186 protein-coding genes and 3 tRNA genes (2 of these 189 only partly in view) are annotated in these 230,686 nt (G+C 65.2%); 141 read left to right on the top strand and 48 right to left on the bottom strand.

Going from position 1 to position 230,686, the window contains the following annotated elements; translation table 11 throughout:
• From ACYVRU_RS01205 to ACYVRU_RS01165, 9 genes are all read left to right on the top strand, one after another.
• Positions 1–824 carry the end of an SdrD B-like domain-containing protein gene (locus ACYVRU_RS01205; protein ID WP_461185626.1) on the top strand. It extends 11,191 nt beyond the left edge of the window, so the window shows 824 of its 12,015 coding nt (coding positions 11,192–12,015); its start codon lies off the left edge, out of view; it ends in the stop codon at positions 822–824.
• Between the two features lie 541 nt (positions 825–1,365).
• Positions 1,366–2,163 carry an AzlC family ABC transporter permease gene (locus ACYVRU_RS01200; RefSeq protein WP_461185625.1) on the top strand — a complete coding sequence of 266 codons (798 nt, stop codon included), beginning with the start codon at positions 1,366–1,368 and terminating at the stop codon, positions 2,161–2,163.
• Positions 2,160–2,489, top strand: a complete 330-nt coding sequence (locus ACYVRU_RS01195; protein ID WP_114540037.1) for an AzlD domain-containing protein — start codon at positions 2,160–2,162, stop codon at positions 2,487–2,489. The genes ACYVRU_RS01200 and ACYVRU_RS01195 overlap by 4 nt, the downstream gene beginning before the upstream one ends.
• A 13-nt stretch (positions 2,490–2,502) precedes the next feature.
• Positions 2,503–4,431 (top strand): ABC transporter ATP-binding protein, encoded by a 1,929-nt coding sequence (locus ACYVRU_RS01190; protein ID WP_461185624.1) that lies wholly within the window; start codon positions 2,503–2,505, stop codon positions 4,429–4,431.
• On the top strand, positions 4,428–6,326 hold the full coding sequence (locus tag ACYVRU_RS01185) for an ABC transporter ATP-binding protein (RefSeq protein WP_461185623.1): 1,899 nt from the start codon (positions 4,428–4,430) through the stop codon (positions 6,324–6,326). Before ACYVRU_RS01190 ends, ACYVRU_RS01185 begins: the two co-directional genes overlap by 4 nt.
• A gap of 248 nt (positions 6,327–6,574) precedes the next feature.
• Positions 6,575–7,432, top strand: coding sequence for an HAD family hydrolase (locus ACYVRU_RS01180; RefSeq protein ID WP_223900318.1), 858 nt, complete (start codon positions 6,575–6,577; stop codon positions 7,430–7,432).
• 216 nt (positions 7,433–7,648) lie between these two features.
• Positions 7,649–9,079, top strand: a complete 1,431-nt coding sequence (locus ACYVRU_RS01175) for an ATP-binding protein (protein WP_223900319.1) — start codon at positions 7,649–7,651, stop codon at positions 9,077–9,079.
• A 228-nt stretch (positions 9,080–9,307) separates the two neighbouring features.
• Positions 9,308–10,198 carry an HhH-GPD family protein gene (locus tag ACYVRU_RS01170; RefSeq protein ID WP_461185622.1) on the top strand — a complete coding sequence of 297 codons (891 nt, stop codon included), beginning with the start codon at positions 9,308–9,310 and terminating at the stop codon, positions 10,196–10,198.
• Between the two features lie 18 nt (positions 10,199–10,216).
• Positions 10,217–10,858, top strand: a complete 642-nt coding sequence (locus ACYVRU_RS01165) for a manganese efflux pump MntP (protein ID WP_302383284.1) — start codon at positions 10,217–10,219, stop codon at positions 10,856–10,858.
• Positions 10,859–11,188: 330 nt separating this feature from the next.
• Here ACYVRU_RS01165 and ACYVRU_RS01160 read toward each other — a convergent pair whose 3' ends face one another.
• On the bottom strand, positions 11,189–12,121 hold the full coding sequence (locus ACYVRU_RS01160; protein ID WP_161128419.1) for a DUF559 domain-containing protein: 933 nt from the start codon (positions 12,119–12,121) through the stop codon (positions 11,189–11,191).
• A 501-nt stretch (positions 12,122–12,622) separates the two neighbouring features.
• On the opposite strand from ACYVRU_RS01160, the gene pheA reads away from it, so the two are divergent.
• The 8 genes from pheA to ACYVRU_RS01120 all read left to right on the top strand — a co-directional run bounded on the left by pheA (position 12,623) and on the right by ACYVRU_RS01120 (position 24,154).
• Positions 12,623–13,471: a prephenate dehydratase gene (pheA, locus tag ACYVRU_RS01155; protein WP_114540044.1), complete on the top strand. Its 849-nt coding sequence runs from the start codon at positions 12,623–12,625 to the stop codon at positions 13,469–13,471.
• 554 nt (positions 13,472–14,025) lie between these two features.
• Positions 14,026–15,303, top strand: coding sequence for a hydrogenase small subunit (locus ACYVRU_RS01150; protein ID WP_288220061.1), 1,278 nt, complete (start codon positions 14,026–14,028; stop codon positions 15,301–15,303).
• A gap of 17 nt (positions 15,304–15,320) precedes the next feature.
• Positions 15,321–16,994: a nickel-dependent hydrogenase large subunit gene (locus ACYVRU_RS01145; RefSeq protein ID WP_022740096.1), complete on the top strand. Its 1,674-nt coding sequence runs from the start codon at positions 15,321–15,323 to the stop codon at positions 16,992–16,994.
• A gap of 1 nt (position 16,995) precedes the next feature.
• Positions 16,996–17,682 carry a cytochrome b/b6 domain-containing protein gene (locus ACYVRU_RS01140; protein ID WP_114548413.1) on the top strand — a complete coding sequence of 229 codons (687 nt, stop codon included), beginning with the start codon at positions 16,996–16,998 and terminating at the stop codon, positions 17,680–17,682.
• Between the two features lie 354 nt (positions 17,683–18,036).
• On the top strand, positions 18,037–20,688 hold the full coding sequence (locus ACYVRU_RS01135) for a YhgE/Pip domain-containing protein (RefSeq protein ID WP_461185621.1): 2,652 nt from the start codon (positions 18,037–18,039) through the stop codon (positions 20,686–20,688).
• The gene (locus ACYVRU_RS01130) at positions 20,681–22,873 is read left to right on the top strand and encodes a YhgE/Pip domain-containing protein (RefSeq protein WP_114548415.1); all 2,193 of its coding nucleotides are present in this window, start codon (positions 20,681–20,683) and stop codon (positions 22,871–22,873) included. Before ACYVRU_RS01135 ends, ACYVRU_RS01130 begins: the two co-directional genes overlap by 8 nt.
• 333 nt (positions 22,874–23,206) lie before the next feature.
• The gene (locus tag ACYVRU_RS01125; RefSeq protein WP_418142150.1) at positions 23,207–23,644 is read left to right on the top strand and encodes a viscotoxin-A3; all 438 of its coding nucleotides are present in this window, start codon (positions 23,207–23,209) and stop codon (positions 23,642–23,644) included.
• Positions 23,645–23,653: 9 nt separating this feature from the next.
• Positions 23,654–24,154 carry a hydrogenase maturation protease gene (locus ACYVRU_RS01120; protein WP_114548416.1) on the top strand — a complete coding sequence of 167 codons (501 nt, stop codon included), beginning with the start codon at positions 23,654–23,656 and terminating at the stop codon, positions 24,152–24,154.
• Positions 24,155–24,223: 69 nt separating this feature from the next.
• Here ACYVRU_RS01120 and nth read toward each other — a convergent pair whose 3' ends face one another.
• Entirely contained in the window at positions 24,224–24,886 is a 663-nt protein-coding gene (gene nth, locus ACYVRU_RS01115; RefSeq protein WP_114548417.1) for an endonuclease III, read from the bottom strand.
• Between the two features lie 252 nt (positions 24,887–25,138).
• On the opposite strand from nth, the gene mfd reads away from it, so the two are divergent.
• The 3 genes from mfd to ACYVRU_RS01100 all read left to right on the top strand — a co-directional run bounded on the left by mfd (position 25,139) and on the right by ACYVRU_RS01100 (position 30,901).
• A complete protein-coding gene (gene mfd / locus ACYVRU_RS01110) occupies positions 25,139–29,014 on the top strand; it encodes a transcription-repair coupling factor (RefSeq protein WP_461185620.1) in 3,876 nt (1,291 codons plus the stop codon).
• A gap of 159 nt (positions 29,015–29,173) precedes the next feature.
• Positions 29,174–30,193 (top strand): EamA family transporter, encoded by a 1,020-nt coding sequence (locus tag ACYVRU_RS01105; RefSeq protein ID WP_302148455.1) that lies wholly within the window; start codon positions 29,174–29,176, stop codon positions 30,191–30,193.
• A gap of 261 nt (positions 30,194–30,454) precedes the next feature.
• Positions 30,455–30,901, top strand: coding sequence for a hypothetical protein (locus tag ACYVRU_RS01100; protein ID WP_161128343.1), 447 nt, complete (start codon positions 30,455–30,457; stop codon positions 30,899–30,901).
• Between the two features lie 88 nt (positions 30,902–30,989).
• Here the strand turns inward: ACYVRU_RS01100 and ACYVRU_RS01095 are convergent, their stop codons facing one another.
• Positions 30,990–33,287, bottom strand: a complete 2,298-nt coding sequence (locus tag ACYVRU_RS01095) for a hypothetical protein (RefSeq protein WP_461185619.1) — start codon at positions 33,285–33,287, stop codon at positions 30,990–30,992.
• Positions 33,288–33,603: 316 nt separating this feature from the next.
• Here ACYVRU_RS01095 and gltX point away from each other — a divergent pair, with 316 nt between their 5' ends.
• From gltX to ACYVRU_RS01080, 3 genes are all read left to right on the top strand, one after another.
• Positions 33,604–35,226, top strand: coding sequence for a glutamate--tRNA ligase (gltX, locus tag ACYVRU_RS01090; protein ID WP_157012646.1), 1,623 nt, complete (start codon positions 33,604–33,606; stop codon positions 35,224–35,226).
• Between the two features lie 30 nt (positions 35,227–35,256).
• On the top strand, positions 35,257–36,507 hold the full coding sequence (locus tag ACYVRU_RS01085) for a hypothetical protein (protein WP_461185618.1): 1,251 nt from the start codon (positions 35,257–35,259) through the stop codon (positions 36,505–36,507).
• A 144-nt stretch (positions 36,508–36,651) separates the two neighbouring features.
• Positions 36,652–37,068, top strand: a complete 417-nt coding sequence (locus tag ACYVRU_RS01080) for a PaaI family thioesterase (RefSeq protein WP_461185617.1) — start codon at positions 36,652–36,654, stop codon at positions 37,066–37,068.
• 223 nt (positions 37,069–37,291) lie between these two features.
• Here the strand turns inward: ACYVRU_RS01080 and metK are convergent, their stop codons facing one another.
• Positions 37,292–38,560 carry a methionine adenosyltransferase gene (gene metK, locus ACYVRU_RS01075; protein ID WP_461185616.1) on the bottom strand — a complete coding sequence of 423 codons (1,269 nt, stop codon included), beginning with the start codon at positions 38,558–38,560 and terminating at the stop codon, positions 37,292–37,294.
• A 303-nt stretch (positions 38,561–38,863) separates the two neighbouring features.
• Between metK and ACYVRU_RS01070 the strand changes: the two genes are divergently transcribed.
• From ACYVRU_RS01070 to sstT, 14 genes are all read left to right on the top strand, one after another.
• Positions 38,864–40,255, top strand: coding sequence for a circularly permuted type 2 ATP-grasp protein (locus ACYVRU_RS01070; RefSeq protein ID WP_022740078.1), 1,392 nt, complete (start codon positions 38,864–38,866; stop codon positions 40,253–40,255).
• Positions 40,256–41,197, top strand: coding sequence for a lipoprotein intramolecular transacylase Lit (locus ACYVRU_RS01065; protein ID WP_114548426.1), 942 nt, complete (start codon positions 40,256–40,258; stop codon positions 41,195–41,197). It abuts the gene before it with no gap.
• Positions 41,198–41,376: 179 nt separating this feature from the next.
• Entirely contained in the window at positions 41,377–41,862 is a 486-nt protein-coding gene (ybaK, locus tag ACYVRU_RS01060) for a Cys-tRNA(Pro) deacylase (RefSeq protein WP_114548427.1), read from the top strand.
• A gap of 21 nt (positions 41,863–41,883) precedes the next feature.
• Complete coding sequence (priA, locus tag ACYVRU_RS01055; RefSeq protein ID WP_461185615.1) at positions 41,884–44,250, top strand: replication restart helicase PriA; 2,367 nt, start codon at positions 41,884–41,886, stop codon at positions 44,248–44,250.
• Between the two features lie 24 nt (positions 44,251–44,274).
• Positions 44,275–45,024, top strand: a complete 750-nt coding sequence (locus ACYVRU_RS01050; RefSeq protein WP_147270630.1) for a hypothetical protein — start codon at positions 44,275–44,277, stop codon at positions 45,022–45,024.
• Positions 45,025–45,339: 315 nt separating this feature from the next.
• Positions 45,340–47,967, top strand: coding sequence for a DMSO/selenate family reductase complex A subunit (locus tag ACYVRU_RS01045; protein WP_114548429.1), 2,628 nt, complete (start codon positions 45,340–45,342; stop codon positions 47,965–47,967).
• A 15-nt stretch (positions 47,968–47,982) separates the two neighbouring features.
• A complete protein-coding gene (locus ACYVRU_RS01040) occupies positions 47,983–48,600 on the top strand; it encodes a 4Fe-4S dicluster domain-containing protein (RefSeq protein WP_114548430.1) in 618 nt (205 codons plus the stop codon).
• Positions 48,601–48,744: 144 nt separating this feature from the next.
• Entirely contained in the window at positions 48,745–50,553 is a 1,809-nt protein-coding gene (locus ACYVRU_RS01035; RefSeq protein WP_461185614.1) for a c-type heme family protein, read from the top strand.
• Positions 50,546–51,256, top strand: coding sequence for a response regulator transcription factor (locus tag ACYVRU_RS01030; protein WP_114548432.1), 711 nt, complete (start codon positions 50,546–50,548; stop codon positions 51,254–51,256). Before ACYVRU_RS01035 ends, ACYVRU_RS01030 begins: the two co-directional genes overlap by 8 nt.
• A 346-nt stretch (positions 51,257–51,602) precedes the next feature.
• The gene (gene rpoD / locus ACYVRU_RS01025) at positions 51,603–52,757 is read left to right on the top strand and encodes an RNA polymerase sigma factor RpoD (protein WP_223901137.1); all 1,155 of its coding nucleotides are present in this window, start codon (positions 51,603–51,605) and stop codon (positions 52,755–52,757) included.
• Between the two features lie 270 nt (positions 52,758–53,027).
• On the top strand, positions 53,028–55,193 hold the full coding sequence (locus ACYVRU_RS01020; protein WP_278573205.1) for a THUMP domain-containing protein: 2,166 nt from the start codon (positions 53,028–53,030) through the stop codon (positions 55,191–55,193).
• A gap of 94 nt (positions 55,194–55,287) precedes the next feature.
• A tRNA-Asn gene (locus tag ACYVRU_RS01015) sits at positions 55,288–55,362 on the top strand.
• Between the two features lie 151 nt (positions 55,363–55,513).
• Positions 55,514–55,599 (top strand) — tRNA-Leu (locus ACYVRU_RS01010).
• Positions 55,600–55,678: 79 nt separating this feature from the next.
• Positions 55,679–56,950: a serine/threonine transporter SstT gene (gene sstT / locus ACYVRU_RS01005; RefSeq protein ID WP_114548434.1), complete on the top strand. Its 1,272-nt coding sequence runs from the start codon at positions 55,679–55,681 to the stop codon at positions 56,948–56,950.
• 170 nt (positions 56,951–57,120) lie between these two features.
• Here sstT and ACYVRU_RS01000 read toward each other — a convergent pair whose 3' ends face one another.
• A complete protein-coding gene (locus ACYVRU_RS01000; protein ID WP_181815502.1) occupies positions 57,121–58,776 on the bottom strand; it encodes an MFS transporter in 1,656 nt (551 codons plus the stop codon).
• 225 nt (positions 58,777–59,001) lie between these two features.
• On the opposite strand from ACYVRU_RS01000, the gene ACYVRU_RS00995 reads away from it, so the two are divergent.
• Positions 59,002–60,882: a BglG family transcription antiterminator gene (locus tag ACYVRU_RS00995; protein WP_461185613.1), complete on the top strand. Its 1,881-nt coding sequence runs from the start codon at positions 59,002–59,004 to the stop codon at positions 60,880–60,882.
• Positions 60,883–61,043: 161 nt separating this feature from the next.
• On the opposite strand, the gene ACYVRU_RS00990 is transcribed toward ACYVRU_RS00995, so the two are convergent.
• Together ACYVRU_RS00990 and ACYVRU_RS00985 are read right to left on the bottom strand one after the other, a co-directional pair.
• Positions 61,044–62,669 carry an amidohydrolase gene (locus tag ACYVRU_RS00990; protein ID WP_223901134.1) on the bottom strand — a complete coding sequence of 542 codons (1,626 nt, stop codon included), beginning with the start codon at positions 62,667–62,669 and terminating at the stop codon, positions 61,044–61,046.
• Between the two features lie 25 nt (positions 62,670–62,694).
• Positions 62,695–64,380, bottom strand: coding sequence for an MFS transporter (locus ACYVRU_RS00985; RefSeq protein WP_278573211.1), 1,686 nt, complete (start codon positions 64,378–64,380; stop codon positions 62,695–62,697).
• Between the two features lie 275 nt (positions 64,381–64,655).
• Between ACYVRU_RS00985 and ACYVRU_RS00980 the strand changes: the two genes are divergently transcribed.
• The 10 genes from ACYVRU_RS00980 (at position 64,656) to panF (ending at position 77,282) form a co-directional block, all read left to right on the top strand.
• On the top strand, positions 64,656–65,216 hold the full coding sequence (locus ACYVRU_RS00980; RefSeq protein ID WP_022740013.1) for a hypothetical protein: 561 nt from the start codon (positions 64,656–64,658) through the stop codon (positions 65,214–65,216).
• 295 nt (positions 65,217–65,511) lie between these two features.
• Positions 65,512–66,048 (top strand): hypothetical protein, encoded by a 537-nt coding sequence (locus ACYVRU_RS00975; RefSeq protein WP_022740012.1) that lies wholly within the window; start codon positions 65,512–65,514, stop codon positions 66,046–66,048.
• 264 nt (positions 66,049–66,312) lie between these two features.
• A complete protein-coding gene (gene tig, locus ACYVRU_RS00970) occupies positions 66,313–67,689 on the top strand; it encodes a trigger factor (RefSeq protein WP_223901133.1) in 1,377 nt (458 codons plus the stop codon).
• 154 nt (positions 67,690–67,843) lie between these two features.
• Entirely contained in the window at positions 67,844–68,476 is a 633-nt protein-coding gene (gene clpP / locus ACYVRU_RS00965) for an ATP-dependent Clp endopeptidase proteolytic subunit ClpP (RefSeq protein ID WP_051353498.1), read from the top strand.
• Between the two features lie 6 nt (positions 68,477–68,482).
• Positions 68,483–69,880: an ATP-dependent Clp protease ATP-binding subunit ClpX gene (clpX, locus tag ACYVRU_RS00960; RefSeq protein ID WP_022740009.1), complete on the top strand. Its 1,398-nt coding sequence runs from the start codon at positions 68,483–68,485 to the stop codon at positions 69,878–69,880.
• A 112-nt stretch (positions 69,881–69,992) separates the two neighbouring features.
• Positions 69,993–72,668 (top strand): valine--tRNA ligase, encoded by a 2,676-nt coding sequence (locus ACYVRU_RS00955; RefSeq protein WP_461185612.1) that lies wholly within the window; start codon positions 69,993–69,995, stop codon positions 72,666–72,668.
• A gap of 67 nt (positions 72,669–72,735) precedes the next feature.
• Positions 72,736–73,239, top strand: a complete 504-nt coding sequence (locus ACYVRU_RS00950) for a zinc ribbon domain-containing protein (protein ID WP_117284824.1) — start codon at positions 72,736–72,738, stop codon at positions 73,237–73,239.
• A 165-nt stretch (positions 73,240–73,404) separates the two neighbouring features.
• Positions 73,405–75,324, top strand: a complete 1,920-nt coding sequence (thrS, locus tag ACYVRU_RS00945) for a threonine--tRNA ligase (RefSeq protein WP_461185611.1) — start codon at positions 73,405–73,407, stop codon at positions 75,322–75,324.
• Positions 75,325–75,478: 154 nt separating this feature from the next.
• A complete protein-coding gene (locus tag ACYVRU_RS00940; protein WP_461185610.1) occupies positions 75,479–75,805 on the top strand; it encodes a DUF997 family protein in 327 nt (108 codons plus the stop codon).
• Positions 75,798–77,282, top strand: coding sequence for a sodium/pantothenate symporter (panF, locus tag ACYVRU_RS00935; protein ID WP_461185609.1), 1,485 nt, complete (start codon positions 75,798–75,800; stop codon positions 77,280–77,282). The genes ACYVRU_RS00940 and panF overlap by 8 nt, the downstream gene beginning before the upstream one ends.
• A 90-nt stretch (positions 77,283–77,372) precedes the next feature.
• Here panF and trxB read toward each other — a convergent pair whose 3' ends face one another.
• Both trxB and trxA read right to left on the bottom strand, forming a co-directional pair.
• Entirely contained in the window at positions 77,373–78,383 is a 1,011-nt protein-coding gene (gene trxB / locus ACYVRU_RS00930; RefSeq protein ID WP_461185608.1) for a thioredoxin-disulfide reductase, read from the bottom strand.
• 156 nt (positions 78,384–78,539) lie between these two features.
• Entirely contained in the window at positions 78,540–78,848 is a 309-nt protein-coding gene (gene trxA, locus ACYVRU_RS00925; protein WP_114540266.1) for a thioredoxin, read from the bottom strand.
• A 295-nt stretch (positions 78,849–79,143) separates the two neighbouring features.
• Between trxA and ACYVRU_RS00920 the strand changes: the two genes are divergently transcribed.
• The 4 genes from ACYVRU_RS00920 (at position 79,144) to ACYVRU_RS00905 (ending at position 83,608) form a co-directional block, all read left to right on the top strand.
• Positions 79,144–80,532 (top strand): cation:proton antiporter, encoded by a 1,389-nt coding sequence (locus ACYVRU_RS00920; RefSeq protein ID WP_461185607.1) that lies wholly within the window; start codon positions 79,144–79,146, stop codon positions 80,530–80,532.
• A 99-nt stretch (positions 80,533–80,631) separates the two neighbouring features.
• Positions 80,632–81,705 (top strand): peptide chain release factor 1, encoded by a 1,074-nt coding sequence (prfA, locus tag ACYVRU_RS00915; RefSeq protein WP_461185606.1) that lies wholly within the window; start codon positions 80,632–80,634, stop codon positions 81,703–81,705.
• Positions 81,705–82,763 (top strand): N5-glutamine methyltransferase family protein, encoded by a 1,059-nt coding sequence (locus ACYVRU_RS00910; protein ID WP_461185605.1) that lies wholly within the window; start codon positions 81,705–81,707, stop codon positions 82,761–82,763. The genes prfA and ACYVRU_RS00910 overlap by 1 nt, the downstream gene beginning before the upstream one ends.
• A 14-nt stretch (positions 82,764–82,777) precedes the next feature.
• Entirely contained in the window at positions 82,778–83,608 is an 831-nt protein-coding gene (locus ACYVRU_RS00905) for a purine-nucleoside phosphorylase (protein WP_461185604.1), read from the top strand.
• A gap of 257 nt (positions 83,609–83,865) precedes the next feature.
• Here the strand turns inward: ACYVRU_RS00905 and ACYVRU_RS00900 are convergent, their stop codons facing one another.
• Both ACYVRU_RS00900 and ACYVRU_RS00895 read right to left on the bottom strand, forming a co-directional pair.
• Positions 83,866–84,426 carry a gamma carbonic anhydrase family protein gene (locus ACYVRU_RS00900; protein ID WP_461185603.1) on the bottom strand — a complete coding sequence of 187 codons (561 nt, stop codon included), beginning with the start codon at positions 84,424–84,426 and terminating at the stop codon, positions 83,866–83,868.
• A gap of 117 nt (positions 84,427–84,543) precedes the next feature.
• Positions 84,544–85,572, bottom strand: coding sequence for a hypothetical protein (locus tag ACYVRU_RS00895; RefSeq protein ID WP_461185602.1), 1,029 nt, complete (start codon positions 85,570–85,572; stop codon positions 84,544–84,546).
• 511 nt (positions 85,573–86,083) lie between these two features.
• Here ACYVRU_RS00895 and ilvD point away from each other — a divergent pair.
• The 7 genes from ilvD to rnhA all read left to right on the top strand — a co-directional run bounded on the left by ilvD (position 86,084) and on the right by rnhA (position 94,152).
• The gene (ilvD, locus tag ACYVRU_RS00890; RefSeq protein WP_461185601.1) at positions 86,084–87,754 is read left to right on the top strand and encodes a dihydroxy-acid dehydratase; all 1,671 of its coding nucleotides are present in this window, start codon (positions 86,084–86,086) and stop codon (positions 87,752–87,754) included.
• On the top strand, positions 87,751–89,865 hold the full coding sequence (gene ilvB / locus ACYVRU_RS00885) for a biosynthetic-type acetolactate synthase large subunit (protein ID WP_227069549.1): 2,115 nt from the start codon (positions 87,751–87,753) through the stop codon (positions 89,863–89,865). Before ilvD ends, ilvB begins: the two co-directional genes overlap by 4 nt.
• Positions 89,862–90,344, top strand: a complete 483-nt coding sequence (gene ilvN, locus ACYVRU_RS00880) for an acetolactate synthase small subunit (RefSeq protein WP_227069548.1) — start codon at positions 89,862–89,864, stop codon at positions 90,342–90,344. The genes ilvB and ilvN overlap by 4 nt, the downstream gene beginning before the upstream one ends.
• 37 nt (positions 90,345–90,381) lie before the next feature.
• Positions 90,382–91,377, top strand: a complete 996-nt coding sequence (gene ilvC / locus ACYVRU_RS00875) for a ketol-acid reductoisomerase (RefSeq protein ID WP_227069547.1) — start codon at positions 90,382–90,384, stop codon at positions 91,375–91,377.
• Between the two features lie 261 nt (positions 91,378–91,638).
• Positions 91,639–91,911 (top strand): twin-arginine translocase TatA/TatE family subunit, encoded by a 273-nt coding sequence (gene tatA / locus ACYVRU_RS00870; protein WP_173112839.1) that lies wholly within the window; start codon positions 91,639–91,641, stop codon positions 91,909–91,911.
• A 210-nt stretch (positions 91,912–92,121) separates the two neighbouring features.
• Entirely contained in the window at positions 92,122–93,585 is a 1,464-nt protein-coding gene (locus ACYVRU_RS00865; protein WP_461185600.1) for a helix-turn-helix transcriptional regulator, read from the top strand.
• Positions 93,586–93,672: 87 nt separating this feature from the next.
• The gene (gene rnhA, locus ACYVRU_RS00860) at positions 93,673–94,152 is read left to right on the top strand and encodes a ribonuclease HI (protein ID WP_227069704.1); all 480 of its coding nucleotides are present in this window, start codon (positions 93,673–93,675) and stop codon (positions 94,150–94,152) included.
• 304 nt (positions 94,153–94,456) lie between these two features.
• On the opposite strand, the gene ACYVRU_RS00855 is transcribed toward rnhA, so the two are convergent.
• Positions 94,457–94,765: a GHKL domain-containing protein gene (locus tag ACYVRU_RS00855; protein WP_461185599.1), complete on the bottom strand. Its 309-nt coding sequence runs from the start codon at positions 94,763–94,765 to the stop codon at positions 94,457–94,459.
• On the opposite strand from ACYVRU_RS00855, the gene ACYVRU_RS00850 reads away from it, so the two are divergent.
• The gene (locus ACYVRU_RS00850; protein ID WP_461185598.1) at positions 94,739–95,305 is read left to right on the top strand and encodes an FAD-binding protein; all 567 of its coding nucleotides are present in this window, start codon (positions 94,739–94,741) and stop codon (positions 95,303–95,305) included. The two genes, ACYVRU_RS00855 and ACYVRU_RS00850, sit on opposite strands and share 27 nt — an antisense overlap.
• A 15-nt stretch (positions 95,306–95,320) precedes the next feature.
• On the opposite strand, the gene ACYVRU_RS00845 is transcribed toward ACYVRU_RS00850, so the two are convergent.
• Positions 95,321–96,544: a deoxyguanosinetriphosphate triphosphohydrolase family protein gene (locus tag ACYVRU_RS00845; RefSeq protein ID WP_302012464.1), complete on the bottom strand. Its 1,224-nt coding sequence runs from the start codon at positions 96,542–96,544 to the stop codon at positions 95,321–95,323.
• A 114-nt stretch (positions 96,545–96,658) separates the two neighbouring features.
• On the opposite strand from ACYVRU_RS00845, the gene dnaG reads away from it, so the two are divergent.
• From dnaG to ACYVRU_RS00735, 22 genes are all read left to right on the top strand, one after another.
• Positions 96,659–98,524 carry a DNA primase gene (dnaG, locus tag ACYVRU_RS00840; RefSeq protein ID WP_302012465.1) on the top strand — a complete coding sequence of 622 codons (1,866 nt, stop codon included), beginning with the start codon at positions 96,659–96,661 and terminating at the stop codon, positions 98,522–98,524.
• A gap of 267 nt (positions 98,525–98,791) precedes the next feature.
• Positions 98,792–99,334, top strand: a complete 543-nt coding sequence (gene def, locus ACYVRU_RS00835) for a peptide deformylase (RefSeq protein WP_022739980.1) — start codon at positions 98,792–98,794, stop codon at positions 99,332–99,334.
• 1 nt (position 99,335) lies between these two features.
• Positions 99,336–100,274: a methionyl-tRNA formyltransferase gene (gene fmt / locus ACYVRU_RS00830; protein ID WP_223901123.1), complete on the top strand. Its 939-nt coding sequence runs from the start codon at positions 99,336–99,338 to the stop codon at positions 100,272–100,274.
• Complete coding sequence (locus ACYVRU_RS00825) at positions 100,267–102,300, top strand: transcription antitermination factor NusB (RefSeq protein ID WP_223901122.1); 2,034 nt, start codon at positions 100,267–100,269, stop codon at positions 102,298–102,300. Before fmt ends, ACYVRU_RS00825 begins: the two co-directional genes overlap by 8 nt.
• A gap of 191 nt (positions 102,301–102,491) precedes the next feature.
• Complete coding sequence (locus tag ACYVRU_RS00820) at positions 102,492–103,076, top strand: helix-turn-helix domain-containing protein (RefSeq protein ID WP_227069540.1); 585 nt, start codon at positions 102,492–102,494, stop codon at positions 103,074–103,076.
• A 119-nt stretch (positions 103,077–103,195) separates the two neighbouring features.
• Complete coding sequence (locus ACYVRU_RS00815; protein WP_452039248.1) at positions 103,196–104,986, top strand: AMP-binding protein; 1,791 nt, start codon at positions 103,196–103,198, stop codon at positions 104,984–104,986.
• On the top strand, positions 104,986–105,723 hold the full coding sequence (locus ACYVRU_RS00810; protein WP_157011667.1) for a nucleotide-binding protein: 738 nt from the start codon (positions 104,986–104,988) through the stop codon (positions 105,721–105,723). Before ACYVRU_RS00815 ends, ACYVRU_RS00810 begins: the two co-directional genes overlap by 1 nt.
• 73 nt (positions 105,724–105,796) lie before the next feature.
• Positions 105,797–106,003, top strand: a complete 207-nt coding sequence (locus tag ACYVRU_RS00805; protein WP_022739974.1) for a 4Fe-4S binding protein — start codon at positions 105,797–105,799, stop codon at positions 106,001–106,003.
• A gap of 4 nt (positions 106,004–106,007) precedes the next feature.
• Positions 106,008–107,078, top strand: a complete 1,071-nt coding sequence (locus ACYVRU_RS00800) for a 3-methyl-2-oxobutanoate dehydrogenase subunit VorB (RefSeq protein WP_114539012.1) — start codon at positions 106,008–106,010, stop codon at positions 107,076–107,078.
• Between the two features lies 1 nt (position 107,079).
• Positions 107,080–107,934 (top strand): thiamine pyrophosphate-dependent enzyme, encoded by an 855-nt coding sequence (locus ACYVRU_RS00795; RefSeq protein WP_114539013.1) that lies wholly within the window; start codon positions 107,080–107,082, stop codon positions 107,932–107,934.
• On the top strand, positions 107,934–108,467 hold the full coding sequence (locus ACYVRU_RS00790) for a 2-oxoacid:acceptor oxidoreductase family protein (protein WP_114539014.1): 534 nt from the start codon (positions 107,934–107,936) through the stop codon (positions 108,465–108,467). The genes ACYVRU_RS00795 and ACYVRU_RS00790 overlap by 1 nt, the downstream gene beginning before the upstream one ends.
• A gap of 161 nt (positions 108,468–108,628) precedes the next feature.
• Complete coding sequence (locus ACYVRU_RS00785; protein WP_157011664.1) at positions 108,629–109,183, top strand: helix-turn-helix domain-containing protein; 555 nt, start codon at positions 108,629–108,631, stop codon at positions 109,181–109,183.
• A 180-nt stretch (positions 109,184–109,363) separates the two neighbouring features.
• Positions 109,364–111,037: an AMP-binding protein gene (locus ACYVRU_RS00780; RefSeq protein ID WP_157011662.1), complete on the top strand. Its 1,674-nt coding sequence runs from the start codon at positions 109,364–109,366 to the stop codon at positions 111,035–111,037.
• 422 nt (positions 111,038–111,459) lie between these two features.
• A complete protein-coding gene (gene cgr1 / locus ACYVRU_RS00775) occupies positions 111,460–112,173 on the top strand; it encodes a cytochrome c-type protein Cgr1 (RefSeq protein WP_114539017.1) in 714 nt (237 codons plus the stop codon).
• Positions 112,174–112,368: 195 nt separating this feature from the next.
• Entirely contained in the window at positions 112,369–112,905 is a 537-nt protein-coding gene (locus ACYVRU_RS00770) for a rubrerythrin family protein (RefSeq protein ID WP_161127867.1), read from the top strand.
• Between the two features lie 457 nt (positions 112,906–113,362).
• Complete coding sequence (pyrR, locus tag ACYVRU_RS00765; RefSeq protein ID WP_157011658.1) at positions 113,363–113,959, top strand: bifunctional pyr operon transcriptional regulator/uracil phosphoribosyltransferase PyrR; 597 nt, start codon at positions 113,363–113,365, stop codon at positions 113,957–113,959.
• Between the two features lie 4 nt (positions 113,960–113,963).
• Complete coding sequence (locus tag ACYVRU_RS00760; RefSeq protein WP_114539020.1) at positions 113,964–114,908, top strand: aspartate carbamoyltransferase catalytic subunit; 945 nt, start codon at positions 113,964–113,966, stop codon at positions 114,906–114,908.
• Positions 114,892–116,184, top strand: coding sequence for a dihydroorotase (locus ACYVRU_RS00755; RefSeq protein ID WP_452039249.1), 1,293 nt, complete (start codon positions 114,892–114,894; stop codon positions 116,182–116,184). Before ACYVRU_RS00760 ends, ACYVRU_RS00755 begins: the two co-directional genes overlap by 17 nt.
• Positions 116,185–116,457: 273 nt before the next feature.
• Entirely contained in the window at positions 116,458–117,459 is a 1,002-nt protein-coding gene (locus ACYVRU_RS00750; protein ID WP_417178121.1) for an ABC transporter substrate-binding protein, read from the top strand.
• Between the two features lie 12 nt (positions 117,460–117,471).
• Positions 117,472–118,470, top strand: coding sequence for a FecCD family ABC transporter permease (locus tag ACYVRU_RS00745; RefSeq protein WP_452039250.1), 999 nt, complete (start codon positions 117,472–117,474; stop codon positions 118,468–118,470).
• Entirely contained in the window at positions 118,463–119,467 is a 1,005-nt protein-coding gene (locus ACYVRU_RS00740) for a FecCD family ABC transporter permease (protein WP_302808956.1), read from the top strand. The genes ACYVRU_RS00745 and ACYVRU_RS00740 overlap by 8 nt, the downstream gene beginning before the upstream one ends.
• 15 nt (positions 119,468–119,482) lie before the next feature.
• Positions 119,483–120,397, top strand: coding sequence for an ABC transporter ATP-binding protein (locus ACYVRU_RS00735; protein ID WP_452039251.1), 915 nt, complete (start codon positions 119,483–119,485; stop codon positions 120,395–120,397).
• A 46-nt stretch (positions 120,398–120,443) separates the two neighbouring features.
• Here the strand turns inward: ACYVRU_RS00735 and ACYVRU_RS00730 are convergent, their stop codons facing one another.
• Together ACYVRU_RS00730 and ACYVRU_RS00725 are read right to left on the bottom strand one after the other, a co-directional pair.
• Positions 120,444–120,869, bottom strand: a complete 426-nt coding sequence (locus ACYVRU_RS00730) for a type II toxin-antitoxin system PemK/MazF family toxin (RefSeq protein WP_452039252.1) — start codon at positions 120,867–120,869, stop codon at positions 120,444–120,446.
• Complete coding sequence (locus tag ACYVRU_RS00725) at positions 120,856–121,146, bottom strand: type II toxin-antitoxin system RelB/DinJ family antitoxin (protein WP_452039253.1); 291 nt, start codon at positions 121,144–121,146, stop codon at positions 120,856–120,858. The genes ACYVRU_RS00730 and ACYVRU_RS00725 overlap by 14 nt, the downstream gene beginning before the upstream one ends.
• A 421-nt stretch (positions 121,147–121,567) precedes the next feature.
• Between ACYVRU_RS00725 and ACYVRU_RS00720 the strand changes: the two genes are divergently transcribed.
• From ACYVRU_RS00720 to holA, 16 genes are all read left to right on the top strand, one after another.
• A complete protein-coding gene (locus ACYVRU_RS00720; protein ID WP_452039254.1) occupies positions 121,568–122,728 on the top strand; it encodes a DUF6273 domain-containing protein in 1,161 nt (386 codons plus the stop codon).
• Between the two features lie 114 nt (positions 122,729–122,842).
• The gene (locus ACYVRU_RS00715; RefSeq protein ID WP_452039255.1) at positions 122,843–123,025 is read left to right on the top strand and encodes a hypothetical protein; all 183 of its coding nucleotides are present in this window, start codon (positions 122,843–122,845) and stop codon (positions 123,023–123,025) included.
• 2 nt (positions 123,026–123,027) lie between these two features.
• A complete protein-coding gene (locus ACYVRU_RS00710; protein ID WP_452039256.1) occupies positions 123,028–124,659 on the top strand; it encodes a zinc ribbon domain-containing protein in 1,632 nt (543 codons plus the stop codon).
• Positions 124,660–124,758: 99 nt separating this feature from the next.
• Positions 124,759–126,546: an AAA family ATPase gene (locus ACYVRU_RS00705; RefSeq protein ID WP_461185597.1), complete on the top strand. Its 1,788-nt coding sequence runs from the start codon at positions 124,759–124,761 to the stop codon at positions 126,544–126,546.
• 318 nt (positions 126,547–126,864) lie between these two features.
• Positions 126,865–128,217, top strand: a complete 1,353-nt coding sequence (gene carA / locus ACYVRU_RS00700) for a glutamine-hydrolyzing carbamoyl-phosphate synthase small subunit (protein ID WP_461185596.1) — start codon at positions 126,865–126,867, stop codon at positions 128,215–128,217.
• Positions 128,218–131,433: a carbamoyl-phosphate synthase large subunit gene (gene carB / locus ACYVRU_RS00695; RefSeq protein WP_461185595.1), complete on the top strand. Its 3,216-nt coding sequence runs from the start codon at positions 128,218–128,220 to the stop codon at positions 131,431–131,433. It begins immediately after the preceding gene.
• Between the two features lie 158 nt (positions 131,434–131,591).
• The gene (locus ACYVRU_RS00690) at positions 131,592–132,386 is read left to right on the top strand and encodes a dihydroorotate dehydrogenase electron transfer subunit (protein WP_461185594.1); all 795 of its coding nucleotides are present in this window, start codon (positions 131,592–131,594) and stop codon (positions 132,384–132,386) included.
• Positions 132,386–133,318: a dihydroorotate dehydrogenase gene (locus ACYVRU_RS00685; RefSeq protein ID WP_461185593.1), complete on the top strand. Its 933-nt coding sequence runs from the start codon at positions 132,386–132,388 to the stop codon at positions 133,316–133,318. The genes ACYVRU_RS00690 and ACYVRU_RS00685 overlap by 1 nt, the downstream gene beginning before the upstream one ends.
• Entirely contained in the window at positions 133,312–134,040 is a 729-nt protein-coding gene (gene pyrF / locus ACYVRU_RS00680) for an orotidine-5'-phosphate decarboxylase (RefSeq protein ID WP_157011650.1), read from the top strand. The genes ACYVRU_RS00685 and pyrF overlap by 7 nt, the downstream gene beginning before the upstream one ends.
• Positions 134,041–134,189: 149 nt before the next feature.
• On the top strand, positions 134,190–134,501 hold the full coding sequence (gene mihF / locus ACYVRU_RS00675) for an integration host factor, actinobacterial type (protein WP_114539035.1): 312 nt from the start codon (positions 134,190–134,192) through the stop codon (positions 134,499–134,501).
• Positions 134,502–134,525: 24 nt separating this feature from the next.
• Entirely contained in the window at positions 134,526–135,092 is a 567-nt protein-coding gene (gene gmk, locus ACYVRU_RS00670) for a guanylate kinase (RefSeq protein ID WP_461185592.1), read from the top strand.
• 15 nt (positions 135,093–135,107) lie between these two features.
• The gene (locus ACYVRU_RS00665) at positions 135,108–135,368 is read left to right on the top strand and encodes a DNA-directed RNA polymerase subunit omega (protein WP_022739952.1); all 261 of its coding nucleotides are present in this window, start codon (positions 135,108–135,110) and stop codon (positions 135,366–135,368) included.
• Complete coding sequence (thiI, locus tag ACYVRU_RS00660) at positions 135,369–136,583, top strand: tRNA uracil 4-sulfurtransferase ThiI (protein ID WP_114539036.1); 1,215 nt, start codon at positions 135,369–135,371, stop codon at positions 136,581–136,583.
• Between the two features lie 253 nt (positions 136,584–136,836).
• Positions 136,837–137,619, top strand: a complete 783-nt coding sequence (locus ACYVRU_RS00655) for a helix-hairpin-helix domain-containing protein (protein ID WP_417177968.1) — start codon at positions 136,837–136,839, stop codon at positions 137,617–137,619.
• Positions 137,616–139,976, top strand: coding sequence for a DNA internalization-related competence protein ComEC/Rec2 (locus ACYVRU_RS00650; RefSeq protein ID WP_461185591.1), 2,361 nt, complete (start codon positions 137,616–137,618; stop codon positions 139,974–139,976). The genes ACYVRU_RS00655 and ACYVRU_RS00650 overlap by 4 nt, the downstream gene beginning before the upstream one ends.
• A gap of 26 nt (positions 139,977–140,002) precedes the next feature.
• The gene (gene holA / locus ACYVRU_RS00645; RefSeq protein ID WP_461185590.1) at positions 140,003–140,971 is read left to right on the top strand and encodes a DNA polymerase III subunit delta; all 969 of its coding nucleotides are present in this window, start codon (positions 140,003–140,005) and stop codon (positions 140,969–140,971) included.
• Here holA and ACYVRU_RS00640 read toward each other — a convergent pair.
• Both ACYVRU_RS00640 and rpsT read right to left on the bottom strand, forming a co-directional pair.
• Entirely contained in the window at positions 140,968–142,095 is a 1,128-nt protein-coding gene (locus ACYVRU_RS00640) for an MBL fold metallo-hydrolase (RefSeq protein ID WP_417177971.1), read from the bottom strand. The genes holA and ACYVRU_RS00640 overlap by 4 nt on opposite strands.
• 178 nt (positions 142,096–142,273) lie before the next feature.
• Positions 142,274–142,798 carry a 30S ribosomal protein S20 gene (rpsT, locus tag ACYVRU_RS00635; protein ID WP_022739946.1) on the bottom strand — a complete coding sequence of 175 codons (525 nt, stop codon included), beginning with the start codon at positions 142,796–142,798 and terminating at the stop codon, positions 142,274–142,276.
• A 389-nt stretch (positions 142,799–143,187) separates the two neighbouring features.
• On the opposite strand from rpsT, the gene lepA reads away from it, so the two are divergent.
• Positions 143,188–144,993 (top strand): translation elongation factor 4, encoded by a 1,806-nt coding sequence (lepA, locus tag ACYVRU_RS00630; RefSeq protein ID WP_173112944.1) that lies wholly within the window; start codon positions 143,188–143,190, stop codon positions 144,991–144,993.
• Between the two features lie 156 nt (positions 144,994–145,149).
• Here the strand turns inward: lepA and ACYVRU_RS00625 are convergent, their stop codons facing one another.
• Positions 145,150–145,797 (bottom strand): flavodoxin family protein, encoded by a 648-nt coding sequence (locus ACYVRU_RS00625; RefSeq protein WP_302404519.1) that lies wholly within the window; start codon positions 145,795–145,797, stop codon positions 145,150–145,152.
• Between the two features lie 100 nt (positions 145,798–145,897).
• On the opposite strand from ACYVRU_RS00625, the gene ACYVRU_RS00620 reads away from it, so the two are divergent.
• The 32 genes from ACYVRU_RS00620 to hflX all read left to right on the top strand — a co-directional run bounded on the left by ACYVRU_RS00620 (position 145,898) and on the right by hflX (position 184,005).
• Complete coding sequence (locus ACYVRU_RS00620) at positions 145,898–146,083, top strand: hypothetical protein (RefSeq protein WP_022739942.1); 186 nt, start codon at positions 145,898–145,900, stop codon at positions 146,081–146,083.
• A 2-nt stretch (positions 146,084–146,085) separates the two neighbouring features.
• A complete protein-coding gene (gene dusB, locus ACYVRU_RS00615; RefSeq protein ID WP_302404521.1) occupies positions 146,086–147,057 on the top strand; it encodes a tRNA dihydrouridine synthase DusB in 972 nt (323 codons plus the stop codon).
• A 231-nt stretch (positions 147,058–147,288) separates the two neighbouring features.
• Positions 147,289–148,461, top strand: a complete 1,173-nt coding sequence (gene hemW, locus ACYVRU_RS00610; RefSeq protein ID WP_461185589.1) for a radical SAM family heme chaperone HemW — start codon at positions 147,289–147,291, stop codon at positions 148,459–148,461.
• Between the two features lie 333 nt (positions 148,462–148,794).
• Complete coding sequence (gene hrcA / locus ACYVRU_RS00605; RefSeq protein WP_302233772.1) at positions 148,795–149,805, top strand: heat-inducible transcriptional repressor HrcA; 1,011 nt, start codon at positions 148,795–148,797, stop codon at positions 149,803–149,805.
• Between the two features lie 57 nt (positions 149,806–149,862).
• The gene (dnaJ, locus tag ACYVRU_RS00600) at positions 149,863–151,011 is read left to right on the top strand and encodes a molecular chaperone DnaJ (protein ID WP_161127251.1); all 1,149 of its coding nucleotides are present in this window, start codon (positions 149,863–149,865) and stop codon (positions 151,009–151,011) included.
• A gap of 11 nt (positions 151,012–151,022) precedes the next feature.
• A complete protein-coding gene (locus ACYVRU_RS00595) occupies positions 151,023–151,844 on the top strand; it encodes an RsmE family RNA methyltransferase (protein WP_461185588.1) in 822 nt (273 codons plus the stop codon).
• Positions 151,837–153,075, top strand: a complete 1,239-nt coding sequence (locus ACYVRU_RS00590) for a MiaB/RimO family radical SAM methylthiotransferase (RefSeq protein WP_461185587.1) — start codon at positions 151,837–151,839, stop codon at positions 153,073–153,075. Before ACYVRU_RS00595 ends, ACYVRU_RS00590 begins: the two co-directional genes overlap by 8 nt.
• Before the next feature lie 424 nt (positions 153,076–153,499).
• Positions 153,500–154,459, top strand: coding sequence for a PhoH family protein (locus ACYVRU_RS00585; RefSeq protein WP_461185586.1), 960 nt, complete (start codon positions 153,500–153,502; stop codon positions 154,457–154,459).
• 3 nt (positions 154,460–154,462) lie between these two features.
• The gene (gene ybeY, locus ACYVRU_RS00580; protein WP_022739934.1) at positions 154,463–154,951 is read left to right on the top strand and encodes an rRNA maturation RNase YbeY; all 489 of its coding nucleotides are present in this window, start codon (positions 154,463–154,465) and stop codon (positions 154,949–154,951) included.
• 19 nt (positions 154,952–154,970) lie between these two features.
• Complete coding sequence (locus tag ACYVRU_RS00575) at positions 154,971–155,396, top strand: diacylglycerol kinase family protein (protein ID WP_231699466.1); 426 nt, start codon at positions 154,971–154,973, stop codon at positions 155,394–155,396.
• 66 nt (positions 155,397–155,462) lie between these two features.
• Positions 155,463–156,383, top strand: a complete 921-nt coding sequence (gene era, locus ACYVRU_RS00570) for a GTPase Era (protein WP_173115248.1) — start codon at positions 155,463–155,465, stop codon at positions 156,381–156,383.
• Between the two features lie 258 nt (positions 156,384–156,641).
• A complete protein-coding gene (locus ACYVRU_RS00565; protein WP_223901019.1) occupies positions 156,642–158,915 on the top strand; it encodes a PASTA domain-containing protein in 2,274 nt (757 codons plus the stop codon).
• A 15-nt stretch (positions 158,916–158,930) separates the two neighbouring features.
• On the top strand, positions 158,931–159,698 hold the full coding sequence (gene recO, locus ACYVRU_RS00560; RefSeq protein WP_114548336.1) for a DNA repair protein RecO: 768 nt from the start codon (positions 158,931–158,933) through the stop codon (positions 159,696–159,698).
• A 240-nt stretch (positions 159,699–159,938) separates the two neighbouring features.
• Positions 159,939–160,226 (top strand): 30S ribosomal protein S15, encoded by a 288-nt coding sequence (rpsO, locus tag ACYVRU_RS00555; protein ID WP_022739929.1) that lies wholly within the window; start codon positions 159,939–159,941, stop codon positions 160,224–160,226.
• A 160-nt stretch (positions 160,227–160,386) separates the two neighbouring features.
• On the top strand, positions 160,387–162,606 hold the full coding sequence (locus ACYVRU_RS00550) for a polyribonucleotide nucleotidyltransferase (protein WP_223901020.1): 2,220 nt from the start codon (positions 160,387–160,389) through the stop codon (positions 162,604–162,606).
• Positions 162,607–162,998: 392 nt separating this feature from the next.
• The gene (gene dapB / locus ACYVRU_RS00545; RefSeq protein WP_223901021.1) at positions 162,999–163,766 is read left to right on the top strand and encodes a 4-hydroxy-tetrahydrodipicolinate reductase; all 768 of its coding nucleotides are present in this window, start codon (positions 162,999–163,001) and stop codon (positions 163,764–163,766) included.
• 423 nt (positions 163,767–164,189) lie between these two features.
• On the top strand, positions 164,190–165,092 hold the full coding sequence (dapA, locus tag ACYVRU_RS00540; RefSeq protein WP_022739926.1) for a 4-hydroxy-tetrahydrodipicolinate synthase: 903 nt from the start codon (positions 164,190–164,192) through the stop codon (positions 165,090–165,092).
• A gap of 87 nt (positions 165,093–165,179) precedes the next feature.
• Positions 165,180–167,057: a ribonuclease J gene (locus tag ACYVRU_RS00535; RefSeq protein WP_117284011.1), complete on the top strand. Its 1,878-nt coding sequence runs from the start codon at positions 165,180–165,182 to the stop codon at positions 167,055–167,057.
• 7 nt (positions 167,058–167,064) lie between these two features.
• Entirely contained in the window at positions 167,065–169,641 is a 2,577-nt protein-coding gene (locus tag ACYVRU_RS00530; protein ID WP_223901023.1) for an FtsK/SpoIIIE family DNA translocase, read from the top strand.
• A gap of 53 nt (positions 169,642–169,694) precedes the next feature.
• Positions 169,695–170,858: a helix-turn-helix domain-containing protein gene (locus tag ACYVRU_RS00525; protein WP_302783631.1), complete on the top strand. Its 1,164-nt coding sequence runs from the start codon at positions 169,695–169,697 to the stop codon at positions 170,856–170,858.
• Between the two features lie 28 nt (positions 170,859–170,886).
• Positions 170,887–171,384, top strand: coding sequence for a YajQ family cyclic di-GMP-binding protein (locus tag ACYVRU_RS00520; RefSeq protein WP_223901025.1), 498 nt, complete (start codon positions 170,887–170,889; stop codon positions 171,382–171,384).
• Between the two features lie 19 nt (positions 171,385–171,403).
• On the top strand, positions 171,404–172,708 hold the full coding sequence (gene rimO / locus ACYVRU_RS00515) for a 30S ribosomal protein S12 methylthiotransferase RimO (protein WP_367882414.1): 1,305 nt from the start codon (positions 171,404–171,406) through the stop codon (positions 172,706–172,708).
• Positions 172,709–172,711: 3 nt separating this feature from the next.
• Entirely contained in the window at positions 172,712–173,890 is a 1,179-nt protein-coding gene (pgsA, locus tag ACYVRU_RS00510) for a CDP-diacylglycerol--glycerol-3-phosphate 3-phosphatidyltransferase (RefSeq protein ID WP_223901026.1), read from the top strand.
• Positions 173,891–174,130: 240 nt separating this feature from the next.
• Positions 174,131–175,186 carry a recombinase RecA gene (recA, locus tag ACYVRU_RS00505; RefSeq protein ID WP_022739919.1) on the top strand — a complete coding sequence of 352 codons (1,056 nt, stop codon included), beginning with the start codon at positions 174,131–174,133 and terminating at the stop codon, positions 175,184–175,186.
• Between the two features lie 6 nt (positions 175,187–175,192).
• Positions 175,193–175,900 carry a regulatory protein RecX gene (locus ACYVRU_RS00500; protein ID WP_223901027.1) on the top strand — a complete coding sequence of 236 codons (708 nt, stop codon included), beginning with the start codon at positions 175,193–175,195 and terminating at the stop codon, positions 175,898–175,900.
• 205 nt (positions 175,901–176,105) lie between these two features.
• Positions 176,106–177,677 (top strand): ribonuclease Y, encoded by a 1,572-nt coding sequence (rny, locus tag ACYVRU_RS00495; RefSeq protein ID WP_114539060.1) that lies wholly within the window; start codon positions 176,106–176,108, stop codon positions 177,675–177,677.
• 3 nt (positions 177,678–177,680) lie between these two features.
• The gene (locus ACYVRU_RS00490; RefSeq protein ID WP_114548347.1) at positions 177,681–178,766 is read left to right on the top strand and encodes an ATP-binding protein; all 1,086 of its coding nucleotides are present in this window, start codon (positions 177,681–177,683) and stop codon (positions 178,764–178,766) included.
• 125 nt (positions 178,767–178,891) lie between these two features.
• Positions 178,892–179,224 carry a stage V sporulation protein S gene (locus tag ACYVRU_RS00485; protein WP_022739915.1) on the top strand — a complete coding sequence of 111 codons (333 nt, stop codon included), beginning with the start codon at positions 178,892–178,894 and terminating at the stop codon, positions 179,222–179,224.
• 11 nt (positions 179,225–179,235) lie between these two features.
• Positions 179,236–180,594: a tRNA (N6-isopentenyl adenosine(37)-C2)-methylthiotransferase MiaB gene (miaB, locus tag ACYVRU_RS00480; protein ID WP_461185585.1), complete on the top strand. Its 1,359-nt coding sequence runs from the start codon at positions 179,236–179,238 to the stop codon at positions 180,592–180,594.
• Positions 180,587–181,537 carry a tRNA (adenosine(37)-N6)-dimethylallyltransferase MiaA gene (gene miaA / locus ACYVRU_RS00475; protein WP_227069523.1) on the top strand — a complete coding sequence of 317 codons (951 nt, stop codon included), beginning with the start codon at positions 180,587–180,589 and terminating at the stop codon, positions 181,535–181,537. The genes miaB and miaA overlap by 8 nt, the downstream gene beginning before the upstream one ends.
• 66 nt (positions 181,538–181,603) lie before the next feature.
• Positions 181,604–182,527, top strand: a complete 924-nt coding sequence (gene dapF / locus ACYVRU_RS00470; RefSeq protein ID WP_157011611.1) for a diaminopimelate epimerase — start codon at positions 181,604–181,606, stop codon at positions 182,525–182,527.
• 155 nt (positions 182,528–182,682) lie between these two features.
• On the top strand, positions 182,683–184,005 hold the full coding sequence (hflX, locus tag ACYVRU_RS00465) for a GTPase HflX (RefSeq protein WP_157011609.1): 1,323 nt from the start codon (positions 182,683–182,685) through the stop codon (positions 184,003–184,005).
• 119 nt (positions 184,006–184,124) lie between these two features.
• On the opposite strand, the gene lexA is transcribed toward hflX, so the two are convergent.
• Complete coding sequence (lexA, locus tag ACYVRU_RS00460; protein ID WP_022739910.1) at positions 184,125–184,763, bottom strand: transcriptional repressor LexA; 639 nt, start codon at positions 184,761–184,763, stop codon at positions 184,125–184,127.
• A 295-nt stretch (positions 184,764–185,058) separates the two neighbouring features.
• Between lexA and nrdR the strand changes: the two genes are divergently transcribed.
• The 5 genes from nrdR to ACYVRU_RS00435 all read left to right on the top strand — a co-directional run bounded on the left by nrdR (position 185,059) and on the right by ACYVRU_RS00435 (position 188,177).
• Entirely contained in the window at positions 185,059–185,505 is a 447-nt protein-coding gene (gene nrdR / locus ACYVRU_RS00455) for a transcriptional regulator NrdR (protein ID WP_114539067.1), read from the top strand.
• A 3-nt stretch (positions 185,506–185,508) separates the two neighbouring features.
• Positions 185,509–185,943, top strand: coding sequence for a dUTP diphosphatase (gene dut / locus ACYVRU_RS00450; RefSeq protein WP_157011607.1), 435 nt, complete (start codon positions 185,509–185,511; stop codon positions 185,941–185,943).
• Between the two features lie 14 nt (positions 185,944–185,957).
• On the top strand, positions 185,958–186,467 hold the full coding sequence (locus tag ACYVRU_RS00445; RefSeq protein ID WP_114548354.1) for a hypothetical protein: 510 nt from the start codon (positions 185,958–185,960) through the stop codon (positions 186,465–186,467).
• 120 nt (positions 186,468–186,587) lie between these two features.
• Positions 186,588–187,139: a hypothetical protein gene (locus ACYVRU_RS00440; protein WP_114539069.1), complete on the top strand. Its 552-nt coding sequence runs from the start codon at positions 186,588–186,590 to the stop codon at positions 187,137–187,139.
• Positions 187,140–187,247: 108 nt separating this feature from the next.
• Positions 187,248–188,177 (top strand): prenyltransferase, encoded by a 930-nt coding sequence (locus ACYVRU_RS00435; RefSeq protein ID WP_278572009.1) that lies wholly within the window; start codon positions 187,248–187,250, stop codon positions 188,175–188,177.
• Here the strand turns inward: ACYVRU_RS00435 and gluQRS are convergent.
• From gluQRS to ACYVRU_RS00345, 18 genes are all read right to left on the bottom strand, one after another.
• Positions 188,174–189,127 carry a tRNA glutamyl-Q(34) synthetase GluQRS gene (gene gluQRS, locus ACYVRU_RS00430; RefSeq protein WP_461185584.1) on the bottom strand — a complete coding sequence of 318 codons (954 nt, stop codon included), beginning with the start codon at positions 189,125–189,127 and terminating at the stop codon, positions 188,174–188,176. The two genes, ACYVRU_RS00435 and gluQRS, sit on opposite strands and share 4 nt — an antisense overlap.
• A gap of 38 nt (positions 189,128–189,165) precedes the next feature.
• Complete coding sequence (locus ACYVRU_RS00425; RefSeq protein ID WP_223901035.1) at positions 189,166–190,551, bottom strand: phenylacetate--CoA ligase family protein; 1,386 nt, start codon at positions 190,549–190,551, stop codon at positions 189,166–189,168.
• A gap of 6 nt (positions 190,552–190,557) precedes the next feature.
• The gene (locus tag ACYVRU_RS00420; protein WP_278572015.1) at positions 190,558–191,001 is read right to left on the bottom strand and encodes an amino acid-binding protein; all 444 of its coding nucleotides are present in this window, start codon (positions 190,999–191,001) and stop codon (positions 190,558–190,560) included.
• A 1-nt stretch (position 191,002) separates the two neighbouring features.
• Entirely contained in the window at positions 191,003–191,596 is a 594-nt protein-coding gene (locus ACYVRU_RS00415; RefSeq protein WP_278572017.1) for an indolepyruvate oxidoreductase subunit beta, read from the bottom strand.
• 10 nt (positions 191,597–191,606) lie between these two features.
• Positions 191,607–193,331, bottom strand: coding sequence for a thiamine pyrophosphate-dependent enzyme (locus ACYVRU_RS00410; RefSeq protein ID WP_461185583.1), 1,725 nt, complete (start codon positions 193,329–193,331; stop codon positions 191,607–191,609).
• 45 nt (positions 193,332–193,376) lie between these two features.
• On the bottom strand, positions 193,377–193,820 hold the full coding sequence (locus tag ACYVRU_RS00405; protein WP_237974249.1) for an FHA domain-containing protein: 444 nt from the start codon (positions 193,818–193,820) through the stop codon (positions 193,377–193,379).
• A gap of 11 nt (positions 193,821–193,831) precedes the next feature.
• Positions 193,832–195,346: a D-alanyl-D-alanine carboxypeptidase family protein gene (locus ACYVRU_RS00400; RefSeq protein WP_461185582.1), complete on the bottom strand. Its 1,515-nt coding sequence runs from the start codon at positions 195,344–195,346 to the stop codon at positions 193,832–193,834.
• Positions 195,333–195,764 (bottom strand): hypothetical protein, encoded by a 432-nt coding sequence (locus tag ACYVRU_RS00395; RefSeq protein WP_022739888.1) that lies wholly within the window; start codon positions 195,762–195,764, stop codon positions 195,333–195,335. The genes ACYVRU_RS00400 and ACYVRU_RS00395 overlap by 14 nt, the downstream gene beginning before the upstream one ends.
• Entirely contained in the window at positions 195,764–197,071 is a 1,308-nt protein-coding gene (locus tag ACYVRU_RS00390; protein ID WP_223901040.1) for a phenylacetate--CoA ligase family protein, read from the bottom strand. Before ACYVRU_RS00390 ends, ACYVRU_RS00395 begins: the two co-directional genes overlap by 1 nt.
• Entirely contained in the window at positions 197,049–198,941 is a 1,893-nt protein-coding gene (locus ACYVRU_RS00385; RefSeq protein ID WP_237974250.1) for a VanW family protein, read from the bottom strand. The genes ACYVRU_RS00390 and ACYVRU_RS00385 overlap by 23 nt, the downstream gene beginning before the upstream one ends.
• 448 nt (positions 198,942–199,389) lie before the next feature.
• Positions 199,390–200,076, bottom strand: a complete 687-nt coding sequence (locus tag ACYVRU_RS00380) for a CDP-alcohol phosphatidyltransferase family protein (protein WP_223901042.1) — start codon at positions 200,074–200,076, stop codon at positions 199,390–199,392.
• Between the two features lie 132 nt (positions 200,077–200,208).
• Positions 200,209–200,574: a 4Fe-4S binding protein gene (locus ACYVRU_RS00375; protein ID WP_022739884.1), complete on the bottom strand. Its 366-nt coding sequence runs from the start codon at positions 200,572–200,574 to the stop codon at positions 200,209–200,211.
• 6 nt (positions 200,575–200,580) lie between these two features.
• Complete coding sequence (locus ACYVRU_RS00370; RefSeq protein ID WP_114539079.1) at positions 200,581–201,669, bottom strand: hydrogenase large subunit; 1,089 nt, start codon at positions 201,667–201,669, stop codon at positions 200,581–200,583.
• Position 201,670: 1 nt separating this feature from the next.
• Positions 201,671–202,360, bottom strand: a complete 690-nt coding sequence (locus ACYVRU_RS00365; RefSeq protein WP_114539080.1) for an NADH-quinone oxidoreductase subunit C — start codon at positions 202,358–202,360, stop codon at positions 201,671–201,673.
• 3 nt (positions 202,361–202,363) lie between these two features.
• On the bottom strand, positions 202,364–202,807 hold the full coding sequence (locus ACYVRU_RS00360; RefSeq protein WP_114539081.1) for an NADH-quinone oxidoreductase subunit B family protein: 444 nt from the start codon (positions 202,805–202,807) through the stop codon (positions 202,364–202,366).
• A gap of 12 nt (positions 202,808–202,819) precedes the next feature.
• Positions 202,820–203,689: a complex I subunit 1 family protein gene (locus ACYVRU_RS00355; RefSeq protein ID WP_223901043.1), complete on the bottom strand. Its 870-nt coding sequence runs from the start codon at positions 203,687–203,689 to the stop codon at positions 202,820–202,822.
• A 15-nt stretch (positions 203,690–203,704) separates the two neighbouring features.
• Entirely contained in the window at positions 203,705–205,639 is a 1,935-nt protein-coding gene (locus tag ACYVRU_RS00350; protein ID WP_223901044.1) for an NADH-quinone oxidoreductase subunit 5 family protein, read from the bottom strand.
• 311 nt (positions 205,640–205,950) lie between these two features.
• On the bottom strand, positions 205,951–207,630 hold the full coding sequence (locus tag ACYVRU_RS00345; protein WP_461185581.1) for an FAD-binding protein: 1,680 nt from the start codon (positions 207,628–207,630) through the stop codon (positions 205,951–205,953).
• Between the two features lie 233 nt (positions 207,631–207,863).
• Here ACYVRU_RS00345 and ACYVRU_RS00340 point away from each other — a divergent pair, with 233 nt between their 5' ends.
• On the top strand, positions 207,864–209,321 hold the full coding sequence (locus ACYVRU_RS00340; RefSeq protein ID WP_223901046.1) for a response regulator transcription factor: 1,458 nt from the start codon (positions 207,864–207,866) through the stop codon (positions 209,319–209,321).
• Here ACYVRU_RS00340 and brnQ read toward each other — a convergent pair.
• Together brnQ and ACYVRU_RS00330 are read right to left on the bottom strand one after the other, a co-directional pair.
• Complete coding sequence (brnQ, locus tag ACYVRU_RS00335) at positions 209,299–210,591, bottom strand: branched-chain amino acid transport system II carrier protein (RefSeq protein WP_223901047.1); 1,293 nt, start codon at positions 210,589–210,591, stop codon at positions 209,299–209,301. The two genes, ACYVRU_RS00340 and brnQ, sit on opposite strands and share 23 nt — an antisense overlap.
• Before the next feature lie 230 nt (positions 210,592–210,821).
• Complete coding sequence (locus tag ACYVRU_RS00330; protein ID WP_223901048.1) at positions 210,822–211,262, bottom strand: hypothetical protein; 441 nt, start codon at positions 211,260–211,262, stop codon at positions 210,822–210,824.
• 271 nt (positions 211,263–211,533) lie between these two features.
• Here ACYVRU_RS00330 and ACYVRU_RS00325 point away from each other — a divergent pair.
• Both ACYVRU_RS00325 and ACYVRU_RS00320 read left to right on the top strand, forming a co-directional pair.
• Positions 211,534–211,610: transfer RNA gene (locus ACYVRU_RS00325), tRNA-Pro, on the top strand.
• A gap of 518 nt (positions 211,611–212,128) precedes the next feature.
• On the top strand, positions 212,129–214,783 hold the full coding sequence (locus tag ACYVRU_RS00320; RefSeq protein ID WP_461185580.1) for an FAD-dependent oxidoreductase: 2,655 nt from the start codon (positions 212,129–212,131) through the stop codon (positions 214,781–214,783).
• Between the two features lie 39 nt (positions 214,784–214,822).
• Here the strand turns inward: ACYVRU_RS00320 and ACYVRU_RS00315 are convergent, their stop codons facing one another.
• On the bottom strand, positions 214,823–216,148 hold the full coding sequence (locus ACYVRU_RS00315; protein WP_114539087.1) for a coproporphyrinogen III oxidase family protein: 1,326 nt from the start codon (positions 216,146–216,148) through the stop codon (positions 214,823–214,825).
• 180 nt (positions 216,149–216,328) lie between these two features.
• On the bottom strand, positions 216,329–217,753 hold the full coding sequence (locus tag ACYVRU_RS00310; RefSeq protein ID WP_461185579.1) for a helix-turn-helix transcriptional regulator: 1,425 nt from the start codon (positions 217,751–217,753) through the stop codon (positions 216,329–216,331).
• A gap of 330 nt (positions 217,754–218,083) precedes the next feature.
• Here ACYVRU_RS00310 and ACYVRU_RS00305 point away from each other — a divergent pair, with 330 nt between their 5' ends.
• Complete coding sequence (locus ACYVRU_RS00305; protein WP_302233752.1) at positions 218,084–219,760, top strand: FAD-dependent oxidoreductase; 1,677 nt, start codon at positions 218,084–218,086, stop codon at positions 219,758–219,760.
• Positions 219,761–220,365: 605 nt separating this feature from the next.
• Here ACYVRU_RS00305 and ACYVRU_RS00300 read toward each other — a convergent pair.
• Entirely contained in the window at positions 220,366–221,895 is a 1,530-nt protein-coding gene (locus ACYVRU_RS00300; RefSeq protein ID WP_417004231.1) for a helix-turn-helix transcriptional regulator, read from the bottom strand.
• 400 nt (positions 221,896–222,295) lie between these two features.
• Between ACYVRU_RS00300 and ACYVRU_RS00295 the strand changes: the two genes are divergently transcribed.
• The gene (locus tag ACYVRU_RS00295) at positions 222,296–224,062 is read left to right on the top strand and encodes an FAD-binding protein (RefSeq protein WP_461185578.1); all 1,767 of its coding nucleotides are present in this window, start codon (positions 222,296–222,298) and stop codon (positions 224,060–224,062) included.
• Between the two features lie 376 nt (positions 224,063–224,438).
• On the opposite strand, the gene ACYVRU_RS00290 is transcribed toward ACYVRU_RS00295, so the two are convergent.
• From ACYVRU_RS00290 to ileS, 6 genes are all read right to left on the bottom strand, one after another.
• On the bottom strand, positions 224,439–225,995 hold the full coding sequence (locus ACYVRU_RS00290; RefSeq protein ID WP_461185577.1) for an FAD-dependent oxidoreductase: 1,557 nt from the start codon (positions 225,993–225,995) through the stop codon (positions 224,439–224,441).
• Positions 225,996–226,146: 151 nt separating this feature from the next.
• The gene (locus ACYVRU_RS00285) at positions 226,147–227,070 is read right to left on the bottom strand and encodes a winged helix DNA-binding protein (protein ID WP_114539093.1); all 924 of its coding nucleotides are present in this window, start codon (positions 227,068–227,070) and stop codon (positions 226,147–226,149) included.
• Positions 227,071–227,102: 32 nt separating this feature from the next.
• Positions 227,103–228,278 (bottom strand): ferrochelatase, encoded by a 1,176-nt coding sequence (gene hemH, locus ACYVRU_RS00280; RefSeq protein ID WP_114539094.1) that lies wholly within the window; start codon positions 228,276–228,278, stop codon positions 227,103–227,105.
• Complete coding sequence (locus tag ACYVRU_RS00275) at positions 228,271–229,329, bottom strand: RluA family pseudouridine synthase (protein ID WP_114539175.1); 1,059 nt, start codon at positions 229,327–229,329, stop codon at positions 228,271–228,273. The genes hemH and ACYVRU_RS00275 overlap by 8 nt, the downstream gene beginning before the upstream one ends.
• 48 nt (positions 229,330–229,377) lie before the next feature.
• Complete coding sequence (gene lspA / locus ACYVRU_RS00270; protein WP_278572068.1) at positions 229,378–229,953, bottom strand: signal peptidase II; 576 nt, start codon at positions 229,951–229,953, stop codon at positions 229,378–229,380.
• On the bottom strand, positions 229,954–230,686 hold the end of the coding sequence (gene ileS / locus ACYVRU_RS00265; protein WP_461185576.1) for an isoleucine--tRNA ligase. Its footprint extends 2,114 nt past the window's final position; the window shows 733 of its 2,847 coding nt (coding positions 2,115–2,847); its start codon lies beyond the right edge, outside the window; the stop codon is at positions 229,954–229,956.

Here is a 230,686-nt window from a genome sequence, read left to right as displayed (position 1 = left end):
TGATCTCGCTGTCCGAGGATTCCGACTACAACGACACGGGCCTGGTGCCCTATGCCCTCGCGGCCATCGCCGGCGTGGTCTTCGACGACCCGGAGGCCGACGGCCTGCAGGACGAGACGGCCGTGGCGGTGCCGGGCCAGACGGTCTACCTCGACCGCAAGGTCATCGATGTGGACGCCATCGGCTTCAACGGCGCCTCCTACACCCCGACGGCCCTGGCGGCCATCGAGGGGCAGAAGGTTCGCTCCGACGACGGCTGGACCGAGGTGGCCCATATGGACTCCGACGTCAACGGCGCCTACCGCTTCGACGGCCTGCCCATGGTGGACGGCAACGACAAGCCCTACCTGTACCGGGTGCGCTCCTACATGCCCGACGGCAAGGAGTGGGTGGCCATCAACGTGGGCGCCAACGAGAACGACGACTCCGACTGGGGCGAGGCGGCCAACTCCGTGATCGGCGCCGGCGGCCGCGTCGGCATCACGCCGGCCATGTCGGTGCTCGGCGCGTTCCAGACGGTGCGCACGACACCCAACGCCTACGGCCAGAAGTTCAACCTGCTGGTCCCCTACAACTGGGTGCCGGAGGACGGCCGCTCGGTCGACCTCGGCATGACCGGCGACGCCGACGCGTGGCGCACCCTCGTGTTCACCACGCCGTGGGGAACCCGCCTGTTCTACGTGAAGCTCCCGCAGACCGGCGACGAGCTCATGCCGTGGATGATCGGCCTGGCCCTGGTCGCGGCCCTCGGCCTCGTCCTGGCCGTGGTCGCCCGTCGGCGCGACGACGATGACGAGGAGGAAGAAGAGATCCCTAAAGAGTAGGGGAGCCCGCCGGGGCGGACGGAGCGCCCTCCGCCCCGGCACTTGAGACCTTTCCGAGTAGGCAGACTGCTTCGCGGAATCCTGATTACCCGCCAAGCCACCTGCCGAAGCCCGCCGGCCGCCGCCGCTTATGCGCGCGGCGGCGGCCGGCACATCATATATGCCATCTCCGATGAAGCAGACGGCCCCGCGGAATCCTGATTACCCGCGGGGCCACCTGCTGTCTAGGGCGCGCCGCCCCGCTCCGGGCGCCACTTGCGCGGCGCGCGGGCCGGCCGCCCGCAGCCCGCAGCCCGAGGCGCTCTTTCGCCCGCGAGGCGGGGGCCGGGCGGCGAAAAGTCCCCTCGGGCTGCGGGTCGGAGCGCGAAAACCGCAGCCCGGCCCGCGCTTTTGACGCGCGGGGCGTAGCCGGAGGCGCGAAAATGCCAGGGGAGGGCGCAGCGCTGGGCAAAAAGCGGTGTCGGGCTGCGGATTGACGCGCGTGCTGTGAAATCGGGGGAAGGGTCTTTCAAAAATCTGCGAGTCGATTATCATAGGCGTCATGTTTTCTCGCGAGCACATACTTTCGGCGTTCTCCGCCGCCGTTCCCATCATGCTGGGCTATGTGGCCATTGGCCTTCCCTGCGGCATTTTGGGGAACACCATCGGGCTGAACCCCTTGCAGGTGGCGCTCCTGTCCATCCTTTTGTACTCGGGAGCCGGCCAGTTCATGATCCCCAACATGTTCCTCGCCGGCTCTTCGGTGGCGGCCATCACGGCATCGGTGTCCCTTGTGAACACGCGCCAGATGCTCTACGCCGCCTCCTTTGCGCCCCAGTGCGCCGACAGCCCTCGGTGGCTTTCGGCCCTGTTCGCCGCGTCGGTGACCGACGAGTCCTACGGCGTGAACACGGCGCGCTTCGCCGAGGGCAACTGGTCGGTGGACCGGGCGCTCATGGTGAACCTGTTCTCCCAGAGCTCCTGGACGATCTCGAACATCGTTGGCTGCGCGGTGGGGGCGGCCGTGGATATCCCCGTGCCCATCGCCGCCTTCGCCATGACGGCCATCTTCATCTGCCTGCTCGTCACCCAGAAGTTCACCTCCGCCAATATCGTCGCCATGATTGTGGCGATGCTCGGCGTGTACCTGTGCAAGGCGTTCGGCCTCACCGGTCCTGCCATTCTCATCGGCGCCGTCGCCGGCGTCGTGTGCGCCCTGACGTTCTCGGCGCTGGTTTCTCGCAAGAAGGGCGGATCCGGCTCCGCCTCTACGGAAGCTTGTATCCCCGTAGGGGGCGACCTTGGTCGCCCCTCCACAAGCGAGGACTCCTCGCCTGATGAGGACGGTGAGCGCCGATGAGCTGGGAGGAGTTCTGGTTCGTTCTCATCGGGTGCGTGCTGGCCATGTGGGCTTGCCGCGTCGTCCCGCTGTTTCTGCTGAAGGGCCGCGAGTTGCCCCCGCGCCTCGCCCAGGCCCTCGGCTTCATCCCGCCCGCGGCGTTCGCGGCGCTCGTGGCCAACGACCTTTTGAACCCCGGCATGTTCGATGCGGGTGTGTGGCCGGCGGCCATCCCGCTCGTGGCCGCCGTGGCATCGGCGCTCGTGGCCGTGAAGACCAAGTCGCTTCTGTGGACCGCCGTGGCCGGCGTGGCCGTCTACGCGGCGCTCGCCTTCTTCGCGGTGTAGGGGAGGGTTGGCTGTGGGCGTGATCCGGTTTCTCGGGCAGCACAAGGGGGCGGTGGCGCTCGTCATGCTGCTTCTGCTCCTGAAGGCCGGCTGCGAGCTGGCCATCCCGGTGCTCACCTCGCAGATCGTGGACGTGGGCATCGCCCAGTCGGGCGTGGAGGACCTCGACGTCCTTGCGGGCTACAAGGCCGCCGGCGTCGATCTGTTCCCCATCCAGATGGCCTACCTCCTGCGCATCGGCGGCCTCATGCTGCTCGCCGCCGCTGGCTCCATGGTGCTCGATGTGGCCGCCGGCTTCGTGTCGGCCCGCACCGGCGCCAAGATCGGCCGCGATTTGCGCCGGCGCCTGTTCGCGCGGGTGGTGGCCTTCTCCGATGCCGAGATCAACCGGTTCTCGGCGGCCTCGCTCATCACGCGCGGCACCAACGATGTCACCCTCATCCAGAACGTGTGCACCATGGTGATGCGCATGGTGCTCTACGCTCCCATCCTCGCCATCGGCGGCGTGGTCATGGTCATGGTCACCAACCCCCAGCTGGGATGGATCGTCGTGCTCGCCGTGGCCGTGGTCTTTACGGTCATCGCCGTGCTGTTCCGTTTCACGCTGCCGCGGTTCAAAATCATGCAGACGCTCATCGATCGCGTGAACCTCGTGGCCCGCGAGATGCTGAACGGCCTGTCGGTGGTGCGCGCCTTCAACCGCGAGGGCTTCGAGGAGAACCGCTTCGACGCCGCCTCGCGCAAGCTGCGGGATACCCAGCTGTTCACCAACCGCGCCATGGCCTTCATGATGCCCACCATGATGCTCGTGATGAACCTCACCTCGGTGGCCATCGTGTGGTTCGGCGCTCAGGGCGTGGCCGCGGGAACCATGCAGACCGGCGACCTCATCGCGTTCATCACCTATGCCATGGTCATCATCATGGGCTGCCTCATCATGGGGATGGTGTCCATCATGCTGCCCCGCGCCGACGTGGCCGCCCAGCGCCTGAGCGAGGTGCTCGCGACCGAGCCCACCGTTCGCGATCCCGAGGCGCCGATTCATGTGCGGTCCGATGCCGCGTCGGGCGCGCGCATCGCCTTCGACGACGTCTCCTTCCGCTACACCGACGACGGCGACCCGGCGCTCTCCCATGTGTCGTTTGTCGCCGAGCCCGGCACGACGCTCGCTATCGTGGGCCCCACGGGCTCGGGCAAATCCACCATCGTGAAGCTCATCGAGCGCTTCTACGACCCGACGGCGGGCTCGGTCACCCTTGATGGCGTCGATCTGCGCGAGCTTTCCCAGGCCGACCTGCGGGCGAACCTCGGCTACGTTCCCCAGAAGGCCTTCCTGTTCGAAGGCACCGTGGAGAGCAACATCGCCTATGGCGACGAGGGCGCCGACGAGGTGGCCATTCGCGGCGCCCTGGAAGTGGCCTGCGCTCTGGATTTCGTGGAAGCGCGCGAGGGCGGCATGCTCGCCCCCATCGCCCAGGGAGGCGACAACGTCTCCGGCGGCCAGCGCCAGCGGCTGGCCATGGCCCGCGCCCTTGTGCGGCGCCCGCGGGCCTACCTGTTCGACGACTGCTTCTCGGCGCTCGATTACGCCACGGATGCCCGCGTGCGCGCCGCGCTGCCCGCCTGGGCCGCCGGCTCCACTGTGATCCTCGTGGCCCAGCGCATCTCCACCGTGCTTGCTGCCGATCGCATCGTGGTGCTCGACGAGGGCCGCGTCGCCGGCGTGGGCACCCACCGCGAACTCATGGAAACCTGCCCCGCCTACCAAGAGATCGCCTTGTCGCAGCTTACCGAGGAAGAACTGGCTGACCCCATCCCCGTAGGGGGCGACCTCGGTCGCCCCTCGTCAAGCGAGATTGATCCGCTTGGGGAGGGCGAACCAAGGTTCGCCCCTACGGAGGGGAAGACGGAAGAAGATGCTGCCGAAGGGGGTGCGCGATGAGCGGGCATCCCTCCTTCATCCCCAAGGGCGGCGGTCACGGGCGCGGCCCCGGCGGCCACGGGCACGGCCCCGGCGGCCACGGCCCGGCGGCCCGCATGATGGGCGGCGAGAAGGCGCTGGCCTTCGGCCCCACCATGAGGCGCATGCTCTCCTTCATGGGCCAGTTCAAGGGCCGGCTTCTGCTCGTGCTCCTGTTCGCCGTGGCCTCCACCGCGTTCTCCATCGTGGGTCCGAAGGTGCTCTCCGAGGCCACCACGGTGCTCTTCGACGGCGCTGTGGCCTCTGCAGCCGGCACCGGCTCGATCGATTTCGACGCCATCGGCCGCATCCTTCTGGCGACATTGGCCCTGTACCTGCTGTCGGCGGCGTGCTCGTGGGTGCAGTCCTGGGTCATGAGCTACATCTCGCAGCAGACGTGCTACCGGCTGCGCGACGCCATTGCGAAAAAGATCGACCGCGTGCCCTTCGGATATTTCGAGAAGACCTCCACCGGCGACACCCTCTCGCGCATCACCAACGACGTGGACACCCTGGGCCAGAGCCTCAACCAGGGCATCACCCAGGCCATCACGTCGGCAGTCACGGTGGTGGGCGTGCTTGTCATGATGCTCTCCATCAACTGGATCATGACGCTCGTGGCCCTGGTCATGGTGCCGGTCTCCATGGCGCTCGTGGCGGTGGTGGTGAGGCTCTCCCAGAAGCACTTCGTGGCCCAGCAGCGCCTGCTCGGCGCGCTGAACGGCCGCGTGGAGGAGACGTTCTCGGGCCATGCCGTCGTGCGCGCCTTCGGGCGGGAGGACGAGACCGTGCGCGCCTACGAGGCCGACAACGAGGCGCTGTACAACGCCGGCTGGAAGGCGCAGTTCCTCTCTGGCCTCATGATGCCGGTGCTCGGGTTCGTGGGGAATCTGGGGTATGTGGCCGTCGCCGTCACCGGCGCGTTCTTCGCCGTGGCGGGCACTATCACGGTAGGCGACATCCAGGCCTTCGTCCAGTACGTGAAGAACTTCACGCAGCCCATCACCCAGCTGGCCCAGATCTCCAACGTGCTGCAGTCCCTGGCCGCGGCGGCCGAGCGCATCTTCGCCTTCCTCGATCTGCCCGAGGTGCCGAAAGAGGCTTCCGCCGTGGATCCCGCGGCGCTTTCCACCGACGTGGAATTCGACGGCGTGCGCTTCGGCTACGCGCCCGATGCGCCCGTCATCCGCAACTTCTCCGCTCGCGTGGCCGCCGGGCAAACCGTGGCCATCGTCGGCCCCACGGGCGCCGGCAAGACCACCATGGTGAAGCTGCTCATGCGCTTCTACGACGTGGACGCGGGCGCCATCCGTATCGGCGGCGCCGACATCCGCGAGCTTTCCCGCCCCGATGTGCGGAATCTGTTCGCCATGGTGCTGCAGGATACGTGGCTGTTCTCCGGCACCGTGCGCGAGAACATCCGCTACGGGCGGCTTAATGCCAACGATGGGGAAGTAGAGGCGGCCGCGCGCGAGGCCTGCGCCGACCATTTCATCCGCATGCTGCCCGGCGGCTACGACTTCGAGATCAACGAGGACGCGAGCAACTTGAGCCAGGGCCAGCGCCAGCTCATCACCATTGCCCGGGCCCTTCTGGCCGACCGCCGCATGCTCATTCTGGACGAGGCCACCTCCTCGGTGGACACGCGCACCGAGCTGCGCATCCAAGAGGCCATGGATCGGCTCATGGCGGGACGCACGTCCTTCGTCATCGCGCATAGGCTCTCCACCATCCGCGCGGCCGATCTCATCTTGGTTATGCGCGACGGCGACATCGTGGAGCAGGGCAGCCACGAGGAGCTGCTCGCCGCGGGCGGTTTCTACGCCGAACTGTACAACTCCCAGTTCGCCTCCTGCAACGACCGCTTCGAGGAGTAGCCTCTCCCTCCTCCCGTAACCTCTTCGTAGGCGCTGGCCCATCCGTAGGGGCAGACCTTGGTCTGCCCTCCGCAAGCGAGGCCACCGCACCTGAACAGGGACGATCATGGTCGCCCCCTACGGGAGCAGGCGCGAAGCCGTTCTTCGACGAGACGGCTCCATTCCTTCAATTCCGTAAAAGTTTCCTGCAGAAACGTCGCAGGACGGGCGGGGTCGTGCCGGGTCGGCTATCATAGGCGAGGCAAATTTTGACGAACCTGACCGCACAGCTGGAGGACGAGCGAGTGATTATGCCCCAGGCGAGCACCTATGTGAGAATTCCCGACGATGCGGCTTTTCGCGGCGAGACCGGGCCGCTTCCCGCCGGGGTGCGCCGCGTGACCCCCGACGCCTTGGGCGCCGTCCGACTCATGGACGGGCCGATTGCGCGCAACGCCGAGGGGAAAGTCCAGGTGGCGGCCTTCGATTTCGACGGCACGTGCATCCATGGCAACTCGCCGGTCATGCTCGTACGCTATCTGGTGCGCCGGCGCATGCTGTCGCCCTCGGTGGTGGCCCGCATTCTCAGCTGGGCCTTCGCCTACAAGACGCGCCTGCCCCAGAATGAGGCCTGGGTGCGGGGGCTGGTGTTCCGCGCGTTCGCGGGGCGGCCGGTCGCGGAGGTGAACGGGTTTCTGCGCGACTTCTACGACCAGGTCATCGACCGGCGTTTTCGCGCCGATGCCGAGGCCGAGATGGCGGCCCACGAGGAGGCGGGGCATGCCGTGGTGTGCGTGTCGGCCACCTTCGAGCCCATCATCGCCGCGGCCATGGAGCGCCGCCCCATCCAGTACGCCATCGCCACGCGCATGAGGGTCGACTTCCAGGGCAACTACACCGACGAGGTGGAGGGCGAGCCCATCGAGGGCCCCGAGAAGGTGGTGGTGCTCCGTCGCCTGTGCGACGAGCTGTTCGGCGCGGACGGCTGGGAGCTCGCCTGGGCCTACGGCGACCATCATTCCGATAGGGCCATGCTGGCCGCTGCAAAGAGCGCCTACGCGGTCACGCCGGATCGGCCCCTTACGCGCACGGCCAACGCCCAGGGCTACGATATCTTGGAATGGTAGGGCGCGCGAGGATAGTTGCGAAGCGGGGATGGCAGCGGTCGTGCGGCGGCAGCGGCGGTGGTGCGCGGTAGCGGGGCGCAATGGTGGCGCGGCGGCCGATAAATTTTCTCCCGCGAAATACGAAAATGCTCTTGGCAATCGTACTTATGTACGATAAAATGGCGGCAGAACACGATCGGGGCCCTGAAAGCCCCCAGCATTTGAGAGGTAACGGCCATGTTAGAGAATATCAACACATCCCCTAATTCCCGCGACGACGGCGCGGGCACTCCGGAAAACTACCTGTCCCGCGCGGTGGCCGCCTGCGAGGCCGGCGACGCGCGCCTCGGACTCCATCTGTACCTGGCCGCCTTCGAGCAGGCCGCCGAGCAAAGCGACGCCCCCTCCGAGGACGCTATCATGGGTCTCAAGCAGGCATGGCGCGTGGCCTGCTCCACCAAGGAGCGCGCTCTGGCCGAGTACATTTTCGAGCGGCTCGAGCCCTACCTGTCCGACGACGAAGTGCAGGCCTGTGTGGAGCAGCTGCAGGTGCTCGCCATGGAGCGTCTCGAGGGCATCGGTCTTTCCGGCGACGATCTCATGGAAATGACGGAGGCCCTTTCCGGCGACTTCATGGAAATGGTGGGGCCGATGATGGCCGCCGCCGTTCACGGCGAGGACGCGGCCATGGCCCAGGCCGAGGCGCTGGCGGCGCCGTCGGGGGCCGCTCCGGCGGGGGAGGAGGCCTCCCAGCCCGTCGATATCTTCTCCTATGACAGCATCTCCGGCTACGGCGCCGCCGTGGCGCGCATGCGCTCTCTGGGCGTGGGCCTGGCCGGCACTCCCGAGTTCGACGATTTCGTCGCTATGCTGAACTCCCGCCACGGGCTGGACGCCATGCCGGTCGTCGACAGCCTCCTGTTCTGCTCGCCGGCCCGGGAGGATGCGAGCCGCTTCATGCTGGCCACGGTGGGGGAGCTGGGACTACCGGCCATCCGCATGCGCATGGAGGAGACCTTCCAAGGCGTGCCCATGCTCTGCGTCAGCGCCCAGGCCACCGATGCCGAGAAGCTCGCTAGCCTGCGCCACGGCTTTGCGGGCCCGGGCATCCTGGTGCTGGAGGATCTCGATCTGTGGGGAGCGCCGGTCATCGATGCCGCCGACGATATGGCGGGCTTCTTCATGGCCGCCATGTCCCGGGGCGCGCGGGAGGCGGTGAACCTCATCCGCCAGGCGGTGGAGAACCCCGACGTCTACGTGCTGGCCTCCGCCTCGTCGCTCGAGGCCATCGATCCGTTCTTCACGGAGCTTTTGTTCCCCCTCACCTGCGTCGATATCGACTATCCCACCGCTGAGGAGCGCGCCGACATTTGGATGGATATCGCTCGCGACCATCCCTCCATCCGATCGGTGAGCCGCGACGAGCTGGTGCGCCTTTCGGCGAACCTGCCGCGCTACGACATCTACATGGCGGCCCGCGAGGCCATCGAGGAAGCCTACAAGCAGGGCCTTGTGGAGCGCCGCTACATTCCGGTGTCCCGGGAGAACCTCTTCGACAAGCTCGCCGCCTACCAGCCGCTCGATTCCGCCGAGTACGCCGAGCTCGAGCGCCTCGTCGTCTCCGACTTCTCCGCCTCCTTGGGCGATTTGAACGACTTGGTGGGATAGCCGGGCTGCGCAAGCGAATGAGAAGGAGCGAAGTCTCAGACCTCGCTCCTTTTGTCTGCGGCAAAGTGCAGCCAGGGGCGAGCGAATGGCTGCGCATTAGGGCGACGCGACGCTTTCCAGAAGGGCGGCTGTCGCGCGAATTGGTCGCGTTTTCGCTGACGCATCGTAACGTCGATCGTTGTCTTCTGGGTTGTTTGCATGGAATGCGAAAGGGAGGTGTCATTATTGATGAGCAAGGGCAATGGGCGAAACAGCTGTTGGATCGAGAAGGGCGTCTCTCTCGATGACTTCGTGGCCGCGATGCTCGCTCGCGGCGACGAGCTGTACCGCGACCTGCCCTGGCGCCACGTGGACGACCCCTACGCGGTGCTCGTCTCGGAGATCATGCTTCAGCAGACCCAGGTGGCGCGCGTCGGCCGCTTCTGGGAGCGGTTCCTGTCGGCGTTTCCCACGGTGGATGCCCTGGCGGCCGCCGCTGTGCCCGATGTGCTCGAGCTGTGGCAGGGCCTCGGTTACAACCGTCGCGCCCTGGCGCTCAAGCGCACGGCCGACAGGTGCGCCGCCGAGGGGGCCGGTCGGCTTCCGGAGACCTACGAGGGGTTGCTGGCGCTGCCCGGCATCGGTCCGGCCACAGCGGCGGGGGTGGTGGCCTTCGCCTATCAGCGGCCGGCCGTCTATCTGGAGACCAACGTGCGCTCGGTATTCTTGCACGAGCTCTTTCCCGAAGAGGAGGCCGTAAGCGACAAGGTGCTTCTGCCCCTGGTCGAGGCCGCCGCTTTCCACCCGGCTGCCGCAGCCGACCCGCGCCGCTGGTACTACGGCCTGCTCGACTACGGCGCGCATCTGAAGGCCACGGTGCCGAACCCCTCCCGGCGCAGCGCCGGCCACAGCCGCCAGTCGGCCTTCGAAGGCTCCCGCCGTCAGAAGCGGGCCTGGATCACCCGCCGCGTGCTGGCCGCCCCCGAGGGCATCTTCCGCGCGGTCGTGCTCGCTGACCTGAACGCGGCCGAGCTCGCTGCCGGTCGTCCCGAGGTGGATCCGCCGCTCTTCGATTCCATCGTCGCCGACCTCCTTACCGAGGGCTTCTTCCGCGAGGAAAACGATACGTTGACCCCCTGAGGGAAGAAAGGGTTCGCTGTGGGTTTCATCGAGTTGTTCCTGACGGGTGTCGGGCTTTCCATGGACGCCTTCGCCGTGGCCATCTGCAAAGGTCTCGGCATGCGGAAGATACGTTGGCGCGATGCGCTGGTGATCGCCCTGTTCTTTGGCGGCTTTCAGGCGCTCATGCCGCTTATCGGTTGGGCGGCAGGCTCGCTGTTCGCCAGCACCATCACCGCCGTCGACCACTGGATTGCTTTCGGGCTTCTCGCCTTCATCGGCGGCAAGATGCTCTGGGACGCCTTCCACGAGGAGGACTCCCCGTGCGTGTGCGGGCGCGATTGCGCGACGTGCCCGCGCCGCGGAGGCGCCGATTGCGACGATCCCGAGGCGGCGCGGCAGGCGCCGATCGCCCCGCCCCTCGATTATCGCGAGCTTGTCATGCTCGCCATTGCCACGAGCATCGACGCTTTGGCCGTGGGCATCACCTTCGCCTTCCTCGGTGTGAGCATCTGGGTCGCCATCGCGATCATCGGTGTCACCACTTTCGTGCTGTCGCTTGTCGGCGTCGTGGTCGGCAACCAGTTCGGCTCGCGTTTCGAGAAGCCCGCCACCATCGCCGGCGGCATCGTCCTCATCCTCATCGGTCTGAAAATCCTCATCGAGCACCTCGCCGGCTAACGCGTCCCTGCGTGTCGCGGCCCTAGCCGACCGGTGCGCTCTCGCAGCCGTCCGATCCCCGCAGTCGCCCAATTGCCCTCACCAGCCGACGCGTCCGATCCTGCACTTTTTAAAATCCGCAGGTGAATGCCGCTTCGACTCCGAAATGGTCGACTTGCTGAGGGGAAATCCCTCGAAAATGCCACTTTAACCTAGAAATGGCCAGAAAGATAGGAGGGGGATGAGCCATTTCGGGGTCGAAGTGGCATCTACCTGCCATGTTTCCGATACGTACCCGCTTGCATTCGTTCTCGGCGATTGACGCGATGCATACTTGTCGAATTCCGAAACTTACCTCCAGAACTCCGCAATCGAATCGGGTGCAAGAAGCAACCTGCGAAGCTGCATTCGGCTATCTCGGCAATGCGCCGTCTCCGGACGGCTTCGCACGCCAAGTTCACGGCGGACGTTATCTGCGAATTGGGAAAACAGTGCGGCGGAAGAAACGATGGAACGATTGGCGATCATGACGCGATAGCCGATGGACTCGAGATCGTTACGCCTCCGGGCGTCATGCTCTGTCTTTTTCGGCGTGCTGTGGTGCTTGAAGCTGTCGTATTCGACGATGAGCTGCTTGTCGGGCCAGAATAAATCCGGGTAGAAATTGTGCTGGGCGACAAGGTGCGCTTCGCGGGACTTGGGCGCGATCGGTTGGTTGGCAACGGGCTTGGGGAGGCCGTAGCCTCCAAGCTTGCGGGGCAGGCAGAGAAACAGGTAGAGAATGGTCTCATAGGGGGAGCCTAGGTGGTCGATGGCGAGATCGATGGCCCTGAGCGCCTTCGATGCTCCACGAATTTGTTGATGAGCGTGAAGGAACGCACGCATCTCTCGCAACGATGTGAGCGGTACTGCCGAGGTGACAACGTCTTCGGGTTTGGAGGCGAAGCGGTAGTTGCCGCTCAGGGCGCATGCGAGCTCAGTGAGTTGCGCGAGAGGCAGCTCGCCGGCGAACTGCGCCAGGCACATTGCCGGTGAAACTGTGGCAAGCTTAGGGGCAATTCCCCATACCGTGCCTTTGTTGCCGAGTTGGCGATCGATGTGGGAAACGCAGCGCAAGACGCGGCAGCGCTCGGATGGAGACCCGACGGCAATGTGAAGCGGTTCGGTGAAGAAGCTTCCTCGATTCAGCCAGAAATCAACGTCCTTCGCCGCAACGCCGACGGCGCCCTTCTTGGACTTGAGCGTCCGGTCGTAGCATGTGGGCGCAGCATTGGTTTCGGCCATATGTGACCATAGTTCAAGGGAGCTTTTATGTGCTAGCGTGCATTCCATGAGCCCACGATACCAGGTCTCAATTCCGTGTCAATACGATTTGAAATAATGTGCAAAACTCTTGGTAAATCGGGAATTTAACGAGACATCAATGCGGTTTCAACGCGAATTTGGCGAGAATGAGAGTAGACGAGATGACGAAAGAGTGGAAAGTCGTTTCGAGATGGTGGATAACGTACCCTGAAGGATGCTTTGCCGGAAAAGCATCCCGGAAACGCTTTGTTGATGCTGTCGTGTTCGCCCAAGGCTCAGCAACCGAAGAGCACGTGAAAGAGATCGGAACGGGGCTGTTTCAAAGCCGTTCGGGCGCCGACGCGCTATGATGATCGCAGACAACACGCGACGTCGCGTTCTGGCATGCAGCATCGCGAGCGACGTGCGACGCGGCTCGCGATTAGTGGCGCAGTGATTGGCGCGCGACATCGCAAATGACGCACAACAGATTGGTTTAACATGAGCTACGAGAACTCCATCGCTTTTTTGGGTCCTGCCGGAACGTACTGCAACGAAGCGGCTTTGCGTTTCGCCGCCCGTCTCGGCATCGACGACCCCGATCTGGTGGAGTGCGCTTCTTTCGACGAGGTTTTCGATTGCGTCGACGATGGGACGGTGCGCTTCGGCGTCGTCGGCAAGGAGAATTCGCTGGAAGGTCCCGTCACGGCGACGCTCGACAACTTCGCCTTCCGCACCGACTCGGTTATCCTGGCCGAGGAGGTGATCGATGTGCGCCATTGTCTGGCGATGCATCCCGAGGCCGCTCGATCCGACATTCGCAGGATCGCCTCCCATCCGCAGGGCATCGCGCAGTGCCGCCGCTTTCTGGCGGAGCATTTTAAGGGCGTTTCAACGCTTTCCGTGGCCTCAACGGCCGAAAGCGCGCGGATGGCGGCCGGCGATCCTGCCACGGCGGGTATCTGCAACCCCCTTGCCGCTCGGTTGCACGGCGCGCGCGTGGTCGCGGAGTCGATACAGGACAACCCCGAGAACCAGACCGCTTTCGCATTGGTGGGTCGCCTGGTCGATGCCGAGCTTTTGCGGGGTTCGCGCTACAAGACGTCGCTGGCGCTCTTTTTGCGCGCGGACAAGCCCGGTGCCCTACAGATGATTCTTTCCGAATTCGCCTACGCGGGCATCAACCTGACGATGCTGCAGTCGCGTCCGACAAAAAAGCAGCTGGGAGATTACATGTTCTTCGTTGAGCTTGACGGGTCAATGCATGATATCGACGTTCAGACTGCCCTCGATTGCCTGCGGCTGAAGTTGCGTGAGGTTAAGGTGTTCGGTAGCTATCCGGTGGAGTAGCGGCCGTTCCCTGCTCTCTGTTTCGAGCAAGTGGTCGGTAGATGCCACTTCGACCCCGAAATGGACGGGAGCCCACCTTCCTTTTTGGCCATTTCTAGGTCGAAGTGGCATTTTCGCGTGCTTTTTCTTTGGCCCGTCGACCATTTCTGGGTCGAAGTGGCATCTACGCGGCAAATACCGAAGACGAGAGAGCGGGCGACCCGCGATTCTTTCGTGCGGCAAAGCGGAGTTGCGGCTGAGGGCGCTATCGCAAGCGGCATGTGTTGGTCGCGCAGGCGTTTGCCGCCGCTGGCGAATTCGGGCACGCAAGCGGATTGCGGCCGACAGCTCGCCAGGGCCGCGCGAGCAGGGCCTTCCCGCCGACGGCGCAAATCGGGCGCGAACGGCGCGGCGCCGAAAATGCCTTGTTACCAGCAGGGGAGCGCGTAACATTTTCTCGCCGCTGGTAGATGATTTGACCGTTTGTGACCCATTGTGCAGCTTTTGTGGCGATCGAACGGATAATCTAACCCCTGCATGTAAGAGAGACGAGACACCTATAAGGAGGTGTACGCATGGAAAATCAGGCAACGATGTCAGACTTTGACAGCATCCTTGCCTCGCGTGGCGTTACCCGCCGCAGCTTCATGAAGCTGTGCGCCGGCATCGCCGCCGCAGCCGGGCTCTCCCAGCTCGCGGTTCCGCGCGTGGCGCAAGCTCTGGAAGAGTCTGTTATCGGCGCGACGTCCGGCAACCTGTATCCGGTCATCTGGATCGAGGGTGCTTCCTGCACCGGTTGCACGGAGTCCTTCGCCCAGGTGGAGACTCCCGATGTCGCATCGGTCGTGCTCGACATGATCTCCCTGAACTACTCGGAGACCCTGTCGGCCGCCGCTGGCCACTCCATGGAGGAGGCCAAGGCCCAGACCATCGCGGCAGGCAACTACATTCTCATCTACGAGGGCGCCGTGCTCGAGGCCTTCGACGGCAACGCCCTGCGCGTGGCCGGCGAGACCGGCATCACGGCCCTTGTGGAGGCTGCCGAGTCGGCCAACGCCGTTGTGGCGGTCGGCTCCTGTGCCGTGAACGGCGGCTGGATGGCCGCTGCCCCCAACCCGGCCCAGGCCCTTGGCGTCCAGCAGTACCTGAAGAAGGTCGGCGTCGCCACGCCGGTCGTCAACGTCCCGGGCTGCCCCGTGAACCCCGAGTGGGTCATGTCTGTGCTCGTGGACGTCGTGGTCATGAAGGACATGGATCTGCTGGTGAACCGTCTGAACGAGTTCAGCATGCCGGGCGATCTGTTCAACCAGACCATCCATGACAACTGCGAGCGCCGCGGTCACTTCGAGAACGGCGAGTTCGTCTACGAATTCGGCTCGAAGGAAGAGGAGATGGGCTACTGCCTGTATCCCGTCGGCTGCAAAGGCCCGCAGACTCGCGCCCTGTGCGGCGTCACGCTGTGGAACAACCGCCGCAGCTGGTGCGTGCAGTCTGGCGCCCCCTGCATCGGCTGCTGCGAGGCCAACCCGAACAACCCGGGCGACAACTGGGCCGAGGTGAACACCCCGTTCTACAAGCGCATGCGCGACCTGCGCATCGGTCCTCTGAGCCTGCAGCCCACCACCATCGCCGTGACCATCACCGGCATCGTGGCGGCGGCGCTCGTGGTGCACGGCTTCGGCATGAAGCTCTCCGGCCGCATGGACGGCGGCGCTCCGTTCGAGAAGATCCGCAAGTGGGATGCCAAGCATCCCGACCAGGAGATCGGCACCTACGCCGACCCGGTCGCCGGCGGCCCGGTTCTCGACGACGAGCTGTTGCATAAGAACGCCGATCCCCGCAACAACGATTAAGAAGGAGGTGAGCTGACTTGACACGTTCTGTTATTGATCCCATTACCCGTATCGAGGGCCATCTCCGCGTCGAGATGGAGGTCGAGAACGGCGTGGTCGCCGACGCCTGGGTGTCCGGCGGCTGCTTCCGCGGCATGGAGCTCGTCGTGCAGAACCGCACCCCCGAGGATGCGGCCCAAATCGTCGAGCGCATCTGCGGCGTGTGCCCCGTTTCGCACGCGCATGCCTCCTCGATCGCCGGTGACAAGGCCTATGGCATCACCATTTCGAACAACGCCCGCATCGTGCGCAACCTGCTGGAGGGCGCTCAGTTCCTGCACAGCCATATCCTGTGGCTGTACAACCTGGCGGCTCTCGATTACGTGAACCCGCTGAATGCGCTTCAGGCCAACGTCGACGACGCCTACGCCGTGGCCCTGGAGAACGGCCTGGCGCTGCACTCCGACCTCAACCAGCTCTACGAGAAGCTGGCGGCCTTTGCCGACAACGGCCAGCTGTCCATCTTCTCGGGCAACTGGTTCGACGCCGACGGCGGCGAGGCCTACGTCGACAACCCTGAGGCGAACCTGATCCTCACCTCCCATTACCTGGAGGCCCTGAAGATGCAGGCCCGCTCCTCCGAGATGGCGGCGCTGCTCGGCGGCAAGATGCCCCACGTCATGACCTCCATTCCCGGCGGCAACATGTGGGTGCCCACCGAGAGCAAGCTCGACGATCTGCTCGCCATGGCCACCGAGGTCCGCGACTGGGTCAACGACACCGTCCTCGCCGACACCGTGATGCTCGCCAAGCTCTATCCCGAGGTGCTCACCTTCGGCAAGGGCTGCGGCCGCTACATCGCCTGGGGCGTCTTTGAAGGCCCCGACTGGCCCTACGGCGACAACTACACCGAGCAGATGCTCAACCGCTACCTGCCCATGGCCGTCCTGGACGAGCAGTTCCAGGCGTCGGACGTGCAGGAGAACCTCATCACCGAGTACATGGGCCGTTCCTGGTACAAGGGCAGCGAGACCTACACCTCGCCGTACTTCGTCACCGATCCGGACTTCACCGAGTACAACGTCGACGACCGCTACAGCTGGGTGAAGGCCCCCGCCTACGACGGCAAGCCCATGGAGGCCGGCTCCATGGCCCGCATCTTCGCGGCCTACGTGCGCGGCGTGCCCTTCATCAAGGAGCAGGTCGACGCCGTTCTCGGCATCCTCGGCGCCAAGCCGGGCGACCTGGCCGCCTTCCAGTCCACCCTGGGACGCACCGCCATCCGCCAGATCGAGACCATCTACATCGCCAACCTCATGGTGGAATGGGTCAACGAGCTCGCCGAGGCCATTAAGGGCGGCGACTCCGAGTACTTCCGCGAGCCTGCCCGTCTCACCGGCGAGGGCACGGGCTTCTGGGAGGCCCCCCGCGGCGCGCTCTACCACTCCGAGAAGGTGGTCGACGGTAAGATCGAGGGCTACCAGATCATCATCCCGTCCACGTGGAACCTGGCTCCCATCAACGGCGACGGCGAGCACGGCCCGCTCGAGCAGGCGCTCATCGGCGTTCCGGTGGCCGACATCGAGAAGCCCATCAACGCCCTGCGCACGGTTCACTCCTTCGACCCCTGCACCGCTTGCGCCGTGCATGTCACGGAGCGCGGTACCGGCAAGCACTTCGAGACCGTCACCAGCCCTTGGGGGGTGAAGTAAGATGGCCCATCTCGCTCACTACAAAGAGGCCCACCCTCTTATCTTCGTGGTGACCCACTGGATCAACCTGATCGCCATGGTCATGCTCATCCTGTCGGGCATCATCATCCACTTCCCGGTGCTGCCGTTCCTCACGGGCATCGCCCGCGGCTGCCATCTGTTCTTCGGTTTCGTGCTGTTCATCAACTGCGTGGCCCGCGTCATCATGGCCTTCTTCGTGAAGACCGCGCCGACCGGCGGCACGCGCCAGCAGGTGACCGACTTCAAGACCTGGCTGCCCCAGAAGGACAACCGTCATCAGGCCCTGGAGTGGATCAAGTACTACCTGTTCCTGAAGAAGGATCATCCCCTGGGCGCCAAGCTCGGCGTGCCGCAGAAGATCAGCTACCTCTTGATCCCGATCCTCATCGTGCTGATGTTCTGGACGGGGCTCTGCCTGTGGGGCGTGACCATGAACGTGCCCGTGTTCGCCGCGACGACGAACCTCGTGGGCGGTCTCATGTCCATGCGCATCATCCACTACTTCGGCATGTACGTGTTCATCATCTTCATGTTCATCCATATCTACCTGGCCAATGTTGAGGGCTTCGCCCCCACCAAGCTCATGTTCATTCGCAAGGAGCATGGCGGCCTGGTGTACGACCCCGACCTGCACAACATCGTTGGGGAGGACGCCGACCTCCACTAAGGGTCGCGCGCGCCGAAGTCGAAAGGGCGGTCTCGCAAGGGGCCGCCCTTTTTGTTGCGAGTCTTCCATTGGCGGGCCACGGGGTAGTGCTCAGTCGCTCAGACAGTCCTCGCTTTGGAGAACAGGACATTGAGTCCTGTTCTCGTCGCTGCGGAACTCGCTTGGTGAGCACCACCCCGTGTCCCTTTGCAAGTTAAACGCAATCGAGTGCAAGTTAAGAGGAGACGCAGCCGAGATAGTTGCTTGACCAAACGTTCCGAACCGTCAACAAGAGGAAGCAAACTTGCCGGGGTTGCGTTATGATTAACGGCAACTCTGTACACTTACCGACTGCAGGCGGAAAGGACCCGTTTCGTGCGGAATGTTCTGAAGATACTCAAGCGCGATCTTCTGCGTCTTTTGAAAACGCCGCAGGCGCTCGTGGTCGTGTTCGCCCTCATGGTGATTCCCTCGCTGTACACCTGGTACAACGTCATCGGGTTCTGGAACCCCTACGACAACACCGGCAACCTCACGGTCTGCGTGGTGAACCAGGACGCGGGCGGTTCCTCCGAGCTCACCGGCGAGCTGAACGTGGGGGAGCGCATCGTGGACCAGCTGCATGAGAACAACCAGCTGCACTGGGAATTCACCGACTACGACGCGGCCATGAACGAGCTGAAGAGCGGACGCGCCTACGCGGCCTATGTCATCCCCGAGCATTTCACCGCCGATCTGCTCACCATCACCACCGGAAGCTTCACGCAGCCCAAGATCGAGTACTACGTGAACGAGAAATCGGGCCCGGTGGCGCCCAAGATCACCGACACGGGCGCCACAACCTTGGACGAGACCATCAACTCCACCTTCGTCGCCACCGTAAGCGACGTGGTCGTCAAGACCATCGACGAGAAGGTGAACGAGGGGCGCGAGAGCACCAAGGAGATGCAGTCGAAGGCCGCGCAGAAGATATCGGAGGCCGTCGCCGCCACCGGCGAGGTGCGCCGCGTGCTCGCCGATTTGGGGGATGCGTCGAAGGCGGCCAAGGACAAGGCTGCCTCGGCCAAAGAGACGCTCTCCGAAGCGAGTGCCGGCATCGACGCGGCCGATAAGTCCTTAGGCCAGATGGGGGAGACCGCGACGGCCATGCAGAAGACCTTGAGCGACTTCTCCGCCTTCGCGCTGCCGGCCGTCACCGCCGGCCTCGACGACATCACCCAGGCGTCGAACGACGCCACCTCGGCCGCCGCGCGCCTCACCGCCGCCTTCGGCGAGGCCCAGGGAGGCATCCAGGCGGCGCTGGCCCAGGGAAGCGCCGCCGTGCAGGAGAGCGGCCAGCTGGCGTCCTCTGTGCGCGCGGCGGCGGGCTCCCTTCCCGCCGGCAGCAGCGAGCGCGCCGCCCTGGAGGCTCTGGCCGACTCCCTGGACGAGCGGACCCGGGCGGCCTCGACGGCCCTGGACGCGCTGACGGTCGCCAACGACCGCGCGCAGTCCTCGGCGGCCGCGCTCTCCGACGCGGCATCGGCCCTTGATGGCGCGGTGCGCCAGGCGACCAGCGGCGCGTCGGCCTATTCCACGACGTTGTTCGGCACCACGCTACCCGCCGTGAACGACGCGCTGGACGCGCTGGCCGAAACTTCGTCGGCCCTTTCCGGGGCCCTTGAGACCCAGCGGCTCCTCGTGGCCCAGACCGGGCTCGTCATCGACCAGCTGGATGCCACCATGGACACGGCCGCCTCAACGGTGGCCGAGACCGACCGGCTCTTCGCCGGCCTGGAAAGCGAGCTGGGCATCGTCTACAACGACGTGCTCGCCTTCGGCACCCCCGACGCGCTTTCCCGGCTCGTAGGCGAGGGCGGTCTTGACGCCGACAAGATCGCGGCGTTCATGGCGTCGCCCACCGAGGTGGTCACCGAGCAGCTCTATCCGCTGAACGCCTACGGCAGCGCCATGGCGCCCTTGTTCATGAACCTCACGTTCTGGATCGGCGCCTTCATGCTGCTCGTTATCATGCGCCAGGAGGCGGACGGCGAGGGCATCCCCGGCCTGACCCTGGCCCAGCGCTATTGGGGCCGGTATTTGTTCCTTGCGGCCATCGCCATGATGCAGGCGGTCATCTGCTGTGTCGGGGTGCTCGCGCTCGGCGTGCAAACCGTCTCGGCGCCGGCGCTCATCTTCGCCGCGGCGCTGGCGTCGCTTGCCTACCTCTCCATCATCTACGCCTTCTCCGTCACGCTGCAGCATATCGGCAAGGGCATCTGCGTCGTTCTCGTGTTCGCCCAGATCCCCGGCGCCACGGGCCTCTATCCGATTGAGATGACCTCGCCGTTCTTCCAATCCATCTACCCGCTGTTCCCCTTCACCTACGGCATCGGGGCCATGCGCGAGGCCATCTGCGGCTTCTACGGCGGCCAGTACGTCTCCGACCTGCTCGTGCTAGCGCTGTTCCTCGTGCTGTTCATGGCGCTCGGGCTCCTCATCCGCCCCCTCATGGCGAACGTGAACCGCATGGTGGCCCGCCAGGTGCGCGACGGCGGCCTGTTCAACGGCGAGGACGTCGACATCCCCGTGCGCCCCTACCGCATCTCCCAGATCATGCGGGCGCTCTCCGACAAGGACACCTACGCCACGGCCTTGCAGCAGCGCTACGCGACGTTCAACCGCTGGTATCCGCGGCTCATGAAGGGCGCGCTCGTTTTGGGCGTGGCGGTGCCGGTGGTCCTTGCGGTCATCTTCGCCCTGACGCCGACTGAGAAGGTGTGGCTGCTCACGGGCTGGCTCATTTGGATCATCGTCATTTTCGTGGCGCTCGTGGTCATCGAGAGCCTGCGCTTCAGCTTCGAGCGGCAGCTGAAGCTGGAGAGCCTCTCCGACGCGAGCCTGATCGACCTGTACGGCGCCACGGCGGACGTGGAGCGAGCCGCCTGCATGGATGCGCGCGACGCGGGCTTCGGCGATCGGGAGCGCGCGTGCGCTCGCGATGCCGCGCGCGACGGTGCGGAAGGGGAGGAGGCCCGTCATGAATAACGTCTGGCGCCTGTTCCGCTTCGATCTGGGCCGCTTGAAGGCCAACGTCATGTCCATCATCATCACGCTGGGCCTCGTTCTCGTGCCCTCGCTGTTCGCCTGGTACAACATCATCGCCTGCTGGAACGTCTTCGACAACACGGGCAACCTCACGGTGGCCGTGGCCAACACCGACGAGGGCTACCAGAGCGACCTCATCCCGCTGCGCATCAACATCGGCGACCAGGTCGTCTCCGCCCTGCGGGCCAACGACCAGATAGACTGGCAGTTTACCGACGAGAATGACGCCATCGACGGCGCGAAGTCGGGGCGCTACTACGCCGCCGTGGTGATTCCGAAGAGCTTCAGCCGCGACATGCTCACCTTCTACACGGGCGACGCCGGCCATGCCGATATCGTCTACTACGCCAACGAGAAGAAGAGCGCCATCGCGCCGAAGATCACCGACCAGGGAGCCGATTCGGTGTCCTACCAGGTGAACGCCGTGTTCGCCCAGACGCTCTCGGAGGTGTCGCTCTCGCTGGCCGAATCGCTTTCCAGCTTCGCCGACGAGGACGACTGGGACGGCCGCATCGCGGTGGTGGCCGACCATGTGCGCGAGATGGCCGACGCCTTCGACGACGCGTCCGGGGTGCTTTCGCTCTACGGCTCGCTGGCTCGCTCCTGCGAGGATCTCTCGCGCCATTCGGCCGACCTGGCCACCCAGGCCTCCACGGCCCTGGACGAGACGCTGTCCGCCGCGACGGGGCGGGCCGACGCGGTGCCGGCCACGGTGGACGCTCTGAAGGGCTCGGCGGATACGCTCAAGAGCTCGCTGGCCGACAGCGCCGCCGCCTTCGGGGCGGTATCCGATTCCGTCGACGCGCTGTTCGATGCGGCCTCCGGGGACAGTAAGGACATTGCCGGCGACTTGCGCGCCCAGGCCGACGCGCTTGCGTCCCATGCGACGGTGTACCGCCAGGTGGCCGACAGCTTGGAAGGCGCCGCTCCGTCGCTGCCCGAGAGCCTCCGGCCCCAAGTGACCGCCTTGGCCGGCCGCGCGAGGGCGGTGGCGTCCCAGGCGGATTCCATGGCCGCGAGCCTGCGGACGGCCGCCGATAAGCTGGAGGCGGGCGACACCGATCTTTCCGCCGAGCGCGATGCCGCGAAGGCCAAGGCGGCCGAGGCCGCCGCCTCCGTCAATTCCATCAAGGACGATTACGAGGCGCATGTGGCGCCGGGGCTCGCCTCGCTGGCAGAGCAGGCCGCCTCCATGGCCGATGCGCTCTCCGGCGTTTCCGACGACCTGAAGGGCGTCGGCGGCGAGCTGTCCTCCTCGGCCACCTCGGCGGCCGATGTCATGGCCGGCACCGCCGATAAGATCGCCGAGACCACCGAGAAGCTCAAAGGCGTCTCCTCGGGGCTGCGGGAGATGGCCTCCGATATCGACGGCGCCATCGCCTCGGGCGACCGCGACGCCCTGCGCGCGGTGCTCGGCTCCGACGTGTCGGCCCTTTCGAAGGCGCTGGCGAGCCCCGTGGGCGTCGAGCGCATCGCGGTCTTCCCGGTGGAGAACTTCGGCAGCGCCATGGCGCCGCTCTACACGACGCTGGCCCTCTTCATCGGGTCGCTTCTCATTCTCGTGGTGTTCAAGCCGAAGGCGGACCTACGCATCCAGAAGGAGGCGGGGCTTGTGAACCCGAAGCCGCGGCAGCTGTTCTTCGGCCGCTTCGCCGTCATGGCCGTGGTGTCGCTGGCCCAATCGACGGTCATGGCGCTGGGCAATCTGTTCTTCCTCGACGTGCAGGTGACCTCGCCATGGCTGTTCATGGTGTGCTTCTGGGGCGCGGGCCTTGTGTTCACGTTCATCATCTACGCGCTGGTGGTGTCCTTCGCCAACCTCGGCAAGGCCATCGCGGTGCTTCTGCTCATCGTGCAGGTGACCGGCTGCGGCGGCTCGTTCCCGCTGCAGATCATGCCCGATTTCGTGCAGGCCCTCTCTCCCTGGCTTCCCGCCACCCACGTGGTGAACGCCATGCGAAGCGCCATGATGGGCACCTACGGCGGCGACTTCTGGGCTCAGATGGGCGCACTCGCCCTGTTCCTCATCCCGGCGGCGCTCTTGGGCCTGGTGCTCCGCAAGCCCCTAGAGAAGTTCATGGAATGGTACGTGGAAAAGGTGGAGAGCTCGAAGCTCATCAGCTAGCGCGCGCTGCGCGACCGAAGCGACCCCCATTCCTCATTCTTCCCTTTTTTGGCAGTGAATGCCACTTCGACCCCGAAATGGCAAGCCAAATGCCAGTTGAAGGGCGAAATGGTCGAAAAAACTCTGGTATGTCGCCGAAAAATCGACCATTTCGGGGTTGAAGTGGCATTTATCCCCGAAAATTGGAAAACGAGAGATGAGACGGTCTTGTTGAATACAGCTGGAACCCGGATAGGATGCCCTGGCAATGATAAGGCGGGATTGGAAATAACGGCGAGCGCACGGAGGGGCCACCCGACGTGCCGCCGATCAACGAGAGGAAAGATGGACGACATGGGCGAGCCATTGACCGACGAGCAGATTGCCGAAGAGGAGAAGTTTCTCGCGGGTTTGCCGCGGGTGAACCTGGGGGCGCTGTTTTTGGCGCCTGTGTGGGGGCCGGCCCATGGGATGTGGGCGGCGTTCCTCTTCTTCGTCGCGTGGCTGTTCGCGGACAACGTGATTTACGCGGCCACGGTGGAGCCGACGGTGATGAACGTGGTGCTGGCCGTGCTCATGGCCGCGGGCTTGGTGGCCGCTACCGTGGTGTTCGCCATTGTGGCCCAGCCTTTCGCGGCGCACCGGACCGAGAACATGGGGGTGAGCCGCGAGACCTACCTGCGGCGGGAGCGCATCTGGGCCGTTGTTGGCGCGATCATCGCCGTGGCCATCGTGGCGTTTGCCACCTGGTACAATTTGGATCTGCGCCCGACGCTGGATACCTGGGCCTAAGGAGGCAGCATGGAAGCGAGCGAGCGCACGGCGGCGGTGTTCTTCGTCGGGAACCGGCTCATGCTGGACGACGGGGTGGGCCCGGCGGCCTACGACGAGATACTTGCCGGCTATGACATCCCCGAGAACGTGACGCTGGTGGACGTCGGCTGCATGTCGCTGGACATGCTGCCCTACGTGGAGCGTTGCGATGTCATCCTCACGGTGGACGCCGTGGACGGCACGGGCGACGCGCCGGGCACGGTGTACCGTTTCGAGCCGGATGCCATGGCGCGCCACTCGGGCCCCGAGGCGTCGCTGCACGATTTGAAGCTCGTCGATTTGTTCGATGCCGCCTCGCTCATGGGATACGAGGCCGAGGGCTTCTGCCTGGGCATGCAGGTGGGCAATCCCTCCCCGGAGCAGTTCGTTGTGGGGCTCACCCCCGAATGCGCCGCCGCCCTGCCCCTGCTGGTGGAAACCGTCGTGGCCGAGCTGCACCGCCGCGGCTTCCCCTTGCAGAAGAAATAGAAGGGGCGACCAAGGTCGCCCCCTACGGGGGTAAGACGGCGACTATCCGCTATGGAAGGGGAAAGGGTCCTACCCCCACTGGCCTCGGGTGGGGCACAGATCGCCGACGATGCAGTCGGCGCAGCGGGGGTTGCGGGCGCGGCAGAACTCGCGGCCGAAATGCACCCACTGGTGGTTGATGAACAGCCACTGCTCGCGCGGGTACACCTTCAGAAGGATGTCCTCCACCTTCTGCGGCGTGTCAGCTGAGGGCCCGGCCAGCTTCAGCCGATGGGCGATGCGGAAGACGTGGGTGTCCACGGCGATGCCCTGGGGATCCTTGAAGGCCTCGCACATGACGCAGTTGGCGGTCTTGCGGCCCACGCCGGGCAGCTTCTGCAGCTCATCCACGTCGGCGGGCACCTCGCCGCCGAAATCCGCCGTCACCATTTGGGCGAGCGCCACGAGGTTCTTTGCCTTGCTCCGGAAGAACCCCAGCGAGTGGATGATCTCCGCCACTTCGTCGGAGGAGGCGGTCGCCATGGCCGCTGGGGTAGGGAAGGCCGCGAACAGGCGCGGCGTCACCTTGTTCACGGCGGCGTCGGTACACTGGGCCGACAGCACCACGGCCACGGTGAGCTCGAAGGGCGTGCGATAGTCCAGCGACGCTTTCCCAGGCCCGTAGTGCTCGAACATGCGCTCCTCGATGGCCGCCGCCCGCTCCCGCTTGCTCGCCAGGGATTCCCGTGCCATGCTGCCTCCTTACCTTTTGCGCCGGCCTGCGTCGGCGCTGTGTCGTTTTCGCTATTGTCGCACAGCGCGGGCTCCTTCTCGAGGAATAGTTAGGGGAATCGCGGCGGGACGGTTTACTTCTTTGCTACTATTGGCCCCCCGTTCGCGTCGCTGCACGCCCCAGTGCGCTACACTGTGCGAGGCGCTCATCCCGGGCGCCGGCCGCCCGCTCGGGCGGCTTTTGCCGTTTGCCCTACTGGAAAAGAGACCACTGTGCTCATCGATTCGCTCGCCTTCACGCTGGAGAAATCCGGCTGTCTGGATACGTTCTGGGGAAAGCTCGATGCCGGCGAGGACGCCACCTTGGGCGTGGCCGCCTCGGCGCGGCCCTTCCTCGTGGCGGCCCGCTTCGCCCATGCGCCCCAGCCCACGCTCGTCGTCGTGGCCGGCGAGGACGCCGCCGTCGCCTTCGCCCGCAACGTGGCCGCCTATGTGGGGGAGGAGCGCGTGCTGCGCTTCCCGGAGCGCGCGGATTACCCCTTCGACCCCAAGCCGGCCGATCGCCGAGTCATCGCCCAGCGCATGGAGGCCGCCTGGGCGCTTAAGAGCGGCCGCGAAGTCGTGGTGGTGGCGAGCGCCCGGGCGCTGCTGTGCCTGTTGCCGCCGGTAGAGGCGAACGCTGCGCGGCCGATCGCGCTTACGGCCGGCGAGGAGCTTGAGGATATGGGCGTCGAGGGCGTCGAGGAGCTGGGCGACCTGCCCCGCGCCCTGGAGGCCGCCGGCTACGCCAACACCGGCGAGCTGGACGGTCCGGGCACCTTCGCCGTGCGCGGCGGCACCGTGGATGTGTTCCCCGGCAACCTGTCCTTTCCGGTGCGGCTCGACTTCTTCGGCGACGAGCTGGACGAGATCCGCCGCATTGTGCCCGCCACGGGGCAGACCATCTCTTCGCTACCCTCCGTGGAGGTTTACCCCGTCTCCGAGTTCCCCACCTCCCCCCGGGCGCTGGCCGACGCGCGGCGTGCCCTGGAGAAGCCGGCGCTCACCAACCCGGCTCTGCGCGATGTGCTGGAGAAGCTGGAAGGGGGGCTTCGCTTCGACGGCGCCGATGTGGTGCTGCCGTTTCTGTACAAGAAGCCGGTGACGCTGGGCGCCTACGCCGGAGCGGGCACGTGCGCGGCCCTCATCGAGCCGCGTTCGCTCTTCGATGACGCGGCCCATGCGGCAGACGACATCGCCGAGCGCGCCCGGGGCACCAACATCGCGCTTGCGGGCCTGTTCGCCGAGCCGGCGGCGCTGGACTTCGGAGGCGAGGTGCGGGCCACTTATGTCTCCATCATGCGGGTCGGCGGCGCGCTGGACGACGAGCTGCCGGTGAAGCGCGTCGATGTGGCCGGGATGCCCGACAAAATATTCGGCAAGCTGAAGAGCCTCGCCGCCGACCGTTACACCATCGTCTTCTCGGCTCCGAACTTGCGCGCCCGCGAGACCATGCGCCACGCCTTCGTCGATCACGGTATTCCCATCCAGATTGTGCAACCGGAAAATTTGGACGATGGCGAGTCGCAACCCGAAAGCACAGAGGCCGACACCCCGGCCCAGGCCAAACGCCGCCTGCGGCGGGGGGTCGTCAACATCGTGGACAACGACATCCCGCTCGGCATGATCATCCCGAAGGCGCATCTCGCGCTGGTGTCGGCCGCCGACACCCAGGGTTCGCGCGCCGCCAGCCGCCGCGTGCGCTCCCGCGTGGATGCCACCGAGGTCACCTTTCCGTTCAAGCCCGGCGACTACGTGGTGCACGCGGCCCACGGCATCGCTTTTTTCCGCGATCTGGTGCGCCGCGAGGTGGACGGCACCGAGCGCGACTACCTGCAGCTGGAATACGCCGAGGGCGACAAGCTGTTCGTCCCCGTGGAGCAGCTCGACCGCGTGACCCGTTACGTGGGGCCGGAAGGCGGCAGCCCCCGTCTTACCCGCCTGAACACGAGCGACTGGGCTCGGGCCATGAACCGCGCCCGCAAGGCCACCAAGAAGCTCGCCTTCGACCTCGTGGACGTGTACGCCCGCCGCGCCGCCACCCAGGGCTTCCGCTTCTCGCCGGACACCCCCTGGCAGCGCGAGATGGAGGAGGCCTTCCCTTACACCGAGACCCGCGACCAGCTCGCCGCCATCGCCGATGTGAAGCACGACATGGAATCGCCGCGACCGATGGACCGTCTCATCTGCGGAGACGTCGGCTTCGGCAAGACCGAGGTGGCCCTGCGCGCCGCCTTCAAGGCCACTCAGGACGGCAAGCAGGTGATGGTGCTCTGTCCGACCACCATTCTGGCCCAGCAGCACTACACCTCCTTCAAAGACCGCTTCGACCCCTTCGACGTCACCGTGGAAGTGCTCTCGCGCTTCCGCACGCCCGAGCAGCAGAAAGCAGCGCTGGAGGGCTTCGCCAAAGGCGACGTGCAGGTGCTCGTGGGCACGCACCGGCTGCTCTCGCGCGATGTGAACCCGCACGATCTGGGACTGGTCATCATCGACGAGGAGCAGCGCTTTGGCGTGCAGCACAAAGAGCAGCTGAAGAACTTGCGCGAGTCCATCGACGTGCTGACGTTGTCGGCCACCCCCATCCCGCGCACCATGCAGATGTCGCTGTCGGGGGTGCGCGATATGTCGCTCATCCTAACGCCGCCCGACGAGCGGCGCCCCGTAGAGGTGCACGTGGGGGAGTGGGATCCCGACGTCGTATCGGCCGCCATCCGCTACGAGTTGGCGCGGGGCGGCCAGGTGTACTACGTGTCCAACCGCGTGCGCTCCATCGACGAGGCCGTGGACCGCGTGCATGCCGCCGCCGGGGAGGCGCGGGTCGGCGTGGCCCACGGGCAGATGACCAAGGAGGAGCTGGAGCAGGTGATGGAGGAGTTCGCCGCCGGCGAGCTGGACGTGCTCGTGGCCACCACCATCATCGAGAGCGGCATCGACAACCCCCACACCAACACGCTCATCATCGAGGACGCCCAGCGTCTGGGCCTCGCCCAGATGTACCAGCTGAAGGGCCGCGTGGGCCGCTCGTCCACCCAGGCCTACGCCTACTTCATGTTCCCCGAGAACGTGCCTTTGACCGAGGAGGCCGCCGCGCGCCTCACCGCCATCAACGAGCACCAGGATCTGGGCAGCGGCATGCGCATCGCCATGCGCGATCTGGAGATCCGCGGCGCCGGTTCTATGCTGGGCGCCGAGCAGTCCGGCAATATGTCAGCCGTGGGCTTCGACCTGTTCGCCCAGATGCTCAACCAGGCCGTGAACGAGACCCGCGAGGGCGTGGGCGCCTCAGGCGAGCTGCCGCCGGCGCTTTCCGACATCACCGTGAACATCCCCGGTCACGCCTACCTGCCCGAGGAGTACATTCCCGACGCCGACGCCCGGGTGCTGTGGTACCGCAAGCTGGCTTCGGCCTCCACGGTGGAGGAGGTGGCCGCCCTCCGCGAGGATATGCTCGCGGAGGCCCCCGAGATGCCCGAGGCGGCGGCCAACCTCTTCGAGCGCGCATGGCTGAAGGCCTTCGCCAACGAGCACGGGGTCAAGCTCATCTCCGTGGCGGCGGGCAAGCTCATCGTGGAGCCCATCGACATCCCCGCTGCTGCCATGAAGCCCCTGCGCCGCGCGGCCGGCCGCTACCAGACGGACAAGCGCAAACTGACGCTGCCTTTGCGCTACTTCTCGGAGGAGGAACGCGACAACCTGCTTCCGGCTATCGTGCACTTCCTGGAGAAACTCTTCGGCGAGACCGACGCCGAAGAGGGGGCTCCTTTCGCGGAGATGGAGGGCGGCGCTTCCGGCTCTGCCTCCGATCCTGCCTCTTCTGTCCCCCGGGGTATCGCAACAGATCCCGCTGCGGGCGTTTCCAAAAATGCTCGGACAGGCTCTGCTAAGGCTGTTTCGCAAAATGCCCCGACCGATTCCCGCAGGGGCGGACCGAGGTCCGCCCTGGGCCAGGACCCGGCCAAGGGCTCAGCGTCAGCCGCTCCCGCTCCCACTCGCCCCACGGGGCGCAGCGAACGGCGCGCCAACAACCTCGCCAAGGGCGATGCCGCCCGCGAGCGTTTGGCCGCCAAGCGCGCCGCCCGTGCCGCCAAGCGCGAAGAGGGGCGATAGCCGCGCCGCCCGCGCCGCCAAGTGCCGAGGGCGGCAGTAGGGAGGTCGCTTTGCCCGCAGCGGTCGAAGGTGCGTCCTCTCTGGCTCCTTGTGCATGGGATGGTGTATGCTGCCTCTGCGGCAACGGATTTCGATGGATTGCACGGAGGTGAGACGGCGGTGAACGCTTCTAAGGTCTTCTGGCGAGGGGTGGTATGTGCCCTGGCGGGTGCGACGCTGTGGGGATTCTCAGGAGCCTGTATCCAGTTTCTCGCGGAGAGTTACGAGGTAAGCTCCGCCTTCATCTCCGCCGTACGTGCCGGCGTGGCGGCCCTGCTGTTCGCCGTCTTCGTATTCGTTACGCGTCGCGAGGCTCTGCTCTCGCTGCTGGGGAGCCCCGCCGCCCGTCCGACGCTCGTTCTGTTCGGCGTGGGGCTGTACCTCTCGCAGATCACCTATGCGGTGTCGGTGGCCCTCACCAACGCCGGCACGGCCACGGTGCTCCAGGCCACCTGCACGGTGTTCGTCATGCTTATCACCTGCGCCCGAGCGCGCCGTCTGCCGCGCGTCGCCGACTTTGTCGGGCTGATGTGCGCGATGGCCGCCGCGACGCTCATCGCCACCCAGGGAGACTGGGGCGTCATCGTGCTGCCGGTGGCGGGCTTGGCTTGGGGCATTGCCAACGCCTTGTCCGAGACGCTCTACATCATGGCGCCCCAACGGCTCTACGGCCGATGGGATCGCCCCACCATCATCGCCTGCGGGATGGTCATTAGCGGTATTGTCGCCGTTCTCGTGTGGCTCATCGGAGAGATGATCGTTTCGCTGCTCGCCGCCCCTTCTGTCGCCCTCGGCGCTGCGGGCTCGATTCTCGCCGACCTTTTCGGCACCGCCGGCAGTTTCGTTCCCGACATGGACGCTACAGGCTGGCTCGCTCTTGTCGGTGGCGTGGGCGTTCTTGGTACCTTTGCTGCTTTCGGGCTGTTCCTCTACGGCGTGTCGCTCGTGGGCTCGGTGAAGGGGAGCCTTCTGGGCGTGGCTGAGCCGGCCGGTGCCATGGTCATCGCTGCCTTGTGGCTGCACACTCCGTTCTCTGCCTGGGATTGGATCGGCCTTGTCCTCATGGCCGCCATGATCGCCCTCGTCTCCCTCTCCGGGCAGAATTCCGAAGGCAAAAGGAAGCGCTCAGGCGCCCGCTAAAAGTACCGCCATGGTGCCCCTTGTTTTTTAGATGGATCGAAGTAGGGCGGGGATCGTAGCAGCGTCAAACCGCAGTTATGTCGCGGCAGTGTCTCGTTTTCGCTGTGGACAACTCTATGAGCAGGCACTTTGTAAATAGGCACACATGAAATGACCACAACTGGAAGGCTTGCAACATAACTGATGAGTGGCAGTTTGCGTTGTGCCGAAGCGGTGGAGTCATAATGGGTAGAGCGAGGAAGCGTGATAAAGGAGTGTCTAATGGAAAAATTGCCGCCGGTTGAGAAAGTGTACGAGGCGTGGACGGCGCTGGTCGACGATCGCTACGATTTGAGTCCGGAAGCGCTTATCGTGCGATCGTCGGACGGGTCGAAGGAGTACCGGGTGACCTGGGACGACGAGGGACGCTACCGCTCCAACGACAACGCGACGTTCTGGCAGGGGTATGCGGGATACCCTGTCATCATGGCGCTCATGCTGCAAGGACGCGTGCCCTTCAATGGGGAGGTGGCCGCTTGGTTCAAGGGCATTCCGTGGAAGGCGCTCAACGATGCCCACAAGCGCGACTACGCTGCCGCGCTGGCCGAGGCCTTCGAGCGCGCGGGCCTCGACATGCCTCGGCAGTTGCAAGCCGAGGAAGCCGCCGCTGAGGTAATGGAGGCCCTGCGGGAGTTGCCCGTTTCCGTGAGGAGACCGACAAGGAGGTAGTGGTCAGGGCGACGGCCTCGATGTGCGCTCTCAGGTAAAGAGGAGCCACGGCGATTGCGGCTTACGGTGCGGGCGATGCCGAGCTACGCTACTTGGCCCGGGCACGCTTCATGCGGGCGCGGGCGAGGGCCGCGGCGCCGCCCGAGACGACGGCCAGAGCTCCCACGGCGAGCAGCGCATCGGTGGCCGCGTCTCCAGTCTGTGGAACGCCGCGGTAGGCGATCGAGCTGCTGCGGTAAGTATGCGTGCCAGACGCCGCGCTGGATGTGCTGGGTTTGGCTGTCGCCTTAGAGGCGTCATCCTTGTCCGCGCCCTTCGTCCCGTTGCCGTCGGTCTGGTCGTCGGCTGCGGTGCTGCCATCTGTCTTGTCCCCGGCATTCGCGTTGGCGTCTCCGCTCGGCTGCCCGTCGTTTGCCGTTCCCGTCTGTCCGTCGCTCGGGTTGCCCTCGCCGCCCGCGTCGCCCGATGGCGTGCTCGGGGCGTTCAGCTCCTCCACGGTGGCGCCAGGGGCAGCGGCCGCTGCTGTTCGGGCTGCGCCGGCGTCACCATAGTAAACGGTCTTGCCTCCATCGTGAACGACGGCCTGGGCGTTGTGCTTGGCCGTTGAGGCGGGCACGACGGAAAAGGGGGCCGTCGCGTGAGCGTCGGCGGGGACGAACTCGGCGTAGGAATCGGCCACATAGGGCGCTACGTCCTGGTTGTAACTGCCGCCCTTAAGCGCGAGTGACCCCGTGCCGCTCACGGTGGCCAAAGGCTCGGGCTTGCCGTCGGCTCCCTCGGCGGTCGCCACGTCGCCCTGTCCGGTTACCGTCAGGGCTCCATCCCGAAGGGACAGGCCGCCGTCCGTGGCGAAGAAGAGGTTGAAGCCGGCCAGATCCAGCGTGAGCTCGCGGCCGTCGGAAACGGAGAGGGTCGGCTGTTCGCTCACGCTGCTGACGAGCTTGATGGTGCTGTGATCGGGGGCCGTTGCGAAGGCGCCCGCGAGCGTGGCGTAGCGCGTCGCTCCGGTCTGGGCCACCCAGGCGCTCCCGTTGTCGCGCACGGTGAAATCGCTCGGCGTGTTGTTGTAGGCGTAGGGGCCCTTCAAGGGAGCCGTGATGGCATTGAGCGGGGTGGCGCTCACGTTGTTCTCCACGAGGATGCCCTCGGGCACCGTGGAGGGCAGCGACGAGATGTCGGCGTTCTGCAGGTTGCCCACGATGCCCCCGGCGAAGCTCGAGCTGGTGATGGACGCGGCCGTATTGGTGTTTCCGCTTACGGTGCCCGCGTTGTAGAACGTGCCGACGATGCCGCCGGCGCAGCTGCCGCCTTGCACGGAGGCGCTGTTGGCGCAGCCGGTCACCGTGATGGGCGCGCTGGCGGCGTAGGCGGGCGCGGCGCCGTCGTAGCGGGCCCATCCCACGATGCCCCCGATGCCGTAGGCACTGGCGTTACTCGTGGAAACCGCCCCGGAATTGGTGCAGCCGCTCACGGCGCCGTAGTTCTTCTGCTCGCCGACGATGCCGCCGACAGAGTAGCTCGTGCCGGCAATGGCGCCGCTGTTCTCGCAATTCGACACGAAGGTCGCGCTGAGGCCGGCGATGCCGCCGATGCAGTCGGTGCCGGAAATGCTCCCGCTGTTGCGGCATCCGGTGATGGCCATGCGGCCGGTGGGGGTGGTGTAGTAGGCGGCGCCCACGATGCCGCCGGCGTTGCCCACGCCGCCCACGGCGGCGACCGAAGCGCTGTTCTCGCAGTTCTCGATGGTTCCGGACAGCGTCATGCGCCCCGCGATGCCGCCCACGCCCGCCTTGCCTGAAACGGATCCGGAGACGCTTACGCCGGATGCGGTGGCATCGTTCGCCATCATGCCGCAGAGGATGCCCGCCAGCTCGCTTTGGGGCACGGTGACTTCCGCATCGGCCACGGTGAGGTTCTTCACGGTGGCCCCGTCCAGAATGCCGAAGAGGCCGATGGCGAAGTCGGCGCCCTGGGTCGAAGCGATCTTCAGACCGCTGATGACGTGGCCCGCGCCGTCGAAGGTGCCGGCGAAAGGCGTGCTGCCCTCGGCGATACCGCTGCTCTTGCGCGTGCCGACGCCGATGGGCGTCCATTCGGCGCTCTCAAGATCTATGTCGGCGCCGAGGGCCACGTATTTGCCGTCGTAGTCGTCGCCTGCGTTCACGGCATCGCGGAAGGCCGCTAGCTGACTTGCATTCTCGATGAGGTAGGGGTCGGCCTCGGTGCCCGCGCCCGAGGCGAAGACAGCGCTGTCCGCGGCCCAGGCCGGGGATGCCCAGCAGAGAGCGGCGAGAAGGGCGAACGCGGCAACGGCCCAGCGGAGGGACACCGACGAATGCGGAAAGAAGCGGGCGGTGAAGGCGTGTACGGAACGGTGCGGGGCCATGGTGGTTTCCTCTCTTACGGCGTCGTGCGGGCATGCGAAAAGGGACATGGCAGGCGCATCCCTCGAGGATGGCCGTGCGAAGCCCCTGCAGCGACGCTTCCAGTCTAGGCGCGCCGTTGCCCTCTCTTCGGGTTGCCGTCCAACCGATACGGCTCCACCGCCGAACTGTCACGGAGCGTCACGGCACCGTTGCGCTGCGGACACGAGCCCTGCACCGAACCGTCGCCGAGCCGGATGTGGTCAATGAATGATGGGTCTGCCCCCGTGCTATACTGGCGCTATTACCTGAATCGACCCCGAGGACTGAAGGAAACCCATGACCACGACCAAGCCCGTGCGCGTCCGCTTCGCGCCTTCTCCCACCGGCAAGCTGCACATCGGCGGCGCTCGCACCGCCATCTACAACTGGGCCTTCGCCCGGGCTACCGGAGGCACCTTCGTGCTGCGCATCGAGGACACCGACCCGGAGCGTTCCACCGAGGAGAACACCCAGATCATTCTGCGCGCGCTGAAGTGGATGGGCCTCGATTGGGACGAGGGCCCGGAGGTGGGCGGACCTTGCGGCCCCTATTTCCAGACCCAGCGCACCGACACGTACGAGGCAGCGCTGCAGAAGCTCATCGACGCCGGCGCCGCTTATCCTTGCTTCTGCACCAAGGAGGAGCTGGACGCCAAGCGCGAGGCCGCCGAGAAAACCGAGGGAGGTTACGCGGGCTACGACCGCACCTGTCGCGCCATTCCGGCCGACGAGGCCTCCGCGCGCATCGCTGCCGGCGAGCCCCATGTCTGGCGCTTGAAAGTGCCCGACGACCACGGTCCGGTCACGTTCAAGGATGCCGTCTACGGCGACATGAGCTTCCCCATCGATGTGATGGACGACATGATCCTGCGCCGCACCGACGGCACGTTCACCTACAACTTCGCTGTGGTCTGCGACGATGTGAACATGGCCATCACCCACGTCATCCGCGGCGACGACCATCTCTCCAACACCCCGCGCCAGGTGCTCATCTACGAGGCGCTCGGCGCCGAGGTGCCGCTGTTCGCGCATCTGTCCATGATCTTGGGCCCCGACGGCAAGAAGCTCTCGAAGCGCCACGGTGCCACCAATGTCGAAGAGTACCGCGACCGGGGGTATCTGCCCGACGCTCTCGTGAACTTCCTGGCGCTGCTCGGCTGGTCGCTCGACGGCGAGACTACCATCATCCCGCCGGCGGAGCTCTGCCGCACCTTCTCGCTCGATCGCATCACGAAGAAGCACTCCATCTTCGACGAGAAGAAGCTCGACTGGATGAACGGCGTCTATATCCGCGACATGGGCGCTGCCGCCTGGGTCGATGCCGCCAAGCCCTGGCTCGCCCAGACCAACCTGGATGGGTCGAACGTGCCGGACGGCATCACCGTCGTGCCGACGCCCGCCAAGGAGGAGGCGGAAGCGGCCGCCCGCGAGTTGCATCTGCCCGGCGAGGGCGTGGACGCCGACACCTGGGAGGCGTGCCTGGTCGACGTGGACGACGATCGCGAGTTCTACGAGGCCATGTACCCGCTTGTTGCCGAGCGCCTGGCGCACCTGGACGAGATTCCCGCCAAGCTGGCGTTTCTGTTCTGGGGCGACTCGGTGGTGCTCGACGAGAAGAGCGTCCAGAAGGTGCTTTTGAAGGAAGGGGCGCGGGCCGATGAGGCGCTCGCCATCTGCCGCGGCATTCTCGCCGACGACGACAACCCGTGGGACGCCGAGGCGCTCGAGGAGCTCTGCCGTGCCGCCGGCGAGGAGGCGGGGCTCAAGCCGAAGCTCTTGTTCCAGCCCTTGCGCGTGGCCGTGTGCGGCAACATGGTGTCGCCGCCTCTGTTCGAGGCCATGATGCTGATGGATCCCGCCGACATCGTCGCCCGCATCGACGGCGTCACCGAAACCGTGTTCAGCGAGCGCGCCAACTAGCGGGCGCGCAAACCAGAAAGGTCGAAGACCATGGACGAGAATAGCAACACCCCGAGCGCTTCCGGCGCGCCGGAACCCCAACAGCCGGCGTCCCAGCCCGAGGCCGCGCCGGCGCAGCCGATGCAGCCGGCAGCTGCCGCACCCGAGAACCCCTTCGCCGCCTTCGGGGCGTCCGCGCCCCAGCCCGAGGCCGCGCCCGCGCCTGCAGCGGTGCCTCCCGAGGTCGCGCGGCCGGCGTCTGCGGCGACGGCGCCGACGCAGCCCTACTACGACGCCGCCGCGGCACAGCCCGCTCAGCAGCCCTACGCCCCTTATGCCCAGGCCGCGGCCCAGCAGCCGACCTACGCGCCCTACGATGCCGCAGGCTATGGCACCTACGGCGCGGGCAATCAGCCCCCGGTGCCCCCGGCCCCCGCGCAGAACATCTATCCGGGCTACGAGCCGCCCAATCCCAATCAGAAGCGCCGCTGGCCGTGGTTTCTGCTGGGACTGGCCGTGGGCCTCGTCATCGGCATGGGCGGCTGTGCCAGCTGCGTGGGTATCATGGCCCTGGCCGACTACGACAGCAGCTACGACAGCTACAACAGCTACGATGACGGTTATGACTACAATTACGATTACGACTTCGGCGACACCGACATGTGGGCTCCCGAGGACAGCTACGGCACCGACGAGGACGCCTCGCCCTACGGCAGCTTCACCCTCGACGAGATCGCCTCGGTGTTCGAGGCCGACGGCGTCGCGGCGGGCGAGCCGGGCGAGGGCGATGTTTGTGCCAAGGGCTTCTACACCGTAGGACCCCAGGGTCAGATTCCCGCCGGCCTGTATTATTTGGAAGGCTCCAACGAGAAGTTCTCCCACTACTACGTGTTCGACGGGGACGACGGCCGCTACAGCCTCGATGACTCCGTGCAGTACTTCGGCAACTACTTCGTTGACCTGGACGAAGGAGACCTCATCGTGTTCGATCCCGGCGACGAGGCGACCATGTACCCGGCTCCTTCCACCTCCACTAACCCGACGGCGCCCTATACCAACGGCTGCTACCGTGTGGGCATCGATATCCCCGCGGGCAGCTACACCATCACCGCGGCCACGGTGGGCGAGGGCGAGACCGACGAGGACTCGGCGGCCTTCGTCATGAAGAACCTCGACTTCGACGACGACTCCATTGTGGACACCAAGTACGTCATTCCCGGCGGCGAGCAGACGGTCACGGTCAGCAACGGCCAGTACCTCGAGCTCTTCGCCGCCACCGCCACCCCCGTGGCCCAGGGGTAAGGGCAACCACCTGCGTGGACGCCAGTGCATTAGATCCGTAGGGGGCGACCTTGGTCGCCCCTTCCAACCAGAGAGATTTTTCCTGATGATGAGGGGCGACCGAGGTCGCCCCCTACGAAGGTTGACCGGAAGGAAAGGATTCCTATGGCAAAGCGGTTGAGCGATCACCCCACGTTGGAAGAGCTGAACGACTTCTTCGGTCACGACCGGTTCGCCGAGCACGCGGGCTGTCGCATCGTGGAAGGATCGCGCGATCACGCCGTGTGCGAGCTGGACATCAAGGACCACCACCGCAATGCGCTCGGCAACGTCATGGGCGGCGCCATCTTCACTTTGGCCGACTTCGCCCTGGCCATTGCCAGCAATACCGGCGAGAACCCGAGCGTATCGGTGTCGAGCACCATCGAATATCTCAGCGCCTCGAAGGGGGTGCGCCTCATTGCCACCTGCAACGCGGACAAGTCCGGCCGCCGCCTCGGCTTCTACACCACCGACATCACCGACGACACGGGCCGCCGCATAGCGAAAGTCGCCGCCACCGTCTTCCGAGAGAGCGAGTGAGAACAGCAAAAGGGCCCCAACCGGGGCCCTTTTCAATTATGAAAGAGGGAGTCTTGCTGGACGATCCGTAGGGGCTGACCTTGGTCAGCCCTTTCGAGCGGAATGGCATTCCCGGGTTGAGAGGGGCGACCAAGGTCGCCCCCTACGGAAGGGGTGGCCAGCGAGGACTGTCTGAGCGAATCAGAATGCCGCGCGTCTCCCCGCCGGGAGAGCCGCAGCCAGGTTACTCGACCCCGCAGGCCGTCCGCAGGGCGTCGACGCGGTCGGTCTTCTCCCAGGTGAACTCGGGAAGCTCGCGGCCAAAGTGGCCATAGGCGGCCGTTTTCTGGTAGATGGGCCGGCGCAAGTCCAGCTCGTCGATGATGGCGCCGGGGCGCAGGTCGAACACCTCGGACACGGCGCGCTCGATGTCCCCTTCCGGCACGTGGTTCGTGCCGAAGGTCTCCACCATGACGCTCACCGGCTTCGCCACGCCGATGGCATAGGCGATCTGCACCTCGCAGCGGTCGGCCAGTCCCGCGGCCACGACGTTTTTGGCCACCCAGCGCGCCGCGTAGGCCGCCGAGCGATCCACCTTGGTGCAGTCCTTGCCGGAGAATGCCCCGCCGCCGTGGCGTCCCATGCCGCCGTAGGTGTCCACGATGATCTTGCGGCCGGTGAGACCGGCGTCGCCCATGGGGCCGCCGATGACGAAGCGGCCCGTGGGGTTCACGTAGATCTCGCAGTCGTCGGCGAGCGCCACCCCTTCGGCCTCGAACACCGGGCGGATGACCGTCTCGATGACGGCCTCGCGCAGCGCGTCCTGCTCGATGTCCTCGGAATGCTGGGTGGACACGACCACCTTCTCTACCGCCGTGGGCGCCCCGTCGATGTAGCGCACGGACACCTGGGTCTTGCCGTCGGGGCGCAGAAACTCCAGCGTGCCGTTCTTGCGCACCTCGGTCAGGCGCTCGGAGAGGCGATGGGCCAGGTAAATGGGCATGGGCATGAGCGTGCTCGTCTCGTTGCAGGCATAGCCGAACATCATGCCCTGGTCGCCCGCGCCAATCGTCTCGTAGGGGTCGGCCGCGGCCGTCTCGTCGCGCTGGGCCTCGAAGGACTCGTCCACGCCCTGGGCGATGTCGGAGGACTGCTCGTGGATGGAGCTCATGACGGCGCAGGTGTTGCCGTCGAAGCCGTACTTCGCGCGGTCGTAGCCGATGGAGCACACCACGTCGCGCGCGATGGACTGCACGTCCACGTAGGCCTGGGTGCGAATCTCGCCGGTAACGAAGACGGTGCCGGTGGTGACGAGCGTCTCGCAGGCGCAGCGCATCTTCGCCGGGTCGGCCGGGTTGCCGTCTGGCGCGATGTAGCCCTCCTCGGCCAGGGCGATCTCCTTGGCCAGGATGGCGTCCAGAATGGCGTCGGAAATCTGGTCGCAGATCTTGTCCGGGTGTCCTTCCGTGACGGATTCGGACGTGAACAGGTACGATGAGTGCTTTTCAGCCATAAGAGTCCTCTCTTATCGGTGTTGGCCGGACCACCTTGGCACTCAGGTGAGGGACGCGTCAGGTTGGTGTCGGGATCATCGAGCCAACTCTCTACCCCGACTCTGGATAATAACAAGCCGTGCGCCCGGATAAAGCGCACGGCTGTTCATGCTAACGGTTCGCACGGGCGCACGCAAGGGGAGCGAGGCGCCCTACGCGGTAACTTCATCGGCAGCCAACGGCTTTCCAACGCGTTGCCCGCGCTTCGCGGCGGTCGTGCTACACTTAGCCAAATGCACAAAAGCCCAAGGGACGGAGCCCTCATGCCAAGCAATGCCGATTACACCCGCGAGTACTTCCAGATCATCGACGAGCTGGACGGCGACATCGAGAGCCGCCGCGCCGCGTTCAACTACATGCAGGACTCCACGGCCATCGTGCACCACCAGGTGGTGGCCTCCTCCTTCGTGCCGCGCCTGTTCAACCGCAAAACCTACGAGGTCATGAAGCGCACGGCCGAGACGAGCCACCGCATCCTCTGCAAGGTGATCGAGCGCTACCGGGCCGACGAGGAGTACCGCAAGCTGTTCGATTTCGACGAGCGCCTCGTGGAGCTCATACTGCTGCCCCGCGACTACGACTCGGTGCTGCCCTTCGCCCGCGTGGACACGTTCTTGAACGAGGACGACTACCGCATCCACTTCTGCGAGTTCAACGGCGACGGCAGCGCGGGCATGAACGAGAACCGCGAGATCACGAACTCCATCGTGGGCTCCGACACCTTCCGCACCTTCGCCGAGAACCACGCCGTCCAGGGCTGCGACTTGTTCATGCCCTGGGTGCGCGCCTTCATGGACATCTACGGCACCTACCGCTTCAAGGTGGAGAACCCCCGCGTGGCCATCTGCGACTATCTGGAGAACGGCGTGGTGGACGAGTTCCACATCTTCGCCGAGAAGTTCCGCGAGGCCGGCGTGGAATGCGTCGTGGCCGACGTGCGCGAGCTGTCCTTCGACGGCGAGGTGCTGACGACACCCGACGGGCTGCCCGTGAACGCCATCTGGCGGCGCTCGGTCACCAACGACGTGCTGGAGTTCTGGGACGACTCGCAGGACCTCATCAACGCCGTGCGGGCGCGGAAGGTGGCGCTCATCGGGGCGTTCTCCGGGCACATCGTCCACGACAAGCAGCTGTTCGAGGTGCTCTTTGCGCCGGAGACCCAGGCCTTCCTCACCGAAGAGGAGATCGCCTTCGTGGAGGAGACCGTGCCCATGACGGCCTTCCTCAACGACGATCAGGTGAACATCGACCAGATCCGCGCCAACCGCGAGGAGTGGATCATCAAGCCCACCGACCACTACGGCGCCGACAACGTGTACGCCGGCTGCGAGGTGAGTCAGGAGGAGTGGGAGCGCGTCATCGACGAGTTCGCCAACGAGCGCGCCGGCTACCCCTTCATTGTGCAGCGCTACATCCGCCCCTTCAAGACCGACACGCTGCCGCCGGACCGCGGCATCAACGAGGCGCCCGACGGCGCCGTGGAAAGCGAGCCGGTACCTTACAACAATCTGAACGGGCTGTACCTGTACAACGGCCACTTCCAGGGCGTCTTCAGCCGGCTGGGGCCGCACCCCACGATTTCGAAGACCAACGACGGCATGACCGCGGCCACTATCTGGGTCGATTGCGACGTGCCCGATGGGCTGGAGCTGTAAATGGGATCCGATAGCATTCTCGCCGGCATCGGCGCCACGGTGCTCGCCGTCACCCTGCTCGTGTGCGGGTTCGCCGCCTGCTGCTTGCCGGTGACCACCGCCTCGCTTGCCGGCGCCGTGAGCACGGGGGCGGATTCGCCCTACACCCACGAGCAGCTGGTATCGCTGGCGCAGGAGACCCGCGCGTTCACCGTGGACGCCCACTCGAGCATGGAAGAGGCCCGCGAGTCTTTGGCCGCCGATGTGGTGGCGGCGGCGCGGGAGGCCTCGGCCGAGGGAGCTCCCAAGTACTCCCAGTGGACGCAGCAGGCCAAGCAGGTTCTTGGCGATGCGGAAGGGGAGGGCGGCGCGTTGGCCGCGGACGGTGGCGCGGCCGGTGGCGCGGCCGCTGGTGCCGATGGCACGGCGCTTGAGACCATGGACGCGCTGGCGAAGGTGTCCGACCGCTACGCCCTGGACGCCGATGCGGTGAGCCACTTGGAGGACTGCAACGGGCTCATCACGGGCTTGAGCTCTTATCTGGGCATGATCGGCGTGGCGGCGCTCATCATCGCGCTGGTGCTCGGTTTTCGCAAGCAGTTCGCAGCTTTGGCCTTCATGCTGCGCATGGGGTCGGCGCTGCTTCTGGCGGTGCTCGTCGTACTGGGGCTGTGGGGCGTTATCGACTTCAACGGCCTGTTCGCAGCCTTCCACTCGCTGTTCTTCGTGGACGGCACCTGGACGTTCAATTACGACTCGCTGCTCATCTCCATGTACCCGATCGACTTCTGGATGGGCATGGGGGCGGTCTGGGTCGGCTCGGCCATCGGCGTCGGGCTGCTCTGCTTCGCCGCCGGCTGCCTGTTCGCGTGGAAGGCCCAGGTGCAGCACCGCGAGTTGGAAGAGGCCGCCGCGGCCGACGCCGCCCGCTCCAAGAAGCGCCGCAAGAAGGGCCGCAAGTAGCCTATGTAGGGGCTGACCTTGGTCAGCCCTCCCCAAGCGGGATCACCTCGCTTGAGCCTGCCCCCCGTAGGGGCTGACCTTGGTCAGCCCTCCCAAGCGGGATCACCTTGCTCGAGGAGGGGCGACCGAGGTCGCCCCCCACGGGATCAACCTGCACATCGTTCAAGAAAGGCATTCTGATGGCGCGCGCCCCCAAGGACCACAAGACCAACGCCCTGCGCGAGCTGGACGCGGCGGGCATTCCCCACGAGGAGCTGTTCTTCGACGCCGAGCCCACGATGACCGGCGAGGAGATTGCGCTCTCGCAGGGGGAGGATCCCGACGCCGTCTTCAAGACGCTCGTGACCCAGGGCAAGTCCGGCGGTTACTACGTGTTCCTCGTGCCCGTGGCCGCCGAGCTCGACCTGAAGAAGGCCGCCGCGGCGGCCGGCGAGAAGGCCATCGCCATGATCAAGGCCCGCGAGCTTCTGCCGCTCACCGGCTATGTGCACGGCGGCTGCTCGCCCATCGGCATGAAGAAGCGCTTTCCCACCTTCGTGGATGAGACGGCCCAGCTCTTCGATACGATTCACTTCTCGGGCGGCAAGGTGGGCTGCCAAATCCGCATGAACCCCGACGACCTCGGCCGCCTCATCCCCTTCCAATACGCCGACCTCACGGTGTAGGCTTGCGGTATACTGGCGGGCATGAACATTGCCTCGGTCATAGTCGACATTCCTACCCAAGCTCTCGACACCCCCTATTCCTACGCGGTTCCCGACGAGATGCTCGTCGGGGAAGGGGGGCGACCAGCCGCGGTGGGCTGCGCCGTGCTCGTGACGCTCGGCGGCCGCAAGGCCGTGGGCTATATTGTGGGCCTGGAAGAGGTCGTTCCCTCCCCGGATGAGGGCACCGACCTGTGGGGGACGCCCCAGTCGGCGGCCGATCTCAAGCAGGTGGAAGCGGTGCTCTCGGCGCCGTTTTTCGACGAGGAGGGGGCGGCCTGCGCGCTCTGGCTCGCCGAACGCTACGCCGCGCCGCTTTCCGAATGTGCGCGCTTGTTCACGCCGCCGCGGGCCGTGCCGCGCATCGTGCGGGGCCGCGACGGGCGCTGGCGCGTCGAGGAGCCGGCCATCGGGGAAGTGGACGACCGCTGGGTCACGCGCGGGCCGGCCTTCGACGCGTTCGCTCCCCGCAAGAACGCCGTGAAGCAGCAGGAGGTGCTGGCCGCGGTGGGCGCCGGCGACGTGCGCGTGGCCGAGCTGTCGCGGGGGTTCGGCGCCGTGGGTTCCACGTTGAAGGCGCTGGCCGCCAAGGGGGCTGTCACGGTGGAGCGGCGCCGGCGCATGCGCGGCATGGAAGACGGGGCCTCGCGCGCGGGCGCGCCGGCCGGCGGGGCGGCTGCTCCGGCCCCCACTGCGGCCCCGCAGCTCACCGAAGGCCAGCAAGCGGCCGTGGCCGCCATCGAGGCCGCCCGGGCCGCAGGCGACGGGCGCGTGGTGCTCGTGGACGGCGTCACCGGTTCCGGCAAGACCGAGGTGTACCTGCAGGCCATCGAGCGCACGCTCGCCGAGGGGCGCCGCGCCATCGTGCTCGTGCCGGAGATCTCGCTCACCCCCCAGACCGTGGCCCGCTTCCGCGGCCGCTTCGGCGACGCCGTGGCCGTCATGCACTCCCGCATGAGCGACGGGGAGCGCTACGACCAGTGGGACTTCATCAAAAGCGGCGCGGCCCGCGTCGTCGTGGGCGCCCGCAGCGCGCTGTTCACGCCGGCCGCCAATGTGGGGCTCATCGTCATCGACGAGGAGCACGAGGGCTCCTACAAGCAGGACTCCTCGCCGCGCTACCACGCGCGCGACGTGGCCGAGTGGATGATGGCGCGTGCCGGGGGCGCGCTGGTGCTCGGCTCGGCCACCCCTTCCATCGAGGCACTCTACCAGGTGAACAAGAACCCGCGCTGGACGGCGGCGGCACTGCCCGAGCGCGCCAACGGGCGGCCCATGCCCGCCATCGAGGTGGTGGACATGGCCGCCGAGTTCGCCTCCGGCTCCCGCGCCATGTTCTCCGGACGGCTCGCCCGGGCGCTGGGCGAGGAGCTCGCTCAGGGTCGCAAGGCGGTGCTTCTGCTGAACCAGCGCGGCTTCGCGAAGTTCCTTCTGTGCCGCGACTGCGGCTTTGTGCCCGAGTGCCCGCATTGTTCGACGTCGCTCACCTACCACGAACAGGGGGCCAAGCTCGTCTGCCACCACTGCGGCTACGCCGTGGCCGCGCCGCCCACCTGCCCCGAATGCGGCAGCCCCTACCTGAAGAAGTTCGGCGCCGGCACCCAGCGCGTGGAAACCGAGCTGCGCCAGCTCTTGGACGGGTTGCCCGGCGTGGGGCCAACGGTTCCCATCATCCGCATGGACGCCGACACCACCCAGGCCAAAGGCGCCCACCAGGAACTGCTGGAATCGTTCGCCGCCGCCGATGCCGCCGTGCTGCTCGGCACCCAGATGATCGCCAAGGGGCTCGATTTCGACGACGTCACGCTGGTGGGCGTCATCAACGCCGACACCCAGCTGCACCTGCCGGACTACCGTGCCGGCGAGCGCACCTTCCAGCTCATCGAGCAGGTGGCGGGCCGCGCCGGGCGCGCCGAGCTGGACGGGCGGGTCATGGTGCAGACCTACGAGGCCGACGACGTGGCCATCCGCGCCGCCGCCACCTACAACCGCGGGATGTTCCTGCGCGCCGAGCTGCCCAAGCGCAAGCTTTTAGGCTACCCGCCCTACGTGCGGATGGCCAACGTGCTTCTGTGGGGCGCCGACGAGCACGCCGTGGCCACCGAGGCCGAGCTTCTGCACGCCCAGCTGGCCGAGCTCATCCGCAACGAGGTGGGAGATCGCTGGCAGGTGCTGCCCGCCGTCCCCTGCGTGCTGGCGAAGCTGCGCAACACCTACCGCTACCACATCGTCGTGAAGGCGCCTTTGGGCGACGACCTCTCGGCCCCGCTGGTGCGCCTGTTCCGCGCCCGCAAAGTGAACCCCGCCGTCAACGCCGCCGTCGACATCGACCCTGTGGACTTGCTGTAGTAGTTAATGTACGGAAGATGATGATTGGAAGAGTGCGACATTTTGGTTTATGACATCACGGATAGCGATGCGGCTCGGAAGACTTTTGTAGCGATGCTCGATGAGCCTTTAGTCGATCAAGTGATTTCGGGACTTGCGAGCGATGATTCTGTCGCAGAGATGTTCGACGGTTTCAGAATAAAAGGTATGCATGTAACTACTTGCGATGATAATTGTGCCAGCATCATATCGAACGGAATTCTGCCATTGTGCGAGGTTTTGTCTAGGGGTTGTGCTCTAGGTAAGTTCTTGGAGGGGCATCTAGAGATTGATCTGCGAGATAACGCTCAGTTACTCGACAGCTCTTCTTTAAAAGCTTTACCTCCGTTGATTAGAAGCAAGCTACGATCTGACAATAGAGTGAGTGCATATCTTTACTCAGTTAGCAAGGATGAAGGCTATTACGAAAGACCTGAGATTTTGCATGATTGCGTATCGCAACGTCCTTTTGAAGCGCAACGAGTGATCGAGTCAAAATGGCGAGAAGGAAAGAGCTCCTTTTGCGTTTATTTTGAAGTGCCGTTTCAGAATGTATCAACTATAAGTTACGTTTATGCTGCTGATGAGCAGGAAGGTGGTCGCAACGCAAATTGGCTCTCCTCTGTCATTTGCGAGCTGCTGTGTCTAGCGCGAAAAGTTGGTGAAGGGGAAGTTGATTCGAGCATTGTAATGACGTTGAAGCCTGGATTGATCGTTAGTCCGGAATTCATTACGGACGTTGCAATATGCCCCTAGCACTAGTGTTAAAGCCAGACCTAAATCGCCAAAGCGGTCGAGAGAGCATTTTGTCCTGAATTCGTGTCATTATGGGATTCAACTTGTATCGTGGGCGACGGATTGATCCCTTTAGAATCTAGTCAGCTCCTTCCCGTCAGCCGTTGACGCTCAAATTGTCCTCTCACCTGGGGTGCAATATTTCGATAAGAAATCCCTAAGGAAAAATGAACCAAATACCCATGGAGGTTCCATGCTCGCGCGCGTAGACTTTCTTTCCGAGGGAGGGCCCGACTTCCGCTTCGGGCCCCGAACAAGAAGAGGAAAGGGGAGTCTATGGGAAAGACTGCGCAAACCTTCGGCAAGATCAGCCGCCGGTCGTTCCTCGGCCTGGCCGGGGCGACGGGAGTCGGCGTGGCGCTGACCGGCTGCGCGCCGGCCGCCAAGCAGGAGGAGCCGGCCGCAGACAGCCTGCCCGCCACTGGCGGCGATCCGCTCGATTACGACACCGTCAGCTGGTCTGCATGCCATGTGAACTGCGGCAGCCGCTGCCCGTTGAAGGCCTATGTGAAGGACGGCCAGGTCGTGCGCATCGACATTGATTCTGACGGCGACGACGAGTTCGGCCCCGGCAAGATCTACCAGATGCGCTCCTGCGTGCGCGGCCGCACCAACCGCCAGCGCATCTACAGCCCCGACCGCATCCAGAAGCCGCTGAAGCGCGTCGAGGGCACCAAGCGCGGCGAGGGCAAGTACGAGGAGATCACCTGGGACGAGGCCATCAACCTCATCGCCACCACCATGAAGGAGATCAAGGAGGAGTACGGCAACGACGCCTTCTACATCCAGTACGGCACCGGCGTACTGGGCGGTACGGTGTCGAAGTCGTGGCACCCCGACCAGACCATGTTCGCGCGTCTCATGAACTTGTGGGGCGGCTACCTGCGCCAGTACGCCGACTACTCCACCGGTCAGATCACCTGGGAGATGCCGCTCTTCAACGGCGACGCCTGGTCGAACAACGAGGTGACCGATCTCGTGAACTCCAAGAACATCGTGCTGTTCGGTAACAACCCGGCCAACACCCGTATGTCTGGCTCGGCCATGCAGTACCTGCTTACCCAGGTGCGCCTGCAGAATCCCGAGGCTACCATCGTGGTGGTGGATCCTCACCTGTCTGACACCGCCGTGGGCGTGGCCAACCGCTGGATCCCTATCCGCCCCGGCACTGATATGGCGCTCGTGGCCGGCATGATCCAGTACCTGTTCAGCGCTGGCAAGCTGGACGAGCAGCTCATCCGCGACAAGTTCGTCGGCTTCTTCTCCGACAGCTTCGCCGACGATGTGAAAGCGGCCGAGCCCACAAGCACCGCCTTCATGGGGCTCGACAAGTCTGGCGCGCTCACCATCGATGAGGATATGTCCTACGAGGCCTACCTCGCTGGCACCGGCGCCTATGCGGGCACCGGCGAGAAGACCCCCGAGTGGGCCGCCGGCATCACCGGTGTTCCGGCCGATACCATCCGCGAGCTGGCCGACCTGTACATGGACGGCCCCACGGCCACCATTCAGGGCTGGGGTCCGCAGCGCCACTCCAACGGTGGCAACAACTCCCGCGCCATCGCGATGATCGCCGCCATCACCGGCAACGTGGGCATCTCCGGCGGCGGCACCGGCGCCCGCGAGGGCGTGGGCGGCGTTCCCTTCGCCACGCCCACGGCTATCCCGTGCTTCCCCGAGAAGAACACGGTGGGGGTGTGCGTTTCGTTCTTCGACTGGTATCAGGCCATCGAAGACTACACGGTCATGAACGACGCCACCTGGGGCATCCGCGCCATCGATGAGACCGGTGTCACCAGCTACGCCGAGGAGCCCGGCACCCTGAAGCTTAGGGCCCCCATCAAGTTCATTTGGAACTACGGATCCAATGTCATGATGGGCCAGCACGCCGACATCAACGACTCGCTCCGCATCTACAACCTGCCTGATGAAAAGGACTCCGGCGTGCGCATGATCGTCACCGTGGACCCGTGGATGACGCCGACGGCTATGGCCTCCGACATCATCCTGCCCGGCACCACGCCCTTCGAGGAGGACGATCTCACCACTGGCGGTACCGCTTGGACCGGCTTCATCTGCTGCGAGTCGAAGGCCATCGAGCCTCTGTTCGAGGCCAAACCCATCTACGAGATCTGCACCCTTCTGGCCGACGCGCTCGGCATCAAGGACGAGTTCACCGAGGGCAAGACCCAGCTCGACTGGATCGAGTGGTGCTACAACGAGGGGAAGGCGGCCGGCGACGACTTGCCCGACACCTTCGAGGAGTTCCGCGCCGCAGGCCTCATCAAGCAGACTGACGACCACACGCCGGCCATCGCCGCGCCGGAGGGCCCGCTCGCCACGCCCTCGGGCAAGTACGAGGTGTTCTCGAAGCAGGCCTACAACCTGTCGCGCCAGTGGGACCTCACCGGCGGCGGGTATGTGCCCGACGACGGCCGCGACCAGATCACGGGCCTGCCCATCTGGTACGAGAACTTCGAGGGATACGGCGACCCGCTGCGCGAGGAGTATCCCTTCCAGCTCATCGGCCACCATACCAAGACGCGCACCCACTCCTCCTACGGCAACGTGCCGTGGATGAGCTCGGTGGCCCCGCAGCAGTGCTGGATCAACGAGGGCGACGCCGCCACGCTCGGCATCAACCAGGACGACACCGTCATTGTGTCCACCGAGCGCGGCCGCTCTCAGATGACCGCTAAGGTGACGAACCGCATCATGCCCGGGGTGGTCAGCGTGCCCCAGGGCGCCTGGTACGACCCGGAGACTCGCGACGGCGCTACCATCGGCGACCCCAGCGTGCTCGATTTGGGCGGCTGCATCTCGGTGCTGACGTCCTCGCGCCCAACGCCGATTTCCAAGGGCAACGGCGTCCATTCCAACCTGTGCAAGATCGAGAAGGCCTAAAGAGGGGGATAGATCATGGAACAGTACGGATTTTTCGTCAACACCGACATCTGCACCGGCTGCAAGGCCTGCATGACCTCGTGCTTCGACCGCAACAACCTGGAGGTGCCGCAAAAGTTCCGCAAGGTGTACGAGTTCGGCGGCGGCGAGTGGAAGGCCGACGATGCCGGTGCCTTTACCGCCACGGCGTTCACCTACTACGTATCGATGACCTGCGGCCACTGCGAGAACCCGGCCTGCGTGGCCAACTGCCCCACCGGAGCCATGCAGAAGGATCCGGAAACGGGCATCGTCAACAACGACAAGGAGAAGTGCATCGGCTGCATGACCTGCGAGAAAAGCTGCCCCTATGGGCATCCCGTGCAGCTGGACGACGGCCTGTCCCACAAGTGCGTGCTCTGCTCGGACGAGAACCCGGAGGGCGTGCCGGATCCGACCTGCGCCAAGGCGTGCCCGGTGCGCGCGCTCGAGTTCGGCACCCTCGCGGAACTGCGGGAGCGTCATCCCGAGGGCGTGAGCGCCCTGGGCGAGCTGACCGATGAGACGGCCCCCGCTGTGGTGTTCGCGCCCCATCGCGACGCGGCCAAAGGCGGCGTGCTGCACAACCCGCAGGAAGTAAGCCACGAGGCCTGAGCGCCAACGGCTTAAGAACGGGACACTAGCTTTACGGCGGCTGGTAGGGTATAACTCCTACCAGCCGCATCGGGCGTTAGGGAGGGTGCATGGAGAAGAAGGCGAGCCGGCCGCGCGCTGCCTGGAAGCAGGCGCGATAGAGCCATGACGATTTTTGGGCGACAGAGGAAGATCGGGCTGCGGACGAAGCTTATCGGGCTTCTCACGGTTGTTCTCGTGCTGATATCGGCGGTGTTCCTTGCGTTCACCTATGACGATCAATCGCGCCGCGCCGAGACCGATCTTCTGGAGAAGTCGCGGGTGCTCGTTACCGAGATGGATGCCATGTGGGATTTCATCTCGCTGAACCAGAACGTCATCAACTATACCTCCGACGGGGAGTACGACTACAAGGGACTGCATTGCGCCATTGCGGGCAAGTCGGTGGCGGCGCTGTTCTCCGAGAAGACGGATTACTCCATCCGCTTCACGAACTTGAACCCGCGCAACATCTACAATACCCCGGACGCCTACGAGGCCGCCGCCATCGAGACGTTTCTGGCGGATAAGGACACCGACGAGGTATGGGGCTATCAGACCGAGGGAGGCGATCAGGTTTTCCGCTATGTGCGGGCCATGGACGTCTCCAACGACTGCACCGAGTGCCATGGCCAGCCTGCCGGCGAGTTGGATGCGACCGGTTACCCGAAAGAGGGCTGGAGCGTGGGAGATGTGGCCGGAGCGGTGTCGGTGGTGGTGCCCGCAGATGGCGCCATGACCAACATGCGCGACGCCATCATCAGCAACATGATGTTCTTTCTTGCCGTGGTGGCGGCCATGGCGCTTCTCATCTACGTTGTCATCAGCCGACTCATTACCGAGCCCTTGACGGAGCTTCGAGCTTCTTTCTCCCGCGTAGCCGAGCCCGATGCGCACGCGACCGAGGGGGAAACGACCACTCCGAGGGTCTTTGGGCCAGCAGCCGTCGATGCGAATGAGCCCGCGCTCGCTCCAGGTTGCCTACGTGGCCTGCCGGCGCGAGGTTCCCTGGCCACGACCGACCGAGGCGTGCTGTACTCGTCCCGCGAGATAGACGACCTCATCGAGCAGTACCATTCCATGGCCCAGCGCTTGGAGGAGCTTTACGGAAGTCTGGAGTCGCAGGTGGCCGAGCGCACCGAGCAACTCTCCCGCGCTAATGCCGAGCTGGAGCGTCAACGTCGTCGAGTGGAGGAGATCAATGCCCAACTCGCCCGAGACAACCAGTACAAGTCCGATTTCCTTGCCATCGTTAGCCACGAGCTGCGCACGCCACTTACTTCCATTTTGGCTTTCGCCGAGCTCCTGGGCGAGTCCATCGGGCCCGGCCGGCCCGAGGCGCGCCGCCAGTTGGAGGAGATTGGCAAAAACGGCGCCATTTTGCTTGAGATGGTGGACAACGTGCTGGAGTGCGCCCGCATTCAGGCGGGCTCCGAGACGTTGAACCTGGAGCTGGTTGATCTGAACGACCTCGTGGGTATGGTAGAGTCGGCTATGGCGCCGGTGGCCGCCAAAAAGGGCGTAGCCTTTACCACCCGGGTCGACTTCGACGTGCCCCTCATCATGGGGGATTGGGAAAAGCTGCGTCGGGTGCTTGCGAATCTGACGAGCAATGCCGTGAAGTTCACCGATGCCGGCGGCGAGGTGGCTGTGCGCGTTTGCTGCGAGGCGGACGAGGATGACGCTCGCAAAGTGGTGATGCGCGTGACCGATACCGGCATCGGTATTCCGAAAGAGGCCCAGGAGCTTATCTTCGAGCGGTTTCGTCAGGAGAACATGTCCACGGTGCGCCGCTACGGCGGCAGCGGACTGGGGCTCTCGTTGGTGAAGGATCTGGTGGCCATGATGGGCGGCACCGTGGCTGTGGCAAGTGAGCCGGGGCGTGGCTCGACGTTCACCGTCGAATTGCCCGTAGAGGAGGAAGATCATGACTAAGGTGATGCTCGTCGACGACGACGCGTCTATGCAGGTGCTCATCGAGCAGATTGTACGCCGCGGTGGCTACGACTTCTGCTGTGCGGGCAACGGGGCCGACGGCCTGGAGATGCTGAGGGCCGAGCGCCCCGACTTCCTTATTCTTGATGTGATGCTGCCCGATATCAACGGTTTCGAAATCTGCGAGATCATCCGAGGTGAGGGACGCGAGGTGCCGATCATGTTTCTCACGGCCAAGGGCGACATTGTCGACAAATCAATCGGCTTTAAGGCCGGTGCCGACGACTATCTTGTGAAGCCCTTCCAGCCCGAGGAGCTGCTTTTGCGGCTGAACGCGCATTTGCGCCGTCGAGAACGCGATCGCGAGCGCCAGCATGAGGGACGCGACCGCCGTCCCGAGGCGTTCTCGGTAGGGGATTTGGAGATACGCTTCGGGAAGTACGAGGTTCGAATGCGCGGAGAAGTCGTGGCGCTGTCCTCCCGGGAGATCGAGCTTTTAGAGCTGCTCGCCTCCGATCCGGGCGCCGTGTTCACCCGCGATCAGATCCTCGAGGCGCTTTGGGGAAGCAAAGAGGCTGCCGACCCCAACTCCATCACCGTCATGGTGCGTAAGATCCGCGAGAAGATAGAGGACGACCCTTCCAAACCACGCTACCTCGTCACTATCTGGCGCGTCGGGTACAAGTTGGCCGAGACGATATAGGCCGTTCTTCTATTGGGACTGATTTTCCTTTGAGGTTCGCCGAAGCAATGGGGCAACTGCTGCAGCGGCATGGAGCCTTTCTTCCATGGAGGTTCCATGGATAATGCGTTTGTCATTGCGCTTAAACTTCCGGCCGGTTTTCTCTTGAAGGGGTCTTCTCTTTGTAGTATTCTTCTCTGCTGTATCTCTGCGCCAGAATTGTGTTTCTATGCCCAAAATCGGGCGCAGACGCCAGAGAAAGGACTATCGCGTGGCTGATGCTGCAAAGAAGAATCCTGAGAACGAAACCGAAGAGATCGTCGTGACCGAGGACGTCGAGGAGATGGATGACCTGGATGACGACGACATGGACAACGCGGAACCTCCCGCGAACGCGACGAACGACACTGCTTCCGACAGCCTGACCGAGGACAAGATCGAGGCCGGCATCGACTCCGAAGAGGATCTGCTCGACGGCATTCCCGAGGAGGAGCTGAAGGCCACCGTTGAAGCGGCTGCTCTCCCCAAGGTCACTCCCCGTACCAAGGCCCGCGCCCGCAATCGCGCCAAGCGCAACGCCGATGCCGGCGTGACCATGCTCACGGGCGATCCGGTGCGCATGTATCTGAAGGAAATCGGCAAGGTGCCCCTGCTCACCGCTGCCGAGGAGATCGATCTGGCCATGAAGATCGAGGCCGGCGTGGCCGCCACCGAGGAGCTGGAGAAAGCCGAGGCCGACGGCATCGAGCTGGAGCGTCGCGAGAAGCGCCGCCTGGGCCGCATCGAGCAGGTGGGCCTGGATGCCAAGCAGCAGCTCATCGAGGCGAACCTGCGCCTGGTCGTTTCCATCGCCAAGCGTTACGTGGGCCGCGGCATGCTGTTCCTCGATCTCATCCAGGAGGGCAACCTGGGCCTCATCCGCGCGGTGGAGAAGTTCGACTACACCAAGGGCTTCAAGTTCTCCACCTACGCCACCTGGTGGATTCGCCAGGCCATCACCCGCGCCATCGCCGACCAGGCCCGCACCATCCGCATTCCCGTGCACATGGTGGAGACCATCAACAAGCTTGTGCGCATCCAGCGTCAGCTTCTGCAGGAGCTCGGCCGCGAGCCAACCCCTGAGGAGATCGGCGAGGAGATGGGACTTTCCGCCGAGCGCGTCCGCGAGATTCAGAAGATCAGCCAGGAACCGGTAAGCCTTGAGACCCCCATCGGCGAGGAGGAGGACTCCCAGCTCGGTGACTTCATCGAGGACGACGCCGCCGTGGTGCCCCCCGACGCCGCCTCGTTCTCTATGCTGCAGGAGCAGCTGGCCAAGGTGCTGGAGGGTCTGGCCGAGCGCGAGCGCAAGGTCATCAGCCTCCGTTTCGGCCTGGAGGACGGCCATCCGCGCACGCTGGAAGAGGTGGGTCGCGAGTTCGGCGTCACCCGCGAGCGCATCCGCCAGATCGAGAGCAAGACGCTCGCGAAGCTGAGGCACCCCAGCCGGTCCAGCAAGCTTAAGGACTATCTCGAGGACTAGGGAACGACCCGACAGACCCGATGCCCGCGGCCTCGCTGCTGCGGGCATCTTCTTTTGCATGCAAAAACTTTTATAAAAATGGTCACAAAGTCGAGTTCTGGGTTTTCGCAATGACTCAAATTCGTATTTCTTGCCCGTCTCGACTCCTTCTACGGGCAAATTGGGGCGTAAACGTCGCCGCATCGCGAACAATGATGGTTCTGAAAACCCAAAAATCGATTTTGTGACCAGAAATTTCAAAATAATTGCAAGGAAGGCAGTGAGGGCCCTATGAATGAGACCGTTTATGAGTTCTTCGCCACGTGCCTGCCGGGCGCCGAGAAGCTCCTGGCGGATGAGCTGCACGGACTCGGCGTGAGGAAGGTGCGTCCGCTGTCCGGCGGCGCGTCGTTTTTCGGCGCGCCTGAGGACGCCCTGCGTGCGTGCCTGTGGTCGCGACTCGCGGGGCGCGTTAATCTCACGGTGGGTCGCGTGGTGGCGCGCGACGCCGATGCCCTGTACGCCGGCGTGCGCGAGCTTCCCTGGGAGGCGGTGATCGCCGAGGAGGCGAGCATCGCCGTGCGGGCGAGCGGCACCAACGCCGAGCTGCGCAACACCCAATTCGTCGCCTTGAAGGTGAAGGACGCCATCTGCGATCGTTTGGCCGAGGTTCGTGGCGCGCGACCCGATGTGAGTCCCCAGCAACCCGATGCCCTCCTTGAAGTGCGTCTTCGAGAGGAGAAGGCGACGCTCTCGCTCGATCTGTCGGGCCGCTCCCTCACACGTCGGGCGTACCTCGGCGATGAGGCCGCGGAGGAGGCGCCCGCGGTGGTGTCGCAGGCGGCGACGTTGCTGGCGGCAGTTGGTGCGGTCGAGCTGTTTGCGGAGGGAACGACGTTTCTCGACCCCGTCGACGACGACAGCATCCTCGCCCGCGAGGAAGCGGAGGTGCGCGAGGACCGGGCACCGGGCCTCTTGCGCGAACGATGGGGGTTCACGGGCTGGACGGCGTTTCCCGAAAAAGCCTGGGACGCTCTGTTGGACGAGGCGGACGAACGCTGCGAGGCGCGCATGGCGCTGCTTGCCACCGCGCCGGTGCGTCCCGATGCCCCCCGGCTCGTGGCCAGCGTCGCCTCGGCCTTTCGGGCCGACGACGACGCCGAGGCCGTGGCTGCCCGGGCTGCCTGCGTGGCCGCTTCCCGCGAGGCGCCGGCCGGTTCTCGCTTCGCCTTCGCCGGTTTCGAGGGCATGGCCGCGAAGTTCAAGGAGGAGCCGGCGGCGCGTCTCAAGCTTGGCCGCGGGCGCTCCGAGACGACGATAGAGGTGTTCGACGAGCCGCCGCGGCGTCCCGCCGTTATCGCCGTGGCCAACCCCGCCGGGGGTGCCGACATTCCCGTCGAGGTGAACGACCCGGCGGCCGTCCAGTTCGCGAGTCGTTTGCGTAAGGTGGCCCGCGAGCGGCGCAAATGGGCGGCGCGCGAGGGGGTGGCCTGCTATCGTCTCTACGATGCCGATGTGCCGGAGTACGCCTGCGCCATCGACCTGTACGAAGGGGCGGCCGCGGCCGAGGGCGAGCTGTACGCCCATGTGGCCGAGTACGCGCCGCCCAAATCCGTCGACCCCGGTCAGGCCCGCGCACGTTTCGAGGACGTGCTCGCCCTGGTGCCCGTCGTGCTGGGCATTCCGCCGGAGCACGTGTTCTCCAAGTCCCGCCTGCGCGCGAAGGGCGGCGGCCAGTACCGCGACGCCGGCGGTCGCCGTTTTGTGACCCACACGAGTGAGGACGGCTTGATCTGCGAGATCGATTTGGGCGGCTATCTTGATACGGGCATCTTCCTCGATCACCGCGTGACCCGCGAGATGGTGGGGAAGATGGCCGCCGGCAAGCGCTTCCTGAACCTGTTCGCCTACACGGGCGTGGCGACGCTGCATGCTGCGGCCGGCGGTGCGAAGGAGACGACGACGGTGGACTTGTCTCAGACGTACCTGGACTGGGCGGCCCGCAACCTTGCGTCCAACGGGTTCGCCTTCGAAGTTGCCGACAAGCCGAATCGGAGGGATCGAACGGGCGGAGGCTCGTCGAGGGGTCGGCGGGGAGGGGCGGCCAACAAGCTCGTTCGCGCCGACGTCACCCGCTGGATCGCCGAAGCGCGCCGGCGCCGCGATTGCTACGACCTCATTTTCGTGGACCCGCCGACCTTCTCCAATTCGAAGGCCATGGGCCGGCGCACCTGGGACGTGCAGCGCGACCACGTGGAGCTGCTCATCAGTGTCTCGCGTCTTTTGGCCGACGGGGGCGTGGCGGTGTTCTCCTGCAACTTGCGCACGTTCAAGCCGGCCATCGAGGAGCTGGGGCGCTGCGGCGTGGAGCTTGAGGACATCACCGCCCGCACCATCCCCCACGACTTTGAGCGAAACCCTCGTATCCACAAGTGCTATCTGGTGCGCCGAAAATAAATTTTCGCCTTTGGGAAAATAGGGTCTTGCAAAGCGAAGCCCCTTCGTTATAATACTATCTTGCGCGTCAGGGCAAAGGTTCTGAAAGCGACATTCCTCGGTAGCTCAACGGCAGAGCATCCGGCTGTTAACCGGAGGGTTGTAGGTTCGAATCCTACCCGGGGAGCCAGAATTTTACGAGTCCGCTTCGGCGGGCTCGTTTCTTTTCCAGTGCCGTTCCCGTGGAGCAATCACCTCATGAGAATTGTGACCTCGCATTCTGGGTTTCTTTGCTATTATTAACCAATCCGGCAAGCTGTTTTGTCGGCAACCGCAGAAGTGCGGGCGTGGCGGAATTGGCAGACGCGCCAGATTTAGGTTCTGGTGGGCAACCCCCGTGAAGGTTCAAGTCCTTTCGCCCGCACCATTTCCCGCCCGTGTTCCGTTTGGGTCGTGCGGCCGTGACGCGCCTTGTCAGAGGCGCGCGAAGACAAAGGAGAATTACCTTGGCAGTCCCCGCAGTATTTAGGAAGTACAACGAGATCAGCCTCATCAAGCGCATTCTCGTTGGCCTTGCCGTTGGCATCGTCTTGGCGCTGCTCATCCCGAATGCGCAGCCTTGGACCGACATCATCACGCTTCTGGGCTCGCTGTTCGTTGGCGCGTTGAAGGCCGTCGCCCCTGTGCTCGTGTTCTTCCTGGTCATCAGTGCCCTTTGCAACGCCCATGGCGCCGGCACCATGAAGACCGTCGTCGTGCTCTATGTCATCAGCACGCTTGTCGCGGCCATTGTCGCCCTCATCGGCAGCGAGATCTTCCCGACGTCCCTCACGCTCGACACCTCATCCATGGTGGAGCAGGCCGCGCCCGAGGGTATCGGAGAAGTGCTCACCACGCTGCTCATGAACATCGTGGCCAACCCGGTGGACGCGCTCATGAACGCCAACTACGTGGGCATCCTCGCTTGGGCCGTGGTGCTCGGCATCGCCTTGCGTGCCGCCGGCGAGCGCACCAAGGAAGTGTTCACCGCCATCTCCGACGCCGTCTCCAAGGCCGTGCGCTGGGTCATCAATTTGGCCCCCTTCGGCATCATGGGCCTGGTGTACGCCTCGGTGAGCACCTCGGGCCTGGAGATCTTCACCGAGTACGGCCACCTCATTCTGGTGCTCGTGGCCTGCATGCTCATCATCGCGCTGGTCACCAATCCCCTCATCGTGTGGATCTGCACGCGCAAGAACCCCTATCCGCTCGTGCTGCGCTGCTTGAAGGACTCCGGCCTGACGGCCTTCTTCACCCGCAGCTCTGCCGCCAACATCCCGGTGAACATGGAGCTGTGCCGCAAGCTCGGCCTGAACAAGGACAACTACTCGGTGTCCATCCCGCTGGGCGCCACCATCAATATGGCCGGCGCGGCGGTTACCATCACGGTCATGACCATGGCCGCCTGCCAGACCATCGATCTGGCGGTCGACCCGGTGACGGCCGTCATCCTGTGCGTGCTGGCCGCCGTGTCCGCCTGCGGCGCGTCGGGTGTGGCCGGCGGGTCGCTTCTGCTCATCCCCATGTGCTGCGCGCTGTTCGGCATCAGCAACGATGTCGCCATGCAGGTTGTCGGCATCGGCTTCATCATCGGCGTCATCCAGGATTCCTGCGAGACGGGCCTGAACTCCTCTTCCGACGTGGTGTTCACGGCCACCGCCGAGTACCGCCAGCTCATCAAGGAGGGCAAGGAAGTGCACCTGGGCAAGGACTCCTTCGCCTACCACGAGCTTTCCTAACAAGCTGCGTGCACCGCGCATTTCGAATCACATTGCGGAAGGGAGCCTGCGGGCTCCCTTCTCGTTTGCCCTTGTTTGTATCCGACGGCCGAGGTGGTGCCGACCTGCCGGAACGAGCGTACCAGCAGGTCGGGTTCGACTGCGTTCGATGGCCCCGGCCAAGAGGGGTCTCAGCGGGGACGTCTCGCCTTCGCCTTGTCTTGCTCGGCGCGCGGCGCGGCGGTTTCCACGAGGTGGCGGGTGGTGAGAAGGCCCGCTGCCATAAGGAGGCCGAGAGCGCCAAAGGAAAGGCGCATGGCGTCGGCCTGGGCGGACGCCTTCACGTCCACGAGCTTGTCGACCTGCGCGGCGTCGGCCCCCCAGGCTCTCGCCTCGTCGGAAAAGGCGCTGTCGCTCATGAGCGTCGAGGCGGTTTCCGCAGCGGGACCCACATAGCTCTGGTCGATGCCCGCCGAGGCGGCCTGGGACGCGAATCCTCCCGCCATGGTGAGGAGAAGGAAGGTCCCGGCAAGCGCGGTGCCGAGGGCGAGCCCTATGCTGCGGGCGGCTCCCTGGATTCCGCCGGACTGCTCGGCCTCCTCGCGCGTCACCGCGCAGGCGACGGCGTTGTTGGCCTGGGAGTTGACGGCGCCCACCCCGAAGCCGCCGAGCGCCATGCCGCCAAACAGGGCCGTCGTCACCCCGTGCTGCTGCACGCCCAAAGCCATGAGTCCGCACGCGCAGGCGATGGCGATAAAGCCGACGCGGATGATGAGCCGGGATGAGAGGTGCGGCGCGAGCTTGGGGAGAAAGGTGGCCAGAAGGAACATGGGGATGCCCGACAGGAGCGAGAGCATTCCGGTCTGCAGCGCCGTGAACCCGGTGACGAGCTGTAGGTAGGGCGTGGCCAGGATGCCGACCGCCCCCATGTAGAAGAACGGCAGGGCGACCGCCGACAGGCCCGCGCGCACGCTGGGGGAGGTGACGAACGCGCGCGGTATGAGGGGGTTGCCGCGGCGCTGGGCGCGCCGCTCGGTGGGAACGAGCAGTCCGAGGAGCACCAGACCCACGACGATGGCGGGCAGGGTGGGGGGCAGCCCGCACAAGGTGAAGGGGCAGAGCTTCTGGGGGCTAGCGATGCCCCAATCCGACAGGTGCGCCACGCCGAACAGCACAAGTCCCATGCCGAGGGCGGCCACGACGGTGCCGGCGACGTCGAAGTGCGTGTGGCCGCCGGAGGCGGGCGTGCGGGGGATGAGCCGCGCGCAGCAGAGCACTACAACGAAGTAGGCCGCCATGATGGCGAAGGTGAGCCGGAAGCCCGACGAGTCCATGACGATGCCCAGGATCAGGGGCGAGAGCGTCGAAAGGGCGGCCGCGCCGGCGATGGTGCCGAACGCGATGGCGCGCTGCCGTCCCTGGTAGAGCGCCGCGACCAGGCCGAGCACCGAGGGCGTGACCAAGCAGACGCCGAGTCCCGTGACAACGCGCCCGCCCCAGGTGAACGAGAAGATGGCGGGGGAGAGCGCCGCCGTGATCTCTCCCAGCGCGGCCAGGGAGAGGCCGATGGCCAGTGTGCGCCTCAGGCCGATCGTCACGCCGATGAGCCCGCCGGCGATCATGAACGCGCCGGCGATGAGCGAGAACAGCGTGGTCGCCATCTGGATGTCGTCGAGGGTGGCGCCCAAAGTCCCCACCAGGCTCGCCGTGGCGAGGTTCATCGCCGCGCTGTCACTCGAGGTGCCGATCTGGGCGAGAGCGAGAACGACCAGGGGCGCGTACGTCGCTTTCGCCGTTGTTTCCGTTCGCCGAGTTGCGCCCTCGGCGGTGAGGATCGTTGTCGCCATAGTGAACCTCTCAACTCGCCGCGGCGCCGTCTGGCGCCGTCTCGATATCTTGTTGTCTCGTAGGGAATTTTCCCCCGAATGCGCCCCTCGTCCTTCGTGTCGCCCGAAATCTCGTGCAACTGTTGCCATCTTGCCACGGTATCGTCGCCCGCGACTGTTGCGGGCGGGTCTACACTAGCGAGGGGAGACGCGCTCGCGTTTCCCGGATGCGTGTGAGGAGGAGCGATGAACAGTAGACAGGGGGCGCTTTTGAGGGCGCTGCTCGAGGCCAGCGATTACCGGACGTCCGCCGATTACGCTCGACGGCTCGGCTGCTCCGATCGCACGATCCGCACTGACGTGAAGGCCCTCAACGCCTTTTTCGAACACGAGGGATTTGCCACGCGGGTGGGCCGGCAGCGCGGCGCCGGCCTGCGGCTCTCGCTCGTGCCCGACGAGGAGAACCGCCTTGTGCGGCTGCTCGAAGAGAGCGAGACCGAGATGCACCCGCGCTACGAGCGGCTGTGCCAGGAGATGATCGCGCTGACATGCCATCCGGGGCCCCATACCGCCGAGAGCCTGGCGCGGCGCATGTTCCGCAACAAGCAGCAGATCCAGTCCGATCTGCGCTGGTGGCAGGGCATGCTCGAGGTGAGCGGGCTCTCGTTGTCCGTCGGGCGCCAGATCACGGTCGAGGGCCCCGAATGGACCATCCGGGGCTTCGTCATGTCCATGCTGTTCTCGTTTTCCACCGCCGCAGTGCGCCGGCGCATCCTGCCGTCGCTGTTCGGGACGATCGACCCTTACGACCGGCAGTTTCTGGAGCGCTGCATCGCCGAGATGCAGCGCGATCTCGGCTTCGAGTTCTCCAGCAACGCGCAGTGGCAGTTCGGCGTGTACCTGTGCATCATGGTGACGCGCATCCGGCTTGGATATGGGCTCACCTCCTGGCGCGGCGCGGACGGGGCCACGCCGTTTTTCGCCTACCTGAAGAAGCGGCTGGAGCGTCACTTCTCGCTTGCGGTGAGCGACGCGGAGATGGGGCTTCTGCGCGACATGGCCCATTGCTGCACGTGGCAGTGGAGCCTGGCCGCCATGGAGGCCTACGAGCCGGGCGAGCGGGCGCGCGCGGTCACCGACGACATCGCCTCGGCCCTCGAGAACGCGTTCGGGCTGCCGCTGCCCGAGGATCTGCGCAAGCCTCTGGCCATCCTGTTCGAGAGCGGCCTTGCGCGGCGCACGTGCGGCCTGGTCGCCCCGAACCCCAACGAGGAGGCCGTGAAGTACGAGACCATAGACGGCGCCTGCCTTCTCGCCTCGGTGCTCTGCGAGGTGCCCTCTCTTGTCGAGGCCGACCTGTTCAGCCCGGATTACGCCCGAATCGCGCTCGTGCTGCTCGACTACCTCGATCAGGCCGGCGCCCTGCGCTGCTACCGCGTGGGGCTTGTGGTGAGCTGCGGAATCGATCTGGCCCTGTGGGGCGCGCACCGCATCGAGAAGCTGACGAGCCGTCTCAAGGTGACCGACGTGCTGACGGAAAACGAGGTGCTCGCCGCCGTGGCGCGTCCGAACTCGACGCTGCTCGAGCGCTTCGACTTCCTCGTCTCGTTCGAGCCGCTGGATGTCGATTTCCCCAGCGTGACCGTGTCCCCGGGTGTCAGCCGCAGCGACGTCGACCATATCATCGCCTCGGTGCCGCTCTGGCGGCGGGGCCGGGAGGTGCACACCGCGTGGGAGCGGGAGACGCTTTCGGTGGGATCCTCCCCGGAGAGCCTGTTCGGCTCGCTCCACGAGCGCCTGTCGGCGGACGGGCTCATCGACATGCCGCCTGCACGCTTCGAGCGGCTCGTGTGGACGCTGTCTGTCGTGAAGGATCGCACGCTCGTGTTCGCCTGGTGCGGTTTGGGCGTCCGGAGAACGGGCATACGCATCTATCGCCTGGAAGAGGGCGAGGGCGCCGAGTGCGGGCAGTGCACCATGGCCGCCGTGCTCGTCGCGGCGCCCGGGGACCGGGCGGACCTCACCCCCCTCACGCAGGGATTCAAGCGGCTGGTGGAGGACTACGCCGACACCTCTGACTTGGTGAGCGACGACGGCTTCTTCGTCTGTTTCCCCGAGCCGGAGTAGGAGCGAGACCGGGGCGGCCCGGAAGGGAGTCGGCTGATTCGGCGCGGGTGCGGCGGCCTGCTCGGAGGGCGCTTGCGGGCCACGGGCCGGATGGCAGAAAGAAAGGGAGGCTCGCGCCTCCCTTTCTGCTTCGGTCGGTTTCCTCGATCGATCGGCTGCCGCTACTTTGCGTCGCGCTCGTAGAGGGTCTCGCCCTCCTTGATGGTGGCGAGCACCTGAATGTCGCGGATCTCGCGCGGGTCGACGGCCAAGGGGTTGCGGTCGAGCACCACGAGGTCGGCCAGCTTGCTGGTCTCGAGGGTGCCCTTATCGGCCTCCTCGCCGTACTGGTAGGCGCCGTTGTAGGTGATGGCGTGCATGGCCGCATACGGCGTCACCTTCTGGTCCTCGTCGAGCTGGACGCCGGCCTTGGTGATGCGGTTCACGGCGCACCAGGCGGCCTCTAGCAGGTTCGGGCGCAGCACCGGGGTGTCGGTGTGCAACGTGAAGGGCAGCCCCGCCCGCTCGGCATCGCCGCAGGCGCTCACGCGGCCGCCGCGCACCGGTCCGAGGTTGCGCAGGTGGGCGTCGCCCCAGTACCAGACGTGGGAGGCGAAGATCGAGGGGATCATGCCGATCTCGGCCATCTTCTCGTACTGGTCGGTGCGCGCCGTCTGGGCGTGGATCATCACCGGGCGCAGGGCCATCTTCTCCGGGTTGTCCGAAGCGTCCCGCGCCGCTTCGTAGACGCGCAAGAGCTGGTCGGCAGCTGCGTCGCCGTTGCAGTGGCACAGAAGCTGGTGGTTGGAGTCGATGGCCATCTTCGCGAAGGCGATGGCGTCCTCGTCGGTCATGGTGCTGTAGGCCACCCAGTCCTTCTCGCCGTCGGGGCCGGCCGTGTAGGGCTCGGTCATCCAGGCGGTGAGCCCCTGGGGGGAGCCGTCGAGGAACATCTTCAGGCCGCCGAAGCGGAAGTGCCCGGTGTAGTGCTGACTATCGAACTCGGCATTGTCGGCGAGCGTGGCCATCACGTCCGAGCCCCACATGGGGTAGCTCACGATGTCCATCTTCAGAAGGCCCGCCTTTGCCAGGCTCACCAGGACGCCGGCCATGTCGGGGGCGGTGGCGCCATCCTGGCAGGTGGTCACGCCGTGCTCCAGGTAGATGCGCTGCATGTCGGGCACCATGGCCGCGAAGTCCAGCCCCAGACGGGGGGTCGTCACGGCGTAGAGCGGGTTCATGGCCGCCGGCTCCTCGGCGTAGCCGTCCAAATCGCCCGAACCGTTGATGCGCCCGTAGCGGCCACCGTCCGGATCGGGTGTCGTCGGCGTGATGCCGGCCAGCTCGAGCAGGCAGTCGTTGGCCACGCCCATGTGGTTGGACACGTGCGTGATGAGCACGGGCACGTCGGTGGACACGGCGTTCGGGATGGACTTGTCGGGGTGGCGCTGCTCGACGAGGTTGTTCTGGTCGTAGCCGTTGCCCATGATGACGCCGTCCGGGCCGATGTTGCGCTCGGCGGCGAACTTCTTCAGCGTCTCAGTGATCTCGTCGAAGGAGGTGCACTCGGACAGGTCGGCGTACAGCAGGTACTGCAGCGCGCCGGTGAAGTGGCTGTGCGGGTCGATGAGGCCGGGCAGCACCGCGGCACCGCCCAGATCCACCTCCTCGGCGCCGTCGGCGAGACGGCGGGCCTCCTCGGCGTCGCCGATGTAGGCGATGCGGCCGTCGTCGACGAGGAGCGCGTCGGCGGTGTCGACGTCATCGACCATGGTGACGAAGGTGGCGTTGGTGAAAAGCCGTTTCATAAATTTCCTTTCAAACACGCGCGAGTTACATCTCGCGGTCGACTACCGGCTCGAAGGGCATCTCGTCGGCCGTCTCGGCCACGATGGTCTCCTCCTTGCCGTCCTCTTCCTTCTTGAAGATGGTGATCCAGCGGGTCGTGAACAGGCCGAGCAGGATTAGCACGCCGGAGACCACGTAGGAGGTGATGGTGGACTGAATGCGGGCATCGGAGTTCAGCTGCACCAGCTCGGCGCGCTGGGCATCGTCCATGGGGATGTCGGCGATGGTCTGCTCGAACTGCGCATCGCCCATGAGCGAGATGTTGCGCTCGGCCACGGCGGTGCGGATCTCGGGAGTGATGACGGGGCTGTCGGCCATGGCGTTGTCGATGTTGGCGGTGATGCCGAACAGGAGCACCGCGCCGATGGCGGCCACGCCGATGGCCTGGCCCACGTTGCGCATGGTGGTCTGGATGCCGCCGGACTGCGAGGCGTCGCGCTCGTTGACGGCCAGGGCCACGATGTTGTTGGCCTGGGCGGAGACGATGCCGGCGCCAGCGCCGGCCACGGCCAGGCCCAGCCACATGAGGCCGTTGACCTCAGAGCCGTGCAGCGAGAAGGCCATGGGGATGAAGGCGCAGGCCATCACGATGTAGCCGACCTGGATGACGCGGCGCGGGTTGGCGTTGGGCATAAACTTCGGAATGCCCAGCGAGAAGATGAAGGTGGGGATGCCGACGGCCAGCGCCATGACGCCCATGAGCACCGGGGACCAGCCGGCAACGAGCTGCAGGTAGGGGGACAGGAGGATAGCCTGAACGCCCATGAAGAAGAAGGTGATGGCGCTTGCCACGAGGCCGGCGCGCACCTGCGGGGTCTTCAAGAAGGACTGGGGCAGAAGGGCGATGCCGTTCTTCTGCTCGACGCGCTTCTCCACGGGCACCAGGATCACGAGCAGGATCAGGCCGAGAATGGCCATGGGCAGGGCCGGGGAGATGCCGAAGATGGTGAAGGGGCACTCGGCGAAGGGCTCGATGAGGCCCCAGGCGGAGATGCGGGAGAGGCCGACGAGGAACAGGAACAGGCCCGTGGCGGCGATGCCGGTGCCCAGCCCGTCGAACTTCAGCTTCTCAGCGGGCTTCTCGATGGCCGGCAGCTTGAAGGACAGCAGCAGCACCAGGGCGAAGTACACGGCCAGGGCGCCGAAGGTCACGCGGAAACCGCCGAACTGCATGACGATGCCCAGGAACAGCGGCAGGAAGGCCGACAGTCCCGAGGCGGCGCCGATGCAGCCGAAGGCCAGCACGCGGTTCTTGCCATGGTAGATGAACGGAATGAGGCCGAGCACCGAGGGGATCATGAAGCTGGCGCCGAAGCCGACAAGGATGCGGCCGCCCCAGATGAAGATCGTCATGTTCGGCGACAGCGCCATGACCAGCTCGCCGGCGGCGCACAGGGCCGCGCCGAGGCGGAAGTTGGTGCGCCAGCCGATGATGGTGCCCACCAGGCCGCCCGCTGCCATGAAGGCGCCGGCCATCAGCGAGTACACCATGTTCGCCAGCTGGATGTCGGGGGTCGTCGCACCGAGCACGTCGACCAGCTGTTGGTTGGCCAGTCCGAGCGCGCCGTTGTCGCCCGACGTTCCCATCTGCGCCAGAATCAACACGATAATGGGCAGCACGAGGAACTTCTCAACACCCCCCTCGGGATGTGTCGCTTTGCTCTTCGCCATTATGTCCTCCTTTAATCTTGGATGGGATGTCTACGCCGAAAAGGGTAGTCTCGTCGGCTCCCTTCGTTATTCGGCGGCGCTCATTGTAGAAAGATTGCTTCCTTTTCGCACATGAAGCATTTCCGTTGCAACGGAAATGCTTCATGTGCGAAAAGGAAACACCGGTTCCTATACTGCTCGACGGTCAATTTCCGCGCGGCCCTTCTCGGCACCCCGACAAGATGCGAGGGGGCGCGGTTTGCGAACGAGCATGGCAAGAAGAAAGGAATCACTTCATGGCAAAGACCTCCAAGACCCCGAAAGCCCCCAAGTCCTTCAAGTCCTACGCGCTGAACAAGTGCCTCATCGGCTACGGCGTGGTGAACGGCATCATCAACGCGGCCATCTTCGCCGGCATCAACGCCGGTGCTCCCGATGCGATGTTCGGCATGCACGACATCGTGCACGACCTCGCCTTCACCGGCCTTCTCCTCGGCATGCTGCTGTTCGCCTGCGTCGTGCCGCTCACCCGCATGGATCTGCGCAAGGGCGTTTTCTCCCTGCCCGGTGCGGCGGGCGGTGCCTTTCCGCTCGTCTCCTCGTCCTACGCGGTCTCCATTCTCGGCGTGGGCGCGCTCGCCGCGGTGGTCATGACCGGTGCCGGCGCCCTTCTTTCCTTGGCATTGCCGGCCGCCGGCGCTACCGTGACCGGCATGATGTTCCTCAAGGGCCTGGTGTGCGCTTTGGGCGGCGCGGTCGCCGGCTGGTTCACCATCAGCTTTGTGGTGCGCGGCCAGCAGAAGGCCGACGAGGTGGCGGCCGCCATGGCCTCCAAGACTGCCGAGGCAGCGCTCTAGGGCAATCTGCTTGGATCTGCGCTTGCGCCCGTCGAGATCGGTCTTGCGAGAGGCCGTTCCCGGCGGGCGCGCTTTGTTTCGAGCGAGGCGCGGGGGCTGCTTGTCGAAACAGGTCGGGAACGAATCGGTGGCTCGCCGATGGCAAGGTTGCCCCTAAGGTTCCTCCGTGCCCACCCTTCCGTAACGGCATTCCGGGTTTTCGCCGATGGCATCAGCGCGATGCCCATAATGAGGCGCGCCGGGCGACTTCGGCAAGTTGTGCCAGCAGACGAAGATCCCGATGAAAGGAATGCTCATGGCAAAGTCAATGGCTGGCTCGGCGCCCGCGGCGCCGACGCGGTCCGCTAAGCCGTTCAATTCATACTTGCTGAATAAGTGCATCGTCGGTTACGGCATCATCAACGGCATCATTAATGCGGTCATTTTCTATCTTATGCACCTGTCCGAGCCCGAGCTCCTCTTCAGCGAGGCCGACATCTTCCATGACTTCGCGCTTACGGGGGTTCTGCTCGGCATTCTGCTGTTCGTCATCGTGGTGCCGCTCACCCGCATGGATCTGCGCAAGGGCGTTTTCTCCGGGCCGAATGTCGCCAATCTCGGCGGCGCGGCGTCTCTCGTGCCGGCGAGCTACGCTCCGGCATTGCTCGTGGCAACGGTTGCCGCCACCGTCTCGCTGATGGGCGTCGGCGCTTTCGCCTGCGTGCTTCTGCCGCTGCCGCTTACCGTGACGGGCCTTATGCTGCTCAAGGGCCTTGTGTGCGCTTGCGCCGGGGCCGTCGCCGGGTACATCACGATCTGCTACGTCGTGCGCTCCGGCAAAAGCGAGGCCTAAGCGGCGGTCTGCAGAGTCCCGGTGCCCTGCTTGGGACGGGCGGGGATCGCCAGAGTACGTCGAATCGACGCTCCTGGGAGACGCGGGATGCCCCGCGTCTCTTTTTTGTGTCATGGTGTCGGTGACGTGTAGCCACTGTGGGAGGGTTGTGGCATAATAGCGAACCGTGCGCTTCCGCGGCGGATTCCCGTGGCGGATCGCCGAGGAAGTGTTCGCGCGGGCGATAAGCCCGTAACGTGTCAGGAAACGATGGAGGAACTATTCGTGGAAACTAAGGTTGAGTCCCTGGAGGGCAACAAGGTCAAGGTCACCGTCACGGTGGACGCCGCTGATATCGACGGCCGCATCAAGAAAACCTACAAGGACTTCGCTCGCAAGTACAACTTCCCGGGATTCCGCAAGGGCAAGGCCCCGCGCCCGGTTATCGACAACGCCCTCGGCGCCGAGGCGGTCGTCGGCACCGTCACCGAGGAGCTGCTGAACGGCACGTGGACGGCCGCGATCGACGAGGCCAAGCTCGCCCCGGTGGGCGGCCCGGTCATGGAGACCAACGAGATCGTGAAGGCCGGCGAGCCCTACGAGTACTCCTTCACCATCGAGCTGCGCCCCGAGGTAGAGCTTACCAGCTACGAGCCCGTGGCCATCGAGATGCCTTTCGCCGAGGCCACCGATGCCGAGATCGACGAGCAGGTCGAGGCCATGGCCGAGCACTACACCGACTATGAGGACGCTTCTGCCGCCACCAAGATGAAGCCGGAGAACTACGCCGACCTCACCATGAAGGCCACCGACGCCGACGGCAACGAGATCGCCGCGCTTACGAGCGAGTCCCGTCTGTACGGCCCGGGCACTGGCATGTTCTCCGAGGCCTTCGACGAGGAGATCCTCGGTATGAAGAAGGGCCAGACCAAAGAGTTCACGCTCGAGATTCCCGAGGACGAGACGGCCGTGCTTCTGGCCGGTCAGGCGGGCAAGCCCGTTACCTTCGAGGTCACCTGCAACGTGGTGAAGAAGAAGGTCACGCCCGAGGTCACCGACGAGTGGGCCAAGGAGAAGATGGGCTTCGAGTCCGTCGAGGACATGCGCGAGCGCATCAAGGAGTCGCTGGATATGCAGAAGAGCTCGCTGATGCCGCGCATCAAGGAGAACAACATCATGGTCGGGCTGCGCGACCGCGTCGAGGGCGACGTGCCCGAGTCCCTGGTTGAGCAGGCCGAGACGTCGCTGCTCCAGGACTTCTTCGGCCAGCTGCAGCAGGCCGGCATGACCTTCGACGCCTATCTGGCCAGCCAGAACATCACGCCCGATCAGTTCAAGGCCGACCTGAAGGCCCAGTCTGCCGACCAGGTGAAGGAAGAGCTCGCGCTCGAGGCCTGGGCTCGCCACAACAACATGGAGATCACCGATGCGGACGTCGCCGCCGAGTTCGCCAAGACCGGCGTGGAGGATCCCGCGGCGCTGGAGCAGGAGTGGCGCGACGCCGGCCGTCTGCACCTCATCCGCACGGGTCTTTTGCGCCAGAAGGCCATCGAGGATCTCATGGAGAACGCGAGCGTGACCGAGGTGGACTTCGCCGCCAAGGCCGCTGAGGAGAAGAAGGCCGCCAAGAAGGACGAGAAGGCCGAAGAGGCCGCCGAGTAGCTTTCCGGCTAGCACGTTTTCGAAGGGGCGGGTCTCACCGCCCTTTCTGCTATTTTCGCTAGGAGTCTTGCGCTGCGAACGGATGTATAGCAATATGATCTTGAACTATGTGGAGGCCGCTGCGAGCGGCCCTATTTACGAAAGCGAGGTATCTATGGGCATCGAACGCGTGAACAACGCCCTCATCCCCTACGTCATTGAGCAGTCGCCGCGCGGCGAGCGCAGCTACGACATCTACAGCCGCCTGCTCAACGACCGCATCATCTTCCTGGGCGAGCAGATCGACGACCACGTGGCCAACTCGGTCGTGGCGCAGCTTTTGCACCTGGAGGCCACCGATCCGGACAAGGACATCTCCCTGTACATCAACTCGCCCGGCGGCTCGGTCACGGCCGGCCTCGGCATTCTGGACACCATGAACTTCATCAAGTGCGACGTGTCCACCATCTGCATCGGCGAGTGCGCCTCCATGGCCGCGGTGCTCCTCTCCTCGGGCACCAAGGGCAAGCGCTTCGTGCTGCCGAACTCCATGGTGCTCATCCACCAGCCCTTGGGCGGCGCCCAGGGCCAGCAGACGGAAATCGCCATCGTGGCCGACTTCATGCTGAAGACGCGCAAGCGCCTGAACAAGATCCTGTCCGAGAACACCGGCCAGTCCATCGAGAAGATTCAGCTCGATACCGAGCGCGACAACTACATGACCGCGGAGGAGGCCAAGGAATACGGCCTCGTCGACGAGATCATCTACCATCACGGCGCCATGCCCGGAGAGAAGAAGAGCGAATAAGACCCCATGAACCATCGTCACGACAATTACGGCCCCACTGACACCAATTATTTCTGCGCCTTCTGCGGCAAGACCGGAGACCAGGTCAACGCCATGATCTCCGGCCCCAACGGCATCTATATCTGCGACGAGTGCATCTCGGTGTGCGCCGATGCCATGATGCGGGACATGGGCTACGCCATGGCCCAGGAGGTGGAGATGCTGGAGGACGATCCCCGCCGCATGGGCTGGATGAACCCGCCGGCCGCCCAGGTCGAGCGCCAGGCCAGTCCCGTGGTCGACAACGCCCCCTCGCCGGCCGAGGTGCTGGGAGATTTGCCGACGCCCCACGAGCTGTACGCGCGCCTGTCCGAGCACGTCGTCGGCCAGGAGGAGGCCAAGCGCGCCCTTTCCGTGGCCGTCTACAACCACTACAAGCGAATCTCCATGGGCGCCGCCGCCCAGGAGGGCGACGTGGAGCTGGCCAAGTCGAACATCATGCTCATCGGCCCCACCGGCTCGGGCAAGACGCTTCTGGCCCAGACGCTGGCCCGCACGCTGAAGGTGCCCTTCGCCATCGCTGACGCCACCACGCTCACCGAGGCGGGATACGTGGGCGAGGACGTGGAGAACATCCTGCTCAAGCTCATCACCGCCGCCGACTTCGAGGTGCCCCGGGCCGAGATCGGCATCATCTACATCGACGAGATCGACAAGATCGCCCGCAAGGCCGAGAACCTCTCCATCACCCGCGACGTGTCCGGCGAGGGCGTCCAGCAGGCGCTCCTCAAGATCGTCGAGGGCTGCGAGGCGAGCGTGCCTCCCCAGGGCGGCCGCAAGCACCCCCAGCAGGAGCTCATCCCCATCGACACGACGAACATCCTGTTCATTCTGGGCGGTGCCTTCGTGGGCCTGGCCGACATCGTGGCCCAGCGCGTGGGCACCACGTCCCTCGGCTTCGCCAGCGAGCTGCCCGCCTCCAAGAAGGAGTCCGAGGCCGAGCTTCTGAAGAAGGTGCTGCCGGAGGACTTGAACAAGTACGGCATGATCCCCGAGTTCGTGGGCCGCATCCCGGTCATCACGTCGCTGAACGAGCTGTCGGAGGAGGATCTCGTCCGCATCCTCGTCGAGCCGAAGAACGCGCTCGTCAAGCAGTACACCCGCATGTTCGAGTTCGAGGACTCGCGCCTCACCTTCGAGCCGGCGGCGCTTTCCGCCATCGCCCATGAGGCGGTGGAACACGGCACCGGCGCCCGCGGCCTGCGCTCCATCTGCGAGCGCGTGCTCATGGACGTCATGTACGACTTGCCGGAGCACAAGGGCGCCACCTCCGTCACGGTGCGCGCGAGCGATATCGCCGGTGAGACGCGCCCCGAGATCGTCGAGATCGCCGACGGAAGCGCTCAGGTGGCTCTTTCTGCGTAAGGCAGCGGGCCTTCTGTGCGATAATCGCCCAAGGCAATCTGGCGGGCGGCCGCGTGCGTGCCGCCCGCCTTGTTTTATACCGAGCAATCAGGGAAAGCGAGGGCAAGGGCCTATGTCCGAGGACAAGAAGAAGTCCACCGACTACGCCGCCATGGAGCGGCCCATCTTCGAGGCGTGGAAGGACGCCGGCTACTTCCAACGCACGCCGGGCTTCGGCGAGCATGCCGACGAATCCTACACCATCGTCATCCCGCCGCCGAACATCACCGGCGTGCTGCACATGGGGCATGCCCTGAACGACACCATCCAGGACGCCTGCATCCGCCGCGCCCGCATGCGGGGCTTTAAAACCCGCTGGATCATCGGCACCGATCACGCCGGCATTTCCACCCAGACCAAGGTGGACAAGCGTCTGGCCGAGCAGGGCATCTCGCGCTTGGAAATCGGCCGCGAGGCGTTCATCGAGGAATGCTACAAGTGGCGCGAGGAGTACGGCACCACCATCGTGAACCAGATCAAGGGCATGGGCTGCTCCTGCGACTACTCCGACGAGCACTTCACGCTCGAGCCGGCCTACGTGCGCGCCGTGCGGAAGCTGTTCACCGACTGGTACCACGAGGACATCATCTACCGCGGCAAGCGCATCGTGAACTGGTGCCCGCACTGCACCACGGCCATCGCCGACGACGAGGCCGAGTACGTGGACGAGGCGGGGCATCTGTGGTACCTGCGCTACCCGCTCGCCGAGCCGGTGGACGGCCTGGAGTACCTGGTCGTCGCCACCACGCGTCCCGAAACGATGCTGGGCGACACCGGCGTGGCCGTCAATCCCAAGGACGAGCGCTTCGGGCACCTCGTCGGCAAGACGGTGAAGCTGCCGCTCGTGGACCGCGAGATTCCCATCTTCGCCGACTGGCACGTGGATACCGAATTCGGCACGGGCTGCGTGAAGGTGACGCCGTCGCATGACCCCAACGACTGGGCCATGGGGGAGCGCGCCGGTCTTGAGCGCATCAACATCTTCGACGAGACGGCCCATGTCGTGGAAGGCTACGGGAAGTTCTCCGGCATGGACCGCGACGAGGCCCGCGAGGCCATCGTGGCCGCCTTCGACGAGCTGGGCCTGCTCGATCACGTGGAGGATCACGACCATTCCGTAATGACCTGCTACCGCTGCCATACCAAGCTGGAGCCCTGGGAGTCCGAGCAGTGGTTCGTGGCCGTGGACGCCCTGAAGGAGCCGGCGGCCCGCGTGGTGGAGGACGGCTCCATCCAGTTCCATCCCGCGCGCTGGAAGCAGGTGTACCTGGACTGGCTCGCCAACCTGAAGGACTGGTGCATCTCCCGCCAGCTGTGGTGGGGCCACCGCATTCCCATGTTCTACTGCGACACCTGCGGCTGGGAGGACGCCTCGGTGGAGGAAATCGAGGTGTGCCCGGTCTGCGGCGCGCCGGTGCGCCAGGACGAGGACGTGCTGGACACCTGGTTCTCCAGCCAGCTGTGGCCCTTTGCCACCATGGGCTGGACCGAGGAGGGCATGGACGCCCCGCAGATGCGCGACGCCTACCCGACCCAGGTGCTCTCCACGGCCCGCGACATCATGGGCCTGTGGGTGGCGCGCATGGTCATGGCCTCCATGTACTGCTGCGACGAGACCATCCCCTTCGACGACGTCATCATCCATCCGACGGTCATGGCCGCCGACGGCAAGCCCATGTCGAAGAGCCGCGGCAACGGCGTCGATCCGCTGCGCCTCATGGAGGACTACGGCGCCGACGGCATGCGCTTCGGCCTGCTCATGCAGGTGACCGGCGCCCAGGACTTGAAGTTCAACGAGGCGAAGCTGGAAAGCTCCCGCAACTTCGCGAACAAGGTGAAGAACGCGAGCCGTTTCGTGCTCATGAACCTGGAAGGGTATGAGCCCGGCGCGCCCGAGCCCACCACGCCGGCCGACCGCTGGATCTTCTCGCGACTGGCCAAGATCGTCGCTGCGGTGGACGCGGCCTACGATAACTTCGAGTTCGGCGAGATCACCCGCGAGCTGTACAGCTTCGTGTGGAACGAGTTCTGCGACTGGTACATCGAGTTCTCGAAGGCGCGCCTGGGGGCCGACGCCGATCCGGCCGACCGCGTCGTGTGCCAGCGCAACCTCGTGTTCGTGCTGGGGCAGATCCTGCGCCTTCTGCATCCCATCATGCCGTTCGTGACCGAGCAGGTCTACGGTGAGATGCCCAAGGATGCCGATGCGGCTCCGATGCTCATCGTGGCCGCGTGGCCCGATGCGGGCGAGCTCGCCGCCTATGTGGACGAGGACGCCGAGCGGGCCATTGCCATGGTGTGCGAGGTGGTGGGCGCGGTGCGTTCCACCCGGGCGCGTTACGGCATCTCCCCGAAGACGGCGCTGCCCGTGGCCGTGAAGGTGGCCGACGAGGCCGACGCCGCGCTGCTTATCGCCCAGGAGCACCTGGTGCGCCAGCTCGCCAATGTGGAGGAGTTCGACGTGGCCGTGGAGGCCTCCAAGCCCGCCGAGTCCGCTGTGGTGCTGGGCTGCGGGCTCGAGGTGTACATCGTGCTGGCGGGGCATGTGGACTTCGCCGCCGAGCGCGCGCGCCTCGTGAAGGAGCGCGACGGTGTGGCCAAGGACGCTGCCAAGTTCGAGAAGAAGCTCGCGAACCCCGGCTTCTTGGCAAAAGCGGCCCCCGAGATCGTCGAGAAGGACCGCGCCAAGCTGGCCGACCTCACCGACAAGCTCGCGCGCTTAGATGCACAAATCGCGGAGCTGGGGTAACGCACGAGAGAGTTTGCTATAATGGGTCGACACGTCATCAATTGCACTCGAATCAGAAGAGGTTGATATGAGCGAGCTTCTTGCCCAGCTGTGGACGCCGGAGATGCAGGCGGCTTTTACCGTCGTTTTGGTCCTGCTGGTCATTTTGTACGTGCTTTCCATCGTATGGGTCGTGCGCGACGCCTATCTGCGTGGCACCGCCTGGTACATCTGGGCCGTGGTGGCGCTCGTGCCGGTGCTGGGGCTTGTGGCCTACTGCCTGCTTCGCCCGCCGCTGCTGCAGCTCGACCGCGACGAGCAGGAGCTGGAGATCGCGCTCAAGCAGCGCCAGCTCATGAAGTACGGCGAGTGCGCCAACTGCGGCTATCCCGTGGAGGCGGACTTTGTCCTGTGCCCGAACTGCCACACGCAGCTGAAGAACCTCTGCATGCGCTGCAACCACGCGCTGGAGCCCTCCTGGACGGTGTGCCCGTACTGCGCTACCCCCGTGGGCGCCCCGGCGCCGCATGGCACCCGCCAGCGCCGCCCCTCCGGCCAGGCGCGTCAGAGCCGCCCGGCCAGCCAGGGCTAGGCTTTTTCAACAAGTTAGCCTAAAGGCAGAGCCGCCCCCGTGCGGCTCTGTTTTAATAGGGGAGCACCGGAATCCCGGTGCTTCGAAACGGAGTCGGGGTAGTCAACGCCCCGGCGGAAACCGCGCAGGCGCTCTGTGCGCGCCCGGCGCGAGGAAAGGAGTTCCATGAACATCGTACTGCCCGACGGATCCGTCAAGGAGCTGGAAGAGGGCGCCACCGTCGCCGACGTGGCCGCCTCCATCGGCGCGGGGCTCGCCCGCGCGGCGCTGGCCGGCATCGTCAACGACACCCCCGTCGATTTGGACGCCGTCGTCTCCGACGGCGATTCCGTGGCCATCGTCACCGCCAAGAGCGACGAGGGCCTCGAGCTCATGCGCCATTCCACGGCCCATCTCCTGGCCGCCGCCCTCACCGATTTGTATCCCGGCGTGAAGTTCGGCGTCGGCCCGGCCATCGAGAACGGCTTCTACTACGACATCGAGCTGCCCGAGGGCGCGACTGTCTCGCCGGACGACTTCGCCGCCATCGAGGCGCGCATGGCCGAGATCGCCAAGTCTGCCGCCGCCATCACCCGTCGCGAGGTCACCCGCGACGAGGCGCGGGAAATCTTCGCCGATCAGTCGCTCAAGCTCGAGCTCATAGACGAGCTGCCCGAGGACGAGGCCATCTCCATCTACCAGCTCGGCGACTTCACCGATTTGTGCCGCGGGCCGCACGTGCCCGACACCGGCAAGCTCGGCGCCTACAAGCTCACCAAGGTGGCCGGCGCCTACTGGAAAGGCGACTCGAACAACGAGATGCTCACCCGCATCTACGGCACGGCGTTCCTCAACAAGAAGGAGCTGGAGGAGTACCTGCACAACCTGGAGGAGGCCGAGAAGCGCGACCACCGCAAGCTCGGACGCGAGCTGGGCATCTACATGATGGAGCCCATGGCCGGCGTGGGCCTGCCGCTGTACCTTCCCAAGGGCGCGCGCGTCATCCGCACGCTGCAGGAGTGGCTGCGCCGCGATCTGTACGAGCGCGGCTACGAGGAGGTCATCACCCCGCACATCTACAACGCGGACGTGTGGAAGACCTCGGGCCACTACGGCTTCTACCACGAGAACATGTACTTCTTCCAGATCAACGAGGGCACCGACGAGGAGCCGCGCTACTCCGAGTATGGCGTGAAGCCCATGAACTGCCCAGGGCACGTGATCATCTACAAGAACGAGCTGCACTCCTATCGCGATCTGCCGCTGCGCTACTTCGAGTTCGGCACCGTGTACCGCCACGAGATGTCCGGCGTGGTTCACGGCCTGCTCCGCGCCCGCGGCTTCACCCAGGACGACGCCCACATCTTCTGCACTAAGGATCAGGTGGTCGACGAGGTGGTCGCCATTCTGGAGCTGGTCGACTACATCATGGGCACCTTCGGCTTTACCTACGAGGCCGAAATATCCACGCGCCCGGATAAGTCCATCGGCACCGACGACATGTGGGAGCACGCCACCGAGTCGCTGAAGGAGGCCTGCGCGCGCCGGGGCCTCGCCTACGACATCAACGAGGGCGACGGCGCCTTCTACGGCCCGAAGATCGACATCAAGGTGAAGGACGCCATCGGGCGCACCTGGCAGTGCTCCACGGTGCAGATCGACTTCAACATGCCCATGCGCTTCGGGCTGACCTACCGCACCGAGGACAACACCGAGGAGACCCCCTGGATGCTGCACCGCGCCATCTTCGGCTCCATCGAGCGCTTCCTCGGCATCCTCATCGAGCACTACGCCGGCGCCCTGCCGCTGTGGCTGGCCCCGGTGCAGGTGGCCGTCATCCCCATCGCCGACCGCCACAAGGAGGCGGCGGCCGAGTTCGCCGGCGAGCTGAAGAGCGTCGGCGGCCGCGTGGAGGTCATGGATCAGAATGAGCCCATGAAGGTGAAGATCGCGAAGGCCCAGAGCCAGAAGATCCCCTACATGATCGTCATGGGCGACAAGGAGGTCGAGGAGAAGCTCGTCAGCGTGCGCGAGCGCTCCGAGGGCGATTTGGGTCAGTGGGATCGCCAGAAGTTCATTGACGTGATCAGGGACGCCGCCATCTAGACCTATAGCCAGAAACTATAGGTAACACCGCGTCAAACGGAAGGCTCCGAGGGTACACTGCCCTCGGAGCCTTTTGCGTTCCGAAGGAACGAGTGCGGGATCGAAGGGGCCGGATGCCGAAGGGGCGGAAGGCCGGTGACGAGAGGAGAGGGGCATGAGGAGGACGTTCTCCACCTATGGCGCCAAGATGCGCCAGGCCAATCGGGAGGCGGTGGCGACCGTCGTCGCGCTGGCGGTCATCGTGGCCGTGTGGCTTGTGGGCGGTATCGGGCTGGCCGGCTGCGGCATCGAGGTGTTCTCGACGCCCATCTGGATCATCGGGGGCACCTTAGGCCCGTGGGTCGCAGCCGTTGTCTGCGCCGTGGTGCTCGCGCGCTGCGTCTTCGCCGACTTCAGCCTCGACGACGACGCCGAGGCCGTCGCCGAGGCGGCCTCCGTGGGCGCAATGGGTGCCGAAGGGGAGGAGGCCCGCCGTGGCTAGCCTCGCATCGCTCATCCCACTCGTCCTCTTCCTCCTCATTGCCCTGGCGGCGAGCATCGTCGTGCGTCGCCGCGCCGATGCGACCGGGGGCGGCTTCGTCAACCGCTACTTCATCGGCAACCGCGCCCTCGGCGGCTTCGTACTGGCCATGACTACCATCGCCACCTATGGCTCGGTGAGCTCCTTTGTGGGCGGGCCCGGCCAGGCATGGCAGATCGGCTTCGGCTGGGTGTACATGGCCGTGGTGCAGGTGACGGCGCTCGTTCTGCTCTACGGTATCTTTGGGAAGAAGATGGCGCTCGTCTCCCGCAAGCTGGACGCGGTCACGGTAGTGGACGTCGTCCGCGCCCGCTACGGTTCCAATGCGCTCGCGAACGTGTCGGCGCTCGTCATCGTGCTGTTCTTCGCCGCCACCATGGTGGCCCAGTTCGTCGGAGGCGCGAAGCTCTTCGAGGCGGTGACCGGGTACTCCTACCTGGTGGGTCTGGCGCTGTTCGGGGTGGCGGTCGTCCTGTTTACCACCATCGGCGGCTTCCGCGGCGTGGCCGTGACCGATGCCCTCTGCGGCATCATGATGCTCGTGGGAATCGTGGTGCTCGCCGGGGGCATTCTGTCCGCCGGGGGCGGCTACGAGGCCATCATGACCTCCATCAAGGAGACCTCGCCTCAGATGCTTGAGCCCTTCGCCGGGGGCGCCATGCCGCCGTCTCTGTACTTCACCCAGTGGCTGCTCGTGGGCGTGTTCACCTTCGTGCTGCCTCAATCGGTGGTGCGCACCATGGGCTACAAGGACGTGAAGTCGCTGCACCGCGCCATGATCTGGGGCACGGTTATCATCGGCGCCATGATGATCGGCGTCACGTCGCTCGGCGTGCTCTCCGCCGGCGTTCTCATGGAGGATCTCGGCGCCTACGGGGGCAGCGTGGACAACATCATTCCGACGGTCATCACGGCATCGCTGCCGCCGGTGCTGGCGGGCATCGCCATCATAGGTCCGGTGGCCGCGTCCATCTCCACGGTGTCGTCGCTGCTCATCTCGTCGTCCTCGGCCATCATCAAGGACGTTTACCTGCACTGGTGCGATGACCGCGGACGCGCGCCCTCCCAGCGCTCCGTCGCCCTTTCCAGCCAGGCGGTGACGCTGGCGGTGGGCCTGCTCGTGTTCGTGCTCTCCATCGTGCCGCCGGACGTCATTTGGAAGATCAACATGTTCGCCTTCGGCGGCCTGGAGACGGCGTTTCTGTTCGTGCTCGTCTGCGGGTTGTTCTGGAAGCGGGCCAACGCCACGGGCGCTCTGCTCTCGCTCGCCGGCGGCACATTGGCCTATTGCGCCGCCATGGCCGCGGGCTTCAAAGTGGCCGATCTGCACCAGATCGTCATCGGCGTGGCGGTGGCCGGCGTCCTCATGGTGGTGGGAACGCTCGCTGGCAAGCAGAAAGAAGCCGCCCGTATGGACGTCTTCTTCCCGACGGACTAGTGCCGCGGTCGGTCAACGCGGCGCGCCCGGATCCTTTTCGGGATCCGGGCGCGCTTCTTTTATGAATGGGGTTTTGGCGCTCGGGCGTCTTTATACGGCCGAGGGAGCCTCCTCAATGGCCTCCTTGGCCTCCAGAAACTCGGAGGCGGATTGGGCGCAGTTGGCGCCGTCGGCCACGGCAGTGACCACCTGGCGCAGCTCCTTGGTGCGCACGTCGCCGGCGGCGAACACGCCGGGCATCGTGGTTCTGCCCATGGCGTCGGCGACGATGTAGCCGCCGCCGTCGGTTTCCAGGTCGCCCTCCAAAAAAGCGGTGTAGGGCCTCATGCCGATGGCGATGAACACGGCCGAGGTGGCAAGCACCCGCTCGTCGTCGGTTTTCACGTTGCGCAGTTTGAGTCCCGTCACGCGCCCGTTCTCGCCCGTGATGAACTCCTCGGCAACGCTGTCCCAGCAGAACTCGACGTTGCCGAGCTCGCGCAGGCGCTCATGGTAGATGGCCGTGGCCCGCAGCTTGTCGCGCCGGTGCACCAGGTACACCTTGCGGCAGATGCGGGACAGGTAGATGACGTCGGCCGCCGCCGTGTTGCCGCCGCCCACGACCACCACGTCCTTGTCGCGATAGAAGTTGCCGTCGCAGGTGGCGCAATAGGATACGCCGCGGCCGCGCAGCTCATCCTCGCGGGGCAGTCCGAGCTGGCTGGCCACCGCGCCCGTGGCCACGATGACCGTGCGGGCGAAGTAGGTGTTAAAGGGTGTGACGAGCTTGTTGGGCTCGGCGGAGAAGTCCACGGAGGTGACGTCTTCCATGATGGCCTTCGCCCCGAAGGAGAGGGCCTGATCGTACATGTCCATGGATAGCTCGAAGCCGCTGGTGGATCGGGTGTAGCCGGGGTAGTTCTCCAAGTGCTCGGTTTGGGCGCACTGGCCGCCGGGGGAGAGGCGCTCGAATAGCGCGGTGGAAAGTCCGGCGCGGGCCGCGTACAGCGCCGCCGTGAGGCCGGCTGGGCCCGCGCCGATGATGGCGAGGTCGTACACCTCCTGGCCCTCATCGGGCTCCACCGGCGCGCCCATGCGGTTGTCGGTAACTTGGTCAGTCATAGTCGTGAGTCTCCCTCGGGCGGGACCACGCGGTATTCTGATTCGCTCAGACAGTCCTCGCTCTGCGAAACAGGACATTTAGTCCTGTTTCGTTCGCTGCGGAACTCGCTCGGTCAGAACACCCCGTGTTCCCGCTAAACATTGCCACGGTTGAAGCTAGAGCATCGCGAGGATGTTCTGCTTGGGCTGGGCGCCGAGGCGCTCGTTTTTGATCTGGCCGTTCTCGAAGACGATGAGGGTCGGCACGCTGGAGACCTGGTACTTGAAGGCCAAGTCCGGACTCTGATCGATGTCCACCTTGTAGACGGCCACCTGACCCGCCTTCTCGGTCGCGATCTCGTCGATGACCGGCGCTACCATGCGGCACGGGCCGCACCAGGTGGCGAAGAAGTCGACGAGCACCGGGGTCTTCGCCTCGAGCACCTTCGTCTGGAACTCGTCAGCCGTCTTGATTACCTCAGCCATGTTATCCTCCTAAATGGATGTTCGTATAGCGCGGAATGGGCCGAACTCGCCTTGGAGCGCATCGGCTGGAATCCGCTTCTGCCCGGTATTCTAGCCAAAGGCGCCGCCGGCGCGACGCCGCGTCAAGGGGCTGACACGAAACCGTGGCACAGACGGCAGATAATCTGCGGCTGAATCGCTCACGTCTTCAACAGTCTGTCATCGCCGCTCCCTGCATGACGCCCACATTCGCTAAAATGCCTATAGTGACTCGAGAGCTGCGCAGGTTCGCGCATCGGGAGAGAAAGGAAGCGTCATGGCGGTCGATCTGGTCTCGCTGGCCCTCATATCGCTGGTGTCCGTTGCGTGTCCCATCATTGCCGGGCTCATTCCGGGCAAGCCGATTCCCGAGACGGTGCTCCTTCTTCTGGCTGGGGCGCTGCTCGGCCCTCACGGGCTCGGCGCCATTCAGTCTACCGATGCCATCAACCTGCTGTCCGATTTGGGCCTCGCCTTTTTGTTCCTTCTCGCCGGCTACGAGATATCGCCGAAGAGCCTCACCGGCACGGAGGGGAAGCGCGGCGCCGTCACCTGGGCGGTCACCTTCGCCATCGCGTTCGTCGTCGTGGCCATTTGGCCGACGCTGTCGGCCTTCGAGCTGGACGGCCTGGCCGTGGTCATTGCGCTCACCACCACGGCCATGGGCACGCTTCTGCCCATTCTGCAGGAGCGCGGCATTCTGGGCACGCGGATGGGGAACGAGATCATCGCCTACGGCACCTGGGGCGAGCTGCTTCCCATCATCGCCATGGCGCTTCTGCTCTCGACCCGGGCCACCTGGCAGACGGTGGTCATCCTCCTCGCCTTCCTCGCCATCGCCGTGGCGGCCGCCGCTGTGCCGAAGATCGCCGAGCGCATCGGCGGCTACGTGCACCGGTTCATCGTCGCCAATGCCAACACCAACACGCAGATGGTCATCCGTTCGGTGAATCTGCTGCTCATCGGCCTGACGGCTGTTTCTGCCGTCTTCGATTTGGATATCGTGCTCGGTGCCTTCGCCGCCGGCTTCATCCTGCGCTATCTCATTCCTGAGGGCGACCAGACCATGGAGATGAAGCACAACGCCATCGCCTACGGTTTCCTCGTGCCGCTGTTCTTCGTGGTGTCCGGGGCGAAGGTGGACGTGCGGGCCATCGGAGCCGAGCCGGAGCTTTTGGGGCTGTTCATCCTCCTTCTGCTGTTCGTGCGCGCGCTGCCCATCTTCGTGGGCCTCTCCACGGGACGCGAGTCGCGCACCATGGACGTGCGCGAGCGGCTCACCATCGCCTTCTACTGCACGACGGCGCTTCCCATCATCGTGGCCGTCACCAGTGTGGCTGTCTCCGCCGAGGCCATGAGCCAGCAGACCGCCTCCGTGCTCGTGGCCGCCGGCGGCGTCACGGTGTTCCTCATGCCGCCGCTCGCCTCCGTCATGGCCCATTCGGTCAATGCCGATCTGGGCGAGGCGCTGCATGAGATCCGCGAGCAGCCCCGGGCCGTGGCCCATATTCTGGCAGAGCACCGCCGTCGCGAGCGCGAGCTGCACCGCCAGCTGAAGGCGCGCCTGGCCGCAGCGGGCGCGCGCCATGCCGACACCTTTGACCTCACCGAGCGCTGCCCCGGGGGCGTCTGCAACGTTCCAGATTCCGAAGACGACGGCCATTAGGTAGATGGCACCCTCGGCACTTGCCCCTTCTGCTACAATGCAAAGTTGCGCCTTGAGGGCGCTTACTAACCCACACCGTTTCACGCAAAGGAAGCACCCATGCAGGAAACTGATATGAAAGAGAAGCTCCAGAAGATCATGGAAGCCTATGACGAGCTGCAGGCCAAGATGGGCGATCCGGCAGTGCTCGCCGATCAGAAGGAGTACAACCGCCTGGCCAAGGAGTACGCCTCCCAAGGTCCGCTCGCCAAGAAGGCGGCCGAGTACGTCGCCGCCATGGACGACTTGGAGGCGGCTAAGGAGATGCTCTCCGACGCCGACATGAAGGAGTTCGCCCAGGAGGAGATCGCCTCCATCGAGGCCAAGCTGCCCCAGCTGGAGGAGGACATCAAGTTCATGCTCATCCCGGCCGACCCGGCCGACGAGAAGGACATCATCGTGGAGATCCGCGCGGCGGCCGGCGGCGACGAGGCCGCCATTTTTGCCGGCGACCTCTACAAGATGTACGAGCGCTTCGCCGCGGCCCAGGGCTGGAAGACCGAGACCATGGACGCCTCGCCCTCCGAGGCCGGCGGCTTCAAGGAGATTCAGTTCAAGGTGAAGGGCGATCATGTGTACTCGGTCATGAAGTTCGAGTCCGGCGTGCACCGCGTCCAGCGCGTGCCCAAGACCGAGTCCCAGGGGCGCATCCACACCTCCACGGCCACCGTGGCCGTGCTGCCGGAGGCCGACGAGGTGGAAGTGGAGATCAACGAGGGCGACCTGCGCATCGACGTGTACCGCGCTGGCGGCCCGGGCGGCCAGTGCGTGAACACGACCGACTCCGCCGTGCGCATCACGCACCTGCCCACGGGTCTCGTGGTGCAGTCCCAGGACCAGAAGTCGCAGCTGCAGAACAAGATCGCGGCCATGGCCGTGCTGCGCGCCCGCCTCTACGAGAAGATGCTCGCCGAGCAGCAGGCCGCCGAGGGCGCCGAGCGCCTGGCGCAGATCGGCTCCGGCGACCGCTCCGAGAAGATCCGCACTTACAACGGGCCCCAGGACCGCGTGACCGACCACCGCATCGGCTTCAACTCCACCTACAACGGGGTGCTTCTGGGCGACAACCTGGGGGATGTGATCACGGCTCTGCAGGCGGCCGACCGCGCGCAGAAACTCGAGGCTGCCGTCTAATGAGCGAATGGACTGTCAAATCTGCCCTCGATTGGACAACTGAATACCTCGAAGGAAAAGGGGATGAGAATCCCCTTCTTTCTTCGCAGTGGCTTCTGGGGGAGGCAACGGGTCTATCTCGGGTTCAGCTTTATATGAACTACGATCGGCCGCTCTCGGAGGACGAGCGTGGGGTGCTGCGCGACTATGTGCGGCGGCGCGGGTCCGGGGAGCCGTTGCAGTACATCACCGGGGAGGTGGCCTTCCGGCACATCACGGTGAAAGTGCGGCCCGGCGTGCTCATTCCGCGGCCCGAGACTGAGGTGCTTGTGAGCGAAGTGCTGGCGGCTCTACCGGCGCCCTGCCCCCGCGACGTGGCGTGGAATCCCGAGGCCGCCGAGCAGGAGCGCGAGGCCGTCGCCGCCGTGAAGAAGGCCCTGGTAGAGGCGGGGGAATCCGTTTCCCCTTCGGAAAATACCGAATCGAACGAGACCGAGGAAGATGTCGCCGCAGGGGGCGACTTTGGTCGCCCCTCGTCTGCAGGCATGGATGAGACTCGCAAAAGCCTTCTTGTGGCCGACCTGTGCACGGGATCCGGCTGCATCGCCTGCTCGCTGGCCTACGAGCACCCGGATGTGCGGGTCATCGCCACGGATATCGCGCCGGAGGCGGTGGCGCTCGCCGAGGAAAACGCCGAGGCTCTGGGGCTCGCCGATCGTGTGGCCGTGCTGCAGTGCTCGCTCGGATCCGGCATCGGCGAGAAGCGCATGGGCACCTTCGACGCCGTGGTTTCCAACCCGCCCTACGTGCCCACCGCCGTCATGGCCGGCATCCCGCGCGAGGTGGCCGACTTCGAGCCGACGCTCGCTCTGGACGGGGGCGCCGACGGGCTCGACCTGTTCAGGCCTCTGGCCGCCTGGGCCGCCCGGGCCCTGAAGCCCGGCGGCGTGCTCGCCTGCGAGCTGCACGAGGGCCATATGGATGCGGCCCGCGCCGTGGCCGAGGCCGCCGGATTTTCCGACTGCCGCATCGTGGACGACCTCGCCGGTCGCCCCCGCGTGCTTGTGGCGAGACGCTAGGAAGGACAACGCTCATGGCCTTGGAAAACCTGAGAGAGACGTTGGATGCAGCCCAGGCGATGATGGGAGAGCGCCTCGGCGCATTCCGGCCGGAAGTCGGTCTCATTTTGGGGTCGGGGCTCGGTTCTCTGGCTGAGCGCATCGCCGACCCGATCTTCATCCCCTTCGGTGAGGTGCCCGGTATGGGCGTATCCACGGCCAACGGGCACGTGGGGCGCTTCGTGGCCGGCGAGCTGGGCGGCAAGAGCGTGCTCGCCATGCAGGGGCGCCTTCACGGCTACGAGGGCTATACCGCTCAAGAGGTCGCCTTCCCCGTGTGGCTCATGGCCCGGCTCGGGGCGGCAACGCTTGTCACCACCAACGCCGCCGGCGCCATCAACGAGTCCTTTCGTGTCGGCGACTTCTGCATCATGACCGACCAGCTGAACTTCACGGGCCGCAACCCCGTCACGGGCACCGAGCCCGACGCCATGGCCCCGCGCTTCTTCAGCATGCTGAACGCTTACGATCCGTCTCTGGGCCAGCTGGCCCGGCAGACCGCCGAGGCGTTGGCCATCCCCGTGCAGGAGGGCGTCTACCTGGGCCTGCTCGGCCCGTCCTTCGAGACGCCCGCGGAAATCCGGATGTTCCGCGCGTGGGGCGCCGATACCGTGGCCATGTCCGTGTGCGAGGAGGTCATCGCCGCGCGGCATGTGGGGATGCGCGTGCTCGGCATCTCGCTCGTGAGCAACATGGCCTGCGGCGTTGAGGGCGCGAGCCCCTCCGACGAGGAGGTTCACGAGGTGGCCCAAACAAGAGAAGCCGACTTCTGCCGGCTCCTCGAAGGAATTCTGCAAGCAATGTAGTTGGTCGCTCGAAAGCACTTTTGCTCGTTTTGGACAAATGATGCTCCGAATGAGCTCCCGTCAGCGGAAGGACATTCGCAGGGTGGCCATAATTTATGAATTACGTTAACGACTCTTTGAAAACGAGGCTTGTGAAAGCATAGAAACCGGGTAAAGTTCGATGCTGCGGTTCACTCGGAGCGTATTTTGTCCAAAATGAGAAAAGTGCTCTTCCTTGGAAACAGTTCTGGGCTGATGCGGCTCGGAGGATCTGCCCGCTAGTCCTGCGCGAGCGCGATGGTGCGCGCGTCGGCGGGAATGTCGGCGCCCCAGTAGAGGATGCCCTGTTCGGCCAAGTCGCGTCCGATGGCGGCATAGCCCCGGGCCGCCTCGCGGTTGCCCTCGATCTCCTCCAGGGTGAGCTGGCGGCGCACCTTCGCCGGCACGCCCACCACGAGCGACCCCTCCGGCACCTGCGTACCCTCGGTCACCAGAGCGCCCGCGGCCACCAGCGAGTTCGCGCCGATGACGGCCCCGTTCATGACGACGGCCCCCATACCCACGAGCACGTTGTCGCCGAGCGTGCAGCCGTGCACCACGGCCCCGTGCCCGATGGTCACGCCGCGGCCCACGATGCAGTCCTGGTTGAAATCGAGGTGCAGGCAGCTGTTCTCCTGCACGTTGGAGCCCTCGCCCACGACGATGCGGCTGCCGTACTCGCCGCGCAGGGTGGCGTTGAACAGGATCGTGGCGTCCTTGGCCACTTCCACCTGGCCTACCAGCGTGGCGTTGGGGGCGATGCGCGACTCGGGATGTACGGTGACTTGGCGGTAGTTCATGGGGTCTCCTCGCGACGAATTCCAAAGGTCAGCCCCACATATTACTGTTCTTCGGAAGCGGCGAAAACACCCAAACGGTTGGAATCGTTGCGAAGATCTGCGGTGCGCCCGTCTTTTTTAGGCCTCATGCACCGTGAAGGCGAGGGCGGCGGCGCCGGTGATGTCGCCGAAGGCCCATCCCTTGGCAGAACGGCTTGCGCTTGTCGGGTCGTGCAGCACGATGCGGGAGTCCTTGTCGATGTCGTCGAGCACCACCACCGAGGCAGCGGGCGCGAAGGTGCCGGGCTGTGTGACGACGAGCACGGGCACGTTCGAGACGATTGCGTGGCGCAGCGTCCGGTCGTCGACGGCCATGGGCTCGACGGCGAGCCCGAAGGCGGAGCCCGCTTGCTGCAGGAAGGCGCCGATGGTGTCGACGCCGGCGGCCGTGAGATCATGGTCGGTGGCCCATTGCGCGAACTCGACGGGAGTGTAGGTGGTGTCGCCGGTCGCCGCCACATAAGCCATGGCCAGGGACACCGGCGCCGCGCCGGTGGAGGCGAGCGTGGCCTGGCCGTAGGGCACATCGGCCCAAGAGGTGTCGCTTTGGTATAGCGAGGGCACTACGCCCTGCTCCCACCGGTCCACGGCCGTGCTCTGGGCGGCGCCCGCATCAGCGGTGGCGTAGGGCGAGCCGGCCGCCGCCGGCGCCGGCAGCAGCCACCAATAGGCCAAAAGCGCCACAAGGAGCAGCACCAAGGCCGCGGCCACCGCGAAAATCGCCAGACGCAGCCCTTGGTGGGCCCGCATCATGGGAACGAACCCCTGGGCCTTCAGCTCGGAAAGCTGCGGATGGTTCGAGGCATAGGCGCGGAAGGCGTGCCATGACGGCGTGAGCATCGGATGCTCGGCGCGGTCGGTCAGCTCGAGGGTGACGGGGTCGGGAACGAAGTTGCTCGCGGCGGCAGCGCGCGGATGCAGCGAGGCGGCGCGCACCGTGCCGGTCGCTTGATCGGTGCTTTGCGGCCGCGTGACGCCCCGGGAGCCGCCGGCAACGGAGGGACGGCAGGGGTGAGGGGAGCGGGGCTTCGGCTTTGCCTCGGAGCTGCCCGCAGGAGTGGCTCCGGTTGCCGATACCTTGCGACGATGGACAGTGGCAGTGCTCATGGCCGTATCCTCTCCTGAATAGACAGTTCCCTTTCCCGACCAGTTTACGGAAGGGGCGATCGGCGGGGATGACGGCTCGTCAAACGTCACGGCGGCGCGGCCCATTTGTCACCGCTCGTGCCCGTTTCGTCAGATTCCCGAAAAAAATATGAGCGAAAAGCCTTGCGAATGCCCGCGAGAGTGCTAAACTCCCGAGCCAAGTTAATACCGATGAAATGCGTTGACGAGGAAAAGTAGGGGCGAACCCATCTGAAGAGAGCCTACGGTTGGTGCGAGCAGGCGGTGGGCGACCCGAAAAGCCACCTCCGAGCAGTTCGGTGCGAACGACCTTTCGACTGCCAGGCTTACCGCCGGGCCGAAAGGGGCAAGTAGCGTCGGACCGGCGACACCGTTATCTGTCGTAGAGCCTCCCTGCGCGTGTTACCGCGCGGGCGTCTCGTTTTCCGGCCCGGTGCATCTTGCAGCGGGTTTTTGTGTTTTTGGCGTTGGAACGCGAGAGGAAGCGAGGCCTATGGAGTTGAGAAGCGACCAGATCAAGCGAGGGGTGGCGCGCGCGCCGCACCGCAGCCTCTTGAAGGCGGACGGCATCACCGACGAGGAGATGGATCGCCCCTTCATCGCGGTGCTGGGCTCGCGCAACGACATCATCCCCGGGCACACCCATCTGGACAAGATCGCCGAGGCCGTGAAGGCCGGCATCTATATGGCCGGCGGCGTCCCTTTCGAGATTTCCACCATCGGCGTGTGCGACGGCATCGCCATGAACCATGCGGGCATGCGCTACTCGCTCGTCTCCCGCGAGGTCATCGCCGATTCCGTGGAATGCGCTGCCATGGGCCACGCCTTCGATGGCCTGGTGTGCATCCCGAACTGCGACAAGATCGTCCCCGGCATGATCCTGGGGGCGCTGCGGGCGAACCTGCCCACCGTATTCGTCTCCGGCGGCCCCATGCTTCCCGGCACGGGCCCGGACGGGGAGGGCTCCACTGATCTGAACACGCTCTTCGACGGAGCGGGGAAGGTGGCGGCCGGCACCATGACCGAAGAGGAGCTCGCCTACTTCGAGGACACGGCTTGTCCCACCTGCGGCAGCTGCTCGGGCATGTTCACGGCGAACTCGATGAACTGCCTGTGCGAGGCCTTGGGGATCGCCCTTCCGGGCAACGGCACCGTGCCGGCCGTCTACTCCGAGCGCATCCGTCTGGCCAAGCGCGCCGGCATGAAGGTGATAGAACTGCTCCGCGACAACGTGCGCATCAAGGACATTTTGAACGCCGCTGCCGTGCACAACGCTATGGAATGCGACATGGCCTTCGGCGGCTCCACCAACACGGTGCTGCACCTAACGGCCATCGCGAACGCGGCGGGGTGCCCCATCACCATGGCCGACTGGGATGCGGCCAGTGCCCGCACGCCGCACTTGGTGAAGCTCGCGCCCTCCGGCCCGCGCCCGCTCATCGACCTGTACCGCGTCGGCGGGGTGCCGGCGGTCATGGGGGAGCTGGGGCGTCTGGGCCTGCTCGACGAGAGCGCCCTCACCTGCATGGGGCCTCTGCCCGAGTACCTGGAGAGCTGCTGCCCGCCGGCCGACGGCGAGGTGTGCCGTACGGGCGAGAACCCCTATTCCGGGGTGGGCGCCCTCAAGGTGCTCTACGGCAACCTGGCGCCTGACGGCTCGGTGGTGAAGAAAGCGGCGGTGGATCCGTCCATGCTGCGGCACACCGGCCCGGCCCGCGTGTTCGATTCGGAGGAGGCGGCCTGTGCGGCCATCGGCGCCGGCGCGATCGTCCCGGGAGACGTGGTGGTCATCCGCTACGAGGGACCGGCGGGAGGCCCGGGCATGCGCGAGATGCTCTCGCCCACCTCGGCCATCTGCGGCATGGGGCTTTCCACCTCGGTGGCCCTCATCACCGACGGGCGCTTCTCCGGCGCCACCAAAGGGCCGGCCGTGGGCCACGTGAGCCCCGAGGCGGCGGCCGGCGGCCCCATCGCTCTTATCTGCGAGGGCGATTCCATCACGGTGGACATCGAGGGCGGCGCGCTGACGCTGAACGTGAGCGACGAGGAGCTCGCGCGCCGGCGCGCGGCGTGGGAGCCCCCGGCGCCCAAGCACGATGCGGGCGTGCTGGCCAAGTACGCGAAACTGGTAACTTCCGCCGACAAGGGGGCGATCATCCTGTGAGCGACATCAACGACACGAAGGCAGCGGCCGGCGCGACGGCGGCCGAGGGCAAGTCCGCGCCCCAGGCCCGGCGCAACGCCGCCACCCAGGGGGCGCCCCGGGGCGCGGGATCCCGCACGGCCAAGCAGGGCCGCGCCATGCTCGGCGCCGAGGCCGTCATCGCGAGCCTCGAGGCCGAGGGGGTCACGACGGTGTTCGGCTACCCGGGCGGCCAGGCCATCAAGCTCTACGACGCGCTGTACGATTCCGACCAGATCACCCACGTGCTCGCCCGCCACGAGCAGGGGGCCGTCCACATGGCCGACGGCTACGCCCGCTCCACCGGGCGCGCCGGCGTGGCCATCGTCACCTCGGGGCCCGGCGCCACGAACACCGTGACCGGCATCGCCACGGCCTACATGGACTCCGTGCCCCTCGTCATCATCACCGGCCAGGTGGGGCGGGGGGTCATCGGCACCGACTCCTTCCAGGAATCCGACATTGTGGGCATCACGATGCCGGTGGTCAAGCACTCCTACCTGCTGCAATCCACCGAAGAGCTCACCCGCACCATCCGCGAGGCCTTCCACATCGCCGTCACAGGGCGCCCCGGTCCCGTGCTCATCGACATCCCGAGCGATGTGGCCGGCGAGACTATGGTGTTTCAGTACCCGGACGCGGTGAATCTGCCCTCTTACAAGCCCACCTACCGCGGCAACGCCAAGCAGATCCGCGCCGCCTGTCGCCTTTTGGAAGAGGCCGTGCAGCCCCTGCTCTACGTCGGCGGCGGCGTCATCGCGTCGGAGGCCACCGGAGAGCTCGTGGCTCTCATGGACAAGATGCAGATCCCCGCCGTCGTCACCCTCATGGGCAAGGGGGGTGTGCCCGCGAGCCATCCTCTGAACCTGGGGCCCGTGGGCATGCACGGGGCGAAGTACTCGAACATGGCCATGACCGAGGCCGACCTCATCATCGCCGCCGGTGCGCGCTTTTCCGACCGCGTCACCGGGCGCGTCACCGAGTTCGCCCCCAACGCGAAGATCGTGCACATCGACATCGACCCGGCGGAGATCGGCAAGATCCGCGATGCCGACGTGCCCATCGTGGGCGATTTGAAGGGGGTGCTCGCCGGCATGCTCGAGGTGCTCGAGAAGGACGGCGCCGTCCCGCGCGACGAGCAGTGGATCGCCGACATCGGCGCATGGCGCGCCCGCTACCCCTTCTACCACCCGAACATGGCCGAGAACGAGCAGACCGATGAGATCGTCCCCGAGCTCGTCATCGCCGAGCTGGGACGCCAACTGGATCCGGCGGCCTCCATCGTCACCACCGAGGTGGGCCAGCATCAGATGTGGGCGCACCAGTTCCTGCCCCGGGAGTTCCCGCGCACCTTCCTCTCCTCAGGGGGGCTCGGTACCATGGGCTTCGGCTTCCCGGCCGCCATCGGAGCGGCCGTGGCGAACCCCGATGCCACGGTGGTCTGCATCGCCGGCGACGGGTCGTTCCAGATGAACTCCCAGGAAATGGCCACGGCCGCCATCAACGGCGTGCCCGTGAAGGTGATGATCCTGGACAACCGCTGCCTCGGCATGGTGCACCAGTGGCAGAAGCTGTTCTACGACAAGCGCTATTCCCAGACGCTGCTTGAGCCCGTGCCCGACTTCGTGAAGCTGGCAGAGGCCTACGGCTGGGAGGGCGAGCGCGTGGAGGCACCCGGCGAGGTGGCCGCCGCTATCGGGCGCATGCTGGCTGCGGAGGGGCCCTATCTCTTGGATGTGGCCATTTCCCCCGAGCAGAACGTCTATCCCATGGTGGCGCCCGGTGCTGCCCTCGACAACGTCATGGGGGCGATCGATGTGGCCGTGGGCGCCGTGCGCACCGACGTGCCCGCTGCCCCGGGCTCCCCCCGGGCCCGGGCGGCCGCAGCTGCCGCGCCGGCCGCCACCTCCCCCTGCGCCAAGCTGGACGCCCAGTTCGGCGGCCGCTGGGAGATAGATCCCGAGGACACCGGCGCCCGTTTGGGCCAGGACGGCTCCACCGTGGACGTGCGCCCCGAAGACTGGAAGACGCTCTTCCGCGAGGCCGATGCCGAGATGCCGGCATTTTCCGAAGAGAAGGGAGGCGCGCGATGAAGCACGTTCTGTCTGTCCTGGTGGAGAACCGTCCCGGCGTGCTGTCCCGCGTGACGGGGCTCATCTCCCGGCGCGGCTTCAACATCGAGTCGCTGTCCGTGGGCCCCACCGAAGACCCCACCATGTCGCGGGTCACCGCCATCGTGCTCGCCGACGACGTGGCCTACGAGCAGATCACCAAGCAGTTGCACAAGCTCATCAGCGTGCACAAGATCACCGATCTCACCGACGAGGGCGCCATCGAGCGCGAACTAGTGCTGTTCAAGGTGAACGCCGCGCCCGAGCGCCGCAGCGAGATCATCGAGATCGCCAACATCTTCCGCGCGAAGATCGTCGACGTGGGCAAAAGCTCGCTCACCATCGAGGCCACCGGCGACGACGCGAAGCTTCGTGGCCTGGAAGACCTGCTGCGCGCCTACGGCATCAAGGAAACCGTCCGCACCGGCAAAGTAGCCCTCTCCCGCAGCTCGCGAGATTAGGAAATAGAAAAGGCAACAAGAGAAAGGAATCTCATTCATGGCCGTCACCATCTACTACGAGCAGGACTGCAACCCCGATATCATCAAGGACAAGAAGATCGCCATCATCGGCTACGGCTCCCAGGGCCATGCGCATGCGCTGAACCTCAAGGACTCCGGCTGCGACGTGCGCGTGGGCCTGCGCGAGGGCTCGCGCTCCATCGAGGCCGCCGAGGAGGCCGGCCTGCGCGTGACCGACATGGCCACGGCCGCCGAGGAGGCCGACCTCATCATGGTGCTCGTGCCCGACGAGCTGCAGCCCGAGGTGTACGAGACCTCCATCGCCCCGCACTTGAAGGCCGGTGACACCCTCGCCTTCGCCCACGGCTTCAACATCCATTACGGCTACATCACCCCGCCTGAGGACGTGAACGTCATCATGTGCGCGCCGAAGGGCCCCGGCCACATCGTGCGCCGCCAGTACACCGAGGGCTCCGGCGTGCCCGACCTCATCTGCGTGGCCCAGGACGCCACGGGAGACGCCTGGGATATTGCGCTGTCCTATGCCTGGGGCGTGGGCGGGGCGCGCGCCGGCGTCATCAAGGCCACCTTCGCCCAAGAGACTGAGGAGGACCTCTTCGGCGAGCAGGCCGTGCTCTGCGGCGGTCTGGTGGAGCTCGTGAAGGCCGGCTTCGAAACGCTGGTCGAGGCGGGCTATCCGCCGGAGCTCGCGTACTTCGAGTGCTACCACGAGATGAAGATGATCGTCGACCTCATGTACGAGAGCGGCATCCACTTCATGAACTACTCCATCTCCAACACCGCCGAGTACGGCGAGTACTACGCGGGACCGAAGGTCATCAACGAGCAGAGCCGCGAGGCCATGCGCGAGATTTTGGCCCGCATCCAGGACGGCACTTTCGCCGAGGAATTCGTCGCCGATTGCAAGAACGGGCACGCGTGGCTCCTCGAGCAGCGCGAGGCCATCAACACCCACGAGATCGAGAAGACCGGCGAGCGCATCCGCGGCATGTTCAGCTGGATTCACGAGTAGGAAAAATCTCCCATAGTTGTTCCGTAGGGGCTGACCCTTGGTCAGCCCTTTTTTGCGTAAGCTTCTGACCAGCGAAAACGAGCTTTGTCACGCAAAGGTGTGATAGGAAAATTTCTTCGCCGCGTGACAAAATCACGGGTCTGCGTGATAGGCAGGAGGCTTGGAAGGAGGCATAGTGGGCGGCGTCAAAACGCAAGAAACCGTGAAGCGCGGCGCAAGGTTGGAACCAGCCGGCTTCGAAGCAAAGAAGGAGACCATCTCATGAAGATTCTCGGACTGGGCGTGCCTGAGCTCGTTATCATCCTCGTCGTCGTGCTGCTCATCTTCGGACCGAAGAACCTCCCCAAACTCGGCGCCTCTCTTGGCAAGACCGTGAAGAGCCTGCGCGAGGGCATGGCCTTCGACAAGGACAAGGATGAGGAAGTCGAGGAGATCGTCGAGATCGTTGAAGACGAGCCCGAGGTCGCCTACGCCACCGCCGGCGAGTCCGAGACCAAGGTGGTCAAGAAGGTCGTTCGCAAGAAGGCCGAATAACATTCGTGAACCGTCCCTGCGCCTTCGGGTGCGGGGTTCGTTTCAACCCTCCCTCCCAAGAGAAGCGGCAGCTGCCCGATATGGTCAGCGCCGCTTCTCTTCATGTTGCCATAGGCGGTTCATTTCGTCGGATGTTTCCGTCGGCGGGAGCCGATTCGCTTCGTTGCGATAGAATACCTCATTGTTAATGCGAGCAAGAAAGGGGAGGCCATGGCGACGATGACGCTTTCGCGTTTGCGCCAAGCGCGCTATGCCATCCTCGGTTTCGGCTGCAACCAGGCCTTTCTCTTCGCCATGCTGTATTTGGGCTCCTATAACGAGAGCAGCCAGCACGGGTTCCTCATCGATCGGGCCGACCTGCTCTGCGTGCTCCTCGTCATGGCCGCCACCTTCGCGCTCATGACCCGCGAGCGTCCGCGTCGGCATCTGATGGCCGCGGCCGAGGGCCTCGCGCGCTGCTACGCGCTGCCGTTGGTGGGAGCGCTGTACCTCATCGTTGCGCTGCATAGCCTTGTGCCCGGCATTCCGTGGCTCGCGCTTGCCGCCATGGAGGGGCTGGCCGCCGGCGTTCCGCTCGCGCTCCTTCTATGCCGGTGGGGCCGGGTGCTGGGGGAGACTTCCATCGACCAGTCCGTGCCCGAGGTGTTCATTGGGAGCGCCCTTGGGGCGGCGGTGTGCTTCTTCGTCGTCGCCATTCCCGTGGAGGGCGCCTATATCCTACTGTACGTGCTGCCCGTGGGAAGTGCTTGGGCCCTGCGTGCGCTCGGCGAGCCTGATGGCCGCGACGCCGAGTCCGCGGCTGCCGACGATCCAACCGAGGAGGCCGCTAAGCTCTCCGGGCGCATTATCGCCGGCACGGTGGTCTACGGCTTGGCCACCGGCGCCGTGGAGGCCCTTGCCACCAGCGCTGATGGGGGAGCTGCGTCATCGCTTTCCGTCACCTTTGTGCTCTTCGTGCTGTACTGCGCCGCCGCACTGCAGCTCTACGGGGGCCGTCCGCTCTCGGTGGGCGTGCGCGCCGTGCTGCCCACGGGGCCCGATCAGGAAGTGGGGCCGCTCGGGGGCGCCTACCGGCTCGCCATCCTGCTCATGGTGGGCGGCTTTGTCGCCGTGCCGCTGCTTGAGAGCGTGGGCGTCTCTGGCGTGGCCGTGGTGCTCGCCGGCTACCTCGGGGTGTTCTCGGTGCTCGTCTCGCTGTTCCTCATCATGGGCCGCATCGGCGGCGGGGACGCGGCGCGCTCCTTCGCCCGGGGCTTCGCCGCGTTGTTCGCGGGCGAGATCACCGGCGTGCTCGTCGGCGGCGTGCTCGGGGCGCTCCCCGGCGCCTTCGACGTGTCGGCGGCGCTCGTGGCCCTGGCCGGCGTGGCGGTGCTGTACGCGTACCTGTTCCTGTTCACCGATCGCGACATGGCAGCGCTCTCGGTGGTCATCGCCCAGAGCGACCGTTTCGAGGAGGCCTGCGATCTCATCGCGCGCACGGCCAAGCTCTCGAAGCGCGAGGCCGAGATCTTGCCGCTCGCCCTGCGCGGCCGCACCGCCGAGCGCATCGCTGGCGAGTTCTTCATCTCGAAGAACACCGTGGACACCCACCTGCGCCGCATCTACGCCAAGTGCGGTGTGCACACCCGCCAGGAACTCATCGACCTGGGCGAGCGCACGGAAGCGGAGCTGTAGCCCATGACCGTGCAAGCTGGCTTTTCCTTCAACGACTTCGCCGCTGCGGGACACGTGGCGGCCTCATCCGAGCACCAAGGAGCTCCCATGGAAGTGACCCTTTACTCCGACGGCTCGTCCCGGGGCAACCCCGGGCCGGGCGGCTATGGCACCATTCTGCGCTACACGGCGCCCTCGGGCGCGGTGCACGAGAAGGAGCTCTCGGCCGGCTTTTCCTGTACCACCAACAACCGCATGGAGCTGCTCGGCTGCATCGTGGGCCTGGAGGCCTTAAAGCGCCCCTGCACGGTGACGGTGTACTCGGATTCGCAGTACCTCGTGAACGCCTTCAACCAAAACTGGGTGGCCGGCTGGCTCAAGCGAGGCTGGAAGAACTCGCAAAAGCAGCCCGTGAAGAACGTCGATCTGTGGAAGCGGCTGCTCGCTGCCAAAGAGCCCCACACCGTGAAGTTCGTTTGGGTGAAGGGCCACGCGGGGCATCCCGAGAACGAGCGCTGCGACGAGCTCGCCACCACCGCCGCCGACAACCCCGCCTGCCACCAGAAAGACAAAGGATTCAAAGAATAACGTACAAATGTACGACAACTTATGATATAATCGACATGGGGTTAGGCAGTGGGCTGCTTCTCTTCTGAAGGGAGGTGGCTTATGGTTACTTGGACTGAACTGCTAGCGTTTGTCCTCGTGCTGTTCGCGGCCATCAAGCTCGGGAAATCGCTTCGGAAGTAGCTGGGGCGATGGAAAGAGAAAGGCCGCCCCCTTGCGTTACGAAAGCGGCTCTTCAATCACATAACCCAAACTTATGTGAAGCAGCCGCCCGTAGCCGCGGGTGACCGCCTAACCCGTATTATAGCGAAATGCCGTGCCTTTTTCAAACGAGATCGGCAGCATCGCCGCCCTTCGTGGTGCGCGGCAGTGGCCCGTTTCCGGCGATGGCTCCGCGAAAGCGGTTCTGACAGTGGATGATTGCGATGTCGTTGCGGTAGGTGACCGAAAGGGAAAACTCGCGTGCCTCGCCCAGCGGCAGCTGGGAGGTGGCCTCGATGGCGTTGTCGGCGGCGTTGCCGATGAGTGTGCACAAATCGAAATCGTTGATGAAGCCCAGTCGACTCCCGTCCACGAAGAATGTCGGGCGTATGCCCGCGCCCAGGCATTGGCGGCGCTTCTCCGTGAGCAGCACGTCGAGCACGTTTATCCGGGCACGGGCGGCTTCCACGACGGCGGCTTCCTCCAGTCGCTGGAGGAGGAGCTGCCCCAAGTCATCGCCGCGGGAGCCGAGGGCCACAAGATTCGCGGCTGCGTCACCTATGCGGGCAACACACTGGAGGAGCTTGCCGACAACATGGGGCTTGCTGCCGAGGTGAAGGAGAACTTCCTCGCCTCCATGGCCCGCTATAACGAGATGTGCGCCCAGGGCGTCGACGATGATTTCGGCAAGGATGCCTTCCTCATGGACGCCATCGCAACACCGCCGTTCTACGCCTCGTGCGTTGACAGCAGCGAGTTCAAGCTCGGTCTCGTGGAGCTGTCGGGCCTGGTGACCGACGGCAATCAGCAAGTGCTGAACAGCGACGATGAGCCTATTCCTGGTCTGTATGCCACGGGCAACAGCTGTGGCGGACGCTTCGCCCTGCAGTACTGCACCCCCATCGCCGGTATCAGCATCGGGTGGGCCACCACCATGGGCAAGATCGTCGGCGAGACCGTGGCGGCGTTGTAATTCGTTCACTCAGCCCTAAAGGTCGGCGCAGTAACCGCGGGTTTGGATGCGGCGGTCGCTTTCCGGAAACAGGTGGCGGTAGATGGCCATGAAGTAGCTGTCAGTCATGGATGCCATGTAGTCCACCACGATCTGGTCCGGCTCGCCGGCTAGATATTCCGCAGGCACGATGGACCGCGACGCCGCGGCGAGGCGCCGCACATGGTGCTGGAAAATGGGACTTTCCCGGCGCTCTTCCAAAAGGTCGGCCAGAAGCCGCGCGTACATCTCCTCGAACATCTCCTCCACGAGGTTCTCGGTGTCGTCCACCATGCCCTCTTTCAAGTAGATGACCTCGTAGTTCTGCTTCTTCGCCAGCTTCAGGTCGCGGAAGACCTCCTCGCTCATGGCAATCTCCGGCTTGCCGTAGGAGTTGTTCACGATGTCCACGGTGAGGTTGTTGATGATCTTCGCGTTGGTCACGCCGATCGCCTCGGAATCGAAGGGGGAAAGCGAATCGATGACCCCCATGGCCAGCGCGTCCTGGCGATCCTTGCCGATGTAGGCGATCATGTCGGCCACGCGCACCACGCAGCCCTCCAGCGTGGAAGGGCGCAGGGTCTTGATGGTGGACTCGTCGGCCGTGCAGGCCTCCACCAAGTTGTCCAGCTGCTCGAACGTGGCCGTCTCTCCCAGGCGCAGCACCTGCTGGGCGAACTCGCCGTTGTGGCAGAGCACACCGTCGAGCGTCTGCAGCGAGATGTTGCGGCGGTACAGGTTGTCGAGCACCCGCACCGAGTGCACGTTGTGGTTGAAGGTGCGCCCGGTGCGCGCGTGGTAGCAGGCCGACAGAAAGCGCTCGCCGGCGTGGCCGAAGGGCGTGTGGCCCGTGTCGTGGCCCAGCGCGATGGCCTCGATGAGGTCGCAGTTCAGCCCGAGCAGGCTCCCGATGCCCCGGGCCACGCGGCTCACCAGCTGCACGTGCAGGCCGCGCCGCGAGATCTCGTCGTTCTCGGCGAAGGAGAACACCTGGGTCTTGTCGGCATAGCGGTTGTAGGCGGGCAGGTTCAAGATCTTCTCGATGTCGCGCACGAAGGCCGGGCGCGTGAGCGTGGCCCGGTCGTGGGCGAAGTCCTCGCGGCGCACCACGGCGTCGTCGTCGGTGCGGTAGGGGCTCGTTCGCCCGGCGGCCCGATCGGCCCGGATGGCCTCTTCCACGTCGGGATCGAGGGTAAGGTAGGGGACGTTGTTCTCTGCCATGGCTCGCTCGCTTTCGCTGATCGTTAGTTTTGCCGCTATTGTAGCTTGAGGAACATCTGTTTGCGAACGAGGTGCTATACTTTCCAGAAAACGACGAAGAGAAAGCGGGGGCGCGTGGCCGGCATCAGCGACGAGGATATCCAGAAAGTTCGCGACGCGAGCGATCTCGTGGCGGTCATCGGCGAGCGCACCCCCGTCAAGCAGAAGGGCCGCGACTTCTGGTGCTGCTGCCCGCTGCATCAGGAGAAGACCCCCTCGTTCAAGATCGACCCCGCCACCCAGCTGTGGCACTGCTTCGGCTGCGGGGAAGGGGGCGACGTCTTCTCGTTCATCATGAAGACCGAGGACTTCAACTTTCCCGAGGCCGTGCGCTATCTGGCCGACCGCGCCCACATCGACATCGCGGAGGACGCGCGGGGCGGGGGCGTGTCGCGCTCGGTGAAGAGCCGCATGAAGGAGATCTGCGCGCGCACGGCCGAGTTCTACCACACCCAGCTCATGCGCGGCCGCGGCGAGGGGCCTGACGCGGCGCGGAAGTATTTGGCCTCCCGCGGCTTCGGCGGCGAGGTGCCGAAGAAGTGGATGCTCGGCTACGCCCCGGGACGCGGCGCGCTCGTGCGGCACCTGTCGGCCTTGGGCTTCAAACCCGATGAGATGATCCGCGCCAACGTGGCCCTCGATGGGCGCGGGGGCCCGGTGCGCGACCGCTTCTACGAGCGCGTGATGTTCCCCATCTTCGACGCCCAGGGCGACTGCGTGGCCTTCGGGGGCCGCGTCATCGGCACCGGCGAGCCGAAGTACCTGAACTCCCAGGAAACGCCGCTGTTCCACAAGTCCCAGGTGCTCTACGGGCTTAATCAGGCGAAGGCTCGCATGGCCTCCACCGGCTGCGCCATCGTGGTGGAGGGCTACACCGACGTCATCGCGCTGCACGAGGCCGGGGTCACCAACGTGGTGGCCACCCTGGGCACGGCGCTCACCATGCGGCACATCCGGGTGCTCGCCAAGCACGCGCCCAAGAAGATCGTCTACCTGTTCGACGGCGACGCGGCGGGCCAGAAGGCGGCCGATCGCGCCCTGGCCTTCATCGGCGAGAGCATCTCCGACAAGAACCGCAACTCCGTGGAGCTCCTGGCCGTCACCCTGCCGAACAACCAGGATCCGGCCGAGTTCGTGCAAGCAGAAGGCGCGGAAGCCCTGGAGAAGGTGGTGGAAGGGGCGCTGCCGCTCATCGAGTTCGGCCTCGAGCGGCGCCTCGACAGCTTCGACTTGGACACGGCGCCCGGCCGCGATCGCGCGCTGGACGCGTGCCTGGCGGTGCTCGCCCCCATCAAGGACACGCTGGTGGCGAAGGACTACGCCGTGCGCACCTGGTCGCGCCTGCGGGCCCATGGCCGTCTCGGCATCGAGGAGGCCGACGTGCTGGAGCGCCTGGCGGCCCTGGAGGTGCCCCGCAGCGCCGGCGAGGAGGAGGCCGCCCCCGAAGCTTCCATGTCCCGGCCCGCGCGGCGCGCGCTTTCCCAGGCCGAGCGCAACCGCCTGCGCTTCGAGCGAGAGTTTCTGGCCCTGGCCTGCCAGCACCCGCTCGTGGGGCTCGCCCATGCCGACGCGCTCGCCCAGGTGCAGTGGCACGAGGAGGTGCACCGGCTTCTCGCCGAGAGCGTGCTGGCGACCCTCTCCGAGAACCCGGGCGCCGCACCGGCCGACATCGTCACGAAGGCGACGCTCGCCACGCCCCATGCTGCCCGCGTGCTCACCGCCGGGTCGTCCTATCCGTCGAGCACCCCGGAGGCCATCGGCGCCTACTTGGCCGAGGAGCTGGCCTTAGGCGATGCCGAGGAGGCCATAGGCGCGCTGACGGCCCAGATGAACGCCGGGGCCGACGCCGAGGAGGTCGAGCTTCTGCACGCCGCCGTCACCACCCTTCAGATGGACGTGGCCGCCCGCCGCGTCGCCCATCGGGCCCTTCCCGCCAGCTAGGGCGCCCATCGCTGTCCCGTAGGGGGCGACCTTGGTCGCCCCTCTTTTTGTCGTGCATGATCGTTCCGCTCGCCAGGGCTGACCAAGGTCAGCCCCTACGAAGGGGTAGGGGAGTGCCGTCCGTCCGTAGATTTCGCGGGTCATCTGGACAGAGGGGCGCTTCCGCATCACAATGTCCCAAGCAACTGATACGATCCCAGGCCCCCTCAGAGCTGCCCGGGGTTGCCGCAGCGCATTGACACTTCACTATACAGAGTAAGGAATACCGTGCTTCCCATTGTTATTTCCCCCGATCCCATTCTCGCCACGGTCTGCGAGCCGTGCGAGCCCGGCGACAAGTCGCTTAAGCGTCTCTCCAAGCAGATGGCCCACGCCATGTACAAGAACTACGGTTGCGGCATCGCCGCCCCCCAGGTGGGCGTCACCAAGCGCCTGGTCGTCATCGACGTCGACTGGGACGGCGAGAAGGGGGAGAAGAACCCCATCGTGCTCGTGAACCCCGAGATCGTGGAATTGGCCGGCGAGCCGGAGGAGGGCGGCGAGGGCTGTCTTTCGTGCCCCGGCGTCACCGTGCCGGTGAAGCGCCAGCCCTGGGCGCGCGTCCAGTACTACGATTTGGACGGCGAGTTGTGGGAGATCGAGGGCGACGGCCTGCTCGGCCGCTGCCTGCAGCACGAGATCGACCACTTGAACGGCAAGACGCTCTTCGAGAGCTGCGATCCGGTGACCCGCATCGAGGCGCTGCGCGCCTACGAGGAGGCCAAGGCCGCCGGCGCCCGCCCGGGCGACACCGATATCGAGGTGAAGTAGCGTGCGCGTCGTCTTCATGGGAACGCCCCGCTTCGCGGCGGAAATCTTGGACGAGTTGGCGGAGTTCCACGAGATCGCGGCCGTCTACACGCGTCCCGACGCCGTGCGCGGCCGGGGAAAGGCGCTCGTACCCTCTCCGGTGAAGGAGGTGGCCGAACGTCGCGGTTTTCCCGTGCGAACGCCGCGCACGCTGCGCGACGCCGCGGTGCTCTCGGAGCTCGCCGCGTTCGCGCCCGATGTCATCTGCGTGGCGGCCTACGGGGCGATTCTCCCCAAGGAGGTGCTCGACCTGCCGCCCTTCGGCTGCCTGAACGTGCACGGGTCCCTGCTTCCGCGCTGGCGCGGGGCGGCCCCCATCGAGCGGGCCATCCTCGCCGGCGACGAGGAGATCGGCGTGTGCATCATGGCCATGGAGGAGGGGCTCGACACCGGCGACTACTGCGTGTGCCGCTCGCTGCCCGCAGGTTCGCGCACAGCCGCCGAGCTCACCGAGGAGCTGGCAGCCCTGGGCGCCAGCTCGCTGCTCACGGCGCTGGCCCAGGCCGAGGGCGGCAATCTGCGCTGGGTGGCCCAGGACGAGGCGCTTGTCACCTACGCCGAGAAGATCGCCAAAGGGGAGCTGAACCTCGATCCTGCCGAGAGCGCCGTTGCGAACGATCGCCGCGTGCGTGCCTCGGGCGCCGCCCATCCCGCCCGGGCCGTCGTCGCCGGCCGGCCGCTGACGGTGCTGGCGGCCCGCGTGGCCGACGATGCTCCTGCCGACCGCCTGGGCTCCGGCGCGGCGGCCCTTATCGCGAACCGACTGCTTCTCGGCTGCGCCGAGGGGGTCTTGGAAGTAACCGAAGTAAAACCGGACGGCAAGCGCGCCATGGACGCGCGCTCGTTTGCCGCCGGCGTCCCCGCGCTGCGGGGCGAGGAAGGAACATGGTCCCGTGCATAACGATCATCGATCCCACAACCAGAGACGATCCTACGACCGAGCGAGCCAGGGCGATCGCAACGCCCAGGGCGGCGCGCGGCAGAACCGCGGGCCGCGCCCCGGCGGCAAGTCCGGCGACTTCCGCAAGGGAGGCAAGCCCGGTGGGTTCCGCAAAGACAGCAAGCCGGGTGGCTACCGCAAGGATGACCGGGGGCCTCGTGACGGGAAGCCGAGCGACTTCCGCAAAGGGGGCAAGCCCGGCGGGTTCCGCAAAGACGGGAAGCCGGGTAGCTTCCGCAAGGATGATCGCGGCCCCCGCGACGGGAAGCCCGGCGGCTACCGCAAGGACGGCAAGCCCGGCGGATTCCGCAAGGACGACCGGGGCCCGCGTGACGAGCAGCGATCCGACGCCGACCGGAAGGACTTCCGTGCCCGCGATGGCAAGCCAACTGGTGGGAGCGCCCCCCGCAAGGATTTCGGCCCGCGCACAGACCGCGGCCCTCGGCGCGATTCCCGCGAGGCGGGCCACCCGCGCGAGGTGTTCATCGACGGCAAGCTCATGGCGGCCCCCGACCAAGACGTCCCGCAGGATCGCGGCCCGCGCTTCGATGGGCCTCGCGACGGCGGCCGCGGAGGCGCGCCGCGCCGCGACCAGGTGCGCCGGCAGAAGGCCCACAAGGCCACGACGGCCCGCGAGCTTGCCCTGGCGGCCATCCACCAGCTGAGGGAGCGCGACGCGTTCGCCCAGGACATCATCGCCAAGACCATCGATATCTCGCCCCTGTCGCGGGAGGATCGGGCCTTCGCCACCCGGCTCGTGCTGGGCGTGGTCAGCACGCGCGGCACCCTGGAGGACATCATCACGGGCTGCATGGACTCGCCCGACGATGCGGCCCCGGCAGTGCGCGACGCGCTGTGCCTGTCGGCCTACGAGATCGTCTTTTTGCAGAAGAGCCCCCATGCCGCCGTCGATCAGGGCGTCGAGCTGGTGAAGTCGGTGGCGCCGCGCGCGGGCGGTCTCGCCAATGCGGTGCTGCGCCGCGTGGTGCGCGCCAAAGAGGCCTTCCCCTTCGGCGACCCGCGCACTGATATCGCCGCCTATGCGCGGCTGCACGGTTTCCCGGTGTGGCTCGCCAAGCGGCTCATCGCAGAGCTCGGGCCCGAGGGCGCCCGCGACTTCATGGTAGCCTCGAACGAGCCGGCTCCGGTCTACATCGCCGTCAACGCGCTGAAGGCCGCCACCGACGAGGAGGTCGTCTCGGTTCTCGCAGCGGCTCACGCTGGGCCTGAAGCCATGGCGCTGGGCGGCTGTGCCGTACCCGGCTGCTACAAAGTGGCGTCGGGCGTGCCCCTGCTCGATGGCCGTGTGCGCCGCATGATAAACCAGGGCTTGCTTCTCGTGTCCGACGCCACCTCCCAGGCAGTGGCGGATCTGGTGGTGGGAGATACGGCACCGGAGTCGTTCTTGGAGATCGGCGCCGGCCGCGCCACGAAGACCATCCTCGACCAGAGCATCGCCTACCGGCGATACGGCAAGCAGATCCCCGAGTACGTCACCGTTGACGTGCACGCCTTCAAGACCAAGCTGCTCCAAGAGCGCGCCGAGCAGTACGGGGCGCACGTGAGCGAGGCCATCATCGGCGACGCCACCGACTTGGACGCCCTGGTGGGCGAGCGCACTTTCGATCGCGTGTTCATCGACTCCCCGTGCACGGGGCTGGGCACGCTCCGGCGTCATGCGGACATCCGCTGGCGCCTGCGCCCCGAAACCATTGCCGAATCGGCCGAGCTGGACGCACGTCTCTTGGAATCGGCGGCATCCCATGTGGCTCCCGGCGGCATTCTGGCCTACGCCACCTGCACCGTCACCCACGAGGAGAACGCCGATGCCGTGGAGGCCTTCCTGGCCACCGAGGCCGGTGCCGCCTTCGAGGTGGTGCCCTGCCGAAACCCCGACCTCGACATCGAGCTGCCGTTCTTCTCCACCGTCCTGGAGCCCGGCGGCCCCGACGCCCACTTCCTCGCCCTCCTGCGCCGCAAAGCCTAGGCTCGCGCGCACCGCGATCTTAAGGCGCCCTTCGGGGCGCCTTCGTTTTCGCGTCTGGCGATGGCGAAGCTGCGGGAAAAACTATAGGCGCATCGCCGACTTTTTAACCGATTGGAAATGTTGACCGCCGAGATGCCAGTAAAATAGCGTGCTACAGTCATTTTCGAGAACCGATAAGGAGGTCGCAGGTCGTGGAGCCGAATATCAAAGAGGTGGCGGGGCGTATTCGCGCTCTGCGAGAGGACATGGACCTCACATTGCAGGAGATGGCCGAGGCCACGGGCCGGTCGACGGCGGAATACGCCGCACAAGAGTCCGGCGAGGAGGACCTCTCCTTCACCTTCCTGTACAAGTGCGCCGAGAAGTTCGGCGTCGACGTCATCGAGCTGCTCACCGGCGAGAACCCGCACCTGACGGGCTACTCGCTCACGCGCGAGGGCGCGGGCCTTTCCATCAAGCGCCGCGCTGGCTTCGAGTACCTGCACAAGGCGCCGCATTTCCGCCACAAGCTGGCCGAGCCCTTTGTGGTCACCGCCCCCTATTTGGAAGAGGAGCAGGACGTGCCCGTGCACCTGTCCCACCACGAGGGCCAGGAGCTCGACTTCATCATCTCCGGCCAGATGCGCTTCGCCTACGAGGATCACGAGGAGATCCTGAATCCGGGGGATGTAGTCATGTACGACTCCGGTCGCGGCCACGGCATGATTGCTACCGGAGGAGAGCCCTGCGTGTTCCTCGCCATTGTGATGAAGCCCGAGGGGGAGAAGATTATCTAGGCGGCCCGACTCGCGGGTGTGGCCGGCGTTCTTTGGCCCGGCCGCGCGCCCGCGCATCCGGCGTCGCCGAACCCAAGGTAATCGCCCGCCCTTTCAAGACTTCACCCAAGGATATCATCATGAGAAACATCAACTTGCGCTACGTGGACGAGGCCTACGACGAGAACGGTCTGCTCACGAGGTTCGACATCACCATGCCCGACAACTTCAACTTCGCCTACGACGTCGTGGACGACATCGCGATCAACGACCCCGAGCGCACCGCCATGGTCTGGTGCAATCCGGAAGGGGAGGAGCATGTCTTCACCTTCGCCGACATGAAGACGTGGTCGGACAAGACGGCGAACTTCCTGGCGGACTGCGGCATCGGGCGCGGCGACTTCGTCATGGTCATCCTGCGCCGCCACTACCAGTTCTGGTTCACGATGCTGGCCCTGGAGAAACTGGGGGCGGTGGCGGTACCGGCCACCTTCATGCTGAAGGAACACGACCTCACCTATCGCCTGAACGGGGCGGATATCAAGGCCATCATCGCCACCTCGGCCGGGGACATCGCCGACACCATCGACGCGGTGGTAGAGGAGTGCCCCAGCGTGGAGACGCTCATCCTCGTGAACCCTGCCGGCGCCGGGCTCACCCCTCGCGACGGGAACGGGAACTGGGTCGCTCCCGCCGGCGAGCTTGTCGGCGAGGCGCTCTCGGGCCCTGCTGGCATCTGCGCGGCCCCCGTCGCGCGCGAGGGCTGGCGCGACTTCAACAGCGAGGTGCGCGCCGCCTCGGCCGACTTCACCCGCCGCGAGACGGCGGGCGCCGATCCCATGCTCATGTACTTCTCCTCGGGCACTTCGGGCAATCCCAAGATGGTGCTCCACGATTCCGGCTACGCGCTGGCGCACCTCATCACGGCCAAGCACTGGCACAACGTGAACCCCGAGGGGCTGCACTTCACCATCGCCGACACCGGCTGGGGCAAGGCGGTCTGGGGCAAGTTCTTCGGCCAGTGGCTCATGGAGGCCGCAGTGCTCACCTACGACTTCGACCGCTACGATCCGGCCGAGATTCTCTCCCTCGTCGGTCGCTACGGCGTGACGACTCTCTGCTGCCCACCGACGATGTACCGCCTCATGACCGAGGTGGACGTGGACGCCTTCGACCTGTCCAGCTTGGAGTACTGCACCACGGCCGGCGAAGCGCTGAACCCCGATCTGTTCGACTTCTGGCGCGAGCATACCGGCCTTACCATCTACGAGGGCTTCGGCCAGACGGAGACCCCGCTCACCGTGGGCAACCTCACGAACTCCACGCCGCGCCCGGGCTCCATGGGCAAGCCGGTGCCGATGTACGTCATGAAGGTCCTCCGCGAGGACGGCACCGAGTGCGACACCGGCGAGACCGGCGAGATCTGCGTCGCCATCGATCCGCATCCGGCCGGCATCATGATGGAGTACTACCGTAATCCCGAGAAGACCGCCGAGGCCATGCACGACGGCTGGTACCACACCGGCGACACCGCCTGGCGCGACGAGGAGGGCAACTACTGGTACGTGGGCCGCAACGACGACGTCATCAAGTCGAGCGGCTACCGCATCGGCCCCTTCGAGATCGAGTCGGTCATGCTCGAGCACGACGCCGTGCGCGAGGTGGCCGTCACCGGCGTGCCCGATCCGGTGCGCGGCTTCGCCGTGAAGGCGACGGTGGTGCTTGCCGACGGCTGGCAGGGAAGCGACGAGCTTACCGCCGAGCTGCAGAAGTGGGTGAAGCGCCAGACGGCCCCCTACAAGTACCCGCGCATCATCGAGTACGTCGACGAGCTGCCCCGCACCGTCAACGGCAAGATTCGCCGCGCCGCCATCCGCGAGCAGGACAAGACCCACCACGCCTCTCAGAAGACCCCCGAGGGGCTCATCTGATGACGGCGGGCGCATCTACTGGGCTCCCGTTCCCGTTGGAGCCGGTTGTGGTGGTGACGGGACATTACGGGGTGGGAAAGACCAACTTCGCCCTCAACCTCGCCCTGGACGCCGCGGCGGCCGGCTACCGCGCGACGCTCGCCGACATGGACGTCGTGAATCCGTACTTCCGCTCGAACGAGTACCGCGATCTTCTGGAAGGGGCCGGGGCTCGGCTCATCGCGCCGGTGTTCGGCCACACGGGCACGAGCCTCGACGTCCCGTCGGTCACCGGCGAGCTCGCCGTGGCCGCGGCGGAGGCCTATCGCGACGAGACGGGGCGCACAATCGTCATCGTGGATGCCGGCGGCGACGATGTGGGCGCCACGACGCTCGCGCGCTTCGCGCCGGCCCTCGCGGCGGGGCCCTATGCCATGCTCTACGTGGTGAACGCCTTCCGCAACCTCACGCAGACCTCCGCCGATGCGGTGGCGGTGCTGCGCGAGATAGAGGCCAAGAGCCATCTTGAGGCCACGGCCGTGGTGGGCAACTCCCACCTGCAGGGCGAGACAACTATGGGACACATCGCCGAAAGTGTCCCGTATACCCAGGCCGTGGCCTCGATGGCAGGCCTTCCCGTTGCCTGCATTACCGCCCCCATTCAGGCCATTCAGCGAGAAAACACGGGGTCAACAGCACTGTCGGGCATTCCCAATGGCTATGCTGTGAGCGTGTACGTCAAGCCTCCCTGGTCCTAAGGGCGGCCCATTCAGCATGAGAGAGAGGCGCGGGCGCAGCGGCCCGTGCGCGAGTTAAGCAAGGGAGGTTTCCATGGCGCGAGTCACCATCGACGATTTCTTCTGCAAGGGGTGCGGGCTGTGCACCGACGTCTGCCCGGTGGGCATCCTCGAGCTCGATCCGGATGTCATCACGGCCAAGGGCTATCACCCGGCCCATTGCACCGACGAGGACAAGTGCACCGGTTGCGCCACCTGCGCGACCATGTGCCCCGATGTGGCCATCACGGTTGAAAGGTAGTTCAATGGCTGAGAAAGTACTCATGAAGGGCAACGAGGCCATGGCCGAGGCGGCCATGCGCGCCGGCTGCCGCTTCTTCTTCGGTTACCCCATCACGCCCCAGACCGAGGTGGCCGCCTATATGGCGAAGATGATGCCGAAGGTGGGGGGCACCTACCTTCAGGCGGAGTCCGAAGTGGCGGCCATCAACATGGTCTACGGCGCGTCGGCGGCCGGTGCCCGCGTGATGACCTCCTCGTCGTCCCCGGGAATCTCGCTGAAGAGCGAGGGCATCTCGTATATGGCCGGCGCCGATCTGCCCGGCGTCATCGTCAACGTGCAGCGCGGCGGCCCGGGTCTGGGCTCCATCCAGCCCTCCCAGGCCGACTACTGGCAGGCCACCAAGGCCACCGGCCACGGCGACTTCCACATCGTCGTGTACGCGCCCTCCACGGTGCAGGAGATGGCCGACTACGCCTTCAAGGCCTTCGACACGGCCGACAAGTACCGCGTGCCGGTCATGATCATGGCCGACGGCATGCTCGGCCAGATGATGGAACCCGTGGTGCTGCCCGAGGCCCTCGCCTTAGAGGATCTGCCGGAGAAGCCCTGGGCCACCTGCGGCCACGGCCACAAACGCCCCCACAACGTGGCGAACTCGCTGTATCTGACCGCGTCCGATCTGGAGGACCTCGTTCGCGAGCGCTACGAGCGCTACGCCGTCATCGAAGAGACCGAGCAGGAGGCCGAAACCTACCTCACCGAGGACGCCGACATCGTGCTCGTGGCCTTCGGCGGTGCCGCCCGCGTGGCCCGCTCGGCGGTGAACGCCGCCCGCGAGCAGGGCATCAAGGCGGGGCTTGTGCGCCCCATCACGCTGTGGCCCTTCCCGACCCGCGCCATCGAGGCGGTCGTTCCCACGGCCAAGGCCTTCCTCGATGTGGAGATGAACATGGGTCAGATGGTGGAGGACGTCCGTCTGGCGGTGGCCGGCCGCGTGCCGGTGGAGTTCTACGGCCGCACCGGCGGCGTCATCCCGACCCCCGACGAGGTGCTGGCGGCCATTGTCGCTTTGAACGAGAAGGTAGGTGAGTAGCATGGCCGAGACGACTGAGAAGGAAATGAAGGTGGTCTTCGAGCGACCCCACTCCCTGTTGCCCGTGGTCACGAACTTCTGCCCCGGCTGCCCCCACGGCATCGTGGAGCGTCTGGTGTGCGAGGTCATGGACGAGCTGGACATCGAAGGCGAGACGATCGGCGTGGCGCCCGTGGGCTGTTCGGTCATCTCCTACGACTTCTTCGGCTGCGACATGATCGAGGCCGCCCACGGCCGAGCGCCCGCGGTGGCCACGGCGGTGAAGCGCGTGCATCCCGACAAGGTGGTCTTCGCCTATCAGGGCGACGGAGATCTGGCCTCCATCGGCATGGCCGAGACGGTCCATGCGGCCACCCGAGGCGAGAACATCACCATCATCTTCATCAACAACGCCATCTACGGCATGACCGGCGGCCAGATGGCCCCCACCTCGCTGCCGAACCAGGTGACCCAGACGAGCCCCTACGGGCGCGACGTGTCCACAGCCGGCAACCCCATCCGCGTGAGCGAGCTTCTGAACGCGCTGGACGGCCCGGCCTACATCGAGCGCGTCTGCGTCGATACGCCGAAGAACGTGCGCAAGGCCAAAAAGGCCATCAAGAAGGCCTTCCAGAACCAGATCGACGGCGTGGGCTACTCGTTCATCGAGGTGGTCTCCACCTGTCCCACCAACTGGGGCATGACGCCGCAGGACGCTTTCGAGTGGATGCGCGTGAACATGCTGCCGTACTACCCGCTCGGGGTGGTGCGCGATGTGACCGCCGACGGCTTCGCCAATGCTGCCGAGGCGGCGAGCGCCCGCAATGCCGCCTGCCCCATCGCCCATCCCGAGGCTGTGTCAGAAGGAGGCAACTAATGGGCAAGGATCTTACCTGTGTCGTCGCCGGCTTCGGCGGCCAAGGATCGCTGTTCGCCGGCAAGGTCATCGCCACGGCCGGCCTCATCGAGGACCGCGAGGTGTCGTGGATGCCCTCCTACGGCCCCGAGATGCGCGGCGGCACCGCCAACTGCTCGGTGACGCTGTCCGATGAGCCCATCGGCAGCCCGCTGATCACGCGCCCGCGCGCACTCATCGCCCTGAACCAGCCCTCCTTTGACAAGTTCATCGACAACGTGGAAGAGGGCGGCATCGTGGTGGTTGACACGGCCATGGTGCCGAGCCTCACCGAGCCTGAGGGCGTGACGGTCATCGGCATTCCCGCGACGAAGATGTGCGAGGAGGCCGGCCTCAAAGGCCTCGGCAACATCGTGCTCATCGGCAAGCTGTGGGCCGAGACCGGCTTTTGTTCCGAGGAGGCGCTCGACGGCGCCATCGCGAAGGTGGCCGGCAAAAAGCCCGAGAAGCTGGAGCAGAACCGCCAAGCCATCAAACTCGGCATCAACGCTTAGTATTCAATCACGGCGCAGCAGACGCGAGACGGGGCGGGCGTCCCCGCGCGCAGGTTGCGCAGCGAACGGAACAGCCCAGTGGGCTGTTCCGCCGAGCGAGCCATTGCTTGAGCACGGGGATGCCCGCCCCGTCTCGCGCCGGACAGGACAGAAGGACAAACATGGAAGAAGAGAACCTGAAAGACTTGGGCGAGCGCCTGCAGGGCCTGCGCGAGGCCTGCGACGTGTCGCGCCACACCATGGCCGAGGAGCTCGGCGTGGACATCGACACCTACCGCGCATGGGAGGAGACCGGCGAGGACATCCCGATCTCAGCCATCTACCACATGGCCCGCAAGTTCAGCGTCGACCTCACCGAGATCCTCACGGGCACCGCACCGAAGCTGGACACCTACCATTTGGTGCGCCGCGGCGAGACCGAGGAGGTCGAGCGCTTCCCGGGGTACCACTACGAGGACATGGCCAGCCGCTATGCCCGCAAGATCATGCAGCCGCTGCTGGTCATCTTGGATCCGTGTGACGAGCCGGCCGAGCTGGTGTGCCACGATGGCCAGGAGTTCAACTACGTGCTGGAAGGGTCGCTCATCCTCACCTTCGGCGACCGCGACATCCAGCTGAACGCCGGCGACAGCATCTATTTCAACCCCACCTACCCCCACGGCCAGCGCTGCAACGGCGACGTCCCCTGCAAGTTCATCACCATCATCGCGGAATAGCACTATCACGTTTTCGTAAGAGCAGCGTCGCGATTTCGGGTGCTTCGGCCGAGGGAGTTCCGCAGCGAACGAAACAGTCCAGTGGACTGTTTCGCAGAGCGAGGACTGTCTGAGCGAATCGAAGTACCCGGAAGCGCGGTGCGGAGGACAACAAATAGGAGAGCAGAGAGAAGCACCACTATGGATCATGTTCTGAAGAAGTACTGCCCGAGAATTGAGTTCGATTCCTACGAGGACTTCGCCGAGAACTTCACCATCGAGGTTCCCGAGGCCTTCAACTTCGGTTTCGACGTCGTCGACGAGTGGGCCGCCGTGGAGCCCGACAAGCGGGCGCTTCTGTGGACCAACGACGCCGGCGAGGAGCGTGTGTTCACGTTCACCGACATCAAGTGCCTGTCCAACCAGGCCGCCAACGCCTTTAAGGAGCTCGGCATCGGCAAGGGCGACGTGGTCATGTGCATCCTGCGCCGCCGCTGGGAGTACTGGGTGTGCGCCGTGGCCCTCTGCAAGTTGGGCGCCACCATCATCCCCGCGTCGCTGCAGCTCACGCGCAAGGATGTGGTCTACCGCGCCAACAGCGCCGACGTGAAGGCCATCGTCGCCGTGAACGACGAGTACGTCTGCACGCAGGTGGAAGAGGCCATGCCCGATTGCCCCACGGTGCGCGAGAAGTTCATCGTGGACGGCTCCCGCGAGGGCTGGGTCGATTTCGACGAGCTCATCGCCGGCTACCCCGATACCTTCGAGCGTCCGACCGGCGAGGCGGGCGTCACCTCCAAAGACATCATGCTCATGTACTTCACGAGCGGCACGACGGGCAACCCCAAGGCCGTGGAGCACAACTTCGCCCATCCGCTCGGCCACATCATAACGGCGAAGTACTGGCAGCAGGTGCAGGAGAACAAGCTGCACATGTCGGTGACCGACTCCGGTTGGGCCAAGTTCGGCTGGGGCAAGATCTACGGCCAGTGGATCGCCGGCGCCACCATCTTCGCTTACGACATGGACAAGTTCGTGCCCACCAAGCTTCTCCAGAAGATCCAGGACTACAAGCTCACCACCTTCTGCGCGCCGCCCACCATGTACCGCTTCATGCTGCAGGAGGATGTGGCCGCCTACGATCTGTCCAGCGTGGAGAACTTCGCCACGGCCGGCGAGCCGCTGAACGCGGAGGTGACCATTCAATGGGAGCGCCTCACCGGCAAGAAGATCCGCGAGGGCTTCGGCCAGACCGAGGGCCCGGTGCTTCTGGCCACCTTCCCGTGGATCGAGCCGAGGCCCGGCTCCATGGGCAAGCCGTCGCCCCTGCTCAACGTGAAGCTGCTCGACGACGACGGCCGCGAGGTCGATGACGGCGAGGAGGGCGCCATCTGCGTGACGGGCCTGAAAGAGGCCTACCCGCCGGGGTTGTTCGTGGGCTACTACGGCAACCCGGAGCGTACGGAGGAGGCCGTGGGAGGGGAGTATTACAACCTCCACGACATGGCTTGGCGCGATTCCGACGGCTATTGCTACTTCGTGGGTCGCAACGACGATGTCATCAAGTGCTCCGGCTACCGCATCGGCCCCTTCGAGGTGGAAAGTGCGCTGGTGGAGCATCCGGCCGTGGTGGAGTGCGCTGTTACGGCGGCGCCGGATCCCATCCGCGGCAAAGTGGTGAAGGCCACCATCGTGCTCGCGAAGGGCTACGAGGGCACCGACGCGCTCACCCGCGAGCTGCAGGACCACGTGAAGAAGACCACGGCTCCCTACAAGTACCCGCGCATCATCGAGTACGTGGACGAGCTGCCCAAGACCATCGGCGGCAAGATCAAGCGCAAGCTCATCCGCCAGACCGACGGTATTCAGGAGTAGTTCCGTTCGCCCTGACGGGACGAACGGGAACGCCGACGCTGCGGCTCCGACAGGCACCTGGCCTTGCCCCTTGTTTTCACCTCGGCGCGTACCGAAGTACGCTTGGGTGAAAGGCGGGGCAATTCCAGGCACCTGTCGGAGCCTCGCTGATTTCCTTGGTCCAATTTCTCTCTCTTTTCTTCTCGATGGGCTAAAAACACCATTGGCGAGAATTTCGCGGTGATCGGCGTTGTCAATTGCAGCCAAGTTCAGGTATCATGCACATCGAAGCGAAACCCCAAGGGGCGATGGCGTCGCGCTTCGAATGGCGCCGCCCTTGCCCCTCGAGGTTCAGAGGTCAGCTGGGGAGGGCAGATCGCTCGCTTCGAAGGAAGGAGATGCCATAAGGGCATCTCGAGGATCCCCAACTGGAAGGAAGAGGCATGACAGAAGAAGAGAAAAAGGTGGACGGGCAGACTGCCGAGCCTGCCGCCCAGAAGAAAAAGAAGAAGTGGCCCATCGTCGTGGGCGTCGTCGTCGCTGTGCTCGTCGTGGCCGGCGCCGGCTTCTGGGTATGGCACGAGCAGCCGAGCTTCTGCAACGCCATCTGCCACACCCCGATGGACGCCTACCTGCCCACCTATGAGGCCGAGCCCGGCCAGGCCGCCACTGACGTGTGGGGCAACGAGGTCGCCAACGCCTCCGGCATGATGGCCGCTGTGCATCGCGCCCAGAACGGCACCACCTGCCTCGGTTGCCACGTGCCCACCCTGTCCGAGCAGATCGGCGAGGGCATGAGCTGGATCACCGGCAGCTACGAGGTTCTGAACACCCAGACCGGCCAGCAGGTCGTGCCCGAGAAGTCCCTCGAGGATCTCGTGGCCGCCCGCGGCATCGAGCCCGATCAGTTCTGCCTGAACGAGTCCTGCCACAACATGACTCGCGACGACCTGATCCAGGCCACCGCCGATCTGGAGCGCAACCCGCACGTGGCCCAGCACGGTGAGAACCAGTGCAGCGACTGCCACAAGGCGCATCGCGCTTCCGTGAACATGTGCTCGCAGTGCCACAACGACGCCCCCATCCCCGAGGGCTGGATCTCCGCTGCGGACAACACCGCGCTGGAGAAGGAGCTGGACAGCCTGAACAAGGCCTAAGCTTCTCGCCACGCAGAGCATCATGGGGAAGGCCGCCTTCGGGCGGCCTTCCTTTTTGTCGGGGGTGCAATGGCGAAGTTACGATTACCCAACTCCTTAAGGTTAGCCGCCGCAACTCGCGGCGCCGAGTCTCACTATAGGTAGGACGATACGGCGCCCGCACGAGCGAGGCCGTGGTGAAAGGAGTTGGAACCCATGGAACTTGAGAAGTCCCAGACATGGAAGAACCTGGAGAGCGCGCTCTCCCAGGAGGCCGTGGCCTACTGCGAGTACACGTTCTACGGCCAGCAGGCCGCCAAGGACGGCTACAAGCAGATCTCCGACATCTTCAACGAGACCGCCGGCAACGAGCTGCACCACGCGAAGCTGCACTACAAGAAGATGCACGGCGGGAAGGTACCAGGGACGCTTGACAACCTGAAGGCCGCCGCCGCTAGCGAGGACGAGGAGGTCGGCATCTACACCGACTATGCCAAAACCGCCCGCGAGGAGGGCTTCGCCGATCTGGCCGACTTCTTCGAGGGCCTGGCCGCCATCGAGAAGAGCCACGAGAACCGCTATCAGCTGCTCATCGAGCGCATCGAGAACGACGAGGTGTTCCGCCGCAAGGAAGTGAAGGTGTGGGTGTGCACCGTGTGCGGCCACATCGAGATCGGCACCGAGCCCCCCGAGAAGTGCCCCGTCTGCGAGCACCCGCAGGGCTACTTCGAGATCAAGGCCGAGAACTTTTAGATTCCGTCGTTGCTGACGCAACAACGGGAATTCTCGACGCTGCGGCTCCGACAGGCACCTGCCCTTCGCATTCAGCGCTTTCCCTCACGGCCCCAAGGCCGCTCGGCCGCGCTTCAAGCGAATTGCAGGCACCTGTCGGAGCCTCGCTGACTTCCTTGGGCGAACCTGTGGCCATCCCATTTTCGCCTTTTTAGAAAAAATTCAATACAAGGCTTGCAAGTCATCTTTCTGCGGTGTATGGTGCAACCGTCCTTTAAATGCGGTACAGAGAGGCCGACAAGGTAACCCCAATCAGCGCAGCGCCCGTCAAGCGGGCGGCAAGCGCAACGACGCAGGAAGCCTAGTCGCCAGACGGGCTTTTTCTTTTGCCCGCGCGGCGGCACGAAGCTCGCGGAAAACTCGGACGCGGGGCTTCGCGGACTCGTCTGTACGCACTGACCTTACGAAGGGAGTGTGTATGAACGACGAGAGCATGGTCAAGTCGGTCTGCATGGATGCAGACGACATCGAGCGAGCGGTGACGCGCATGGCGCACCAGATTCTCGAGGCCAACAAGGGCGCGGAAAACCTCGCGCTCGTGGGCATCGTCACGCGAGGCGACCTTCTCGCGAAGATGCTCGTTCACAAGATCGAGGAGATCGAGGGGGTCAAGGTTCCCCTGGGCAAGCTGGACATCAGCTTCTATCGCGACGACTTCGCGACCCATATGTCCCCCGAGGTCCATTCCACCGACATCCCGTTTTCCATCGACGGCATGACCATCGTGCTCGTGGACGACGTACTGTACACGGGCCGCACCATCCGCGCGGCGCTCGACGCTCTCATGGACATCGGCCGCCCCGCCGCCGTGGAGCTGGCGGTCCTCGTCGACCGCGGCCATCGCGAGCTGCCCATCCGCGCCGACTTCGTGGGCAAGAACGTCCCCTCGTCCTCCAGCGAGAACGTGCGTTTGTTCTTGGAGGAAGTCGACGGCATCTCGGCCGTGGAGATTCTGGACATCGAGCCGGGCAAGCGCGCAGGCGCCGCTGCCCTGACGAAAAAGGAAGGTGAGTAGGTCCATGGCCTTCGATCACAAGCACCTCATCGACATCACGGAGTACTCCGCCGATGACATCATGACCATCCTAGAGACGGCCAAGACCTTCAAGCAGGTCAACGAGCGCCGCATCAAGAAGGTGCCCACGCTGAAGGGCTTCACCGTGGTGAACATGTTCAACGAGCCCTCCACCCGCACCCGCTCCTCCTTCGAGATCGCCGAGAAGCGCCTGTCGGCCGACTCGCTGAACTTCGGCGGCTCCTCCACGGCCACGGTGAAGGGCGAGAGCCTCGTGGACACCGTGAAGACGCTGTGCTCCTACAAGATCGACTGCATCGTGGTGCGCGATCGCTGGGCCGGCGTGCCCCGCAAGATCGCGGATGTGTCCGGCGTGTCGGTCATCGACGCCGGCGACGGCAAGCACCAGCATCCCACCCAGGCGCTGCTCGATCTGTACTCCATCTGGGAGGAGAAGGGCTCCTTCGACAACCTGCATGTGGGCGTCGTGGGCGACATCTCCCACTCCCGCGTGTGCGGCTCGCTTATCCCGGCGCTCAAGATCATGGGCTGCGAGGTGACGGTCATCGCGCCGCCGACGCTGCTGCCCGCGCGCCCTGACATCCTCGGCGCCGACCACGTGACGAGCAACCTCGACGAGGCGCTGCCCGAGCTGGACGTGGTGTACATGCTGCGCATCCAGCGCGAGCGCTTCGAGGGCGCGCCGTACCCGAACCTGCGCGAGTACAACCTGCTCTACGGCCTCACCGAGGAGCGCGACCGTCTTTTGAAGCCCGACGCGTGCGTGTGCCACCCGGGCCCCATCAACCGCGGCGTGGAGCTGGACAGTTTCATGGCCGACCATCCCAAGCGCTCCATCATCCTCGACCAAGTTTACGCCGGCGTGCTCGTGCGCATGGCCGCCCTGTACCTGCTCCTAGGAGGTAGCAACGATGGCATTGATGCTTAAGAACGCCCGTCTGATCGACCCCCAGATCGGCCTCGATGACGTGGCCGACATCCTCATCCGCGACGGCAAGATCGTGGAGGTGGGACACGACCTCGCCATGGAGAAGGGCGTCGAGCGCGACCTTTCCGGCAAGATCGTCACCCCCGGCCTCGTGGACATGCACGTGCACTTCCGCGATCCGGGCCAGGAGCAGAAGGAGGACATCGCCTCCGGCTCCCGTGCGGCGGCCCACGGCGGCTTCACCGCGGTGTGCACCATGCCGAACACGAGTCCGGTGGTCGACGACGCCGTGGCCGTGGAATATGTGAAGGCTCGCGCCGCGGCCGTGGGGAAATGCCGCGTCGTGGTGGCCGGCGCCTGTTCCAAGGATCTCAAGGGCGAAGTGCTCTCCGATATGGGCGACATGTACAACCATGGCGCCCCCGTGTTCACCGACGATGGCCACGGCATCCAGGACGCCGGCATGATGCGTCGCGTCATGGACTACGCCAACCAGTTCGACACGGTTATCATGGCCCACTGCCAGGACGACTCGCTCGTGGCCGACGGCCAGGTGAACGAGGGCGTGGCGAGCACGCGCCTGGGCATGGTGGGCTGGCCGGCCGAGGGCGAGGAGCTCGAGATCGCCCGCGACATCGCGCTGTGCCGTCTGACGGGCTGCCCGCTGCACATCCAGCACATCACCACCAAGCGCGGGCTCGATCTGGTGGCCGCCGCCAAGGCCGAGGGCCTGCCGGTGACCTGCGAGGTGACGCCGCACCACATGTTCCTCACCGAGGACGCCATCACCGCCGAGTACCAGACCGCGCTGAAGGTGAACCCGCCGCTGCGCACCGCCGAGGATGCCGCCGCGCTCATCGAGGGCCTTGCGAACGGCACCATCGACGCCATCGTGACCGACCATGCGCCCCACACCGATTGGGAGAAGGACCGCGAGTTCGAGCTGGCGCCCTTCGGCATGACCGGGCTTGAGACCTCGCTCTCCCTCGTGCTCACGAACCTCGTGCGCGCCGGCGTCATCGACTACGGCCGCATGATTCAGGCCATGGCCGTCGCCCCGCGCGAGATCCTGCGCCAGGAGCCGGTGAAAATCGAGGCCGGCAGCGTGGCCGACCTCACGGTCATCGACCCGGAGGCCGCCTGGACCGTGGAAGTGGGCGACTTCTACTCCAAGGCCAACAACTCCGGCTTCATCGGAGCCGAGCTTACGGGCCGCGCCACCGACGTCTACGTCGGCGGCTACGCCACCATGGAGGACGGCAAGATCGTCGAGTAGGTACCTGCCGACAACCAATGTCTTGCCTGGAAGGGGCCGTCTTCGGACGGTCCCTTCTCGTTTTCCCGCCTCAAGGGTGCTTTACGGGAAAGCGTCGGCTGGGCAACAGGCGAGGGGTAAACGCGGGAGTGGGGGAGCTCCTGCCTAGAATGAGGCTACGCCGGTTGTGGATGTTTCCCGAAGGACTTGCATAAAAGTAAGCCAGTGATAACATTTGGCGCCATAAGTTCGCTGAAACTAACTGATTGCTCAGCTTCAGGAAAGGATGTGCTCATGCCCCCGATTTCCCGCCGCACCTTCGCAGCCTTCCTCGCTACCGCTGCCTTGACCCCTGTGCTCGGCGGCTGCTCCTCTTCTGCCGGCTCCTCTGCGGAAGGGGAGGGCACCGCGACGACCGATGCCGGCGCTTCTAACGCCGATGCCGCCGCAAGCGCTGCCACCCGCACCGTGGACACCGACAAGGGCCCGGTGGAGATTCCGACCAACCCCCAGACCATCGTCAGCGACTACTACCTCGGCGAGTTCCTGGCCGTGGACGTGAAACCGGTCATCGCGAGCCCCTATGCCTTGAACAACCCCTTCCTCGCCGGGCTGTGCGACGGCATTGAGGCGCTGAACACCACCTCGGCCGAGACCTCGCTCGAGATGATCGCCGAGAAGCAGCCGGATCTCATCGTCACCATCACCGAGGCCGACTACGACAAGTACGCCAAGATCGCGCCGACGGTCTACATCGCCGATGGCACGCGCTCCGACGAGGATCTGTTCCGCTACATCGCCGATTTGGTGGGCAAAAAGGATGCCGCCGAGGCGTACATCGCCGAGTTCAACGACAAGGTGGCCACGGTGAAGGACGAGATCGTGGGCATCGTGGGCGACCGCACCGTATCCATCCTGGAGGTGTGGCCCCAGGAGATCTACACCATGGGCAGCCACTTCGCTCGTGGCGGCTCCATTCTTTACGATATGTGGGGGCTGAAGGCGCCCGAGGCCATCCAGGGTCCCATGGTAGAGGGCGACGAGGCCTACAAGGTGATCTCCGTGGAGGCGCTGCCCGACTACGCCGGCGACTTCATCTGCTACGGCGTGCTGGACGGCGCGGACTCGGCCTATGTGGACGACTCGCAGCTGTGGAAGAACCTGCCCGCCGTGCAGGCCGGTCGCCTCATGCCCTACGAGCAGGTGGCCTTCATGCACCGCGACCCCATCACGCTCACCAACCAGCTCGAGGCCTTCACCAACTTCTTCCGTGCCCATGCGGATGCGGCGGCCTAGCAGGGACGCTTCGTGTCGCGCCTCAGGACATCGATCTTCCTGATCGGGGGAGTCGTCGCGGTCGCGCTGGCCGCGGGGCTCTCCCTGTTCTTCGGCAGCACCCCCATCCCGCCCGACCAGGTGCTGGGGGCGCTCTTCTCGCCGGACATGGCGAACCAGGAGCACGTGGCCATCCTGGAGCTGCGCGGGCCCCGTACGGTGGGCTGCATCCTCGTGGGGGCGGCCTTCGCCGTGGCCGGCGCCATCATGCAGGGCGTGACCCGCAACCCCTTGGCCGACTCGGGGCTTCTCGGCATCAACGCCGGGGCCGCCTTCGCGCTGGCGCTTTGCTTGGCACTTCTGCCGGGCATGAGCTTCGCCGGGGTGGTGGGGTGCTCGTTTGTAGGCGCCGCCTTCGCCCTGGCAGTGGTCTTCGGGGCCGTGAGTTTCCGCCGGCGCAACGTGGATCCCGTCCTGCTAGTGCTGGCCGGCTGCGCCGTGGGGCTCTTCCTCACAGCGCTCGCCCAGGGCGTGGCCATCTTCTTCAACATCGGTTACTCGCTCACTTTCTGGACCGCCGGCGGCGTAGCCGGCATCCGCGCCGATACGCTAGCCATGACGGCGCCGTTCATATTGGCGGCGCTTGTGGCCTCTTGGGTGCTGGCGCGGCGCGTGACGGTGCTCTCGCTGGGCGAGGAGGCCGCCTCGGGGCTCGGCGTGAACGTGGGGAAATCCCGCACGCTGTGTCTGCTCGTGGTGCTCGTTCTGGCGGGGGCGGCCGTGGCCCTGGCCGGCACGGTGGCCTTCGTGGGCCTCATGGCGCCGCACATAGTGCGCCGCTTCGTGGGATCGGACTACCGGGCCGTCATCCCCGCCTCAATGGTGGGCGGGGCGCTGTTCATGCTTCTGGCCGACGTGCTCGCCCGCACGCTCATGGCGCCGAGCGAAATTCCCATCGGCGTCATCTTCGCCATCGTCGGCGTGCCGTTCTTCATCTGGTGCGCGCGGAGGGAGGCGACCGGCCTTGACTGAGCGAAAGAAACGGCTGCGCACGGGCGCGGTGCTGGCGATCCTCGCCGTGTTGGCGCTTTTGGCCCTGTGGTGCGACATCAACGCCGGCTACCGCAGTATTTCCTTGGAAGAGCTGGGACAGATCCTTTCCGGCACGGCGAGCCGGAGCCTCACCTACACGCTGGTGGACTTGCGGCTGCCCCGGGTGCTCACCTCTCTTCTGGTGGGCGTGGGGCTGTCGCTTTCCGGGTGCCTTCTGCAGGGTGTCTCCCGCAACGACATGGCCGACCCGGGCGTGCTCGGCATCAATGCCGGCGCGGGGCTGCTCGTAGCCGCCTTCATCGTCTTCGTGCCCGCGGGGCTCTTCCCCTCCGCGGTGGCCCTCCCGGTTCTCGCCTTCGCGGGCTCGGCGGCCGTGGCCTTCCTCGGCTGGCGGCTGTCGGTGGTGCGCGGCGCCTCCAGCCCGCGGCGGCTGCTGCTCATCGGCGTCGCTTTGGCCACGGGGCTCTCCAGCGCCACGTCGCTGCTCATGCTGCGCATGTCCGACGGCGACTATGCCTTCGTGCAGAATTGGATCGCCGGCAGCATCTGGGGCGCCAGCTGGGAAAACGTGGCCATTCTCGCCGTGGGGCTGGCACTGCTCACGGCCGGCGCCCTCTACGCCTCGCGCACACTGAACGTGCTGGGACTCGGCGAGGCAGCGGCCACGGGACTCGGCGTGAACGTGCCCCGGGCCCGCGCTGCCCTCACCGCCGTTGCCGTGGGGGCATCGGGGCTCGCCTGCGCCGTGGGCGGCGGCCTCACCTTCGTGGGGCTCGTGTGCCCGCATATGGCGCGGCGCCTCGTGGGGCCGAACTTCCGGACGCTCGTGCCGGCATGCGTGCTCGTGGGCGCGGTGCTCATGCTCCTGGCCGACATCATCTCGCGCACGCTGCTCGCCCCCAACGAGATTCCCGTCGGCATCGTGGCGGCGGTCATCGGCGCGCCCTATTTCCTGTACCTTTTGGCGAGATCCTAGGAGAAGGTGATGCTTGTGAAGAAGCCGAACGCAGCGGATTTCCTCGATTCCTTCCGCGAAGGCGCTCCTGAAGCGCCCGAAGTCGTCGATGAGCCTCTGTTCTGCGAGACCTGCGACCGCACCTGCGAGAAATTCGCCGACGCGGCCCTGCGCGGCGAGGCCGTGTCGGTGGGCTACGGCGACCGCGTCATCATAGAGCCCATGGACGTGGCCGTGCCCGCAGGCGAGATCACCTCCATCATCGGGCCGAACGGCTGCGGGAAGTCCACGCTTTTGAAGGCGCTCTCGCGCACTATGCCCCTGCGCGGCGGCGCGGTGTACCTGGACGGACGCGCCATCGCCGAGATGCCCACGGCCGAGGTGGCCCGTAAGATGGCGCTGCTACCCCAGTCGCCCCAGGCACCGGCAGGGCTCACTGTGGGCGAGCTGGTGGCGCTGGGCCGCTATCCGCACCAGAAGGGCTTCGGGCGCCTGACCGACGACGATCGGAGCATCATCGACTGGGCCCTTTCCATCACGCACTTGGACGGCCTGGCCGAGCGCCCCATCGACGCGCTTTCCGGCGGCCAGCGCCAGCGGGCCTGGATCGCCATGGCGCTCGCCCAGGACACGGGCCTCATCCTTCTGGACGAGCCCACCACCTACCTGGACATGGCCCACCAACTGGAGGTGCTGGAGCTTCTGCAGACGCTCAACCGCGACCAGGGCAAGACCATCGCGCTCGTCATCCACGAGCTGAACCTGGCCGCCCGCTTCTCCGACTGGATGATCGCCCTGAAATCCGGCGCCATCCGCGGCGCGGGCACGCCGGCCGAGGTGATGACCCCGGCCCTCCTGCGCGAGGTCTTCGGCCTGGACGCCCTCATCGCCCCCGACCCCTGGACTGCACGCCCCAGCCTCGTGAGCTACCGCCTGGCAGGGGAGGAATAAACCGTTGGATGCTCTGGAGCTTCGGGCGAACTTTCCGGCGTGCTCTCTATGCGTGTCCTAGGCGAACGCGAGAACCTTCTTCTCCTCGGCGCATTGCACCAGGTAGAGGTTTATCAGGTTCTGGTAAGGGATGCTGATTGACCGAACCCAGCGCAGCACAAACAAGCTCGTAGGTCGAAAGGGACAGTTGCCCGAGCGGTTTGTCCCTCAAAAGCTTGTCGCGTCGTACCTCCACAAGGGGCTCGATTTGCACCCAGGAGGGCCGACGAAGTCCGCAGGATTCCCAGTCGGAGATCTCGACGAAAGAGGACGGCTCATAGTTTGCTGACGCCGTTATCTTCGCGGTAATGACGCTCGCCTTCCCAGAGGCGTCCAAGATGACAACGGGCCGCACCTTGCCCACGCCCTCGTGGTCGGCGAACCCAACGTAAGCGAGCCAGATGTCGCGCGGTGCGGGATCACACGAGGTCATCGTAGAGCCCCTCGTCCTCGGGGGCGTCCATCCAGGCTGGAAGGACGGTGATGCCTGTGGCGGGATTCGGCCGCAGCGTCTCCCGGCCGCTCAGGGCGGGGGAGGGCTCAGGGCGCAGATCGAAGGGGAGGCCGCCCACCTCGACGGACTTGCGCATGAAGAGGTTGAAGGCCTCGCTCAGGGAGAGGCCCCATCGGTCGTAGACGCGCCGGGTCTGTCGCTTCAGCTCTTCGCTCGTGCGGAACTTTATCTCGGCGTCCTTCGTTGCAGTTGGCATGATGCACCTCCTTGTTGTAGCCCCAATGTTACCACAAGAGGGCATGCGTCTGAAATGGGGGGGCAGCAGGCGGTGCTCTGCTGTGGACATAGGCTTGTCGCGCATTCCGTTAGCGAAAAATTCCTGATGGCGTCGCCAAGCTGTGCTAAACTTGCCGACATGCTGTTAACGAAGCGCACATATACGTGCCTGGGGGGTCTCACCGCTAAGTCGGCCCGAACCTTCGCGCGCTAGCGTAGCATTCCCGCGGGACGCGTTCCCGCAGCAACCGAGTAGATACAACCGAATAGAGAGCTTCGAGGCCCAAGGGTTCTTGGGTTCTTTTGCGCTTTGGAGCGGGAAGGGGCCATGAGCGGGCTTTCCACGACTTTATCGATCTGATGGACTGAAGCAGATATCCGAGAAAGGAAGGTAGGCACGTATGTTCTGTCCTAAGTGCGGAAGTGAGATCGCGGAGGGGACGGCCTTCTGCGGGAAGTGCGGGGCGCCAGTGGGCGCCCAGGCGGCTGGGGCGGCCCAGGCAGGGAGCGCGCAGGGCGCGGCAGGCGCTGCCGTCGGCGGGACGCCGGCACTCAAGAAGAACGGTGCGAAGATAGGGGCCGTCGCGGCTGCTGTCGTGGTTCTGGTGGTGCTCGTCGCCGGGTTCGCGACGAACTGGTTCGGGCTCGCAGGCGTGCAGCCCAAGGAGGCGGTGGAGGTTCCCGCCGCGAGCCAGGGCGCGAACGCGGCCGACGGCCAGAGCGCCGATGCTAACGAGAGCGCGGGCGACGCCCAGGGTGGCTCCCAGGATGCGGCCGGCGCGGCGGTGAAGTCGGCGGTGGAGGCCTACACGTGGGACGAGCTTTCCCGGATCTCGGCCGAGATCGGCGCGGCCGGCGACGAGGCGGCGGCCATCGAGGTGGCGAAGAAATACAACCTGTGCACGCCCGAGGGCAAGCTGGACGGCACCCAGGTGAAGTCGGTGGCGCTGGCCGACGGCACCCAGACCACCGTGCAGATCGTCGGGTTCGCCCACGACGACAAGACCGCGGGCGGCAAGGCCGGCATCACGTTCATCTTCGGCGACTGCGTGGGCGAGGCGCCCATGAACGGAGAGTCCACCAACGCCGGCGGTTGGGAGGCCTCGCAGATGCGCGCCTATCTGAACGGCGACTGGCGAGTTCAGCTGCCCGAAGACCTCAACGCGGTCATTGTTCCAGTGGACAAGCTCACCAACAACGTCGGCGAGACCCAGGAGGCGTCCTCGGTGACGACGACCTCCGACTCGCTGTGGCTGCTCTCCTTCGCGGAACTGGCCGGCCCCATTCCTGCAGCCGAGCTGGGGGGAGGCGGCTACGAGTGGGCCGCCGACATCTTCAACGCCGAGGGTACCCGCTACAAGCTCTTCAACGACACGGACGTGATTTGGAACGATGCCAACTCCGTCCTCGTGAAGAACTTCCAAGGATCGCCGTACAACTGGTGGGAGCGTTCCCCGAGTCCGGACGACTCGGGCTACTTCTGGTACGTGGGCTCCGGCGGCCCGTACAACGGCGGCGGCGCCGGCTACTCATACGGCGTGGTCCCCGGCTTCTGTATATAAACCATCCAACCATCTAGACCCCCATGCCCATGTGGTATGGGTAAAGCACCTGATGAGCAATCTGCCTTCTTCAAACCGGGGCCTTCGATGGCGATGCAAAAGGAAAGGACTCTCATGGGATTTCTGGACAATGTGACCTCGGCGGTGAACCGGGGGACCGCGGCCGCGGGGCGCGGCGCCGACAAGATCAAGCTGAACGCCCGCATCGGCGAGCTAAACAAGCAGCGCCAGGGGCTGGCCGCCCAGCTGGGGACGAGCCTGTACGAGGCCGCGGCGAACGAGAAGGACGGGGAGTAGCCATGTTCTGCACCAATTGCGGCAACCAGATGCCGGACGGTTCCAAGTTCTGCACAAAGTGCGGCGCTCCGATGGGCGCCCTGGCGCCGGAGGTTCCGGCAGAGGGTGCGTCCGCGGGCGGCGCGGACGCCGGGGACGCTCCCGCCCATGGCGGCGCGACCCAGGGAGCGGCTGTTGCTGCCGGCCCTTCGCCGGCCCCTTCCAAGAAGAAGCGCACTGGTCTTGTCGTCGGCATAGCCGCGGCGGTCGTGGTGGCGGTGGGCATCGCGGTGGCGAACCCGTTCGCCGCGCCCGCCCCGGAGCCGGAGCTCGGGTCCGTGCAGGCGTCAGACCCGCAGCCTGCGCCTGAACCCGCGCCCGAGCCCGAGTCGGATCCCACGGCCGATCCCGCGGCCGAGCCGGCGCTCGCCATTCCGAACCGCTACTTCGTTTCGGGCACCAACTTCCATCCAAGCGGCACTTACGACGTGTGCCTCACCGATCTCGAGGGCAACGAGGTCGTCTTCGAGAACCCCGACATGAGGCCCATGGGCGGCTTCTCGGAGGGCAAGGTGCTCGTCACGTGGGAGACGAGCGAGTACGACGAGGAATGGGACACCGAGTTCGATGAAATGACCCACTACGGCCTGGTGGACGCTACGGGCGCCATGGTCGTCGACCTTACCGATCTCGTCCACGGCTACGGATACACTTTCCAGGGCAATCTGCAGGATGCATCGGTGACCAACTCGCCCACTTACGCCGACGGACGACTCGTTCTCTTCATCGAGTGGAGCGGCGGCAGCTACGGAGCCGTCGTCGTCCTGGACGAGCAGGGGAAGGTCGTGTTCACCGTCGGCGACGCAGAGGCCTTCCGGTTCGCCGACGAGGGCGCGGCCGGCCGGGAGTTCACCTGCAACCTTACCATGATGAATGCCCCCGACTGCTATCGCGACGGCGTCCTTGCATTGCAGGGCATCGACGGAGCCATGTTCCTCGATGTTGACGGCAACGTCCTCTACCAGGCCGAGGGCTACCCGACTTCGATCGGCGGCGGCTGCGTCATTCCCGACGATTCTGGTACCGTGGTGACGGACTACGCGAGCAACGTGCTGTTGGACATCGCCTCGTTCAATGTGGAGGGCGACATCGACGGCGCGGCTTTCACGGGCGACCAGGTTTCGTCGGGCGGCGTGGTGTGCGTGCGCGCCGAGAAGGTGAACCCCCACGGGGGCGCCAACAAGAATCTCGTGGGGCTGTACAGCGTTTCCACTAAGAAGTGGATCGTTCCTTTGGCCGAGGGTTCGCTGAGCTTCACTGCCGCCGACGGCCTCGTCTACGTCACCGCGGACTCGAAGGAGCGTCTGATCGAGGGCTACGGCGCCGAGGGTGACGGATCGTCCGATGCGTACAGCTGTCTGATGGACTTGCAAGGCGCCATCGTCGCTGACGCCGCTACGCTGGCCGCCTCGGGGGCTGACCTTTCCGCAGATTTCGACGGGCGTTACCTGCAGGATGGGTACTGGCTTCTCGGGGAAAGGGAAGGGGGCCTTGTGGCCTACGCCGAGAATGGTAAGGTCGCGGGCATCGCGCCGGCTCCGGAGCACGGCGTCGATGTAACGCTCTATCCGGATACCGAGCCTTGCTACACTTGATGGTTCTGCGGCATCGACGCACAATTCCCCGCGAAGGGCCGCACGCAGCGGCCCTTCGTTTATAATCGGGGAAACGCTACGAAGGAGAAAGGCCGCACCATGACGGGCACCTACGAGAACGGCATCTATCGCGAGGGCGACGTGCGCCTGTCCGACCTGTCCGGCCGTCGGCGTCTGCCCATCGGGCGCGACGGGTTCGCCACAGCAGTGCAGGAGTCGGTGGTCATCGACAAGTCTCTGCTCATCGCCGACGTTCTCAACAGTTCTGCCGCCGTCACGCTGTTCTGCCGCCCGCGCCGTTTCGGCAAGTCGCTGAACATGACCATGCTCAAGTCGTTCTTCGAGATTCCCCCGGCGAGCGACCCGAACGCCGAGGACGCCGCCTATCTCTTCGAGGGCCTTTCCATTTGGGACGCCGACGACGGTCGCTATCGCGAGCATCAGGGCGCTTATCCCGTTATCTACATCAGCTTCAATCCGGTGAAGAAACAGTGCTGGGAAGATGCTTGGGGCGCCCTGAACCAGCTGATCGTATGGGAATACATCCGTCACGGATACTTGTCCGACAGCGCCGAGCTGAACGAACAAGAGCGCGCCTATTTCGATCGTGTTGCGGGATGGGAGGCGGCGGACGGAGACATCGAGTCGTCCCTCATCAACCTCACTCGTCTGCTTTTCAAGCACCATGGGCGTCGCCCCGTCGTCCTCATTGACGAGTACGACGCGCCGGTCATGGCGGCTCGGGACAACGGGTACTACGACGAGATGGTCTCGTTTCTCAAAGGATGGCTTACGGCGGCCTTGAAGGACGGAGGGCAGGCCCTGGCCTTCGCGTGCCTCACGGGCGTGCAGCGCATCTCGAAAGAGTCCATTTTCTCTGATTTGAACAACTTGGTGGTGAACACCTCCCTCAACGCCAAGTACGACGAGCGCTACGGCTTCACGGAAGACGAGGTGCGCGCGCTCGCTAACTACCTGGGCCAGTCCGCTCACTTCCCCGAGATGCGCCAATGGTACGACGGCTACCGCTTCGGCTCGGTGGATGTGTACAACCCTTGGAGCGTGCTCAACTACTTCGACAACGATTGCGAGTGCGCGCCCTATTGGGGCAACACGTCTTCGAACGCGCCCATCGCCGCTATGGTGCGCGGGGGAGACGCGCGTCTGATGCGGAAGGTGTACGAGCTGCTTAAGGCGGGCGGGTCGGTGGAGGCCGCCCTCGATTTGTCGGTGGTGTTCGGCGATTTGGATGCCCGCCCCGAGGCCCTTTGGTCGCTTTTGTACCTTGCCGGCTATCTGACCACCGACGATACGGAGCAGCCCAATTCGAAGGACGTCGTGCGGCGGCTGCGCATTCCCAATTTGGAGATCGCGTCGTTGTACCGTAGCGAGATTATCGACCGTTTCGCGCAGATCGCCGGCGGTCGCGACTGCCTCATCGACCTTCACCGCGCGCTTGTCGACGGGGACGCCGGCCTGCTCGCCGAGGAGCTGGAGGACGTGCTGCTGAACTCGGCGAGCTTCTATGACCTTACGAGCGAAAACAGCTACCACATGCTTTTGGTGGGCCTTCTGTTCGGGGTACCCGGTTACGGGAACCCGGCCTCGAATCGCGAGGCGGGGCGCGGGCGCTTCGACATCCGGCTGGCTCCCGAGCGGGCGGGGCTACCGGCGGTCACCCTGGAGCTGAAGTTCGAGCACGGGGCCGACGCGTCCCACCTTCAGGTGCTGGCCACCGAGGCTCTGGCCCAGATAGAGGCGCGGGCCTACGACGCGGACACGGCCAGGGGCGGCGCGGGCGCTCCGTCTACGGCGGGCAGCCTGCGCTACGGCATCGCCTTCTCCGGAAAATCTCTGGCTGTGGTCGTCGACCGCAGGCCTTCATAGGCCACGACGTTTCGGAGCCCTCGCGGTGCCATTCGGCTGTCGTCTTCGGCCGCTTATTTTTGTGCAGATGCATACCTAGCAAGGTGCCTTATGCTCAAAAACGACCTTTAACGGACGGTACCGAGAGACCGGCAAGGTGCGATGAGCGAACTTCATCTTGTGTGCTTGTAAGCGCTCCCGTCCAAGGCGGGAGCGCTTTTTTTGCGGGCGCTGCCGAGGGGCGGACCGTGCTTTCGCGAGAGTGCGGAGACGCAGGGACGGCAAGGAGCCGGGAGCACGTGAGACGAAAATGAGCGAGTCGCGGAAAGGACGGATGCTTTGAGCAAGATTGCGGAGAAGATGCGGGCGGCCACGTCGAAACCGGCGGCCGTGCCGGCGCTGCTCGTGCTGGAGGACGGCGCGGTGTTCGCCGGTACCTCCTGCGGCGCGCCCGGCGAGGCGTTCGGGGAGATCTGCTTCAACACCTCTCTGGAGGGCTATCTGGAAATCGTCACCGACCCCTCCTACGCGGGGCAGATCGTGGCGCTGACCTACCCGCAGGTGGGCAACTACGGAGTGAACGCCGACGACGCCCAGGCGGAGAGGCCGGCCCTGCGGGCGCTCGTGGTGCGCGACCTGTGCCCCACGCCCTCCAGCTGGCGCAGCGAGGAGAGCCTGGGCGACTACCTCGCGCGCGAGGGCGTCGTGGCCATCGAGGGCATCGACACCCGTGCGCTCGTGCGCCACATCCGCGACCATGGCGCCCAGCGGGCCGTCGTTTCCACCACGGACGCGGATGTCGCCTCGCTGCTCGAGAAGGTGCGCCGAAGCCCGTCGCTAGTAGGCGTGAACCTGGCCGCCGACGTGTCCTGCGACGGCGCCTACTCCTACACCGCCGCGAACCTGCCCGCTTCCCATGGCTTCGCCCTGGCCGCCCCGGCCGAGCCCCGCTTCAAGGTGGTCGTCTACCACTGCGGCGTGAAGCGCTCCATCTTGGACGGGCTGGTGGCCTCGGGCTGCGAGCTCACCGTCGTGCCCTGGGACACTCCGGCCGAAGAGGTGCTGGCGATGAGCCCCGACGGCGTCTTCCTCTCCAACGGCCCGGGCGACCCGGAGGCAGTCACGGAGACCTACCGCCAGGCCGAGAAGCTGCTGGGTCGCGTGCCGCTGTTCGGCATCTGCCTGGGGCACCAGATGATGGCCAAGGCCGCCGGCGCGGAAATCGACAAGCTGAAGTTCGGGCACCACGGCGGTAACCACCCGGTGCAGAACCTGCTGACCGGCCGCGTGGAAGTGACGGCCCAGAACCACGGCTTCTGCCCCCGCTTCCAGAGCCTCGGCGCGCTCGTGCCAGAGCTTTCCGGCGGCGCGACCGAGCACGTTGAAGACTTGCGCGAGTGGGGCCGGCGCGGCATTGCCCCCGTTGTGGCCAACGAGCGCTTCGGATGCATCCGGCTCACCCATGTGAACCTGGACGACGGCACCGCCGAGGGCTTCGCTTTCCTTGACGTGCCCGCCTTCAGCGTGCAGTACCACCCGGAGGCGGCGCCCGGCCCCACCGACGCCCACTACCTGTTCACCGCTTTCGCGCGCCTCATGGAGGGACGCGAGGACTACCTGGATATCGACATCGCAACCGACCGCCTGTCCGGTTGGAAGTTCGGAGCTGACACGGAAGGGGAGGTGGCGTAAATGCCCAAGCGCGAGGACATCAAGAGCATTCTCGTTATCGGAAGCGGCCCCATCGTCATCGGCCAGGCCTGCGAGTTCGACTACTCCGGCGCCCAGGCCTGCAAGGTGTTGCGCGAGGAGGGCTACCGGGTCATTCTCGTGAACTCGAACCCGGCCACCATCATGACCGACCCGGAGCTGGCCGACGCCACCTATGTGGAGCCCATCACGCAGGCCTTCGTGGAAAAGGTCATCGCGAAGGAGCGGCCCGATGCGTGCCTGCCCACCCTCGGCGGCCAGACGGGCCTGAACACGGCCGTGGAACTGGCCAAATCTGGCGTGCTCGAACGCTATGGCGTGGAGCTCATCGGCTGCGATGTGGACGTCATCGAGCGCGGCGAGGACCGCAAACTCTTCAATGAGTGCATGGCCGACCTCGGCATCGAGGTCTCGCGGGCCGGCTACGCCTACTCCGTGGAAGACGCGCTCGCCATCGCCGAGGAGCTCGGGTACCCCGTGGTGCTGCGCCCGTCGTTCACCATGGGCGGCGCCGGCGGCGGCATCGCGCGCGATGCGGACGAGCTCGTGCGCATCGTCTCCCAGGGCCTGGAGCTCTCGCCGGCCAGCGAGGTGCTGGTGGAGGAGTCCATCGAGGGCTGGAAGGAATACGAGATGGAGGTCATGCGCGACGCGGCCGGCAACGGCATCATCGTGTGCTCCATCGAGAATTTGGACCCCATGGGCGTGCACACCGGCGACTCCATCACCGTGGCCCCGGCCCAGACCTTGACCGACCTGGAATACCAGCGCATGCGCGCCGCGTCGCTCGCAGTACTCGAGTGCGTGGGCGTTGCCACGGGCGGCTCCAACGTGCAGTTCGCCGTGCACCCTGAGACGGGCCGCATGGTAATCATCGAGATGAATCCCCGCGTGTCGCGCTCCTCGGCCCTGGCCAGCAAGGCCACGGGATTTCCCATCGCGAAGGCGGCGGCGCGCCTGGCCGTGGGCTACACCTTGGACGAGATCGTGAACGACATGACCGGCACCACGCCGGCCTGCTTCGAGCCGACCATCGACTACTGCGTCGTGAAGGCCCCGCGCTTCGCCTTCGAGAAGTTCCAAGGCGCCGACGACACGCTCACGACCCGTATGAAGGCCGTGGGCGAGGTCATGGCCGTCGGCCGCACTTTCGAGGAGTCCCTCGGCAAGGCCCTGCGTTCCCTGGAGACGGGCCGCGCCGGCTTCGGGGCCGACGGGAAGGGGGAGGAGACGGCGTTGACCGACGAGGAACTCTTCGCCGCGCTCTCGCGCCCCACGGCCGAGCGCATCTTCTTGGCGGCCGAGGCCCTGCGCCGCGGCATGAGCGCGGAAGAGCTGCACGAGCGCACGGCTATCGACATGTTCTTCTGCAATCGCATGGCCGACATGGTCGCCGTGCAGGAGGCCCTGCACGGGTGCGCCCTGGAGGATATGGACGCCGAGGCCTTCCAAATAGCGAAGCGCTACGGGCTCTCCGACGCCGAGATCGCCGTGCTCTCCGGCTCCGACGAGCGCACGGTGCGCGCCTGCCGCAAGATTCTTGGCGTGCGCCCGGCCTTCAAGACCGTGGACACCTGCGCGGCGGAGTTCCCCACGAAGACCGCCTACCATTCCAAGACCTACGACGCTGACGAGTCGGAGGTGGCGGAGAAGACGCGTCCGCGGGCGCTCATCCTGGGCGCCGGCCCCAACCGCATCGGCCAGGGCATTGAGTTCGACTACTGCTGCGTGCACGCCAGCTACGCGCTGGCCGACGCCGGGTACGAGACCATCATGGTGAACTGCAACCCCGAGACGGTCTCCACCGACTACGACACCTCCGACATGCTGTTCTTCGAGCCGCTCACCTACGAGGACGTCATGGATGTGGTGGACGCGACCGACCCCGATGGCGTGGTGGTCACCCTCGGTGGACAGACGCCGCTGAAGCTGGCCCGCGCTTTGGAAGAGGCCGGAGTGCCCATCATGGGCACGAGCCCGGATGCCATCGATCTGGCCGAGGATCGCGACCGGTTCGCCGCGCTGCTCGACTCGCTCGACATCGCCTACCCACGCTCGGCCATGACCTCGGGGCTGGAAGAGGCCCGCTCTGCTGCCCGCGAGATCGGCTATCCCTTGCTCGTGCGCCCCAGCTACGTGCTCGGCGGCCGGGGCATGGGCATCGTCTACGACGACGCGGGGCTCGCGCGCTATGTGGCCGAGGCGACCGCCGTTTCCCCGGACCACCCCGTGTATCTGGACAAGTTCCTGGAAGGCGCCGTGGAATGCGACCTGGACGCCCTGTGCGACGGCGAGGACGTGTACATCGGCGGCATCCTGGAGCACATCGAGATGGCCGGCATCCACTCGGGCGACTCGGCCTGCTGCCTGCCGCCCTTCTCGCTGTCGGCGAAGGTGCAGGACGAGATGGCGAGCGTCGCCCGCAAGATCGCCCTGGCCCTGGGCGTGCGCGGTCTGGTGAACATCCAGTTCGCCGTGAAGGACGGGGTCGTCTACGTCATCGAGGCCAACCCGCGGGCGAGCCGCACGGTGCCCTTCATCTCGAAGGCCACGGGCGTGCCCTTAGCGAAGCTCGCCAGCCGCATCATGGCGGGGGAGAAGCTGGCCGCGCTGAAGCTTCCCGAGCATTTCGCGAAGCCGGGCCGCTACTTCGTGAAGGAGGCTGTCATGCCCTTCGGCCGCTTCCCGGGGGCCGATGCGCTCTTGGGGCCGGAAATGCGCTCCACCGGCGAGGTAATGGGCATCGCGGAAAGTTTCCCGGCGGCCTATATGAAGACCCAGATGGCCATCGACTACGCCGAGCCTGAGGGCGGCATGGCCTTCATCTCCGTGAACGACCAGGACAAGCGCGCCGTGGCCTTCATCGCCCGGGAACTTGTGCGCCTCGGCTTCTCGCTTCTAGCTACCGAGGGCACCGCGGCCGTGCTGCGCGCCTCAGGCGTGCCCTGCGAGGTGACCGGCAAGATCCACGAGGGGAAAAGCTCGGTGGTGGACGCCATTGCCGCCGGGGAGATCTCGCTCATGATCAACACCCCGCTCGGCGTGGCCACCCGCGACGACGGCTACGAGCTGCGCCGCGCCGCCGTGCGCCACGGCATCACCTACGCCACCACCCTGGCCGCCGCCCAAGCCCTCATAGCCGGCATGCAAGCCGCCCGTGCCGGCGAGCTGGATGTGGCGCCTTTGCAAGAGCTGTAGTTCTAAGCTTATCGGAGGAGTAGCAAAGCAAGAGGCTGTTCCTCCATGCAAATCTCCAAGGATTTCTGCTCGTTGCGACGTATCGAATTCGATAATCGATTTACCATGCGTTAGAATATCACCAAATGCACTTTTCCGCCGACGCGACAGGAGAGCCTATGACGCTTTGCAACGAGAACGCGCCCATTCTGGTGAACGAAGAGATGGGGTGCAACATCTGGCTCATGACCGTGCGCGCGCCGGAAATCGCGGCGACGGCGCGGCCGGGGCAGTTCGTGCACGTGAAGGTGCCGGGCATGGAGGCCCACATCCTGCGGCGCCCTTTCGGCGTGTACGCGGCCGATGCGGAGGCGGGCACGGTGGACATGATGTACCAGGTGCTCGGCTTCGGCACTGAACACATGACAGAGCTCGCGATCGGCGACACGGTGGAGATGATCGGCCCCATCGGTCGCGGCTGGCAGCCGCCCGAGGGCTGCAAGCGCGCGCTCATTGTGGCCGGCGGCGTGGGAAGCGCGCCGTTGTATCCCTTGGTCGAGGAGCTGACAGCGGCGGGCGTTGCCACCGACGCCATCCTCGGCGCCTCCACCATCGACGCGCTGGTGGCCCGCGAGCGCTACGGGGCCGTGCTCGGGTGCGAGCCGGCCTGTTCCACCGATGACGGCACCTACGGCCGCGCCGGCTTCTGTACGCCGCTCGTGGAAGAGGCCCTGGCGGCCGCCGCGGCGGAAGGCGCCCCCTACGACTACGTGGCCTGCTGCGGGCCGGAGCCCCTCATGAAGATCGTGGCCGGCATGGCCGAGGCCGCCGGCGTGTTCTGCGAGGTGTCTATGGAGAGGCGCATGGCCTGCGGCGTGGGGGCGTGCCTGTCCTGCGTGGTCGATACGGTGGACGGCAAGCGCCGCGCCTGCGTGGACGGCCCGGTGTTTCCTGCGAGCGAGGTGGTGTGGTAATGCAGCGCAAACCAAAAGAGACGAGCGTCAACCTGTCCGTGAACCTCGGCGGCATGGCCATGAAGAACCCGGTCACCGTGGCCTCGGGCACCTTCGGCGCCGGCATGGAGTACCACGACTTCGTGGATGTGGCGGCCCTCGGCGCCGTCACCACCAAGGGCGTGTCCTTGAACGGTTGGGAGGGCAACGCGAGCCCCCGTATTGCCGAGACGGCTTCGGGCATGTTGAACTCCATCGGCCTCCAGAACCCCGGCGTCGCGCACTTGAAGGACATCGAGCTGCCATGGCTCGCTGAGATCGGCGCCACGGCCATGGTGAACGTCTCCGGCCACAGCTTCGACGAGTACGTGGCCGTCATCGAGGCCTTGGAGGAGGCCCCCGTGGCCGCCTACGAGGTGAACATCTCGTGCCCCAACGTGGACGCCGGCGGCATGACCATGGGCTGCCATGTGCCCAGCGTTGAGAAGGTGGTGTCACTGTGCCGCGCCGCCACGAAGCGCCCGCTCATCGTGAAGCTCACGCCGAACGTCACCGATATCACCGAGATCGCGAGGGCCGCCGAGGCCGCTGGAGCCGACGGCATCTCGCTCATCAACACGCTGCTCGGCATGGCCGTGGACGCCCGCACCCGCCGCCCGAAGCTGGCGCGCGTGGTGGGCGGCTATTCGGGGCCGGCCGTGAAGCCCGTGGCCCTGCGCATGGTGTGGCAGGTGGCTCAGGCCGTTTCCGTGCCGGTGCTCGGCATGGGCGGCATCGCGACCGGTGAGGACGCCGTGGAGTTCATGCTGGCCGGCGCCACCGCCGTGGCCGTGGGCACGGCGAACTTTGTCAATCCCACCGCCACCGTGGATGTCATCGACGGCATCATCGACTACTGCGAATCCCAGGGCGTCAAAGACGTCAACGAGCTGATAGGAGCCCTGCAATGCTAACCGCCTTCGATTCCGTTCCCGCTCGCGACCGCGTCATCGTGGCGCTCGACTGCGACGCCTGGGAGGCCATAGCCCTGGCCGACAAGCTGGAGGGCCACGCGAAGTGGCTCAAGATCGGCATGACGCTGTACTACGCGGAGGGCCCGGCCATCGTGAAGATGTTCAAGCGCCGCGGCTTCAACGTGTTCCTCGACCTGAAGTTCCACGACATCCCGCATCAGGTACAGGGCGCGGCGCGCTCGGCAGCGGCCAGCGGGGCCGATATGCTCACCATGCACACCGTGGGCGGCACCGCCATGATGGAAGCGGGTCAGCGCGGCGCCGAGGAGGGCGCGGCGGAGTACGGCGGGGACGTGCCGGCGACCCTCGGCATCACGGTGCTCACCTCCATGAGCCCCGAGGCTCTTGCGGCCACGGGCGTCGCCCGGCCCCTGCCCGAGCAGGTGGCGGCCCTCGCGGCCCAGGCCAAGGAGGCGGGCATCTCCGGCGTGGTGGCCTCGCCCCAGGAGGCGGCTGCCTTGCGCGAGATCTTGGGGCCCGACGCCTTCATCGTCACTCCCGGCGTGCGCCCGGCCGGCGCCGCCCTGGGAGACCAGAGCCGCGTGGCAACGCCCGCCCAGGCCTTCGCGAACGGTGCCTCCCACATCGTGGTGGGCCGGCCCATCACCGAGGCGCCCGATCCCGTGGCGGCCTTCGAGGCCATCGCCGCGGAACTGGAGTAGCTCCAAAGCGTTTTATCCCTGAATAAGGCCCGTGTATAGCCGATAATTAGGAAAAAATGCCGCATTTATTGATTCCGAGTAAATTAGGTGTTGATTCCTCATCAATGCGTGGTACTATGCCCTCAGCCCGAACTGGAAGGAGAACAGAAATGGCAATTCCCCAACTCAGCCCCGAGGCCCGCGCTGAAGCGCTTGAAAAGGCAAAGGCCGCACGCATCAAGCGGGCGGAGGTACGAGAAGAGCTGAAGACGGGCAAGCTCACCGTCGCTCAGGTTCTCGATATGCGCGACGACCCTGTCGTGGGCCGTATGAAGATTTCCACGCTCATCGAGACGCTGCCAGGCTACGGCAAGGCCAAGGCCGAGCGCATCATGAGGGAGCTGCAGATCGCCGAGAGCCGCCGCATTCGCGGTATCGGCGAGCGTCAGCGCGAGGCTCTGCTTGCGCGCCTGTCCAAGTAGAACGTCAACGTCACAAAGGAATTCATGAGACACGGAAACCTCTTCGTCGTAAGCGGTCCGTCCGGGACCGGCAAGGGAACGCTCATCGCGCGTCTTCTCGAGGAAGTGCCCGACGCTTGGTTGTCCGTCTCCGCCACCACAAGGCGCCCTCGTCCCGGTGAGGAGGAGGGCGTCAGCTATTACTTCCTCACGAAGGAGGAGTTCTTGAGCCTGGCGGAGGAGGGCGGCTTTCTGGAATGGGCCGAGTACTCCGGCAACTGCTACGGCACTCCGCGCGCCTCGGTGGAGCGCGAGATGGCGGCGGGACGCCAGGTCGTTCTCGAGATCGAGGTTCAAGGAGCGCTCCAGGTGCGCGAGAAGATGCCCGAGGCGCACCTCGTGTTCATCGAGCCTCCCTCGCTCGAGGAGCTGGAGCGGCGCCTGCGCGGGCGCGGCACCGAGACCGATGACGTGGTGGATATGCGCATGCGCACCGCTCTGGTGGAACTTTCCCAGAAAATGGAGTATGATTATCGGCTTGTGAACGACGATTTGGACGAGGCCACTCGCCAGCTCGTCGCTTACGTCAACGAAATCGCCGAGCAACAGTAAGAGGATATCCGCCCTATGAGCATTATCGAACCGAAGATCGACGTCCTGCTTGACCGCACCGACAACGACCGTTTCCTTCTGTGCGCGCTGGCTTCCAAGCGCGCCCACGACATCAACGACATGATGCGCGGCCAGCGCGATCGCGCCATCCAGCTGCAGACGGCCGTGGAAATCGCCCGCGCCGCCGACACGAAGCCTTTGTCCATGGCCTTCAACGAGATCGCCCGTGGCGAGGTTTCGTACGATCCTGAGTCGATCGACGTGAAAAACCACTAAATGGAAGAGTTCCAGAGAATCATTCTCGTGCACTATCACGAGATCGGGCTCAAGGGACGCAACCGCGGAGTATTCGAGAAGCGCCTTCAGAAGAACCTGGAGGCGCTTCTTGGCGCGTATCCCGTTGTCACCATCCACCGCATCTCCGGCCGCCTGCTCGTTTTTTTGCGGGAGGGAACCACGCTTGAGGTGGCCAACCAGTGCACCGATGCCATTCTGGGCGTGCCCGGCGTGGCCCGCGCATCCTGCGGCTTCAAATGCGACCTGGACATCGAGGTCATGGGGCGCGCTGCCTGCATCGCCCTGGCCGAGGCGGAGCCCTTCTCCTCCTTCAAGGTGTCCGCGCGGCGCAACCACACGGTGTTCCCCATCGACTCCATGCAGATGAACCGAGACATCGGGGAGGTGCTCTGCGAGCGGTTCCCCGAGAAGCGGGTGCAGATGAAGGGCCAGGACGTCACCGTGGGCGTCGAGGCAGTGGAGGGCACCGCCTACGTGTACGCGCGATCCGTCCGCGGGATCGGCGGCCTACCCGTGGGATCCTCGGGGAAGGTGGTGTGCCTTCTGTCCTCGGGCATCGACTCGCCTGTGGCCACCTGGCGCATGGCCCGCCGCGGCGCCGTGCCCATCGGCGTCCATTTCTCGGGACGCCCCCAGACTTCCGATGCCTCGGAGTACCTGGTGGACGACATCGCGCACGTGCTCGAGCGCACCGGCTGCATCGGGCGCGTCTACGTGGTGCCCTTCGGCGACTACCAGCGCGAGATATCCCTCTCCTGTCCGCCGTCTCTGCGGGTCATCCTGTACCGGCGCCTCATGTTCCGCGTGGCCGAGGAGCTGGCGCGGCGGGAAGGGGCTGGCGCGCTGGTGACCGGGGAGAGCCTAGGGCAGGTGGCCTCGCAGACCTTGGACAACATCCGCGCCACGAACGACGCGGTGGAACTGCCGGTGCTGCGGCCGCTCATCGGCTCGGACAAGCTGGAGATCATCGAGGCGGCCCAGGAGCTGGGCACCTTCGAGATCTCGTCCATGGACGCTCCGGACTGCTGCACGCTGTTCATGCCGCGCAATCCCGAGACCCACGCGAAACTGGAGGCGGTGCGCGAGGCCGAGGCGGCTTTTCCGGTTGACGAGTGGGTGCGCGCCCTCGCCGATGCGGCCGAGCCCCACGACTACGCCTGCCCGGCCTACAAGCCGCCAAAGAAGCGCGAGTAGAGCCGTTCCCGTAAGCTCTTCAGCTGCAAATCCTTCGTAGGGGGCGACCTTGGTCGCCCCTTTTTGTCATGCGCGCCTTTCCCCCTTGCAGGGGCAGACCTCGGTCTGCCCCTGCGGATGGCGCCGAGGAGCGCGGAGGGGACGGAAGTGGGACGTGATGGGGGTCGGCGCGGGGAACGAATCGGGACATTCCCGCGTCATTTTTACGGTCGTGCGCGCGTATCCTCTTCCCAACTCGGGAGAAGGAGGAGCCATGGCCTTTCAAGACAGCGCGGAATCGCTCGCGGAGAAACTGCACCTGAGCCGCGTCCCCCGGCCCGTCTTCGCCGCCATCGCCCTTGTCCTGGCGCTCGTGGTCGCGCTCGCCGTTTTCGCCTTCGCGACGTCGCCCGGCAGTGGCTTCGAGGTGACGGCGGCGAGCGACGAGACGGCGGCGCAGTCGGCGGAAGATGCTGGAGAGGAGGAGGCGAGAGCCGATGGGGCGGGCGGCGGCAGCGTCACCTCGCCGGCGCCGCCGGCCGCGGACGGGGAGGACGTGGTGCTCCCTGCGGGAGGCGATGCTACGGCGAGGCGCGTCTGCATCCATGTGGACGGCTGCGTGGCGGCGCCGGGCGTCTACTATTTGGAGGCGGGCAGTCGCGTCATAGACGCCGTGACGGCGGCAGGAGGAGCCACCGACGAGGCGCGGACCGACGCGGTGAACCTGGCCCAGGAGGTGCAGGACGGTCAGCAGATCGTCATCCCGTCGCGCGTCGACGATCAGGCGGCATCCTCGGGCGCGGCCGATCGGACGGCATCCTCCAGCTCGCAGGCTTCCGGCGGCCTGTCTCCTTCGGGAGACGACGGCCTCGTCAACATCAATACGGCCACGGCGGAGGAGCTTGAGACCCTGAAGGGCGTCGGGGCGGCAACGGCGGAGAAGATCATCGCTGATCGCGAGGCGAACGGGCCGTTTAAGTCCATCGACGATTTGACGCGGGTGTCCGGGATCGGCGAGAAGAAGCTTTCGGCCATGCGAGATCGGCTGTGCCTGTGAGGGGCGAGACCGACAGCCGGCCGCCGCGCCCCTCCCTGCCGCCTTTGCTCGTGGCGGGGCTCGTTCTGTGGGCGACGACGGCGCTGCTCTGGCCGCCCTTGCGCCTTGTTCCTGCTCAAATTCTCCCTGTCGCGGGAACGACCGCCCTCGGCCTTGCGACACTGCTCGCCCCTCGCATCTTGCGAGGGGTCCGAGCCGGCGGTGTCCCGCTCGGGGTTCTGGCAGCGCTCGCCGTGCTGGCCTCCGTGGTTCTCTGCGCTTTCTGGGGCGGTGCCCTTCGCGGCTCCATGGCGCTCGCGGATGCCGAAGGGCGCAGTTTGGATTCGGCGGCCTGGCGCGTCGAGCTCACCGAGGATGCCCGTCGGGGGGACTTCGGCTGGCACGCCGAGGCTCGGCTCTCCTGCGAGGATGGTCGTACGCTGCGGGCGCGGCTCAACTTGCCCGAGAATGCGGCGCTGCTCCAAGGACAATCCCTGACGGTAGCCGGAGCGCTTCGTCCGCCCTCGGAGACTGCGGCGGAATACTATTGGGGCGCTGGGCTGGCGGCCTCTCTCACCGTGAGCGGAAGCGATTTCCCCTCAGAGGAGAGATCGCTTGACAGCACCCCTTTCGTCTCCCTGAGGCAACGCGCCTTGGATCTCATCGACGCGCACGGGGGAGGCAACGCACCGCTTCTTCAGGCTCTTGTGTGCGGTTGGCGGCCGGCCATCGAGGAATCGGGGCTCTACGATTGCTTCAAGGCCGTGGGGCTGGCCCATCTCGTGGCGGTATCGGGGGCGCACCTCTCCATCGTGTCCCTGTTCGTAGCGGGAGGACTGAGGCTGCTGAGATGCGGACGCCGGGCAACTGCGCTGACGAGCGCCCTGTTCCTCATTGGCTATGTCGCCTTCACCGGGATGCCCGTCTCAGCGCTGCGGGCCGCGATCATGGCTGCGACGGGGTTGTTCTCCCTCTGGACCGATCGCCGCAATTCAGCCCTGAGCGCGCTGGGACTGTGCCTTTTGCTCTTCGTCGGGATCGACCCGTCTGCCGCACTCTCGGTCTCCTTGGCCCTATCGGCCGGATCTACCTTGGGGATCGTCCTGTTCGCCCCGCTGCTGTCCTCGGCCTTCGCAGGGCATCCGCGTTTGAAGAGGGTCGTGGGCGACCCCATCGCTCTCACCGGCGCCTCAGCCTTGGCGACCCAGCCCTATGCGGCGGCGCTCTTCTCCCAGCTGCCGCTGCTGTCGCCGCTGGCCAATCTGGTCGCAAGTCCTCTGTTCGCCCTGGCATGCCTTGTCGGATTCGTCGCCGTGCTCGCCGCCTGCCTCGTTCCCGTCGCCGCGCCGTGGCTCATCGGCGTTGCCAGCACAGCCTGCGCGCCGCTGTCCCTCGTCGTGGATGCCCTCGCGTCGCTTTCGGGCACGTGCCTTCCCATCGACGCCGTCCCTTTGGCGGCCGCAGCACTCTCCTGCGGGCTCTGCCTCGCACTGTGGGCCTGGTGGCCGCGAGTGAGCATCAGGGGCCTGACGGCGGCGGTAACCGGCGCCGCCCTAATCCTCGGTCTGCTTCGTTTTCCCTTCGGCATGGCCCCCGACGCCATCGTCATGCTCGATGTGGGCCAAGGCGATGCCTTTATCGTGCGCAGCGGCGAAAACGTGCTGCTCATAGACACGGGCAACCAGGATGCCCTGTTGAAGGCCGCCTTGGCCCGCCAGCGGGTGGGGCGCCTCGACGCCGTGGCCGTCACCCACAGCGACGACGACCACTGCGGCTCGCTCCCGGTGCTCGGGGATGTGGCGCCGGCTGCGGCGCTCTTGGTGCCCGAGGGCCTTCCCGCTTGCGGTTGCCGGGCTTGCGCCGAGCTGATGGAGGCAGCGGAAGCGGAGGGACTGGCCGACGACCTCGTCGAGCTCTCCTTGGGTGACACGGTGCGCTGTGGCCGGTTCTCGCTGACGGTGCTGTGGCCGGAACGTTTGGCCGACGACGGAGGCAACGCAGACAGTCTCTGCCTGCTGTGCTCTTGGGACGCCGATGGCGACGGCGCGGCGGAGTGGACGGCCCTGTTCACGGGCGATGCCGAGGCCGAGCAGCTGGGTCAGCTGTCCGACAGGCTGCCAGCCGGCGGTGTGGACGTGCTGAAAGTGGGGCACCACGGCTCGAAAAAGAGCCTCGATGCTTCTTTGGCCGAGCGGCTCTCGCCCGCTGTGGCGCTCATCGGCGTCGGGGAGCACAACCGCTACGGGCATCCGTCCCGGGAGGTGCTCGACCTGCTGGACGCGTCGGGATGCGCCACCTACTGCAGCGACGAGGCGGGGGATGTGGTCGTGGCGTTTTCCGAAGATACGCTCACGGTTTCCGCGCAAAGGCAGGGGTAGTGCGGGCGATGGGGTACAATGGGGTTATGAGCGACAGCCAACATACCGATCTCCTTCCCGCCTATTTGGCCGTGGGAGAGGACGCCCTCAAGCGCGAGGCGGTCATCGCCCGTCTCAAGGCGCGCCTGGGCACGATGGGCGATATGGCCTTCAACTCCGACGAGTTCGACGGGGAGTCGGCCGAGGGCGCCGCCATCGCCGCGGCATGCAACACCATGCCCTTCGCCAGCCCCGTGCGTCTCGTCTACGTGCGCAACGTCGACAAGCTGAAGAAGGTCGACGCCGAGGAGCTCGTCAGTTACCTGGGCACCCCCAGCGCCACCACGGTGCTCGCCTGCGAGGCGGAGAAGCTCGCCAAGAACACGCGCCTCTACAAGGCGCTCGCCGCCGTAGGTCCCAAGGCCGTCATCGACTGCGCCCCGCCCAAAAGCTGGGAGCTGCCCAAGCGCGTTCGCGCCATGGCCTGCACCCACGGCATCACGCTTTCCGAGGGCGCCGCCTCGGCTTTGGTGGAGCTCGTGGGTGAGAACACCGTGCACCTCGACAACGAGCTGAAGAAGATCGCCCTGGCCCACGGCACCGGCGAGGGGGTGGGGGAGCGCGAGGTGCGCGCGCTGGTAGCCCGCACTTCCGAGGTGAAGCCGTGGGATTTCACAGCCGCCTTCGCCGAGCGAAACCTCGGAAAGTGTCTCGCCCTCAGATCCAAGATGGAGAGCACCTCGCCCCATGTGCTCATAGCTCTGTGCACCACGCGGCTGCGCGAGCTCATGGCGGCCCAGTCCATGGCCCGTCGCGGCAACCCGCGCGGTCTCGCCAAGGCCCTCGGCGCGCCCGACTGGCGCGTGAAGAACCACGGCGCGTGGGCGCGCCAATGGCGTCCCGAGGAGCTGCGCCGAGCGCTCGCCTCTTCTCGCGACGCCGAGCAGGCCATGAAGAGCGGCAGCGATCCCGACGAGGTCTTCTACCGCTGGCTCGTGGAAACCCTCAAGCGCTAGCTAGCCGCCCCCGGCGCCAAGGCCAGGTTCTTGCGGTCGTAGGGCATGCGGAAGTAGTACTCATGCCCGCAGATTCCCTGCAGGATGCGGCCCTCGCGCACAAGGTAGATGAGATGCGCCAGCGTCTCGCCCATGGAGAAGTACTTCTGATCGAGCGGCCAGCTCTTCCAATCGGGGTAGCGCCACGTGGCATGCTGGGAAATCTGAACGATGTCGTCGTGACCGTCGGCCACCAGCTCGTAGATCTCCTCCAAGCGCTTGCGGTGGTGCTCGATGAGGAAGTCGACCCGCTCGCCCATGCCGGTGAAGGGCTTGCCGTGGGCCGGCAGCACCAGATCGACATCGTAGCCCCTCACTTTCTCAAGGCTATCCAGGAACTCCGCCAATGCGTTGTAGGCAGAAAACCACGACGATACCGACGGCGTGATGCGCTCCAGAACATGATCGCCGGACAGGAGGATCTTGTGGGCGGCCTCGTAGAGGCAGATGTGCCAGGGATCGTGGCCCGGCGTCTCGATCACTTCGAACTCGAACTCGCCGAGACTCAGGCGGTCGCCATCGGCCAGATACGTCATGGTCGGGTAGGTGGAAAGCGGCAGAAGCTCCGCCGACACGTGCAAACGCGGCCCCTCCTCGCCGAAGGTCATGTCTTGCTGCTGCTCGGAAGTGGCCGCTTGAAGGAGCAGCGGACCATAGACGTTGCCCTCCATCTCCATGAGGTTCTTCACCTCTTGGAAGGAGTGCAGGTTCGCGAGCACCGGCATGCCCTCGCGCCAAATGCGGTCGAGGTTGCCCGTGTGGTCGGGATGCGAATGGGTGAGCACCACCTGCACCTTGTCCCAGGAGCGCCCGAGGGCGGCCAGGGCATCGCTTAGGGCCTGCTCGCAATCCGGATGGTTGAAGCCCACGTCCACGATGGTGGTGGTGCCGTCGTCGTCCAAAATGAAATAGGAGTTGAGGGCGTGCAGCGGGTTGTGGGGAAGGGGCACGCGCACCAGGTAGAGGTTGGGGTAGATGAGCACCGGTTTGCCGAAGTCAGCGTCGCGGGCCGTCTCCGCCGCCAGCACCGCGCCCTCGTCGGGCGTGATGCGCCCCCGCTCGCGGGCTCCGACCGTCTCTGCCATGTTGGCTCCTTCCGCGCTGGGCCCTCATCGGGCGGTTTCGTGTCTCGTTTTCTATTGTAAATAAAGGGTTCGTTCCTGCAACGGAAAACCGCCGTCTTGTAGGCAGGTTGATCCCATGAAAAAGCGCCGCCCCAAACGGGACGGCGCTTCGGATCGCGAAGTCTGCGGGTCGTGCAGGCTACTCGGCGGCCTCCTCGGCCGAAGCCTCCTCAGCCTCGGCGGCAGCAGCCTCAGCCTCGGCCTTGGCGGCCTCCTCGGCCTCCTTGGCCTTGCGCTCGGCGGCCTTCTTCTCCTCCTTCAGCTGCTTCTCGCGGCGCTTCGCCTTCTCCTCGGAAGCGGCGGCCATGGCGGCCTTGCGGGCGGCCTTGGCCTCGGCCTTCTTGGAGCCGGTCTTCTGCGGCTTCGGCGCCGGCTTCTCGTAAGCGGCGATATCCTCGGCGGTCACCACGGTGTTGGCCAGGCGCATGATGCCGCTCTTGCGGTTGGCGGCCTGGTTCTTGTGGATGACGCCCTTGGAGGCGGCCTTGTCCATCAGACGGCAGGCCTCGCAGGCGAAGGCGTAGGCGTCCTTGCCGTTGCCCTCGGCCACGGCGTCCTTGACGTGACGGACGGCGGTCTTCAGCTCGCTCTTGACGGCGCGGTTGCGCATACGACGCTTCTCGTTGGTGATGATGCGCTTCTTCTGGGACTTGATGTTAGCCATGAATGCTAGCCCTTTCTGGTTCGGTCGTTTCCCATCTTCGGTGGTATCCAACGACACGAACGCGCGGCGGTATACCCCGCTGCGGGCCATCGTGCGAATCGGAAAGCGGCGGGATTTCTCCGCTTCCTCAGCCCCGAGACCGAATGCCTCGGAAAGCCGCCAGCAACCGTAATCTTAAAGCGCAGCCACGTCTGCAGATTTGGCGGTGGAATCACCGCGTGCACGTATCGCTGGATACACAATGCGGTAGAATACCAAAGATTCCCGTGAGCGCGGCGAAGAAAGTGGTCTTGCGGCCCCGAATCTTCGCGAGACGCACACATTGGGAGGGGAGAGGGGCCTCGCGGGCCCGCTCGCCCGGTAAGACCGCCGCCGATAAGAAAGACATTATGACCCACGAGCTTTCCCATATCCGCAACTTCTCGATCATCGCGCACATCGACCACGGCAAGTCCACGCTCTCCGACCGCATCCTGGAGCTCACGGGTACGGTGGCCAAGCGCGACATGCAGGCCCAGCTACTCGACTCCATGGATATCGAGCGCGAGCGCGGCATCACCATCAAGAGCCAGGCCGTGCGCGTCAGCTACACCGCCGACGACGGCGAGACCTACCAGTTGAACCTCATCGACACGCCGGGCCACGTGGACTTCACCTACGAGGTCTCCCGCAGCTTGGCCGCCTGCGACGGAGCCGTGCTCGTGGTGGACGCCACCCAAGGCGTGGAAGCGCAGACGGTGGCCAATGCGATGCTCGCCATGAACGCCGATTTGGAGATCATCCCGCTCATCAACAAGATCGACCTGCCGGCCGCGGAGCCCGAGCGCGTGAAGGCCGAGATCGAGGACGGCCTGGCCATTCCCGCCGACGACGCGGTGCTCGCCTCGGGCAAGACCGGCGAGGGCGTCCACGATCTTCTGGAAGCCGTGGTCTACAATATCCCGGCTCCGGAGGGCGATGGGGCGGCCCCCTTGCGCGCGCTCATCTTCGACAGCTACTTCGACGCCTACCGCGGCGTGGTAGCCCTCATCCGCGTGGTCGACGGGCACATCAAGAAGGGCGACAAGATCCGCATGATGGCCACGGGCACGGAAACGCTCGTGGAAGAGGTTGGCGCGCGGCACCCCCAGGAGGTGCCCGAGGAGGCGCTTTATGTGGGCGAGGTGGGCTACCTCGTCACGGGCCTCAAGGACGTGAGCCAGGTGAAGGTGGGCGACACCATCACCGTGGCCGACGGCGGCGTGAACGAGCCGCTTCCCGGCTACCGTGAGGCGAAGCCCATGGTGTTCACAGGTCTCTTTCCCATCGACGGCGACCAGTACGAGCCTTTGAAGGAGGCGCTGGAGAAGCTGTCGCTGAACGACCCGGCGCTCGTGTGGGAGCCCGAGACCTCCCACGCCCTCGGCTTCGGCTTCCGCGTGGGCTTTCTGGGCCTTCTGCACATGGAGGTTATCAAGGAGCGGTTGGAGCGCGAGTTCGGGCTGGACCTTCTGGCCACGGCGCCCTCGGTGGAGTACCACGTGTACCTCAAGGGCGGCGAGATGGTGTCGCTCCACTCGCCCCAGGAGATGCCCGACCCCGGCTCCATCGATCACGTGGAAGAGCCCTATCTGAAGGCGAAGATCCTCATCCCGCCCGACTACGTGGGCGCTGTGATGGATCTGGCCGTGGGCCGCCGCGGCAACTTCGTCACCATGAACTACCTCTCCCAGACCACCGTCGAGATGCTCTGGGAGATCCCGCTGTCCGAGCTCATCCTGGACTTCTTCGACAAGCTGAAGTCGAACACGAAGGGCTACGCGTCCCTCGACTACGAGATGGACGGCTACAAGCCCTCGCAGCTCGTGAAGTTGGACATCCTGCTGTCGGGCAAGCCCATCGACGCCCTGTCGTTCATCGTGCACAAGGACAAGGCCTACGACCGCGGGCGCGTGCTCTGCGACAAGCTGAAGGAGATCATCCCGCGCCAGATGTTCGAAGTGCCCATCCAGGCGGCCATCGGAGGTAGGGTGCTCGCGCGCCAGACCGTGAAGGCCAAGCGCAAGGACGTGCTCGCCAAGTGCTACGGCGGCGACATCACCCGCAAGCGCAAGCTTCTGGAGAAGCAGAAGGCCGGCAAGAAGCGCATGAAGGCCATCGGCAACGTGGAAGTGCCCCAGGAGGCCTTCATGGCCATTTTGAAGGTGGACGAATAGGAGCTGCCTCTCTGCCGGGATATTCTCCGTAGGGGCTGGCCTTGGTCAGCCCTCCTCAGGTACGAACATCCCACTTGATGAGGGGGCGACCAAGGTCGCCCCCTACAGAACAAACAACCAAGGTCGCCCCCTACGGGTCGTGCGCGGCGCGCGAGGCTATTCTCCTAGCAGATCCTCGCGCACCACGTTGGTCATCACCTTGGGCTCCATCTCCGGCGCATTAATGCCCGCGGCGCGGCCGGCCTCGATGCACTTGAGCATCCAGGCCATGTTACGGCCCAGCACGCGCATGGTGTGCAAGCCCTCGCCGTCGCCTTCCGCCTCGCCGGGGGTGCGTCCGTAGGCGAGGTTCCAGTAGGAGCTGGAGACGAGGGGCTGGCAGTTGATCTGGAAGTACTTGTTGATCTGGTCGGCCGCCTCGATGGCCCCGGCCCGGCGCGCCACGGCGACGCCGGCGGCCGGCTTGAAGCGGAAGTTCGCCCCGCCGGCGTAGAACATCCGATCCATGAGCGCCCGCAGCGACCCGGCCATACCGGCGTAGTACACCGGCGACCCCACGATGAAGCCATCGCACTCGGCGGCCTTGGCGATGAGCTCGTTGCAGCAGTCCTCGGCGAACACGCAGCGCTTCTCGCCGGTCTTGCCGCAAATGCCGCAGGCGATGCACCCGCGGATCTCCTTGTTGCCGATCCAGACAAGCTCGGTCTCCACACCCTCGGCCTCAAGGGCTGCGGCCGCTTCCTCCAGCGCTCGGTTCGTGTTGCCCTTCCAGCGCGGGCTCCCGTTGATGAGCAGTACCTTCACGATCGTCTCCTCTTCTTGTGATCTCGACGCGTCCTCGGCGCGCATCCATTAAACTATGCTCATTCTACACCGTTAAACGCAGCAGTCGAAAGAAGCACCGATGAGCAGGGAACCAAAAGAAGACTACGATTGGATCAACGATCCCTTCGACGAGAAGAAGATCGCCGAGGAGCGGGAGCGCATGGGCATGAGCGGCACGTCCAAGACCTTCGTGGGCATCGGCTGCCTTCTGTTCGTGCTGGGCTTCATCGTGCTCATCGGGCTTTTGCTGTTCGGGATTCTTTAGTCGTGGAAGGGCTCTTCGGGAAATACCGGGTGCTGCTCGCGCCCATGGCCGGCGTGTCCGACATCGCCTTCCGCACCTTGTGCCGCGAGGCCGGGGCGGATATGGCCTTTACGGAGATGGTCTCGGCCAAGGGGCTCTCCTTCGCCAACGAGAAGACGCGCCACTTGCTGGCCCTGGCCGACGGCGAGTCCCAGGTGGCCGTGCAGCTGTTCGGCCACGAGCCGGACGTCATGGCCTCCCAGGCCGCCTGGATCGAGCAGGAGATGGGGGAGAGCCTGGCCTACCTGGACATCAACATGGGCTGTCCCGCCCGCAAGATCGTGTCGAAGGGGGACGGCTCGGCGCTCATGAAGGATCCCGCGCTGGCCGCCTCCATCGTGCGGGCCGTGAAGAGGGCCGTGGAGCATCCGGTCACGGTGAAGTTCCGGCGGGGCTGGGCGGAAGGCGACGAGACGGCGCCCGCTTTCGCGTGCCTCATGGAAGAGGCCGGAGCCGACGGGGTCACGGTGCACGGGCGGTTCGCCGAGCAGCTGTACCGGGGAAGTGCCGACTGGGGCGTCATCGCTCGGGTGCGCGAGGCGGTGTCCGTGCCCGTCGTGGGCAACGGCGACATCCGCAGCGGTGCCGATGCCGTGCGCATGGCGGCAGAGACGGGCTGCGACGCGGTGATGATCGCCCGGGGCGCCGAGGGAAACCCGTGGCTGTTCTCCCAGGTGCAGGCCGCACTTGTCGGGGAGGCGGAACCTGCACCGCCTACGGTTGAGGAACGTATCGCCATGGCGCGTCGCCATGCGGAGCTGCTCACCCATCGCGAGGGGCGCAATATCGTGCGCATGCGCAAGCACGCCATGTGGTATATGGCGGGGCTGCCCGGCGCCGCCGCGGCCCGCGGGCGCATCAACTACTGCACGACCCTGGCCGACTTCGATGCCGTGTTCGACGAGCTTCTGGAGATTGCCCGGGAGCATTCGTGATTTGTCCGTCTCGCGCCAATATCGCTCCGATTTCCTGCTGTCCATCTCGCATCAGGGTTGTCCGTCCAACGCTAGGAGGCATCGCAATTCGCTCAGACAGTCCTCGCTGGTATCGAAGGCGCCATGGTCAGTCTTTCCGCGCATCGCTGCGCCTTCGATACCATCTGCGGAACTCGCTCGGTTGCAATGCCTCCTAGCGTCGGACTACTCGGTCGGAAAGAGAGGACCCTCATGGCTTACGATCCCTATAAGGCACTCTACCTGCACATTCCGTTCTGCGTGAGACGGTGCGGGTACTGCGATTTCGCCACTTCGGCGGTAGAGCGGGACTCGCCGATTATCGACGAGTACGTGGAATCGCTCGTGATGGATATCCGCCGGGCCTCGAGGGAGGGGAAGCTCGGAGCCATTGAGACGGTGTATCTGGGCGGGGGGACGCCGAGCTATATCGGCATGAGACGACTTTCGATGCTTCTTTATGCGCTGTCGATGTCGATGCATCTCGAGCCCGAGGTCGAGTGCACGATGGAGGCGAACCCCGAAAGTCTTACGGCGCCCATGGTGCGGGATATCTGGGCGCTCGGGGTGAACCGGCTCTCCCTTGGTGTGCAGTCCTTCGACGACGAGGTGCTGAGCATCCTCGGCCGCGCCCACAACGCCGAGGCGGCGCGGGCGGCGGTGCGCGCGGCCCGGGAGCGCTTCGAGAACGTATCGGTGGACCTGATGTGCGGCATTCCCGGGCAGAGCGCGGAGTCCTTCGCGGAAAGCGTGCGGGAGGCGGTGGCCCTCGGCGCGAACCATGTGTCGGTGTACCCGCTGACCATCGAACCCCATACGCCCTTCGATGCCGCCATTATGCGGGGCGAGATGCTCGAGCCCGACGAGGATGCGGAAGCGGCGGCCATGGAGGAGGCTCAGCGCATCCTGGAGGACGCGGGCTTTCACCGCTACGAGGTGGCAAGCTACGCGAGGCCCGGGTTCGAGAGCCGCCACAACACGGCCTACTGGACGGGCAAGCCCTACCTGGGGCTGGGGCGCTCGGCCGTTACCATGACCCAGAACGCCGAGCGTCGCATGCGGGTGCAGGACGGACAGGTGGTGGATGATCTGGACGCGCGGCAGATGGCCGCCGAGGGCCTCATGCTGGGCATGCGCATGGCCCGCGGCGTCTCCGACGAGCGGGTGGCGCGGGCGGCGGCGGTCATCGACGGCACCGAAACGGGTGGGGGCACGCGGTTGGCCGCAACGGCCTTTGAGACCGAGGGCGGCTCGGTCCTCGCCGCCTTCGATGAACTGGCCGACCTGGGCCTGGTCGAACACGCGGACGGCCGTTGGCGCCCCACCGACGCCGGCTGGCTCTGCGGCAACGAGCTCTACGGCCGCCTCCTCGACCTCGCCCCGTAAGCCAACCCATCGTCCCTGCTTCGCATACCACCTCCGTAGGGGGCGACCTTGGTCGCCCCTTCTCAACGCCGAAAATCTTTCTTTCTCGGGAGGGCGGTGCAAGCACCGCCCCTCGAGAACGGGCGATCCTCTCGAAGAGGGCAGACCGAGGTCTGCCCTTACAGAAGCAGTGCACCAGGGGCACAGCCGCCTTCTGTCGGCGGTTGTGTGTCGCTTGCGTCGAGATGGGCGCTTCCATTAGCACTCTCGCCTTGCGGTTGCTAAAATGGCGTCAACAACGGAAGGTTCCGCGCCCGACGCGCGGGACGAGGCGGGAAGGCGAGAGGAGCGGATATGCTGTCGGAGAGGCGCCAGAGAGTGCTGCGCGCGCTGATCGAGGACTACATCGAGTACGCACTCCCCGTGGGCTCGCGTACCCTGACCGAGCGGCACCGCCTGGGCGTGAGCCCCGCCACGGTGCGCAACGACCTCTCTGCTCTGGAAGACGCCGGCTTCATCCAGCAGCCGCACACCTCTGCCGGGCGCGTGCCCACCGACGCCGGCTACCGCACCTTCGTCGACGAGCTGCTCTCGTCGGGATTGGCCGAGGAGGAGCGCCCGCACCAGGCCATGGTTGACGAGCTGCGCGCCTCGGCCTCGGAGCTGGACGCGCTCATGGAACGCACCTCGGCGGCCCTCGCGCGGCTCACCAACTGCCTGTCCATTGTCATGGCGCCCTCGGTGCTCGCGGGCCGCATTCGTCAGATCACGCTGGTGTCGCTTTCGCCCTGGCAGGCCATCGTCATCGTGGTGGCCGAGGACGGCCAGGTGGTCAACCGCACGGTCACCTTCGCCGACGAGGTCTCCGCCGACGAGCTGGCAAGTGCCCAGAACCTGCTGAACCGGGTGCTCGCCGGGCACTCGGCCCGCGACGTGCGCCGCTCCATGGACGCCGGCACCGTAGAGGCCCTCAGCGACCCGCTCGTGCAGCTCATCATCGACGAGGTCATAGAATGCTTGGGCGAGTCCGAAAGCGCTCGTGCCCACAGCCTCGGTGTCTCGGCGCTTCTGCGCCAGCCGGAGTTCAGCGATTCGAAGGCCCTGCTGCCGGTCATAGAAGTGCTGGAGGACGACCGCGTGCTGCTGAACACCTTCGACGAGGCCGCCGCGGAAGGGGGGCCGGTCATGGTGCGCATCGGGCACGAGAACCCCGCCTCGGAGCTCGCCGGTGTCTCTATCGTGGCCTGCCCCTATGGGCGCGGCGAGTCCGAGGGCGTCGTCGCCGTCATCGGCCCCACCCGCATGAACTACGAGCGCGCCATCCGCGCCGTCCGCGCCGCCCAGTGCGCGCTGCACGGCGAGTAGACGTGCGTTACCCAAGAATACGGAAGAGCGAACGAAGAAAGGCAAGATTCACCTATCATGGCCGCAACTAAGGACCTCTACGAAATCCTCGGCGTCTCCCGCGACGCCTCCGAAGCCGAGATCAAGAAAGCATTTCGCCATAGGGCGCGGGAGCTGCACCCGGACGTGAACAAGGCACCGGATGCCGAAGACCAGTTCAAGGAGCTGAACGAGGCCTACGACGTGCTGTCCGACCCCCAGAAGAAGGCCCAGTACGACCGCTTTGGCACGATTCCCGGCGCGGCGAGTGGTGGCGGCCCTTACGGCGGCGTCGGCATCGATTTCGAGGACTTGTTCGGCGGCGGCTTCGGCGGCATGGGCGACATCTTCTCCACCTTCTTCGGCGGCGCGGCCGCGGGCGGCCGCCAAGTGCGCAAGGACGGCCGCGACATGGGCGTGGGCATCCGCATCACGCTGAAGGAGGCGGCCACCGGCGAGAAGAAGGAGATCGTTTACGACCGCCTGGCGCCGTGTCCCGATTGCGACGGCACGGGCCTGGGCGAGGACGGCAAGGAAGTGACCTGCGAGGAATGTCACGGTACCGGGCGCGTCGTCACCGTGCAGCACACCTTCTTGGGCGACATGCAATCGGCGAGCACCTGCCCCGCCTGCCACGGCACCGGCACGGTCATCGATAACCCGTGTCCCGAGTGCGAGGGCCAGGGCCGCGTGCCCGACCGCCAGCGCGTCTCGGTGGAGATCCCCAAGGGCATTCGCGACGGCCAGCAGCTGCGCATCCACGGCTTCGGCGAAGCGGGCATGCAGGGTGCGCCGGCCGGCGACCTCATCGTCACCGTGCGCATCGCCCCCGACGAGTTCTTCGAGCGCGACGGCGACAACCTGCACTGCAAGCTCGTGGTTCCCATGGTGCAGGCGGCGCTCGGCGCCGATATCGAAATCGACGGCATCTACGAGGACGAGAAGGTCACGGTTGCCATCCCCGAGGGCTGCCAGAACGACCAGATCGTGCGCGTGAAGGGCTTCGGCATGCCGCGCCTGAAAAGCGACGCTCGCGGCGATTTGTTCGCGCACATCGCCGTGGAGGTGCCGAAGAAGCTCTCCAAGCGCGAGCGCGAGCTTTTGGAGGAGCTGGCCGAGGAGATGGGCGAGGACGTGAACGAGGAGAAGCGCTCGCCCTTGCAGAAGCTCCGCGACATTTTCGAGTAGGGCTACTGATCATGTCGTTGCCGCGCTTCTTCCTGGAAAACCAAGTGCTCGCTGCCGAAACGGAGGCAGTGTTCCCGCTGCGCCTTGAGTCCGACGACGCGAAGCACGCGCGGGTGCTCCGGCTGGCGGCGGGTGAGCACATCGCGGTGATCGACGCCGACCAGGATTACTTCGAATGCGAGATCGTCGATTTTGCTGACGAGCTGCCGCTCGTGTCCATTGCGCGTCATGAAGACGCGAGCGAGGCCGGCCCGCAGGTGATTCTGCTGCAGGGCCTGGCCAAGGGCGACAAGATGGAGACCGTCATCCGCCATGCCACCGAGGTAGGCGTGGCGGCCTTCGTCCCCCTTGCCTGCGCCCGCTCCATCGTGAAGCTGGACGGCAAGAAGGCGGCTGCGAAGACGGAGCGGTGGCGGGCCATCGCCAAAAACGCAGCCATGCAATCGGGGCAGGTTCGGGTGCCGGAGGTCGTCGAGCCCGTCTCCGTGCGCGAGGCGGCCGCGATGCTCGGCCAGGCGACGGCCGTGCTCGTGTGCTGGGAAGAGGCGCCCGAGACAGCGAGTCTGAGCGAAGCCGTGCACGATGCGCTCCTCGCGACGTGCACGCCGGCCGCTGACGCCCGCATCGCCGTGGTCGTGGGCCCTGAGGGGGGCCTCGCCGAGGAGGAGGTGCGCTGCTTTCTCGGCTGCAACGCCCGCGCGCGCCTCGTGACCCTGGGCCCGTCCATCCTGCGCACCGAGACCGCCGGCATCGTGGCCCCGGCGCTGGTGCTCTACGAGCTGGGCGGCATGGGGAATCGGCCCTCTCCCACTTACGAGGGCAACCGTGGGTAGGGCCCTCTTCGGCTACACGGTCGTGAACTTGGGCTGCAAGGTGAACCGCGTGGAGGCCGACGGTTTCGAGCGGCTGCTCGCGGAACGCGGGGGAGTGCCCGTTGGAGAGGCGGCGGCCGACCTCATCGTCGTGAACACCTGCACGGTCACCGGCGAGGCCGAGAAGAAGACCCGCAAGGCCGTGCGCCATGCCCTGTCGACCAACGACGGCGCACGCGTCGTCGTCACGGGATGCGCGAGCGAACTCTCGTCGGAAACCTTCACCGCTATGGATGATCGCGTCGTTGTCGTACCCAAGGCAGGCGCGGATCTCTATCTCAGCGAGTTGGAAATGAGCGGCACAGCTCCTTGCGAAATGTCTGAATCTTTCTCGGCATCGCCCGCCGATGGCCGCACGCGCATCGGCATCAAAGTGCAGGACGGCTGCGACAATGCCTGCACCTACTGCATCGTGCACGTGGCCCGCGGCCGCGCGACGAGCCGACCGGCCGGCGAGGTGGTGGCCGAGGCGGTGGCCCTCGCTGAATCCGGCGTCCGCGAGGTCGTGCTCACCGGCATCAACCTGGGCTCTTACGACGACGGCGGGACGGATCTGACCGACCTATGTCGCCGCCTTCTAACGGCCACCGCCGATCTGCACGGCGCGGGCGAGCCTCCCTGCCGCTTCCGCATCGGCTCCATCGAGCCTATGGACGTGACCGGCGAGTTCGTCTCTCTCCTCGCCGAGGCCGAGGGCCGCATCTGCCGCCATCTTCATCTGCCCTTGCAGTCCGGCTCGTCCCGGGTGCTGCGCGAGATGGCGCGCCCCTACGACGCCCACGAGTTCCGCCAGCTGGCCGACTTCCTGCGGGCGAGCGTCCCCTCCATCGCGCTGACCACCGACATCATCGTGGGCTTCCCCGGCGAGACCGATGAGGACTTCGAGGACACCTGCGCGCTCGCTCGCCACGTCGGCTTCTCGAAGATCCACGTGTTTCCCTACTCCAAGCGAGAGGGAACGCCCGCGGCCGCCCGTGCAGACCAAGTGCCGCCCGAGGCGAAGGCCGCCCGCGCCGCCCGCCTGCGCGCGCTTTCCGACGAGCTCGCCGCCGCCGACCGTGCCTCTCGCGTCGGCACCATCGAGCTGGCCCTCGTGGAAACCCCCGAGACGGCCACCGCCGAGAGCTACCACGAAGTGCCTGCTCCCGCAGGTGCCAAGATCGGCTCTCTCGTCCCGGCGAAAGTAGGATAGCCGCGCAGCAGGGACGACTCTTCTTCCCGAAACGCGCTCCAGATTAAGGCTCGCGCCGCACGAGTGACCTTTTCGGTCGACGAACACCTCTCCTTCTGCATGAGATCTCGAGTTGTAAGCGTCTCAGGGACGCACTGGACTCGGCTATTCAATAGCCTATTTGGAAAACACCTGGTCACAGCAGTGCTGGCAACAGCGACGCTTTCCACCCTGAACAACTGCGCACGCGTAGACGCTTACAACTCGATATCTCGTGCAATTTCGGGGCAGTTCGTCGACCGAAGCTTGGCCGGAAGTTGACTGAGGCTTAGTTTTGGTTGAAGCGCGCTAACGGTCGAGTGCCGATGGGGTTTAGCTGCGACATCGATGGGAGTTTTGGAGCAGGCGCACAACAGATCGCACAAGATAGGTTACAATAACCGGCATGACTGATTTGATGCAGACAACGCTCACGGCGCCCGGCGGGGTGGACATGGCCCTCGTCGTCGGCGCCTCCGACGAGATTCTCCACGTGCTGGAGGAGTCCTTCGACGCTCGGCTCACCGTGCGGGGCGATCGCATCGTCATCGAGGGGAGCGCCGTGGAGGTGCAGCAGCTCACCGCGCTGTTCGCCGACCTGTTCAAAACGGTGGAGGAAGGGCAGGCCCCCGACACCGACTCGGTGCGCCGTTCCGTCGAGCTGCTCCGCCAGGCGGAGTTCGCCCCCACCGCCCTGCGCGACGATGTGCTGCTCACCTACCGGGGCCGGGCCATTCGACCGAAGACCGCCGGCCAGAAGCACTACGTCGACGCCATCCGCGACAACACGGTCACTTTCGCCATAGGGCCGGCCGGCACGGGCAAGACCTACCTGGCCATGGCCATGGCGGTGGCGGCCTTGAAGCGCAAGGAAGTCGGCCGCATCGTGCTGTCGCGGCCCATCGTGGAGGCCGGCGAGAACCTCGGCTTTCTGCCGGGCACCCTCTTCGAGAAGGTGGATCCCTACATCCGACCGCTCTACGATGCGCTGTACTCCATGTTCGATCAGGAGCGAGCGAATGCCCTCATCGAGAACGGCACCATCGAGATCGCCCCTCTCGCCTTCATGCGCGGGCGCACCTTAAATGACGCCTTCATTATCTTGGACGAAGCCCAGAACACCACGCCCGAGCAGATGAAGATGGCACTGACGCGCTTGGGGTTCGGTTCGAAAATCGTCGTCACCGGCGACATCTCTCAAATCGATCTGCCCCGCGGGGAGAGCGGCCTTGTGCAAGTGCGCTCCGTCCTCGAGGGCATCGACGACATCGCGTTCTGCGATCTTTCCGGCAAAGACGTCGTGCGCCACTCTCTGGTGGCGACCATCGTGGCCGCCTACGAGCGCGCGGCGGGAAAGGCAAGATAGCCCATGGAAATCCTCATCACCTACGGACATCGCGAGGAAGACCTCGCCTCCCTTCCCATTCGCGACCTGGCCCTGTTCGTGCTCGAGCGCGAGGGGAAGCCCATCAACACGGAGGTCTCCATCAGCTTTGTGGACGATACGGCCATGGCCGAGCTGAACGAGCGCTTCCGCGGCATGGAAGGACCCACCGACGTGCTCTCCTTCGAATGCGACAACATCGACGACGACATCACCGCCGCCGACGGGCCGAGCTGCCCGGTCTACGAACTGGGCGACATCATCATCGCGCCCGACGTCGCGGCGCGTCAGAGCACCGAGTTCGGCAACTCCTTCGAGCAGGAAGTGTCGCTGCTCATCGTTCACGGGCTTCTGCACCTGTGCGGCTACGATCACATCGTGGACGAGGAGGCCGAGGTCATGGAGGCCCGCGAGCGCGAGCTGCTCACGGCCTGGACCGAGCGCGACCTGCCCGCTGTCTCCGAGAACCGCTGAGCGCTTGAGGGGCAGCCCGTTGGCTGGCGACGATAAGATGAGGCCGCTCGTGCGCAGAGCGGGGGAGAGCCGCCGGTGCGGGGAGGGGCGCTTCCCGCTCGTGTGCGCCTTTCGCTGCGCGGCCGCCGGCGTCGCCTACGCCTTTCGCTCTCAACGCAACCTGAAGATCCAGGTGATCCTGGGGCTTGCCGCCGTCGCGGCCGGATTCGCCCTGGGCATCAGCCGCGTCGATTGGCTCGCCATCGTGCTCTGCATCATCGTCGTGTCCGTGGCGGAGGTGGTGAACACCGCCATCGAGTCGGCGGTCGATCTCGCCTCGCCCGAGTGGCACGAGCTGGCCCGCGCGGCCAAGGACGCGGCGGCCGGCGCCGTGCTTTTGGCCTCAGCGGGCTCGGTAATTGTCGGGCTCATCGTCTTCGCACCCTACGCGCTCGACCTTCTCTAACGCACGACGCCCCACCTCTTCGAAAGGAACTTCATGGATCTCGACGCCTACTTCGCTGAAAACCCCATGGGGGGCTCATTTCCCACCAATCCCGACTTCAAGAGCGGGTTCGTGACGCTGGTCGGGCGCCCCAACGCCGGGAAGTCGACGCTTCTGAACACCATCATGGGCAAGAAGATCGCCATCACCTCGAACACGGCCCAGACGACGCGCCACCGCTTCCGTGCCGTGCACACCACCGATGACATGCAGATGATCATTGTGGACACTCCCGGTCTGCACAAGCCCCAGGACGCCCTCGGCGAGGAGCTGAACACGAGCGCGATCAAGGCTTTGGAGGACGTGGACGTCGTGGCCATGCTCATCGACGCATCGAAGCCCATCGGACGGGGCGACGAGTGGGTGGCCGCCCAGGTGCGCGCCGCGAAGGGCTCGGCGAAGATCTGCGTGCTTTCCAAGTCCGACCTGGCGAGCGATGCCGAGATCAGCGCCCAGCGCGAGGCGGCCGAGAAGCTCTGCGACTGGGACGCTATGGTGGCGCTGTCGGCCGAGACGGGCCGCAACGTGGACGCCTTCGTGGAGGAGGTGCAGTTCCTGCTGCCGGAGGGCCCGGCGTGGTTCCCGGCCGACATGGAGACCGATCAGCCGCTGGAGGTCATGGTGGCGGAATTCATCCGCGAGAAGATCCTGCGCAACTTCTTCGACGAGGTGCCCCATGCCATCGGGGTCGCCGTGGAGGAGATGGAGTTCGAGAAGCCGAACCTCTACCGCATCTACGCGGTCATCTATGTGGAGCGCGACAGCCAGAAGGGCATCATCATCGGCAAGCGCGGGGCAGCCATCAAGCGCATCGGCACCGAGGCCCGCAAGGACTTGGAGCTGCTGCTGGGGGCGAAGGTGTTTTTGGATCTGTCGGTGAAGGTGCGCAAGAACTGGCGCCGCGACGCCAACCAGATCCGTCGCTTCGGCTACGGGGAGGGAGCGTAGTCGTTCCGTTCGCCCTGACGGGACGAACGGACTGGCCGATGCTGCGGAGCCGACGGGCACCTGCCCTTCGCATTCAGCGCTTTCCCTCACGGCCCGAAGGCCGCTCGGCCGCGCTTCAAGCGAATTGCAGGTGCCCGTCGGCTCCTCGCTGACTTCCTTAGGCGAACCAGTAATTCAATTGTTGTTGAGTAAGAAAGTTTTTGAAGAAATAATCGGGTACAATTCTTTTCATCTGTGCAATCAATGAGGAGAACGTCGATGAAATGCCCTCACTGCTCATTCGATAATCGTGACGACGCCGCGTTCTGCGAGAACTGCGGCGAAGTGTTCGTGGCCGCCTCGGCGAAAGTGTCGGTGCCTCCCGTGGTGGAGGTGCCCCCGGTCGTGCGCGTGCCCGACGTCGCCCCGGCGCCTTCCAAACCGGCGCCGCGGGCCTCGGTGGCCGATCTGGTCGATCCAGTGCCCGACGGCCCCGATGTCCCCGACCTGTCCGGCTTCGAGCGGCTGGTCGACTCAAGTTACGTTCCGCCGGCGGCCACTCAGGCCGGTGACACGGCCGAGATCCCGCGCATCAACGAGGAGTACGTGCCACGCGCCCGCAGCTACGCCATGGGACCGACGGAGAAGGAGCTGCGGCGCCGCGACCGCCAACAGAAGAAGCTCGCGAAGAAGTTTTCGAAGATGCAGGAGAAGGAGGAGGCCCGCAAGGCCAAGGAGCTCCTGCGGGCCGAGAAGGAGCGCCTGCGCGCCGAAACGGCTGCGGAGAAGGAGCGTTTGCGCGCCGCCGAGGCCGAGGCCCGCGAGCAGCGGCGGATAGCCGAGGAGGAGGCCCGCGAGGCCCGGCGCGCTGCCGAGGCTGCCGAGCGGGAAGAACGCGAGCGGCTTGAGCAAGAGCGGGTGGCTGCCGCGACAGCAGCTGCGGCCGTGGCAGCCGAGACTGCCGAGATGGAAGAAACGCCTGAATTCACGACGCCCGGCGAGGATGCCCCTGTTGCTGAGAACGAGGCCTCCAAGGCTGGCGATGCGTCCGGTGTCGCCTTCGGTGCGATTCCTGGCGCCGTCGCCGGCTTCGCAGCTGCAGACGCAACCGCCAAGGACGACGATCTCGACGAGGTGCTGTCCAGCGGGGACGAGGTAGTGAGCCTGTTCGAGCGGTCGGGCAAGCGTCCGGCGCGCATGGGCTCCCATGCGGCGCGGCCCTCCGTGAATCGTCAGGGCCGCGGTCGCTCCCGTAAGACCCAGGATGAGGCGGGGGCGACTCCGGAGACCCCGGTGGTGCAAGAGGCACCGCAAGCGTCGCCCAATGAGTCGGCCGACGCTTGCGCCGCCGAGGAAACGGCTCTCATGGAGGCCGCCTCCGCCATTGTCGTCGCCGACCAGGCGGCAGTCACGACTGCCGAGGCCGAGGAAGCGCTCGCGCCCCGGGCCACCGGCGAGCTGGCCTTCCCCTCGACCATCGAGGAGGAAACCCCTGAGCTGGAATCTTCCATAGATTTCTCGGCGCCCGAAGAGGCCGCGCCGGTTCGCGATGGCGCCGATGCGGAGGCTCCCTTCCCGGGGCCCTCCGCACGGCCCCCGCGCGCCAAAGGCCCGATCATCGCCGCCGCATGCATCGCCCTGGCCGTGGTGCTGGCGGCCGTAGCGGGTGGCACCTATATGGCCGAGCTGTGGGGCGGCAAGACCATCCCCGAGGTAGTGGGCCTTTCACAGCCGGAGGCGACCGATGCTCTGTCGGCCAAGGGCTTCGCCGCCCAGGCCGTCGAGGTGAAATCCGACGAGCCCCAGGGCACCGTCCTCTCAAGCGATCCCGAGCAGGGGCATCGCGCGGAAGAGGGCAGCACCGTGACGCTCTCCGTGGCCGTACCGCGCATCGTGCCGACCATCGTGGGCGCCACGAGCGAAGAGGCCGCCCAGGCTCTGGAGGCCGAAGGGTTCACGGCGGTCACCTACACCGAGGAGAAGTCGAACGAGGCCGCGGGCACCGTGCTGGCCGTGAGCCCGGAAGCGGGCACGGAGGCGAAATCCGGCGACGCCATCACCGTCACCGTGGCCGTTCCCTACACCGTACCCGATGTGGAGGGCATGTCCGAAGCCGACGCCAAGGCCGCGCTTCAAGCCGAGGGCTACGAGGTGACGAGCGAGTGGTACACCACCGAGGACATCGAGGAGGGCACTGCCGTCTCCACCGACCCGGCCGCCGGCAGCGAGCTGAACTCCGGCTCCGAGGTCACGCTGTATGTCGCCCACTCCCGCGGCACCGAGCTGGTGGACCTTACCCGCGAGATCCTGCCCGGGGCCAACCTCACCAACGACGAGGGCAGCTTCAAGGTGGAGAATATCAAGAGCTGCACCTACCGCGGCGACGGCGAGGTGCTCTACACCGTGGAGGCGCGCCAGTACGAGGTGGTCACGATGCCCTTCGGCCTGGGCCAGGAGACGGTGTTCGCCAAGAAGCTCACCACCATCGAGGGCGGCATCGTGTGGAACGACGACAACGAGGTCTCCTACGCCAGCCCCTCCATCCGCTACTAGGCGCGGGGCGGCTTCGTGGCGCAACCGACCTACTCCCTGCGCGCTCTCGTGCTGCGCCGTACGAAGCTGGGGGAGAGCGACCTCATTCTCACGCTGCTTTCCGAGGACGGCAGCCAGAAGCGGGCCGTGGCCAAAGGGGCCCGGCGGCCCAAGAGCAGCTTCGCGGCGCGCACCGAGCCCTTTTGCGTCATCGACGCCCTGTGCGCGACGGGCCGAAGCCTCGACATTCTGAAGGAGGCGCGGCTCGTCGCGGCCCATGACGCCTTGCGCTGCAACCTCGAGGCCTCTGCGGCCGCCGCGCCCGTAGCGGAGCTGCTCGCTCGCATGAGCCAGCGCGACCTCGCCAACCCGCGCCTGTTCCAGTCGGCGATGCGCGTGCTGGACGCCATGGACGGCGCCGATGACAGCCACCGTGCGGCGCTTTCGGCCGCCGAGCTGTTGAAGATCCTCGCCTTCTCGGGCCTGCGACCGAGCCTCGAGGTCTGCGTCGGCTGCGGCGAGCCGGTGGCGCTCGTCGAGGGCGCCCGCATCCCGTTCTCGGCTGCAGGCGGCGGAGTGCTCTGCGAGAGCTGCCGGGGCCTGGACGAATCCGTGCTTGTGGATGCCGGCACCCTCTGCTGGGCGCAGTACTTCCTCACAACCCCCTTCGACGCCATTGCAGAAGGGCCGGCCGACCTTACGGGCACCTTCGCCGTGCTGCACCTCGTGCAGGATCTCGTCCGCGCCCACATCGGCAGTTCGCTGAAGTCCCTCGAGTTCCTCTTCACGTGCGGCCTGTTCTAGTGTCGCACCGCCTTTTCGCCGCGCTCACCCAGCCCCAATATGCAGAAACCGTGTCGCTCGCGGAAACCTTGGGCGAGCCGCGCCGCAAGTGCCCTATACTGGGCGGGCTGCCAAAACGGCGGCGGAATTCGCCTTTGGTTCCCACGGACCACTTCCATGGCTACCCAAGACGGATGGAAACGGTAGGCCGCGCACACGGCGAAGACGGGGGAGACCCCGGGAAAGAAAGGTGGACCAGCTATGGCCAGCAAGCTCAGCATCTCCAAGGAGCGCACCGCGGAACTCATCAAGGAGTTCGGCAAGAACGATCAGGACTCCGGTTCCGCCGAGGTTCAGGTCGCCATCCTCTCGGAGCGCATCCGCAACCTCACCGAGCACCTGAAGACGCACAAGAAGGACAACCACACCCGTCGCGGCCTCATGATGCTCATCGGTAAGCGCCGCGGTATGCTGAAGTACATCAAGGAGCGCAACATCGAGGAGTACCGCGAGCTCATCAAGAAGCTCGGTATCCGCGACAACATCTAGCTCGAGCATGTACGGGGCCCCGCCTGGGGCCCCGTTTTCTGCTATAAGCGGTCGGAAGCGCATGAGGCGCCGACGGTCGCGGGGGCGGCGAATGTAAGTAGCCGCGCCCGAAGAAGTCCTCCGCAATGAGGCGGGGGAGTTGAAGAGAAAGAAAAGCGTTATGACGAAAATTGTCGAAGAATTCGAGTTGTACGGCAAGCAGTACCGCCTCGAGACCGGCGAGCTGGCCAAGCAGGCCACCGGCGCTGTGCTCGTGACCTGCGGTGCCACGAGCGTGCTCGTGACCGCCGTCGTCTCCAGCCAGGAGAAGGACTACGACTTCTTCCCGCTCACGGTCGACTACATCGAGAAGATGTACGCCGTGGGCCGCATCCCCGGCGGCTACCTGAAGCGCGAGGCGAAGCCGTCCGACCACGGCACGCTCGTGGCCCGCATGGTGGACCGCCCCATCCGCCCGGGCTTCCCGGACGGCTACAAGAACGAGGTGCACATCGTGGCCACCCCGTTCGTCATCGACGGCGAGAACCTGCCCGACACCATCTGCGTGGCCGGCGCCTCGGCGGCCCTGCTCGTGGGCGGCGCGCCCTTCGACGGCCCTGCTGCCTGCGTTCGCATAGGCCGCGACATCGAGACCGGCGAGTTCATCGTGAACCCCACGGTCTCCGAGCAGGAGAACTCCGATCTGGAGCTCACCATCGCCGGCACCGCCGACTACATCTCCATGGTCGAGGCCGGCGCTGCCGAGATCTCCGAGGAGGACATGCTGGCCGCCATGACCTTCGGCCAGGAGGCCATCGCCGCCTTCTGCGAGAAGCAGGCCGCCTTCCTCGCCAAGGTGAACCCCACCCCCATGGACTACACCATCCACGCCGCCGACCCGTCCGTGGCCGAGCGCGTCGACGCGCATCTCGACGAGATGTCCGCGGCCCTCAAGGACGCCGACAAGGCCGCCCGCATGCAGAAGGTGGAAGAGCTCAAATCCTCCATCATCGAGAACGACTTCACCGAGGAGGAGCGCGCCGCCTGGGGCTCCGACATCAAGGCGGCCCTCAAGGCCCTCGAGAAGCGGGCCATGCGCGCCATGATCCTTGAGACCGGCGAGCGCGTCGACGGCCGCACCCCCGAGGAGATCCGCCCGCTGCACATCGTGCCGGGGTATCTGCCCCGCGTCCACGGCTCGGGCCTGTTCCAGCGCGGCCAGACCCAGGTCATGTCCGTGTGCACCCTGGGAATGCTCAACGAGTGGCAGCGCCTCGACACCATCTGGCCCGAAGAGGGCAAGCGCTACATGCACCAGTACAACTTCCCGCCCTACTGCACCGGCGAGACCGGCCGCATGGGGGCGCCGAAGCGCCGCGAGGTGGGCCATGGCGCCCTGGCCGAGCGCGCACTGGTGCCCGTGCTGCCCGACACCGACACCTTCCCCTACGCCATCCGCGTGGTCTCCGAGGTGCTCGAGTCCAACGGCTCCTCCTCCATGGCCTCCACGTGCGGAAGCTGCCTGGCCCTGATGGACGCCGGCGTGCCGATCTCCGCGCCCGTCTCCGGTGTGGCCATGGGCCTCATCAAGGAGGGCGACGACGTGGTCATCCTCTCCGACATCCAGGGCATCGAGGACTTCCTCGGCGACATGGACTTCAAGGTCTGCGGCACCCCTAACGGCATCACCGCCCTGCAGATGGACAACAAGGCCAAGGGCCTGTCCGTCGAGATTTTGGCCCGCGCCCTGAAGCAGGCCCACGAGGGCCGCGCCTTCATCCTGGCCGCCATGCTTGAGACCATCGACGGCCCGCGTGCCGAGATGAAGGAGACCGCGCCGCGCATCGAGACCATCAAGATCCCCGTGGACAAGATCCGCGACGTCATCGGTTCCGGCGGCAAGGTGGTTCGCGGCATCCAGGAGGAGACCGGCGCCTCCATCGACATTCAGGAGGACGGCACCATCCACGTGGGCGCCGTCTCCGGCACCGCCATGCAGGCGGCCAAGGACATGATCCTCGGCATTGTGAAGGAGCCCGAGGTGGGCGAGGTCTTCGAGGGCGAGGTCGTCGGCATCAAGGACTTCGGCGCCTTCGTGAAGCTCACGCCGGGCAAGGACGGCCTGCTCCACATCTCGCGCGTGGCCAACGGCCGCGTCGGCAAGGTGGAGGACGTGCTGAGCCTGGGCGACATCGTGAAGGTGGAAGTGCTCGAGATCGACCCGAAGACCGGCAAGATCTCGCTGGACCGCCTGGACAAGCCGGACGCGCCGGCTTCCGCATCCCCGGCTCCGCGCGACAAGGGCGAGCGTCACGAGCGCCGCGAGCGTCGGGAGGACAACCGTCCCGGCCGCGCCGGCCGCACGCCGCGTCGTCGCCACGAGAGCGGAAGCAGCAACTAGCACTTTGGGAAAGGGTCGCAATCGCGGCCCTTTCTTGTTGCGAGCGGAATCCACTACGCCGGCACCGTCCTGTAGGGGCAGACCTTGGTCTGCCCTAACGCCCCAGCGAAAGAGAAACCGGGGATGCCTAGATGGTTCGGATTGCTTAGGCAGAAGTTCACGCCGCGACTCTCCCGGAGAGGAGACAGGGGGCACCTTGATTCGCTCAGACAGTCCTCGCCGGTATCGAAGGCGCGCCGAACGCATTAATCCCTGAATCTTCGCGCCTTCGATACCGTCTGCGGAACTCGCTCGGTCAAGGCGCCCCCTGTCTCCTCTTCGCTCTCACGTTGTTGCTTTACAATAGCGTTCACGCTTCTTGTTGAATCTGACTGGTGTATGGGAGGTTTCCTATGATCAAAGTTGCGGTGGCGGGTTATGCGGGGCGGATGGGCTCGGCGGTGGTGGATGCGGTGACTGCCGCGGACGACATGACGGTCGTCTGCGGTATCGATCCTCATGCCAAGGAGACGCCCTTCCCCGTGTTCGGCACGCTGGCCGAGGCGCTGGACGCGACGGATGTCGACGTGCTCGTAGATTTCACGCAGCCGAACGTGGTGGCGGGCAATCTCTCGGTGGCGCTGCCGCGGGGAGTCGACTGCGTGGTGGGGACGACGGGTCTTTCCAACGAGACGTTGGAGGAGCTGGCCGCCTCGGCGACGCCGGGGACGTGTTTGTTCTACGCGCCGAACTTCACCACCGGCGCCGTGCTCATGATGGAGTTCGCGAAGGCGGCGGCGCCCTACTTCCCCGAGGCCGAGGTCATCGAGTACCACCACTGCAACAAGAAGGACGCGCCCTCCGGCACCGCCGTGCGCACCGCAGAGATCATCGCGGAGGCCCGCGCCCCCCGCGTGAGCGAGGCGCCCGGCCGCGAGACGGAGATCGCCGGGGCCGAGGGAGCCCGCGGGGCGCTCATCGAGGGCGTGCCCGTGCACTCGGTGCGTTCCATGGGCTTCGTGGCCAGTCAGGAGGTCATCTTCGGCTCGCTGGGCCAGACGCTCACCATCCGCCACGACTCATGGGACCGCACCTCCTACATGCCCGGCGTCCTCCTCGGCATCCGCAGCGTAGGGGAGCGCGACGGCCTCATCGTCGGCCTCGAGAGCTTCATGAACTAGTTTCGCCCCGCTCAAACCCCTAAGTTTTGGCTGGTGGCGGCATGAGGAAGCCAAAACGAGGGGGTTTGCGCGGGTTGCGCATGGATAACTTGGAAGGCGTCTGGGTAAAACCCCAGGTCGTAACTTTCTCTATCATTGCGAACGAGATTTTTACCCACGCAAACCCCCGCATTTTGGCTGGCGCGTTGCTTTCGTAGCCAAAATGCGGGGGTTTGCGGGGATGCGTCGTCGCCGAGGTGACTGATCGCGACTGAAACGCGAAAAGGGTCCCAGGCACTCCCCACGAGCGGCACTTTGTCGCCGCAGGTTGTGCGTTTGACGGACTTACGAGCGCTCGCGTTTTACTTGCGGCCCATCAATGGCATAATGGGATAGTGTTTGGGCGCCGCGGCGCCCCCGACGTTTGTTTAAGGAGATACTTCCATGGAGTTCAAGCGCGATCCTCGCTTCGGCCGCATGATTCCGGCCATGGTCACCCCGTTCAACGCCGACCTCGAACTCGATCTCGACCGGGCCCAGGAGCTGGCCGACCGACTCGTGCGCGGCGGCGCCGACGCCCTTATCGTCAACGGCACCACCGGTGAGAGCCCCACGGTGTTCTATCCCCAGAAGCTCGAGCTGTTCCGCGCCGTGGTGCGCGCCGTGAACGGCCGCATCCCGGTCATCGCGAACGTCGGCGACAACTGCACGGCCGACACCGTGTACTTCGCCCAAGATGCCGCCAAGCAGGGCGTCGATGGCTTCATGTGCGTCGTGCCCTACTACAATAAGCCTCCGCAGGAGGGCCTGTACCGCCACTTCAAGACCATCGCGGATTCTACGGACATGCCCATCATCCTGTACAACATCCCCGGGCGCTGCTCTATCAACATGGAGGGCGACACCACCCTGCGCTTGGCCCACAACTGCGACAACGTCGTGGCCATCAAGGAGGCCTCGGGCAACTTCGAGCAGATCAAGTACATCATCGACAACGCTCCGGCCGGTTTCGACGTGTACTCCGGCGACGACTCGTCCACCCTCGACATCATGGAGCTGGGCGGCGTGGGCGTCATCTCCACCATCGGCAACGTCGCGCCCGATCGCATGAAGGCCATCGTCGATCTGGCCGCCAAGGGCGAGTGGGATGCGGCTCGTGAGGCCAACGAGGCCCTGATGCCGCTCATGAAGGGCCTGTTCGAGACCTCGAATCCCATCCTCGTGAAAGAGGCCCTGAGCCTTGTCGGCTTCCCCGTCGGCGGCGTGCGCCTGCCGCTCGTGGACGCCACGCCGGAGCAGTCGGCGCGCCTGGCCTCCATCATGCGCGAGGTCGGTGTTCTTGACTAGAATCGTCCACCATTGAAGATGCGACGCCGGCCCGATGCCCTCAGGTCGGCGTTTTTGCGCGTTACTACCTTTAGAAAGAGGCATTGAATGACCAAAGAAAACCAAGAGAAGCAGAACGGCCGCACGGAGGGCGGCAGCGGCAAGAACGCCAACCGGCGCAACAACGATCGCCGCAAGAACAACACCTCCTTCAAGCGTGTGAACCTGGAGCGCAAGCGCCCGCAGCTCTCGCGCGGCGAGACAGCGGCGGCCAAGGAAGTCCCCTCCGGCAGCCGAAAGCCGCGCCGCGGCTCGAAGGCGGGCAAGGACCCGAACGCGAAGCTCAAGATCATCCCGCTCGGCGGTCTTGACGCCATCGGCAAGAACATGACCGCCTTCGAGTGCAACGGCGACATGATCTTGGACGACGCGGGCCTGATGTTTCCCGACGACGACCATCCGGGCATCGACCTCATCCTGCCCGACTACACCTATGTGCTGGAGAACGCCGACAAGCTGCGCGGCATCGTCATCACCCACGGCCACGAGGACCACACGGGCACGCTGCCCTACCTTCTGAAGGATCTCGACCGCACGGTGAACATCTACGCCACGAAGCTCACGCTCGGCCTCATCGAGGGCAAGTTCGCCGAGCACCGGGTGAAGAACGCCAAGCTCATCGAGATCAAGCCCGGCGACGAGGTCAAGCTCGGCTGCTTCACGGTGGACTTCTTCGCCGTGAACCACTCCATCCCCGGCGCGGTGGGCCTGTTCATCCAGAGCCCGGCCGGCAACGTTTTGCACACCGGCGACTTCAAGCTGGACCAGACCCCCATCGACGGCATCACCACCGATTTCGGCGCCCTGGCCCGCTTCTCGGAGACGGGGGTCGACCTCATGATGAGCGACTCCACCAATGCGACGAACCCGAACTTCACCCCGTCCGAGGCCGAGGTGGGGAAGACCTTGGAGCAGATCATCTCTCAGGCCAAGGGGCGCGTCATCATCGCCAGCTTCGCGAGCCACATCCACCGCATGCAGCAGATCTGCGACGCGGCGGTAAAGAACGGCCGCAAGGTGGTGGTCACGGGCCGCTCCATGATCCAGAACACCGACATCGCGCGGCGGCTCGGCTACCTGAACATCTCCGACGACAACCTCATCGACGCCTACGACCTGAAGGGCATTCCGCCCGAGCAGGTGGTCATCATGTGCACCGGCAGCCAGGGCGAGCCGCTGTCGGCTCTGGCCCGCATCGCCAACGGCGAGCACAAGACCATCGAGATCGAGGAGGGCGATACGGTCATCATCTCGGCCACGCCGGTTCCCGGCAACGAGAAGGCCGTCACCCGGGTCATCAACCAGCTGGCCAAGATCGGCGCCGACGTGTACGACAAGAGCCGGGCGCGGGTGCACGTGTCGGGCCATGCCGGGGCCGAGGAGCTGAAGATCATGCTCTCCATCGTGAAGCCGAAGAACTTCATGCCGGTCCATGGCGAGGCCACGCACCTGCGGGCCCACGCGAAGCTGGCCGAGGCCACCGGCGTCGACCCGGACAACATCTACGTGCTTGAAAACGGCGACTCCCTGGAGCTTTCCGCCCGGGGCGTCGAGCGCGGCGAGGGCGTGCCCTCGGGCATCGTCTACGTGGACGGCCTTTCGGTGGGCGACACCTCCCAGGACGTGCTGGACGAGCGCAACACGCTCGGCAACCAGGGCTTCGCCTCGGTGGCCGCGGCCGTGAACATGAAGGATCGCAAGCTCGTCGGCCAGGTGCAGGTGTCCATGCACGGCATTACCGGCGGCGACGACTACTATCTGGCCCACGAGGCCGAGAACACCGTGGCCAACGCCCTGCGCAAGTGCCTTTCCAAGGACGGAGGCGTGAAAGAACTGCGCAAGGCCGCCCGCGACGCGCTGCTCTCGCTTCTCTGGGAGCGCACCAAGCAGCGCCCCATGGTCGTCGTGAACCTGCTGGAGGTCTAGAGGCACCGTGGCGCGCAATACGAGCACCAACAAAGAGAAGACGAGCGCCCAGAAGGCCTCGGGGAACCTGTCGAAGAGCGGCACGCGCAAATCCGCCGCGGCCCGCAGCCGCGCCGTGGAGGCCGAGCCCCGCATCTTGGACGACCGCACGCGCCGCGACATCGTGGGCGTCGGCTTCATCATTTTGGGCATTGTGCTGTTCATCGCGGCCGCGGCTCCGGCCGGGGCCATCGTGACCGACTTCCTCTCGGAGTCGCTCCACGTCGTCTTCGGCGTGGGCTGCTACATCATGCCCTTCTTCCTCGTCGCCATCGGCGGCGCCGTTCTGTACCGCATGCAGTCGGAGCGCATGTCGCTGCGCGTCACGCTGGGCCTATCGCTCATCCTCGTGGCGCTGCTCGGCATCATCGCCCTGTTCACGCCGACGACCGGCACAGGACCTGCCGCCCTGTTCGACCGCATCGCGCTCGTGACCCATGGCGGCTATGTGGGGGCGGCGCTCGCCTGGGTGGGGCTCACGCTCTTCGGGCCGGCCATCTCCGCCATCCTGCTCATCGGGGTGGCCATCGTCGGCGTCATCGTCATCGGATTCTCCATCTCCGCATTTCTGGAGAAGGTGCGCGCCCGCTACGACTTGGACGGCGAGGGTGCCGCCTCCCTCATTCCCGATGCCTTCGGATCTATGAGGCGGGGGAGGGGCAAGCCGCCGCTGACGACCATGGCCGAGTCCGCCGATCTGCCCCCGGCAGCCCATGGGGCGCCCACCGCCCGCATCTCCTTGGACGAGCAACCGCGCCGGCGCTCCCGCGGGGCTGCAGCCGACACCGTGTCCGATGCGGCCGTCACGCGGCAGCTGGGCGCCCAGAAGACGGACGGCCTCGTGCCCATCCAAGCCCCTGATCCGCGCGAGGTGGCCGAGGTGGAGGACATCTCCGCCGTGGAGCCAGCCGCTCCCATGACCCGCAAGCTCGGGCGGCGCCGGCAGGAGGCCGAGGTCGCCGAGCGCGAGGCCGCGAAGACGAAGCCCGTGAGCAAGAAGACGGCCCCCAAGAAAAAGAAGGAGGCGCCCGCCCAACCGATCTCCAAGGACGGCTTCCAGCTGCCTCCCATGACTCTCCTCGCCACCGGCGGCGCCCGCCGCGGCTCTACCGAGGAGGAGCTGCGGGACGTAGCCGCCGAACTGCAGGGGACCCTGGAGGACTTCGGCGTCATGGCGAGCGTGGTCGGCTGGGTGGAGGGCCCAACGGTGACGCTGTTCAAGGTGGACCTGCCCTCCGGCGTGCGCGTGAGCAAGGTCACCAACCTCACCGATGACATCGCGCTGGCGCTCGCCGCTCCTGGCGTGCGCATCTTCGCCCCCATCCCCGGCACCAACTACGTCGGCATCGAGGTGCCCAACCGCAACCGCCAGATGGTGTATCTCCCCGACGTGCTCGCCGCTGCGGGCCCCGGGCCTTTGCAGGTGGCCATCGGCGAGGACGTGGAGGGCCACGCCATCGTCCACGACCTGGCGAAGATGCCCCACGTGCTCATCGCCGGCACCACCGGCTCGGGCAAGTCGGTGGAGGTGAACTCCATGATCATGTCCATCCTCATGCGCGCGACCCCGGCCGAGGTGCGCTTCATCATGGTGGACCCCAAGCGCGTGGAGTTCGCCCCCTACGAGGGCATCCCGCACTTGTACGTCCCCGTGGTCACCGAGTGCCGCGAGGCCTCCAGCGCCCTTTCCTGGGCCGTGGCCGAGATGGAGCGGCGCCTGAAGATGTTCTCGAAGTGCGGCGTGCGCAACATCATCACCTTCAACGAGAAGGCCCGGGCGGCCCAGGCCGCCGACGAGGCCGCGGAGAAGAGGGGGGAGGAGCCGCCGGAGAACCCCTACGGCGAGCCCATTCCCTACATCGTCATCGTCATCGACGAGCTGGCCGACCTCATGATGAACGTGGGCAAGGAGGTCGAGTTCTCCATCAGCCGCATCGCCCAGCTCGCCCGCGCCGCCGGCATCCACCTCATCATCGCCACCCAGCGCCCCTCCACCAACGTGGTCACGGGCCTCATCAAGGCGAACATCACCTGCCGCATCGGGCTTACGGTGGCCTCGGGCATCGACTCCCGCGTCATCCTCGACTCCACGGGCGCCGAGAACCTCATCGGCATGGGGGACATGCTCTTGGCCAAGCCGGAGTACCCCAAGCCCATCCGCATCCAGGGCCCCTACATCCCCGACGACGAGATCGTCGCCGTGGTGGCACACCTGAAGAGCCAGGGCGAGCCGGAGTACCACTCCGAGATCCTGAAGACCAACGTCGTGACCTTGGGCGACTCCTCGCCTTCGGGGGAGGGGGGCTCCGAGGCCGACGATCCGCTTCTGTGGGAGGCCGCCGATGTGGTGGTTTCAAGCGATTTGGGCTCCACGAGCAACCTTCAGCGTCGCTTGAAGGTCGGATACGCGCGAGCTGGACGTATAATGGATCAGTTGGAAGAAAAGGGCATCGTGGGCCCGGCCAACGGAAGCCGCCCGCGCGAGGTGCTCGTCGACCAAATGGAACTGGAAACACTGAAGGCCTTCGAGGCCGCTGACGAATAGGCCGGAACGGAACCGCACCGCAACGGCCAACGGAAAACACAGAGGAGACCATCGTGGCGAGACAGACATCATTCGGCGAGGCGCTTGCCCATGCCCGCGAGCGCAAAGGACTCGATTTGTCCACGGCCGCCCGCAAGCTGCGCATCCGCCCGGATATCCTGCGCGCCATCGAGGAGGGCGATTTCGCCCGCATGCCCCCGCGCGGCTACACGTCGAACATGGTGGGCGCCTACGCGCGCCTGGTGGGGCTGAACCCCACGGAGGTCACCCGCGCCTACCGGGAAGAGGTCTACCAGTTCGAGACGGGCCGCCGTCCGGCGAGCAACCGTCGCGAGCGCCCCCGCGATGCCGGACGCACGGTCGCGCTGCCCTCCAGCCGCGACCGGGGATCCTCTCGGGGCTCCTACCGAGACGATTACGCGGGCTCCCCGCGCTCCGGCCGTTCCGGCTTGGGCGGTTCCTCGGCCCGCACGGGCAGGGCGGCTCCGCAGCCCCAGTACACCAACCTCGTCCAAGGGCGCCAGGCACCGGGCATCGCGGCGAACATCGGCTCGTATTTGCCGCTCATCATCGTGGGCGCCATCATCGTGGGCCTGCTCGTCCTCGTGATCGTCCTGGCCTTCGGAAACCGTGCGGCGCCGGAAAGCGATGTGCCCACGGTGCCCATCTCCGGCATGCAGAACCCTGCCGGCACCGATACCGGTGCCGCAAACGAGGGCGCAGGCGACGCAACGGCGCCCACCCAGCAGCCCGTGGCGCCGACGAGCGCCAAGTTCAGCTACAACGTGCCCGAGGGGTCAAGCGTCTACATCGAGGTCGTCCAGGACGGCAAGACCGTGGAGGCGGGCAATGTCACCGGGCCCAAGACGGCCGATTTCGATGTGACCGGAACGCTGAAATTCGTGCTTTCCGGTGATGACGAGGACATCGCCGCCGTCAAGCTCACCCTCGACGGCGAGGAGGTGAAGGCCGAGGATCAGAACGGCCGCGGCGTCTACACCTACACCGTCAACTTCGAGGACGTGCTCAACGATTGGAAGCGCGCCAACGGCGTGGCCGGCGCCTCCTCGGATAGCTCCGGCGACTCGGATTCCGGCTCCTCCTCCAGCTCGGATTCCTCGAGCGACGACTCCAGCACCAGCGACCGTCCCTCCGACACCTCCGGAAATGGCGACTCGTCCGACTCCGGCGAGGACTCCTCCGACAGCGCGGCCTAGCGGGCCCATCGAGAAAGGCAATCAACCCATGGCTAAAGAATCCAGCTTCGACATCGTCTCCACGGTGGATATGCAGGAGGTGGACAACGCCTTCCAGCAAGCCAAGAAAGAGCTTTCCCAGCGCTACGATCTGAAGGATTCGGGCGCCGAGATCTCCCTGGACAAAAGCGCCGGCACCCTGACGGTGACCGCGCCGGCCGAGTTCGTGGCCTCCCAGGTCATCGACGTCATCGGCAGCAAGCTCATCAAGCGCGGCATCGATCTTACCGCCGTGAAGTGGGGGGATTCCACGCCTTCCTCCGGCGGCGGGGTGCGCCGGTGCGCCACGGTGGTCAACGGCATCGACAAGGAGACCGCGGGCAAGATCAACAAGGACATCAAGGCCCAGAAGCTCAAGTGCAAGGTGACCGTCGAGGGCGACAAGCTGCGCGTGAGCTCTCCCTCCCGCGACACGTTGCAGGAGGTCATCGCCTTCTTGCGCGGCCAGGACTACGGGCAGCCGCTGCAGTACGTCAACTATCGCTAGGACTACGGACGTGATCAATATGACGCGCGACAGCGCGGTGCCCTCCGTCTGCCTCATCACGATGGGGTGCGCGAAGAACGAGGTGGACTCGGCCGCCATGGCGCGGCGCTTGCGCGAAGCCGGCTTCTCCGTGACCGAAGAGGCGTCCAGCGCCGACGCCATCATCGTGAACACCTGCTCGTTCATCCAGGCGGCCACCGAGGAGAGCATCGATGCCATCCTCGAGGCCGCCTCCCTGCCCAAAGTGGATGAGGGCTCAGCCGCCCTCATCGTCGCCGGCTGCATGCCGGCCCGTTACGGGGACGACCTGGCCGCGGAGCTGACGGAGGCGTCGGCCTTTGTGCCCTGCAGTCGCGAGGACGATATCGCGGAAGTGGTGGCGCGCGCTCTGGGGATCCCCCTGCCCGTGGCGGCCGTCGGGGGCGAGCCCGCAGAAGGGGAGGGCCGGACGTTCGCCTACGTGAAGATATCCGACGGCTGCGACCGCTTCTGCTCCTACTGCACCATCCCCTTCATTCGCGGGCGCTACCACAGCTTCCCGTACGAGCAGATCGCCGAGGACGTCGAGCGCGAGATCGCCTCCGGCGCCCGGGAGATCGTGCTCATCGCCCAGGACACCGGACGCTGGGGCGCCGACCTTCCCGACGGCCGCGACCTCGCATGGCTCGTCGACACGCTGGCCGAGGCGCACCCCGACACGTGGTTCCGCGTCATGTACCTGCAGCCCGAGGGCGCAACCGACGAGCTGCTCTCCGTTATGGCGGCCCGCGAGAACGTTTGCTCTTATCTGGACATTCCCCTGCAGCACGTGAGCGAGCCGATCCTTCGGGCCATGAACCGCCGAGGGGATGCCGCGGCGTTTCGCGCCCTCATCGAGCGCATCGAGGCCGCGGTGCCCGATATCACCTTGCGCACAACGCTCATCGCGGGATTTCCCGGCGAGACCGACGAGCAGTTCGAGGAGCTCCTCGATTTCGTCTCCGAGGGGCTGTTCCATTACGTCGGCGTCTTCCCCTACTCCCGCGAGGAGGGCACCGCCGCCTTCGACCTGCCGAACCAGATCGACGAGGACGAGAAGGCCCAGCGGGCCCAGGTGCTGCGCGACGCCGCCGATGCCGCCTGCGGGCCCCGCATCGCCGAGCGCATCGGGAAGGGGGCGATCGTGCTCGTCGAGGGAACCGAGGAGGACGGCCAGCGCTTCGGTCGCGCCCAATGCCAGGCGCCCGAGGTGGACGGCGTCACCTACGTGTCCCGCGGCGAGATCGGCGCGTTCGTTTCCTGCACCATCGCGGATACCCTGCTTTACGAAATGGAAGGCGAGTAGGCCATGACCACCATCCAGCCCACGGCTCCGGACAAGCTCTGGACGCCGGCGAACATCGTCACGCTCATCCGCATCTGCCTGGTGCCGGTCTTCGTGCTGGCGATCCTGAGCCCCTGGCCCGAATGGGTGGGCCTGCCGGGCATCACCATGGAGGCGAAGTGCGTCATCGCCGCTGGCATCTTCATTCTCATCTCCTGCACCGATTGGATCGACGGATATCTCGCCCGCAGTCGCGGGGAAGTGACCGACTTCGGGAAGTTCATGGATCCCCTGGCCGATAAGATCCTCGTCACGGCGGCGCTCATCGCCCTGGTGGAGCTGGCCGTGCTGCCCGGCTGGCCCGTGCTCATCATCCTTGCCCGCGAGTTCATCGTCTCGGGCATCCGCATGGTGGCGGCCAGCAAGGGCACGGTCATCGCCGCCAGCTGGTACGGCAAGGCCAAGACGGTGTTCCAGATCATCGCCATCGTGCTGTTCCTTCTCAAGGACTCGCTCACGTTCACCACGGCGGCCGGCGCCTTCACCAACCCCATGTTCGTGCTGTCCTGGACCGTCATGGTCATCGCGCTCGTCCTGACGGTCATGTCCATGCTCGACTATCTCGTAAAGGCGCGCCATCTGTTGAAGGGGAGCGCGGGGGCCAAAACCGCAAAGGCGGCCGCCCCTTCTGCGGCACCCACCGAGATCGCGGCGCTGCAGAAGGCCATCGACGAGCAGGCGCGCATCATCGTCGAGAAGGCGACGGCCGCAGGGGCCACGGTGGCCACAGCCGAGAGCCTCACCGGCGGCCTCATCGCGGCCATGCTCACTTCCGTGCCCGGGTCGTCGGCCTCGGTGCGCGGCGGCATTGTGAGCTACGTGAACGAGGTGAAGGCCGAGGTACTCGGCGTTTCCGAGGACGTGCTCGCGCGACAGGGGGCCGTCGACGAGCTGGTGGCCCTGCAGATGGCCCGTGGCGCCCTGCGCGAGCTGGGCAGCGATGTCTCGGTGGCGGTCACGGGCATCGCCGGACCGACGGGCGCCGAGCCCGGCAAGCCGGTGGGCACGGTGTGGATCGGCTGCGCCACCGCCAAAAAGACCCATGCTGCATGCCATCATTTCGAAGGCGGCCGCGAGGCCGTGCGCTTGCAAACGGTGCTGATCGCCCTGCGCACGATGGAAGAGGCGCTCGCGAGCTTCTGACAGCGCCGCGGTTTTGGCGAGGGCGCACGGGCACTCTGCGACGAGAGTGCGACAGCGGTACGGTCGGCGCGAGGACTCAAATGAGACATTCCCGCGTCATTGCTGCGGTCGCGTACCGTTATGCTGTTTTCGCGCACAGAGAGAACTGGTTTTTGAGAATCACCTCTTGACGTGCATACGTTTGTTCGTATAATGATGAAAACAGGCCATTTGTTCGCCTGGCCCAGACAAGGAGAGGTCATGAACGAAGATAAAGAAAAGATGCTCAAACTCACCACTGATCAAATCGAGTCCAAGTTCGGCAAGGGCTCTATCATGACCCTCGGCGAGGGAGGCGCCGATCTCAACATCGGGGTCATCCCCACGGGCGCCCTGCCGCTCGATGCCGCGCTCGGCATCGGAGGCGTGCCCCGCGGCCGCATCATCGAAATCTACGGTCCCGAGTCAAGCGGCAAGACAACGCTCGCCTTGCAGATTCTCGCGGAGGCTCAGGCGCTGGGCGGTATCGTTGCCTTCATCGATGCCGAGCACGCCCTCGATCCCGTTTACGCCGCGCGCATCGGGGTCGATATCGACGAGGTGCTCATCTCCCAGCCCGACACCGGCGAGCAGGCGCTGGAAATCTGCGATATGCTCGTGCGCTCGGGCGCTATCGACTGCGTCATCGTCGACTCTGTGGCGGCGCTCGTTCCCCGTGCCGAAATCGAGGGCGAGATGGGGGATACCACCGTGGGCCTTCAGGCTCGGCTCATGTCCCAGGCCCTGCGCAAGCTGGCCGGGTCGCTGTCGAAATCGAACACCACCTGCATCTTCATCAACCAGCTGCGCGAGAAGATCGGCGTCATGTTCGGCAACCCGGAGACGACCACCGGCGGACGCGCCCTGAAGTTTTTCTCCTCGGTTCGCATCGACATTCGCCGCATCGACTCTATCAAGCAGAACGGCGATGTGGTCGGCAATCGCGTGAGGGCGAAGGTGGTCAAGAACAAGGTGGCTCCTCCTTTCCGCCAAGCGGAGTTCGATCTCATGTACGGCGAGGGCATCTCTCGGGAAGGCTGCATCGTCGATATGGCCGTGGAATGCGGCGTGGCCAAGAAGTCCGGCGCCTGGTACACCTACGGCGAGGAGCGCCTGGGCCAGGGCCGCGAGGCGGCCAAGCAGACGCTCAAGGAGAACCCCGATCTGCGTGAGGAGCTCGAGAACAAGGTCCGCGAGGCCTACGAGATCCCCGTCATCGAGCGTCCGGCCGAAAACGAGTCGTTCACGCCGGCGCCCAAGAGCGGCAAGAAGAAGTAACGCATCGTGGCGTCCAAGGCCGACATACTCGCAGCGCTCAGGGCGGATATCGCCGCCCTGGAAGCCGCCCCTCCCTCAGAGGAACCGTGCGCGCAAATCGCCGCTTGGCCGCACCCTGCCGAGGACGACGCCGTTTGCGGCAGGGATACAGGGGCGTCTTGCGCGCAGGATCTCTCCCGCTCCTCTCGTGGAGAGGAGCGGGAGAGCGCTCTGAGCGGCGAGGAGGGGAAGACGGCCCGAGACGCGTACCAGAAGATCCTCCGATGGGCCGCGGTTCGCGAGCGCTCCACGGCCTACCTGCGCGAGCGCCTGCTGAAGGACGACTTTCCTGCGGCAGTGGTGGAGGAGGCCCTTCAGCGCGCCGTGCGCGTACGGGCGGTGGACGATCGACGCTACGCCGACGCCCTCGTCCGCATGAAGCTTGCGGCCGGCCGGGGGCTTCGCGATGCCGAACGGGAGATCGAGGAGCTCGGCATCGACCCAGCCACCCTCGATTTCTGGGTCGAGCATGAGCGGAAGGGGAGGGACTTCGAAGTGGGCCGCGCCCTGGCCGCCCTGCGGCGTCGCCCGCCTAAAGCCAAGCGCGCCCGGGAGGCCGCTTTCCGCCGTCTCGTTTCCCAAGGATTTTCCACCGATGTCGCCGCTTCCGCGTCGCGCACGTGGTCCGAGGAGCAGGAGCGCAACCTGAAGTGCGATTCGATGAGCCATTCGTGACGCAAACCCACTAGAGTCTGTCTAAAGCCGCGGCCTTACGCTATACTGTGAGCTGTGGCTTTAGAGCATACGTGCCCTTCTGGGCATTCAAGATAGAGAATTTCATATTCCTCGTATCTTCGCGCAGTTATGCTCATGCCCGGCCACGGGCATTTTTTATGACATGAAATGGGCATGAAAGCCCAGATGAAAGGAGGAAACAGCCATGGATCCCATCACGATCGTGCTCTTGATCGTCGCTATCGTCATCGGCCTGGTCCTCGGTTTCATCGTCAATCGACTCATTGCCAGCTCCTCATCCAAGAACGCTGCCCGCGAGGCCGCAAGCCTGGTCGAGGATGCCAAGAAGCAAGCCGAGACGCTCCGACGTGAAGCCGCCGTGGAAGCCAAGGACGAGGCTCTTCGCTATAAGCAGGAGATGGAGAAGGAGAACAAGGAGCGCATGCGCGAGGTGCGCTCCGCCGAGAACCGCATCGCCCAACGCGAGGAGTCCCTCGATCGCCGGGTCGAGTCCCTGGATGCCCGCGAGCACCAGCTCTCGTCTTTGCAGGGACAAGTCGAGCGCCGCGAGCGCGATGTCGAAGAGGCCGAGAATGCCATCGAGCGCCATCGCGAGGAGGCGCAGATCGAGATCAACCAGGCCCTCGAGCGCGCTGCGGGCATGAGCCCCCAGGAGGCCAAAGAGGAACTGCTGGAGACCATCCACGACGAGGTCACCCGCGAATCGGCCGTCATCATCCGCGATGCCGAGACGCGCACCAAGGCCGAGGCGGACAAGAAGGCCCGCGAGATCTTGAGCCTCGCCATCCAGCGCGTGGCCGCCGACCACTCCGCCGAGAGCACGGTGTCCACCATCCATATCCCCTCCGACGACCTGAAGGGCCGCATCATCGGCCGCGAGGGCCGCAACATCCGCTCCTTCGAGCAGCTGACCGGCACGAACCTCATCATCGACGACACGCCGGAGTGCGTCACCATCTCCTGCTTCGACCCGGTGCGCCGCGAGATCGGCCGCGTCACCATGGAGAACCTCATCGCCGACGGGCGCATCCATCCCGCGCGCATCGAGGAGATGTACGACAAGGCCGTCAAGCTGGTGAACCAGCGGGTGCACGAGGCCGGCGAGCAGGCCACGTTCGATGCGGGCATCCACGATCTCCACCCGGAGCTCGTCAACACCCTGGGACGTTTGCGCTATCGCACCTCGTTCGGTCAGAACGTGCTGAACCATTCGCTCGAAGTGGCCTATCTGGCCTCGGTCATGGCCTCCGAGCTCGGGCTCGACCCCATCCCCGTCAAGCGGGCCGGCCTTTTACACGACCTCGGCAAGGCCGTCGATCACGAGGTCGAGGGCAGCCACGCCGTCATCGGCGCCGATCTGGCCCGTCGCTTCGGCGAGCGCCCCGAGATCGTCCACGCCATCGAGGCCCATCACAACGATGTGGAGGCCAACTCCGTCGTCGACGTGCTCATCCAGGCCGCCGACGCCGTCTCCGCCGCCCGCCCCGGCGCCCGCAAGGAGACGCTGGACGCCTACGTGAAGCGCCTCGAGAAGCTGGAGGAGATCGCGAACTCCCACAAGGGCGTCGAGCGCACCTACGCCATCCAGGCAGGCCGCGAGGTTCGCGTCATGGTAGAGCCGGAAGTGGTGGACGAGGCCGAATCCGTCGTTTTGGCCCACGACATCGCCCAGCAGATCGAGAACGAGATGCAGTATCCGGGCCAGGTGAAAGTCGTCGTCATCCGCGAGAGCCGTGCGGTCGACTACGCCAAGTAGGCCATGGAAGGCGATACCCTCAGCGATTTCATAGACGATGTGTGCGGCGAGAGCCGTCTACGGGTCGAGGATGACCTCGGAGACGGCTTCGTCCGCCTCCGGTCCTCCGAGGCCGAACGACGCCAGGCCGCCCAGGACATCCGCTCGAGCGAGGACGTGGTCATCGAGCTTCTGCGCAACGCCCGCGATGCCGGCGCCAGCCGCATCTTCCTCGCCACTCAGAAGACCGGCAACGAACGTCTGCTCACCGTCCTCGACGACGGACAGGGCATTCCCGCTGCCCAGCACGAGCGCATCTTCGAACCGCGCGTCACTTCGAAGCTCGATAGCGCGCATATGGACAAGTGGGGCATGCACGGGCGCGGCATGGCCCTTTACTCTATCTCCGTGAACGCCGAAGAGGCCCGGGTGCTGCAATCGGAGCCGGGACTCGGCACCAGCCTCACGGTCGCCACCGACACCGAAAGCCTCGCCGAGAAGGCGGATCAGTCGACGTTTCCCCGTTTCGAGCAGGAGCCTTCCGGTTCGTGGGCGATGCGCGGCCCCAAGAACATCGTGCGCACGGCCGCGGAATTCGCCTTGGAGCACCGCGGCGACCTCTCCGTGTACCTCGGCACCCCGGTGGAGGTGGCAGCGACGCTGTACCAACTGGGTCTCGCCTCGCTCTCCCCGGCCGTGCGCGCCTTCGGGGGCGACGGCACGGGAATCCCCCTCGTCAAGCGCCTCGCCCTGGCCGCCGGCCCCGATGACCTCGCGGACCGCTGCGAGGCCCTGGGGCTGCCGCTCTCCGAGCGCTCGGCCCGACGCATTCTCGACGGGGCCATCGTTGCGCTCGACCCCTTAACCGAGCGTTTGGCCGCCGAATCGTTCCCGCGGCAGGCCCATCGCCCATCCGAGCGCCGGCGAAATTCTAAGAACGCCCGCTCCCTGCGTCTGGCTCCCGAGGACATCGATACGCTGAAGCGCGGCATCGGCCGGCTCATGGAGCCCGTGGCGGAAACGTATTATCTGGAAGCGGTGGGCGAGGCGGAGGTCATCGTGGGCCAGGAAGCCATCCGCATCACCGTTCCCATCCGCACGTCGCTCTAAGGAAGCGCGCGCGGTTGCGCCACTCGGGTGCAACAGGTAGAATATTCGGGCTGAAGGCGCCACGGGCGCCCGCTAAACGAACCACATCCAGAGAAGAACCGCACCACAAACGACAAGGACCAGCTGTGTCTACCACTGAAACCAAGCCCTCCATCGGGTGCCTCAAAGTATCCTCCAAATCGTCTCCCGCCTCCGTTGCCGGCGCCATCGCCGGCATGATCAAAGACGGGGCGTCGGTGGAGATTCAAGCCGTGGGGGCCGGTGCGGTGAACCAGGCTGTGAAAGCCGTGGCCATCTCCCGCGGGTTCCTCTCGCCGGTGGGCATCGAGATCTGCTGCATCCCCTCCTTCGCGGACATCGTCATCGACGGCGAGTACCGCACGGCCATCCGCTTCGCCGTCGAGCCGCGGGGCGCCGCCGCGATCGCCCCCATCGTCGATGCGGCCGCGGTCCATTAGAGGGTTTTGCTATGAGCAACGTCTTCGAGGGAACTCGTTTCTGCATCCACACCTTCGGCTGCCAGATGAACAAGCACGATTCCGAGCGGGTCGCCGGCATGCTGGAGGGCCTGGGCTCGCTGCCCGTCGAAACCATCGAGGAGGCGGACATCGTCGTGTTCATGACGTGCTGCGTCCGCGAGGCTGCCGACACGAGGCTCTACGGGCAGGTCGCCTCCATGAAGAACATCCCCTTGCGCGACGGCGCGCCCCTCGACAAGCGCTACATCGCCGTAGGCGGCTGCATCGGCCAGCGCGACGGCGACAAGCTGCTTGCGGCGCTTCCCCATCTCGATGTGGTTTTCGGCACTCACAATCTGGGCTCTTTGCCGGGGCTTCTCCGACGCGCCATCGAGCAGCACGGCCGCGCCGCCGAAGTGATTGAGGGGGGAGCGGAGTTCTCCTCCGCCCTGCCCACGGTGCGCGAGCACGACTGGGCGGCGTGGCTGCCCATCACTGTGGGATGCAACAATTTCTGCTCCTACTGCATCGTGCCCTACGTCCGCGGGCGCGAGAAGTCGCGGCCCCTGGACGACATCGCCGCCGAGGCGCGCTCCTATGCGGAAGCGGGCGTCAAGGAGATCACGCTGCTGGGGCAGAACGTGAACTCCTACGGGCGCGACCTCTACGGCGAGCCGCGGTTCGCGGATGTCCTTCGGGCCGTGGACGCCGCGGGCATCGAGCGGCTCCGCTTCGCGACGAGTCACCCGAAGGATCTCACCGACGAGGTCATCGGGCTGTTCGCCACGCTGCCCTCGCTCATGCCGGCGCTGCACCTTCCCGTGCAGTCGGGCTCGAACCGCATCCTCTCGGCCATGAACCGCCGCTACACCCGCGAGCACTACCTCGGCCTTATCGAGAAGCTTCGCCGCGCCCGTCCCGACATCGCCCTGTCCACGGACATCATCGTGGGATTTCCCGGCGAGACCGAAGAGAACTTCATGGACACCTATCGCCTCGTGGAGGAAGTCGGCTACAGCCAGGTGTTCACGTTCATTTACTCCAAGCGCGAGGGGACCCCTGCTGCGGAGATGGACGACGACACGCCCCGCGAGGTCATCCAGGAGCGCTTCGACCGGCTCGTGGATCTCGTCCAACGCAAGGCCTTCGAGGCGAACCAGGCAGAGCTCGGCGCCACGGTGCCCGTGCTGGTCGAGGGCACGTCCAAGCGCGACGATTCCATCTTGGCCGGCAAGAGCCCGAAGAACCAGACCGTTCACGCGCCGGTGCCCGCTGGTGCGGACGCGACGTCTTTGGTGGGGCGCATCGTGCCCGTGACCATCGAGGAAGCCCGCACCTGGTATCTCTCGGGCACGATCGTCCATGCTTGAGCTTTCCGCACCCGTCATCGCCATCGTGGGGCCCACGGCCTCGGGCAAGACCGACGCGGCCCAGATCGTCGCCGAGCGCCTCGGCGGGGAAGTGGTGAGCGCCGATTCCATGCAGATCTACCGGGGCATGGACATCGGCACGGGCAAGCTTCCCGCATCTGAGCGCCGCGTGCCCCATCACGGCTTCGATCTCGTTGATCCCGGCGAGCCCTACTCGGCGGCCCTGTTCCAGGCGTTCGCCCGGCACTGCATTCGCGATATTGACGCCCGCGGCAAGAGAGCGGTGCTCTGCGGCGGCACCGGCCAGTACGTGCAGGCGACCATCGACGACTTCGCCTTCCCCAAGGGCGACCAGGTGGAAAACCCCGTCCGCGAACGCTGGACCGCCTATGCGGAGGAACACGGCAACCAGGCCCTGTGGGAGGCGCTGGAGGCGCGCGATCCCGCAAGCGCCGCCGTCATCCACCCCAACAACGTGCGGCGCGTCGTGCGTGCCTTCGAGCTTTTGGAGGAGGGTGCCAGCTACGCCGAGCAGAAACAGCGGCTCGCCACCGTGGCGCCCTTCGTTCCAGCCGTGCAATTCGGGCTGGCCGTGGAGCCGGCTATCCTGAACGAGCGCATCGACGCCCGGGTCGATGCCATGGTGGCCGCAGGGCTCGTCGACGAGGTGCGGGGCCTGCTGGCCGCCGGATTCCGCGACGGCGTCACGGCGCCCCAGGCCATCGGATACAAGGAGATCGTCGAGGCGCTGGATGGGAACATCACGCTAGAGGAGGCCGTGCAGGCCATCAAGACGGCCACGCGCCGCTACGGCAAGCGCCAGCGTACGTGGTTCCGCCGCGATAAGCGCATCCGCTGGGTGAACGCCGATGTCGGCGATGCCGAAGCCGTGGCCGCCGAGATTCTTTCCCAGTTGGAAACATTGGACGCCTACCATGGTTGAAGCGGCCCTTCCGGGTCGTCGAGGAGAGCTTCCGCCCCCTCAATTGCCGCCTAAAAGGAGCGTCCCATGGAGTTGTCCTTCGCCAAATTGCACGGTCTCGGGAACGATTTCGTCTTCATCGACGATCGCGACTGCGCTCTTGATCTGACCGACGAGCAGGTGTCGTATCTGTGCGACCGCCACTTCGGCATCGGCGCCGACGGCGTCATCCTCGTGCGGCCGGCTCTCTCGGAAGAGGGAGACGGCTACATGCACTACATCAACGCCGACGGCACCTTGGCCCAAATGTGCGGCAACGGCGTGCGCTGCTTCGCCAAGTACCTCGTCGATCGCGAGCTGGCGGACGTTGCCTCGGGCAGCCTTGTGGCCGACACCCTGGCCGGCCCGCGCCCTATCGCCTTTTCCGTGGATGCGGAGGGGAAGATGACCGAGGCGACCGTGAACATGGGCGCGCCCATCTTGGATCCCGTGCTCGTGCCCGTCGATGCCGCGCCGGACTCCCGCGCGACCGATGGTGCGCCCTATGTGGGGCATCTGCGCCTCGATTCGCCGTGGGGAACCTTCGAATTCGTGTGCGTCTCCATGGGAAACCCCCACGCCGTCTGCCTCGTGGACGATTGGGCGGCATTGCCCGACGAGCTGTTCCCCGCTGGTGCTGAGAAATCCCTCTCGACCCTGCGCATCGATCTTCCCGGCCCCTTCTTCGAGACGCATCCCGTATTTCCCGAGAAAACCAACGTCGAGTTCGCCTCCGTCACCGATGAGGGCATCGCCATGCGCGTATGGGAGAGGGGCTGCGGCGAGACCTTGGCCTGTGGCACCGGCGCCTGCGCCACCAACACGGCCGCCTGCCTCACCGGTCGGGCCGGCAGGGAGAACGATCTCCTGTTGAGCGGCGGCCTACTGCACATCTGCTGGAACGAGGATGGCACGATATCCATGACGGGACCGGCAACGGAGAGCTTCTCGGGAACCATTGTGCTGCCGTGAGCTTCTCCGGCGCTGCTGTTGTGCTATGATAGCCCCCGTTTCACCGGCGCAACGCCGCGCCACGATTAAGGAGTGATGCTCATGCGCCTGTAACGACCACTTGCACCGCCTTCCCCTCATGGGATCCGTCGTTACTTGAAGCAAAGGAGCATGCTATGACCGAATACGAATCCGTCATCCAAAAGGGTCCGGCCACCAAGGCCGAGGAGCGCCGCGAGCGCGCCGTTCTCGTGGGCGTCGAGCGCCCGGGGCTGCCGTGGCCCTTGGAATCTTCCCTGGCCGAACTGGAACGTCTGGCCGATACGGCCGGAGCCGATGTGGTGGCCACGACGACCCAGCGCTTGGACGCGCCCAACCCGCGCACCTTCGTCGGCACGGGCAAGGCCGACGAAATCGCCGAGCTGGCACGGTCGCACGAGGCCGACCTCGTCATCTTCGACGATGAGCTGACACCTTCCCAGCAGGCCAATCTGGAGAAGGTCATGGACAAGTCCGTGAAGGTCATCGACCGTACGGCCCTCATTCTGGACATCTTCGCCCTGCACGCCACCTCCAAGGAGGGGCGTCTGCAGGTGCGTCTCGCCCAGAACCAGTACTTGTACCCGCGCCTGCGCGGCATGTGGGCCCACCTCGCTTCGAACCGCATGGGAGGCGGCGTGGGATCCCGCTTCGGTGAGGGCGAAAGCCAGCTGGAGGTGGACCGCCGCATGGTGCGCAAGCGCATCACGAGCATTCGCCGCGAGCTTGAGCGTCTGTCCGACGTGCGCTCGTTGCAGCGTGAGAGCCGGTACGGCAGCGGCATGTTCAAAGTGGCACTGGCCGGTTATACCAATGCCGGGAAAAGCTCGCTCATCAACCGGCTCACCGGAGCCGACGTGCTCAGCTACGACAAGCTCTTCGCCACGCTGGACTCCACCACCCGCAAGTTCGAACTGCCCGAGGGCCGCGAGGTCACCGTCACCGACACCGTCGGCTTCATCCAGAAGCTGCCCACCACCCTGGTCGAGGCCTTCAAGTCGACGCTCGACGAAATCACCGGAGCCGACCTCATCCTGCACGTGATCGACGCCTCCTCGCCGGAGTTCGAGGGGCAGATCGAGGCCGTGTGCGAGGTGCTCGACCAGATAGGGGCCCAGAGCATTCCCACGATCGCCACTTTCAACAAATGCGATCTGCTGGACGCCGAGACGCTGGCCGGCCTTAAAAGGCGTTATCCGAGCGCCCGGTTCGTGTCCGCCCGCTCTGGAGAGGGCATAGAGGAACTCGTGGGCGCCATCGCCCAGGCCGCCTCGTCCGCCGACGCCAAGCTGGACGTGCTCGTGCCGTACCAACGGGGGGATTTGGTATCGCTGGCCCACGAGCGCTGCCACATCATCTCCGAGAGCCACGAGGCCACGGGCACGCGCCTGCAGCTGCTCGCGGCCCCTGCCTTCGTCAGCGCGTTCTCCCCTTACCTTGTCTCGGACGTCGACGCTTGAGGAAACCACCGCTCCAGAAACGAAAGAGCGCCCCTGCTCCGGATCCTCGCATCCGGAGCAGGGGCGCTCTTGATTGACCGAAAGGGGAGGACTCGCGGCCTATCGGCGCGGCGAAGGCGCTACAGGCGCCGAAACACGGCCACCACCTTGCCGGCAATGGAGCAGTCCGTGGTGATGATGGGATCCATCGTCGAGTTCTCCGGTTGCAGGCGGATATGGTCGGCCTCGCGGAAGAAGCGCTTGACGGTGGCGCCGTCGTCGATGATGGCCACGACGATATCGCCGTTGTTGGCCACCGGCTGCTCCTTCACAACCACGTAGTCGCCATCGTTGATGCCGGCCTCGATCATGGACTCGCCGCGCACCGAGAGCATGAAGGAGGGGGCATCGCCGACGATATCGGTGGGCAGCGTGATGGTGTCGGTGATGTTCTCCTCGGCGAGAATAGGGGAGCCGGCAGCCACGTTGCCCACCAAGGGCACATTGACGAGCTTGCTGTAGGCGGCCGCGAAAGCCGTGACAGGGGAGGGAACCTCCTCGATGGGATAGGTAAGCGCGATGGAGCGGGATTTAAGGGGGTCGCGCTTGATGAAGCCCTTGTCTTCAAGTGCCTTCAAATGGACATGGACGGTGGAAGGGGAGGAGAGCCCCAAACTCTGGCACACCTCGCGCACCGTAGGACCGTAGCCCTTCTCGCGAATGCACGCTTCGATGCAGTCGAGAACCGCCTGTTGCCGCTTGGTCACTTTCTGGGTCATAGCGCATCCTTTCACAAAAGCGTACATTTGTTTGAAAAATCTCTTGACGTGAACCTTTGTTCGCTCTATTATAACTGCGAACAAAGGTTCTACGCAAGAGGTCAGGAGTAAAAAATGGCACGCATCGAATTTTCCATAGCCTTCACGCTCAGCACCATCGCGTCATTCCTCATCTTCTTCGCCTAGAGCGTCGAGGGCGGGTGTCGTGAAGGTAGCAATGTTTTGAAGAGGGGAGCGCGCTAGGTCTGATAGGGTATGATAAGCAATCAACTTATCAAAGTGAGAAGGAGAACCTATGCGCTGTCCTTCCTGTGGCTACCAGGAATCGAAAGTCGTCGACTCGCGATCGGCCGACGACGGCGCCTCTATCCGGCGCCGTCGCGAATGCCTGCAGTGCGGCACGCGATTCACCACCTACGAGCGGCTCGCCGAAAATCCCATTCTCGTCATCAAGGCCGACGGTTCATCGGAGGTCTTCAACCGCGAGAAGCTCATGCGAGGATTGCTCATCGCCTGCGCGAAACGTCCCATCACGCCCGAGAAGATCGACGGACTCATCACGAGCATCGAGGCGGAATTGCGATCGAGTCAGCGCAACGAGATCAAATCGCGCGATTTGGGCGATTTGGTACTGGCCCGTCTGGCCACTCTGGATGACGTTGCCTATATTCGCTTCGCCAGCGTCTACAAGGATTTCCAGAATGTGGAGGAGTTCTCCGAGGCCCTGAAAGAGCTGGGCTGATCCATGGACGTTCTTTTCAAGCAGCTCGACGAGACCCTGGAAGCGCCCGCCTACGCCCGTCCGGGCGATGCGGGTCTCGATTTGCGCGCCGCCGAGGGCGGCACGCTTTTGCCCTTCGAGCGGGCACTCGTGCCCTGCGGTATCGCCTTGGCCGTTCCCGAGGGCTATGCGGGGCTCATCATTCCCCGAAGCGGCCTGGCGGCACGACAGGGCATCTCCATCGTGAACGCCCCGGGCCTCATAGACAGCGGCTACCGGGGGGAGATCAAGGTGCCGCTCATCAATCTCGATCCAACGGAGGTGTTCAATTACGAAAAGGGCGAGCGCATCGCCCAACTCGTGATCATCGCTACCCCCACCATTACTTTACATAACACTTATGAGCTTCCCGAGAGCTCGCGCGGAGCGCAGGGCTTCGGAAGCAGCGGCCTTTCCTAGAAAGAGTGTCCTTTATGACCGATCACCGCGATTCGAAACCCGAAGAAACGCCCGAGCCCCAGCAGCTGGGAGCTCCGGAGACGACTCCCGAAAATCCCCAGCGACCCGAGCCGTCGACGGAGCCCTCGCAGGATCAGAGACGGGCGCTCATCGACGCCGACCTGAAATCCGCCCGCACGCTCTCGACGGTAGCCGCCATTGCAGGTCCAGTCTCCTTCATCATCGGCGGCGTGATGCTGAGCACGGTGGGCCTCGTCTGCGCCATTGTCGGCTTCGTTAAGATCAAGCACGTGATAGACGATGTCGATGGTCGCCAGAAGGTCTATGCCGCCACGGTACGCCAGACGCTTATCTGGGGTCTCGCCATCAGCGCCATTGCGCTCATCGTCAACATCGTCGGCATCGCGCTCATGATGCCCGTGCTCATGGAGGCCATGCAAACGGGAGACTTCACCTCGATCCTCGGCGAGGGCGCCACCATCACCGCGCAGCCATCCGGCGGCAGCGGCAATGCCTGGGGCTAAACACCTTCCATATACGGTAAAATGTTTCAAGTTGGAGGGCTTCTGAAAAGATTGACAAGAAAGGCTGATAATATGGATTATGTAAAATTGAAATCACGATCAACTATACAGGGTTTTATAGTGACCCTCGCTGCTCTTTTGGCGCTTTCCATTGGAATGGTCGGGTTGGCCGGTTGCTCGAGCGGCACGAGCGATGAAGACGCCATCCGCGCTTCACTCTCGTCCGAACTGGACAGCATTAAGAACATCGACGACGCGTTCGTCAACGAGTTCTCCGAGTCCATCGATATGAGCCAGCTTTCGGTCTACGGCATCGACGGCGTCGAGTTCATGAAGTCCTACCTGAGCGGCTTCGATTACACGATCGACTCGATCAATGTCGACGGCGACAGCGCCACGGCCCAGATCACCCTTACCTGCAAGAGCTATACCGGCTACCTGCAGGCGCTGCAGACGGCCGTGGACGAGGTCACCGCCGATCCCGATGCTCTTGCCGCTCTCTCCAACGATGAGATCAACCAAAAGATCGGCGAGATCGTCATCGGCTCCCTCGACGGCGTCGAGCTGGCGGCCACCCAGCCCATCACCATCACCTACACCAAGGTCGACGGCACCTGGGAGCCGGCCTCGTCCACCTCGGGCGACATCGCGGCCGCGCTGATGACCAACTAAACGCGCCGTCAACGCGCAAACCCCTTGAAGGGCGCTCCATTGGGGCGCCCTTCTTCTATAATGCCAGGTAATCGATAACGCTTCTCACGACGAAAAGAGAAATCGAACATGGGTTCCCATACGAAACCGAACAGCGGGGGAGCGACGACTCCCCTCTCCCCTCGCCTCGCTCTTCAGTTGGCCGCGCCCCATACCTGGCCGGCGGCCATCATGCCCGTGCTCGTGGCCGCCGCCTGCGCCTTGGCCAACACCGGGTCGCTGGACGTGGGCATGGCGTGGCTTCTGCTCCTCATCTGCATCCTCATGCAGGCGTCCGTGAACACCTTCAACGACTACTTCGACTTCATCAAGGGAACCGATACGGCCGAGGACAACGTGGAGGCCTCCGACTCGGTGCTCGTCTACAACGACGTCAATCCGCGCTCGGCCCTCGGGCTGGCCATCGGCTTTCTGGCCGTGGCCTTTCTGCTCGGCCTGTACGTTGTTTGGAAGACAGGCCCCGTTCCCCTCGTCATCGCGCTTATCGGAGCCGTCATCGTCGTGATGTACTCCGGAGGCAAGACGCCTCTCTCCTACCTTCCCGTCGGCGAGGCGGTGAGCGGCATCGTTATGGGCGGTCTTATTCCGCTGGCATGCTACCAGGTGCTCTCGGGCACGTTCACGTTCATGGCGCTCCTTTGGGCCGCGCCCACGATCATCGGCGTGGGCCTCATCATGATGACGAACAACACCTGCGACATCGAGAAGGACATCGAGGCATCCCGCCGCACGCTGCCGGTGCTGCTGGGCCGAGAAAAGGCGCGCACCCTCTACCACGCCCTCATGGTCGTTTGGGTTCTCGCCATCCTCGCCATCATCGGCATTTGGTTCCCCCGGGGTATCGTCGTGCTCCCCTTCTTGGCGCTCGGCTGCTACCCCCTCATGATGGGCCTGTGGAAAAATCCGCTCGCTGCGCCCACGCGCATCAGCGCCATGGGCCAGATCTGCAGCGTGAACGTGGCTCTGGGCGCATTCTACGCCGCCGCCCTCCTGCTTTAGGAGCGCCAGGGAATCTGCACGAGATCGGGCAGTCCATCGCGAAAACGCTCCAGCGAGAAGTCCTTCAGCAGCTCTTCCGGCGTCGCCGGCGCCTCTTCGGGAACAAGCCCCGCCACCGCCGCGATATGTCCGATGACGGCTCGCGGACTTCCGAACCGGGCCAGCAGCTCGTCTAAGGCCGCGTCCCGATCGCGTTTCGAGAGGCGCCGATTCTGCTCGGCCACGAGCAGCGGAACGTGCGCATAGGCGGGGTGCGGCAGCCCGAGAAGATCCTGGAGGTAGCGCTGCTGCGGCGTGGAGCAAAGCAGATCGACGCCGCGCACGACTGAATTGACGCCCTGGGCGGCATCGTCCACCACCACTGCCAGCTGGTAGGCGAACGCGCCGTCGGAGCGGCGTATGAGGAAGTCGCCGCAGTCGCGGTCGAGCTTTTGCGCGTAGTATCCCTGAACGAGGTCCTCGAAGGCGATCGTGCGGCCGTCCACGGCAACTCTCCAGCCCGGCGTGCGCCCCGCTGCCCGGCGCGCCTCCACCTCCGCGGCCGACAGATAGCGGCAGGTGCCGGCATAGACGAGCTTCTCACCCCGGTGGGGCGCCGAGGCGGCGTGAAGGTCGGCCCGCGTGCAGAAGCACGGGTACAAAAGCCCCTGGGCCTCAAGGCGCGCGAATGCCTCGGCATAGGCTTCGTCGCGATCATGCTGGAAGTACGGCCCCTCGTCCCAGAAGAGGCCCAGGGCCTCGAAATCACGCTGGATCTGATCGATGTAGGCGGCCTTCGAGCGCTCGCGGTCGAGATCCTCGATGCGCAGCACCATGCGGCCGCCCTGGGACTTCGCCACGAGCCATGCGATGAGCGCGGCGTAGATGTTGCCCGCGTGCATGCGCCCGGTCGGCGACGGCGCGAAGCGGCCGACGACGGGTGTCGCCTCTGTCGCGCCGCTTTCCGTCATAGCCAATGAAACCTTTCCGACGCAGTCTTAAAACCGGGCTACTTCTCGCGCCGGTCGTCGACGTGCTTGGCCTTGCCGATGGCACGCTCGATGCCGCCGGGCTCGACCAGGCGCACCTCTGGCGCCACGAGCAGCGTGCCCTTGAGCTTCTCGGCGATACGAGCGCGCAGGGCGTCCATGGCCTCGAAGGAGTCGCGGAAGGCCTCGGGGCGCAGCTCGGTCTCCACGATGAGCGCGTCCATGCCGCCGCGGGTCTCCACGATGATATGGTAATGGGGCGTGACCTCCTCGATGCCCGTGAGCACGTCCTCGATCTGCGAGGGGAACACGTTGGTGCCGCGGATGATGAGCATGTCGTCGGAGCGGGAGCGCACCTTGTCCATACGGGCCAGCGTGCGGCCGCAGGCGCAGGGCTCGGTGTGCACGGCGGTCAGATCGTGGGTGCGGTAGCGCAGCACGGGAATGCCCTGCTTGCAAAGGGGCGTGAGCACGAGCTCCCCCATCTCGCCCTCGCCCACCGGCTCACCGGTTTCCGGATCGATGACCTCCCACAGGAAGTGATCCTCGGCGATGTGCTGCTGGTAGCGCTCGGCCAGACACTCGCCGGACACCCCCGGCCCCATGACCTCGGTGAGGCCGTAGTTGTCGGTGCAGACGATGTGCATGCGTCGCTCGATCTCGGCTTTCAGGCCCGGCGGACAGGGCTCGCCGCCGAAAAGGCCCACGCGCAGGGGGGACTTCTCCCAATCGTAGCCCATCTTCTCCCCCACCTCGCAGATGTGCATGGCGTAGGAGGGCGTGGCCACGAGCACGGTGGTGCCGTAGTCCTCGATCATCTGGATATGGCGCTCGGTGTTGCCCGAGCCCGCGGGGATCATGGCGCAGCCCAGGCGCTGCAGCCCGTAGTGCAGGCCGAAACCGCCGGTGAACATGCCGTAGCCGAAGGCCATCTGGGCGATGTCCCCGGGCACGACGCCGGCCATCTGCACGAGGCGGGCGATGCACTCGCTCCACATGTCCATGTCGTCGTCGGTGTAGCCCACCACCACGGGCTTTCCGGTGGTGCCCGACGAGGAGTGCAGCTCGCGGATGTCGTCCAGCGGCACCGCAAACAGGCCGAAGGGGAAGGTCTCGCGCAGCACGGCCTTGTCGGTGAAGGGGAGCTTGCGCACGTCCTCGAGCGTCTGGATGTCGCTCGGCGCCACGCCCATCTCGTCCAGCTTCTGGCGGTAGTAGGGCACGCGCTCGTAGGCATAGGCCACGGTCTCCTTCAGCTTCTCCAGCTGCAGGGCGCGAATCTCCTCGCGGGAGGCGCATTCGATTTCCGGCTTGTAAATGGGCAGGGCGTCGAACCGTCCCGCTTCGGCGGCGGCCAGCGCCGCGCCCTTCTTTGTCACGTCGATGGGATCCATTGCCTCGCTCATGCGCTCTTACGCCTCCTTCGCGGCGCGCTCGGCGACGATGCGCGCGATGTCCTCTTGGGAAATGAGCTCCACCGGCTCATCGGCCAGAAGCGCCTGGGCGCGCTCCGGCTCGCTTGTGGAGAGCACGATATAGGTGGAGATCATGGAATAGCTGTAGACCACGTTGATGCCGCATTTGGCGAGCACACCCATGACCCGCGAGAGCTCGCCGGGCTCGTCGACGAGCTTCAGGCAGATGACCGGCGAAACGACGCAGGCGCAGCCGGCGCCCTTAAGCGCCTCCATGGCCGCCTCCGGCTTATCGACGATAAAGCGGAGGATGCCGTACCCCCCCGTGTCGGCGGCGGAGAAGCCGCGCACGGAGACGCCGGCGCCCTCGAAGAGGTCGAGCACCCGGTTCATGTGCCCCGGGCGGCTGTTGGCGAATACGCTGATCTGGGAAACGGTCATGCTATTTTCCCTCCTCGTTCTCGATGACGGCTCGGCCCGCGCGCAGGGCGGCGAGGTTCGCCTCGACGGTCTTCTGCGGCACGCGCTCGGCCACGGTCTCCTCCCACACCTCGACGGGAATGTCGAGCCGGGCCGCCAAGGCCCCCACGAGCACCACATTGGCGCATTTGGCGTTGCCGGCCGCGCGCGCAATGGCATCGGCGTCGATGAGCAGCGCCCCCGCCTCGCGCAGGCGCTCCCGGGCGTTCCCGGGCATCGAGGCGGCGCCGGTGAGTACCGGCAGGGGCCGAATGGCCACATCGTTGACGATGAGCGAGCCGCCCTCCTTGAGCTGGGGCAGATTGCGGAGGGCCTCGGTGGTTTCGAAGGCGACGACGACATCGGCGCATCCCGCGTCCGATACCATGGATTTCACGTCCTCGCCCACGCGAACCACCGTGGTGACGGCGCCGCCGCGCTGGGCCATGCCGTGGATCTCCGACACCTTCACCTGCAGATTCGCCTTCATGCAGCTGAAAGCGAGCAAATCGGCGGCGAGGATGGTTCCCTGGCCGCCCACACCGCACAAGAGCACGGTCTTAGTGGCATTTTCCATGAACGGCCTCCTATTCCTTGACGATGGCGTCGAAGCGGCAGTACTGGGTGCAGTGGCCGCAGCCGATGCACAGCGCGGAATCGATGAGCGCACGGCCCGTCTCGTCGCGGCCGAGGGCCGGACAGCCCAACGTGACGCAGGCGCCGCAGGCCGTGCAGGAGTCGCTCACGAACAGCGGCGGCTCTACGTGGCGCTCGAGCAGCACGCAGGGCGAGCGGAACACGATGACCGAGATGTCGTCGCTGCCCGTGGCCTCCTTGAGGGCCCGTCGCACGGCGGCGGCATCGTTGGGATCGACCACGCGCACATCCTCGACGCCGAGGGCAGCCACCACGGCCTCGATGTTCAACTCGCGGCTGGGCCGGTTCTGCAGGGTCACGCCGTTGAAGGGGTTGCCCTGGCGCCCCGTCATAGCGGTGGTGCGGTTGTCGAGCACGCACACCGTGCCGGCGCCGCGGTTGTACACCGTGGAGATGAGCGAGCTTAGGCCCGAATGGGCGAACGTGGAGTCCCCGATGACGGCGACGATGGGACGATGCTCCGTGTCGGCCAGCGCCAGCTCGAAGCCGTGGGCCATGGAGACCGAGGCCCCCATGTCCACCGTGGTGTCCATGGCCGAAAGCGGCGGCAGGGCGCCCAAGGTATAGCAGCCGATGTCGCCGGTCACGATGGCCCGCATCCTCGAGAGCTCCTTGAACACGAGGCGATGGGGGCATCCCGGACACAGCGCCGGAGGGCGTCCCGGCAGATCGGTCGCAGCCGGCGCATGGGGCGGCTGCTCAAGGCCGAAGGCCGCGCGCACGAGCCCCGGCGACAGCTCGCCGGCCCGCGGCAGGGGGCACGGCGTCTCGCTCACCGGCACCCCGCAGGCCCGCACGGCGTCTTTGAGGTACTCCGAGCCCTCCTCCACGACGTACACGGCTTCGACGGAGTCGGCGAAATCGCGCAGCGCGGCCGCGGGAAGGGGCCAGGTGACCCCGAGTTTGAAGATGCTCGCGTCCGGGAGCGCCTCGGCCACGTGCTGGTAGGCCGCGCCGGCGCAGACGATGCCGATGGCGCCCTTCCCTTCCCTCACCTCGTTGTAGGGGCAGGTTTCCACCCACTGGCGCAGCTTATCGATGCGATCCAGCTGCACGAGGCGGCGCGGCTTGGCGAAGGCGGGCATCATGACCCACTTCGCCGGATTCTTCTCATAGGGCCTCGCCGGCGCCTCGGCGCGCTCCCCTGCCTCGACGGGCGTCTTCGTGTGGGAGATGCGCACGCTGGAGCGGATGATCACCGGCACGTCGAAGCGCTCGGAGATATCGTAGGCCTCGCGGGTGAAGCGCAAAGCCTCGGCGGAGTCGGCCGGATCGAGGCACGGGATGGCGGCGGCCTGAGCGTAGTAGTGCGAGTCCTGCTCGTTCTGGGAGGAGTACATGCCCGGGTCGTCGGCTGCCAAGATGACCATACCGCCGCCCACGCCGGTGTAGGCGGCCGTGAACAGCGGGTCGGCCGCCACGTTCACGCCCACGTGCTTCATGGTGGCGAGCACCCGCGCGCCGGCGGCCGAGGCCCCGATGCCCACTTCCACGGCCACCTTCTCGTTCACGCACCACTCGGCGTAGACGCCCTCCTTCTTGGCGAAGGCCTCCAGCGTCTCCGTCGACGGCGTGCCCGGGTAGGCCACGCCGATGGTGCAGCCCGCCTCCCAGGCTCCCTGGGCGATGGCCTCGTTGCCGCTCATCAGCTCCATATGTCTCTTCCTCTCCCTTCGGCGCCCGCCGTCGCGTGCGCGGCCCTAATTCTCCTCGTACTGCATGCAGAAGGTGCCGATCTGAATGAAGTCGCCCGGACGCAGCGCACGAGCCTCCACGGAATCGTTGTTCACCCACACGCCGTTGAACGAGTTGGCGTCGCGGATGACGTAGCAGCCGTTCTCCTGCTCGATGGTGGCGTGCATGCGCGAGACGGTCATGTCGTTCAGGAAGATCGTGCACTGGGGACTGCGACCGATGGTGACGGGCTCGCCTGTGAGCACGAAGCTGATGCCCACTTGCGGACCCCGCACGACGTTGAGCGTCGCACGGGCCGGGGCGCTCTCCTCAACGGTTGTGGCCGGCGTCTCGCTCATGACGAGCGGCTGCATGGCCTGCGTGGCGCCGAGCAGCTTGAATCCGCAGGTGGGACACACGGTGTCGTTCAGTGAAATCTCGTGGGAACAAACGGGGCAGCGCTCGCTCATGGCCCACCTCCTTACTCGTTGGCGGCGTCTGCGGCGCCCGCGCCCGCGCCGCTTGGGGCACCGTCGGCGGGAGCGTCGTCTGAGACGCCTGCGGCGATGGCCGCAACGGACTGATGATCCTCGCGAGAGGATGACTTGCTGTAGATGAGGGGCGTCTCGTTGACGACCTCAGTCGGCGCCGGGGCGTCGTTGCCCCACAGCCGGTTCCACCAGATGCCGATGCCCTCGAGAAAACCGGGGGCCGGCGAATCCTCGCAGGCGATGAGGTCCTGGGAGGCGACAAGTTCGTTGCCCTGGTAGAAGTTGGCGACGCCCACGACATCCCCCGCGGCAACCGAACCGGTCAGCTCCTCGGCGACGATCTCCTGGCTCACATTGCCCTCGGGCGCGAACACCTCGACGGCGGCCGAGGGATCGGCGAAGGTGGCCGCCACCGTGCGGTCCGGCCACGCGCTGTGGGACACGCGGGCGATGAGCGGCACCTCGGCACCGCCGTCAGCTGCAGAGGCCACGGTCTCGGGGCTGTGGGCCAGCGCATAGCTCACACGGTTGTCGTAGACCCAGTTGAACAGCGTCTCGGTATCCTGGAAGCGCGCGTCCTCGGAGGGCGAGCCCAACACGATGGCGTACAGAAGGCCGTCGCCGCGATCGCACGCGCCGGCGAAGGAGTTGCCCGCCGCCTCGGTGTAGCCGGTCTTGATGCCGCAGGCTCCCTCGTAGGTGCCGAGCAGACGATCGGTGGATTGAAGGTCGATGACCTGGGGCTTGCCGTCGGCGCGCGTGATGGTGATCTGGGCGGACTCCTTCGACACGATGGAGCGGAACGTCTCGTTTCCCATGGCGTAGGCGCTCATGAGGGCGACATCGCGGGCGCAGCTGTACATTTCGTTGTCGTAGGCGCCGATGTCGAGCCCATGGGGGTTGGAGAACAGCGTCTCGGTCATCCCGAGCTCGGCCGCCTTGGCGTTCATGGCCGCCACGAAGGCCTCGTTGGCGGTCTGCGAATCGTCGGTCTTCATCCCCTCGCCCAAAGTCTCGGCGATGGCGATGGCGGCGTCGTTGCCCGAGGGGATCATGAGCCCCGCGAGCGCCGCCTCAAGGGTGAGCGTGTCGCCCGCCCACAGGCTCGCCGACGACTCGCCCACCGAGGCGGCCTCCTGGCTCACCGTCACCGTGCTGTCCAGGGGTACGCCGGAGTCCAGCGCGACGATGGCGGTCATGATCTTGGTGATGGAGGCGATGTGCGACCGCTCGAGGGCGCCCCGCGAGAAGAGCACCGTGCCCTCGTCGTCCATGACCAGCGCGAAGGTCGCCGTGACGTTCGGACAGGCAACCGCCGGCAGCCCGCGCGCCTCGACGGAGGCGCCCAGGATCTCGTCGGTGCCGCGCACGTCGGCGAAGGCCCGTGCCGGCGCGCCCAAAGGCAGCGCCAGCAGCAGAGCCAAAGCGAAGCCGAGCGCCCGCCTTGACAGACGGGCGCCGCTTTGGTGCGCACTGCCGTTTTCGATGGGGCTAAGCAGGGTCAACGCAGTAAACCTCTTCCGGAGCCAGAACGGCGAAGCCCGCCTCGGCGAGAACCGCCTCGGCACCGTCGCCCTCGATCTTCAGCACGTCGACGGCCTTGCCGTCAGCGGTGCAGAAGCAGTAGCCGTACTCGATGTTCATCGAGGCCCCTTGGCAGAATCCGAGAAGATCGGCCAAAGTGCCGGGAGCATCCTCGACGGACACGGCGATGACCGGCGTGAGCGAGGCGCGGAAGCCTGCCTGCCCCAGCACCTCCACCGCGCGTTTCGGTGTGTCACAGAAGATGCGGACGATGCCGAAATCGGCGGTGTCGGCGATGAACAGGGCCTTCATGTTGATGTCGGCATCGGCCAACGTGCGGCAGGCCGCGGCGAGCCGCCCCTTCTCGTTGGCGAGAAAAACGGTGAGCTGCGAAATCATTACTGGTTCTCCCCTCTCAGGTCGATGACGCGCTTGGCCTTGCCCTCGGAGCGCGCGATGGTCTTGGGCTCCACGAACTTGATGTCGACGGCCACCTGCAAGTTGCTCTTGAGGGCCGCGGCCAGGCGGTTGCGCAGATCCTCCAGGCGGCGCACCTCGTCGATCGGGAAGTCGGGCTCAGTTTCCACCTGCAGCTCCACGTGGTCGAGCGGGCCGTTCATGGTGAGGATGATCTGGTACTGGGTGGCGATCTCCGGGAACTCGGTGATGACCTGCTCGATCTGGGACGGGAACACGTTCACGCCGCGGATGATGAGCATGTCGTCGGTGCGGCCCAGAAGGCGCCCGATCTTGCGATGGGTGCGCCCGCACGCGCACGGCTCGGCGTTGATGGTGGTGACGTCGCGGGTGCGGTAGCGGATCATCGGCGAGCACTCGCGGGTCAGCGTCGTGATGACGAGCTCGCCCACTTCGCCGTCAGGAAGGACTTCCAGCGTCTCGGGGTCGACGATCTCGCAGTAGAACTGGTCCTCGGCGATGTGCAGGCCGCCGCGCTCGGCGCATTCCATGGCCACGCCCGGGCCCATGATCTCGGAGAGGCCGTACACATCGCAGTACTGGATGCCCAGCTTGTCGGCGATCTCCTGGCGCATGTTCTCCGAGCAGGGCTCGGCGCCGAAGATGCCGCCGGAGATTTGGAACTCGGTGGCCGGGTCATAGCCCATCTCGATGGCCGTATCGGCGATGAGCAGGGCGTAGGAGGGAGTGCAGGCCAGGATGTCGGTCTTGCAGTCCTTGAGCATCTGCACCTGGCGCTTGGTGTTGCCCGACGAGGTGGGGATGACGGTGCAGCCCATGGCCTCGCCGCCGGCATGAGCTCCCAAGCCTCCCGTGAACAGGCCGTAGCCGTAGGACACCTGGATGGTGGAGTTCTCGTCGCCGCCCACCATGGCAATGCCGCGGGCGAAGCAGTCGCCCCAGTTCGCGAGGTCGTTGGCGGTATGCCCCACCACCGTCGCCTGGCCCGTGGTGCCGGATGAGGCGTGGATACGGGCCACGTCGGCGTTCTCGCGGGCGAACATGCCGAAGGGGTAGTTGTCGCGCATGTCCTGCTTCACGACGAAGGGGAACTTGGCGATGTCCTCGAGGCTCGTGAGGTCGTCGGGGGTCACGCCCGCCGCGTCGAAGCGCTCGCGGTACAGCGGCACGTTCTCGTAGGCGTTGCGCAGCGACTCCCGCATGCGCTCAAGCTGCAGTTCGCGCAGCTCCTCGCGGGGCATCGTCTCAATCTCCGGTTGAAAGAACACTGGCTTCCTCCTTGTCCGTAGCTTCTTTATCGGTATCTTCTCTCTCGCGTGTCGGCGTGTTCGGCCCCACGACGGTCACCTCGTCGATGGGGGCGTAGTTGGAGGTGAAATCCTCTTCATGAAGCACGTTGCCCGCACGGTCGCGGACGGTGCGATGCACGGTCACGCTGCGCCCGTCAGCTCCGGCGGTCTTGACGTAGCGCGTGCCCTCAGGCTCGCTCTCGTCGACTTTGGTGCGCTTCTTGAAGGGCTCTCCGGTCTCCCAATCGCCGGTCTGCGTGGAGACCACGTAGCCGGGATCGATACCGTACAGTGTAACGGTTAGGCTGGAATCGGTGTAGCGCGAGCGCATCAAAACATCCGAAGTGCCGTCATTGACCCATGTAAGGTCGAGGTCGGGGTACGCGATAGCGGCATCGCGGCCCGTGGGATAGCTAGAGATGTAGAGCGAGTGGTTGCGCCGCTCGGTCACGGGATAGCCCGCCTCATAGACCGCGTTGAACACCGTGGTGGCCACCTGGCAGATGCCGCCGCCGATGGCGTCGTCGTACTCGCCGTTGATGATGGCATGGGCCGCCTGGAACCCTGCCTCCTCGTTCGCCTCGCCCACCGTGTCGTTGAACGACCACTCCCCTCCGTCGGCCCGGGCGATGGAGTTGTTCAGCAAGTCGGCCGCCGCGTGTATGTTGTGGCGCCGATTGGCCGTGGAGGGGCTGTCGTTGTACTCGGTCGTGAACGAGGAGATCGGGGCGATAAGGCCCATCTCGAGCGCTTCGTCGAAGGTGGTCCGGGACGGAGCCTCGCCCCACTGGATGGCGATGGAAGGCGCATCGGAGCCGGCCGCCTCACTGCCGAACAGGGCGCTTTGGGCCTGCGCCGCCGCATCGGCGGTATGGGGATAGCGCGAGCCCTCGCGGGCGCTGACCCATACCTCGCCGCCGTCGACGTCGAACGACACCGTGGCCGCCGAGGTGTAGCCAGCGTCGCGAATGAGCCCGAGCAGCCCCGAGGCCGCCTCGGTCTCGTCGAGGTAGGGAACCAGGGCGAAACCCTCCCCGCGCTCTTCCACCCGGGTGCGCACCCACGCGCCCAGATCCGCCGCCCCCAGCGGCCACTCGGTCCGCTCGAAGGAGAAGGTGCAGCCCCGATCGAGGGCCTCCTGAACCTCGTCGGCGACCCGGGTGGCCTCATCGGCGCCGATGCGCACGTCCGCCTCATCGGGCGTCGCCACGATGACGACCTTGCCGGACGCCTCGCCGAGAAATCCCTCGGAGAGCTGACGGGCCACCGAGGCGCGGTCGACGGCCTTGCCGCCGTGGCCCTCGGTGACCGATACCGCGCCCTGATCGATGGCGATGCCGTAATCGAGGCGCGGCTCGCCAGCAGATTCATCGATGGAGGAGCACAGCGCCTCCAAGGCCTCCTCGTCGAAGGAAAGGGCGACGTCGACGGAAACGCCGTTGCGCGCCGCCTCCATACGCTCCGCAAGACCGCCTTCTCGGCCCACAGCGAAGGCACGGGAGACCGCCTCGTTTACGGGAAGCCTCGCGCCCAGCGTGCCGCTCTCGGCGACCCACACCTGCTTGTTGGCCCGGGCTTCCTCTAAAGAGAGCTGCTCGGCCTGGGCGTCCTGCTCGGCAAGCTCGCTTTCCACATCAAGGGTGTCGCGTGCCTCCTCGCTGGCGAAGATAAGCGCCCGGCCATCGGCAACGCGGGACTTGTAGAAGGAGCTCACGACGCGACGGGCCTCCTCCTCGGTCATGCCGGAGACATCCACCGCGCCCACCGACACGCCATCGTAGATGCGGGAGCCGTTGACCGCGCCGTCGATGGCCCAGGCGCCGCCGACGAGCGCGAAAAGCGCCAGCACGGCCGCCAGGACAATGCGGGACCTCGCGAAGTGACGCTTGGCGGCAGGACGGTTCGAAGCTCCGGAGTGGCCTGCCGCCGTGCTTCGCGGGGCGCCGGGGTTGCGCGGAGCCTTGGCCTGCGAAACCGTGGCGCGAGAACGATTCGACGGAGATGCGGCACGGCGCGCTGTCGTCGCGCCGCCACCGCGCTTCGCCGTGGCGCCGGCGGCCGCGCCACCGTTGCGCGGGGTTACCGCCTTCGAAGTGCTCTTCGGTCTTGTTGCGGCCCGCGCCGACGGACGAGATGCGGATGAGGAGGGTCGAGCAGAGGAAGACTGCGCTGTTGCGGAAGGAGACGATCGAACGGTGCCCTTCGGACGAGAAACGCGGTTCGAAGGCATGACGATGCGCCGCTCGGCCCTCGCCCGCGCACGGCGCTCCTCGCTGCTCGGACGCTCGTCGGAGGGCCTACGCGTCGCCATGGGCGCTCGAACTTTCCGAAGCGGCCTCCTTGCGGTGTCTCAGCTCGGCGGCCAGGGCGCGCGCCGCCGCCACGGTGTAGTAGATAGTGACGCCAAGAGACAGGATGAGCCCCGCGTAGATGAACCAGATGCCCCAGGAGACGGCCTCGCCGTTGAACCCGGGCAACCAGGAGATGTCGCACCAGCCCAAACCGGGGATGAGCGGCGCGTTCAAGAGAAGCCCGGCAAAGCCGATGAACAGAAACGTCGTGGCGAACTTCCCCGGATAGATGACGGGCACGCGGATGCGGTAGCGCGACAAAAGCCACGCCCCCCCGATGAGCAGGTAGGCGTCGCGCAGCACCACGACGACGATGACCCACAAGGGAATGCGGCCGACGAGGAACACGCCGAGGACGCCGGTGATCATGAGGATGCGATCCACCGCAGGATCGAGGATCTGCCCCAGCTTCGACACCGTGTGGGTGCGGCGGGCCAGCTGTCCATCGATGAAGTCGCTGGCGGCAGCAGCGGCAAAGACAAGCGTGGCAGCCAGGTTGAAGCCGGACAGCAGAAGCCACAGGTACACAGGCACGAGGCACAGGCGCACGAAGGAGACGACGTTGGCCGCCGTGAAGATCTCGCTTGTCACCTGCTCGGGGATCCCTTCCCCATCTCGCTGCCCTTCGGCCATGAGGCGTCCTGCTCCTTCCCTACAAAAACCGGACCCTCGTCGAGGGTCCGGCGCACGTGCCGATAACGGCATATTTTAGCAGAGCGGCAAGCCCTTCTCAGACTCACCACGAAACTTAACGAGCGGTTAAGCTTACGATTCCGTCACCGCCGCCTTCGGGTCGGGGACGTGCACCACGCGGCAGGATTTTGCCGTGGCGATGGGTGTATAGGCGGGATCCATGGTCAGGCAGTGCTTGGGGCAGACGCGCACACAGGTGCCGCACTGCACGCAGCGGAACGGATCGATGGCCCAGGTGCGCTCCTTCTTCTCCACCGCGATGGCATCGGCCGGGCAGCTCTTGGCGCAGATGCCGCACAGGATGCACGCGCTCGCGTCGTTTTCGATATGGCCCTTGAGCCCCGCCGGGGCCGGTTTCTGCTCGAAGGGGTACAGCACGGTCTCGGGCTTCTTGAACAGAGAGCCGAAGGTCATGCCGCCCAGTTTGAAGCTTCCCATGCTCGCCTACCTTTCCGTGCAGCTGATGCAGGGGTCGATGGTCAGGATGATCATATTGACGTCGGCCAAGTCGCACCCTTTCAGGGCCACGGTCATGCCGGCGAGGTTCTGCGAGGTCGGCGTGCGCATGCGCATGCGCTCCAGGTTCTTCGACCCATTGCCGCGCGCGTAGTAGTAGCACTCGCCGCGGGGCTGCTCCAGCACGTTGGATGCCTGGGCGCCGTCGGCCGGCGCGCCCTTCACCGCCACCTCGATGTCGCCGGCGGGGATCTTCGCGCCGAGCTCCTTGATGATCTCGATGGACTGCAGCACCTCCAAACAGCGCACCTTCACGCGGGCGTAGCAGTCGCCCTCGGTGGCCGTGATGGGTGCGAAGTCCGCCAGATCGCCGTAGGCGCCGCGCCCGAAGGAGCGCACGTCGTAGGGCAGGTTGGAAGCGCGGGCGAAAGGACCCACCATGGAAAGCGCCGCCGCATCCTCGGTGGTGATGTGGCCCACGCCCACGGTGCGGTTCTTCACCGACGTATCAGTGAGCAACGTGTTCATGATCTGCGTGTACTCGCCCTTGATACCGTCGAGCACCGAGACAATCTCGGCCATCTGGCTCGCGTCGATGTCGCGCACCACACCGCCCACCTTCACCACGGACAGGATGACCCGTCCCCCGGTGGTCTTCTCGAACAGGTCGAGCACGCGCTCGCGCAAACGCCAGCAGTGCATGAACATCGACTCGAAGCCGAAGGCGTCGGCGGCAAGGCCCAGCCACAATAGGTGCGAGTGGATACGGGACAGCTCGTGCCAGATGACGCGCAGATACTCGGCGCGCTTGGGCACCTCCACGCCCATGAGGGACTCGACGGTCTCGGCATAGCCGAGGGAGTGTCCCATGGCGCAGATGCCGCAGATGCGCTCGGCAATGTAGATGAACTGGTTGTAGTCGCGGGTCTCCACGAGCTTCTCCAGGCCGCGGTGCACGAACCCGATCTGCGGGAGCACGTCCACGACGGTCTCGTCCTGCACCACCAGATCGAGGTGCAGAGGCTCCGGGAGCACCGGGTGCTGGGGCCCGAAGGGAATGACGGTCGCCTTGCTCATGCTATTCTCCCTTCCCTTCTGCGGCCTTTCGGGCCTTGGCTTCCATAGCGGCGCGCACCTTCGCGGCCTTCTCCGGATCCAGGCCCGCTATCTTGGCCTCGATCTCCTCTTCCGTGGGGCCAGCCGGCGCCGGGGCGGCAGCCGCGGCCTTCTTGGCCTTGGCCTCCATGGCCGCCCTCACTTTCGCGGCCTTCTCCGGGTCGAGCCCGGCGATCTTGGCCTGGATCTCCTCCTCGGTGGGGCCAGTTGGCGCCTCGGTCGGTGCGGCCGCCTTCGCCTCCTTGGCGGCCTTGGCCGCGGCGATCTTCTTCGCCTTCTCGCGCGCCGCCAACTGCTCGGGGCTCACGACGGTCATGGGGGCCTTCTCCGCCAGCTGGTAGAACATGCCGCCGAAGTCGATGGCGATGTCGCTGATGGCCACGTCGAACAGGTCGTGGATCTCGTTCTCGCAGACGAAGGCCTCCAGGTACAGATCGGTGATGGAGGGTACCACGTCGGTCTGCTTCACGCCGCTCACGTTGAAGTTGGCGAGATGCCCGTCCTTCATGTAGGAGTAGACGAGATCGATGCCCTCCTCGGTGTTCACCGCGAGGATCTGCACGTAGCGCCAGCCCTCGGCATGGCGCGCGGCCGCCAAGTCGTGCACGCCGGCCAGCGGCAGCTCCTCGAAGGTCTGCTCAAAGGTCGTCATTTCTCACGCTCCCTTCCTGGCGGCGGCCAGGGCCGCCGACTTCTCGTCGAGCTTCGCCACGCCGGCCACCACGGCGTCGATGATCTGCTCCGGGCGCACGGCGCAACCCGGGGCGTACACATCGACGGGGATGGCCTTGTCCACGCCGCCGATGACGTTGTAGCAGTCGTGGAAGACCCCGCCGGTGCAGGCGCAGATGCCGCAGGCCACGACCACCTTGGGCTCGAGCATCTGGTCGTAGATCTCGCGGACGACGCCGATGTTCTGCTCGTTCACGCTACCGGTGACGAGGAAGATGTCGGCGTGCTTGGGATTGCCCGTGTTCACCACGCCGAACCGCTCGCCGTCGAAGCCGGGGCACAGCGTGGCCAGGACCTCGATGTCGCAGCCGTTGCAGCTGGAGCCGTCGTAGTGGATGACCCAGGGCGATTTCGATGCGAATGCCATGTGCCTACCTCCTTACAAAAACGCGAGGAACGCGACGTTCACACCGCCGGCGACAAGGGCCACGAGCCACGCCGACTTGAACATGAACTGCCACTTCACGCGCGCGAAGTTGTTGTCGATCCAGATCTCCAGGAAGTACATCAATAGCACGATGACGATGGCGACCAGAATGGAGATGGGGTTCGCCCACAGGAAGAACATGCCGATCCAGCCGAGGAACAGCACGTTCTCGCACCAGTGCATGATCTCCACCATGCCGAGCACAGGTCCGCTCATCTCGGTGGTCATGCCGCGCACGATCTCCTGATGGGCGTGATGCGACATGGACAGGTCGAAGGGCGACTTGCGCAGCTTGATGGTGAGGATGAAGAGCACGCCCAGGAACACGAGCCAGATGGTGCAAATGATCGGGTGGTCGAGCTGGAGCACCTCGGCCACGTCGAAGGAGCCCGAGGCCTGGAAGAAGGCCACGGCCATGAGCAGCACCATGGGCTCGTAGCTCATCACCTGCAGCGTCTCGCGGGCCGCGCCGATCTCGGCGTAGGGGCTGCGCGTGGAATAGGCGGCCATGATGAAGAACAGGCTCGACAGCGTGATGACGAACACGCACAGAAGCAGGTTGCCGCCGGAGTAGAAGATGCCGCCGGCGATGAGCGCGAACAGCAGCGCGCAGGCCACGTAGACACCCTCCACGGAGTTCACGGAGACGCGCTCCTTCTCGAAGAGCTTGCGCACGTCGTAGTAGGGCTGCAGAAGCGGCGGCCCCACGCGGCCCTGCATGCGAGCCGAGATGATGCGATCCAAACCGGCCAGGAGGCACCCGACGACGGGGCCCGCCACGGCGAACAGGAGGGTGCCGATGAGTGTCGTAAGCAAAGTCATGAGATCACACCCTTCCTAAAAGCCCATCGGGCCCGCGACGATGGCGATCACGAACGCGGCGACCATGATGAGCGTGTTGAACGCCACGCCGACCGGGGCGATGCGCGCCTCGCCGAACACGGATTCCATGTACCAGTTGCGCGTCGTGGCCTCAGTGGTGCCCGACAGCGAGTTCTGGAAGGCGCGGGAGTCGTTGTCGCGGCTGATGCCGGCCAGATAGACGCTCGCCCGACGCGACTTCTGCTTCGATCCGAGGCCGGCGAACAGCACGGCCACCACGATAACGGTGCAGATGGAGGCGAGCCACAGGTTGTCCGTGGCGATATCCTGGCCGAGCATGCCGTAGACGCTGGCCACGTAGGGCTCGACGAGCGTCGAGGAGATGAGCGGCAGGAACACGCAGGCCAGCACGAGCAGGCAGGCCATAAGGAGCAGCGCCGCCCATTCCGTCGGCTTCACCGTGACCTCCACGTTCTCCGGCTCGCCGGCGATGCCGGAGAGCTTGCCGAGCCATTTGGCCCAGAACATGAACGTGGCGGCGCTGCCGAAGGCCAAGATGATGATGAGGGCGACCTGGCGGGTGTCCACGAAAGACACGAGCGTGGCCCACTTGGCGAGCAGCATGCCGAAGGGCGCGATGAACATGCACATGATGCCGAGCATCATGAAGCGGGCCAGGCGCGGCATGCGGTCGAACAGAAGATCCATGGACTCGATGTCGCGGCTGCCGATATGGTGCTCGGCGGTGCCGACGCACAGGAACAGAAGCGACTTCGCGATGGCATGGAACAGGATGAGGAAGCACGCGGCCCATACCGCCTCGGCGGTGCCCACGCCGGCGCAGGCCGTGATGAGGCCCAAGTTGGCAATGGTGGAATAGGCCAGCACGCGCTTGGCGTTGGACTGCGAGATGGCCATGAACGAGCACAGCGCGAAAGTGATGCCGCCCACGAGCATGACCATGACCGCCGGTGCCGGCGACACGTGGAACACGGGTGCCAGCTTCACCAGCAGAAAGACGCCGGCCTTCACCATGGTGGAGGAGTGCAAAAGCGCCGAAGTGGGCGTCGGGGCCACCATAGCGCCCAGAAGCCAGGTCTGGAACGGCATCTGCGCCGCCTTGGTAATGCCCGCGAAGGCCAGCGCGGTGACGGCCAAGGTGGTCAGGGCCGGATTGTTCTGGCCGATGACGAGGAACTCGTAGAACGAGAAGGTGCCCACGGTAAGGGCGCAGCACCACAGCGCCACGAGGAACCCGAGGCCGCCGGCCAGGTTCATGATGATCTGGCGGAAGGCGTTGGCGATGGCCTCCTCGGTGCGGGTGTAGCCGATGAGGAGGAACGAGCAGAGGGTCGTCACTTCCCAGCCGGCGAACATCCACTCCATGTTGTTCGAGAACACGATGACGTACATGGCGGAGAGGAACACGAACATCAGCGCGAAGAACATCGGGCGACGATCCGGCGCCCCTTCCGGCTCGTGGGCCTGGAAATCCTCCATGTAGCCCAAGGCGTAGATGCAGATGCCGCTTCCCACCACGCCGATGATGAAGGTCATCAGCAGCGAGAGCGAATCGAAGTACAGGCCGTAGGGCACCTCGATGCCGTGGGAGAACATGAACTCGAGGATGAGCGTGCCGACCACCTGCACGCCCGCGAGCACGGCGGCCCACAGGTTCTTGTAGCGCACGGCGAACCACACGATGACCGCCGCGATGGCCACGGAGATGCCCGTGCAGATGAAGTCGATGGCCATGCTCTCGAACGCGAAGAGCGTGCAGCTCGCCCCCAGGTTCATGACCACGAGCACGACCGACGCCAGCGCGATGACAACGCCCGACACGCAGACGATGACGCGGCGCGGCCCCTCCTGCCGCACGAATAAGAGCGCGGCGGCCACAATGAGGGGGAACACGATGAGGAAGCCGATCAGTCCGAAACTGAACTCCATTCAGGATCCTCCTAACCTAATATACCGGCCTCTCCGCAGCCTCATAATTTTCTGCGATTAGGCGAGATCCCTCGGATCCTGCTCCCTACCATAGCAAAGGAGGCGCAGGTAATCGCGCCCCCATCCCCCGACTCATGAGCAATACTCGGTAAAAGGGTCATCGTAATTATGCAGTTGATCAATTTTCGCGAAACCTCATCCGCTCGCGGCCGAATCGAACCGTCAGCCCAGAAGGGCGCAAAAAGACGACCGCTGCGATACGGGAGGGAATATCGCAGCGGTCTTGCATAAAGAGGATAGCGCGTAAGAGATTAGAACTCCTCGTCCCACGTTCCGAGCATATGCTTGACGCACAACATACTGCCCGCCGTGGCATTGAGCTTATTGGAACCGAAGGACTTCCAGAGGTAGTGGGTTCCCGCAAGGCCGGAACGAATGTTACCCGCCGCATAAAGTCCCTCGATGGGCTCATGCTCGGTGTCGAGCACCTGCCCGTAGCGGTTGGTGTTCACGCCGCCATCGGTCCACTGCTTGAGAACCTCGCGGTGCATGCAGTAGAAGGGCGGTTCGGTGACGGAAGAGTAGGCCAGGTACTCGGCGGGCACACCGAAATCTACATCCGAGCCTCCGGCGCACACCTCGTTGTAGCGCTTCACCGTCTCCACCAAACGATCGGGGTTCGTGAATCCGACCTTCTCGGCCAATTCCTCAATGGTGTCGGCAGACCAGATAACGCCTCGCTCGACACAGTCCTTGAAGATCTCGATTTCGCTCTCGTTGTTCTCGAGCATCTGGCCGAATTTGCTATCGCAGATCTGATAGGCCGTATGTCCCGGCTGCTTCACGTCGATCATGCACATCGGGCTCGTAGAGTACCATTCATGGGAGCCGATAGTCTCATTGGTGTAGCGCTCGCCCGCGATGTTCACGCGCAGCCAAGGCAGTGATCCCCAGCGAGACGGAGAGTTCTTGGCGAATGTGAAGTCATGAGGCCAGCACAGACCGATGTTGAAAGGACCAGTGTCCTGACCGGCGCCAATCCACCAGGCCATCTTCTGACCATCACCCTGGGCGTTGCCGTAGGGATTGCGCGTTATGAGATCTCCGCGCATAAGCGGCAACCACGCTTCAAGCATCTCGTCGTTTTGATGGAAGTCGCCCGTAGCGAGAAGCACGCCCAGGGATGCGTTGATCTTGAGATAGGAACCGTCCTCCTTCTGAGCATAGGCCCCCTTGACGCGACCGCCCTCTTCGCGAATGAGCTGACGGGCGGGAGTGGAATAGTAGATCCGCGCCCCGTCCTTCTCCGCCTTGTCGCAGGCGGCCTTGAGGAACTTCGGGAACCCGTTGTAGACGCGCTCCTGCTCCTGCTCCTCCTCGGGATCAGGGAAGACGTACACCATGTGCGTTGCCGTCTCGCGAATATGGATGCCCTCGTTGATAGCGCTGTCGGGACCGCACTCGTAGGGCCATACGTCGTTGCAGTATTCAGCGAACCAGTCTACTGCGTTTCCAGATCGATCCCAAATGGTACCGGTTACATCTCCGTTGTTGGAACCGAAGCCCCAATAGGAGTACTCGGCCCTCAACTCGGCAGGATCGTATTTGATGCCGTACTGCTCATCGTACTTCGTGTTGTAGGCACCGATGTAGGCGCCCTCGCCCTCGGGAGCGTCACCCGCCGTAACGGCCACGACATCGGCCCCCATGGCAGCCGCGTACACCGTCGCCGGAACGCCGCCCGAGCCGAGGCCCACAACCAGAACCTCGCAATCGACTTCCTCCGATACCTCGTTTTCCGCAGGAGGCTCGGGCGCTATCGACCAGCTCCAGCGGTTTTCAGAAGAGGTGGAAGCGAGAGTGGTTCCCTTGCTCGCATCGCCTGAAGTCGAAGCCTGCGGAACGCACCCCGAAAGAGACGCCATCGAGCCGGCGGCAACCAAGCCCGCCCCTGCGAGAAAACTTCTGCGGCTGAGATTCATAATGATCATTCCTCCTTCTTGATATCATTGCGGGCCTTCTCGGAACCCGCCGACAAACGCTCTCTGCGTTCGTGCAAATCAATTGTTGCAAGATGCGGGGCTGAGCACATCTTCCAAGAAGGGGCAAACCCCTCCTGTCTCTGGGCGTAAATGCCTCATCCCAGAAGGGGTATATACCCATTTTTCCTGGGGTTTTCTGCTATGATGTGCATCGTTCAAACAGGAAGCGAGGGGGGCAAGCTATGGACGAAACGAGACGGGAACACATCATAGTAGCTGGTAAGGCGTTCGCGCTTTGCGTCCTATTGATGTCGTTCTCGGGAAGCATAACAGCGACCTCGGGCGTCGAGTACTTCCAACCCTCTTCATTTGTCCTGTGCGGATTAGTGGCTACCGCTTTCTTCTTCCTCACGTTTCGCATGCGAGACGCCTTCAGCCGACAGGCATTCGGAATAATTGGTCTCGCTATAGCCATCGCATGGTGCATTCTGCTCACCTACGTCGGCACCGGCCGCGCAAATCTGGAAGCGACCGCTCCCCTCGTATTCCTCCTCGCTGCTTCGGGCCGCATCGCGACGCTTTTTATTAACATCCAATGGAATTTTCACTTCTCGCTAAATCAGAGCCGAAGCGCCGCCCGTCTTTCCGCCAGCGCGATCCTTCTCGCCACCGGACTCTTTCTCGTCTCGCAGCTTTTTGACGGGGCGTTCTCCATTGTTTTCGTGATAGGGCTCATGCTCATCAGCAGCTTGCTCAATCTCTACCTCGTCGTGCAGGAAAGCGCATCTGTTACGCTTCCGAGCTCCCTCGCATCAGTGCGCCAGAGCGATCGGCGATCCACGGTGGCCGGCGCCTCGCTTCCGAAAACGCGTTTCCTCTATTTTGGAACCCGGGTCGCCTACGGCATAGGACTTGGCGTCCTTCTTTGCCTGACTTCCTTCGACGATACGCCCCTTACCTGCTGCAAAGTTAATGCCGCACTGCTGGCCCTCACGCTCTTTCTCGTTGTGGGCGGCATACGGCAATTCGGCAAGAACAGCGGAGCGAGCCTGTACCTCGTGTCCATAGCGCCAATTGTGGCAACAGCCCTTGTAGCGGCGACGTTCTTTGGCGAATCGCCATTGGGGCTGTCTGGATTGTTGATGGTGTTCGTCGAGCTCGCTTGGTCGACGCAGAACATCTTTCAGCTGCCTACGTATCGGCGCATGACTGCCATCGACCCGGCTGTGTTCTCCTATTGGGAATATGCGGCGCAGATTATCCCCTATTATTTCACCGTTGCATGGCTTTATCCACTGCTTGCAGGGCTGTCTCTCGGGGAATACCAGGCGATTACCGAACTTCTCACCATCGTTTTGGCAGTCGCTCTTTTCTCGTTCTCGATTGGTGCGATTATCAGGCATATCGTGCAGTATCAACCCGCAGCCCGAGAGAACTCCGACAAAATGGAATGGGACGGCCCGCATAAGGTGCCGAAGGCGCTGCTCAACGTGCTAACGCCGCGCGAGTGCGATGTGCTCGCGCTGCTTGCGAGCGGATACAGCCGCCCTTATATAGCCAAAACGCTGTACTTGGCTGACGGAACCGTGAAGACGCACATCAGGCACATCTACGCTAAACTGTCGGTCAATTCCCAGGACGAGCTCATCGAGCAGGTGGATCGAGCCGTTCAGGAGGCTACGTCCCGCTCGGCGAAGTAGAGCGATCGAATTCGAACCGTCGGCCCAGAAGAGCACCTGCCGCACCGCCGATCAGCGACGGGAGAAGCCACGCGAAACCGTAGGCGTACAGCGGAGCGGCTTCGACGAACGCGAAGGCACCGGTGAGATCGTGCACCGTGAGGAGGAGACTCGCCGCCACGGCGGCGAGCGCCGCCCCCTTGAACACCCAGGTGCCACGCAGGTGCTTGCGGAACAGCAGAAGCACCACCGTCGTCATGAACGGCGGGCAGACCACGGACAAAATCGGGCTCGCCAGGGCGATGATGTTCGTCAGACCGAGATTGCAGATGAGCAGCGCCGCAACGACGACGACGATGAGGGCCGTCCGGTAGCTCACCCGCCGCATGGTGATGCGCTCGACGTAGTCGGCCGTAGCGCCGCACAGCCCGATGGCCGTGGTGAGACAGGCGAGGCCCACGACAATGCCCAGCACTGCCACACCGGCCTCCCCCATGAGCTTCCACACGATCATGGTGATGAGCTCGGCCTGGCTGACCGTGTGCGGCACGACGCTGGCGGAGGTGGCGCCCAAGTAAGTAAGGCCACCGTATATGACGGCGAGCAGCACGCAGGCAACAAGGCTCGCCCGGGCCGTGACGCGCATCTGATCGCGCTTCTCGCCGTAGCCGGCCGCCCGCACCGACTCCTGCACGAGGATGGAGAACCCAACGACCGCGAGGATGTCCATGGTCTGATAGCCCGCGAGCACCCCGTCGGCAACGACGGTGTCCGTCTCGGGGGCGCCCACCGGGCCCAGCGGGTTCACGATGCCGGCGATGACCATGACCACGATGCCGGCCACGAGAAGCGGCGTGAGCACCTTGCCCACCACATCGATGATGCGCGTGGGCTTAAGCGTCAGCAAGAGCACCACAGCGAAGAACGCGACGGAGAACGGCAAGAGCCCGATGGCATCGCCGAACCAGGGCGCGATGGCCATCTCGAAGGTGGTGGCGGCGCAGCGCGGCGGAGCGATGAGCATGCCCACGCACAGGATGGCGGCGGTGTTCAGCGCCAGGCCGGCCTTCTTGCCCAGGGCATTTTGGATGGAGAGGATGGAGCCCCCCGCGTTGTTGATGGCGAACACGCCCACGCAGGAGACCACCACGTCGAAGAACACGAAGCACGCTAGGCCGAGCGGCCACAGCTCGCCCGACTCCATGCCGAGGTACGGCGGGAAGATGAGATTGCCGGCGCCGAAGAACATGGCGAACAGCGCCAAGCCGACGACCAGCGCGTCTTTGTTCACGGGCACCTCCCCTCTCTCGTCGTCGACGCGGACGTTTTCGCATCTATTGTCGATGAATGGAGGGGTCATGATGACGTATCGGCAGCGCAGTTACCCGCCCAATGCCGAAGCGGCACGAAATCGTCACGGACGATGGAAAGTGCCTGGATTTTTCCCGGAACGCGCCTCTGGGCAACCGCGAGCCGAGGCAACGAAAAGCCACGCCGATCCGAGATCACCCAGCAGCAGGGCTATCGGATGGCGTCGCGCGCCGCCTCGGAAAGCGCGATAACGAGAGCGCCCTCCTTGACGCCCTCAAGCAAGGCCGGCATGTCCAACTCGCCAAAGAAGGCCTCACGCTGCGCATCGGCGTCCTTCCCCTCGCCGTCAGCCAGCACGATGACATCGGCACCGGCGACGAGCTGGGCCGCGACGTCGGCCGTCTCGCGCTGGAGCACGCGCAGCTCCCCCACCGAAAGATCAGCCTTCACCAGCGCCGTGGCCAGATCCATGGCGAGGTTCTCGGTGTACGTGTCGCTCTCCGGCTCTGCGGCGATCATGAGCAGCCGCGGGTTCACGGGCCACTGGTCGCGCACGGCCTCGGCGAGTCCGGCGCCCTCCCGCAGCGTGGCGAACCGGTACATCCCGCGGATCTCGTAGTCCATCGGCTCCGGTGCGACGATAACTTCCATGGGTGCCTCCTCGTTGCGCCGTAACTCAAACGACGGCATCTAAACTGGTTTGCAAATAGCCTACCATTTCGAACACGCTGCAATCATCGAGTATTTCTATTGCATTATTGACCTCCGATATAATTGCGAAAGGTAGTCAAGGGACGGGAAAACTGGGGAGCCTCAGGGCTCTTCCAATCAGCCAAAGACCGTTCGGAAAAAATCTCTTGCAATGATGCACCGGTCGGGTTATCATGGCAAAGCTGCTTGAGCGGAAGCTCGAAAGCAACAACGGGTTGTGGCGCAGTTTGGTAGCGCACTTGACTGGGGGTCAAGGGGCCGCAGGTTCAAATCCTGTCAACCCGACCAGAACTTAGAGAGCCGGCATCATGCCGGCTCTTTTACTAGTAGCGCGTATTCAGAGCTAACGGGCAAGCCGGGAATTAGATCAGCGCTTCGAGCGATGCGAAGGAACTAGTTAAGGGTTTCGGGCATCACGAGAGAAATAGTCGGGAACTTCGAGCAGTAAATCGACCCATTGCAAGCAATCCGCTTCGAAACTCGCCCGAAACTCCCAACTACTTCCGATCTCGCAACATCATTCTGCTCGCAACTTCCAACTATTTCCAAAATCTTACAAGATATTCGATTTGCGATGTCACCGTTATGGACAAGCCATCTTCCCAGTTCAGACCTTGGGTTATGTCTTGGGTTACGCATTTAACCCGATTTCAGCGATCGACCCGATGCGCGGTTTTGCTCCCTGAGCCATGATCTGACCCGTCAGCAGCGCTCGGCGGACGGCAGAATCGAAGAAGACGGTTCTGTCGGCCGAGCGCAAAGGGAGCGCGGTTCGAAGAAGCCGCATGTATTTTAGGAGGGTCACCATGGAAGTTACTCGTCGCGATCTGTTCAAGTTCACTGGTCTCGCCGCCGCCGGAGTCGTGGGAGCGAGCGCCCTCGCGGGCTGCGCTCCGAAAACCGCCGCGGAGACGGCCATGCTCGCGGATACCGGCTCTGCCGATGCCGGGCTGCCCGCATTCCTGCAAGCTCCCGAGCCCATTACCGACTTCGCAGATACCCGCGAGTACGACATCGTTGTCGTGGGCGCAGGCGAGTCGGGCCTGTCCGCGGCCCACTCCGCGGTGGCCGCTGGGGCCAAGGTAGCCTGCGTCCAGAACATCGGAACCGCCCAGACCACCGGCAACATGGGCGCCTCGATGGATACCACCAAGACCGACGAGGCCGGCATCCAGGCCTGCGTCGCCTTCCTCATGGAGAAGAACGCCTACCGCTCGAACCGCAAGCTTCTGGAAGCATGGGCCCGCAACTCCTATGAGGCCGTTACCTGGTGGGCCGACACGGCAGCCGAGGGCGGCGCCGAATCGAAGCCCTACGATTCCGAGCGCGAGTACAACGGCTACACCTACTACTTGCACGCGAACACCTACAACCACTTGGAAGGCGCCCACAACGACGCGGCCCTGGCCGTCTGCGATGCGGTAGCCGCCGAGAGCGTGGAGTTCTTCTTCAACTCCCCGGCTGTGCAGCTGTACAAGGAAGGCGAGCGCGTGGCCGGCGTGATCTGCGAGACCGAGGAGGGCAACGTGCTCTTCAAGGCCGCCAAGGGCGTCATCCTCGCCTCCGGCGACTGCTCCGGCAACCAGGAGATGCGCGATTACTACTGTCCCGACCTGCGCGGCTTCAAGACCATGAGCCCCTTCCGCGACGGCATGGGCATGATGACCGGCATCTGGGCCGGTGCGCAGATGACGCCGGCGAACCACTCGAAGATGGTTCATGGCGGCGGCGCGCTGACCCGTCTGGAGCTGCCCTTCCTGAACCTGGACATCCACGGCGAGCGCTTTATGAACGAGGTGCTGTCCTTCGCCTACCTGAACAACCTCATGCGCGGTTACCTCGAGGAGTACGATTTCCAGAACCCCATGGCGGCGAAGTTCTTCACCATCATGCCGGCGAACTGGGCCGAGATTGGCGAGCAGTGGACCGCGGCGCATCCCGAAGAGGTGAAGTTCGGCGTGGGCAACATGAAGGTCCCCTCGGAGGACCAGTTCGTCAAGGGCGAGACCTTCGCCGAGCTGGCGGCCAACATCAACGCCTACATGGAAGCTGAGGAGTGGCACATCGACCCCATCGACGAGCAGGCCATCGTCGCGTCCATCGAGGCCTACAACGAGCTGTGCGCGACCGGCTCCGACGGCCAGTTCGGAAAGCGGGCCGACTATCTGGTGCCCATCGAGCAGGGACCGTTCTTCGCGGTGCCCCGTGGCGCGAACTCCGTGCCGGCCGTGCTCGGCATCGCGGCCACGCTGCTCGCCCGGCGCATCGTGCCGCTCAGCTCCCACCATTGGGCGCGATTCGGCTCACTTGCGGCCATGCTCGCCGCCTCCCTCTGTCTCATCGCCGCACCCGAGTTCCCCTCGGCTGCAGTGCCGCTGGCTACAGCGGGCGCCTTGCTGGGAGCCTTCGGCTTCTGCGCGATACTCCTCATGTTCAACGAGGCCATCGTGCCTTTGAGCCTCATCCGCATCGCCCTGTTCACGGCGGCATCCCGCTTCATCGCCGTGCCAATGACCTACTTGTGCCAGGGACTTGCCGGCACGCGCTTTGCCCTCGTGCTCGTGCTTCTGCCGCTGCTGTCGCTCGGCTGTCTCGCTCTGGCTTTCCGTTCCCTTCCGGAACGGGAGCGGGTGGTGCGGCCCTATCCTAAATTCTCCTATCCTTGGAAACCCTTGGCAGTGCTGTGCATATACGCCTTCGCCTACGGAATGCGAACCGCCCAGTTGCCCGAGGGTGCCGGCGTCCATTCCTCGCTTTCCACCGCGCTCGTCATGGGCGGGTTCTTCGTCGTCGTATACTTTTTCTCCGATCGCTTCTCGGTGAGCGCCCTGTTCCGCTCGCCCCTTCTCCTCATGGTGTGCGGCGTTCTGCTCATACCGGCCGAAGGCGTGCTCGGCACCACAGCGGCAGGCTACCTCATCTCCATGGGCATGACGCTCATGTCGCTGCTCATCTCGCTTTTATTCTACGACCTCTCGAAACGCATGGGCATCGCCATCGTGGCACTCACCGGCATTATGCGCGTGAACACCCTGTTCACTCTGTGGGGCGCCGGGTGCACTGATCTTCTGGGACGCACGGGCCTCGATGAGGGCACCCAGTCCATCCTCGTCAGTGCCGCCGTGGTTATGCTCGTGCTGGCCAGCACCCTCATGCTGCTCTCCGAGAGGGATCTCGCCTCGCGTTGGGGCATCAAGCTTTTGGAGACGGAGACTCTGGCAGCCGACAGCCTGCGGGCCGAGGCTATCGCCGAGCGCTGCGACGCCGTGTCCGCCTCGTGCCACTTGAGCCCCCGGGAGGACGAGATCTGCCGTCTCATCGCGAGCGGCAAGACCAACCAGCAGATCGAGAGGGAGCTGTTCATTGCCTCCGGCACGCTGAAGGCGCATATCCAGCACATCTACGTAAAATGCGACGTGCACTCGCGCAAGGAGCTCATCGCCCTGTGCGGCGGCGAGTGATGCCTCAGGGCTTCAGATGCGCCTGTGCTGATGGACCTGTTACTTCTCCGTGCCGTCACCGAACAGGAGGTCACGCTCGTCGCCGGGGAGCTTGGCGCGGGCCTGCTCGCGCAGATTGTTCAGGCCGGCGAGATACTGACGGTACAGCACCACCGTGAGGTAGCGGCCCGCCGGCGTGAGCGTCAGCTCGTCGGCGTCGTCGGTGGCAAACGCGCCGTTAGCGCGCATGAAGGCCATCTCCACGGGCAGCCCCCGCTCCACGGACACGCCGAAATCGCGCTCGAACTCGTGCTTGTCGAAGCGCAGGCTGTACAGCTGCAGCAGGAACTTGTAGCGCATGAGGTCGCGTCGGGGCAGGTCGGTCTTGCCGAGTAGTGGCGTGACGCCGGCGCGCACCAACTCGCCGTATTCTTCCAAATTGAACGTGTTCACGAATAGGTTGTCACCCAAATGCGTGATGGAGCCGGACCCGATGCCCACGCACTCCTCGTAGGACACGGCGTACTCGTCCACTTCCAGATGTTGCTTGCGCTTAAGGTTCTCGTCGAGCCGGTTGAAGGTCCACAAGGTACGGCGCTCGAAGAAGGGCGCATCACCCCCCGCGAGGATCTCGTCCAAGATATGATAGAAGCGCCGTTCCTTGTCGTAGTCCATCCTCCCCAGCACCTGCTCCATTTTGCGCGTGGTGGCGTGGGACTGGTACAAAGGCGAGAACGTCGTCTGATGGCAGCCGCACAGCGCGATCTTCTCACAGTCGGAGATGAGGATGTCCTCGGTCTGCGTGGGGAAGTTGAAGATCATGTCCACATTGAGCGACTCGAAATAGGGCGCCGCCTCGCCGATGCGCTCGAAGATCTCCTCCCCGCTTCCGTACTTCTGGTAGCGGTCCATCTGGCGCAGAAGCCCGTCGTCGAAGGACTGCACGCCCACGGAGAGGCGCTGGATGCGGCCGTGCAGCTTGTCAAGGTACTCCGGGATGAGGTGGTTCGGGTTCGTCTCCGAATTCACCTCCTTCACATGGAAGAGGTCGCGGGCCAGATCGATGGTCTCGCACAGCTCGTCGATGTCCACCGTCGGCGTGCCGCCGCCGACGTACACGCTCTCGAAGTCGTAGCCCTGCGCGGCCAGCATCCGCATCTCCTGGCGCAGGGCCTGGAAATAGTCGCGGGCCCGCTGCTCGCGATAGGGGAAGCGGTTGAAGGAGCAATAGGGGCACAGCCGCTCGCAGAAGGGAACGTGCACGTAAAGCGTGTAGGGGCGGCCGGGCACCGGGTCGGGAAGCGCGTCCTCGGGCACGGGATGCAAGGTCAGGGTCTTGTCGGTCATGGCGCGGACGACGGTAGTGAGCATGCGCTCCGAGAGCATCGATACCTCCTGAGTCTATTCAAGCGTAAGGAGGATTTTAGCACTCCCTTTGGGACAATACCCGACCTTTGCCCTAAGGGTATGCGGAACGCACAAACTCGCCCTGCCGCCGCGCGAAGCTAGAACTGCAGCCACCCACTTCCCGCGTCGCACGCATTCCCGAGAGAGGGTGTGGGACGTTCACGCGAGCGCCGATCTTCCCACGCCGCCCTGCTCGATGGCGTCCAGCAGCCCCTGGCGATCGTAAACGCCCAGCGTCCGATAGATATTGCTCACATGGTGCTTCACCGTGCCCTGGGCGATGGAAAGCTCATCGCAGATATAGGGAACCGAACGTCCCCGGGCAAGCAGCACGAGCACCTCTGATTCCCGGTTGGTGAGATGCCCCATGGCGGCCACAGCCGCGCACTTCTGCTCGAGGGACTCGTCGGTGCGCTGGGCCCGGGGCGTCACGTAGAGCCGTTGCACATCGGCCATGGTAAAGAACAGCATGCCGATGATGGCAAGCAGCAGCACCGCGACCAGACAGATATCGGTGCGCAGCTGGGCCGTCCAGAACGGCGCGAACAGAAATCCGTCCGCAACCACCGAACCGACGAGCGTGCCGGCGCGGGTCGCCAAAATCGCCACGCCGAAGGAGAGGGCCACGGGGATGCGCCCCCTGAAGGCGATGTCCGTAGAGACGAGCATGAGAAGCATATCGAGGCAGTAGACGCCCATGATAATGAGCCCCGACCCCAGGAAGGGATAGACCGCGGGCTGCAAGAGCAGAAGGACGATCCCCGCCACCATGGCGGGGATGACGGGCTTGTACAAGGTGAGGGCCTCGGAGGGGGACGAGGTCACGGCCATGGAAAGCGTGATGGCGCCGATACCGCCGCCGGCCAAAAGAAGCGATTTCGCCATATGGAACTCGTCGCCCTCGGCGAAGGTTCCCACGATGCCCTGGGTAAGACCCCAGATAACGCTGATGATGAAGAGGCAGACGAGTAGGCGCGCCACCGGTATGGTATGCACATCAAGAGGCACCACCGACGGCTCGCGACGCGGCTCGTGGCGACAGGCGTAGAGCACCGCCGTCGAGATGATCGGCAGCAACGTCGTGGCCATCACGGCTACGGGTTGGGGCATGAAGTAGATCAGGAAAAACAGCACGAACGCAAACGTGTAGGAGGCGTAGAGATGGCGGCCAACGCGACCAGTGGCCAACGCGCTCCATAGCTCGCCCCACATAATAAGGAGAAGGGCGTTGCCGAGGGAGGCCGACGCTGCAGCCATCACGAACACACCAATGCCGACGATTCCCTCCAGAAAATGCAGGGCAACAGGCATGGCGAGCGTACCGGCCGCCATAAGCGCCGCCGCGAGCACGTAGGAAGAGCCGCGTCCCGCGAAGGGGGCATAGCGGCGCGAGGCCACAACGACGGCCAGATAGGCCGCCGTCATAAGCACGAGCAGAATCAACAGGGCGTTCCCTTGGTCGAAGAGTTTGCCCGAGGTGGGTGCCACGATATCCGTGCACATAGCCACGATCTGCCACGCTTGCCAGAAGCCGAGCCCCAAAAGCCGCCAATCGGCGACGCGATCCGTCATCGCTTCCCTCATCGAGCGCCCCTCCCAAGACCTTCCGCGAAAGCCGCGGCCGCAACCGCGCCCTGCAGCATAGCGCACAGTCGGCCTTCTCGCGGGCCGAGCTGTTTCCTTCTCTTCCAAAACTACCAAAGTACTCAAAAATGGCTATGGGCCACTTCGGCTCATTTTTGCCTGAACGGGGAAAATGAGCCCCTTCGGCAGATGAATGGCACCTGACGTTTTGTCAGTCTATAGGGCGGGAGGACAATGCCGAGACGGGAAGACGCAACCGTTTCCGATCGGTGTTCCCCTAAGGACAGACGCGAGGCGGAGGGCTTCGCGCTGAGAAGAAAGGGAGATCCTATGACCGACATCAATGCCAAGGGTTTGTCGCGCCGCGCCTTCTTCGGCCTGGGCGCCACCGCCGCCGCAGGAGCCGCCGTGGCCGGACTGGCCGGCTGCTCCCCGGCGCCCCAGAGCGATGCCGCCGCGCCCGCTACCACCGGCGGCACCACCATGCCCGCTACGGGCACCGCGACCTACGAGTGGGAGATCGCGCCCGAGCCCATCACGGACATCGCCTCCACGGTGGACACCGACATCCTCGTCATCGGCGCCGGGCTTTCCGGCTGCGCCTGCGCGGCCGCTGCGGCCGAGAAGGGCGGCAAGGTGACCGTCGTCGAGAAAACGGGTAGCTTCAATGGGCGCGGCGGCGGCTTCGGCGCCATCAACTCGCGCTACATGGAGGCCCAGAACATCGTCGTGGACAAGGTGAACGCGAAGCAGCACTGGATCGCCCAGTGCGCCAGCCGCACCAACGAGGACCTTATCGTGAAGTTCTTCAACAACTCCGAGGAGGCCTCCAACTGGCTCATCGACAAGTGCGAGGCCCTGGGTGGCTCCGCCATGGTGGGCGCGTTCTACAGCCACGACGACGTCTACGCCGAGCAGCCGGGATACCATATGTTCATGATCCCCGAAGAGGCCGGCCTTACCTCCACCGGCTTCGCCGGCGCCGAACTGTGCTACCTGGACGCCGTGAAAGACGGCGCCGAGTTCGTGTTCGATTCCCCTGCCGTGCAGCTCGTGAAGGACGACTCCGGCAAGGTGTGCGGCTGCATCTGCGAGACCGCCGAGGGCTATGTGCAATACAACGCTGCCAAGGGCGTCGTGCTCGCTACCGGCGACATCGGCGGCAGCCCGGAGATGTGCGAAGCCTACGCCCCCATCTGCGCCGAGTACGGCCAGCCCCGCAGCCAGTACACCCCGGCCGGCGTGAACACCGGCGACGGCCACAAGATGGGCATGTGGGTCGGCGCGCAGCTGCAGGATCTCCCCTTCCCCACGATGATGCATCCCCAGGCCTTCTGCTGGTTCCACGGGCCCTTCCTATTCGTGAACGACAACGGCGAGCGCTTCATGTGCGAGGACACCTGGGTACAGGGCAAGTCCCTGGCCATCAACAAGCAGCCCAACGGCGAGGCCTGGTCGGTCTTCGACGCCAACTGGCCGACGGACCTCGTGAACGGCCTGCCCTACGGCGGCGGCATGTTCTGGGACTCCTTCCGTCCCTACGGCAGCGATCTTGAGCTGGCCCCCGAGTACTTCAAGACCCAGATTCCGCTGTACATCGAGCAGGGCATGGCCTATGAGGCCGACACCATCGAGGAGCTCGCCGGCAAGATCGGCTGCGACGCCGCGACGCTCACGGCCACGGTGGACCGCTACAACGGCATGTGCGAGGCGGGCGAGGACACCGACTACTACAAGAAGCCCGTATTCCTCACGCCCGTGAAGCAGGGCCCCTTCTACGCCCTGAAGGTCGGTCCGGCGCTGCTCGCCGTCTGCGGTGGCCTGAAGTGCAACAATGACTTCCAGTGCCTGGATGAGAACGGCGAGGTCATCGAGGGCCTCTACGTGCTCGGCAACATCATGGGCGACATCACCGCGGTGGACTACCCCATCAACGTCGCCGGCAACTCCCACGGCCGCTGCATTACCTTCGGTTACCTGCTCGGCCACGAACTCGCCGAGGCCTAAGCGCCCGCGCGCGAAACCGCTTACTCCGCTGCGGCCTCCCCCTCCCTGCGGCTGCGGCATTCCAGCTAGAAAGGCTCTCTTCGGAGAGCCTTTCTCTTTGTTTCTGCCCAAGCAGCCCTGCCACGCAGCATTCTGGGTGAGCGACAGCGTATTACATTTGGAAAATGTGCTTTTCTGGAAGCTCTGTTCCGGGGAAGCTACGCGGCCTTTCAAAAAAGCACATTTTCCAAGTCACTCTCGACCTTTGCTGGGATAGCTTGAAGGGTATTCCGATAAAACACCAGGTCAACGTCCTATGAAATCTCTCGACATTGAAATGCGAGCCGAGAACCATCCACTTCAATCTGGAATATGTGCTTTTCTGGAAACGCCGATCTGGAATATGTGCTTTTTTTGAACGCAAGACTCGGGCTCATGCAGAATTCAATCCAAAAAAGCACATTTTCCAAACGAGGACACCACTACCGGCCAATCCAGAATTGCCTTCCGGGCGAACAACCTAACTTACAAACGCGAGCGGCGCAGTCCTGTCCTATTCCGCATTGACCACGCAAGGGACGAGCTCAGCGGACACCGCAATCGGACCAACCGTCACGACTGTCGCATCATTGCTGCCGCTTTCTCAGGGCCGCCTGCTCAACAGAGCTCATAAGCTCTTGCTTAGTATGGACGCCCGTCTTTGCATAGATGCGCTTAACATGGGCCCAGACGGTGTTTTCGGAAATCACGAGATCCTCTGCGATATAGCGCGCCGAGCGTCCGCGGGCCAAATAGCCCAAGATCTCCCTCTCGCGCCGCGTGAGTCCATTTTCGCCGGCAATTACCTCAACGCCGCTCTCTAGAATATCGTCGATCACTCTCAGCTCGTTTTGGATTTCTTCGGCGGAACCCTGGGTAAAAGCATTCGCTTCGTGCTTGCTCTCGCACTTCGAAGCGTCCTCTCGAACATCGACCCCACTCCGCGCGCTCTCATCCGCATCAGTCGTCGACCGGCGCTGAATCTTCCGAAGCCCGAACATGAAGACACCAGCCAACGGATAGATGGCCGCAAAGGCAAGGAGAGTGAGCAAGGAAAGGCCGTAATCAACACTCAGAGCTCGCAATACGCTGCCAATGCCTAGGCCCGCAAGGAGGGAAAGAGCCGAACCTCCCAAATAAGCACCCGCAAGAAGGTAGGCAGAAAGATCGAGGCGGCGCGAACAGTCGACGATGTAGAGTAAGAACACCATGCCGCAGACGTCGTAGCAGACGATCACGATAAGACCGACAAGTCCTCCCAGCGCATCTCCGAAAAAGGGCAGAAGCGACAAAACCACAAGCAGCAACGGCAGACAAACCCGATACACCGACGTCGGATGGGGACGTCTGAGGGCGACGATCGCCATGAGCAGCGTGACGAGCGTCGCGACGGCAAGCGGCACCCACATGTTCACATCGCCGACCAAATGCTCCGATTGCGAGCCGAGCACGGCGGTATGCAAAATACCGACGACCCCCACAAGGACAAATACGCAAAGGTACGCGAGAGCCAGATCGCGTCGCTTTGACGAATCAGCGGGCGCAAGAATGCTCCTCGCAGGAAAGACCATACCACGCTTCTTGTAGGCGAGCAGCAGGGCCGAGAGGCACACTGCCACGATCGGCGGCCCAAAGGCCCAAAAGCGATCGATATCGACTGCCAGGGGAATGAGGATGCACTGGACAATGAGGGCACCGATGATCTGGATGGTCGGCGCGACCACATCTCGTTCAGCGGAGAGCACATCAAGCCACACGGTATTGAGAACCGTGGAGGAGAAGCCGCAGAGCAGACCGCAGACAAGAGCGAGAGCGCCCTCGGGAAGACCAGGGAGCAAATTCGCACCACCAAAGAGAAACCCTAGGGACAGCGCGAGCACGGCAGGATATTGCTTGAGTGATCCAGGCGAAAGACGCCCTCTGCGCGCCCCGAGCACGATCAGAGACGCCGTGGCAAGCGAGGCGACGAGCATGGGGGTCATAAAGCTCAGCTCCGAGATAAAGCCGACATTGGAAAACACCGACCCCATCGCTGTCAAATAAGCCACGCCAAGCGCCGTCTTGCAGAGACCGAAGCCGAGCACTCCTGCCAATGTTTTCGCCAGCCCGTCGGCCATCGACACCTCCCCTTTCGCAATTCGGACTATTCTACTGCTCGCACATGCTCGCCCATAACCCGAATGCCTCATTTTTTACAAACTCGAATACTGCATACAGCTGATCAGGCCTTATTCGAAAAGATACCCAATTTTCGGTCATACGGGCGGGCGTATCGCTCGCAAGAAATGCACCGATTTTCGGGGTCGCGGCCGCCGCGATTGCGTTCCATACTTCCAAAGGTCCACGCCGCGCAAGCACTGAGTCGCGGCACCAACAATCCCAAAAGGAGGGAATGCGCTTATGAAGCTCAATCGCAGGGACTTTATCATGGGGTCCTTGGCTCTCGGTGGAGCAGCCGCCGTCGGAGGGCTGGCCGGATGCTCCGCCCCAAAGCAGACGCCATCTGATCAAGGAGCCATGCCGGACACCGGCGCCGAGAAAGGGATCCCCGAAATCTTCACTGACGGCAAATGGATCGGCACGGCCATGGGCCACGACGACGAGCTGATTGCCGAGGTAGTTGTGGCCAACGGAGACCTCGCCTCGATTCGCGTGCTGCGATGCGACGACACCATTGGCATCGGCACGACGGCGGCCCCCATGATGGCGGCGCGAATCCTCGAAGCGAAAAATCTCGACGTTGATGTCGTCTCGGGCGCGACGACCACTTCCATCGCCGTCAGGAACGCCGTCTCGGATGCAATCATGAACGCCGGCGGCGACCTGGCGACCTTCAGCCTGGGAGCCGCAGAGCCGAGCGGCGGGACCGACCAAGCCGTCGAGGTGGATGTTGCGCTTGCGGGGGTCGGCACCGCGGGACTCATCGCCGCCGTCCGTCTCCTGGAAGCCGGCAAGTCGGTCGTCCTCTTCGAGAAGCAGGACATCGCGGGCGGCTCGATGCCGATGACCTACTCGGGCGTGGCGGCTGCGGAATCGGAGCTGCAGGCGAACTACGCAGTCGGACGGCACGACGAGAACCCCATGTTCAGCAAGGCAGGCATGTTGGCGATCATGAGCAAGTACCTCGTGCCCGAGAACGACCGTTTCGATGGCGCGATGCCCTATCAGACCGCGATGTACGACAATTCCGGAAAGCTTGTGGACTGGCTGCATGGCATGGGCGTTGGCTTCTACAGCCTCGGCGTGAACCCAGCCTACGGCGTAACTCCCTATCTCGCCCCCGGCTGCTATATGGGCGGCTGCGGATACGCCAAGGACTTCCTCGTCGACCGAGTGGGCGCGCTTGGCGGCCAGATCATCTATGCTACCAAGGTCACTGAGCTCTCGCAGGATTCGGACGGGCGCGTGACCGGCCTTCTGGCTGAAGGGCGCGACGGATCCACCTGGACGGTGACCGCGAAGGCCGTCTGCCTCACTACCGGCGGATTCGCCGCGAATCCCGAGATGATCGCCGAGCACTATCCCGAATACGCCGAGTACAAGTTCAACTGCGCGCCGGGATCCACCGGCGAGGGCATTCTCATGGGCCAGAAGGCCGGCGGTGCCGTGGAATGCATGGGCCGCGAGCTCGGCGCGTTCCTCTCGACGACGAGCCAAGCAGGCTCCAACTTCGAGATCGCCTTCCTCTACCAGACGACACCGGGCATTATCGTGAACGCCTCGGGAGCGCAGTTCGGCAACATGATGTCCGACAATCACGGGATGCTCGGACGTGGCTTGCGCGATGCGGCCAACGGTGGCGCCTTCTTCTATATCACCGATGAGTCGGGGCGCATCACCACCAACAAGAATGAGCTCTACGCCATGGACACTTACAAGTGTCTCGAACGACGCGGGGACATGGTTCACTTCGCCTCAGTCGAAGACGCGGCCGCGGCGCTCGACCTGCCCCAACTGGAGGCCACCATCGAGGCCCACAACGCCCATGCCCTCGCCGGCGAGGAAGACGAGTTCGGGCGCAAGAACCTCCCCTACCTCGACACCTACAACGGCATCTGGATCGTCAGCTGCATCCCCACCTTCTACCTGACGACCGGAGGACTGGCCATCGACACTGCGGGGCACGTGCTCACCGAAGACGGAAAGCCCGTAGCGGGTCTGTATGCCGCCGGTGACGTGTGCGGCTCCATCGAGGAGAAGGACGGCCGACCCTACGCCATGGGATTCGACGCCGCCATGAACTACGGGTACCTCATGGCGGAGACCGTTATCGCCGATCTCTAGCGGCTCACTTCGCCACCTCTTCTCTTCCTCTTGCGCCGGGAGCCTTCGGGTTCCCGGCGCCTCGCCTTTTCGGAACCCCCTTATTCCCCATCGCCCACGTAAGGGGCGAGCACGGCGGTGAAGACCTTCAGGTGGGCCTTGCTGCGGTTCAGGCAGGGGACGTAGATGAAGGCCTCGTCGTCGGAGCGCTGGCGGTGGGCGCTTCTTCACCGCTGTCGACAGCCTAAGAATGAACGCCAAATCGCAGATTCTCGACGTGAACGACCCGCCCATCACCAACATGTACGCTGTCAGTTACGATGCCGGCGGCTTGCGCCCGTAAAAAGAGGCGCTCCGCAGAGCGCCTCTCAGAGGGAGGGTACCTTGCCGAGCGCGATTACAGCCGCGTCTCCACCGCGTGCAGAACGGCCGTGCGACCCGAGTAGATATTGTGGGCGCCGCACGATCCGGAGATGTTCATCGTATAGACGTTCGCCCAGATCATCGCGCCTTCGACGCCAACGGCATAGAGGCCGGCGACGGGTTCTGCCTGCTCGTCGACCACATTGAAGTTGCGGTCGGTCTTCAAAGACCCCATGGTCTTTCCCAGACTGCTCTTGATCTCTACGGCATACACCGTGCCCTCCATCGCGAGCGGGCGCATGAACTCCGAGGCTTTGCCGAAATCGGAGTCGTCGCCGGCCTCGCAGCAACCGTTGTAGCTCTCAAGCGTCTCGCTGAGAATCTCGGCATCGGCTCCAATCGACGAGGCAAGGTCTTTCCAGTTCGACGCCTTGAAGATGATTCCCTTGGCCTGGCCGTCCTCCAGCTCCTTGAGTCCCTGAGCGTCGCCGGCCACATAGTCGTTCATCATGGCTTCGTCCATGAGGATGAATGCCTGCTTGCACATGCGGATGGGGTTGGCCGTAATCATATGGTTCGCCAGGGACAAGTCCTCGTTGACGAAGCGCTCTCCCCGCTCGTTCACCCACAGCACCCAGGGAATGTTGGCCAGGGAGTTCATGACCGAGCAGAAATAACCGCCCTCGAAGAACGCAGGCAGATCGGGGACCGTCGTGCCGCCGAGCATGCCCATATTCGAGGTATTGCTGGCGCCTCCAACGGCGATGGCCATATCGTGGCCCGAGCCGTCGCAGCCCATGGTCGTGGGGATGCAGTTCTCCTCGGTGTACCCAAACTCGGCGAGCAAATCGAGACGCTCGGCGTAGCCGCCCGTGGCCAGGATAACCGCGCGCGCATTGACCTGGACGACGGTTCCGTCGGTCTTCGTCGCAAACAGACCGACAACAGAGCCGTCCTCATCGCAGATGAGCTCGTCGGCATGGGTGTCGAAAAGGAACTCCACCCCTTCGCTGACGGCCGCCTCGTTCATGGGCACGATATAGCTCTCAGCGCCCGTGCCGGTCTCGAACCAGTGGAAAATCGGATGGAAGCCCACATAGTTGTCGACCTTGCCAAAGCGCACACCCTTAGATACGAGCCAGTCGATATCCTCGCCCGACGCCTTCACCAAATCTCGGAGCACCAAGCCGCTGTTGCGGTACTGGTTCTGCTCAAGCTCGGTGCGAATCATCTCGCCCATGGACACCGTGATGTTTTGATCTTTCTGAATCTGGGAATTCACGGCGAACAGACCCTCGACGCCGCCCGCTGCGCCGCCGGCAATGCTCTTCGCCTCGATACAGATAACCGATGCGCCCGATTCGGCTGCCTGGACACAAGCGGCAAGGCCGGAACAGCCAGCGCCTACGACGGCAATGTCAAATTCGAGCGTCTCGTCCGGCACCGTCGCTTCCGGCTGGTCGCTTCCCGTGGCGGAAAGTTCGGCTTGCTTCGCATCGTCCTTCGGCGCGCAGCCGCTCATCGCCATGGCGCCCGTGGCAAGGATGGCTCCCACGCCGCCAATAAAAGCCCTTCTCGTTACCTTCTCCATTTCCCACTCCTTTCGAGGTACGCCAACTTCTGTTGACGCGATGCATTCTAGGAAGGAGGAAAACGAAAAACAATGTCAATATAGACACCCATTTGCTCAATAGCTATGGCTGCTCACAAAGGTTTTCCAATTTTAAAAATGACGGTTTTTGTTAAAATGACTCAAGTAATGTAGCGTGATTGCGCTTGAGGTTGTAGTACATCCGCGAGTGCCATGCCCTCAGAATCATCACGGCCTCATCTGTACCAGGGTTGTGCGCGGGGATCGTAATGGCATCCAAAGCGGGCAGGGCCCGATCGAGCGTTCGCTGGCCTCTGGCCGTAAGGCCGACCAGCACCGAGCGACTGTCGAAGGGGTTGGGCATCTCCTTTGCCAGGTGCGCTTCGCAAAGCCGCCGCTTGCTCAGCGACACATGGCTGCGCGGCGACAGGAGCCTGTCTGATATATCCTGTATGCGCAAACTGGGAACCCCGGAAAGCGCATGGAGCACGCGGAACTCGTTGAACGCCAAGCCGCACTCTTTTCTCACGCAGGTCCGCCACCGCTCCAAGATGGCTCTCGTGAAGAGGGTGAACTCGACGCCCTGACCGTCTGCCGGCACCCGCCTCAACTCGAAATCAGCCTCATGCCCGCGCAGGATGTCGAGGTTGCCGCCTATGCCCGTGCTCAGATAGTGATTGTACTCGACATCGGGCAACGACTCCTGCGCCACCCCCTTCGAGAAGGCGAAGAGGTCGCGGCAGCATTCCTCGGCCAGCAAGCGGCCCTTCTCGGTAAGGGAGAGTCTCGCCCGCCTCCTGTCCTCATCGCTGCTTTCCGCCGCGAGAAGAGACCGGTCGATCAACGGGGGGGCCATATGCCAAAGTGTGCTCGTTTTCAGCATGAGGAAGTCGGAGAGCTGATTGAAGCCAAGGGGCGTCTCGGCCTCCCACAGACATAAGAGCAGCTCGTATTCTGTCACCGACAGACCGAAACGAGCCCGGCAGAACAGACTACTGTACCTCGATAGCTCCGTATAAATTGCGGCAAGCTGAGCGGAGAAGCCTATGGTTTCGCCCGCGCTGTAATCATCCACGCTTTGCCCTCCTGCTATGACTTACAAAGCGCTCAAGCCTCATCTCCCACGTAGGGAGCGAGGATATGGGTGAGCACCTTGAGGTGCGCCCGCGAGCGGTTCAGGCAGGGGACGTAGATGAAGGCCTCGTCGTCGGAGCGCTGGCGGTGAGCGCCGCGGCGGAAATCGTCGGCAGCGCGCTGGCGGCGGCGCGCGTCGGCCAAGTCGGCATGGGCGTCATCGCAGCGGGCGGCGGCCTTGCCTGTGTTCTCCAAGGCCCCCGGTTCCTCGTCCGCGTTCACCTTCTGCCCCGCGATCACCGCACGGTAGAGGGGCTCCAACTCGTAGGGCACGTCGTAGAGCGTCTCCAGGCAATCGACCGAGAAGTTGGGGCACACCATGAACAGGCGGCTGCCCGGCTCGGCGGCCTGGGCCAGACGCTCCAGCGTGGGCCGCGTGAAGGGCGACAGCCACGTGCGGCCCTTGTCGAAGCGACTCTGATAGCTGATGGTCCAGCTTCGGCGATCGAGCCCGAGCTCGCCGGCCACAGCAAGACTCGTGGCCCCGGTCTGCAGCTCGTAGGTGTCCCCCGCCTCGATGTCCTTCAGCGGAATGGAATGGAACGAGAACAGGAGCCGATCCCCCGACTCTTCGGAAAAGCCCGCGTTGCGGATGGAGGCGGCCACGGCCCGGACGTAGGTGGCATCCTCGCCGTAGCCGTCGACAAGGCGCACATCGCCCTTGAACCGGGCCCGCCGCACGGCCTTGGCCACACCGTCGCCCACCGAGCCGGTGGTGGAAAACGCCGACTGAGGGTACATGGGCAAAACGACAAGCTCGGTGCAGCCCTCCTCCTTCAGCTCCTTCACCGCCCGCTTGAGGGAGGGCTTTCCGTAGCTCATGCCGGCGCGCACGACGACGGGCAGCCCCTGCTCGGCATAGTAGTCGTTCAGGCCGCGCTCCAGGGAAGCCGTAATGGCAACGAGAGGCGAACCTTCTTCGGTCCAGATCTTCTGGTACTTCTCCGCCGAGGCGCGCGAGCGCTTGCGCAGGATGGTCGTATGCAGCAGCGTCCACCACACCGGGCGCGGCATGGGGCAGATGCGCGGATCCATGAGGAACTGCGAGAGGTACTTCTTCACGGCCTTTCTCGTGGGAGCCTCGGGCGTTCCCGTGTTCGCAATGATGACGCCCACCTTGCGCGGGGCGGCGGCCTGCTTCCTACTCATCGGGTACCTCTCCTTCCACAGAAGGGACGGGCGACGTTGCCATGAGCTCGGCCACCTCGCGCCCCGCCTCGGTCTTGCCCAGCGAGCGCGCGGCCAGCGAATCGAGCGCTTCCTGCAGGTCGCGCGGCAGATTGTCGGCGAAGGCCATGGGCTCGCCGGTCGTCGGGTGCTCGAAGGCGATGCTGTAGGAGTGTAGGAACTGGCGGCGCAGCCCCAGCTGGGCCCGGGCGTCGCGGGGGCCGTGGGCGTTGTACACCGGATCGCCCACGATTGGATGGCGCGTGTACTGCATGTGCACGCGGATCTGGTGGGTGCGGCCCGTGAAAAGCTTGCACTCGATGAGGCTGTAGCCGTCGTCCTTGGGGCCGGCCTCGAAGCGCTCAAGCACGCGAAACGTCGTGATGGCCTCCCGCGCGCTCGGCACGTCGCGCACGGCCATGCGGCACCGCTCGTCGGCAGAGCGCGCGATGGGCGCGTCGATCATGCCGGTGTCGTGGGCCATGATGCCGTGAACGAGCGCAATGTAGTGGCGGTCGACCGCCCGATCTTGAATTTGCGCCATGAGCTCGCGGCCGGCCTCATCGGTCTTGGCCGCCAGCATGAGGCCCGAGGTGTCGCGATCGAGTCGGTGCACGATGCCGAGCCGGTCGGCCTCCTCGCCCTGCACGTTGCACAGGTTCTCCTCGCCGCAGTGCCAGATAAGCGCGTTGACCAGCGTGCCGTGGGCATGATCGACGGAGGGGTGGCAAACGAGCCCGATCTGCTTCGAGAGCACGAGCATGTCCTCGTCTTCGAAGCGGATATCCAGATCGATAGGCTCGCCGTAGACCACCACGGACTCCGGCTCGTCGTCCACCTCGTAGACGATGGTGTCCCCCGCCGCCACGGCATGCTTTTTGGAAACCGTGGCGCCGTTCACAAAGACGCGGCCTTCCTCGATGGCGCGCGCGGCGGCCGAGCGAGAAGCGTAGAGCCCCCGGGCGGCGCACAGGGCATCCAGGCGGCTTCCAGCGTCCTCGGTGGCGACGATATGGCAAAGCGAGCGTGACATGGCATCCATTCTATCGACGTCCTGCCAGAGGGTCATCCCCCGAACAGGTTACTTCTCCTCCGATGCGACCTCCTTCGCGGGCGCATCCTTCCTCATGGACCAGAGCGTCCCCGCGAAGAACAGCACGAACCCGCAGGTAACCCCGATGTCGGCAACGTTGAACGTAGGGAAGCTGATAAACACCGTGTCGATGAAATCGACCACGTAGCCCAACGTGAAGCGGTCGAGCGCGTTGCCCAAGCCGCCGGCCACAATCAGCGCGATCCCCACCGTCTCCATAACGCCGGCGCGCTTGCCGGCCGTGAACAAATACACCGTGAGCGCGACGCAGACGAGCACCGACATCACTCCGAGGGCGAAGGTCGATTCATCGAACATACCCCAGGCGGCACCGGTGTTGTGCACCAGGCGGAACTGCACCAGACCAAGAAAGGGACCGGCCACCACCTGGCCCACGGAGAAGCCGTTGAAGTAAGCTTTCGTGGCGATGTCGAGGACAAGCCACAGAGCGGCAAGAGGAACGAAGATGGCGGCGTTGCGCTTGCGCCGGCTGGGAAGCCTCTCCTCCACGGCAGAGGCCTCCCCTTGCTCTTTCTCGATGGCTAGCGTCTCGGGAGCGGCCACTTACTCGGCCCCGCCCTCGATGGCGTCCAGCGCGTCCCCGCAGCGCTCGCACACGTCCGGATGATCCGGGTTGCCACCGAGCTCGCGGATGTTCCAGCAGCGCGGGCACTTCTCGCCCTCGGCCACCGTGACCGCCGCCGTGATCTCGTCGCCGTCGCCTTCCACAAACTGCACCGAGGCCACTATGAACAGCTCCTCGAAGACCGACGGGTCGAAGGAGCCAGCGGTCGCCACGAGGGCCGCCGGCGCCGTCACGGTAAGCGATGCCTCCTGGCTCTTGCCGATGATCTTCTCGTTTCGGGCCTCTTCCAGCGCCTTGGTGACCACCTCGCGGACGGCCATCATCTCCTCCATGGTCGCCACTTGCGCGCCAGCGTCGGCGGGAAGGGCGGGCACGAAGTCGCGCGCGCACGGCCAACCGGCCAGCTGCACCGAGGCCTCGCGGCCCTCGATGGCGCGGAAGGCCGGCGGGTAGCACTCCCACACCTCGTCGGTGGTGAACGACAGGATGGGGGCCATGACCCGCACGAGCACCTCCAGGATGTTCATGAGCACGGTCTGCACGGCCCGGCGGCGCGGCGAGGCCGGCGCCTCGGCGTACAGGCGATCCTTGGTAACGTCCATGTACACGGCGGAGATGTCGTTCACGTAATCGTATAGGGCCCGGTAGACGCTGTTGAAGCGGTAAGACTCATAAGACGCCTCCACATCGGCGAGCAGCTGCGAGAGGCGC

The organism is Adlercreutzia sp. CNCM I-6216, assembly GCF_977113345.1.
Note: the sequence above shows the minus strand (reverse complement) of the source record. Positions and strands in the feature narration are given on the sequence as shown.

Bases quoted from the DNA above. Each gene is read 5' to 3' on its own strand.
- ACYVRU_RS00795 (WP_114539013.1), top strand. From the start codon at position 107,080: ATGGCCGAGACGACTGAGAAGGAAATGAAGGTGGTCTTCGAGCGACCC.
- ACYVRU_RS00785 (WP_157011664.1), top strand. From the start codon at position 108,629: ATGGAAGAAGAGAACCTGAAAGACTTGGGCGAGCGCCTGCAGGGCCTG.
- lepA (WP_173112944.1), top strand. From the start codon at position 143,188: ATGACCCACGAGCTTTCCCATATCCGCAACTTCTCGATCATCGCGCAC.
- ACYVRU_RS00720 (WP_452039254.1), top strand. From the start codon at position 121,568: ATGTTCTGTCCTAAGTGCGGAAGTGAGATCGCGGAGGGGACGGCCTTC.
- ACYVRU_RS01130 (WP_114548415.1), top strand. From the start codon at position 20,681: ATGAATAACGTCTGGCGCCTGTTCCGCTTCGATCTGGGCCGCTTGAAG.
- nrdR (WP_114539067.1), top strand. From the start codon at position 185,059: ATGCGCTGTCCTTCCTGTGGCTACCAGGAATCGAAAGTCGTCGACTCG.
- ACYVRU_RS01100 (WP_161128343.1), top strand. From the start codon at position 30,455: ATGGAAAAATTGCCGCCGGTTGAGAAAGTGTACGAGGCGTGGACGGCG.
- ACYVRU_RS00665 (WP_022739952.1), top strand. From the start codon at position 135,108: ATGAGCATTATCGAACCGAAGATCGACGTCCTGCTTGACCGCACCGAC.
- ACYVRU_RS00905 (WP_461185604.1), top strand. From the start codon at position 82,778: ATGGCCTTGGAAAACCTGAGAGAGACGTTGGATGCAGCCCAGGCGATG.
- ACYVRU_RS00810 (WP_157011667.1), top strand. From the start codon at position 104,986: ATGACGGCGGGCGCATCTACTGGGCTCCCGTTCCCGTTGGAGCCGGTT.
- hrcA (WP_302233772.1), top strand. From the start codon at position 148,795: ATGCTGTCGGAGAGGCGCCAGAGAGTGCTGCGCGCGCTGATCGAGGAC.
- clpX (WP_022740009.1), top strand. From the start codon at position 68,483: ATGAACCATCGTCACGACAATTACGGCCCCACTGACACCAATTATTTC.
- hflX (WP_157011609.1), top strand. From the start codon at position 182,683: ATGACCGAATACGAATCCGTCATCCAAAAGGGTCCGGCCACCAAGGCC.
- rpsT (WP_022739946.1), bottom strand. From the start codon at position 142,798: ATGGCTAACATCAAGTCCCAGAAGAAGCGCATCATCACCAACGAGAAG.
- ACYVRU_RS01045 (WP_114548429.1), top strand. From the start codon at position 45,340: ATGGGAAAGACTGCGCAAACCTTCGGCAAGATCAGCCGCCGGTCGTTC.
- ACYVRU_RS00330 (WP_223901048.1), bottom strand. From the start codon at position 211,262: ATGGAAGTTATCGTCGCACCGGAGCCGATGGACTACGAGATCCGCGGG.
- ACYVRU_RS00710 (WP_452039256.1), top strand. From the start codon at position 123,028: ATGTTCTGCACCAATTGCGGCAACCAGATGCCGGACGGTTCCAAGTTC.
- ACYVRU_RS00370 (WP_114539079.1), bottom strand. From the start codon at position 201,669: ATGAGCAAGGCGACCGTCATTCCCTTCGGGCCCCAGCACCCGGTGCTC.
- ACYVRU_RS01035 (WP_461185614.1), top strand. From the start codon at position 48,745: ATGACGATTTTTGGGCGACAGAGGAAGATCGGGCTGCGGACGAAGCTT.
- rnhA (WP_227069704.1), top strand. From the start codon at position 93,673: ATGGAAGTGACCCTTTACTCCGACGGCTCGTCCCGGGGCAACCCCGGG.
- ACYVRU_RS00920 (WP_461185607.1), top strand. From the start codon at position 79,144: ATGGCGGTCGATCTGGTCTCGCTGGCCCTCATATCGCTGGTGTCCGTT.
- rny (WP_114539060.1), top strand. From the start codon at position 176,106: ATGGATCCCATCACGATCGTGCTCTTGATCGTCGCTATCGTCATCGGC.
- ilvD (WP_461185601.1), top strand. From the start codon at position 86,084: ATGGAGTTGAGAAGCGACCAGATCAAGCGAGGGGTGGCGCGCGCGCCG.
- ACYVRU_RS00805 (WP_022739974.1), top strand. From the start codon at position 105,797: ATGGCGCGAGTCACCATCGACGATTTCTTCTGCAAGGGGTGCGGGCTG.
- ACYVRU_RS00750 (WP_417178121.1), top strand. From the start codon at position 116,458: ATGCCCCCGATTTCCCGCCGCACCTTCGCAGCCTTCCTCGCTACCGCT.
- clpP (WP_051353498.1), top strand. From the start codon at position 67,844: ATGGGCATCGAACGCGTGAACAACGCCCTCATCCCCTACGTCATTGAG.
- rpoD (WP_223901137.1), top strand. From the start codon at position 51,603: ATGGACAACGCGGAACCTCCCGCGAACGCGACGAACGACACTGCTTCC.
- ACYVRU_RS00815 (WP_452039248.1), top strand. From the start codon at position 103,196: ATGAGAAACATCAACTTGCGCTACGTGGACGAGGCCTACGACGAGAAC.
- ACYVRU_RS00340 (WP_223901046.1), top strand. From the start codon at position 207,864: ATGGACGAAACGAGACGGGAACACATCATAGTAGCTGGTAAGGCGTTC.
- ACYVRU_RS01160 (WP_161128419.1), bottom strand. From the start codon at position 12,121: ATGGCCGAAACCAATGCTGCGCCCACATGCTACGACCGGACGCTCAAG.
- ACYVRU_RS01200 (WP_461185625.1), top strand. From the start codon at position 1,366: ATGTTTTCTCGCGAGCACATACTTTCGGCGTTCTCCGCCGCCGTTCCC.
- pyrR (WP_157011658.1), top strand. From the start codon at position 113,363: ATGAACGACGAGAGCATGGTCAAGTCGGTCTGCATGGATGCAGACGAC.
- ACYVRU_RS01125 (WP_418142150.1), top strand. From the start codon at position 23,207: ATGGGCGAGCCATTGACCGACGAGCAGATTGCCGAAGAGGAGAAGTTT.
- ACYVRU_RS00420 (WP_278572015.1), bottom strand. From the start codon at position 191,001: ATGACCGTTTCCCAGATCAGCGTATTCGCCAACAGCCGCCCGGGGCAC.
- ACYVRU_RS00315 (WP_114539087.1), bottom strand. From the start codon at position 216,148: ATGCTCTCGGAGCGCATGCTCACTACCGTCGTCCGCGCCATGACCGAC.
- pheA (WP_114540044.1), top strand. From the start codon at position 12,623: ATGAGCTACGAGAACTCCATCGCTTTTTTGGGTCCTGCCGGAACGTAC.
- dnaJ (WP_161127251.1), top strand. From the start codon at position 149,863: ATGGCCGCAACTAAGGACCTCTACGAAATCCTCGGCGTCTCCCGCGAC.
- ACYVRU_RS00910 (WP_461185605.1), top strand. From the start codon at position 81,705: ATGAGCGAATGGACTGTCAAATCTGCCCTCGATTGGACAACTGAATAC.
- hemH (WP_114539094.1), bottom strand. From the start codon at position 228,278: ATGAGTAGGAAGCAGGCCGCCGCCCCGCGCAAGGTGGGCGTCATCATT.
- dapA (WP_022739926.1), top strand. From the start codon at position 164,190: ATGGAGTTCAAGCGCGATCCTCGCTTCGGCCGCATGATTCCGGCCATG.
- ACYVRU_RS01000 (WP_181815502.1), bottom strand. From the start codon at position 58,776: ATGGCGACAACGATCCTCACCGCCGAGGGCGCAACTCGGCGAACGGAA.
- dapF (WP_157011611.1), top strand. From the start codon at position 181,604: ATGGAGTTGTCCTTCGCCAAATTGCACGGTCTCGGGAACGATTTCGTC.
- ACYVRU_RS00275 (WP_114539175.1), bottom strand. From the start codon at position 229,329: ATGTCACGCTCGCTTTGCCATATCGTCGCCACCGAGGACGCTGGAAGC.
- ACYVRU_RS00375 (WP_022739884.1), bottom strand. From the start codon at position 200,574: ATGGGAAGCTTCAAACTGGGCGGCATGACCTTCGGCTCTCTGTTCAAG.
- ACYVRU_RS00895 (WP_461185602.1), bottom strand. From the start codon at position 85,572: ATGAGCACTGCCACTGTCCATCGTCGCAAGGTATCGGCAACCGGAGCC.
- ACYVRU_RS00300 (WP_417004231.1), bottom strand. From the start codon at position 221,895: ATGGCCGACGGGCTGGCGAAAACATTGGCAGGAGTGCTCGGCTTCGGT.
- ACYVRU_RS01120 (WP_114548416.1), top strand. From the start codon at position 23,654: ATGGAAGCGAGCGAGCGCACGGCGGCGGTGTTCTTCGTCGGGAACCGG.
- ACYVRU_RS00425 (WP_223901035.1), bottom strand. From the start codon at position 190,551: ATGAGCGAGGCAATGGATCCCATCGACGTGACAAAGAAGGGCGCGGCG.
- ACYVRU_RS01170 (WP_461185622.1), top strand. From the start codon at position 9,308: ATGAGCAAGGGCAATGGGCGAAACAGCTGTTGGATCGAGAAGGGCGTC.
- gmk (WP_461185592.1), top strand. From the start codon at position 134,526: ATGAGACACGGAAACCTCTTCGTCGTAAGCGGTCCGTCCGGGACCGGC.
- ACYVRU_RS01175 (WP_223900319.1), top strand. From the start codon at position 7,649: ATGTTAGAGAATATCAACACATCCCCTAATTCCCGCGACGACGGCGCG.
- ACYVRU_RS00410 (WP_461185583.1), bottom strand. From the start codon at position 193,331: ATGGAGCTGATGAGCGGCAACGAGGCCATCGCCCAGGGAGCCTGGGAG.
- trxB (WP_461185608.1), bottom strand. From the start codon at position 78,383: ATGACTGACCAAGTTACCGACAACCGCATGGGCGCGCCGGTGGAGCCC.
- era (WP_173115248.1), top strand. From the start codon at position 155,463: ATGGGGGGCTCATTTCCCACCAATCCCGACTTCAAGAGCGGGTTCGTG.
- ACYVRU_RS00490 (WP_114548347.1), top strand. From the start codon at position 177,681: ATGGAAGGCGATACCCTCAGCGATTTCATAGACGATGTGTGCGGCGAG.
- ACYVRU_RS01080 (WP_461185617.1), top strand. From the start codon at position 36,652: ATGGCAAAGCGGTTGAGCGATCACCCCACGTTGGAAGAGCTGAACGAC.
- ACYVRU_RS00690 (WP_461185594.1), top strand. From the start codon at position 131,592: ATGACGCTTTGCAACGAGAACGCGCCCATTCTGGTGAACGAAGAGATG.
- ACYVRU_RS00800 (WP_114539012.1), top strand. From the start codon at position 106,008: ATGGCTGAGAAAGTACTCATGAAGGGCAACGAGGCCATGGCCGAGGCG.
- dut (WP_157011607.1), top strand. From the start codon at position 185,509: ATGGACGTTCTTTTCAAGCAGCTCGACGAGACCCTGGAAGCGCCCGCC.
- ACYVRU_RS00550 (WP_223901020.1), top strand. From the start codon at position 160,387: ATGACGAAAATTGTCGAAGAATTCGAGTTGTACGGCAAGCAGTACCGC.
- ACYVRU_RS00685 (WP_461185593.1), top strand. From the start codon at position 132,386: ATGCAGCGCAAACCAAAAGAGACGAGCGTCAACCTGTCCGTGAACCTC.
- ACYVRU_RS00760 (WP_114539020.1), top strand. From the start codon at position 113,964: ATGGCCTTCGATCACAAGCACCTCATCGACATCACGGAGTACTCCGCC.
- ACYVRU_RS00520 (WP_223901025.1), top strand. From the start codon at position 170,887: ATGGCTAAAGAATCCAGCTTCGACATCGTCTCCACGGTGGATATGCAG.
- ACYVRU_RS00730 (WP_452039252.1), bottom strand. From the start codon at position 120,869: ATGACCTCGTGTGATCCCGCACCGCGCGACATCTGGCTCGCTTACGTT.
- ACYVRU_RS00535 (WP_117284011.1), top strand. From the start codon at position 165,180: ATGACCAAAGAAAACCAAGAGAAGCAGAACGGCCGCACGGAGGGCGGC.
- prfA (WP_461185606.1), top strand. From the start codon at position 80,632: ATGCAGGAAACTGATATGAAAGAGAAGCTCCAGAAGATCATGGAAGCC.
- holA (WP_461185590.1), top strand. From the start codon at position 140,003: ATGAGCGACAGCCAACATACCGATCTCCTTCCCGCCTATTTGGCCGTG.
- priA (WP_461185615.1), top strand. From the start codon at position 41,884: ATGAACATTGCCTCGGTCATAGTCGACATTCCTACCCAAGCTCTCGAC.
- ACYVRU_RS01095 (WP_461185619.1), bottom strand. From the start codon at position 33,287: ATGGCCCCGCACCGTTCCGTACACGCCTTCACCGCCCGCTTCTTTCCG.
- ACYVRU_RS00405 (WP_237974249.1), bottom strand. From the start codon at position 193,820: ATGAGCGAGCGCTGCCCCGTTTGTTCCCACGAGATTTCACTGAACGAC.
- ACYVRU_RS01185 (WP_461185623.1), top strand. From the start codon at position 4,428: ATGAGCGGGCATCCCTCCTTCATCCCCAAGGGCGGCGGTCACGGGCGC.
- ACYVRU_RS00320 (WP_461185580.1), top strand. From the start codon at position 212,129: ATGGAAGTTACTCGTCGCGATCTGTTCAAGTTCACTGGTCTCGCCGCC.
- mihF (WP_114539035.1), top strand. From the start codon at position 134,190: ATGGCAATTCCCCAACTCAGCCCCGAGGCCCGCGCTGAAGCGCTTGAA.
- metK (WP_461185616.1), bottom strand. From the start codon at position 38,560: ATGGCTGAAAAGCACTCATCGTACCTGTTCACGTCCGAATCCGTCACG.
- thiI (WP_114539036.1), top strand. From the start codon at position 135,369: ATGGAAGAGTTCCAGAGAATCATTCTCGTGCACTATCACGAGATCGGG.
- ACYVRU_RS01140 (WP_114548413.1), top strand. From the start codon at position 16,996: ATGGCCCATCTCGCTCACTACAAAGAGGCCCACCCTCTTATCTTCGTG.
- ACYVRU_RS00755 (WP_452039249.1), top strand. From the start codon at position 114,892: ATGGCATTGATGCTTAAGAACGCCCGTCTGATCGACCCCCAGATCGGC.
- ACYVRU_RS00780 (WP_157011662.1), top strand. From the start codon at position 109,364: ATGGATCATGTTCTGAAGAAGTACTGCCCGAGAATTGAGTTCGATTCC.
- ACYVRU_RS00640 (WP_417177971.1), bottom strand. From the start codon at position 142,095: ATGGCAGAGACGGTCGGAGCCCGCGAGCGGGGGCGCATCACGCCCGAC.
- ACYVRU_RS00770 (WP_161127867.1), top strand. From the start codon at position 112,369: ATGGAACTTGAGAAGTCCCAGACATGGAAGAACCTGGAGAGCGCGCTC.
- ACYVRU_RS00365 (WP_114539080.1), bottom strand. From the start codon at position 202,360: ATGACGACCTTTGAGCAGACCTTCGAGGAGCTGCCGCTGGCCGGCGTG.
- dapB (WP_223901021.1), top strand. From the start codon at position 162,999: ATGATCAAAGTTGCGGTGGCGGGTTATGCGGGGCGGATGGGCTCGGCG.
- ACYVRU_RS00900 (WP_461185603.1), bottom strand. From the start codon at position 84,426: ATGAACTACCGCCAAGTCACCGTACATCCCGAGTCGCGCATCGCCCCC.
- ACYVRU_RS00415 (WP_278572017.1), bottom strand. From the start codon at position 191,596: ATGGAAAATGCCACTAAGACCGTGCTCTTGTGCGGTGTGGGCGGCCAG.
- rpsO (WP_022739929.1), top strand. From the start codon at position 159,939: ATGGCCAGCAAGCTCAGCATCTCCAAGGAGCGCACCGCGGAACTCATC.
- ACYVRU_RS00725 (WP_452039253.1), bottom strand. From the start codon at position 121,146: ATGCCAACTGCAACGAAGGACGCCGAGATAAAGTTCCGCACGAGCGAA.
- ACYVRU_RS00350 (WP_223901044.1), bottom strand. From the start codon at position 205,639: ATGGAGTTCAGTTTCGGACTGATCGGCTTCCTCATCGTGTTCCCCCTC.
- ACYVRU_RS00950 (WP_117284824.1), top strand. From the start codon at position 72,736: ATGAGCGAGCTTCTTGCCCAGCTGTGGACGCCGGAGATGCAGGCGGCT.
- ACYVRU_RS00310 (WP_461185579.1), bottom strand. From the start codon at position 217,753: ATGAGGGAAGCGATGACGGATCGCGTCGCCGATTGGCGGCTTTTGGGG.
- ACYVRU_RS00845 (WP_302012464.1), bottom strand. From the start codon at position 96,544: ATGGCAGAGAACAACGTCCCCTACCTTACCCTCGATCCCGACGTGGAA.
- trxA (WP_114540266.1), bottom strand. From the start codon at position 78,848: ATGGCTGAGGTAATCAAGACGGCTGACGAGTTCCAGACGAAGGTGCTC.
- gluQRS (WP_461185584.1), bottom strand. From the start codon at position 189,127: ATGACGGAAAGCGGCGCGACAGAGGCGACACCCGTCGTCGGCCGCTTC.
- gltX (WP_157012646.1), top strand. From the start codon at position 33,604: ATGACCACGACCAAGCCCGTGCGCGTCCGCTTCGCGCCTTCTCCCACC.
- ilvC (WP_227069547.1), top strand. From the start codon at position 90,382: ATGGCCGTCACCATCTACTACGAGCAGGACTGCAACCCCGATATCATC.
- ACYVRU_RS01085 (WP_461185618.1), top strand. From the start codon at position 35,257: ATGGACGAGAATAGCAACACCCCGAGCGCTTCCGGCGCGCCGGAACCC.
- hemW (WP_461185589.1), top strand. From the start codon at position 147,289: ATGGCTTACGATCCCTATAAGGCACTCTACCTGCACATTCCGTTCTGC.
- ACYVRU_RS00355 (WP_223901043.1), bottom strand. From the start codon at position 203,689: ATGACTTTGCTTACGACACTCATCGGCACCCTCCTGTTCGCCGTGGCG.
- miaB (WP_461185585.1), top strand. From the start codon at position 179,236: ATGAGCAACGTCTTCGAGGGAACTCGTTTCTGCATCCACACCTTCGGC.
- nth (WP_114548417.1), bottom strand. From the start codon at position 24,886: ATGGCACGGGAATCCCTGGCGAGCAAGCGGGAGCGGGCGGCGGCCATC.
- ACYVRU_RS01070 (WP_022740078.1), top strand. From the start codon at position 38,864: ATGCCAAGCAATGCCGATTACACCCGCGAGTACTTCCAGATCATCGAC.
- ACYVRU_RS00295 (WP_461185578.1), top strand. From the start codon at position 222,296: ATGCCGGACACCGGCGCCGAGAAAGGGATCCCCGAAATCTTCACTGAC.
- ACYVRU_RS00305 (WP_302233752.1), top strand. From the start codon at position 218,084: ATGACCGACATCAATGCCAAGGGTTTGTCGCGCCGCGCCTTCTTCGGC.
- ACYVRU_RS01065 (WP_114548426.1), top strand. From the start codon at position 40,256: ATGGGATCCGATAGCATTCTCGCCGGCATCGGCGCCACGGTGCTCGCC.
- ACYVRU_RS01195 (WP_114540037.1), top strand. From the start codon at position 2,160: ATGAGCTGGGAGGAGTTCTGGTTCGTTCTCATCGGGTGCGTGCTGGCC.
- ACYVRU_RS00985 (WP_278573211.1), bottom strand. From the start codon at position 64,380: ATGGCGAAGAGCAAAGCGACACATCCCGAGGGGGGTGTTGAGAAGTTC.
- carB (WP_461185595.1), top strand. From the start codon at position 128,218: ATGCCCAAGCGCGAGGACATCAAGAGCATTCTCGTTATCGGAAGCGGC.
- ACYVRU_RS01040 (WP_114548430.1), top strand. From the start codon at position 47,983: ATGGAACAGTACGGATTTTTCGTCAACACCGACATCTGCACCGGCTGC.
- ACYVRU_RS00955 (WP_461185612.1), top strand. From the start codon at position 69,993: ATGTCCGAGGACAAGAAGAAGTCCACCGACTACGCCGCCATGGAGCGG.
- ACYVRU_RS01030 (WP_114548432.1), top strand. From the start codon at position 50,546: ATGACTAAGGTGATGCTCGTCGACGACGACGCGTCTATGCAGGTGCTC.
- ACYVRU_RS00715 (WP_452039255.1), top strand. From the start codon at position 122,843: ATGGGATTTCTGGACAATGTGACCTCGGCGGTGAACCGGGGGACCGCG.
- ACYVRU_RS00565 (WP_223901019.1), top strand. From the start codon at position 156,642: ATGAAATGCCCTCACTGCTCATTCGATAATCGTGACGACGCCGCGTTC.
- ACYVRU_RS00705 (WP_461185597.1), top strand. From the start codon at position 124,759: ATGACGGGCACCTACGAGAACGGCATCTATCGCGAGGGCGACGTGCGC.
- recA (WP_022739919.1), top strand. From the start codon at position 174,131: ATGAACGAAGATAAAGAAAAGATGCTCAAACTCACCACTGATCAAATC.
- ACYVRU_RS00585 (WP_461185586.1), top strand. From the start codon at position 153,500: ATGACTGATTTGATGCAGACAACGCTCACGGCGCCCGGCGGGGTGGAC.
- ACYVRU_RS00975 (WP_022740012.1), top strand. From the start codon at position 65,512: ATGGCAAAGTCAATGGCTGGCTCGGCGCCCGCGGCGCCGACGCGGTCC.
- ACYVRU_RS00940 (WP_461185610.1), top strand. From the start codon at position 75,479: ATGAGGAGGACGTTCTCCACCTATGGCGCCAAGATGCGCCAGGCCAAT.
- ACYVRU_RS00345 (WP_461185581.1), bottom strand. From the start codon at position 207,630: ATGATCATTATGAATCTCAGCCGCAGAAGTTTTCTCGCAGGGGCGGGC.
- rimO (WP_367882414.1), top strand. From the start codon at position 171,404: ATGACGCGCGACAGCGCGGTGCCCTCCGTCTGCCTCATCACGATGGGG.
- ACYVRU_RS00445 (WP_114548354.1), top strand. From the start codon at position 185,958: ATGACCGATCACCGCGATTCGAAACCCGAAGAAACGCCCGAGCCCCAG.
- ybeY (WP_022739934.1), top strand. From the start codon at position 154,463: ATGGAAATCCTCATCACCTACGGACATCGCGAGGAAGACCTCGCCTCC.
- ACYVRU_RS01020 (WP_278573205.1), top strand. From the start codon at position 53,028: ATGAATGAGACCGTTTATGAGTTCTTCGCCACGTGCCTGCCGGGCGCC.
- ACYVRU_RS00790 (WP_114539014.1), top strand. From the start codon at position 107,934: ATGGGCAAGGATCTTACCTGTGTCGTCGCCGGCTTCGGCGGCCAAGGA.
- ACYVRU_RS00380 (WP_223901042.1), bottom strand. From the start codon at position 200,076: ATGGCCGAAGGGCAGCGAGATGGGGAAGGGATCCCCGAGCAGGTGACA.
- pgsA (WP_223901026.1), top strand. From the start codon at position 172,712: ATGACCACCATCCAGCCCACGGCTCCGGACAAGCTCTGGACGCCGGCG.
- ilvN (WP_227069548.1), top strand. From the start codon at position 89,862: ATGAAGCACGTTCTGTCTGTCCTGGTGGAGAACCGTCCCGGCGTGCTG.
- ACYVRU_RS00290 (WP_461185577.1), bottom strand. From the start codon at position 225,995: ATGGAGAAGGTAACGAGAAGGGCTTTTATTGGCGGCGTGGGAGCCATC.
- lexA (WP_022739910.1), bottom strand. From the start codon at position 184,763: ATGACCCAGAAAGTGACCAAGCGGCAACAGGCGGTTCTCGACTGCATC.
- ACYVRU_RS00620 (WP_022739942.1), top strand. From the start codon at position 145,898: ATGAGCAGGGAACCAAAAGAAGACTACGATTGGATCAACGATCCCTTC.
- tatA (WP_173112839.1), top strand. From the start codon at position 91,639: ATGAAGATTCTCGGACTGGGCGTGCCTGAGCTCGTTATCATCCTCGTC.
- miaA (WP_227069523.1), top strand. From the start codon at position 180,587: ATGCTTGAGCTTTCCGCACCCGTCATCGCCATCGTGGGGCCCACGGCC.
- ACYVRU_RS01150 (WP_288220061.1), top strand. From the start codon at position 14,026: ATGGAAAATCAGGCAACGATGTCAGACTTTGACAGCATCCTTGCCTCG.
- ACYVRU_RS00360 (WP_114539081.1), bottom strand. From the start codon at position 202,807: ATGGCATTCGCATCGAAATCGCCCTGGGTCATCCACTACGACGGCTCC.
- ybaK (WP_114548427.1), top strand. From the start codon at position 41,377: ATGGCGCGCGCCCCCAAGGACCACAAGACCAACGCCCTGCGCGAGCTG.
- ACYVRU_RS00595 (WP_461185588.1), top strand. From the start codon at position 151,023: ATGTCGTTGCCGCGCTTCTTCCTGGAAAACCAAGTGCTCGCTGCCGAA.
- ACYVRU_RS00990 (WP_223901134.1), bottom strand. From the start codon at position 62,669: ATGAAACGGCTTTTCACCAACGCCACCTTCGTCACCATGGTCGATGAC.
- ACYVRU_RS00435 (WP_278572009.1), top strand. From the start codon at position 187,248: ATGGGTTCCCATACGAAACCGAACAGCGGGGGAGCGACGACTCCCCTC.
- ACYVRU_RS00655 (WP_417177968.1), top strand. From the start codon at position 136,837: ATGGCCTTTCAAGACAGCGCGGAATCGCTCGCGGAGAAACTGCACCTG.
- ACYVRU_RS00980 (WP_022740013.1), top strand. From the start codon at position 64,656: ATGGCAAAGACCTCCAAGACCCCGAAAGCCCCCAAGTCCTTCAAGTCC.
- ACYVRU_RS00395 (WP_022739888.1), bottom strand. From the start codon at position 195,764: ATGATTTCGCAGCTCACCGTTTTTCTCGCCAACGAGAAGGGGCGGCTC.
- ACYVRU_RS00865 (WP_461185600.1), top strand. From the start codon at position 92,122: ATGGCGACGATGACGCTTTCGCGTTTGCGCCAAGCGCGCTATGCCATC.
- thrS (WP_461185611.1), top strand. From the start codon at position 73,405: ATGAACATCGTACTGCCCGACGGATCCGTCAAGGAGCTGGAAGAGGGC.
- pyrF (WP_157011650.1), top strand. From the start codon at position 133,312: ATGCTAACCGCCTTCGATTCCGTTCCCGCTCGCGACCGCGTCATCGTG.
- ACYVRU_RS00995 (WP_461185613.1), top strand. From the start codon at position 59,002: ATGAACAGTAGACAGGGGGCGCTTTTGAGGGCGCTGCTCGAGGCCAGC.
- cgr1 (WP_114539017.1), top strand. From the start codon at position 111,460: ATGACAGAAGAAGAGAAAAAGGTGGACGGGCAGACTGCCGAGCCTGCC.